At 68.8% G+C, this 216,627-nt stretch carries 237 protein-coding genes, 3 tRNA genes and 1 pseudogene (1 of these 241 only partly in view); 108 read left to right on the forward strand and 133 right to left on the reverse strand.

Annotated features, from left to right (window positions below; genetic code table 11):
• A protein-coding gene (locus HALDL1_13745; GenBank protein ID AHG04529.1) for a cobalt transporter crosses the window boundary here: on the reverse strand, positions 1-1,224 show its 5' portion. The gene continues 144 nt to the left of window position 1, outside the view; 1,224 of the gene's 1,368 nt are visible here — the first part of the coding sequence; the start codon lies at positions 1,222-1,224; its stop codon lies beyond the left edge, outside the window.
• A gap of 196 nt (positions 1,225-1,420) precedes the next feature.
• On the opposite strand from HALDL1_13745, the gene HALDL1_13750 reads away from it, so the two are divergent.
• Positions 1,421-2,623, forward strand: a complete 1,203-nt coding sequence (locus tag HALDL1_13750; protein ID AHG04530.1) for a sodium-dependent phosphate transporter — start codon at positions 1,421-1,423, stop codon at positions 2,621-2,623.
• Positions 2,624-2,631: 8 nt separating this feature from the next.
• Here HALDL1_13750 and HALDL1_13755 read toward each other — a convergent pair whose 3' ends face one another.
• Positions 2,632-3,063: a universal stress protein gene (locus HALDL1_13755; protein AHG04531.1), complete on the reverse strand. Its 432-nt coding sequence runs from the start codon at positions 3,061-3,063 to the stop codon at positions 2,632-2,634.
• 73 nt (positions 3,064-3,136) lie between these two features.
• Between HALDL1_13755 and HALDL1_13760 the strand changes: the two genes are divergently transcribed.
• Positions 3,137-3,670, forward strand: a complete 534-nt coding sequence (locus tag HALDL1_13760) for a hypothetical protein (protein AHG04532.1) — start codon at positions 3,137-3,139, stop codon at positions 3,668-3,670.
• Between the two features lie 170 nt (positions 3,671-3,840).
• Positions 3,841-4,863, forward strand: a complete 1,023-nt coding sequence (locus HALDL1_13765; protein ID AHG04533.1) for a hypothetical protein — start codon at positions 3,841-3,843, stop codon at positions 4,861-4,863.
• Positions 4,864-4,925: 62 nt separating this feature from the next.
• Here HALDL1_13765 and HALDL1_13770 read toward each other — a convergent pair whose 3' ends face one another.
• On the reverse strand, positions 4,926-5,630 hold the full coding sequence (locus HALDL1_13770; GenBank protein AHG04534.1) for a glycerophosphoryl diester phosphodiesterase: 705 nt from the start codon (positions 5,628-5,630) through the stop codon (positions 4,926-4,928).
• A gap of 321 nt (positions 5,631-5,951) precedes the next feature.
• On the reverse strand, positions 5,952-6,758 hold the full coding sequence (locus tag HALDL1_13775) for a membrane protein (protein AHG04535.1): 807 nt from the start codon (positions 6,756-6,758) through the stop codon (positions 5,952-5,954).
• Positions 6,759-6,800: 42 nt separating this feature from the next.
• Between HALDL1_13775 and HALDL1_13780 the strand changes: the two genes are divergently transcribed.
• Positions 6,801-6,905, forward strand: a complete 105-nt coding sequence (locus tag HALDL1_13780; GenBank protein AHG05374.1) for a hypothetical protein — start codon at positions 6,801-6,803, stop codon at positions 6,903-6,905.
• Between the two features lie 226 nt (positions 6,906-7,131).
• Here the strand turns inward: HALDL1_13780 and HALDL1_13785 are convergent, their stop codons facing one another.
• The 9 genes from HALDL1_13785 to HALDL1_13825 all read right to left on the reverse strand — a co-directional run bounded on the left by HALDL1_13785 (position 7,132) and on the right by HALDL1_13825 (position 17,152).
• Entirely contained in the window at positions 7,132-7,788 is a 657-nt protein-coding gene (locus tag HALDL1_13785; protein ID AHG04536.1) for a hypothetical protein, read from the reverse strand.
• Positions 7,781-8,449 (reverse strand): DNA-binding protein, encoded by a 669-nt coding sequence (locus tag HALDL1_13790; protein ID AHG04537.1) that lies wholly within the window; start codon positions 8,447-8,449, stop codon positions 7,781-7,783. The genes HALDL1_13785 and HALDL1_13790 overlap by 8 nt, the downstream gene beginning before the upstream one ends.
• A gap of 43 nt (positions 8,450-8,492) precedes the next feature.
• Positions 8,493-10,565 (reverse strand): histidine kinase, encoded by a 2,073-nt coding sequence (locus HALDL1_13795; GenBank protein AHG04538.1) that lies wholly within the window; start codon positions 10,563-10,565, stop codon positions 8,493-8,495.
• Positions 10,566-10,905: 340 nt separating this feature from the next.
• Positions 10,906-12,852, reverse strand: a complete 1,947-nt coding sequence (locus tag HALDL1_13800) for an ABC transporter ATP-binding protein (protein AHG04539.1) — start codon at positions 12,850-12,852, stop codon at positions 10,906-10,908.
• Positions 12,853-12,934: 82 nt separating this feature from the next.
• Positions 12,935-13,696 (reverse strand): hypothetical protein, encoded by a 762-nt coding sequence (locus HALDL1_13805; protein ID AHG04540.1) that lies wholly within the window; start codon positions 13,694-13,696, stop codon positions 12,935-12,937.
• 297 nt (positions 13,697-13,993) lie between these two features.
• A complete protein-coding gene (locus HALDL1_13810) occupies positions 13,994-14,806 on the reverse strand; it encodes an agmatinase (protein ID AHG04541.1) in 813 nt (270 codons plus the stop codon).
• A 2-nt stretch (positions 14,807-14,808) separates the two neighbouring features.
• Entirely contained in the window at positions 14,809-15,192 is a 384-nt protein-coding gene (locus HALDL1_13815) for a translation initiation factor 5A (protein AHG04542.1), read from the reverse strand.
• Between the two features lie 70 nt (positions 15,193-15,262).
• The gene (locus HALDL1_13820; GenBank protein AHG04543.1) at positions 15,263-16,327 is read right to left on the reverse strand and encodes an aminotransferase; all 1,065 of its coding nucleotides are present in this window, start codon (positions 16,325-16,327) and stop codon (positions 15,263-15,265) included.
• 54 nt (positions 16,328-16,381) lie between these two features.
• Positions 16,382-17,152, reverse strand: coding sequence for an amidase (locus HALDL1_13825; GenBank protein ID AHG04544.1), 771 nt, complete (start codon positions 17,150-17,152; stop codon positions 16,382-16,384).
• A 129-nt stretch (positions 17,153-17,281) separates the two neighbouring features.
• On the opposite strand from HALDL1_13825, the gene HALDL1_13830 reads away from it, so the two are divergent.
• Entirely contained in the window at positions 17,282-18,643 is a 1,362-nt protein-coding gene (locus HALDL1_13830) for a hypothetical protein (protein ID AHG05375.1), read from the forward strand.
• Positions 18,644-18,646: 3 nt separating this feature from the next.
• On the opposite strand, the gene HALDL1_13835 is transcribed toward HALDL1_13830, so the two are convergent.
• The 10 genes from HALDL1_13835 to HALDL1_13880 all read right to left on the reverse strand — a co-directional run bounded on the left by HALDL1_13835 (position 18,647) and on the right by HALDL1_13880 (position 27,305).
• The gene (locus tag HALDL1_13835; protein AHG04545.1) at positions 18,647-20,311 is read right to left on the reverse strand and encodes a membrane protein; all 1,665 of its coding nucleotides are present in this window, start codon (positions 20,309-20,311) and stop codon (positions 18,647-18,649) included.
• 3 nt (positions 20,312-20,314) lie between these two features.
• Positions 20,315-20,665 carry a molecular chaperone Hsp20 gene (locus HALDL1_13840; GenBank protein ID AHG04546.1) on the reverse strand — a complete coding sequence of 117 codons (351 nt, stop codon included), beginning with the start codon at positions 20,663-20,665 and terminating at the stop codon, positions 20,315-20,317.
• Positions 20,666-21,111: 446 nt separating this feature from the next.
• Positions 21,112-21,762 (reverse strand): 3-phosphoglycerate kinase, encoded by a 651-nt coding sequence (locus tag HALDL1_13845; protein ID AHG04547.1) that lies wholly within the window; start codon positions 21,760-21,762, stop codon positions 21,112-21,114.
• Between the two features lie 108 nt (positions 21,763-21,870).
• A complete protein-coding gene (locus HALDL1_13850; GenBank protein AHG04548.1) occupies positions 21,871-22,965 on the reverse strand; it encodes a serine protease in 1,095 nt (364 codons plus the stop codon).
• A gap of 95 nt (positions 22,966-23,060) precedes the next feature.
• The gene (locus HALDL1_13855; protein AHG04549.1) at positions 23,061-23,429 is read right to left on the reverse strand and encodes a hypothetical protein; all 369 of its coding nucleotides are present in this window, start codon (positions 23,427-23,429) and stop codon (positions 23,061-23,063) included.
• Positions 23,430-23,705 (reverse strand): pterin-4-alpha-carbinolamine dehydratase, encoded by a 276-nt coding sequence (locus tag HALDL1_13860; protein ID AHG04550.1) that lies wholly within the window; start codon positions 23,703-23,705, stop codon positions 23,430-23,432.
• Positions 23,706-23,791: 86 nt separating this feature from the next.
• Positions 23,792-25,099, reverse strand: coding sequence for a glutamyl-tRNA reductase (locus HALDL1_13865; protein ID AHG04551.1), 1,308 nt, complete (start codon positions 25,097-25,099; stop codon positions 23,792-23,794).
• Entirely contained in the window at positions 25,096-25,752 is a 657-nt protein-coding gene (locus HALDL1_13870; protein AHG04552.1) for a precorrin-2 oxidase/ferrochelatase, read from the reverse strand. Before HALDL1_13870 ends, HALDL1_13865 begins: the two co-directional genes overlap by 4 nt.
• Positions 25,753-25,768: 16 nt before the next feature.
• On the reverse strand, positions 25,769-26,824 hold the full coding sequence (locus HALDL1_13875; protein ID AHG04553.1) for a heme biosynthesis protein: 1,056 nt from the start codon (positions 26,822-26,824) through the stop codon (positions 25,769-25,771).
• A 64-nt stretch (positions 26,825-26,888) separates the two neighbouring features.
• Positions 26,889-27,305, reverse strand: coding sequence for a hypothetical protein (locus HALDL1_13880; protein AHG04554.1), 417 nt, complete (start codon positions 27,303-27,305; stop codon positions 26,889-26,891).
• Between the two features lie 113 nt (positions 27,306-27,418).
• On the opposite strand from HALDL1_13880, the gene HALDL1_13885 reads away from it, so the two are divergent.
• Positions 27,419-28,327 (forward strand): UDP pyrophosphate synthase, encoded by a 909-nt coding sequence (locus HALDL1_13885; GenBank protein ID AHG04555.1) that lies wholly within the window; start codon positions 27,419-27,421, stop codon positions 28,325-28,327.
• Positions 28,328-28,354: 27 nt separating this feature from the next.
• On the opposite strand, the gene HALDL1_13890 is transcribed toward HALDL1_13885, so the two are convergent.
• Positions 28,355-28,963: a di-trans,poly-cis-decaprenylcistransferase / (Z)-prenyl diphosphate synthase gene (locus HALDL1_13890; protein ID AHG04556.1), complete on the reverse strand. Its 609-nt coding sequence runs from the start codon at positions 28,961-28,963 to the stop codon at positions 28,355-28,357.
• An 85-nt stretch (positions 28,964-29,048) separates the two neighbouring features.
• On the opposite strand from HALDL1_13890, the gene HALDL1_13895 reads away from it, so the two are divergent.
• The gene (locus HALDL1_13895; GenBank protein ID AHG04557.1) at positions 29,049-30,371 is read left to right on the forward strand and encodes a hypothetical protein; all 1,323 of its coding nucleotides are present in this window, start codon (positions 29,049-29,051) and stop codon (positions 30,369-30,371) included.
• Positions 30,372-30,424: 53 nt separating this feature from the next.
• Here the strand turns inward: HALDL1_13895 and HALDL1_13900 are convergent, their stop codons facing one another.
• Positions 30,425-31,696, reverse strand: coding sequence for a DNA primase (locus HALDL1_13900; protein AHG04558.1), 1,272 nt, complete (start codon positions 31,694-31,696; stop codon positions 30,425-30,427).
• A 220-nt stretch (positions 31,697-31,916) separates the two neighbouring features.
• Between HALDL1_13900 and HALDL1_13905 the strand changes: the two genes are divergently transcribed.
• Together HALDL1_13905 and HALDL1_13910 are read left to right on the forward strand one after the other, a co-directional pair.
• A complete protein-coding gene (locus HALDL1_13905) occupies positions 31,917-32,126 on the forward strand; it encodes a hypothetical protein (protein ID AHG04559.1) in 210 nt (69 codons plus the stop codon).
• Positions 32,123-33,637 (forward strand): sodium:solute symporter, encoded by a 1,515-nt coding sequence (locus HALDL1_13910; GenBank protein ID AHG04560.1) that lies wholly within the window; start codon positions 32,123-32,125, stop codon positions 33,635-33,637. The genes HALDL1_13905 and HALDL1_13910 overlap by 4 nt, the downstream gene beginning before the upstream one ends.
• Positions 33,638-33,647: 10 nt before the next feature.
• Here HALDL1_13910 and HALDL1_13915 read toward each other — a convergent pair whose 3' ends face one another.
• Positions 33,648-33,926 carry a hypothetical protein gene (locus tag HALDL1_13915; protein AHG04561.1) on the reverse strand — a complete coding sequence of 93 codons (279 nt, stop codon included), beginning with the start codon at positions 33,924-33,926 and terminating at the stop codon, positions 33,648-33,650.
• Between the two features lie 210 nt (positions 33,927-34,136).
• On the opposite strand from HALDL1_13915, the gene HALDL1_13920 reads away from it, so the two are divergent.
• From HALDL1_13920 to HALDL1_13930, 3 genes are all read left to right on the forward strand, one after another.
• Positions 34,137-34,922, forward strand: a complete 786-nt coding sequence (locus HALDL1_13920; protein AHG04562.1) for a hypothetical protein — start codon at positions 34,137-34,139, stop codon at positions 34,920-34,922.
• A complete protein-coding gene (locus tag HALDL1_13925) occupies positions 34,877-35,455 on the forward strand; it encodes an isochorismatase (GenBank protein AHG04563.1) in 579 nt (192 codons plus the stop codon). Before HALDL1_13920 ends, HALDL1_13925 begins: the two co-directional genes overlap by 46 nt.
• A 70-nt stretch (positions 35,456-35,525) precedes the next feature.
• Positions 35,526-36,422 (forward strand): hypothetical protein, encoded by an 897-nt coding sequence (locus HALDL1_13930; protein ID AHG04564.1) that lies wholly within the window; start codon positions 35,526-35,528, stop codon positions 36,420-36,422.
• 169 nt (positions 36,423-36,591) lie between these two features.
• Here the strand turns inward: HALDL1_13930 and HALDL1_13935 are convergent, their stop codons facing one another.
• Positions 36,592-38,040 (reverse strand): hypothetical protein, encoded by a 1,449-nt coding sequence (locus tag HALDL1_13935; GenBank protein AHG04565.1) that lies wholly within the window; start codon positions 38,038-38,040, stop codon positions 36,592-36,594.
• Positions 38,041-38,364: 324 nt separating this feature from the next.
• Here HALDL1_13935 and HALDL1_13940 point away from each other — a divergent pair, with 324 nt between their 5' ends.
• A complete protein-coding gene (locus HALDL1_13940; protein AHG04566.1) occupies positions 38,365-38,643 on the forward strand; it encodes a DNA-binding protein in 279 nt (92 codons plus the stop codon).
• A gap of 63 nt (positions 38,644-38,706) precedes the next feature.
• Positions 38,707-38,988, forward strand: a complete 282-nt coding sequence (locus HALDL1_13945; GenBank protein AHG04567.1) for a hypothetical protein — start codon at positions 38,707-38,709, stop codon at positions 38,986-38,988.
• Between the two features lie 121 nt (positions 38,989-39,109).
• On the opposite strand, the gene HALDL1_13950 is transcribed toward HALDL1_13945, so the two are convergent.
• The 3 genes from HALDL1_13950 to HALDL1_13960 all read right to left on the reverse strand — a co-directional run bounded on the left by HALDL1_13950 (position 39,110) and on the right by HALDL1_13960 (position 41,735).
• A complete protein-coding gene (locus HALDL1_13950) occupies positions 39,110-39,838 on the reverse strand; it encodes a glucose-6-phosphatase (GenBank protein ID AHG04568.1) in 729 nt (242 codons plus the stop codon).
• A gap of 114 nt (positions 39,839-39,952) precedes the next feature.
• A complete protein-coding gene (locus HALDL1_13955; protein AHG04569.1) occupies positions 39,953-41,005 on the reverse strand; it encodes a hypothetical protein in 1,053 nt (350 codons plus the stop codon).
• Between the two features lie 40 nt (positions 41,006-41,045).
• Positions 41,046-41,735 (reverse strand): hypothetical protein, encoded by a 690-nt coding sequence (locus tag HALDL1_13960; protein ID AHG04570.1) that lies wholly within the window; start codon positions 41,733-41,735, stop codon positions 41,046-41,048.
• A 323-nt stretch (positions 41,736-42,058) separates the two neighbouring features.
• Here HALDL1_13960 and HALDL1_13965 point away from each other — a divergent pair, with 323 nt between their 5' ends.
• From HALDL1_13965 to HALDL1_14005, 9 genes are all read left to right on the forward strand, one after another.
• Positions 42,059-42,967, forward strand: a complete 909-nt coding sequence (locus tag HALDL1_13965; protein ID AHG04571.1) for a pyridoxal biosynthesis protein — start codon at positions 42,059-42,061, stop codon at positions 42,965-42,967.
• A gap of 404 nt (positions 42,968-43,371) precedes the next feature.
• Positions 43,372-44,574 (forward strand): 2-isopropylmalate synthase, encoded by a 1,203-nt coding sequence (locus HALDL1_13970; protein AHG04572.1) that lies wholly within the window; start codon positions 43,372-43,374, stop codon positions 44,572-44,574.
• Positions 44,575-44,827: 253 nt separating this feature from the next.
• Positions 44,828-46,636 (forward strand): acetolactate synthase, encoded by a 1,809-nt coding sequence (locus HALDL1_13975; protein AHG04573.1) that lies wholly within the window; start codon positions 44,828-44,830, stop codon positions 46,634-46,636.
• On the forward strand, positions 46,633-47,259 hold the full coding sequence (locus tag HALDL1_13980; GenBank protein AHG04574.1) for an acetolactate synthase: 627 nt from the start codon (positions 46,633-46,635) through the stop codon (positions 47,257-47,259). Before HALDL1_13975 ends, HALDL1_13980 begins: the two co-directional genes overlap by 4 nt.
• A complete protein-coding gene (locus tag HALDL1_13985) occupies positions 47,256-48,323 on the forward strand; it encodes a ketol-acid reductoisomerase (protein AHG04575.1) in 1,068 nt (355 codons plus the stop codon). Before HALDL1_13980 ends, HALDL1_13985 begins: the two co-directional genes overlap by 4 nt.
• Positions 48,316-48,588: a hypothetical protein gene (locus tag HALDL1_13990; protein AHG04576.1), complete on the forward strand. Its 273-nt coding sequence runs from the start codon at positions 48,316-48,318 to the stop codon at positions 48,586-48,588. The genes HALDL1_13985 and HALDL1_13990 overlap by 8 nt, the downstream gene beginning before the upstream one ends.
• A gap of 3 nt (positions 48,589-48,591) precedes the next feature.
• Positions 48,592-50,013 (forward strand): isopropylmalate isomerase, encoded by a 1,422-nt coding sequence (locus HALDL1_13995; GenBank protein ID AHG04577.1) that lies wholly within the window; start codon positions 48,592-48,594, stop codon positions 50,011-50,013.
• Entirely contained in the window at positions 50,010-50,618 is a 609-nt protein-coding gene (locus HALDL1_14000) for an isopropylmalate isomerase (GenBank protein AHG04578.1), read from the forward strand. The genes HALDL1_13995 and HALDL1_14000 overlap by 4 nt, the downstream gene beginning before the upstream one ends.
• Positions 50,611-51,576 carry a 3-isopropylmalate dehydrogenase gene (locus HALDL1_14005; protein ID AHG04579.1) on the forward strand — a complete coding sequence of 322 codons (966 nt, stop codon included), beginning with the start codon at positions 50,611-50,613 and terminating at the stop codon, positions 51,574-51,576. Before HALDL1_14000 ends, HALDL1_14005 begins: the two co-directional genes overlap by 8 nt.
• A gap of 205 nt (positions 51,577-51,781) precedes the next feature.
• On the opposite strand, the gene HALDL1_14010 is transcribed toward HALDL1_14005, so the two are convergent.
• Both HALDL1_14010 and HALDL1_14015 read right to left on the reverse strand, forming a co-directional pair.
• Positions 51,782-52,657 (reverse strand): homoserine kinase, encoded by an 876-nt coding sequence (locus HALDL1_14010; protein ID AHG04580.1) that lies wholly within the window; start codon positions 52,655-52,657, stop codon positions 51,782-51,784.
• A gap of 294 nt (positions 52,658-52,951) precedes the next feature.
• Positions 52,952-54,574 (reverse strand): hypothetical protein, encoded by a 1,623-nt coding sequence (locus HALDL1_14015; protein AHG05376.1) that lies wholly within the window; start codon positions 54,572-54,574, stop codon positions 52,952-52,954.
• Between the two features lie 83 nt (positions 54,575-54,657).
• On the opposite strand from HALDL1_14015, the gene HALDL1_14020 reads away from it, so the two are divergent.
• Positions 54,658-55,974 (forward strand): protoporphyrinogen oxidase, encoded by a 1,317-nt coding sequence (locus HALDL1_14020; protein ID AHG04581.1) that lies wholly within the window; start codon positions 54,658-54,660, stop codon positions 55,972-55,974.
• Positions 55,975-56,016: 42 nt separating this feature from the next.
• On the opposite strand, the gene HALDL1_14025 is transcribed toward HALDL1_14020, so the two are convergent.
• A complete protein-coding gene (locus HALDL1_14025; GenBank protein AHG04582.1) occupies positions 56,017-56,676 on the reverse strand; it encodes a type 11 methyltransferase in 660 nt (219 codons plus the stop codon).
• Between the two features lie 100 nt (positions 56,677-56,776).
• Here HALDL1_14025 and HALDL1_14030 point away from each other — a divergent pair, with 100 nt between their 5' ends.
• Positions 56,777-57,454, forward strand: coding sequence for a metallo-beta-lactamase (locus HALDL1_14030; protein ID AHG04583.1), 678 nt, complete (start codon positions 56,777-56,779; stop codon positions 57,452-57,454).
• Here HALDL1_14030 and HALDL1_14035 read toward each other — a convergent pair.
• The 3 genes from HALDL1_14035 to HALDL1_14045 all read right to left on the reverse strand — a co-directional run bounded on the left by HALDL1_14035 (position 57,451) and on the right by HALDL1_14045 (position 59,028).
• Positions 57,451-58,023 carry a hypothetical protein gene (locus tag HALDL1_14035; GenBank protein ID AHG04584.1) on the reverse strand — a complete coding sequence of 191 codons (573 nt, stop codon included), beginning with the start codon at positions 58,021-58,023 and terminating at the stop codon, positions 57,451-57,453. The two genes, HALDL1_14030 and HALDL1_14035, sit on opposite strands and share 4 nt — an antisense overlap.
• Positions 58,024-58,077: 54 nt before the next feature.
• Complete coding sequence (locus tag HALDL1_14040) at positions 58,078-58,263, reverse strand: hypothetical protein (GenBank protein ID AHG04585.1); 186 nt, start codon at positions 58,261-58,263, stop codon at positions 58,078-58,080.
• A 252-nt stretch (positions 58,264-58,515) separates the two neighbouring features.
• Positions 58,516-59,028, reverse strand: coding sequence for a heat-shock protein (locus tag HALDL1_14045; protein AHG04586.1), 513 nt, complete (start codon positions 59,026-59,028; stop codon positions 58,516-58,518).
• Positions 59,029-59,558: 530 nt separating this feature from the next.
• Here HALDL1_14045 and HALDL1_14050 point away from each other — a divergent pair.
• From HALDL1_14050 to HALDL1_14070, 5 genes are all read left to right on the forward strand, one after another.
• Positions 59,559-59,978, forward strand: coding sequence for a hypothetical protein (locus HALDL1_14050; GenBank protein AHG04587.1), 420 nt, complete (start codon positions 59,559-59,561; stop codon positions 59,976-59,978).
• 375 nt (positions 59,979-60,353) lie between these two features.
• Positions 60,354-61,607 (forward strand): NADH oxidase, encoded by a 1,254-nt coding sequence (locus HALDL1_14055; protein ID AHG04588.1) that lies wholly within the window; start codon positions 60,354-60,356, stop codon positions 61,605-61,607.
• A gap of 102 nt (positions 61,608-61,709) precedes the next feature.
• Complete coding sequence (locus HALDL1_14060) at positions 61,710-61,922, forward strand: hypothetical protein (GenBank protein ID AHG04589.1); 213 nt, start codon at positions 61,710-61,712, stop codon at positions 61,920-61,922.
• Between the two features lie 52 nt (positions 61,923-61,974).
• Positions 61,975-62,394, forward strand: a complete 420-nt coding sequence (locus HALDL1_14065) for a hypothetical protein (protein ID AHG04590.1) — start codon at positions 61,975-61,977, stop codon at positions 62,392-62,394.
• 110 nt (positions 62,395-62,504) lie between these two features.
• The gene (locus tag HALDL1_14070; GenBank protein ID AHG04591.1) at positions 62,505-62,705 is read left to right on the forward strand and encodes a hypothetical protein; all 201 of its coding nucleotides are present in this window, start codon (positions 62,505-62,507) and stop codon (positions 62,703-62,705) included.
• Between the two features lie 118 nt (positions 62,706-62,823).
• On the opposite strand, the gene HALDL1_14075 is transcribed toward HALDL1_14070, so the two are convergent.
• Together HALDL1_14075 and HALDL1_14080 are read right to left on the reverse strand one after the other, a co-directional pair.
• Positions 62,824-63,612, reverse strand: coding sequence for a hypothetical protein (locus tag HALDL1_14075; protein AHG04592.1), 789 nt, complete (start codon positions 63,610-63,612; stop codon positions 62,824-62,826).
• Complete coding sequence (locus tag HALDL1_14080) at positions 63,605-64,504, reverse strand: ABC transporter (GenBank protein AHG04593.1); 900 nt, start codon at positions 64,502-64,504, stop codon at positions 63,605-63,607. Before HALDL1_14080 ends, HALDL1_14075 begins: the two co-directional genes overlap by 8 nt.
• Positions 64,505-64,812: 308 nt before the next feature.
• Here HALDL1_14080 and HALDL1_14085 point away from each other — a divergent pair, with 308 nt between their 5' ends.
• Positions 64,813-65,370, forward strand: coding sequence for a hypothetical protein (locus HALDL1_14085; GenBank protein AHG04594.1), 558 nt, complete (start codon positions 64,813-64,815; stop codon positions 65,368-65,370).
• Here the strand turns inward: HALDL1_14085 and HALDL1_14090 are convergent, their stop codons facing one another.
• On the reverse strand, positions 65,371-65,799 hold the full coding sequence (locus HALDL1_14090) for a hypothetical protein (GenBank protein AHG04595.1): 429 nt from the start codon (positions 65,797-65,799) through the stop codon (positions 65,371-65,373). It abuts the gene before it with no gap.
• A 73-nt stretch (positions 65,800-65,872) separates the two neighbouring features.
• The gene (locus HALDL1_14095; protein AHG05377.1) at positions 65,873-66,208 is read right to left on the reverse strand and encodes a hypothetical protein; all 336 of its coding nucleotides are present in this window, start codon (positions 66,206-66,208) and stop codon (positions 65,873-65,875) included.
• Positions 66,209-66,381: 173 nt separating this feature from the next.
• Between HALDL1_14095 and HALDL1_14100 the strand changes: the two genes are divergently transcribed.
• Positions 66,382-69,645 (forward strand): carbamoyl-phosphate synthase large subunit, encoded by a 3,264-nt coding sequence (locus tag HALDL1_14100; GenBank protein ID AHG04596.1) that lies wholly within the window; start codon positions 66,382-66,384, stop codon positions 69,643-69,645.
• Between the two features lie 27 nt (positions 69,646-69,672).
• Here HALDL1_14100 and HALDL1_14105 read toward each other — a convergent pair whose 3' ends face one another.
• Complete coding sequence (locus HALDL1_14105) at positions 69,673-69,795, reverse strand: hypothetical protein (protein AHG05378.1); 123 nt, start codon at positions 69,793-69,795, stop codon at positions 69,673-69,675.
• A 303-nt stretch (positions 69,796-70,098) separates the two neighbouring features.
• Entirely contained in the window at positions 70,099-71,160 is a 1,062-nt protein-coding gene (locus HALDL1_14110) for a carbamoyl phosphate synthase (GenBank protein AHG04597.1), read from the reverse strand.
• 97 nt (positions 71,161-71,257) lie between these two features.
• On the opposite strand from HALDL1_14110, the gene HALDL1_14115 reads away from it, so the two are divergent.
• The 3 genes from HALDL1_14115 to HALDL1_14125 are packed head-to-tail and all read left to right on the forward strand — an operon-like array spanning position 71,258 to position 72,798.
• Positions 71,258-71,671, forward strand: a complete 414-nt coding sequence (locus HALDL1_14115) for an AsnC family transcriptional regulator (GenBank protein ID AHG04598.1) — start codon at positions 71,258-71,260, stop codon at positions 71,669-71,671.
• Between the two features lie 40 nt (positions 71,672-71,711).
• Positions 71,712-72,335, forward strand: a complete 624-nt coding sequence (locus HALDL1_14120) for an isopentenyl-diphosphate delta-isomerase (GenBank protein ID AHG04599.1) — start codon at positions 71,712-71,714, stop codon at positions 72,333-72,335.
• 46 nt (positions 72,336-72,381) lie between these two features.
• Positions 72,382-72,798 carry a Mov34/MPN/PAD-1 family protein gene (locus HALDL1_14125; GenBank protein AHG04600.1) on the forward strand — a complete coding sequence of 139 codons (417 nt, stop codon included), beginning with the start codon at positions 72,382-72,384 and terminating at the stop codon, positions 72,796-72,798.
• 4 nt (positions 72,799-72,802) lie between these two features.
• On the opposite strand, the gene HALDL1_14130 is transcribed toward HALDL1_14125, so the two are convergent.
• Both HALDL1_14130 and HALDL1_14135 read right to left on the reverse strand, forming a co-directional pair.
• Positions 72,803-73,036, reverse strand: a complete 234-nt coding sequence (locus tag HALDL1_14130) for a hypothetical protein (GenBank protein AHG04601.1) — start codon at positions 73,034-73,036, stop codon at positions 72,803-72,805.
• Entirely contained in the window at positions 73,036-74,076 is a 1,041-nt protein-coding gene (locus tag HALDL1_14135; protein ID AHG04602.1) for an alcohol dehydrogenase, read from the reverse strand. The genes HALDL1_14130 and HALDL1_14135 overlap by 1 nt, the downstream gene beginning before the upstream one ends.
• Before the next feature lie 73 nt (positions 74,077-74,149).
• On the opposite strand from HALDL1_14135, the gene HALDL1_14140 reads away from it, so the two are divergent.
• A complete protein-coding gene (locus tag HALDL1_14140) occupies positions 74,150-74,764 on the forward strand; it encodes a molybdenum cofactor biosynthesis protein MoaB (GenBank protein ID AHG04603.1) in 615 nt (204 codons plus the stop codon).
• A gap of 121 nt (positions 74,765-74,885) precedes the next feature.
• Here the strand turns inward: HALDL1_14140 and HALDL1_14145 are convergent, their stop codons facing one another.
• Positions 74,886-75,317, reverse strand: coding sequence for a hypothetical protein (locus HALDL1_14145; GenBank protein ID AHG04604.1), 432 nt, complete (start codon positions 75,315-75,317; stop codon positions 74,886-74,888).
• A 194-nt stretch (positions 75,318-75,511) separates the two neighbouring features.
• On the opposite strand from HALDL1_14145, the gene HALDL1_14150 reads away from it, so the two are divergent.
• Together HALDL1_14150 and HALDL1_14155 are read left to right on the forward strand one after the other, a co-directional pair.
• Positions 75,512-76,225, forward strand: a complete 714-nt coding sequence (locus HALDL1_14150) for a 5-formyltetrahydrofolate cyclo-ligase (GenBank protein AHG04605.1) — start codon at positions 75,512-75,514, stop codon at positions 76,223-76,225.
• Between the two features lie 25 nt (positions 76,226-76,250).
• Positions 76,251-76,526 carry a hypothetical protein gene (locus tag HALDL1_14155; GenBank protein AHG04606.1) on the forward strand — a complete coding sequence of 92 codons (276 nt, stop codon included), beginning with the start codon at positions 76,251-76,253 and terminating at the stop codon, positions 76,524-76,526.
• Positions 76,527-76,546: 20 nt separating this feature from the next.
• Here HALDL1_14155 and HALDL1_14160 read toward each other — a convergent pair whose 3' ends face one another.
• The 5 genes from HALDL1_14160 to HALDL1_14180 all read right to left on the reverse strand — a co-directional run bounded on the left by HALDL1_14160 (position 76,547) and on the right by HALDL1_14180 (position 80,484).
• Positions 76,547-76,861, reverse strand: a complete 315-nt coding sequence (locus HALDL1_14160) for a cupin (GenBank protein ID AHG04607.1) — start codon at positions 76,859-76,861, stop codon at positions 76,547-76,549.
• A 43-nt stretch (positions 76,862-76,904) separates the two neighbouring features.
• Positions 76,905-77,219, reverse strand: a complete 315-nt coding sequence (locus HALDL1_14165) for a CTP/GMP synthase operon protein (GenBank protein AHG04608.1) — start codon at positions 77,217-77,219, stop codon at positions 76,905-76,907.
• The gene (locus HALDL1_14170; protein AHG04609.1) at positions 77,216-78,133 is read right to left on the reverse strand and encodes a GMP synthase; all 918 of its coding nucleotides are present in this window, start codon (positions 78,131-78,133) and stop codon (positions 77,216-77,218) included. Before HALDL1_14170 ends, HALDL1_14165 begins: the two co-directional genes overlap by 4 nt.
• A complete protein-coding gene (pyrG, locus tag HALDL1_14175; protein ID AHG04610.1) occupies positions 78,133-79,773 on the reverse strand; it encodes a CTP synthetase in 1,641 nt (546 codons plus the stop codon). The genes HALDL1_14170 and pyrG overlap by 1 nt, the downstream gene beginning before the upstream one ends.
• A 105-nt stretch (positions 79,774-79,878) precedes the next feature.
• The gene (locus HALDL1_14180) at positions 79,879-80,484 is read right to left on the reverse strand and encodes an alpha/beta hydrolase (GenBank protein AHG04611.1); all 606 of its coding nucleotides are present in this window, start codon (positions 80,482-80,484) and stop codon (positions 79,879-79,881) included.
• Between the two features lie 133 nt (positions 80,485-80,617).
• Here HALDL1_14180 and HALDL1_14185 point away from each other — a divergent pair, with 133 nt between their 5' ends.
• Together HALDL1_14185 and HALDL1_14190 are read left to right on the forward strand one after the other, a co-directional pair.
• The gene (locus HALDL1_14185; protein AHG04612.1) at positions 80,618-81,472 is read left to right on the forward strand and encodes a phage-shock protein; all 855 of its coding nucleotides are present in this window, start codon (positions 80,618-80,620) and stop codon (positions 81,470-81,472) included.
• A gap of 49 nt (positions 81,473-81,521) precedes the next feature.
• Entirely contained in the window at positions 81,522-82,547 is a 1,026-nt protein-coding gene (locus HALDL1_14190) for a hypothetical protein (GenBank protein AHG04613.1), read from the forward strand.
• On the opposite strand, the gene HALDL1_14195 is transcribed toward HALDL1_14190, so the two are convergent.
• Together HALDL1_14195 and HALDL1_14200 are read right to left on the reverse strand one after the other, a co-directional pair.
• A complete protein-coding gene (locus tag HALDL1_14195; protein ID AHG04614.1) occupies positions 82,535-83,026 on the reverse strand; it encodes a hypothetical protein in 492 nt (163 codons plus the stop codon). The genes HALDL1_14190 and HALDL1_14195 overlap by 13 nt on opposite strands.
• Before the next feature lie 63 nt (positions 83,027-83,089).
• Positions 83,090-85,012, reverse strand: coding sequence for a threonyl-tRNA synthetase (locus HALDL1_14200; protein AHG04615.1), 1,923 nt, complete (start codon positions 85,010-85,012; stop codon positions 83,090-83,092).
• A 161-nt stretch (positions 85,013-85,173) separates the two neighbouring features.
• Here HALDL1_14200 and HALDL1_14205 point away from each other — a divergent pair.
• Positions 85,174-85,697: pseudogene (locus tag HALDL1_14205) on the forward strand (Lrp/AsnC family transcription regulator).
• Positions 85,698-85,848: 151 nt separating this feature from the next.
• Entirely contained in the window at positions 85,849-86,202 is a 354-nt protein-coding gene (locus HALDL1_14210; GenBank protein ID AHG04616.1) for a hypothetical protein, read from the forward strand.
• Between the two features lie 27 nt (positions 86,203-86,229).
• On the opposite strand, the gene HALDL1_14215 is transcribed toward HALDL1_14210, so the two are convergent.
• From HALDL1_14215 to HALDL1_14225, 3 genes are read right to left on the reverse strand one after another with little or no spacing between them, the layout of a single operon-like run.
• On the reverse strand, positions 86,230-87,264 hold the full coding sequence (locus tag HALDL1_14215; GenBank protein ID AHG04617.1) for a chloromuconate cycloisomerase: 1,035 nt from the start codon (positions 87,262-87,264) through the stop codon (positions 86,230-86,232).
• Positions 87,261-88,274: a hypothetical protein gene (locus HALDL1_14220; GenBank protein ID AHG04618.1), complete on the reverse strand. Its 1,014-nt coding sequence runs from the start codon at positions 88,272-88,274 to the stop codon at positions 87,261-87,263. Before HALDL1_14220 ends, HALDL1_14215 begins: the two co-directional genes overlap by 4 nt.
• 48 nt (positions 88,275-88,322) lie before the next feature.
• Entirely contained in the window at positions 88,323-89,273 is a 951-nt protein-coding gene (locus HALDL1_14225; GenBank protein AHG04619.1) for a hypothetical protein, read from the reverse strand.
• 134 nt (positions 89,274-89,407) lie between these two features.
• Here HALDL1_14225 and HALDL1_14230 point away from each other — a divergent pair, with 134 nt between their 5' ends.
• Positions 89,408-91,066 carry a potassium transporter TrkA gene (locus HALDL1_14230; protein AHG04620.1) on the forward strand — a complete coding sequence of 553 codons (1,659 nt, stop codon included), beginning with the start codon at positions 89,408-89,410 and terminating at the stop codon, positions 91,064-91,066.
• A gap of 49 nt (positions 91,067-91,115) precedes the next feature.
• On the opposite strand, the gene HALDL1_14235 is transcribed toward HALDL1_14230, so the two are convergent.
• Entirely contained in the window at positions 91,116-91,454 is a 339-nt protein-coding gene (locus tag HALDL1_14235; protein ID AHG04621.1) for a hypothetical protein, read from the reverse strand.
• Between the two features lie 114 nt (positions 91,455-91,568).
• Between HALDL1_14235 and HALDL1_14240 the strand changes: the two genes are divergently transcribed.
• Genes HALDL1_14240 through HALDL1_14250 form a run of 3 tightly spaced genes read left to right on the forward strand, consistent with a single transcriptional unit; the run spans position 91,569 to position 94,458 of the window.
• Positions 91,569-92,219 (forward strand): MarR family transcriptional regulator, encoded by a 651-nt coding sequence (locus HALDL1_14240; protein AHG04622.1) that lies wholly within the window; start codon positions 91,569-91,571, stop codon positions 92,217-92,219.
• Positions 92,220-92,254: 35 nt separating this feature from the next.
• Complete coding sequence (locus tag HALDL1_14245; GenBank protein ID AHG04623.1) at positions 92,255-93,526, forward strand: glutamyl-tRNA(Gln) amidotransferase; 1,272 nt, start codon at positions 92,255-92,257, stop codon at positions 93,524-93,526.
• A complete protein-coding gene (locus tag HALDL1_14250; GenBank protein ID AHG04624.1) occupies positions 93,523-94,458 on the forward strand; it encodes an N-acetyltransferase GCN5 in 936 nt (311 codons plus the stop codon). The genes HALDL1_14245 and HALDL1_14250 overlap by 4 nt, the downstream gene beginning before the upstream one ends.
• Positions 94,459-94,470: 12 nt before the next feature.
• Here HALDL1_14250 and HALDL1_14255 read toward each other — a convergent pair whose 3' ends face one another.
• From HALDL1_14255 to HALDL1_14275, 5 genes are read right to left on the reverse strand one after another with little or no spacing between them, the layout of a single operon-like run.
• Positions 94,471-95,097, reverse strand: a complete 627-nt coding sequence (locus tag HALDL1_14255; protein AHG05379.1) for a hypothetical protein — start codon at positions 95,095-95,097, stop codon at positions 94,471-94,473.
• A gap of 49 nt (positions 95,098-95,146) precedes the next feature.
• The gene (locus tag HALDL1_14260; GenBank protein AHG04625.1) at positions 95,147-95,902 is read right to left on the reverse strand and encodes a glycerophosphoryl diester phosphodiesterase; all 756 of its coding nucleotides are present in this window, start codon (positions 95,900-95,902) and stop codon (positions 95,147-95,149) included.
• Positions 95,902-96,177: a hypothetical protein gene (locus HALDL1_14265; GenBank protein AHG04626.1), complete on the reverse strand. Its 276-nt coding sequence runs from the start codon at positions 96,175-96,177 to the stop codon at positions 95,902-95,904. Before HALDL1_14265 ends, HALDL1_14260 begins: the two co-directional genes overlap by 1 nt.
• A gap of 32 nt (positions 96,178-96,209) precedes the next feature.
• Complete coding sequence (locus HALDL1_14270; protein ID AHG04627.1) at positions 96,210-97,328, reverse strand: potassium transporter TrkA; 1,119 nt, start codon at positions 97,326-97,328, stop codon at positions 96,210-96,212.
• Positions 97,328-98,539, reverse strand: coding sequence for a potassium transporter TrkA (locus tag HALDL1_14275; protein AHG04628.1), 1,212 nt, complete (start codon positions 98,537-98,539; stop codon positions 97,328-97,330). Before HALDL1_14275 ends, HALDL1_14270 begins: the two co-directional genes overlap by 1 nt.
• 93 nt (positions 98,540-98,632) lie before the next feature.
• Between HALDL1_14275 and HALDL1_14280 the strand changes: the two genes are divergently transcribed.
• Entirely contained in the window at positions 98,633-99,787 is a 1,155-nt protein-coding gene (locus HALDL1_14280) for a potassium channel protein (GenBank protein ID AHG04629.1), read from the forward strand.
• 3 nt (positions 99,788-99,790) lie between these two features.
• Here HALDL1_14280 and HALDL1_14285 read toward each other — a convergent pair whose 3' ends face one another.
• From HALDL1_14285 to HALDL1_14315, 7 genes are all read right to left on the reverse strand, one after another.
• The gene (locus tag HALDL1_14285) at positions 99,791-101,239 is read right to left on the reverse strand and encodes a universal stress protein UspA (GenBank protein AHG04630.1); all 1,449 of its coding nucleotides are present in this window, start codon (positions 101,237-101,239) and stop codon (positions 99,791-99,793) included.
• 107 nt (positions 101,240-101,346) lie between these two features.
• Positions 101,347-102,075, reverse strand: coding sequence for a uridine phosphorylase (locus HALDL1_14290; GenBank protein AHG04631.1), 729 nt, complete (start codon positions 102,073-102,075; stop codon positions 101,347-101,349).
• 63 nt (positions 102,076-102,138) lie between these two features.
• Positions 102,139-102,312 (reverse strand): hypothetical protein, encoded by a 174-nt coding sequence (locus HALDL1_14295; protein ID AHG05380.1) that lies wholly within the window; start codon positions 102,310-102,312, stop codon positions 102,139-102,141.
• Positions 102,313-102,369: 57 nt separating this feature from the next.
• Positions 102,370-103,314, reverse strand: coding sequence for a hypothetical protein (locus tag HALDL1_14300; protein AHG04632.1), 945 nt, complete (start codon positions 103,312-103,314; stop codon positions 102,370-102,372).
• Positions 103,315-103,365: 51 nt separating this feature from the next.
• On the reverse strand, positions 103,366-104,256 hold the full coding sequence (locus HALDL1_14305) for a sugar kinase (protein ID AHG04633.1): 891 nt from the start codon (positions 104,254-104,256) through the stop codon (positions 103,366-103,368).
• Positions 104,257-104,280: 24 nt separating this feature from the next.
• Positions 104,281-105,099, reverse strand: coding sequence for a hypothetical protein (locus HALDL1_14310; GenBank protein ID AHG04634.1), 819 nt, complete (start codon positions 105,097-105,099; stop codon positions 104,281-104,283).
• A 64-nt stretch (positions 105,100-105,163) separates the two neighbouring features.
• The gene (locus HALDL1_14315; protein AHG04635.1) at positions 105,164-106,117 is read right to left on the reverse strand and encodes a translation initiation factor eIF-2B subunit 2; all 954 of its coding nucleotides are present in this window, start codon (positions 106,115-106,117) and stop codon (positions 105,164-105,166) included.
• A 589-nt stretch (positions 106,118-106,706) separates the two neighbouring features.
• Between HALDL1_14315 and HALDL1_14320 the strand changes: the two genes are divergently transcribed.
• Positions 106,707-107,345, forward strand: coding sequence for a deoxyribose-phosphate aldolase (locus HALDL1_14320; protein ID AHG04636.1), 639 nt, complete (start codon positions 106,707-106,709; stop codon positions 107,343-107,345).
• Here the strand turns inward: HALDL1_14320 and HALDL1_14325 are convergent.
• Entirely contained in the window at positions 107,342-108,529 is a 1,188-nt protein-coding gene (locus tag HALDL1_14325; protein ID AHG05381.1) for a hypothetical protein, read from the reverse strand. The two genes, HALDL1_14320 and HALDL1_14325, sit on opposite strands and share 4 nt — an antisense overlap.
• A 54-nt stretch (positions 108,530-108,583) precedes the next feature.
• Entirely contained in the window at positions 108,584-110,134 is a 1,551-nt protein-coding gene (locus tag HALDL1_14330) for a spermine synthase (GenBank protein AHG04637.1), read from the reverse strand.
• Positions 110,135-110,258: 124 nt separating this feature from the next.
• Between HALDL1_14330 and HALDL1_14335 the strand changes: the two genes are divergently transcribed.
• A complete protein-coding gene (locus HALDL1_14335; protein ID AHG04638.1) occupies positions 110,259-111,512 on the forward strand; it encodes a tRNA modifying enzyme in 1,254 nt (417 codons plus the stop codon).
• Here the strand turns inward: HALDL1_14335 and HALDL1_14340 are convergent.
• A complete protein-coding gene (locus HALDL1_14340; protein AHG04639.1) occupies positions 111,509-112,405 on the reverse strand; it encodes a cation transporter in 897 nt (298 codons plus the stop codon). The two genes, HALDL1_14335 and HALDL1_14340, sit on opposite strands and share 4 nt — an antisense overlap.
• Before the next feature lie 40 nt (positions 112,406-112,445).
• On the reverse strand, positions 112,446-112,988 hold the full coding sequence (locus HALDL1_14345; protein AHG04640.1) for an HIT family hydrolase: 543 nt from the start codon (positions 112,986-112,988) through the stop codon (positions 112,446-112,448).
• A gap of 119 nt (positions 112,989-113,107) precedes the next feature.
• Here HALDL1_14345 and HALDL1_14350 point away from each other — a divergent pair, with 119 nt between their 5' ends.
• Positions 113,108-113,308, forward strand: coding sequence for a hypothetical protein (locus tag HALDL1_14350; protein AHG04641.1), 201 nt, complete (start codon positions 113,108-113,110; stop codon positions 113,306-113,308).
• Positions 113,309-113,358: 50 nt separating this feature from the next.
• Here the strand turns inward: HALDL1_14350 and HALDL1_14355 are convergent, their stop codons facing one another.
• From HALDL1_14355 to HALDL1_14370, 4 genes are all read right to left on the reverse strand, one after another.
• Positions 113,359-114,249 (reverse strand): methionine aminopeptidase, encoded by an 891-nt coding sequence (locus tag HALDL1_14355; protein ID AHG04642.1) that lies wholly within the window; start codon positions 114,247-114,249, stop codon positions 113,359-113,361.
• A 60-nt stretch (positions 114,250-114,309) separates the two neighbouring features.
• Positions 114,310-114,864 carry a hypothetical protein gene (locus tag HALDL1_14360; protein ID AHG05382.1) on the reverse strand — a complete coding sequence of 185 codons (555 nt, stop codon included), beginning with the start codon at positions 114,862-114,864 and terminating at the stop codon, positions 114,310-114,312.
• A 139-nt stretch (positions 114,865-115,003) separates the two neighbouring features.
• Positions 115,004-115,810 (reverse strand): histidine kinase, encoded by an 807-nt coding sequence (locus HALDL1_14365; GenBank protein AHG04643.1) that lies wholly within the window; start codon positions 115,808-115,810, stop codon positions 115,004-115,006.
• A 101-nt stretch (positions 115,811-115,911) separates the two neighbouring features.
• Entirely contained in the window at positions 115,912-116,814 is a 903-nt protein-coding gene (locus tag HALDL1_14370; GenBank protein AHG04644.1) for an asparaginase, read from the reverse strand.
• Between the two features lie 158 nt (positions 116,815-116,972).
• On the opposite strand from HALDL1_14370, the gene HALDL1_14375 reads away from it, so the two are divergent.
• The 5 genes from HALDL1_14375 to HALDL1_14395 all read left to right on the forward strand — a co-directional run bounded on the left by HALDL1_14375 (position 116,973) and on the right by HALDL1_14395 (position 121,877).
• Positions 116,973-118,151 (forward strand): cell division protein, encoded by a 1,179-nt coding sequence (locus HALDL1_14375; protein ID AHG04645.1) that lies wholly within the window; start codon positions 116,973-116,975, stop codon positions 118,149-118,151.
• Between the two features lie 193 nt (positions 118,152-118,344).
• Positions 118,345-119,016 (forward strand): hypothetical protein, encoded by a 672-nt coding sequence (locus tag HALDL1_14380; protein AHG04646.1) that lies wholly within the window; start codon positions 118,345-118,347, stop codon positions 119,014-119,016.
• Positions 119,017-119,100: 84 nt separating this feature from the next.
• Positions 119,101-120,369, forward strand: coding sequence for an isocitrate dehydrogenase (locus tag HALDL1_14385; protein ID AHG04647.1), 1,269 nt, complete (start codon positions 119,101-119,103; stop codon positions 120,367-120,369).
• A 151-nt stretch (positions 120,370-120,520) separates the two neighbouring features.
• Positions 120,521-121,516, forward strand: coding sequence for a hypothetical protein (locus HALDL1_14390; protein AHG05383.1), 996 nt, complete (start codon positions 120,521-120,523; stop codon positions 121,514-121,516).
• Positions 121,517-121,589: 73 nt separating this feature from the next.
• The gene (locus HALDL1_14395; GenBank protein ID AHG04648.1) at positions 121,590-121,877 is read left to right on the forward strand and encodes a translation initiation factor IF-1; all 288 of its coding nucleotides are present in this window, start codon (positions 121,590-121,592) and stop codon (positions 121,875-121,877) included.
• A gap of 31 nt (positions 121,878-121,908) precedes the next feature.
• On the opposite strand, the gene HALDL1_14400 is transcribed toward HALDL1_14395, so the two are convergent.
• From HALDL1_14400 to HALDL1_14410, 3 genes are read right to left on the reverse strand one after another with little or no spacing between them, the layout of a single operon-like run.
• Entirely contained in the window at positions 121,909-122,148 is a 240-nt protein-coding gene (locus HALDL1_14400) for a biotin attachment protein (GenBank protein AHG04649.1), read from the reverse strand.
• On the reverse strand, positions 122,145-123,164 hold the full coding sequence (locus tag HALDL1_14405; protein ID AHG04650.1) for a pyruvate dehydrogenase subunit beta: 1,020 nt from the start codon (positions 123,162-123,164) through the stop codon (positions 122,145-122,147). The genes HALDL1_14400 and HALDL1_14405 overlap by 4 nt, the downstream gene beginning before the upstream one ends.
• Complete coding sequence (locus HALDL1_14410; GenBank protein ID AHG04651.1) at positions 123,161-124,183, reverse strand: acetoin:2,6-dichlorophenolindophenol oxidoreductase subunit alpha; 1,023 nt, start codon at positions 124,181-124,183, stop codon at positions 123,161-123,163. Before HALDL1_14410 ends, HALDL1_14405 begins: the two co-directional genes overlap by 4 nt.
• Positions 124,184-124,339: 156 nt before the next feature.
• Here HALDL1_14410 and HALDL1_14415 point away from each other — a divergent pair, with 156 nt between their 5' ends.
• A complete protein-coding gene (locus tag HALDL1_14415; protein ID AHG04652.1) occupies positions 124,340-124,861 on the forward strand; it encodes a replication protein H-like protein in 522 nt (173 codons plus the stop codon).
• Positions 124,862-124,867: 6 nt separating this feature from the next.
• Here the strand turns inward: HALDL1_14415 and HALDL1_14420 are convergent, their stop codons facing one another.
• From HALDL1_14420 to HALDL1_14430, 3 genes are all read right to left on the reverse strand, one after another.
• On the reverse strand, positions 124,868-125,005 hold the full coding sequence (locus HALDL1_14420; protein AHG05384.1) for a hypothetical protein: 138 nt from the start codon (positions 125,003-125,005) through the stop codon (positions 124,868-124,870).
• Between the two features lie 63 nt (positions 125,006-125,068).
• On the reverse strand, positions 125,069-125,410 hold the full coding sequence (locus HALDL1_14425; GenBank protein AHG05385.1) for a hypothetical protein: 342 nt from the start codon (positions 125,408-125,410) through the stop codon (positions 125,069-125,071).
• Between the two features lie 44 nt (positions 125,411-125,454).
• Positions 125,455-126,666 (reverse strand): 3-hydroxy-3-methylglutaryl-CoA reductase, encoded by a 1,212-nt coding sequence (locus HALDL1_14430; GenBank protein ID AHG04653.1) that lies wholly within the window; start codon positions 126,664-126,666, stop codon positions 125,455-125,457.
• A 96-nt stretch (positions 126,667-126,762) separates the two neighbouring features.
• Between HALDL1_14430 and HALDL1_14435 the strand changes: the two genes are divergently transcribed.
• The 4 genes from HALDL1_14435 to HALDL1_14450 all read left to right on the forward strand — a co-directional run bounded on the left by HALDL1_14435 (position 126,763) and on the right by HALDL1_14450 (position 129,924).
• The gene (locus tag HALDL1_14435; GenBank protein ID AHG04654.1) at positions 126,763-127,080 is read left to right on the forward strand and encodes a hypothetical protein; all 318 of its coding nucleotides are present in this window, start codon (positions 126,763-126,765) and stop codon (positions 127,078-127,080) included.
• Positions 127,077-128,141, forward strand: a complete 1,065-nt coding sequence (locus HALDL1_14440) for a thiamine-binding protein (GenBank protein ID AHG04655.1) — start codon at positions 127,077-127,079, stop codon at positions 128,139-128,141. The genes HALDL1_14435 and HALDL1_14440 overlap by 4 nt, the downstream gene beginning before the upstream one ends.
• Before the next feature lie 63 nt (positions 128,142-128,204).
• A complete protein-coding gene (locus tag HALDL1_14445) occupies positions 128,205-129,740 on the forward strand; it encodes an amidohydrolase (GenBank protein ID AHG04656.1) in 1,536 nt (511 codons plus the stop codon).
• Positions 129,741-129,765: 25 nt separating this feature from the next.
• On the forward strand, positions 129,766-129,924 hold the full coding sequence (locus HALDL1_14450; GenBank protein ID AHG05386.1) for a hypothetical protein: 159 nt from the start codon (positions 129,766-129,768) through the stop codon (positions 129,922-129,924).
• Here the strand turns inward: HALDL1_14450 and HALDL1_14455 are convergent.
• Entirely contained in the window at positions 129,921-131,450 is a 1,530-nt protein-coding gene (locus HALDL1_14455) for a phosphoglyceromutase (GenBank protein ID AHG04657.1), read from the reverse strand. The genes HALDL1_14450 and HALDL1_14455 overlap by 4 nt on opposite strands.
• 440 nt (positions 131,451-131,890) lie before the next feature.
• Here HALDL1_14455 and HALDL1_14460 point away from each other — a divergent pair, with 440 nt between their 5' ends.
• The 3 genes from HALDL1_14460 to HALDL1_14470 all read left to right on the forward strand — a co-directional run bounded on the left by HALDL1_14460 (position 131,891) and on the right by HALDL1_14470 (position 135,574).
• Positions 131,891-133,132, forward strand: a complete 1,242-nt coding sequence (locus tag HALDL1_14460) for a nuclease (protein AHG04658.1) — start codon at positions 131,891-131,893, stop codon at positions 133,130-133,132.
• 75 nt (positions 133,133-133,207) lie between these two features.
• A complete protein-coding gene (locus tag HALDL1_14465; GenBank protein AHG04659.1) occupies positions 133,208-133,957 on the forward strand; it encodes a daunorubicin ABC transporter ATPase in 750 nt (249 codons plus the stop codon).
• A 3-nt stretch (positions 133,958-133,960) separates the two neighbouring features.
• Complete coding sequence (locus HALDL1_14470; protein AHG04660.1) at positions 133,961-135,574, forward strand: hypothetical protein; 1,614 nt, start codon at positions 133,961-133,963, stop codon at positions 135,572-135,574.
• Positions 135,575-135,587: 13 nt separating this feature from the next.
• On the opposite strand, the gene HALDL1_14475 is transcribed toward HALDL1_14470, so the two are convergent.
• Complete coding sequence (locus tag HALDL1_14475; protein ID AHG04661.1) at positions 135,588-135,929, reverse strand: hypothetical protein; 342 nt, start codon at positions 135,927-135,929, stop codon at positions 135,588-135,590.
• Between the two features lie 49 nt (positions 135,930-135,978).
• A complete protein-coding gene (locus HALDL1_14480) occupies positions 135,979-136,734 on the reverse strand; it encodes an inositol monophosphatase (GenBank protein AHG04662.1) in 756 nt (251 codons plus the stop codon).
• Between the two features lie 81 nt (positions 136,735-136,815).
• On the opposite strand from HALDL1_14480, the gene HALDL1_14485 reads away from it, so the two are divergent.
• The gene (locus tag HALDL1_14485) at positions 136,816-138,612 is read left to right on the forward strand and encodes an ATPase AAA (GenBank protein AHG04663.1); all 1,797 of its coding nucleotides are present in this window, start codon (positions 136,816-136,818) and stop codon (positions 138,610-138,612) included.
• Positions 138,613-138,660: 48 nt separating this feature from the next.
• Positions 138,661-139,089, forward strand: coding sequence for a universal stress protein UspA (locus HALDL1_14490; GenBank protein AHG04664.1), 429 nt, complete (start codon positions 138,661-138,663; stop codon positions 139,087-139,089).
• A gap of 324 nt (positions 139,090-139,413) precedes the next feature.
• Here HALDL1_14490 and HALDL1_14495 read toward each other — a convergent pair whose 3' ends face one another.
• The gene (locus tag HALDL1_14495; protein AHG04665.1) at positions 139,414-140,613 is read right to left on the reverse strand and encodes a circadian clock protein, KaiC; all 1,200 of its coding nucleotides are present in this window, start codon (positions 140,611-140,613) and stop codon (positions 139,414-139,416) included.
• Positions 140,614-140,734: 121 nt separating this feature from the next.
• Between HALDL1_14495 and HALDL1_14500 the strand changes: the two genes are divergently transcribed.
• On the forward strand, positions 140,735-141,559 hold the full coding sequence (locus HALDL1_14500) for an inorganic polyphosphate/ATP-NAD kinase (GenBank protein ID AHG04666.1): 825 nt from the start codon (positions 140,735-140,737) through the stop codon (positions 141,557-141,559).
• Between the two features lie 49 nt (positions 141,560-141,608).
• Positions 141,609-142,541 carry a GTP cyclohydrolase gene (locus tag HALDL1_14505; GenBank protein AHG04667.1) on the forward strand — a complete coding sequence of 311 codons (933 nt, stop codon included), beginning with the start codon at positions 141,609-141,611 and terminating at the stop codon, positions 142,539-142,541.
• Here the strand turns inward: HALDL1_14505 and HALDL1_14510 are convergent.
• From HALDL1_14510 to HALDL1_14520, 3 genes are all read right to left on the reverse strand, one after another.
• Positions 142,538-142,996, reverse strand: a complete 459-nt coding sequence (locus HALDL1_14510) for a pyridoxamine 5'-phosphate oxidase (protein ID AHG04668.1) — start codon at positions 142,994-142,996, stop codon at positions 142,538-142,540. The two genes, HALDL1_14505 and HALDL1_14510, sit on opposite strands and share 4 nt — an antisense overlap.
• Positions 142,997-143,056: 60 nt before the next feature.
• A complete protein-coding gene (locus HALDL1_14515) occupies positions 143,057-143,857 on the reverse strand; it encodes a transcriptional regulator (protein AHG04669.1) in 801 nt (266 codons plus the stop codon).
• 63 nt (positions 143,858-143,920) lie between these two features.
• Positions 143,921-145,543 carry a hypothetical protein gene (locus HALDL1_14520; protein ID AHG04670.1) on the reverse strand — a complete coding sequence of 541 codons (1,623 nt, stop codon included), beginning with the start codon at positions 145,541-145,543 and terminating at the stop codon, positions 143,921-143,923.
• A 239-nt stretch (positions 145,544-145,782) separates the two neighbouring features.
• Here HALDL1_14520 and HALDL1_14525 point away from each other — a divergent pair, with 239 nt between their 5' ends.
• Both HALDL1_14525 and HALDL1_14530 read left to right on the forward strand, forming a co-directional pair.
• Positions 145,783-146,364 (forward strand): FsxA, encoded by a 582-nt coding sequence (locus tag HALDL1_14525; GenBank protein ID AHG04671.1) that lies wholly within the window; start codon positions 145,783-145,785, stop codon positions 146,362-146,364.
• Between the two features lie 67 nt (positions 146,365-146,431).
• A tRNA-Ile gene (locus HALDL1_14530) sits at positions 146,432-146,505 on the forward strand.
• Between the two features lie 109 nt (positions 146,506-146,614).
• On the opposite strand, the gene HALDL1_14535 is transcribed toward HALDL1_14530, so the two are convergent.
• A complete protein-coding gene (locus HALDL1_14535; protein ID AHG05387.1) occupies positions 146,615-146,842 on the reverse strand; it encodes a hypothetical protein in 228 nt (75 codons plus the stop codon).
• A 337-nt stretch (positions 146,843-147,179) separates the two neighbouring features.
• On the opposite strand from HALDL1_14535, the gene HALDL1_14540 reads away from it, so the two are divergent.
• Together HALDL1_14540 and HALDL1_14545 are read left to right on the forward strand one after the other, a co-directional pair.
• A complete protein-coding gene (locus HALDL1_14540) occupies positions 147,180-147,386 on the forward strand; it encodes a hypothetical protein (GenBank protein AHG04672.1) in 207 nt (68 codons plus the stop codon).
• Between the two features lie 30 nt (positions 147,387-147,416).
• Positions 147,417-147,683 carry a hypothetical protein gene (locus HALDL1_14545; protein AHG04673.1) on the forward strand — a complete coding sequence of 89 codons (267 nt, stop codon included), beginning with the start codon at positions 147,417-147,419 and terminating at the stop codon, positions 147,681-147,683.
• A 65-nt stretch (positions 147,684-147,748) separates the two neighbouring features.
• Here the strand turns inward: HALDL1_14545 and HALDL1_14550 are convergent, their stop codons facing one another.
• Positions 147,749-148,780 (reverse strand): heme biosynthesis protein, encoded by a 1,032-nt coding sequence (locus HALDL1_14550; GenBank protein ID AHG04674.1) that lies wholly within the window; start codon positions 148,778-148,780, stop codon positions 147,749-147,751.
• Positions 148,781-148,874: 94 nt separating this feature from the next.
• On the opposite strand from HALDL1_14550, the gene HALDL1_14555 reads away from it, so the two are divergent.
• The 5 genes from HALDL1_14555 to HALDL1_14575 all read left to right on the forward strand — a co-directional run bounded on the left by HALDL1_14555 (position 148,875) and on the right by HALDL1_14575 (position 151,330).
• Complete coding sequence (locus HALDL1_14555; protein ID AHG04675.1) at positions 148,875-149,933, forward strand: anthranilate phosphoribosyltransferase; 1,059 nt, start codon at positions 148,875-148,877, stop codon at positions 149,931-149,933.
• A 75-nt stretch (positions 149,934-150,008) separates the two neighbouring features.
• The gene (locus tag HALDL1_14560; protein AHG04676.1) at positions 150,009-150,551 is read left to right on the forward strand and encodes a cyclophilin; all 543 of its coding nucleotides are present in this window, start codon (positions 150,009-150,011) and stop codon (positions 150,549-150,551) included.
• A gap of 119 nt (positions 150,552-150,670) precedes the next feature.
• Positions 150,671-151,012 carry a hypothetical protein gene (locus tag HALDL1_14565; GenBank protein AHG04677.1) on the forward strand — a complete coding sequence of 114 codons (342 nt, stop codon included), beginning with the start codon at positions 150,671-150,673 and terminating at the stop codon, positions 151,010-151,012.
• Between the two features lies 1 nt (position 151,013).
• Positions 151,014-151,196, forward strand: coding sequence for a hypothetical protein (locus tag HALDL1_14570; protein ID AHG05388.1), 183 nt, complete (start codon positions 151,014-151,016; stop codon positions 151,194-151,196).
• A 51-nt stretch (positions 151,197-151,247) separates the two neighbouring features.
• Positions 151,248-151,330, forward strand: a tRNA-Leu gene (locus HALDL1_14575).
• Positions 151,331-151,595: 265 nt separating this feature from the next.
• Here HALDL1_14575 and HALDL1_14580 read toward each other — a convergent pair.
• From HALDL1_14580 to HALDL1_14590, 3 genes are all read right to left on the reverse strand, one after another.
• On the reverse strand, positions 151,596-153,605 hold the full coding sequence (locus HALDL1_14580) for a glucose/sorbosone dehydrogenase (protein AHG04678.1): 2,010 nt from the start codon (positions 153,603-153,605) through the stop codon (positions 151,596-151,598).
• A 183-nt stretch (positions 153,606-153,788) separates the two neighbouring features.
• Entirely contained in the window at positions 153,789-154,148 is a 360-nt protein-coding gene (locus HALDL1_14585; protein ID AHG04679.1) for a chromosome condensation protein CrcB, read from the reverse strand.
• A complete protein-coding gene (locus tag HALDL1_14590; protein AHG04680.1) occupies positions 154,145-154,525 on the reverse strand; it encodes a chromosome condensation protein CrcB in 381 nt (126 codons plus the stop codon). Before HALDL1_14590 ends, HALDL1_14585 begins: the two co-directional genes overlap by 4 nt.
• Positions 154,526-154,631: 106 nt before the next feature.
• Here HALDL1_14590 and HALDL1_14595 point away from each other — a divergent pair, with 106 nt between their 5' ends.
• The gene (locus HALDL1_14595) at positions 154,632-155,111 is read left to right on the forward strand and encodes a hypothetical protein (GenBank protein ID AHG04681.1); all 480 of its coding nucleotides are present in this window, start codon (positions 154,632-154,634) and stop codon (positions 155,109-155,111) included.
• A 27-nt stretch (positions 155,112-155,138) separates the two neighbouring features.
• Here the strand turns inward: HALDL1_14595 and HALDL1_14600 are convergent, their stop codons facing one another.
• Both HALDL1_14600 and HALDL1_14605 read right to left on the reverse strand, forming a co-directional pair.
• Positions 155,139-155,369, reverse strand: coding sequence for a transcriptional regulator (locus HALDL1_14600; GenBank protein AHG04682.1), 231 nt, complete (start codon positions 155,367-155,369; stop codon positions 155,139-155,141).
• Entirely contained in the window at positions 155,370-156,047 is a 678-nt protein-coding gene (locus HALDL1_14605; GenBank protein ID AHG04683.1) for a potassium transporter Trk, read from the reverse strand.
• Positions 156,048-156,135: 88 nt separating this feature from the next.
• Here HALDL1_14605 and HALDL1_14610 point away from each other — a divergent pair, with 88 nt between their 5' ends.
• On the forward strand, positions 156,136-156,372 hold the full coding sequence (locus HALDL1_14610) for an AsnC family transcriptional regulator (protein AHG04684.1): 237 nt from the start codon (positions 156,136-156,138) through the stop codon (positions 156,370-156,372).
• A 42-nt stretch (positions 156,373-156,414) separates the two neighbouring features.
• On the opposite strand, the gene HALDL1_14615 is transcribed toward HALDL1_14610, so the two are convergent.
• Positions 156,415-157,479 carry a 2-oxoacid dehydrogenase gene (locus tag HALDL1_14615; protein ID AHG04685.1) on the reverse strand — a complete coding sequence of 355 codons (1,065 nt, stop codon included), beginning with the start codon at positions 157,477-157,479 and terminating at the stop codon, positions 156,415-156,417.
• 66 nt (positions 157,480-157,545) lie between these two features.
• On the opposite strand from HALDL1_14615, the gene HALDL1_14620 reads away from it, so the two are divergent.
• The gene (locus HALDL1_14620; GenBank protein ID AHG04686.1) at positions 157,546-157,860 is read left to right on the forward strand and encodes a hypothetical protein; all 315 of its coding nucleotides are present in this window, start codon (positions 157,546-157,548) and stop codon (positions 157,858-157,860) included.
• Here the strand turns inward: HALDL1_14620 and HALDL1_14625 are convergent.
• Positions 157,849-158,214 carry a hypothetical protein gene (locus HALDL1_14625; protein AHG05389.1) on the reverse strand — a complete coding sequence of 122 codons (366 nt, stop codon included), beginning with the start codon at positions 158,212-158,214 and terminating at the stop codon, positions 157,849-157,851. The genes HALDL1_14620 and HALDL1_14625 overlap by 12 nt on opposite strands.
• Positions 158,207-158,797, reverse strand: coding sequence for a thymidylate kinase (locus HALDL1_14630; GenBank protein ID AHG04687.1), 591 nt, complete (start codon positions 158,795-158,797; stop codon positions 158,207-158,209). Before HALDL1_14630 ends, HALDL1_14625 begins: the two co-directional genes overlap by 8 nt.
• Before the next feature lie 112 nt (positions 158,798-158,909).
• Between HALDL1_14630 and HALDL1_14635 the strand changes: the two genes are divergently transcribed.
• The 6 genes from HALDL1_14635 to HALDL1_14660 all read left to right on the forward strand — a co-directional run bounded on the left by HALDL1_14635 (position 158,910) and on the right by HALDL1_14660 (position 164,215).
• Positions 158,910-159,797: an NADH dehydrogenase gene (locus HALDL1_14635; GenBank protein AHG04688.1), complete on the forward strand. Its 888-nt coding sequence runs from the start codon at positions 158,910-158,912 to the stop codon at positions 159,795-159,797.
• A 218-nt stretch (positions 159,798-160,015) separates the two neighbouring features.
• Positions 160,016-161,194: a cell division protein gene (locus tag HALDL1_14640; GenBank protein ID AHG04689.1), complete on the forward strand. Its 1,179-nt coding sequence runs from the start codon at positions 160,016-160,018 to the stop codon at positions 161,192-161,194.
• On the forward strand, positions 161,172-161,951 hold the full coding sequence (locus tag HALDL1_14645; GenBank protein AHG04690.1) for a hypothetical protein: 780 nt from the start codon (positions 161,172-161,174) through the stop codon (positions 161,949-161,951). Before HALDL1_14640 ends, HALDL1_14645 begins: the two co-directional genes overlap by 23 nt.
• 2 nt (positions 161,952-161,953) lie before the next feature.
• Positions 161,954-162,628 carry a 2-phospho-L-lactate guanylyltransferase gene (locus HALDL1_14650; GenBank protein ID AHG04691.1) on the forward strand — a complete coding sequence of 225 codons (675 nt, stop codon included), beginning with the start codon at positions 161,954-161,956 and terminating at the stop codon, positions 162,626-162,628.
• A gap of 25 nt (positions 162,629-162,653) precedes the next feature.
• Positions 162,654-163,094, forward strand: coding sequence for a hypothetical protein (locus HALDL1_14655; protein ID AHG05390.1), 441 nt, complete (start codon positions 162,654-162,656; stop codon positions 163,092-163,094).
• Positions 163,095-163,099: 5 nt separating this feature from the next.
• A complete protein-coding gene (locus HALDL1_14660) occupies positions 163,100-164,215 on the forward strand; it encodes a radical SAM protein (GenBank protein AHG04692.1) in 1,116 nt (371 codons plus the stop codon).
• Here HALDL1_14660 and HALDL1_14665 read toward each other — a convergent pair.
• Positions 164,212-164,769 carry a membrane protein gene (locus HALDL1_14665; protein ID AHG04693.1) on the reverse strand — a complete coding sequence of 186 codons (558 nt, stop codon included), beginning with the start codon at positions 164,767-164,769 and terminating at the stop codon, positions 164,212-164,214. The genes HALDL1_14660 and HALDL1_14665 overlap by 4 nt on opposite strands.
• A gap of 5 nt (positions 164,770-164,774) precedes the next feature.
• Positions 164,775-166,145, reverse strand: coding sequence for an FO synthase (locus HALDL1_14670; GenBank protein ID AHG04694.1), 1,371 nt, complete (start codon positions 166,143-166,145; stop codon positions 164,775-164,777).
• 150 nt (positions 166,146-166,295) lie between these two features.
• Between HALDL1_14670 and HALDL1_14675 the strand changes: the two genes are divergently transcribed.
• The 3 genes from HALDL1_14675 (at position 166,296) to HALDL1_14685 (ending at position 168,981) form a co-directional block, all read left to right on the forward strand.
• A complete protein-coding gene (locus HALDL1_14675) occupies positions 166,296-167,315 on the forward strand; it encodes a phosphoribosylaminoimidazole-succinocarboxamide synthase (protein ID AHG04695.1) in 1,020 nt (339 codons plus the stop codon).
• The gene (locus tag HALDL1_14680; protein AHG04696.1) at positions 167,312-167,680 is read left to right on the forward strand and encodes an antibiotic resistance protein VanZ; all 369 of its coding nucleotides are present in this window, start codon (positions 167,312-167,314) and stop codon (positions 167,678-167,680) included. The genes HALDL1_14675 and HALDL1_14680 overlap by 4 nt, the downstream gene beginning before the upstream one ends.
• A gap of 200 nt (positions 167,681-167,880) precedes the next feature.
• Positions 167,881-168,981 (forward strand): Elongator protein 3/MiaB/NifB, encoded by a 1,101-nt coding sequence (locus HALDL1_14685; protein ID AHG04697.1) that lies wholly within the window; start codon positions 167,881-167,883, stop codon positions 168,979-168,981.
• A gap of 19 nt (positions 168,982-169,000) precedes the next feature.
• Here HALDL1_14685 and HALDL1_14690 read toward each other — a convergent pair whose 3' ends face one another.
• From HALDL1_14690 to HALDL1_14700, 3 genes are all read right to left on the reverse strand, one after another.
• Positions 169,001-169,492 (reverse strand): sulfurase, encoded by a 492-nt coding sequence (locus tag HALDL1_14690; GenBank protein ID AHG04698.1) that lies wholly within the window; start codon positions 169,490-169,492, stop codon positions 169,001-169,003.
• A gap of 115 nt (positions 169,493-169,607) precedes the next feature.
• Positions 169,608-170,282 (reverse strand): phosphoribosylformylglycinamidine synthase, encoded by a 675-nt coding sequence (locus HALDL1_14695; GenBank protein AHG04699.1) that lies wholly within the window; start codon positions 170,280-170,282, stop codon positions 169,608-169,610.
• On the reverse strand, positions 170,279-170,533 hold the full coding sequence (locus HALDL1_14700) for a phosphoribosylformylglycinamidine synthase (GenBank protein AHG04700.1): 255 nt from the start codon (positions 170,531-170,533) through the stop codon (positions 170,279-170,281). The genes HALDL1_14695 and HALDL1_14700 overlap by 4 nt, the downstream gene beginning before the upstream one ends.
• 123 nt (positions 170,534-170,656) lie before the next feature.
• Between HALDL1_14700 and HALDL1_14705 the strand changes: the two genes are divergently transcribed.
• The 3 genes from HALDL1_14705 to HALDL1_14715 all read left to right on the forward strand — a co-directional run bounded on the left by HALDL1_14705 (position 170,657) and on the right by HALDL1_14715 (position 173,906).
• The gene (locus tag HALDL1_14705) at positions 170,657-171,604 is read left to right on the forward strand and encodes a formyltetrahydrofolate deformylase (protein AHG04701.1); all 948 of its coding nucleotides are present in this window, start codon (positions 170,657-170,659) and stop codon (positions 171,602-171,604) included.
• A 116-nt stretch (positions 171,605-171,720) separates the two neighbouring features.
• The gene (locus HALDL1_14710; protein ID AHG04702.1) at positions 171,721-172,644 is read left to right on the forward strand and encodes a hypothetical protein; all 924 of its coding nucleotides are present in this window, start codon (positions 171,721-171,723) and stop codon (positions 172,642-172,644) included.
• A gap of 2 nt (positions 172,645-172,646) precedes the next feature.
• Positions 172,647-173,906: a hypothetical protein gene (locus HALDL1_14715; protein AHG05391.1), complete on the forward strand. Its 1,260-nt coding sequence runs from the start codon at positions 172,647-172,649 to the stop codon at positions 173,904-173,906.
• Between the two features lie 139 nt (positions 173,907-174,045).
• Here HALDL1_14715 and HALDL1_14720 read toward each other — a convergent pair whose 3' ends face one another.
• Genes HALDL1_14720 through HALDL1_14730 form a run of 3 tightly spaced genes read right to left on the reverse strand, consistent with a single transcriptional unit; the run spans position 174,046 to position 177,325 of the window.
• On the reverse strand, positions 174,046-175,068 hold the full coding sequence (locus HALDL1_14720; GenBank protein AHG04703.1) for a hypothetical protein: 1,023 nt from the start codon (positions 175,066-175,068) through the stop codon (positions 174,046-174,048).
• Between the two features lie 48 nt (positions 175,069-175,116).
• Positions 175,117-175,542 carry an inosine-5'-monophosphate dehydrogenase gene (locus HALDL1_14725; GenBank protein AHG04704.1) on the reverse strand — a complete coding sequence of 142 codons (426 nt, stop codon included), beginning with the start codon at positions 175,540-175,542 and terminating at the stop codon, positions 175,117-175,119.
• A 28-nt stretch (positions 175,543-175,570) separates the two neighbouring features.
• Positions 175,571-177,325, reverse strand: a complete 1,755-nt coding sequence (locus HALDL1_14730) for a tRNA-ribosyltransferase (protein AHG04705.1) — start codon at positions 177,323-177,325, stop codon at positions 175,571-175,573.
• A gap of 80 nt (positions 177,326-177,405) precedes the next feature.
• Between HALDL1_14730 and HALDL1_14735 the strand changes: the two genes are divergently transcribed.
• Complete coding sequence (locus tag HALDL1_14735; protein ID AHG05392.1) at positions 177,406-178,674, forward strand: hypothetical protein; 1,269 nt, start codon at positions 177,406-177,408, stop codon at positions 178,672-178,674.
• On the opposite strand, the gene HALDL1_14740 is transcribed toward HALDL1_14735, so the two are convergent.
• The 7 genes from HALDL1_14740 to HALDL1_14770 form a co-directional block, all read right to left on the reverse strand.
• Entirely contained in the window at positions 178,657-180,129 is a 1,473-nt protein-coding gene (locus HALDL1_14740) for a 7-cyano-7-deazaguanine tRNA-ribosyltransferase (GenBank protein AHG04706.1), read from the reverse strand. The genes HALDL1_14735 and HALDL1_14740 overlap by 18 nt on opposite strands.
• Before the next feature lie 33 nt (positions 180,130-180,162).
• Entirely contained in the window at positions 180,163-180,348 is a 186-nt protein-coding gene (locus tag HALDL1_14745) for a hypothetical protein (protein ID AHG04707.1), read from the reverse strand.
• A 378-nt stretch (positions 180,349-180,726) separates the two neighbouring features.
• Positions 180,727-181,266 (reverse strand): NUDIX hydrolase, encoded by a 540-nt coding sequence (locus HALDL1_14750; GenBank protein AHG04708.1) that lies wholly within the window; start codon positions 181,264-181,266, stop codon positions 180,727-180,729.
• Between the two features lie 51 nt (positions 181,267-181,317).
• Positions 181,318-181,854, reverse strand: a complete 537-nt coding sequence (locus HALDL1_14755; protein AHG04709.1) for a kinase — start codon at positions 181,852-181,854, stop codon at positions 181,318-181,320.
• A 78-nt stretch (positions 181,855-181,932) separates the two neighbouring features.
• On the reverse strand, positions 181,933-182,655 hold the full coding sequence (locus HALDL1_14760) for a hypothetical protein (GenBank protein AHG04710.1): 723 nt from the start codon (positions 182,653-182,655) through the stop codon (positions 181,933-181,935).
• A 62-nt stretch (positions 182,656-182,717) separates the two neighbouring features.
• Positions 182,718-183,845 carry a histidine kinase gene (locus tag HALDL1_14765; GenBank protein AHG04711.1) on the reverse strand — a complete coding sequence of 376 codons (1,128 nt, stop codon included), beginning with the start codon at positions 183,843-183,845 and terminating at the stop codon, positions 182,718-182,720.
• Complete coding sequence (locus tag HALDL1_14770) at positions 183,782-185,053, reverse strand: hypothetical protein (GenBank protein ID AHG05393.1); 1,272 nt, start codon at positions 185,051-185,053, stop codon at positions 183,782-183,784. The genes HALDL1_14765 and HALDL1_14770 overlap by 64 nt, the downstream gene beginning before the upstream one ends.
• Positions 185,054-185,231: 178 nt before the next feature.
• Between HALDL1_14770 and HALDL1_14775 the strand changes: the two genes are divergently transcribed.
• Both HALDL1_14775 and HALDL1_14780 read left to right on the forward strand, forming a co-directional pair.
• Positions 185,232-185,711, forward strand: coding sequence for an Lrp/AsnC family transcription regulator (locus HALDL1_14775; protein ID AHG04712.1), 480 nt, complete (start codon positions 185,232-185,234; stop codon positions 185,709-185,711).
• A 367-nt stretch (positions 185,712-186,078) separates the two neighbouring features.
• Entirely contained in the window at positions 186,079-186,243 is a 165-nt protein-coding gene (locus HALDL1_14780) for a hypothetical protein (GenBank protein ID AHG04713.1), read from the forward strand.
• A 12-nt stretch (positions 186,244-186,255) separates the two neighbouring features.
• Here the strand turns inward: HALDL1_14780 and HALDL1_14785 are convergent, their stop codons facing one another.
• The gene (locus tag HALDL1_14785; protein AHG04714.1) at positions 186,256-187,314 is read right to left on the reverse strand and encodes an aminoglycoside phosphotransferase; all 1,059 of its coding nucleotides are present in this window, start codon (positions 187,312-187,314) and stop codon (positions 186,256-186,258) included.
• A gap of 544 nt (positions 187,315-187,858) precedes the next feature.
• Between HALDL1_14785 and HALDL1_14790 the strand changes: the two genes are divergently transcribed.
• Both HALDL1_14790 and HALDL1_14795 read left to right on the forward strand, forming a co-directional pair.
• Positions 187,859-188,680, forward strand: a complete 822-nt coding sequence (locus tag HALDL1_14790) for a transposase ISH9 (protein ID AHG04715.1) — start codon at positions 187,859-187,861, stop codon at positions 188,678-188,680.
• 78 nt (positions 188,681-188,758) lie between these two features.
• A complete protein-coding gene (locus tag HALDL1_14795) occupies positions 188,759-189,004 on the forward strand; it encodes a hypothetical protein (protein AHG05394.1) in 246 nt (81 codons plus the stop codon).
• Between the two features lie 76 nt (positions 189,005-189,080).
• On the opposite strand, the gene HALDL1_14800 is transcribed toward HALDL1_14795, so the two are convergent.
• Positions 189,081-189,153, reverse strand: a tRNA-Pro gene (locus HALDL1_14800).
• A gap of 382 nt (positions 189,154-189,535) precedes the next feature.
• Between HALDL1_14800 and HALDL1_14805 the strand changes: the two genes are divergently transcribed.
• Complete coding sequence (locus HALDL1_14805) at positions 189,536-191,674, forward strand: catalase/hydroperoxidase HPI(I) (protein ID AHG04716.1); 2,139 nt, start codon at positions 189,536-189,538, stop codon at positions 191,672-191,674.
• Between the two features lie 62 nt (positions 191,675-191,736).
• Here the strand turns inward: HALDL1_14805 and HALDL1_14810 are convergent, their stop codons facing one another.
• The 3 genes from HALDL1_14810 to HALDL1_14820 all read right to left on the reverse strand — a co-directional run bounded on the left by HALDL1_14810 (position 191,737) and on the right by HALDL1_14820 (position 193,804).
• Positions 191,737-192,183, reverse strand: coding sequence for a hypothetical protein (locus tag HALDL1_14810; GenBank protein ID AHG04717.1), 447 nt, complete (start codon positions 192,181-192,183; stop codon positions 191,737-191,739).
• Entirely contained in the window at positions 192,183-192,773 is a 591-nt protein-coding gene (locus HALDL1_14815; protein AHG04718.1) for a tRNA (pseudouridine-N1)-methyltransferase, read from the reverse strand. The genes HALDL1_14810 and HALDL1_14815 overlap by 1 nt, the downstream gene beginning before the upstream one ends.
• Before the next feature lie 404 nt (positions 192,774-193,177).
• Positions 193,178-193,804: a hypothetical protein gene (locus tag HALDL1_14820; protein ID AHG05395.1), complete on the reverse strand. Its 627-nt coding sequence runs from the start codon at positions 193,802-193,804 to the stop codon at positions 193,178-193,180.
• Between the two features lie 181 nt (positions 193,805-193,985).
• On the opposite strand from HALDL1_14820, the gene HALDL1_14825 reads away from it, so the two are divergent.
• The 3 genes from HALDL1_14825 (at position 193,986) to rnhB (ending at position 196,303) form a co-directional block, all read left to right on the forward strand.
• Positions 193,986-194,315: a hypothetical protein gene (locus HALDL1_14825; GenBank protein AHG05396.1), complete on the forward strand. Its 330-nt coding sequence runs from the start codon at positions 193,986-193,988 to the stop codon at positions 194,313-194,315.
• 75 nt (positions 194,316-194,390) lie between these two features.
• Positions 194,391-195,671, forward strand: a complete 1,281-nt coding sequence (locus HALDL1_14830; protein ID AHG04719.1) for a pseudouridylate synthase — start codon at positions 194,391-194,393, stop codon at positions 195,669-195,671.
• Positions 195,671-196,303, forward strand: coding sequence for a ribonuclease HII (gene rnhB, locus HALDL1_14835; GenBank protein AHG04720.1), 633 nt, complete (start codon positions 195,671-195,673; stop codon positions 196,301-196,303). Before HALDL1_14830 ends, rnhB begins: the two co-directional genes overlap by 1 nt.
• A gap of 3 nt (positions 196,304-196,306) precedes the next feature.
• On the opposite strand, the gene HALDL1_14840 is transcribed toward rnhB, so the two are convergent.
• A complete protein-coding gene (locus HALDL1_14840) occupies positions 196,307-196,771 on the reverse strand; it encodes a hypothetical protein (protein AHG05397.1) in 465 nt (154 codons plus the stop codon).
• Positions 196,772-196,866: 95 nt separating this feature from the next.
• Here HALDL1_14840 and HALDL1_14845 point away from each other — a divergent pair, with 95 nt between their 5' ends.
• Positions 196,867-197,619, forward strand: coding sequence for an endonuclease (locus HALDL1_14845; GenBank protein AHG04721.1), 753 nt, complete (start codon positions 196,867-196,869; stop codon positions 197,617-197,619).
• 6 nt (positions 197,620-197,625) lie between these two features.
• Here the strand turns inward: HALDL1_14845 and HALDL1_14850 are convergent, their stop codons facing one another.
• From HALDL1_14850 to HALDL1_14860, 3 genes are all read right to left on the reverse strand, one after another.
• Positions 197,626-198,678 carry a histidine kinase gene (locus tag HALDL1_14850; protein ID AHG04722.1) on the reverse strand — a complete coding sequence of 351 codons (1,053 nt, stop codon included), beginning with the start codon at positions 198,676-198,678 and terminating at the stop codon, positions 197,626-197,628.
• Between the two features lie 102 nt (positions 198,679-198,780).
• On the reverse strand, positions 198,781-200,313 hold the full coding sequence (locus HALDL1_14855; GenBank protein ID AHG04723.1) for a preprotein translocase subunit SecD: 1,533 nt from the start codon (positions 200,311-200,313) through the stop codon (positions 198,781-198,783).
• The gene (locus HALDL1_14860; protein ID AHG04724.1) at positions 200,310-201,188 is read right to left on the reverse strand and encodes a preprotein translocase subunit SecF; all 879 of its coding nucleotides are present in this window, start codon (positions 201,186-201,188) and stop codon (positions 200,310-200,312) included. Before HALDL1_14860 ends, HALDL1_14855 begins: the two co-directional genes overlap by 4 nt.
• A 120-nt stretch (positions 201,189-201,308) precedes the next feature.
• Here HALDL1_14860 and HALDL1_14865 point away from each other — a divergent pair, with 120 nt between their 5' ends.
• Positions 201,309-201,626, forward strand: a complete 318-nt coding sequence (locus HALDL1_14865) for a hypothetical protein (protein AHG04725.1) — start codon at positions 201,309-201,311, stop codon at positions 201,624-201,626.
• 31 nt (positions 201,627-201,657) lie between these two features.
• On the opposite strand, the gene HALDL1_14870 is transcribed toward HALDL1_14865, so the two are convergent.
• Both HALDL1_14870 and HALDL1_14875 read right to left on the reverse strand, forming a co-directional pair.
• The gene (locus tag HALDL1_14870) at positions 201,658-202,125 is read right to left on the reverse strand and encodes a hypothetical protein (GenBank protein AHG04726.1); all 468 of its coding nucleotides are present in this window, start codon (positions 202,123-202,125) and stop codon (positions 201,658-201,660) included.
• Between the two features lie 450 nt (positions 202,126-202,575).
• Positions 202,576-203,121, reverse strand: a complete 546-nt coding sequence (locus HALDL1_14875) for a hypothetical protein (GenBank protein ID AHG04727.1) — start codon at positions 203,119-203,121, stop codon at positions 202,576-202,578.
• 69 nt (positions 203,122-203,190) lie between these two features.
• Between HALDL1_14875 and HALDL1_14880 the strand changes: the two genes are divergently transcribed.
• The 3 genes from HALDL1_14880 to HALDL1_14890 are packed head-to-tail and all read left to right on the forward strand — an operon-like array spanning position 203,191 to position 205,741.
• A complete protein-coding gene (locus tag HALDL1_14880) occupies positions 203,191-204,468 on the forward strand; it encodes a glucose-6-phosphate isomerase (GenBank protein AHG04728.1) in 1,278 nt (425 codons plus the stop codon).
• 48 nt (positions 204,469-204,516) lie between these two features.
• Positions 204,517-205,551: an abortive phage infection protein gene (locus tag HALDL1_14885; GenBank protein AHG04729.1), complete on the forward strand. Its 1,035-nt coding sequence runs from the start codon at positions 204,517-204,519 to the stop codon at positions 205,549-205,551.
• Positions 205,552-205,606: 55 nt separating this feature from the next.
• On the forward strand, positions 205,607-205,741 hold the full coding sequence (locus HALDL1_14890; GenBank protein ID AHG04730.1) for a CopG family transcripitonal regulator: 135 nt from the start codon (positions 205,607-205,609) through the stop codon (positions 205,739-205,741).
• On the opposite strand, the gene HALDL1_14895 is transcribed toward HALDL1_14890, so the two are convergent.
• Both HALDL1_14895 and HALDL1_14900 read right to left on the reverse strand, forming a co-directional pair.
• Complete coding sequence (locus HALDL1_14895; protein AHG04731.1) at positions 205,738-206,196, reverse strand: DNA-binding protein; 459 nt, start codon at positions 206,194-206,196, stop codon at positions 205,738-205,740. The genes HALDL1_14890 and HALDL1_14895 overlap by 4 nt on opposite strands.
• Positions 206,196-206,438 (reverse strand): photosystem reaction center subunit H, encoded by a 243-nt coding sequence (locus tag HALDL1_14900; GenBank protein AHG04732.1) that lies wholly within the window; start codon positions 206,436-206,438, stop codon positions 206,196-206,198. The genes HALDL1_14895 and HALDL1_14900 overlap by 1 nt, the downstream gene beginning before the upstream one ends.
• 310 nt (positions 206,439-206,748) lie before the next feature.
• Here HALDL1_14900 and HALDL1_14905 point away from each other — a divergent pair, with 310 nt between their 5' ends.
• Positions 206,749-208,551, forward strand: coding sequence for a translation initiation factor IF-2 (locus HALDL1_14905; GenBank protein ID AHG04733.1), 1,803 nt, complete (start codon positions 206,749-206,751; stop codon positions 208,549-208,551).
• Between the two features lie 77 nt (positions 208,552-208,628).
• Positions 208,629-208,724 carry a hypothetical protein gene (locus HALDL1_14910; protein ID AHG05398.1) on the forward strand — a complete coding sequence of 32 codons (96 nt, stop codon included), beginning with the start codon at positions 208,629-208,631 and terminating at the stop codon, positions 208,722-208,724.
• Here the strand turns inward: HALDL1_14910 and HALDL1_14915 are convergent.
• The 4 genes from HALDL1_14915 to HALDL1_14930 form a co-directional block, all read right to left on the reverse strand.
• The gene (locus tag HALDL1_14915) at positions 208,721-209,086 is read right to left on the reverse strand and encodes a hypothetical protein (protein ID AHG04734.1); all 366 of its coding nucleotides are present in this window, start codon (positions 209,084-209,086) and stop codon (positions 208,721-208,723) included. The two genes, HALDL1_14910 and HALDL1_14915, sit on opposite strands and share 4 nt — an antisense overlap.
• A 57-nt stretch (positions 209,087-209,143) precedes the next feature.
• Complete coding sequence (locus tag HALDL1_14920) at positions 209,144-209,617, reverse strand: pyruvoyl-dependent arginine decarboxylase (GenBank protein AHG04735.1); 474 nt, start codon at positions 209,615-209,617, stop codon at positions 209,144-209,146.
• A gap of 63 nt (positions 209,618-209,680) precedes the next feature.
• The gene (locus HALDL1_14925; protein ID AHG04736.1) at positions 209,681-210,916 is read right to left on the reverse strand and encodes a peptidase; all 1,236 of its coding nucleotides are present in this window, start codon (positions 210,914-210,916) and stop codon (positions 209,681-209,683) included.
• A gap of 98 nt (positions 210,917-211,014) precedes the next feature.
• On the reverse strand, positions 211,015-212,808 hold the full coding sequence (locus HALDL1_14930; GenBank protein ID AHG04737.1) for an oligopeptidase PepB: 1,794 nt from the start codon (positions 212,806-212,808) through the stop codon (positions 211,015-211,017).
• A gap of 124 nt (positions 212,809-212,932) precedes the next feature.
• On the opposite strand from HALDL1_14930, the gene HALDL1_14935 reads away from it, so the two are divergent.
• Entirely contained in the window at positions 212,933-214,261 is a 1,329-nt protein-coding gene (locus HALDL1_14935) for a peptidase M28 (GenBank protein ID AHG04738.1), read from the forward strand.
• Here HALDL1_14935 and HALDL1_14940 read toward each other — a convergent pair whose 3' ends face one another.
• Together HALDL1_14940 and HALDL1_14945 are read right to left on the reverse strand one after the other, a co-directional pair.
• Positions 214,262-215,056, reverse strand: a complete 795-nt coding sequence (locus tag HALDL1_14940; GenBank protein ID AHG04739.1) for a tRNA pseudouridine synthase A — start codon at positions 215,054-215,056, stop codon at positions 214,262-214,264. It abuts the gene before it with no gap.
• Between the two features lie 3 nt (positions 215,057-215,059).
• Complete coding sequence (locus tag HALDL1_14945) at positions 215,060-216,358, reverse strand: histidyl-tRNA synthetase (GenBank protein ID AHG04740.1); 1,299 nt, start codon at positions 216,356-216,358, stop codon at positions 215,060-215,062.
• Between the last annotated feature and the right edge of the window lie 269 nt (positions 216,359-216,627).

Below are 216,627 nucleotides of genomic sequence, written 5' to 3' on the forward strand. Positions count from 1 at the left end.
CTCCGGGGCCCGCCCCAGGCGGTCGAGGACGAGGCCGCCGAGCGTCCCGAACTCGTCGCTCTCGAGGTCGGCGTCGAGCGCCTCGTTGACCGCCGCCAGCGAGACGCCGCCGTCGACGACGTAGGTGCCGTCGGCGCGCCGGTCGATGGAGGGTTCGCCTTCGACTTCGTCGAACTGGTCCTGGATGTCGCCGACGACCACCTCCACGACGTCCTCGACGGTGGCGATGCCTTCGAGGGAGCCCCACTCGTCGATGACGGCGGCCATCTGGCTGTGGTCGCGCTGGAACTCCACCAGGAGGTCGTTGACGCGGGTGCTCTCGGGGACGACGGTCAGTTCCCGCGCGATGTCGCCGGCCGTGAGGGGTTCGCCCGTCGCGTCGACGGACTCGCTGGCCCGGAGCACGTCCTTGACGTCGACGAAGCCGACGACCTGGTCCTGGTCGTCAGCCTCGACGACCGGGTAGCGCGTGTGGCCCTCCGAGAGGACCACCGAACGGATCTCCGAGAGCGGCAGGTCCTCGGACACGCTCACGACGTCGGGTCGCGGGACCATCACCTCGCGGACGGTGATGTCGTCGAGTTCGAAGACGCGCTCGATCATCTCCACCTCCTCGCGGTCGACGTGGCCCTGCTTGCCGGAGTGGGAGAGCACCATCAGGATCTCCTCCTCCTGGAGGGTCTCCTCGCTCTCGGAGGCGGGCTTGACGCCGATGAGGCTGGTGAAGAAGTTGGCCGTCCCGTTGAAGACGACGATGCCGGGGACGAAGAGGTAGTAGAAGAACTTCATCGGCGGCGCGAGCAGCAGCGACATCCGCTCGGCCTCCGCGATGGCGATGGTCTTCGGCGCGAGTTCCCCGAAGACGACGTGGAGGAAGGTGATGAAGCCGAAGCCGAGCGCGAACGCGACCAGGTGGACGAGGCTCTCGGGGAGAATCGTCCCCAGGAACGGTTCGATGAGCGCTGCGACCGCGGGTTCGCCGATCCAGCCGAGACCCAGCGAGGCGAGCGTGATGCCGAGCTGGGTGGCCGCGAGGTAGTCGTCGAGGTTCGTCACCGCGTCCGAGAGGGTGGCCGCTCCGGGTTCCCCCTCCTCGACGAGTCGCTCCACGGTCGTCGAGCGGATCCGGACGAGCGCGAACTCCGAGGCGACGAAGAAGCCGTTCAGCGCAACCAGGAAGAACGCAAGGAACAGCCGACCGAACGAGAACGCGGCGTTCACCATCGCTGTCCCCGTCGGTCGGACCGCTGGACTGTTGGCTCCCGTGGCGTCGACCGTGGCGGCGTCTCGAGTTTGGTGAGCGGCTCGCTCATTCGTTGTGGGAAATCCGGGTCACGTCCCTGTCAATGCTTGGATTGGTCGCCTCGGAGAGGGCCGATTCATCCCATCCTTTCTATAGCTGCCCGCTGAAACGGCCTGTATGAGCGTCGTCTTCTGGGCCCTCGTGGCCTTCGCGACCGTCAGCTGTCTGTTCATGGCGTGGTCGCTCGGCGCGAACAGCAACTCACCGCCGTTCGCGCCCGCCATCGGCGCGAACGCGGTGTCGACAATGCGCGCGGCGTTCCTCATCGGCATCCTCGCGGCCGCCGGCGCGCTCACGCAGGGCGGGGCCATCTCCGAGACGGTCGGCGCGAACCTCATCCGCGGTGTCACCATCACGCCGCTGGCGGCGACGACGGGGCTGCTGGTGGCCGCGTCGTTCATGGCGTTCGGCGTCTACAGCGGCTACCCCGTCCCCGCGGCGTTCGCGACGACCGGCGCGATGGTCGGCGTGGGCCTCGGCCTCGGCGGCGCCCCGGCGTTCGAGACGTACCGGGAGATCGGGACGTTCTGGCTGCTCGTTCCGCCGATGTCCGGCGGGCTGGCCTACCTCACCGCGACCCTGCTCCGGCGCGAGGACGTCCCCGAGACCCTGTCCATCCCTTTGCTCGCGGCCGTGGTCGCCGCTATCCTCGCGAACGTCCAGCTAGGGGTGATTCCGCACCCGGAGCAAGCACAGGCCTCGGTCGCAGCGGCGGTGGCCGTCTTCGTCGGCGGACCCACCGTCCTCGGCGTCGACCTCGTCGTGGTCGTCGTCACGCTGCTGTTCGCCGTCCTCGCGTTCCGCTACATCCAGCGCCGGACGCGGGCGTCCGTCGAGACCGGCATCCGGACGTTCCTGTTCGCGCTCGGCAGCGTGGTCGCGTTCTCCAGCGGCGGCAGCCAGGTGGGACTCGCGACCGGCCCCCTCGAGAACCTCTACGGCGTCGAACTCGGCCTCCCCGGGACCACCCTGCTCGCCATCGGCGCGACCGGCATCCTCGCCGGCGCGTGGATGGGCGCCCCCCGCCTCCTGCAGGCGACCTCCCGGGAGTACGCCCAGCTCGGCCTGCGGCGTTCCATCGCGGCGCTCGTCCCCGGGTTCGTCATCGCCCAGGTCGCCATCGCCCTGGGCATCCCCATCTCCTTCAACAACATCATCATCTCCGGCGTCATCGGCGGCGGCCTCGCGGCGGGGACGGCGGGCGTCTCCCGCCGGAAGATAGGCGTCACCGTCGGCTTCTGGGTCATCACGCTCGCGACCTCGATAGCCACCGGCTACGGGCTCTATCAGCTCCTCTCCGGGCTGTTCGGCATCCAGTAGCGGTCGGCCTACCGCACGACGGTGACGGTCACCGGCGCCTCGCTGACGACGGTCGTCGCGACGGTCCCGAGCAGTCGGCTCGTCAGGTCGCCACGCTCCCCGCCGTGGCCGCCCATCACGACGTGGTCGACGTCGTGGTCCGCGACGTACGCGAGGATGGCGTCCGCCGGGTCGCCGGTGTCGACGGCCGTCTCGACGGGGCGCTCGGCCGACGCGGCCTCGGTCTCGGCGCGCTGAATCAGCTCCGCTGCTCGCTCGCGACCGGCGTCCAGGCGCGAATCGTCGGGTTCGAGGACGCCGCTCTCGCTCATCCCCGTGTCGAGAGGCGTGACGACGTTCAGCACCGTCACGCGGCAGTCGAAGGTCGCGAGCGCGTGGCGGAGCGCCTCGTCGGCCAGCGGCGACCCGTCGAGGGGAACGAGCACGTGCGATGGGGTCACGTGCGTACTTCACGGACGAGACGTAAATAGCGTGGCGACGCGGCTAACCGGCGCCGGGGCGTAGGCTCCGCGGATGGTCAACGCGTTCTGGCTGGACCGCGACCTCGACCAGGCGGCCCGCTGGCTGGTGGACGCCCACGTCACCAGCAGCGTCTTCGAATGCTCGATGGTGCTCACGACGGCCGTCCAGTTGCACGGCTACCCAAGCGACGACGACCTCTACTTCACGCACCCCGACCATCCGCTCACGCAGTGGGCGGCGGACGCGTACGGGAACTGGCGGACCCTCCACGCGTACACCGAGGCGGCCCACGAGGAGTGGCGCTACCGGTGGGACCACGAGCCAGCGGAGTCCCACGGCTCCTGGGCTGTCGTCGAGACGCTCGACGGCGACGCGGTGGCCGACCTCGCGTGGCCGCGCGAGACGGCGCGCGACCCCCCGCAGGTGACGGGGAAGTGGACGGCGCCCGACTACGTCGACGCCTACCGCTACTACTACGCCAACGAGAAGCGCGACCTCTTCGAGTGGTCGAAGGACCGGACGGAGCCGCCGTGGCTAGCGGAGTACACGGTCGAAGACGACCCCGTCGACGCGAGCGGTGAGTGACTGATGGGCGGACCGCCGAGCGTCCGGAACTACGACCGCGAACTGGGGGCGACCGTCACCCGACTGGGCCGCCGACTCGACCGTGCGTCTCGCGGCGTCCACACCTGTAAAAACGGCTTTCCGCTGCCACGCCGCTCCCCAAGTGCGTGAATCGGCTAGCTCCGGTCGAGATGGAACTCACCCGACGGCGGAAAGCCGCAGTGCTCGCTGTCGCGGTGCTCGTCGTCGGCGCCGCGGCCTACGGACTCCTCGTCTTCGACAGGCCGAGCGTCGAGTCTGTCGAAAACGAGTGGGGCACCGTCGAGGAGAATCAGAGCGAGGTCGAGACGAAAATCGCGGTCGACAATCCCTGGTTGCTCAGGCTCGCCGACAGCGCGGCGAACGTCAAATACACGGTCGCGCTCAACGACGTCGTCTTCGCCACCGAGGAGAAGAAGCGGGTGACGCTCGGCAGCGACGACACCCTCACGACGTCGACGTGGGTGAACAACGACCGGATTCCGGAGTGGTGGGTGACGCACGTGAACAACAACGAGACGACGACCGTGACCGTCGACCCCTCCGTCGTGGTCCGGTACGCCGGCCTGAAACTGCCGGCGGAGTCCCTGACCCGGAACCGGACGTTCCAGACGAACCTGCTCGAACCGCTCGAGACGGAGGAGACGCGGCGGTTCTCGGCGTTCGGCCGGGAGGTCCTCGTCGTCGACGAGACGGACGCGCAGTGGGGCCAGGCGACCGCGGAACGGACGCCCATCGACGCGTCGGCCAGGGTGACGAACTCGCTCCCCGCCCCCATCCCCGTCACCGAGATTCAGTACACCGTCCGGATGAACGGCATCGTCGTCGGGAGCGGCCAGGCCGCCGAGCAGACGGTGCTCCCGGCCCAGAGCACGCGGACGCTGGAGGCCCGCGCGGTAATCGACAACTCGAAGCTGGACGACTGGTGGGTTACCCACCTGCGGAACAACCAGACGACGCGGCTCACCGTCACCTTCGACGCGACGGTCCAGTACGGCGCCGTCGAGCGAACGCTCCCCCTGGAGTTCCTCTCCTACAACCGGACGTTCGAGACCGACGTGTTCGGGTCGGGGTCGGTCGGGAACCAGTCCGAGTCGCGGGGCGCACTGCCAGAGGGACCGCCGGCCCCGACGACGAGCCACCGTTCGTCAGCGCTGGCCGGCGCCCGGGGGTAGCCAGTACGGAGCGACGGACTCCGCCTCGTCACGGCGGAGCGGTGAGTAGCTCCGGCAGAAATTCAGAGGATGTCGACCCGATCGAGCATCGCCCCGTCGACGTCCCGTGCCGCAATCGCGTCTAGCTGGTCGCGGGTTCGAATCGGCCACGCGACCACGTCCAGTTCCGCGTCGTGGGCGGCGTCCACGACGTCCGATTCGACGGCGAGGGAGTACGGAACCTCGACGAACGAACAGTCCAGCGCGACCGCGGATTCGACCGCGTCTCGCTGTTCTGACTCGGTCACAGTACTCGGGTCCACGTCCTCGTCCTCGAAGTACGCGAACGAGACGTAGCCGGCAGCGGCGTCCCAGGAGAGAGCGGTGGCCTCGGTCAGCGCGCTCGTGTCCGTCGAGCAGAGGTAGACGTCGTGGTCGTACTGGTCGGCGACCCGTTTCACGTCGGCAGCGATTCCGTTCGTTTTCAGGTCGAGTTGTACGTCGACGTCCGGGGGAATCGTCCCGAGAGCGTCGGCCAGTGTGGGGACGTGTTCGTCGGTGTCCAGTACGGAGAGTCCACGGAGCGTCTCGTAGTCGGTCGAATCGACCTGGTGTTCTTCGCCCGTCAGTGCCGCCGTCGTCGCGTCGTGGAAGAGAACGATCTCACCCGAACCACACTGGCGCACGTCGAGTTCCACGCGGTCGACGTGGTCGACGACCGATTCGATCGCGAGCAGCGTGTTCTCCGGGAACTGCTCCGCACAGCCCCGGTGAGCGATAGCGTCCATGGGCGAAAACTCACGGAGTGACGTCAATAACGTTTGGGAGTGTGTCACAGTGGCACGCGAAACGCCGGCCGCGTCGACCCACGTTCGGTCACCGCTCCGCAGAGACCTGTGGATGGAACACTGCCTCGGCGCTCACGGCACACAATCTAGCCACCGAGAATGCGCTCGGCCGCTCGGTCGACTGCTTCCGGCCGGGGCATACGAGCAGGAGATGGGGTTCGTCGAGCGCTTCTGCACTCGATGGCGTGTCCCGCACAGCAGTATCTCTCCCCCTCGCATTCTACCACCTCGAATGCTGGCTGAGCAGGCCGCGATGCTCGCTCAGATTGGGGAGTTCAGCGTCCCGAAGTACACCTGCCACGCGAGGGCGGATTTGGCGACTAGACTCAACACGATGTACATCTTCTCTCCGAAGAGGTAGTTCTTCCACCGAGACACCTCCAGATACTGGAGGGCCATGTTCAGCGCGAAGAGGTTGAAGAAGACGAAAATCGAGACGTAGATGTAGATGACGAACTCGGGGAACTCGCCGGCACTGGCCGTCACCGACCCGACGAACGCGACCCCGATGGTAATCCAGGGGACGATACCGGCGATAACACCCACCCAGTAGGGCGTCCAGTCCGTCTGTTCGGTCAGTTCGTTGCGCTGCTCCATCAGGAGACCGGAGAGATTCATCACCGCAACGAGGCCGAACAGCGCCACGAGCGTCCCGAGGTCCCACACGCCGGACAGCATCCCGATCACGACGATCATCAGCGAGGCGCTCACCGAGTATTCGTACCAGCGATACGGATTCATGCCCCTGTCGAGATACCGGACGTACTTGTCGTACCAGACCGTCGCGATGGCGGTGTGAGCGAGCGCGGAGATGAAGAGGAATCCCGCGACCAGCAGCGGGAGGTTGGCGTCGACGAACGCGACCGTCTCCGGGAAGATCGACTGGCTTCCAGGGTCGAACCCGTACCTGGTGCGAGTTATCGGCCACAGGACGGTGTCGGCCAGGAGCACCATCGCCGCCCCCTGCAGGAAGTGGAGGACAGCCATGACACTGTTCCACAGTCGGAGTCGACTGTCCCGTGCCGACTCGCGCCGTCCGGAGCTCGTCGTCGCACTGTGTGAGGACATCGTACCAGTCTAATTACTCACTGGATTGAAATATATCTGGGGGTGGCCACGACCGCGTTCACCCCCTCCCTGAAACTCCTAATCGGTGGGTCCATCGCCGTGTACCGGGTCCTGTGGGATGCCCATGGAGACACGGGCGACCCGTAAAAGACGGAGGCCTCGGCACTCACGACTCACAAACTATCCATAGTGCCTGTGTTCAGGAGGGTTTCGAGCGCGCTCGTCTGGTTGCTGCTCGCCAGGCACGCGGGTGCCGCTTCAGGACCGCCTCAGTCACGACGAGACTCGTCTCACGGTTGAGTTGTGGAATACACGTTCGGGCGACTTCCAGGAAACCGGTCCCGGAACCCCACTCCGGAAGCAACCACCACAGTCAGAACGGCTCCCAGGCCGTCGGTCGCCGACCCAGCCCGCGGACACGGAACTCCATCTCGCCACTATCGGTATCCCGGAGTTCGATCACGCCGTCGAACTGTCCGGTGATCGTGTTGACGACCTGCTGGTCGTGGCTGTCGTTGCTGAGGGTGTAGATCCCCAGTCCCCCGGTTTCCTCGATCCGCTTGGTGTAGACGTGGAGGAATCTGAACACTTTGCTGCTGTCGAGATACTGCAACAGCGTCGATATCGAAATCAGCCCATATCGGATATCGGAGACGCCTCGATCCTCGAAGTGTCGGAACAGTTTCGCCATACTGACGCTGATACCGGTGAGATCGCCGGGCGAGGAGATTGACTCGATAGTCGCATCGAGGAGGTCCGTACCATCTCCGCCGGAGGTGTCGACGATGCCGACGCGGTCCCGGTCCAGTGAGTCGACGTGCCGTTCGAGATCGGTGTAGACCTTCTCCGCACTTTCTGTGGAGATGCAGAGAATACCGTCTCCGTCCTCGTATCCGGCAGCGAGCAACTCCAGGGCCAGTGCTTGCTTCCCGCTCATCGACGGGCCGACGACGACGATGTTCGTCCCCGCCGGGAGCTCGTCCAGATCGCCACCCGGCAAGGCACCGCTCACGTCGTATGCATCAGTCATCGCTTCCCTCGCTTGTCTCGAAGTCCCCGGTATCGGCGTCCTCGAAATTCTCCCCCTCGCCCAGTTCGACATCGTCGAAGCCCGAGTCCCCGTCTTCGACCTCGCGTACCGCACTGACGAAGTCGACCTCTGCGCCCATATTACCCAGGTTGTCGTCGACCTCGGTGCGCTGGGACTCGATACGGTCGAGTAGGTCCTGGTACACTTCGCTCTGCTCCAGTTCCGCTTCGGTTTTCTGTGCCTGCAGCGCGCCTCTGCGCGCCATCAGCGAGTGGTACTGCTGGAACGCGTCGTCGACACCGGCCCTGTCGAGCAACTGCTGGATGGTGTCGAGCAACTCCTGCCGTTCCGGGGGTTTGGTGATGTAGGCGTCGAACCCCATCTCGACCACGTCGAAATCGGGTTCGACCGCCGTCACCATCGCCACGCGACAGTCGATCGCTCGCTCGCGGATCTCCCGCAGTACCTGTTCCCCCGACAGTTCGGGCATCATCCGATCGAGTAACACGACATCGACTGTGTCGTCGACCGCATCGAGTGCCTCCTGGCCGTCGGCTGTCAGTCTGACTTCGTACTGGTCCGAAAGCCAGAGTTCGTATCCCTCGGCGATTGTCTGCTCGTCCTCGGCGATGAGGACGACCGGTTGCTCCTGATCGGTCATTCTTCCCACCTACGTTCGGCCGTCCCTTTCATGAGTGTTATTGTCATGCATCCGCCTCGTTGGCTCTCAGTTCGATCACGAAACAGGCTCCATCAGCATCGCTGTCTTCGATTCTGACGTCACCGCCGTACTTTTCGATCATCACGTCGACAAAGAACAGCCCGAACCCGGAGCCGGTCTCCTTGGCGTGAGAACTCTCCCCGCGTCGGAAGACCGCCTCCGTTCGGTCGTCGTCGATACCCCGTCCGTTGTCTGAAATCCGTACGCTGACGGTATCTCCGTCGGTTTCGACACTCGTCTCGATCCGGAGGCCGTCGGTGTCGTTGTGTTCGATACCGTTGGTCAACACGTTGCCGAGGACCTCCGCGATCAACTCGTCAGCCTCGACGCAGACGCCGTCCGGAATCGCTGTCTCGAAGGTTACGTCGGGATAGGCGGCCTCTAGTTCCGATATCTTCCGGTCGAGAATCGGCGAGACGTCGATCGATTCGAGTTGGTGTTCCTCCTCGGGCGTCGCGAGGGTCTCGACCACCTGTCGGACGCGCTTGGTGACCTCCGTCGTCGTGTTGCACCAGTCGACGATAGTCTGGGCGTACTGTGCCTGTTGGCCGTCGAGTTCCGCAGCGAGTAGTTCCCCGCGCATCTTGATGACGGTCATACCGTTCAGAACGTCGTGGCGCAGAATCGAGTTGAAGAACTCCATGCGTTTGCGCTGGCGCTGGAGTTCCGAAACGTCCATCGAGACGCCGATCACACTCGCCACCTCACCGTCGTCGTAGACCGGCGTATAGTGGGTTTCGAGCGTGATATCCCCGAGCGTGACGGTGTACCGGAACGACTCCCCGTCCAATGCGCGACTGGCCGCCTCGAGGACTTCCTCGTGGTCGGCGTAGATATCGAAGATGTTCTCGCCGACCAGATCCTCGGGTTCGAGCCCCAACCGTGAGAGGATGTTGCCACGCATCTCCTGGAAGACACCGTCGCTGTCGAACCGGTAGAGGATGACCGGCGCAGCGTCGAGAATCCGACGCAGCGCCTCGCGCTGACTGGAGATGTCCGTCGAGACGGCCGCGATGCCACCCTCGTAGGGATACGCCTGGACGTTGACCCAGTGGTCGCCGGACTCGTACTGGTACTCGAAGTTCTCCGGGTTGCCGGTCTCCATCACCCGTCGAAGTGTCCGTTCGACGACGGTCCCGCTGACTTCCGGGAACACGTCCCAGAGCAGCTCGCCCTCGATCTCCTCGACTGGCTTCCCGAAACGCTCTGCCAGTGTCTCGTTACAGAACCGAACGCGCCACTCGCTGTCGATGGTGTAGTGTGCTTGCGGGAGCCGTTCGACGAGTTGGCGGTACTGTCGTTTCTGCTGGCGAAGCGCCTCGTCGTTTCGCTTCCGGTCGGTAATATCGGTCACGATGCCGATTATCCGCCTGCCGCGGTCCCCGTCGGTGTGTACTTCTCCGCGTGCGTACACCCACCGCTGTTCCCCGTCTGTGCGTTCGATCCGGTACTCCGTCTGGAACAGCCCGCTGCGCTCGACCGCGCGTTCGATCGCCGCCTCTACGACCGCGAGGTCCTCTGGATGGACTCGCTCGGCAAACGCTTCGAACGTTCCCTCGAACGTCCCCGGTTCGAGACCGAACAACCGCTCCATGCTCTCGGTCCAGATCACCTCGTCAGTCGTCATATCCCACTCCCAGACCCCGGTATCAGTCCCGGCCAGGGCGACTTCGAGCCGTCGCTCCGACGGGGTTGGTACGGTTTCGATCGCCTCGTCCGTAACCGGTCGGATCGTCGACAACAGCCGGGACTCGTCGTCGACGGTGATCGCATCGAGGACGAGTGTCACGCGCTGTTCGTTGCCGCTCGCATCGGTCAGCGTCGTCTCGATCTGTTCGGGGTGACTGCCGAGCGCACGGTCGATCGCCGCCTCGAGTGCCGATGCGTCCCCGGCAGCGAGGTCCGCAAGTGACTGCCCCTCCAGTGCCGACGGATCGTCTCCGAGCACGTCGGCGTACGCCCGATTCACCGATTCGAGACGGGCCGAACCCGGTTCGTGAACTGCCATGCCCGCCGCCGCTTCCTCGAAGACTCGCTCGTGAAGTGAATCGGCCATTGCGGTGGTCTTCTCGGCACTTTCTTGCCCCACAGTATAGTCGTGCCCCCAAATGCCAATACAGCAACCGTTGCTCCGGAGTACGGACCGCCGGCGTTAGTTATCCGACGCCGACGGCAGGTGATCACGTGGCCCCGTGCCGCTCGCAGAGGGTAGCAGACGCAATTCTCCGACTTCGTACACTTCTTCTCGCAAATGTATGGATAGAAAGCTGGCCTCGGCACTCATAGGGCTCGTCAGTCCGCGGGAGCCACCCCGGGTCGGCCCGGTGGCTTCGTCATCGGCCGGTCGGCAGTAGCGGCCGGACGACCAAAACGCCTCGGTCCTCCGGACGGGGCGGTCACTCCGTCAGCGCCGCAGAATCCCCGCTGCCGCTCTGGGAGTTCCAGAGGTCGGCGTAGATGCCGCCCGTGTCGACGAGTTCGTCGTGGGTGCCGAGTTCCACGATCTCGCCGCCGTCCATCACGACGATGCGGTCGGCGTCCTGGACCGTCGAGAGGCGGTGGGCGATGACGAACGCGGTGCGGTCGGCGGTGAGCCGCCGCAGCGACTCCTGGATGAGCTCCTCGGTCTCCGTGTCGACGTCGCTCGTGGCCTCGTCGAGGACGATGATGGCGGGGTCGTTGAGGAGCGCGCGAGCGATGGAGAGCCGCTGGCGCTGCCCGCCCGAGAGTTTGACGCCGCGCTCGCCGATCTGGGTCTGGTAGCCCTCGGGCAGGTCGCGGACGAACTCGTGGGCCTCGGCGGCCTTCGCGGCGTCGAGCACGCGGCCGTCCACGCGGAAGTCGGTCGCCTCGTCGCGGGGCTGCTCTCCGCCGGGCGAGTCGTCGAGCGCGGAGAGGTCGCCGTACGCGATGTTCTCCTCGACGGTGCCGGAGAACAGGTAGGGGTCCTGTTCGACGACGCCGACGTGCTCCCGGAGGCCCTGGAGGCTGTACTCGCGGACGTCCGTGCCGTCGACGCGGACCGCGCCGGAGTCCACGTCGTAGAACCGCGGGACGAGTTTGACGAGCGTGCTCTTGCCCGCGCCGGTCGCGCCGACGAGGCCGACCGTCTCGCCGGGTTCGACGTCGAGGGCCACGCCCGAGAGCACCTGCTCGGTGTCGTCGTAGCCGAAGTGGACGTCGTCGAACGTGACGCGCCCGTCGACGTCGTCGGGGTCGACGGGGTTCTCGGGGCTGGTGACGGTCGGCTCGTGGCCCAGCACGCCGAAGACGCGTTCGGCGCTGGACTTCGCGCGCTGGTAGCGGTTGACCGTGACGCCGATGCGCCGCATGGGCGCGTACATCCGGCGCAGGAACAGGAAGAACATCGTGAACGTCCCCGTGGTGATGCCCGCGCCGAGGACGAGCGGGCCGGCGACGAACTCGCCGCGGATGACCATCTCGCCGCCGACGATGAGGATGCCGACGAACGCCACGCCCGTGAGCACGCGGATGGTGGCGAAGAACATGCGCCGGAGTTTGATGGCGGCGACCTTCTCGTCGTGGTAGGTCGCCGACTGGCCGGCCACGCGGTCGAGTTCGAAGTCGTAGCGGTCGAACGCCTTGATGACCTTCGCGCCGCCGATGTTGTTCTCCAGGCGGGCGTTCATGCGCGCGACGGTCTCCCGGATGCGCTTGTACCGGGGTTCGATCCACGTGAGGAAGAAGGCGCTCGACAGGCCGATGATGGGAACCGGCGCGAGCGCGATGACAGCCAGCGGCGGCGACACCCAGAACAGGACGGCGCCGATGCCGCCGACCGTCGCGACGACGCGGATTATCTGGCGTATCTCGTCGTTGAGGAACCGCTCGAGGCGGTTGATGTCGTTGTTCAGTATGGACATCATCGCGCCCGTCTGGTGGTTCGCGAAGAAGTCCAGCGAGAGGTGTTGCATGTGGTCGTACGTGTCGTTGCGGAGGTCCCGCTGTATCTTCTGGGCAGTCGACTGCAGCAAGTACCTGGAGACGAACCTCGTCACCGAGCGCACGACGTAGGCGAGCGCGGCGACGAGCGCGAGGCGGTGGAGGAGCGCGACCCGCGTCGCCTCCGACGTGACTGCCGCGCCGGGGACGAGGCCGAGCTGGGCGAGCAGCCCAGGTTCGCCCGACTGCAGGATGACGCGGTCGATGGCGGCGGCGACGACCAGCGGCGGGACGAGCCGCGAGAGCCGCGTGACGAGCGAGGACGTGATGCCGACGGAGAGGCGCGGCCAGTAGCGCCTGGCGTATCGGAGCAGGCCCACCATCGGGTGGCCCTCGACCTCCTCGCGGACGTCCTCGAAGCCGCCGAGTTCGTCGGGCACACACGGGGTAGGCGTGGCACGCAAAAAGACCACACGGCTGCCCGGACGCTTACCGGTACGCCCCTGGGCGCCGACGGCCAGCTCAGATTCCGGTCGGGTGGTCGAGGAACGTCGTCTCCAGTCCCCAGTCGTCGGCGAGAGACTGGAGCGCCCGCACGCCGAACGTCTCGGTCGCGTAGTGTCCCGCGAGGACCACCGTGACGCCAGCCTCCCGGGCCTCGTGGTAGAGCTTCTGCTCGCCCTCCCCCGTGACGAAGGCGTCGACACCCGCCGCTTCGGCCTCGCGGAGCCAGTCCGCCCCAGCCCCCGTCAGCACCGCGAACTCCTCGAGTTCCTCGGGTCCGAAGTCGAGCACTCGGACGCCCTGGCCGCCCGTGTCGAGTTCTGATTCGAGCAGCCCCGCGAGTTCGTCGGCGGTGTAGGCTTCGGCGGCGGTGCCCCGCGTGCCGACAGGTTCGCCGTCCGCCTCGGCGAACGGCTGACGGTCCTCCAGGCCGACGAGGTCCGCGAGGCCGGCCGCGTTACCGAGTTCCGGGTGGCCGTCGAGGGGCAGGTGGGCCGCGTACAGCGCGCACTCGCCGTCGACGAGTGGCTGGATGCGCTCGTACTCGCGCCCCGTGACGGCGTCCAGCCCGCCCCAGACGACGCCGTGGTGGGTGACCAGCAGGTCCGCGTCCCACTCGACGGCAGCCTCGACAGTCTCGACGACGCCGTCCACGGCGAACGCCACGCGCTCCACCTCGCGCTCCCGCGGCCCGACCTGCAGGCCGTTCGTCGCGGCGTCGGTGTAGGCGTCGACGCGCAACCGGTCGTCGAACTCGGAGACGATCTCGGAGAGGTCCATGTGCGGAGAGGGGAGCGCCGGCAACTTCTAGGCGTCGGCATTCCGTCCATCCGCCACCCACCTAGCTCTACCGACCAACCGACGGGGTGGGAATCCGGAAGGGGGCGTGGGCGGCGCGTAGCGCCGCCGAACTCGCGGACGGCTTCGCCGTCCGCGCAGCTCGTGAGCCGAACCGACGCAAGCACCGCAGGAACGAACGCAGTGAGTGACGAGGAGCGCAACGAGGTGCAGGCCACGAGCGACCGGGGGCTTCCGCTAACACGCCCTCAGATGTAGTGTGGTCAGAATTACCGAAGACTAGCCGTCCGCGTGAGCGTGAACGAACTCCCGGACCAGTTTCGCGGCCAGAGTAGCAGCCTGCCCGTCGTCGTGGTCGTTGACCTCCACGACATCGAACCCCACAGCCTCGGGAGCCAACGCACGCACGACGTCCCGAATCGTCGTGGAGTCGAGGCCGAACGGCTCCGGGGTGCCCGTGCCGGGGGCGAACGCTGGGTCGGCGGCGTCGACGTCCACACTGAGGTAGACGTCGCCGTCGACGTCGGGCGTCCAGTCCGCCGCATCCTCGGGAGGAACGACGGTGACATCGCCCTCGCTGGCGCGCTCCCACTCGGCCTCGCTGCCCGAGCGCGCACCGACGACGACCGCTTCGTCGGCGACGTCGAGGGCGTGGCGGGTCACCGTCGAGTGGCTCAGCGGGTCGCCGTCGTAGGATTCGCGGAGGTCGAGGTGGGCGTCGAGTGCGACGAAGACGTCGGGGTCGGCGGCGCGAACGCCCGCGACGCTGACGGTGTGCTCGCCGCCGAGGACGACGGGGACGGCGTCGTTCCAGTGGGCGTCGGTGAGCACGCCCTCGAGGTAGTCGAGGTACTCCGCGGCGTCGTTCCACGCGTGGACGTCGCCGTAGTCGGCGACGCCGTGGTCGGAGAAGTGAGCGCCTGAGGCGTGGTGGTAGTCCTCGAAGGTGCGTGCGAACTTGCGGATGCGGTCCGGGCCGAAACGAGCGCCCGGTCGGAAGGAGGTAGAGATGTCGAGTGGTGCGCCCACGACCACGTAGTCGGCCGTGGTGCCGGCCGACTCCGGGTCGGCGTCGTGGGCGCCGGGGAACATGCTCAGTCCTGGAGGATCTTGCGCTGGCCCTCGAACTCGAGGTACTCGATGTTGTCGTCGGACTGCACGTCGAGGTCGGCGGGAATCTGCATCGTGACGGTCTCGTACGTGTCGAGGTCCATCACCTGCGCGACGGTGTCGGACTCCTTGGAGACGACCTGTCCCTGCTTCCGGTTGACGATGGGGATCCAGATCTTCGCGTCCACCGGCTGACTGAGGCTGCGTTTCTTCTCGTCGAAGACGCCGCGGGCCTCGATTCGTGCCTTCGCACTGCCGTGCTTGCCGGGCTTGGCGGTGCTGTAGGCGTTGATTTTGCAGGCGGCGTCCTCGATCATGACGTAGTTGCCCTCCTGCAGTTCGCGCACTTCCGTCTGCTCTTTCGCCATACGGCTGGATTCACACCTGCCGGGTATAAACCGTTTGGAAGCGCTCCGCCCGAAGGCGCTCGCAGACCGTTCAGAGCACTGTCGAGACCCGGTCGAGGCCCTCCCGGAGTTCCGCGGTCGGCAGCCCGAACCCGACGCGGAAGTAGTCGTCGTAGGCGTCGCCGAAGCAGCGGCCCGGCGCGAGCACGACGGACGCGTCCTCGACCACGGTGCGGCAGAACGCCTCGGAGTTCTCGAAGCCCGCGGGCACGCCGAGGAACGCGTTGCAACCGACGGGGTCGGGCCAGTCGATGCCGTGTTCTCGTGCCCAGTCCGCGGTGATTTCTCGGTTCTCCCGAACGTGGTCGAGGGCGTCCTCCCGCAGTTCCGCCTCGCGGTCCGTGAGGACCTGCCGGGCGACGTGCTGGCCGAACTTGGTGGGTGAGATGGTGGTGTAGTCCTTCCAGCGCTCCGCGGCGTCGACCACCTCGCTGGGTCCGGCGAGCCAGCCGAACCGGAGGCCAGCGAGCCCGTACGTCTTCGAGAGGCCCGACGTGCTGATGGCGCGCTCGCCGAGACTCGCAACGGGTGGCAGTGGGTCCTCGGCGAGCAGGCGGTACACCTCGTCGCCGAGGAGGTAAGCGTCTGCGTCCGCAGCGAGGTCGTAGAGCGCCTGGATTGTCTCCTCGTCGTGTTGCCGCCCGGTCGGGTTGTTCGGGTTGTTCACCACCACGAGTTCCGTCTCTGGGCGAATCGCGTCCGCGACGGCGTCGACGTCCAGCGTCCACTCCGGCCTGTCGAGCGGGACGCGGGTCACGTCGCAGATGGACTCTGGAATCGCGTGGAGGCTCTGGTACGTCGGCGTGACGACGACGGCGTGGTCGCCCGGCGACAGCAGCGACTGGAAGACGAGGAAGTTCGCCTCCTGAGTCCCCACCGTGCAGACCACCTCGTCGGCAGTCCGCACGTGTTCCTCGGCAATGGCTGTCCGCACGTCCGGCGCGCCCTTCGTGGGAATCACGTACCCCAGTTCGCCGGGGTCCGTGTCGAAGTCGCTCGCCGGGAGGCTCCGGACGCCGCTCTCAGCGAGCATCACATCGGCGTCGTGTTCGTACTCCGCGAACCACCGCTCCAGTTCGAACGGCGCTACGTCCATACGGTGGCTACGCGACACGGGGTGAAAACTCGGGCGACGGCGGCAGGCGTGGTACTACACGTGGTCCCGGGGCATCAGGTCCGCGAACCGCTGGTCGTCGAGCCACTCACACAGCTGGACGAGCTGGTCGCTCGCGGCCTCGAACAGCTGTTCTCCCTTCGCCGGGGTGGCGTCGGTCTGGTCGCCGAGCACGCCGTTCTCGGTGTTGTCCGCGGCGTCGTAGTACGTCCGCGCGCCGTGGACGATTGTCTCGGCGTCCGCGACGCTCGGGACGCCGCCGTCGCGGGCCTCGGCGAGGCGGTCGTCGTGGACGAGTTCGGGTTCGAGGTACTGCAGCATCGCCGTCTCCTTGGGGCCGCCGTGGGGGCCGTTCTGGTCGAACAGGTCGTCGACCAGTTCCGGGACGCTCTCGTCCCACATCCAGTCGACGGCGTAGGCCACTTCGTCCTCGCGGAGTCGCGCTCCGACCTCGCGGAGGTGGGGGACGTTGCCGCCGTGGGCGTTCACGAACACGACGCGGTCGATGCCGTGGGATGTGAGGTTGCGCGTGAGTGATTCGACGTAGTTGCGGAAGGCGGACGGACTGACCCACATCGTGCCGTGGAACTGGCGGTGATGGCCACTGACACCGACGTTGACGGTTGGCGTGCAGAGGAAGCCGGTCTCGTCGGCGGCCGCCCGCGCGAACGCCTCCGCGATGACGTGGTCGGTGCCCTCCGGGAGGTGCGGGCCGTGCTGTTCGGTGGAGCCGAGCGGGACCAGCGCGAGGGACTCCGACTCGAAGTAGTCGCCGAGGTCCGGCCACGCTTCGTTGCCGAGATACATCACCGGACGAACGGCCGACACGACCAAGAGTGTAGTGGACGGAACGGGGCCCGCCGGCTTCTCCTGGCAGTGAAAATCTCACTGTGGTCTCCGGGAGTCTTATTCTCGCCCGCGGACACGTTGCACGTGATGCGACGACGCCAGTTCCTCCACGCGAGTGCGGTGACAGCGCTCGCGGCCGCGACCGGCTGTCTCGGCGGCGACCCGGAAGCGGGGCGGAGCCGGGACCCCTCGACGACGCAGACGACCACAGGGACCACCCCGACCGACGAGATACCGGAGCCGACACAGGACGGCGGCTGGCCGATGGCCGACTTCGCCGCCAGCGCAACCGGCCACAACCCGGACGCGTCCACCGCGGAACCGTCCGGGACCGAGTGGACGTTGTCGTTCCGGGAACACGAGTGGGTCAGCGACCCCGCAGTCGACGCAGAGCACGCGTTCTTCGGCGTGAAGGACTGGGCCGAGACGCCCGCGACCAGCGAGGTTCGGGCCCACGCCCTCGCCGAGGGGAGCGAAACATGGTCGCGCTCGCTCCCCTACGGACAGGTCTTCTCACCTGCGCTCGGCGACTGCGACGGCGACGACGCCGTCTTCGTCGCCTCCGGGCAGGACAACTCGAACACCGACCACGGCCACGGCGAGGTCCGCGCCCTCTCGCGGGATTCGGGCGACCGGCTCTGGTCGCAGTCGTTCGACATCGAACTCGTCGGCCCACCGGTGTACGCCCGCGACCGGGTGTTCGTCCCCGCTGAGGGACTCGGCGAGGGTGGCGTCTACGCCCTCGACGCGGCGTCGGGCGAGGAGGACTGGTTCTTCGACGCCGCCCGCGACCCCTCGCACTCGCCGACAGTCGCCGGTGACACCGTCTACGTCAGCAGTGACCGCGACGAACTCGCCGCCCTCGACGTGGAGACCGGGGACGTCGACTGGCGCACGTCCGCGGAGGGCGACACCACCAGACCCGTCGTGAACCAGCCAGACGACCTCGTCTACGTCGGCTACCAGCACGGCCTCCAGGCGTTCGAGGCGGACACGGGCGAGTCGGCGTGGACGTTCGAGGTGACCGACCCGTCGATTCCCCCGGAGGACTACCTCGGGGTCACGAGCGAACCGGTGCTCGCCGGCGACACGCTGTACGTCCGGACGTCGGACACCTCAGGGTTCGCGGTCGGCGACCCGGGTGAACTGCACGCCCTCGACGCTGCCTCCGGCGACAAGCGCTGGCAGCTCTCGGACGGTCACCCGGGTAGTAGGGTGGTTGGCGCGGACGACCACGCCATCCTGTCACGTGTACCGGTCGGTGAGACGGAGGGTGGTCAGGAGAGCGACGCCGACGGTGAACTGGTCTGCGTGACCCCGGAGGGCGAGGTGAAGTGGACCGACGGCCAGTGGGAGCCGATGGCGGTGGGCAATGACTACCTGTTCTGTTTCCGCGGCTCGCGGTGGTCGGCGCCGGGCACCACTACGGTCGCCGCCAGGTCGGTGTGAGCCTCAGTCCTCGCCGCGTCCGCGGAGGTTCTGCCTGGTGAACTGCGGGGTCGCGCGGATGCCCTGGCGCTTCCGGAACGACCGGTAGAGCGCGAGCGCGACGAGCAGCGTGAAGGTGGCCGAGATGGCGGTCGCCGGGGTGAAGTTCTCGAAGGCGTACAGCAGCGCCGTCGTGGGGACGCTCGTCGCGAGCACGAGACCGAGCACGAGGCGGCGCGCGAGGCGGTCGACGACGCCGTTGCTGTCCTCGAGGTCCGCGCGGACGTGGAGGTCCTCGCGCTCGACGCGGTTCAGCGCGTCCTCTAATTTCGGCGGGATGCGGACCGCGGACTGCGCGGAGTCACGGAACTGCTCGGCGGTCTGGGTGGCGAACTGCTTGATGGACTCCTCGCGGTAGCCCTGCTCGGTGAGATACTCCGTCGCCACGGAGATGAAGTCGAAGTCGGGGTCGAGGGTGACACAGACTCCCTCGACGACGGTGGCGACCCGGAGCACGAGCGCGAGGTTCGACGGCAGGCGCAGCGGGAACTCGTAGATGGTGTCCTCGACCTTCCCCACGATCTGCTGGACGCGGTACGTCTCGATGGACTCCCCGCGGGCGTCCTGGATGGCGAGTTCCATCACCTCCGCCATCGTGGCGCGGTCGGCCTCCGGGGAGAGCGTCCCCATCTCGATGAGCGCGTCGAGGATTGCGTCGATGTCCTGGTTGGCGACCGCGACGTAGAAGTCCACGATCTTCTGCTGGACGAACTCGTCGACGCGACCGCTCATCCCGAAGTCGTAGAAGACGACGGTGCCATCGTCGCGCACCGCGAGATTACCCGGGTGCGGGTCGGCGTGGAAGACGCCGTCCTCGATGATCATCTGGAGGTAGGTGCGTTCGAGGGTCTCGGCGACCCGCGAGCGGTCGATGCCCTTGCGCTCGAGTTCCTCGACGTTCGATATCTTCGTGCCCGAGATGTACTGCATCGTGAGCACCCGGCTGCTGGAGTAGTCGTCGTACACCGGGGGGATGGCGACCGCCGGGTCGTCCGCGAAGTTCGCGCGGATCTCGGTGAGCATCTCGGCCTCGCGGTCGTAGTTCATCTCCTCGCGGATGGTCTTCGAGAACTCGTCGGCGAGGCTCCGGAGGCTGAACGCCCGCCCCTCACCGACGAACCGGGCCACGACCGGGAGCGTCCACCGGACGACCCGGAGGTCGGCCTCGACGAGCTCCTCGATTCCGGGGCGCCGGACCTTCACCGCGACCGGTTCGCCTTCGACCTGGGCGGTGTACACCTGGCCGAGGCTCGCGCCGCTGATGGGTTCACGGTCGAAGTCGTCGAACACGTCGTCGACGGGGCCGAGTTCCTCCTCCAGCACCACTCTGGCGTTCTCCCAGTCGGCGGGCGGCACGCGGTCCTGGAGGTCGGTGAGCACGTCGACGTACTCCGGGGGGAGGACGTCCGGTCGCGTCGAGAGCAGTTGCCCGAGTTTGATGAACGTCGGCCCGAGCGTGAGCAGCGAGTCGAGCAGTAGTTCGGCGCGTTCGACGCGCGTCTCCGTGGTGACGGGCCGACTGCTCCCGAACAGGACGAACCGCCGCCGGTCGCGGAGGTAGCCCCAGACGAGCGGGAGGAACTGCCACGCGACGACGACGAACCGGCGGTACGACCGGAGTACCGCCACCGATTACCCCTCGACGGGAACCCGGTGGGCGGTCTCCCCCCGCTTCGGCAGGCGGACCTCGAGGACGCCGTGGTCGACAGACGCGGCGGAACCGTCGTCGGTGGCGTCCGGCGGCAGGGGGAGTTCGAGGTCGAGGAACAGCGAGCGCTCCTCGGTCCGGTAGCTGAATCCGCTCGGAACGGACTTCTGGCGGTGTGCGTCGACGACGAGCGTCCGGCCGTCGACGCGAACGTCGACGTCCTCGGCAGTGACGCCGGCCACGTCGACGACGAAGAGGTAGGCGTCCTCCCGTTCGAGCACGTCGACGAACACCGAATCTGGCAGGTTCCCTAGCGCTTCGCGCAAGCGGGACATAGCCGACGTTTGGAGCGCAGAGGCGAAAAAGCCGGTGGTCGAGACACTGACTCGTCTCGACAGTGCGCCGACCCGGTGGAGCGCCGGCGCGGAACGTGTTACCCTGACACCGCAATCCCCGGGCATCCGCGTTCGGGGGGGAACGCGTCGGGGGGGGACGCGAGTTCGGTGGTCGCCGGCCGGCGGAGGGGGGATAGCCGGCAGCGACCGACGGACGCCCGGAACTGTGCCCTGACCGGCGGCGTTCTGCTGCCGCCATCGAATGCATGGACCGCGAGGGTATTGAACGGTGGCGTCGTTCACAGTCGATTTTCGTCGGTTAAGCCGAATTACCCCTGAGTTACCGGGCCGTTTCCTGCGGAATGGTGCAGGTACGCGACCGGCGCGGTGTGGCGTCGTGGCTGGCGGTGGAGTCGGACGGAGAACGAGTGGGAGGTAGACGGCGGTCAGTCCGCTCGCGGTTCGAAGACCTCGTCGAAGGACTCGACGCGGTAGTCGCCGAGCACGCAGTGGCCGCGCTTCTCCGGCGCGTGGCGTTCGACGTGGACGGCGTCGAGGCCCGCGTTCATCGCGGCGCCCACGTCGCTCGCCGCGTCGCCGACGTACACCCCGTGGTGGGTGGCGGGTTCGAGGCCGACGTCGCCGAGCGCGAGTTCGAGGGGGCGAGGGTCGGGTTTCCAGCCCGTATCGTCGTCACAGCAGAGCACGACGTCGAACCAGTCGGCGATGCCGAGGTGGTCGATGACGGGGCCAGCGAGGAACTCCGCGCAGTGGGTCACGACGCCGACCGGGCCGTCGAGGTCGGCGACGTGGGCGGCGTCTTCGTAGAGGTAGGTGGCCTCGGCGCGGCGCTGCGGGTCCTCGATGTCGTGGAACGCCGCCCAGAACGCCGCAGGGTCGAACCCCCACGACTGAAGGCGCTCGTTCCGGGACCCGCCGAGGCCGTGCCACAGTATCTCGGCCTCGCGGTCGGTGAACTCGCGGCCGACGCGGTCGCCCACGCGGTCGAACACCTCACGCGTGTACGACCACTCGGTGTCCACGAGGGTCCCGTCGAGGTCGAACAGCCAGACGTCGTAGTCGGACGGGGAGCCCATTGGATACGGAGCTACGGAATCCGAGAGTATGAGCGTTCCGGGCGACCGTGAGAGCGTCTCGTGCTACCGCCTGACGGGGAACTTAGTGAGTGCCGGCTTCGGCAGCACTCAGGGGTTCTGCGGTTCGGGCCGCTCGCCCAGCGTCACCTCGACCTGCTCGCGCTGGCCGTCCCTGAGCACCGTGAGCGTCACCGTCTCCCCGGGCCGGCCCTCGGTGAACAGGTACGTCGCGAGGTCCTTCGCCGTGTCCACCGTGCGGTTGTCGATGGCGACGAGGACGTCACCGCCGACGGGAACCCGGTTCCCATCGACGACGGCGACCTCGGTCGTCCCCTGCAAGACGCCGGCGACCGGCGTCCCCTCGTTGGCGCGGTGGACGTAGACGCCCTCGGTCGTGTTCAGGTCGTTCGCCGACGCGAGCTGCGGGGTGATGGGAGCCAGCGAAACGCCGAGGTAGGCGTGCTCGTAGCTGCCGTTCTCGACGAGCGCCGGGACGACCCGCTGGACGAGCGTCGAGGGGACGGCGAGGCCGATGTTGTCGGCGCGCGACGCGGGGAGGCCGGCGGTGTTGACGCCGACGACGGTCCCCTCACAGGTCAGCAGTGGGCCGCCGCTGTTACCGGGGTTGATGGGGGCGTCCGTCTGGAGCACGGTCGGAATTGCGGCGTTCTGCCCGGTCGGCAGCGAGCGGTTGACGCCGCTCACGATGCCGTGGGTGATGGACTCGTCGAGACCGAAGGGGCTCCCGATGGCGGCGACCTTGGTCCCGGGAGTGGGCGTCGACTCCGCGAGCGGGAGCGCCTCCACGTCGCTCGGGGTGTCGGCCACCCGGACGACGGCGAGGTCGGCGATCTCGTCGGTCCCGATGACCTCGGCGGTGCTCGAGGTTTCGTCGGCGAACTGGACGACGACCCTGCTGGCGTCGCCGACGACGTGGGCGTTCGTGACGACGTAGCTCGTGTCGTTGTCCTCGAACGTCTGGTAGACGAAGCCAGAGCCCTGTCCGGCCGCCGTCCCGACGCCGACCACCGAGTCGAGGGTCTGTTCGTACAGCGACGCGTAGTCGCAGTTGGCTTGCTGGACGGTGCTGTCGGTCTGTGCAGCGCTGGCTCCGCCAGTGTCCAGCGGGGTGGCGCCCGCAGCGCCGAACCCCGCGGTCACGAGCAAGAGCGCAACGGCGACGACGAGGTAGTCACTGCGCATCGTCCGACGGTTCGTCAGAGCGGCGAAAACGAGTTCTGGCCAGTTGGCTCCGGGAACTCCATAACTACCGTCCTGTTGGTGCGTTCGCCCAGAAGCTAGTCGCGGACCTCCACCGAACTGCCGAGGTACTTGTTCAGTACCTCGCTCGTGGTGTCGGCCTTGAACGGCGTGAGGTCCGCGGCTATCTCGGCCTGCAGCGCCTCGTAGTACGCCCGGTCGGTCTCCAGGGCGCGGTACTCCACGGACTCGACCGGCACGTCGAGGGCGTCCTCGGCGACCGCCCGGAATCTGTCGGGGTCGCCGAGGTCGCCGCGCCACAGGTTGTCCCTAAAGAACAGCCAGCCCGGGTCACCGGGCGGGTCGGCGGGCCGGCGGAGTCGCGTCTCGAACACCTGCGGGTCGATGCGCACGCCGCCCTCGGGTTCGAGGCGGAATCGGACCGCGAAGACGTACGCCGCGTCCATCTACCGGAGGTCGTCGCAGAGCTCCGCCATGTGGATGTCCTGTTCGGTGACGCCGCCCGCCTCGTGGCTGGTGAACCGGACCTCCACCTCCTCGTACCCGATGCGGATCTCCGGGTGATGGAACTCCTCCTCGGCGAGTTCGCCGACCTCGGTGGCGAACGCCACGCCCCTCAGGTAGTCGTCGAACTCGTAGGTGCGCGTAATCTCGTCGCCGTCGCGGGACCAGCGCTTCGGGATTCGCCGCTCGATCTCGTCGTCTGAGAGTACGTCTGCCATGGTCGACAGGTCACTCGCCAGCCACATAACGCTACGCCACGACTCGGCCGGGCTACCACTTCGCTGGCACCCGTAGAACAGTCCCGTCAGTCCTCCGACTCAGCCGGCGTCGCGTCGTTCGGCGCGGCGTCGAACGGCATCCCGTCCTCGAACTCGGGGTTGAACAGTTCGAGGGCGGTCGCGATGGTCGACCAGTCGTCCTCCGCGGCGGCGTCCCGCAGGCTCTTCGTCGGCGCCGCGAGCAGCTGGTTGACCAGGGCGTCGGCCATCGACTCCACGACCTCGCGTTCCGCCTCCGAGAGGTCGCCGTCCGCGGCCTCGAGCCGCGAGACGGCCGTCGACACCTCGCGGTTCTTCAGCCGGTCGGCGCTCTCGTACATCCGGGCGATGACCTCGTCGGCGCGCTTGCGCTTGTACTGGGCGAGCAGCCGCTCGAACTCCGCGTCGATCATCGCCTCCACCTCGCGGGCGGCATCCTCGCGGCGCTCACGGGTCGCCTCCGTCACCGCTTCCAGGGCCTCGAGGTCGTGGACAGACACCGCCGCCTCGTCGTCGGCCCCGGGCGCGACGTCCCGGGGCTGTGCGAGGTCCACGACAACCGTTTCGCCCGCGTCCGCGAACGCCTCGCTGTCGAGGACGTAGCCCGGGCTGCTGGTCGCGGCGACGACCACGTCCGCGTCAGCCGTCCGCTCGCTTGCGTTCGCGAGCGTCGTCGTCTCCGTCGGCGCGTCGACGGTGTCGGCGACCCGGACCGCCCGCTCCGGCGTCCGGTTCGCGACGACGAGGGCCTCGACGCCGGCGCTCGCGAACGCCTTCGCCGCGAGCGCCCCCATCTCGCCCGCGCCGACCACCAGCGCGCGGGCGCCGTCGAGGTCGGTCTTTCGCTCGGCGAGGCGGACCGCCGCCGTCCCGAGGGAGGTGGCGCCCTCGTTGATGGTCGTCTCCGTCCGCGCCCGCTCGCCGACGTGAATCGCCTTCGTGACGGCCTGTCGGAGCACGGTGTCGATGCCGCCGGCCGCCTGGGCGGCGTCGAAGGCGTCCCGCAACTGACCGAGAATCTGGTCCTCGCCGACGACGAGGGACTCCAGGCCGGCGGCGACCCGAAGGAGGTGACGGAGGCTCTCCTCGTGGCCCATCGAGATTGCGCCGGCGCCCGCCGGGTCGAAGCCGGCGGCGCCGAGCGCGCGGCGACCCGTCGCGGGGTCGTCCGTGACCACGTACGCCTCCACGCGGTGGCACGTCTGGAGGACGAACGCCTCCGCGACGGCTGGCTGGTCGAGCAGCGCGTCGAGTGCGACCGCATCGGACGCTGCGCTCGCGGCCTCCAGTTCGTCGAGTGAGGCCGTCTCGTGTGAGACGCGCACGCCGGAGACGACACCTGTGTTCCCGTTCACGTAGACCACGTCACTTCGCCGACGGCGCTCGAAACCACGCCTTCGGCCGTTTCCCGAGGGTTGGAACTTCCGGTACGTAAAGCCTTCCAAACCGCGTCCGACCGCACGACAGCCCGTACGGCCTCGCGCCGACGTTTCGGGGCGACGCCTGCCGCCTTCAGGTCGGCGCGGAGGGCGGCGGTCAGCGTCGCCATCTCCCCCGCGCCCTCGAACTCCGACTCCAGTTCCTCCCGGAGGTGCTTCGAGAGCGCGGGACTCGCGCCGCCGGTGGCGACGGCGACGGTCACCGGGTCGTCCCGCACTGTCGCGGGCACCACGACGCTGTCGGCGTCCCGGCCCCCGGACTCGTCGGCGCGGTTCACGAGCGCGCCAGCCTCACGCGCCGCCGCCGCGAACGCGTCGTTGACGGCCGCGTCGTCAGTCGCCGCGACGACGAGCGCGGGGTCGGTGCGCTCGACCCAGTCGCTCGCCTCGGCGGGCGCCGGTTCGGTCTGCACGCGGTCCGCATCGCCGAAGTCGTCGTCCGCGAACTCTGGGCTCAACACGACCACTTCGGCCTCCTGGGCGAACCGGCGGGCCTTCCGCGCGCCGACCGGGCCGCCGCCGACGACCAGCACTGTCTCGCCCTCGAAGTCGTGGAGCAGCGGTATCATGTCGACAGCGCCGCGCTCATGCGGTGTTGGCGTCGGCGCGCTCCGCGAGCCTGATGCCCGTCTTCTTCAGGATGCGCGTCGAGAACAGCGTGTCCCAGTCGTCGTCGCCGACGTCCCAGTACTGCTCCATCACGTCCCGGACCTGCTCGATGCGCTCCTGGCTCTCTTCTTCGGTCCGGCCGTGAGTCATCGCGAAGAAGTTGTACGGCCAGACGCCGTCGTGGCGCGGGCGCTCGTAGCAGTGCGTGACGAAGTCGAGGCCCGCCACCGCCGGCCCGACCTCGCTCACGAGGTCGTCCGGCACGTCCCAGACGGTCATCCCGTTCTCCGTGTACCCCAGCGAGTAGTGGTTCGGGATGACGCCGACGCGGCGCACCTTCCCCTCCTCGTTGAACCGCCGGAGCGTCTCGACGACCCAGTCGGTCTCCTGACCGATCTCGGCGGCGACCGCAGCGTACGGCGTCTCCACGATTGGGAGACCGTCCTGTACCGCGAGCACGAGGTCGCGCTCGGCGGGCGTGATGGTGTCGCGGTCGGTCGGTGTGGGCGTCGGTCCGAGGTGCGAGAGGTCGACGTCGCCGTCCGAGACGGGGCCGTCGACGAGGAACTTCGCCTCCACGCGGAACTCCCGTAGTTTCGGGAGGTTGTACGTCTGCTGGCCGGTCTCGGCCTCGATGTCGGCGAGCACGTCCTCGACGCACTCGTCGTCGGCGACCGACACGACGAACCACATGTTCAGGTGCGGGTGTTCGCGCTCGTAGTTGTGCGCGACCTCGCGGCGTTCGTTGACGAGCTCGGCGATCTCCTCGTAGCGGTCCTCGGGGGCGTGCATCGCGACGAGCGACGCGTTGCCGCCGATCTCCTCGGCGTTGATGAGCGCGCCGAACCGCGTCAGCACGCCCTCCTCGTCGAGTCGTTGCACGCGTTCGAGGAGGTCCGCAGGCTCACTCTCGATGCCGCGCGAGCGCAGCGCGTGTGCTGCGGGCTCGAACGGCCGCTGGACGACCGGGAATCCGCCCTGGAAGGCGTTGAGTACGGCGCGGTCCCGGTCGTCGAGGTCCGCGATGTCCATGGCGGTGGTTGGGTCGCCACGCCAGATAAACGGCCCGGGTCGCGCCCGACGGCCGGAACCCGCCTCAGGCGTCGAAGCCGTCCTCGGTGATGCCGACGACCTCCTCGACGCCCTCCACGGCGGCGACGTCCGAGAGCACGGCGTCGTGGTCGCCCGTCGCCTCCCAGTAGAGAACGAGGTCGAAGCGCCCGTCGCGGAGCAGTTGCTGGCATTCCCAGACGAACTCGTCGTCCTCGAGGGTGAGCCCCTGGTGCTGGTTCACGCCGAACTCGTCGCTGTCGTTGCCCGAGTAGACGTACGTGTCGCCCGTCTCTGCGTGGGCCGCGATGGCGTCACCCGCGTCCAGCGTGAGCTGGTGGAGCAGGCTCTCCTCGTCGGAGCCGTAGCGCGTGTGCACGACCGCTCCGGCGAGTTCGATGTCCCCGGGCTGCAGCAGTTCCACTGTCTCCCGGTAGAGGTTCTCGTCGACCGTCTCGCTCATGGTCGAGGCGACGCACCTGCCGGGCATACGTGTGGCGATTCCCTCGTAAGCGGCCCCCTAACCCGCAGGCCGAGGGGGAAGGCTGATACGTGAGAGCGTTGTCGTTAGGGGCAATGCGAGACCGGCTTCGAGCAGCGGTGCACGGCGCCTACGAGCGCGTGCTCCGCCGCGAACTCGACGGCGCCCCCGAGCACGTCGCCGTCATCATGGACGGCAACCGTCGGTACGCCCGCGAACGCGGGCAGGAAGCCACCGACGGTCACCGCTCGGGCGCCCAGACGACCGAGCAGGTGCTGGAGTGGTGTGCGGACCTCGGCGTCGAGGAGCTGACACTGTACGCCTTCTCCACGGAGAACTTCGACCGCCCGGACGAGCAGAACGAACAGCTGTTCGACCTGCTCACGCGGAAACTCCGGGAGTTCGCTGACGCCGACCGCGTCCACGACCAGCGCGTCCGCATCCGGACCATCGGCGAGACCGAGCGCCTCCCCGAGCGCGTCCGCGAGGCCGCCACGTACGCCGACCGCCGCACCGCGGGCTACGACGGGTTCACGCTCAACATCGCGCTCGCCTACGGCGGCCGCGCCGAACTCCTCGGCGCCGCCCGCGGCATCGCCGACGCCGTCGACGCCGAGGACATCGACCCCGCTGACGTCGACGTCGCCGAGATCGAGTCCCGCCTCCACGCCAGCCCCGTTCGCGACGTCGACCTCATCATCCGGACCGGTGGTGCCGAACGCACGTCGAACTTCCTGCCGTGGCACGCCAACGGGAGCGAGGCCGCGGTCTTCTTCTGCACGCCGTACTGGCCGGAGTTCTCGAAGGTCGATTTCCTGCGCGCGGTCCGCACGTACGAGTCCCGCGAGGCGTCCTGGCGTCGTACCCGCGCTCGCCGCGCGCTCGCGCTAGTCCGTTCGCTCGGCACCGACGTGAAGGAGGCCCGCCAGGTCCTCGACCGCCTGAAGGGGACGCTCCCCGAGAGCCCGGACGTCGAGGAAGTCGACGGGCGGTCCGCTGACTAGAAGCCGGATCCTCTGCCTGTTCGCGCCTTATCGCCCGAACCGGCGCTGCCTGTTCTCGTAGTCCAGCACCGCGCGCAGGTAGTCCCGTTTCCGGAAGTCCCGCCAGTTCACGTCCGTGAAGTAGAGCTCCGAGTAGACGGACTGCCAGATCATGAAATCGGAGAGACGCTCGGCGCCGGTCTTGATGACGAGGTCGGGCTCCTCCGGGAAGACGAGTTCCGCCTCGATGGCGTCCTCGTCGACGTCAGCGGGGGTCATCTCGCCGTCGTCGACGGCCTCGGCGACGTTCCGGACGGCGGTGGCGAACTCGTGTTTGCCGCCGTGGCCGAGACTCACCTGGATGGGGGCGTCGGCGCGTTCGTCGTCGTCGGGCCCGCGGACGGCGATTTCCTCCGGTGTCGAGACGCGCGCGAGTTCGCGTTCGAGCGTCGGCACCGCGGCCTCGTCGAGGACGCTGACGTACACCGTGACGCGGCCGGCGCCGTAGTCGAACGCCCAGTCGAAGAAGTCCGCGAGCGTGTCGTAGGCGCCCGCTTCGAGCAGGTCGCGTTCGGTGATGACGAGCGCGACGTGGTCGGGGACGTCGGCGTCGTTTCGGCGCACGCGAGCGGCGAGATACCAGTCGTACAGTCCCACGGCGGGACGACGGACGGGGCGTCCAAAACGTTGCGGGTCCCGTTCGGGGAAGTTAAGTGTGGTCCCACTCAACCGCCGGGGAGACGTGAACTGGACTCTCCGGCGCGCCCTGGCCTTCGCGCTCGTGGCGACGCTGGCTCTCGCGGCACCACTGCTCGGGCGGGCAGCGGCGGTGCCGTTCGCCGTCGTCGCCGTGCTCGGCGCGACGGTCACCGACGGCTGGCTGTTCGAGGTGTTCTCGACGGCCCGCGACCGCCGCGAGGAACGCCTGCGGACGCTCGTCGGCTTCGCGGGCGCGGCGGCCAGCATCGGCCTGCTGGTCCCGCTGTTCGGCGTGCCCGTCGGCGTGTTCGTCGCGAGCGTGCTCGTCGTCGGCTACGGCGACCTGGGCCGCCGACTCGTGCTCGAACTCCGCGAGAATCGCGCGCTCTCGATGGTCGGGTTCGTCGTTGTGGGCGCGCTCGCGGCGTTCGGCGGCCAGGTCGCCGTCGCCACTGCCGGCAACGAAGCCGCGACCTACCCGGCCTGGCTGTTCCTCGCGACCAGCGGCGCGCTGCTCGCTGGCATCCTCCGGACGGTGTTCGTCTCCCGCGACGACCCGGTCGTGTTGCTGTCGGTGGCACTGCTGCTGTGGCTGTTCGCCGTGCTCGCGCCCTTCGAGAACGTCTCGACGGCGATGGCGTGGGAACGCGTGGTGGTCGCGCTCGCGGTCACCGCCCTCTTCGGCTACGCCTCCCACGCGCTCGGCGCGACGTCCGTCGCGGGGATGCTGACGGGGGTGTTCCTCGGCCTCCTGGCGGTCGTTCTCGGCGACTACGGCTGGTTCGTTGTGCTCATCGCGTTCTTCGCGGTCGGCAGCCTCACGACGAAGTTCCGGTACGACCAGAAACTCGACCGGGGTGTCGCCGAACCCAACGACGGCGCCCGGGGCACCGGGAACGTCCTCGGGAACTCGGCGGCGGCACTCATCGCGCTCCTGCTGTACGCGGCCCACGCCCACGTCCCGCTCTCCGACCTGGTCTACCAGTTCGCCTACGCGGGCAGCGTCGCCACCGCGCTCGCGGACACGCTCTCCTCGGAGGTCGGCGGCCTCTTCGACCAGCCGCGACTGGTGACGACGCTCGAGCGCGTCGAACCCGGCACCGACGGCGCGGTCACCTGGCAGGGCGAGATCGCCGGCCTCGCGGGCGCCGCGGTCATCGCCGGCCTCTGCGTCTTCGTCTTCGACTTCGGCGCGACGGGCGCAGCGGTCGTCGTCGGCGCGGGCGTCGCCGGGATGACCGCCGACAGTCTCGCGGGCGCGACGCTCGAAGGCGGCACGATAGGGAACCAGTCCGTGAACTTCCTCGCGACGCTGACGGGCGGCGTCGTCGGCGGCCTGCTGGCGCTCGCGGTCGGTCTGGCGTAGTACGGGCAGTCTCTCTTACTCCGGTCGGCCAATCGTAGAACAGCTGGCTCCGCCTAGTACTGGTCGGCGGTGTGGACCCGCACGCTCGCGGGCTGTTTGACGAACTCACCGCTGTCGGGGCCGACCAGCGTGCCGACGCCGCGCTGGGCCGCCAAGTCGAGGAGTCGCTGCGTGATTGTGTCGTCGACGACGAGGAACCGCGGCACTTCGTCGGCGTCCGCCAGCGCGTCGAAGGCGTCGGCCGCGTCCGTCTCTCGGAGCACGCGGAGTTCCTCGTCGAGCATACGGGCGCTATCCGCGCCCACCACTTCCGCGACGTGGTCGGCGAACGTCTTCGACGCCGGGTCCGGGCTCGCGCCGCCACTCGTCGCGGGGGCTGGCGTCGCGCTCCCGTCGGTGGCCGCCGTCGCCTCGTCGTCGCTGCGGGGCTGCTCCGGCTCGTTCGCGGGCTCTTCGGCCTCGGTCGCCCCGTCCGCCACGGTGTCGGCCGCAGCCTCGAGCGGGCCATCGCCGTCCCCGTCGTCGCCGGCGACTGACGCCGGCTTCTTCTCGCGGAGCGCGGCGTCGACGGCCGCCCGCGAGAGGTCCTCGACGGACTCGCCGCGGGGCGCTCGCGCGACGAAGTCCACGTCGCCGACCTGCTGGAGCTCCCGGCGGATGAGGTCGCCACCGCGGTCGCCGTCGAGGAACGTGGTGACTGTGCGCTTCCGGGTGAGGTCCGCGATCTCGTCCGGGACGTTCGTCCCCTCGACGGCGACGGCGTTCTTGATGCCGTACTGGAGGAGGTTGACGACGTCCGCGCGCCCCTCCACGACGACCACCGCGTCGCTCGTCTCCACGTTCGGACCCGACGGGTAGCCCTCGTACTCGGTGATGTCCTCGATGCGGACGCTCTCGCGGACCTCTTCGAGGATGTCCTCGGAGTCGATGGTCCCCTCGTCGAACGCCGTCGACAGCAGTTCCTTCGCGCGGTCGACGACCTCGCGGCGCTTGGCGGCGCGCACGTCCTCGATGCGCTGGACCTCGACCTGGGCGCGGCACGGGCCGATGCGCTCGATGGCCTCGAGTGCGGCCGCGAGCGTCGCCGTCTCGACGCGGTCCAGGCTCGACGCGATGGTGATGTGACCGAACGACTGGCCGCCCTCGCTGTCGACGGAGACGTCGATGCGGCCGAGTTTCGCGGAGTCCTGCAGGTCGCGGATGTCGAGGCCGTCGCCGAGCAACCCCTCGGTCTGGCCGAACGCCGCGCCGACGACGTCGCTGCGCTCGACGACGCCGTCCGCAACGAGGTCCGCGTGGATCAGGTACTTCGCGGTGTCCTCCATCGCTGTAGTTCTAGTTACGACTACGTATCGGCGTGGGAAATAGCTGTCGTGACCGGTACCACGTGCCCACCACCGGCTGCTCGCCCCCGCTGTTGGCCCGGAGAGGGTGTAGAGAGTTCGAGCGAACGTCCCGGAGTTATGTAGAGAATTTCTCTCCGGTTTGCCCGATACGTAGTTTTCAGTAACATTTAACCCAGGCGGGCGAAGATTGTCTACAATCATGACGTCGCGTGCAGCGCTCGGCTGGGGTGTCGTCTTCGCCGTGCTCGTCGCGCTGAGTATCCCCTGGTTCCTCTGGCGGAACGCAACGACCGTCGCCGGCCTGCCGGTGTGGCTCTGGTGGCACGTCGCGTGGATGGGCGTCACAGCCGCCGCGTTCGCGCTGTTCGCCCGCCGCGACTGGGGGACCTTCGTCGAGGTGGGCCGATGAGCGCGCTCCTCGAGATCGGCATCGTCGTCGCCTACATGCTCGCCGCGATGGCCGTCGGCGTCGTCGCCTACCGCGTCACCGACCGCTCCGCGGAAGACTACTACCTCGCGGGCCGGGGCCTCGGTACCGGCGTCCTGCTGTTCACCACGTTCGCCACGCTGCTGTCGGCGTTCACGTTCTTCGGCGGCCCGAACATCGCGTACAAATTCGGCCCCGAGTGGATTCTCGTGATGGGGCTGATGGACGGCGTGCTCTTCGGCCTGCTGTGGTACGTGCTGGGCTACCGGCAGTGGCTGCTCGGGCGCGCCCACGGCTACCTCACACTCGGCGAGATGCTCGGCGACCGGTTCGGCTCCCGGACGCTGCGCGGCCTCGTCGCCGGCGTCAGCATCCTCTGGCTGTTCCCGTACGTGATGCTCCAGCAGGTCGGCGCCGGCACCGCCCTCGAAGCGCTCACCGACGGCGTCGTTCCCTACTGGGCCGGCGCGGGCTTCATCACTCTGTTCATGATCGCGTACGTGGTTCTCTCGGGGATGCGCGGCGTCGCGTGGACGGACACCCTCCAGGGCGTGTTCATGCTCACGATCACGTGGCTCGCGTTCGCCTGGGTCGCCATCGAAATCTCGTCCAGCGGACCGCTCGCGGCCGCACTCCCTACCGAGTACAAGGCGCTCGGCGGCGGCGTCTACTCCCCGCAGTGGCTGCTCTCGCAGGCCGTCGGCATCGCGTTCGGCGTGACGATGTTCCCGCAGGTGAACCAGCGGTTCTTCGTCGGGCGGTCCGAGAAAGTGCTGAAGCGGACGTTCGCGCTCTGGCCCGTGCTCGTCGTGTTGCTGTTCGTCCCGGCGTTCCTGCTCGGGTCCTGGGCGCAGGGCGTCGGCCTCGCGCTCCCCGAGGGCGGTAACATCCTCCCAGTGCTCCTGAACGAGTACACCCCCGGCTGGTTCGCGGCACTCGTCGTCGCTGGCGCGCTGGCGGCGATGATGAGTTCCTCGGACTCGATGCTGCTGTCGGGGTCGTCGTACCTCACCCGCGACATCTACCGGCCGTTCGTGAACGCCGACGCCGGCGAGGCCCGCGAGAATCTGCTCGGGCGCGCCGGCGTCGTCGTCTTCGCGCTCTCCACGTTCGCGGTCAGCCTCTTCGAACCCGGCACGCTGGTGGAACTCGGTGAGACGGCGTTCGGCGGCTTCGCCCAGCTAGCCCTCCCCGTCACCGTGGCGCTCTACTGGCGCGGGACGACGAAGTCCGGGATGCTCGCTGGCGTCGCCGGCAGCCAGGCGTTCTACCTCTGGACCGTCTTCGGCCCGAGCGTCTACGTCGACTCGCTGACCGTCCTCGGCACGACGTTCGTGAACGTCCCCATCCTCGCTGACGCCTACTGGGGCTGGTTCGCCTCCATCGTCGGCATGGTCCTGGGTCTCGTGCTCACTGTCGGCGTCTCCGCGGTCACCACGCCGTCGACGACGGAGAACGAGGCCGCCTACTTCGACCCGCTGCGAGCCGACTGACCGCCGGGCGCTACTCGTCGAGGTACGTCGCGACCCACTCCTGGTGGTCACGTAGGCGCCGGTCGCCCGCCGCCGTCAGCGAGAGACGGTCGTGGATGCCGTCTACCTCCCGCTCGATGATGCCCGCGGACTCCAGTTTCCGGACCGAGCCGTTGAACCGCTTCGGGCGGATGCGGTCGTCGTTCTTCCGCTCGACGGCGCGCTTCACCGACTGCTGGGTCGGAGAGCCCTCGCCAGCGACGACGACGCAGACGTCCCGCCGCAGACCGGACTCCAGCCACTTGCTCATGAGCGGGGGTTGGCGCGACCGGAAGAAACCGCTGGCGGTCCCGCGCCTCGGGGCTCGAACGTGGGAGCGCGAGCAGCGTCAGTCGCTCGGCGGTCGGCGTGGTCTAACGAACGACCAGAAATCGTGTGTTCGGCAGCGTCGTTTCGAGCGTTCGTCTACCACGCGACCGCCGAGGGAAACACGGAAAGCCACCGCCTGCGCAGTGGGGGCATGAACGAGGCCGAACTCGGGGCGGTCCTCGACCACGACACCGCCGTCGAGCGCGTGGAGTCGGGCGACCTCCCGGAGTGGGCGCAGCGCCACTTCGAGAACTTCCGCGCGTCCGTGACCGGCGAGCGCGACGGGCAGCCGTTCCCGTGTTTCTTCGGGAAGGCGTCAGTCGAGGAGGGACGGCCGCTGTACGCGTTCGTCGACTCCACGACCCACCCGGACGCCCTATTCTCGCTCCGGGACGCCCTCCTGGAGTATCTCGGCGCGTTCCGCGACCACGGCGACCGGGTGAGCTTCGCGGTGTTCTTCAAACCCCCAGAGCGCCCGCTCGACGAGGCGGGCTGGCACGAGCAGTTCTGGCACGTCCTCCAGTTCCTCCACGTCGAGGACACGGAGCCGTGGCCCGAGGACATCCCGACGGACCCAGACGACCCGTACTGGGAGTTCTGCTTCGGCGGCGAACCCATCTTCCCGACCGCCCGCGCGCCGTTCTACGAGACGCGCCAGAGCCGCTACTGCCCGGTCGGTCTGGAGGTGACGTTCCAGCCCCGGGCCATCTTCGAGGGCATCACCGGCGACACGGACGCCGGCGAGCAGGCCCGCGAGCGCATCCGCAGCCGACTGGAGGAGTACGACGACGCGGCCTGCCCGCACGCGGACCTCGGCGACTGGGGGAACGAGGGCGACCGGGAGTGGCCCCAGTACCTCCTCAGCGAGGACGAGTCGGCGGCCCCGGAGACGTGCCCGCTGCAGGTGACGCCGGACGTAACGACGGGGCGAACGTGACCAGCGTCCTCCTCCTGGTGGACTTCCAGATCGGCTTCGACGACCCCGCGTACGGTGAGCGCAACAACCCCGATGCCGAGGCCAACGCCGCACGACTGCTGGCGGCGTGGCGCGAGCGCGGCGACCCCGTCGTCCACGTCCGCCACGATTCGACGGAGCGCGACAGCCCGCTCCGTGGGGACGGCCCGGGGTTCGCGTGGAAGCCCGAGACCGCGCCCGAGGGCGACGAACCCGTCTTCGTGAAGTCCGTCAACAGCGCGTTCGTCGGAACTGGACTGGAAGACTGGCTCCGCGAGCGCGGCCACGAGGAACTCGTCGTCTGCGGGCTGACGACCGACCACTGCGTCTCCACGACGACGCGGATGGCGGAGAACCTCGGCTTCGACCCGACCGTCGTCGCGGACGCCACCGCGACGTTCGGGCGTGAGACCCACGATGGAGAGCGGGTGGACGCCGAGACGAACCACCGCGTCGCGCTCGCACAGCTCCGTGGGGAGTTCGCGGACGTGGCGGCGACCGAGTCGTTACTGTAGTCGCCGCGACGCCAACTCGTCGCGGCCCGCCACGGGTAGCCTTTTGAGCGCCTTCCCCCAACACGGGGGCATGCAGACGCACGTCGTGCCGGTCGGCTTCGACTACGACCGGCTCATCGCGCCGCTGGTCCGCGAGCAGTTGACCGTGGACCGCGTCATCCTCCTCGAGGGCGCGGTCGGCAGCGAGGCGAACGTGGAGTACAGCCAGCGCATCGCCCAGAAACTCGAGGCGGACTTCCGGAACCTGCTGGGCGCGGAGACCGAGCGCGTCGCCGTGACGGACGTCTACGACTACGACGCCGCCTTCGAGCAGGCGTTCGACCTCATCGCGGACGTGCTCGACGCCGACCCCGAGGGCGAGGTGTGGGTGAACATCGCGTCGATGCCCCGCACCGTCTCGTTCGCGTTCGCGACCGCCGCCCACTCCATCATGGTCGAGCGACAGGAGGACCGCGACCGCATCCACACGTACTACACGGCCCCCGAGAAGTACCTGGAGACGGAACTCGCCGAGGAACTGCGGGCGAGCGCGGACCTGCTCGCGGAGGTCGAGGAGGGGGACGTCGACGGGAGCGAGGTCGCCGAGCGGCTGGACGCCGCCCGGGACCTGCTGGCTGAGTTCGACGAGCGCGGGACCACCATAGGCGCGAAGGAGATCGACGGCAGCCACATCGTGGAGCTCCCGGTCGCGTCGTTCTCGAACGTCAAACCGTTCGAGGAACTCATCCTGTTCACGCTCGGCGAACACGGCGAGTTCGACTCCGTCAGCGAACTCGCCGAGACGGTCGCCGCTGACCTCAGCGAGGAGTACACGGACAGCTTCCGCTCGAAGGTGACGTACACGGTGGACAAACTCGGCCCGGGCGGGAAGGGGTACGTCGAGCGCGAGGAGCGCGGGAAGTCCTACCGGACGCGGCTCTCCCGCATCGGCGAACTGTGGGTGCGGGCTCACCAGGACGAGGACTGACGCAGAGCGGACCTCGGCGACGACGCGGGGCGGCGAAGCAGACGCGGGGCTACGAGGCGGACGCGGACCAGCGAAGGAGAAACGGGAAGCGGGGTGGCGGAAAGCGGTCAGGGGGGACCGACGGCGGAGTGCGCCGGTTGTCCCGGCGCGGTGTTCTGTGGAAGGACGGTTACATCCCGCCCGTGTCCTGTGCGACGATGAGGTCGAACGGCGTGTCCGTTGGCTCGTCGTCGGGCGTGAGGTAGCCCGCCGCGAACGCCGTGTAGCCCTGGCCGCCTTCTAGACCCACGTCGAACTCCGCGGCGACGTCGCCGTCGTTGCTCTCGGTGTCGCCGCGCACCTGGATCGTGTAGTCGCCCGCTGGCACCTCGATACTGCCCGATTCGGTGTAGGCGACACCGTCGAACAGCGCGTCGCCGCTGGACGCCGCGGTCACGTCCACTGCCGGAGCGTCCGGGGAGGCGTGGACGAGACGGAGGCGGGCCGTGTCCCCGTCCGGGGCGGACGTGTCGTCCATCAGCACGAGCGGTGCGAACGGTTCGTCGGCGTCGTCGCCGACCTCGCCGGCAGCCGCGACCGTGTAGGCCTGGCCGCTCTCGAAGGAGACGCTCCCCTCGAACACCGACGCGTCCGCGTCGCCGGCGGCCGTGATCTCGACGTGGCGTTCGCCGGCGGGGACCTCGAGGTAGTCGCTGACGGCCCCGAACGGGACGTCCTCCAGCACTGCGCTCTCGTCGACGTAGACGTCGACGTTCGGCGCGTTCGGCGAGAGGTGCGCGACCCGGACGTGTGCGGGGTCGTCCATCCCGTCGCCAGTCGAATCACCGCCCGCGTCCTGGGCGACGATCAGGTCGAACGGCGTGTCGGCTGGTTCGTCGTCGGGCGTGAGGTAGCCCGCCGCGAACGCGGTGTACACTGAGCCACCGCTCAGACTCACGTCGAACTCCGCGGCGACGTCGCCGTCGTTGCTCTCAGTGTCGCCGCGGACCTCCAGCGTGTAGTCGCCCGCCGGAACCTCGACGTACTCCGAGCCGCCGTACTCGACGCCGTCGAACAGCGCGTCGCCGCTGGACGCCGCGGTGACGTCCACTGCCGGAGCGTCCGGGGAGGCGTGAACCAGACGGACGCGAGCGGTCTCCTCACCCGGGTTACTGTTGTCGTCCGCCAGCACGAGCGGTTCGAACGGCTGGTCGGCGCCCTCGCCGACCTCTCCCGCCGCCGCGATGGTGTACTCGCCGTCGGCCTCGACGGGGACGGCCCCGGAGAAGACGACCGTGTCCGGGTCGCTGGCCGCCGTTATCTCGACCTGTCGCTCGCCGGCGGGGACTTCGAGGTAGTCGCTGACGGTCCCGAACGGCACGTCCTCGAGGACCGCCGAGTCGTCGACGTAGACGTCGACGTTCGGCGCGTTCGGCGAGACGTGTGCGACGCGGACCGCCGCGGTGCCCGAGGGCTCCTCGGTCGTCTCCGACGCCGTGGTCGTCTCCGTCGTCTCGGTCGTCGTGTCGATACCACCCGCTGGGTCGTCCTCGTCGGCGCCGCTGCAGCCAGCGAGGCCGACGGTGACGCCAGCCCCGATGCCGAGCAGAATCCGACGCCGCGTAGTGTCTTTTGACATCCAACAGAACGTGAGACTGTCAGCGTGATAGTAGATTTCGTGACTCGGTCTCAACTCTCCCCCAAATCACGCCAGAATGTATCTAGAGCCGTTCTCGGCCGCGTCCCGAGGTTCTGTCGAAAGGGTTTTGGCGGTGATTTGCGGACGTACCGACGTGGATTCCACGTCCCCCCTCGCCCGCGTCACTGGGCACCGACTGACGGGCCGACGCTCGCCCGGCGGGCAGTGTCCCCGCAGCAGCGCCACGGCCGGGTCCGTGCGGGTGGCTCAGCGAGGCGGGGCGTCGGTGGATTCTTGCATTCAGCCGACGAATCGACGCAGAGGATGGATACGGTGCTCTGGCAGACGCTCGCCGGTACGCGCGGAGGGCCGAACCGGGCCCGTATCCTCAGCGCCCTGGACGACAAACCCCGGAACGCCAACCAGCTCGCCGACGACCTCGAACTGGCGTACAACACGGTCCGGTACCACCTCGACGTACTCGAGGAGAACCAGGTCGTCACCAGCAGCGAGGCCAGCTACGGCTCCGTCTACCTCCCGAGCGACAGGGCGCGCCACAACTGGGAGACCGTCGAGACGATACTCACACAGGTTGATGACTGACATGACTGTCGAACGACCCCGGCGCCGGCGCGCGGCAACCAACAGAGCGTGGAGGGACCCGGCGTGAGCCTCGTGCTGAACGCGGCCAGAGTCGCCGCCGCGACGAACATCCTGCTGCTGGGCGTGCTCGTCGCCATCTGGGTCCGGACGTACCGCGAGATCCGCGCCCCGCTCACGCTCGGGTCCATCGTGTTCGCGGTGTTCCTCCTGGCCGAGAACGTCGTCGCGCTCTACTTCTACCTCGACCCACCAGTGCTGCCGTCTATCGCCGTTGAGGTGATGATGGTGCTGCAGGTGCTCGAGACCGTCGGCATCGCCGCGCTCACCTACGTCACCTGGAAGTGACCCCGAAGCCGGCGTAGGTATCGAGCGTCCGAATCGACTCCGCGGCAGGTTCTCGGGGTGGGCAGCGTCGTTCTGCGCACTCACCTGGTAACGAATAGTCGGAAGCCGCTTCCCCCGCCAGCTACAGCCTTCGCGCTGCAGACGGGGTAGCAGTCCGGTTGGCGACCTCCCAAACTCCGACGCCGACGGCGGCCGCGACGACGGCCAACGCGGCGCTGGCCGTCGCCGCCGTCGCGACGGCGAGCACCCCGAGCGTGCCCGCGCAGGCCAGCGCCCGCCTCGGGTACTCTCTCCCCAGTCGAGTCATCACCGCGAGGAACAGCACCCCGACGGCGACGCCGGCAACGACATCGACGACGTAGTGGACGCCGAGGAACACCCTTGACAGGGCGACCAGCGCGACGAGGAGCCCCGCGACCACGAACCGGCGACGCCCCCACGTCTCGAGTACCAGCGCGGCACCACCGAACACCGCCGTCGACTTCGCCGCGTGGCCGCTCGGGAAGCCGAACCCGTCGGCGGTCACCAGCGACTCGTACACGGGGTCGGCCACTGCGGGGAGCCACGCCGGGAGCGTAGCCGTCGCGGCCCCCGGTGGCCGTGGGAGACCGAACGTGTGTTTGAGGAGCAGCGTGAGCGCGTACCCGCCGATGGCGAGCGAAAGCAGGAACAGGCTGTCTCCCAGCGGGCGCTCTACCCGGAGCACGCCGCGCCTACCGAGCCAGTAGAACGCTGCGATACCGACGAGGACGAACCACATGTCGCCGAACTGGGTGACGAGTCCGGCGACGGCGACAACCCACTCCGGAAGCTCCGTCACGACAGACAGTTCCCCTACGCCACGCGGCATCCGCGTTCCCTCCAGTTCATCCTCTCGGGGTAGAGAGCCCCTCTATTTAGGCGTTGGCGAACTGTCTGCAGGCCGACCGTTCGGTAGCAGGCGGTTCGTCGGGCGAGACTCCGGCTAGAACCCGAAGCCGGAGTGGTCCTCGGGCACGCTAATCGGACTCTTCGGCAGTCGCTCGGGGAGGTCGGCATCGTTGTACGCGCCCGGCGCGACGTCGTTCGGACCGTCGGCGTAGAACACCGACGCGAGTTCCTGTATCTGGCCGCGCCCGACGGAGAGTTCGAACTGGCCGCCGCCGTACAGCGATACGTCCTCGTCCAGCGCCCACTCGATGGTCTCCAGCAGCGACTCGACGGTGCCGAACCGCGAGGGCTTGACGTTCAGCCAGTCGGGCTCGAACGGCAACCCCCGGACGTCGTCCATGCCGTGAATCGGCGCGTCCCAGGAGACGCGGTCGGTGTGTTCCTCGACAATGGGCGTCGTCGCCTCGTCGAGCGCCGGGTCCTCGACGACGGCGTCGGGGAACGTCTCGAAGACGCGCTCGTAGAGCCGGGGGTCAGGGGACTGGTCGACGTCGGTGCCCTCGTAGCGGCCCTTCAGGTCGAGGATGCGGACGGCCTCGGTGTCAGCGAGGTAGTCGAACGTCTCACCCGGCCAGTCGGCGGTCGGGTCGACTTTCAGTTCGGCGCCGGGGTAGCGCTCGAACAGCGTCTCCATCCGGGACGTGTCGCCCTCGGGGAGTCGGCTGCTGACGACGAAGCGCACGGGGTCCAGCGAGCGGTCCAGGCGGTCGGCGAGCGTCGCGTCAGTCTGACGGAGCGCCAGGTCGAGGGCGGCGGCCTCGAACCCCCAGCGGCGGTAGTCCCGGAAGTCGTCTCGCTCGGGGCCGCCCGTGGGCCAGAGGTCGGTATCGTCGAGCGCCTGCGAGAACTCCGCGAACGTGTACTCGCCCGCGAGGTCGAAGGCGTCGTCGCCTCGCTCGTCCCACCACGCCTCCAGTGCGTCGTGGTGGTCCATCTCGTAGGTCACGTCCTCGCCGCGGCCCGTCTCGCCGTCTCCGCGGAAGGTGACGATGGTCGTTGCCCGCGCGAACGCCGGCGTCTCGCGCTCGACGCGTTCGAGTTCGACTGATTCGACGGTCAGTGGGAGGTCCGCGACGGCGTCGTACATGGCTGGTCTGTCGCGGGCAATCGTGAAAAACCCGTGCGCCTCAGTCGGTGCTACGACCGTCGACGCCGCGTGTTTCCAGCGTCTTCACGCGGGTCACGAGCGCGAGGAACGTGGCGAGGAGTGTGAGCGTGACGGCGGCCGCGGCGGCGAGGTCGTGGGCGTGCAGCGAGTGGTCGAAGACGCCGTCGACGAGTTCCGCGCGCAGCAGCGTGTGGTGGGGGCCGCCGGCGACCTGGAGGAAGTAGTCCACGAGGTCGTTGAAGCCGTACCAGCCGACGGCGACGGCGACGGCGCCGACGGAGAACGTCGCGTAGCGGTGGATGAGGAACGCCTGAACCGCCATCCCGACGTGACTCACGACGAGGAACCAGTACATCGCCCACCAGAGGCCTGCCTGGCCGTTGACGACCAGTTGGACGAACGGCGTCCACAGCCCGAGTTTGAGACAGCCGAAGAACGCCAGCGCGTGGAGCCAGTCGGCGTCGTAGTCGAGTTTGTAGGCGGCCAACGACAGCGCGATGAACAGCGTCGCGACGGGGCTGTCGGGGACGAGCGCCCACGCGAGCAGCGGTGTCTCCACGAACTGGACCCGGTAGTACCAGAAGCCGAAGGCGGTCCCCGCGATGTTGATGGCGACGATGACCCACGCGAACCGGAGTGCCAGACCCTCAAGCCACTCGGGGAGCGGCGCGACGTACCACGGCAGCGACGCCCGTGACGGCAGCGACATACCCCGACCGTTCTCCGCCTGGGCCATAGCCTTGGTGGGTCTGCGGCGCGTCCGGTTGGTCGACTCGCCGGCAGTCATCGCTCCAGCCGGCTACCCTTCGCCCGGGTGGATTGAAAGGGCGAGGTGGTCTGGAGGAACCCCGGGGAAGCAAGGACCACAGCGAGTGGAACGAGCGAGGACCGCAGCGACCCGCGGGAGTCCAGACCACCGAGGGCTTTCTAGCGTTGTCGAATCGACGAGAGGAGCGAGCAGCAGTTACCCCCAAACCAGCCCCCCGTTCCGCAACCGCCCCAGTTAAGCGGCGGCCCCCGCTACGTACGCGTATGGCTACCGAGACCGACCTCGAGGACCTGCGGCGCGGCAGCGACCTCGTGAAGCGCGGCTTCGCGAAGATGCAGAAGGGCGGCGTCATCATGGACGTCGTCGACGCAGAACAGGCGAAGATAGCGGAGGAGGCCGGCGCGGTCGCAGTGATGGCGCTGGAGGCCGTCCCGGCGGACATCCGGAAGCGTGGCGGCGTCGCGCGGATGGCCGACCCCGCGGACGTGAGCGAGATCGTCGACTCCGTCTCCATCCCGGTGATGGGGAAGTCCCGCATCGGCCACACGAAGGAGGCAGAGATTCTCCAGGCGGTTGGCGTGGACATGATCGACGAGTCCGAGGTGCTGACGCCCGCGGACGACAAGTACCACATCGACAAGCGCGACTTCACCGCGCCGTTCGTCTGTGGCGCGCGGAACCTCGGCGAGGCGCTCCGGCGCATCGACGAGGGCGCGGCGATGATCCGCACGAAGGGCGAGGCCGGCACGGGCGACGTGAACCAGGCCGTCCACCACCAGCGCACCATCAAGAGCGCAATCCGTGAACTCGAGGGGATGACCCACGAGGAGCGCGAGCACTACGCACGCGACATCGAGGCGCCCGCGGAACTCGTCCACGAGACCGCCGAGATGGGGCGACTGCCGGTCGTGAACTTCGCGGCGGGCGGCATCGCGACGCCCGCGGACGCGGCGCTGATGATGCACCACGAGTGCGACGGCATCTTCGTCGGCTCCGGCATCTTCGGCGCGGAGGACCCCGAATCGATGGGACGCGCCATCGTCGACGCCGTGAACAACTGGGACGACCCCGAGCGACTCGCAGACATCTCTTCGAACATCGGCTCCGGCATGAAGGGCGAGGCGAACGCCGACCTGCCCGAGGAGGAGAAGATGCAGGGCCGCGGGAACTGAGCGCACAGACCCGCTTTTCAACGGGCGCTTCACCGCGCGCTGCCAGCGGCACCGCTGCGAGCCGTGTAACTCCGATACGTCGACCGCGCGGCTCGCGGGCCACTTCGTTCATCGTTCACTCAGGCCGCGGTCTCGCTGCGCTCGACCGCGCGCCCGCCCACCACCCCCCGAAAACACCCCCAATTCGAGACCGAACCGCGGGGATTTCTCGGTGAACCGACAACCAGACGTACCCAGGCATCCCAAGACCTATTATCTCCTTTGAGGCGCCGCCATCTTGCGATTCGCGGAATCGTGCCCCGACGACCGTGAACGATCCCCGCGCGTCAGCCTCTGTCAGGGGGAAACATGTATAAGCGAGGGGCGCTCCGAGTCAATCACGATGTCTCACAACGAGGCGCCCGGTGCAAGTCCGGGGGAACGGGTTCTTCGAGGGCACGTTAGCCCAGCGTAACGAGTTCGAGAAAGTACGAGTTTTCGATACGACGCTCCGCGACGGCGAGCAGACGCCACGGACCTCATTCGACTACGACGACAAGCGCACCATAGCCGCTGCGCTGGACGACGCGAACGTCCACGTCATCGAGGCCGGATTCCCAGCCAACAGTGAGGCCGAGGCCGAGGCAGCCGCGGACATCGCCGACTCGACCGACGCCGCGACCTGCGGGCTCGCCCGTGTCGTGGAGTCGGACGTCGAGGCGGCCGTAAACGCGGGCGTGGACATGGTCCACGTGTTCGCCTCCACGAGCGACGTCCAGATCGAGGACTCGATGCACACAACGAGAGAACAGGTAGTAGAGCGCTCCGTCGCAGCGGTCGAGCAGGCCGCTGCATCCGGCGCCGACGTCATGTTCTCGCCGATGGACGCCACCCGCACCGACCCCGCGTTCCTCGCGGAGATCGTCGAAGCGGTCGACGAGGTCGGCATCGAGTGGATCAACATCCCAGACACCTGCGGGGTCGCCACGCCGCGGCGGTTCGGCGACCTCGTCGAGTTCGTCGGCGAGCACACCGACGCCCGCATCGACGTGCACACGCACGACGACTTCGGCCTCGCCACCGCGAACGCGCTGGCGGGCGTCGAAGCCGGTGCGGACCAGGTGCAGGTGTCGGTCAACGGCATCGGCGAACGCGCCGGCAACGCGGCCTTCGAAGAGGTCGTGATGAGCGCCGAGAGCGTCTACGGCGCCGACACCGGCATCGACACGACCGCCATCGCGGACCTGTCGAAGCTGGTCGCCGAGCGCTCTTCGGTGCCGATTCCGGTGAACAAGTCCATCGTCGGGGCGAACGCGTTCGCCCACGAGTCGGGCATTCACGCCGCGGGCGTCATCGAGAACAGCGAGACGTTCGAGCCGGGCGTCATGACCCCCGAGATGGTCGGCGCCCAGCGCGAAGTCGTGCTCGGGAAACACTCCGGCACGCACGCCGTACGCAAGCACCTGCAGGAGGCGGGCTACGACCCCTCCGACACGGAGGTACGGGCGGTCACCAAGAAGGTGAAGGCCCACGCCAGCGACGAAGACGTCGTTACGGAGGCAGACCTGCGGGCGTTCGCAGGCGAGGTCGGCGTCGAGCGCGCCACCGAAGAGGTGCACGCGAAATGAGCGGCAACGCTTGCGCGACCAGCAACGGCTTTATGCGACGAGCTACTGCTGGCACGTACGATGCAGTCGCACACCGCACTCCCCGGTTCGTCCGTGGTCAGCGGTGTGGCTGTCGGTATTGTAGGGGCGTAAGCTACCCCTATCACCATTCTCAATCGACCGAGTCGTTCCACGAACACCCGACAGCCACTGCAGTATCCGCAATGACACAGACACCAACGAACCGCGACACCACACCACGGGAGGGGTATCGATGACAGATCAGGGCGCAGTGCCGGAGTTCGGCGACAGCGAGCGTCCACACGACGGCGAAGCGAACGAACAGGACGGAGCTGAGGACAGCCAGTCGGAGTCGACCGAGGACGCCGAACCCACGACCCGGACCGGCGCGGAGTCGGTCGTCGCGTCGCTGGAGACGGCCGGCGTCGACACCGTCTTCGGAGTTCAGGGCGGCGCCATCATGCCCGTCTACGACGCGCTGTACGACTCCGACCTCGGCCACGTGACGATGGCCCACGAGCAGGGTGCGGCCCACGCCGCCGACGCCTACGGCTCGGTGACCGGGAAGCCGGGCATCTGCATGGCCACCTCCGGGCCGGGGGCGACGAACCTCGTCACCGGCATCGCCGACGCCGACATGGACTCCGAGCCGCTCGTCGCGCTGACGGGGCAGGTGCCGACCGACCTCGTCGGGAACGACGCGTTCCAGGAGACGGACACGATCGGCGTCACGACGCCCGTGACGAAGTCGAACTACTTCGCGTCCAGTTCCGACACCGTCGGCGAGGACGTGAGCACGGCGTTCGCGCTCGCCGAACACGGCCGGCAGGGGCCGACGCTCGTCGACCTGCCGAAAGACGTGACGCTGGGCGAGACGGAGGCCGAACCGACCGAGCCGTCGGTCCCGGACACCGTGAGCGTCCGCGAACACGCGAGTGACGAGGACGTGGCCGCCGCCGCCGAGACCATCGCCGACGCCGACCGACCCATCATTCTGGCGGGCGGCGGCGTCGTGAAGGGCGAGGCCACCGACGAGGTCCGGGCGTTCGCCACGGAACACGAGATTCCCGTCGTCACGACGATGCCGGGCATCGGCGCGTTCCCGGAGGACCACGACCTCGCTATGGAGATGGCGGGGATGCACGGCACTGGCTACGCGAACATGGCGGTGACGATGACCGACTGCATGCTCGCGGTCGGCACGCGCTTCGACGACCGCCTGACCGGGGGCGTCGACTCGTTCGCGCCGGACGCGGAGCTCGTCCACGTCGACATCGACCCCGCGGAGATATCCAAGAACATCGAGGCCGACCACCCGCTGGTCGGGGACGCCAGTACTGTTATCGAGCAGTTGGCGGACGCGTTGCCGGCCTCCCCGGACACCGACGAGTGGGTCGCGCAGTGCGCCGAGTGGAAGACGGAGTACTCGATGGACTACGGAGTCCACGAGGACGGCCCGGTGAAACCCCAGTACGTCGTCGAGACCGTCGACGCGGCCACGGACGACGACACCGTCGTCACAACCGGTGTCGGCCAGCACCAGATGTGGGCGTGCCAGTACTGGACGTACACGCAGCCCCGGACGTGGATCTCCTCCCACGGCCTCGGCACGATGGGGTACGGGCTGCCCGCGGCCATCGGCGCGCGCGTCGCCGCCGACGACGACCAGTCGGTCGTCTGCTTCGACGGCGACGGCTCGTTCATGATGACCTGCCAGGAGCTGGTCGTCGCGGTGCGCGAACAGCTCGACATCACGGTGTTCGTGCTGAACAACGAGGCCATCGGGATGGTCCGGCAGTGGCAGGACGCGTTCTTCGAGGGGCGCCGGATGGCCTCGGAGTACCCCTGGGTGCCGAAGTTCGACAAGCTCGCCGAGGCGTTCGGCGCCACCGGCTTCCGCATCGAGGAGTACGACGACGTGCCGGACACCGTCGAGGCGGCGCTCGCCGTCGACGGCCCGTCCGTCGTGGACGTCTACATCGACCCCGCGGAGAACGTCTACCCGATGGTTCCCTCGGGCGGCGACAACGGCCAGTTCGCGCTCTCGGAGGACCAGCTATGAGCGAGCGACAGGACCAGCAGGGCCTGCGAGGGCCGGCCCCGGAGGACCGCCAGCGACCCGCGGGCCGCCGGAACGCCCAGGGCATCCGCATCGACCCGGAGGCGGAGGCCGAACACCCGCCACGACGCACCGTCATCTCCGCGCTCGTCGAGCACGAGCCGGGGGTGCTGGCGCGGGTCTCCGGGCTGTTCAGCCGGCGGCAGTTCAACATCGAGTCGCTGACCGTCGCGGACACCCAGAACGACGACTGGGCGCGCATCACCGTCGTCGTCGAGGAACCGGACCCCGGCATCGACCAGGTGGAGAAGCAACTCGAGAAGGTCGTCCCCGTCATCCACGTCCGCGAACTCGAGGCCGACGCGGTCACGCGGGAGCTCGTGGTGGTGAAGGTGGACGCGGACCGACCGAACGAGGTCCACGCCATCACGGAGATGTACAGCGGGAAGACCCTCGACGCCGGACCGCGAACGATCACGGTCGAGTTGACCGGCGACGAGCAGAAGATAGACGACGCCATCGACGCCTTCCGTCAGTTCGGCATCCGCGAGATAGCGCGGACCGGACAGACGGCGCTGGCGCGTGGTGAGACCAAGACAGCAGTCGTTCCAGATTACCTTAAATGACAGACTCAGATTTCACGCAGCCAGTGTACCACGAATCGGACGCAGACCGACGCTACATCGACGACAAGACCGTCGCCGTACTCGGCTACGGTAGCCAGGGTCACGCCCACGCGCAGAACCTCGCGGACAGCGGCGTCGACGTCGTCGTCGGCCTGCGCGAAGACTCCTCCTCGCGGTCGGCCGCCGAGGCCGACGGCCTGCGCGTCGAGACGCCGACGCAGGCGGCCAGCGAGGCCGACGTCGTCTCGGTGCTCGTGCCGGACACCGTCCAGCCGTCGGTGTTCGAGGCCATCGAACCGGAACTGGACGCCGGCGACACCCTCCAGTTCGCGCACGGCTTCAACATCCACTACGGCCAGATCGAACCGCCGGAGAACGTCGACGTGACGATGATCGCGCCGAAGGCGCCGGGCCACCTCGTGCGCCGGAACTACGAGAGCGGCCAGGGGACGCCCGCGCTGCTCGCGGTGTACCAGGACGCGACCGGCGACGCCCAGCAGGAGGCCCTCGCCTACGCCCACGCGCTCAGTTGCGCCCGCGCGGGCGTCGTGGAGACGACGTTCCGCGAGGAGACCGAGACCGACCTGTTCGGCGAGCAGGCCGTCCTCTGTGGCGGCATCTCGGAGCTCGCGAAGATGGGGTACGAGACGCTCGTCGACGCCGGCTACAGCCCCGAGATGGCGTACTTCGAGTGCCTGAACGAGATCAAGCTCATCGTCGACCTGATGTACGAGGGGGGACTGGGCGCGATGTGGGACTCCGTCTCGGACACCGCCGAGTACGGCGGGGTCACTCGCGGCGAGTCGGTCATCGACGACTCCGTCCGCGAGAACATGGAAGAGGTCCTCGAACAGGTCCAGAACGGCGAGTTCGCCACCGAATGGGTGTCGGAGAATCAGGCCGGCCGTCCCTCCTACCGCCAGCGCCGCAAGGCCGAACAGAACCACGAGATCGAGGACGTCGGCGAACGCCTCCGCGCGCTGTTCGCGTGGGCCGACGAGGAGACCAACGAGGAGAATTCCGAGGAGCGGGAGCGGGAGTCGGGGGTGTCCGCCGATGACTGAGCGAACGATGCGGAGCGTCAGTCAGCGGAACCCGGCCGACCGCGAGAACGTCTTCGGGCGCGTGTTCCGACGCGGGCCGACCGTCGCCACCGACGGTGGCCAGCGGGAGGGCGCAGAGAGCGCCGAGGACGATGACGAGGAGCGCTCGCCGGGCGAACAGACGATGAAGGACGTCGACCAGACCCCGCCGGACGAGGCCGAGGGCGCCAATCGTGTCTGGAAGCGCGGCGGCGAGCCACCCGTACCGGAGACGGCAGAGGAGTAATCGATGAGCGAAGGTACGCTGTACGACAAGGTGTGGGACCGGCACGCGGTGACCGAACTGCCGACGGGGCAGACACAGCTGTTCGTGGGGCTCCACCTCGTCCACGAGGTGACGAGTCCGCAGGCGTTCGGGATGCTCGAGGAGCGCGGCCTCAAGGTGGCGTTCCCCGAGCACACACACGCGACTGTCGACCACATTGTGCCGACCGCCGACCAGTCGCGGCCGTACGAGGGTGCCGCCGAGGAGATGATGACCGAACTCGAAGAGAACGTCCGCAGGACGGGCATCGAGTTCGACGACCCGACGACGGGCCGGCAGGGCATCGTCCACGTGGTCGGCCCGGAGCAGGGGCTCACCCAGCCCGGGAAGACCATCGTCTGTGGCGACTCCCACACCGCGACCCACGGCGCGTTCGGCGCGCTCGCCTTCGGCATCGGCACCTCCCAAATCCGGGACGTGCTCGCCACCGGCTGCATCGCCATGGAGAAGCAGAAGGTCCGCCGCATCGAGGTGACCGGCGAACTCGGCGAGGGCGTCACGGCGAAGGACGTCATCCTGGCGGTCATCCGGAAACTCGGCACCGACGGCGGCGTCGGCTACGTCTACGAGTACGGCGGCCCCGCCATCGAGGAGATGGAGATGGCCGGCCGGATGAGCATCTGCAACATGAGCATCGAGGGTGGCGCCCGCGCGGGGTACGTCAACCCCGACGAGACCACCTACGACTACCTCGAGGGCCGCGAGAAGGTCCCCGAGGGCGAGGCATTCGACGAACTGAAAGCGTACTGGGAGTCGATCCGCTCCGAGGAGGACGCGACCTACGACGACGTAGTGGAGATTGACGGGAGCGAACTCGAACCCACCGTGACGTGGGGGACGACGCCTGGGCAGAGCGTCGGTATCTCCGAGGCGATTCCAGCGCCCGAGGACATGCCGGCCGGGAAGCAGGACGTGGCGCGGAACTCCCAGGCGCACATGGGCGTCGAACCGGGCGACACGATGGACGGCTACCCGGTCGACGTGGCGTTCCTGGGCTCGTGTACGAACGCCCGACTGCCGGACCTCCGCGCTGCCGCGGAGGTCGTCCGCGGCCGCGAGGTCCACGACGACGTCCGCGCGATGGTCGTCCCCGGCAGCCAGCGCGTGAAGGCCGCCGCTGAGGCCGAGGGCCTCGACGAGGTGTTCACCGAGGCGGGCTTCGACTGGCGCGGCGCCGGCTGTTCGATGTGCCTCGGGATGAACGAGGACCAACTGGAGGGCGCGGAGGCGTGTGCGTCCTCCTCGAACCGGAACTTCGTCGGGCGGCAGGGCTCGAAGGAGGGGCGGACGGTGCTGATGAGTCCGCCGATGGTCGCCGCCGCCGCGGTGACCGGCGAGGTCACCGACGTGCGCGAACTGGCTCCCCGGGAGGAGGTCCAGCAATGAGCGGTCCCGCCGACACCGTCCGCGAGGTATCGGGGACGGGCGTCCCCGTTCGCGGGAACGACATCGACACGGACCAGATCATCCCGGCGCGCTTCCTGAAGGTCGTCACGTTCGACGGCCTCGGGCAGTTCGCGTTCTTCGACCAGCGGTTCACGGACGACGACGAGCAGAAGGACCACCCGTTCAACGAGGAGCGCTACCAGGGCGCCTCGGTGCTCGCGGTGAATGCGAACTTCGGCTGTGGCTCCTCTCGTGAACACGCGCCACAGGCGCTGATGCGGTGGGGAATCGACGCCGTCGTCGGTGAGTCATTCGCCGAGATCTTCGCGGGGAACTGCCTCGCGCTCGGCATCCCCACGGTCACCGCCGACGCCGAGGACGTGCAAGCGCTCCAGGACTGGATCGCCGCGAACCCGGACGACGAGGTAGAGGTCGACGTCGCCGCAGAGGAGATCCGATACGGCGACACGACCGTCGACGCGACTGTGGACGACGCACAGCGGCGTGCGCTCGTCGACGGCGTCTGGGACACGACCGCGCTGATGGGGTCGAACGAGCAAGCAGTGCGCGAGACTCGCGCCTCCCTCCCCTACACCGATGACTGAGGAGATCCTGGTCATCCCGGGCGACGGCATCGGCGCGGAGGTTCTGCCTGTCGCCGTCGACGTGCTGGACGCCGTCGGCGACTTCGAATTCGTCCGCGCGGACGCGGGCGACGCGGTCGCCGCCGAGACCGGCACGGCGCTACCCGAGGAGGCGCGGGCGGCAGCCGAATCGGCCGACGCGACGCTGTTCGGTGCGGCCGGCGAGACTGCCGCGGACGTCGTTCTGCCGCTCCGCGCGGCAGTGGACTCGTTCGTGAACGTCCGACCGGCGCGTGCCTACCCTGGAGTGGAGGCAGTCAAGCCGGAGACTGACCTCGTCTTCCTCCGGGAGAACTCGGAGGGCGTCTACGGCGGCCACGAGGCCACGCTCGCCGACGGCGTGGCGACGACGACCCGCGTCATCACCAGAACGGCCACGGAGCGCCTCGCGGAATACGCCTGTGAGTTCGCACCGGAGGGGTTCACCATCGCCCACAAGGCCAACGTGATGCGGGAGACCGACGGCCTGTTCCTGGAGACGGTCGAGCGGGTCGCCGAGGAGCGAGGCGTTCCGACGCAGGCCGAACTGATGGACGCGATGGCGACGCACCTCGTGCAGTCCCCCGAGGACTACGACACGGTGGTCTGTCCGAATCTTGCGGGCGACGTGCTCTCGGACCTGGCGGCCGGCCTCGTCGGTGGTCTGGGTCTCCTCCCGTCGGCGAACGTCGGCCCGGAGCGTGCACTGTTCGAACCGGTCCACGGCTCCGCGCCGGACATCGCAGGGAAGGGCGTGGCGAACCCGACGGCGGCGGTGCTGTCGGCCGCGATGCTGCTGGAGTTCTTCGACTACGACGAGGACGGACAGCGCGTCCGGACAGCGGTCGAGCACGTGCTCGCGGAGGGGCCGCGGACGCCCGACGTCGGCGGCGAGGCGACCACCGAGGAAATGGGCGCCGCGCTGCTCGACCGACTCTGAACGGTCCCACTAGTTCTTCGGTCTGGTCAGGGAACGCTACCGGTGGGGCTGACAGGCGACGCGCTGCGGGTCGAAGACTGTCCCGCGACGGTGCGCCGCACGACCGCGGGTCGCCGCGGTCCGATTTCTACATCACGGGCCGCAGTGCTCCCGGCTTCGTACTTCAACCCTCGCAGACGACAGCGTGTCGTGAGGAGTCCCTGGACTACAGAATAGTCGTCCCGTTCCCGATTGCGGTGGGGTAGGACGTGGCGTCGACGCCGGCGCTCTCGAACCCCTCGACGAGCGCGCTGGCGACGCGCCGGCGGTCGCCCGTCCGGCAGACCGCGAGGACGGCGGGACCGGCGCCGCTGATGGTGACGCCCGTCGCGCCAGCGTTGCGCGCGGCCTCGCAGGCGGCGTCGTAGCCGTCGACGAGTGCCGCCCGAGCGGGCGTCACGAGGTGCTCTTCGAGGCCACGACCGACCTGCGCCGGGTCGTCGTGACACATCCCGACTGTGAGCGTCGCCGCGGCTCCAACCGTCTCTACGAGGTCCTCGATGGATGCGGACTGCGGGACGACGTCGCGTGCGTCGCGCGTCGAGACCACGATCTCCGGGAGGCAGACGACCAGCGGGACGTCCGCGTCGACCTGCTCAATGCCGTCGTCACGGACCACCGTGAACCCGCCGAGGATGGCTGGCGCGACGTTGTCCGCGTGGGCGTCTCCCGAGGCGGCGGCCTCCCCCTCGGCGGCGATACGGACGAGCTCCTCGGGTGTGTGCTGGCGGTCGTACAGCGCGTCGAGGGCGACGGCTGCCCCGGCGGCGCTCGACGCCGACGAACCGAGCCCTGAGGACGGCCGGACGCCCTTGTCGATGTGGATGTGGGCGGGCGCGTCGAGAGCCTCCGCGACGACGCCTGCGGTGTTCTTCTTCGGGTCCTCGGGGACGTACTGGGCGCCCATCCCCGTCACTTCGATGGTCGTCTCGGCGGCGCGCTCGACGCGAACGACGTCCGCCGGCCGGTCGAGGGCCACCCCGAACACGTCGAACCCGCTGCCGAGGTTGGCGCTCGTCGCCGGCGCGCGGACGGTAATCATGTCACGACGTAGCGGAGGGGCCCGCAAAAGCGTAGCGGAGTGCGCGGTCGAGCGAAGCGAGGCCGCGGAACGAGCGAGCGGGGAGGAACGACCCGCGAGCCGTGCGAACGGCGGCAGGGAGGCACCAGGCTGGCGAGCGGTAAGCGCACCGAATCGCGCTGTCGATCACTCGACCGTGACGTCGAACCGGGTACCCTCGCCCGCCGCGGTCGTCAACGAGAGGCCCCAGCCGTGGGCGTCGGCGACCTCCTGGACGATTGCGAGACCGAAGCCGGTGCCGTCCTCGCTGGTGGTCTACCCCCGCTCGAAGACGTGCTCGCGTTCGTCCCGGGGGATGCCGGGGCCGTCGTCCGCGACGAAGAACCCGTCGTCGGTGGTGCCGACGGTGACGGTTACGCTGCCTGTCGGCGCCCCATCTGGGCTCGTGGTTCCGTGTTCGACGGCGTCCCGCCGAGTGTTCGAGGCGGGTCTCGGGGAGCCGTGCTCCACGGCGTCACCAGAACGCCCCGCGTTCTGGTTGCCTGTCGAACCGTGTTCGACAGCGTTCCGGAAGAGGTTCTCCAGCAGGCGGAGCAACGCGGTCTCGTCGGCGACCACCGGGCCGTCGTTCTGCACGTCGAGGGTCGCGTCTGCGTCCATCGTGTCGACAGCGTCCCACGCCGTCCTTGCAACCTCCGCCAGCGACACCGTCTCGCCGTCGACGTCGGTGTCGCCCTCCCGGGCGAGCGTGAGCAGGTCCTCGATGATGCGTTCCATACGGTCGAGGGCGGCGTCGACCGTCTCGAAGTGGGCGTCGTCGCCACTCTCGCGGCCGAGTTCGAGGTGGCCGCGCGCGACGTTCAGCGGGTTCCGGAGGTCGTGGCTGACGACACTGGCGAACTCCTCCAGACGCTCCTCGCGGACCTGTCGGTCGGTGACGTCCTGGAGGAGGACGACCCTGCCGGTGCGCGCCCCCGACTGGTCGACGGACGTGACGGACACCTCGTAGGTCCGGGGCTCGCCAGCGTGGACGTATTCGCACTCGTAGGCCCCCGGCGTCCGCCAGCAGTCGTCGCCGAGTACTGGCGTGAGCGCGTCGCTGGCGAGCGACCCGACGGGTGCACCGACGACGTCGCGGCCGGCGGGGTTCGCGGCCACGACGCGGTCGTCGTCGTCAATCACGAACACCGGCCGGTCGAGTTGCCTGACGACCGTCTCCCAGGCGATTGGGGTGAGGGTGAACAGTTCGTTGCGGGCGACGCTCCACGCGACGACGCCCGCGGTGACGACGAAGGCGAGCACCGGGAGATTCAGCGACGGAATCGGGTTCATGCCCGAGATGTAGACGAGTCCCGCGACCGCCGGGGCGAGCGCGCCGACGAGGAGCGCCGTCGTCTGCCGGCTGTAGAGGTCGACGGCGTGCGAGCGGTGGCGGACGAGCAGCCACACGGTCGCGGCGACCAGCGAGTAGACGTACGCCATGAACCCGTAGAAGACGGGGCCGTGGTCGGTCTCCAGCGCCACGAACGCGCCGAGGTCGACCGTCTCCACGCCCTCCCACACGAGGTGCGAGGCGGGGTAGGCGAGGACGAGTGCGAACACGACGACAGGCGGCGTGGCGAGCACCACCCATCGGCGCCGCGTGAGCAGGTCGTCGTAGCCGACGTACGCGAGGATGTACGCGAACCAGAGCAACGGGACGGAGACGTTCCCGAGGTACTGGACGCGGGCGAACAGCACCTGGGCGCTCGTCGTCGTCACGGTGAGTTCGGCGGCGTAGCCCAGCATCCACACCCCCGTCGCGACCATCAGCGGCACCGCCACCCGGTCGCCCCGGGCGCGGGTGCCGGACTGACGCACGAGGTAGGCGCTGAACGCCACGAACGCCAGCCCGCATACGGCGAGCGGCAGCGTGTACGGGGTCGCCTGGAACGCCATACCCTCCGCAAAGCACGGCCCCCTCAAAGCGGTGGCGGCCCCGGACCGTAACGCTAACACGGAATCCAGCCCGATGATGTGTCATGATCGCAATCGTCGGTGGCGGCATCGCGGGACTCGCGGCCGCCCGCCGACTCCAGTCCCACGGCCACGAGGCGCGCGTCTTCGAGGCGGCCGACCAGGTGGGCGGTCTCGCGGCGACCCAGGAGACCGCCGGCGACCCCATCGAGAAGTTCTACCACCACCTCTCGGCATCCGAGGAGACCATCGTCGAAGTGCTCGAGGAGCTCGGCCTCGGCGACGACCTGCGGTGGCCCATCGGGAAGAACGCCTACTACGTCGACGGCACGGTCCACCCGATGGACAAGCCGTGGGAGATCCTCGCCTTCCCGCATTGGAGCCTCTACGACAAGTTCCGCCTGGGGATGCTCACGCTCGACGTGGACGTCCGGGGCGGGGTCCCGAAGTTCGACACGTACGAGCGACTGGAGGACTTCGAGGACGTCTCCGTGAGGGAGTTCTGCATCGAGCACACCACCCGGAACGTCTACGACACGTTCTTCGAACCGCTGCTGGAGGCGAAGTTCGGCGAGCGGATGGGGGACGTGAGCGCGGCGTGGCTGCTCGGACGCATCAAGTTCCGCGGCGAACGAGACCTGCTGCGGGGCGAACCGTTGGGCTACCTCGACGGCGGGTTCGGTCGCCTGCTCGACGCGCTCGTCGAGGACGTCGGCCGCGAGCACATCGAGACCGGGGCCAGAGTCACCGAGATCTGGAACGACGAGGACGGCGTCGAGTCCGTGACCGTCCAGCGTGACGGCGACGCGCCCAAGAGAGTCGACGCGGACGCCGTCGTCGTGGCCGCGATGCCGAACGTCCTGGAGTCGCTCACCGGCTACGAGTGCGACATCACGTTCCAGGGGACCGTCTGCTCGCTAGTGAGCATGGACCGACAGCTCACCGACACGTACTGGCTGAACATCGCGGACGAGGCCCCGTTCGGCGCGCTCATCGAGCACACGAACTTCATCCCGCCAGAGCGCTACGGCGGCGAACACCTGCTGTACGTCCCGAAGTACGTCCAGAGCCAGGAGGACGAGGTCTGGCAGATGGACGACGACGAAGTCAGAGAGCACTGGCTGTCGGGCATCGAGGACCTCTTCCCCGAGTTCGACCGCTCGCACGTGAACTGGGTGGAGACGTTCCGGAACCCCCGCACCGCACCCGTCTACGAACGCGGCTACCTCGACATGGTCATCCCCTACGACCTCGCCGCCGACGGCCACGACGGCGTCTACTACGCCGGGATGGCGTCCCGCGCGCAGTACCCCGAGCGGTCGCTGAACGGCGGCATCGTGGCGGGGTACGAATGTGCCGACCGCATTACCAACGAGCGGTAGCGACCGAGTTAGCGGGTTTCCGCGATTCGACCGACCGTCGTGTCACCGGGACGGCGCGGCCTCGATGGCGGTGATGACACCGAGCAGCGCCGTCGATGCGTGGTGGACCACGAGGTCGGTTCCTTCGAAGAGCGCGAGCGGCTCCTGGTTCCACCGACAGCTGTGTTTCTCGTAGTGGGCGTCCGCCCGCCAGTCCTGGAACCGCGCGAGCGGGCCGACGGAGCTCCGCCCGTGTTCGAGCAGAAGGACGCGGCCCTCGGGCTTGCAGACGCGGGCCATCTCGTTCAGGGCGGCGACCGGGTCGGGGAACGTGCACGTCGACAACGACGAGACGACGGTGTCGAAGCTGTCGTCGGGGAACTCCAGGGCCTGAGCGTCCATCTCGTAGAGGCCCTCGACGCGGTCCCAGGCGCCGACCCGGTGTCTGGCCTTCGTGAGCATATCGGGGCTGGCGTCGATGCCCACGTAGGTGGTGGCGTCCGGGAGATAGCGTGCGTTCAACCCCGTCCCGCAGGCGACGTCGAGGACGCGCCCCTGTGCGCGTCCGAACAGCCGTTGCCGGTACCGTCCGGTGAAGAGGTGATTCAGCCAGCGGAATCTGTCCATCTGGTCTGCCTGGTCGGCGTACGTCTCCCGGACGTCGTCCAGCGAGTGCGAGCGGCGCCCGCTCGACGGACCGGTGTTCGCTCTCGATTCGGTCATGTGGACCCCTACGGCCCGACGTGGCAAATAGACAACTGCCGGCTGTCGGGCCGGACAACGGCTGCCAAAGCATAAGCGGCTCACGTCCGAACGCTCACGCATGACCGCGGAACTCCGGCCGGGCGTCTGGTGGCTCCCACAGCGCGGCGTCAATGCCTACCTCGTCGAGGACGGGGACGCGCTCACGCTCGTCGACGCGGGGATGCCGTGGCAGGCCGAAAACATCCGGCGGGGACTGGAGGTTGCGGGCTACCAGCCCCGGGACCTCGACCGCGTGCTGATCACGCATTACGACCTCGACCACGTCGGCGGCCTGCGCTCGCTTCTGGAGTCGGCCGGCGACGTGGACGTCTACTGCGGCGCCCGCGACGCGGACATCCTGACGGGACGCCGGAAACCGCCGCTACGCAACCGGAAGGGACTGTTCCACCGGCTCACCGGGTTCCTCGTGCCGTCGATAGAATCGCCGGTCCACAGCGTCGAGGACGGCGACCGCATCGGCGGCTTCGAGGCGATCCACACGCCCGGTCACACGGTCGGGCACACGGCCTACGTCCACGAGGGGCGCGACGCGGCGCTACTGGGTGACCTGGTTCGCGCGGACGACGGCGCCCTCGAACCGTCGCCGGCGCTGCTGTCCGTGGACACCGACGACGTCGACGCGAGCATCCAGCGGGTGCTCGAGCGCGTGCCCGACTTCCGGGCGGCCTGCGTCGGTCACGGCGACCCGCTCCGGTCCGGTGGGCGAGCGGCGCTCGCGGCGGCCGTGGAACGTTAGACGAAGGGGCTGTCGTCGGGGTCGACGTCGTCCGGTTCCTCTGCGTCGCCGCGCCTGACATCGCCGTCCTCCGTCTCGACGTAGACGTCGTCGTCGTAGCCGGCGGCCGCGTTATCGAAGGTCGCGGCCTCCAGTTTCTCCGGGGTGGTCGGCGCGTCCGGGACGCCGCCAGCCGGACGGAACTCGCCCAACGGGTCGTCGATGCTGATTCCGTGGGCGTCGAAGAAGCCGGCGTAGCGGTCGTAGTGCGCCGAGAGTTCACCGGGCGGGAACTCCATCATCTCCGCCCAGCCGTGGTTGTAGAAGTCGAAGTTGCCGACGATGTGGGTTATCTCGCGGGCCGAAGCCTCCGTGTACCCTTCCTGGAGGGCGGCGAGGTACATGTCCATCGTCGCGTCGAAGAAGCCCGCGAGGTGGTCCTCGCGCTCCGCGCGCTGGGCCTCGGGCGCCTTGTCTGCGAAGATTCTGACGTGGAGGTCGACGAGTTTCGGCCGCACGACGTCGCGGAGCCCCGGCAGTTCGAGCGCCTTCCGGGACGCGAAGTGACGGACGTTCTGACGAATCTTCATGGGGCGGCCTACGGAACGGACGCTAAAGAACGTCCCGACCGGTGGAGGGCGCGCTCAGTTGACGTACGCCACTTCGGTGTCGTCCTCGAACGGCACCCGCGTCACGCGCTTGAAGTACGTGACCCGGACCCAGCCTGGCTGCTCGGCCGGCTGGACGACGACGTTTTCGTCGTCCGGGAAGTCGAGGTGGTCACCGGGGCGGACGAGTTCGGAGACGAGCCTGTAGTCCTTCTCTGACATCTTGGGCGTCGTCGGCCGCGGTAATCCGCGGTTACCGACTACGACACGCGTTAACGCCCGGCTACTATGACTGTTTCGCCTCCGGAGCGCTGTTAGTTAGACTATTGTCAGGACGTCGGATAGCCGGGCCGAGTAACCGGGTCGATTGGCGGAGCGAGCAGCAAGAACATCCTACCAGCCGTGCAAGCCGTGCTTACCCGGACTCGGTGAGCGGCGGCTACCGCGACGAGCGCGAAAAAATGAATCGGGGCGTTACTGGAAGCCGATCTGGTGGCGGCGCTCCTGCTCGTCCTTCGGGACGGTTATCTCGCAGACACCGTCCTCCTGCGTGGCGCTTGCCTCCTCGGGGTCGATGTGCGCCGGGAGCGAGATGCGGCGTTCCAGGCGAACGGGTCGTTCGGTGAGCAGCGCGCTCTCGCCTTCGTCCGCGTCGAAGACCGGGTCCTCCGACCGGTCGGCGGTGATGAACAGGTTGTTCGCGTCCGCGTGGATGTCGATCTGGTCCTCGTCGAAGCCCGGGACGTCGATGTAGACGACGACGTCCTCGTCGGACTCGACGATGTCGACCATCGGGATGGCGGCCGGCGGCTGCGAGCCGACGCCCCCACTACCGCCCTGTGCCGCTGGGGGCATCGACGACTGCGAACCCGTCGGCTGCCGCTGGCCCGCCATCGACGGCGCCTCCATCGGCGGCTGGCCCGACCTGGCGGCCGAACCGACGTTCGTGGAGACGTTCTCTCGCGGCCTCTCCTGGTCTCTGGTCATAGGTTTCGCTTGCTGGTCGTCCGCGATTCCTTGCCGCGGTACTGCCCGTAGCGGCCCTGCTGCTGGCCGCCCCGGTTCTGTTCAGTTCCCTGGTGGCGCTGACTCCCCTGGTGCTGCTGGCCTCCCTGATGCTGCTGGCCACCCTGGTGCTGTCCGACCTGGTGGGTTCCCTGCTGCTGGCCGTGCCGGCTCTGCTGGTGCTGCTGGCTTCCCTGCTGACCGTACTGCTGGCCGCCCTGGTGCTGTCCGGAGCGACCGTGCTGCTGGCTGCCCTGTTGCTGACTGGTTCCGTGCCGGTCACCCTGGTACTGCTGACCGCCCTGCTGGCGGCCGCCCTGGTGTTGCTGGCCCTGCTGGCCCTCGATCCAGTTCTGCTGGGAGTACTGTTCGCGCTCCTGCTGTCCGGAGTGCCCACCCTGCTGGCCCATCCGACCGTGCTGTTGATGGGTGCCCTGCTGACGCTGGCCGCCCTGGTGCTGCTGGCCGCCCTGGTGCTGCTGGCCGCCCTGCTGGTGCATCCCCTGCTGGCCGTGCTGTTGATGGGTGCCCTGCTGACGCTGGCCACCCTGATGCTGCTGACCGCCCTGCTGCTGGCCACCCTGGTGCTGGGGGCTCTGGTGACCCTGCCGCTGGCCCATCTGACCCTGATGTTGCTGGCCGCCTTGGTGCTGCTGATGGCCGCCCTGGTGCTGCTGATGGCCGCCCTGGTGCTGCTGATGGCCGCCCTGGCCCATCTGGCGCTGACCGCCCTGGTGCTGCTGGTGGCCACCCTGCTGCTGACTCGTCTGGTGCGGTCCGTGCTGCTGGTGCTGGCTGCCCTGGTGCTGACCGCCCTGGCCCATCTGGCGCTGGCCACCCTGGTGCTGGCGCTGACCGCCCTGCTGGTGTGTTCCCTGCTGTCGTTGCTGGCCTCGCTGCTGGCCCTGTCGATACTCCTCACCCTGTCGTGACTGTCGGTGTCGTGTGTCGTCGTTCATAGTCGGAATCAGCCCCGCGTCGGGACGACTCAATCATCCACGGGAGAGCGAATAAACCGGCGCGATAGTTCACCCGAATTCAGGCGGTAGAAGTCCTGTAGCACACACTTACCGTATTTCGTGACACAGACACCCACATCGGAAGGGAGTCGCCAACGGACGGGTGTGCGAGTCGTTACCCGGCGAAAGTCGGTCCTACTCTCGCTTTTTCCAGCGGTACTCCGGCGGTTCTGCGCCGGTTACCGCGAGCGGCCGAGCGTACGCCGAGGGTTACGGTCAGTAACTCCCAGGGGCGCCACTGCCAGGCAGATAGCAATCCACTTTAACCCTGAAGGCTTCACACCCAGTATGACCGAGTCGTACGTGATAATCGGTGACGGCATCGCGGGGAGTTCCGCCGCCGAGGCCCTCCACGAGGAAGCCCCCGACGTCGATATCACCGTCGTCACCGACGAGGGTGAGACCCTGTACAACCGGATCCTCATCAAGGAGTTCGCCAAGGGGAAACTCCCCGAGGCACCCATCAGCATCCACGAGCCCGACTGGTACGACGAGCGGGACATCGACCTCCGCCTCAACACGCTTGTCACGGGCGTCGACCCGGAGGCACACACCATCCAGACCCACGAGGGCGAGGAGATTTCCTACGACAAACTGCTGGTCGCTGCGGGCGGGACGCCGAACCAGCTCCCCATCGAGAACTCGGACGCCGAGGGCGTCCACCACTTCTGGACGTTCGAGGACGCGCGCCGCATCCGCGAGCACGCCGAGGCGGCCGACACCGGCGTCGTCGTGGGCGCGGGCCTGCTCGGCATCGACCTGGCGGCCATCTGCGGCGGCCAGGACGTCGACGCGAAGTACCTGATGCGCGGCAACCGCTGGTGGCGGTACGCGCTCAGTGAGGACGGTGCGGAAATCATCCACGAGGGGCTCCGCGAGAAGGGCGTCGAACCGGTGTTCGAGTCCGGCGCCGACAGCTTCGAGGTCGACGACGACGGCGAGGTCGTCGCCACCATCGACGGCAACGGCGACCGCCACGAGTCCGACTTCGTCGGCGTCGCCATCGGCCTCGACTTCAACGTCGAGATTCTCCAGGACACCGAGGCGACCATCGACGGCGGCGTCCACGTGGACGAGTTCATGCGGACCGAGCTCGAGGACGTCTACGCGGCGGGCGACATCACCCAGTTCTTCGACACCATCATGGGCCAGCGCGCCCAGAACGGGTCGTGGGGCTCCGCGAAACAGCAGGGCGCGCTCGCGGGGAAAGTGATGCTCGCGGACAACGGCCACGACGTCGACGTCGAGCCGTTCCGCTGGGTCTCCTCGTACTCCATCACGCACTTCGACTTCCCGTTCCTCTCCTTCGGCTTCCCGACGATGGGCGACGACGACTGCGAGCGAAAGTACAACGACGGCGAGTGGCGCCGCCTCACGTTCAAGGATGGCAAGCTCATCGGGGGCGTGCTCATCGGCAACCTCGCGCCGCAGTCGAAGTACAAACAGCTCATCAAGAAGGAGGCCCACGTCGCCGACCAGAAGGACATCCTCCTCCAGGACAACTTCGAACTGGACGACCTCGCAATCCCGCAGGAGCAGTAAACGCGCCGCTGTATCCACTTCTGTCGAAGTAATCCGAGACGGCGGTAGCTTTATCACCAATCGTGCCATACGGTAGCACGGCACACGAGTGCCGGTGAACCGATGAACCCGATCCTCGAAGCGACGGAGACCGGAGTGGTGACCGACGAGCAGACAGTCCGAGACTACGACGAGCTAGCCGAGCAGGCGAAGGCGGCGCTCCCCGCAGCCGTCGAGCGGGACACCGTCTCGATCCCCGAGGCCGCGGCGGCCGACTTCACCGACGGCGAGGTCGTACGGTTCACCGGCTACTATCGCGTTAGCGTCGGCCAGTAGACCGGGTACCCCAACCGAAGCCGTTTTTCCCGTCCGCACCCCACGTTGCGCCATGAGCCAGACTGGGGGGAGCACGGACATGACCCTCGCATTCGAGCTGTCCGCGCTCCAGGAACTCGCCAAGCCCGGCACCGCGTTCGCGGGCGCGCGCCAGTGGACGGAGTACGTCGGCGTCGTCTCCGACGAACCCACCTACGTCGTCACGAACTTCACGCGCAAGCGCCGCATCCGCCAGGACTTCTTCTCGGGACCGAAGGGCCGCGAGGAGAGCCTCGAGTCCGTGAAGCGCCAGTTCGACACCGAACGCCACGTCTTCGTCGGCGTGAACGACGAGGACCGGGAACTCGCCGAGGCAGTCGGCTGGGAGTACCTCCCGCTGGAGGACGCCGCGGAGAAGGCCGGCTGGGAACTCGCGTCCGAGGCCGACGAAGCGGAGACGCCGGAGGAACCCGTGCGCGACGACTGGCCGTAGCTCCGCAGCACCAGTCCAATCGGCCCTGTTTCAGTTACGTTTCCGACGAAGCCAATTTCTTTAGGCGACTGATGCAAGTCAGTGGCCGTCGTCTTCCCGCACGAATCCAGATGGCCAGCCAGGCACCAGAAACCGACAAGATGGTCGAGCCGTGCGCGAACTGCGGGCGCGATACCCCACACACAGTCGCGGTCGAACTGTGGACGGAGAGCGCGGGCGGGGAGAACGCGTCGTTCTCCCGCGAACCGTACCGCGTCGCCGAGTGTCAGAACTGTGGCGAGGAGTTCGTGCAGCGGATGAGCAACGCCTGACCTCCGGGTGACGAGGCGGTCGCCGCTCTCTCCTACACGCGCGTTCTCTCTGTTCCCCGACTGTTCACCGAACCCGAGCAGGCAGGCCGCCGCCAGCGAGACGCTACCTCCCTCCTCCTCAGTTCACGTCCCGCCGGCGGAAGTACCACTGGCTCGCCGCCACTAGCGCGAGCGTCGCCACCGTCAGGATTGCAGCGCCCGCGAGGTCGTAGCTGCCGTCGACGAGGATGGCAGTCGGGTCGTAGTAGCGCATCGGCGCCACGGCGCCGGCCCACGCGTAGTCCGTCGATGCGACCACCGACTCCAGCAGGAACAGCCCGAACACCACCGCCATGGCGACGCGCTGGGCGACGCTCTCGCGGTCGGCCACGACGCTGATGGCGAGGCCGATGGCTGCGCAGGCGAACAGGTACGGCAGCGACAGCGCGTGGACGAGGACGAGGTCCGCGGTCCCGATGGGGTAGCCGATGGCGCGCGTCGCGACCCACGTCACGGCGGCGACGATGAGGTTGATGAGGAGGATGCCGGGGACCAGTGAGAGGTAGCGCTCGCCGACGATGCGCGCCCGCGACACCGGCAGCGCCAGCAGCAGGTCCATGCGGCCGTCCTCGACGTCGCCCGCAATCAGGGAGGCAGCGCTGTACGCGAGGTAGAGACCGAGCAGGATGACCCACGCGAACTGGTAGAGTTCTGTCGCGAGGAACCCCTCGATGGTGTCGAACGCGCGCAGGCCGAACGCCTCCACGAACACCGGCGGGAGCGCCTCGATGTACTCTTCGAGGTCGAGGTTACCGGTGAACGACGGGAAGAACGCGGCGTACAGCGCGCTGAACGCCGACAGACCGACGGACAGCGCCAGCGCGCCCTTCACCCGTCTGCGGGCGCCGTACGCGGCGAGTTCAAGCACTCGCCTCACCCCCGTAGAACTGGAGGAAGACGTCCTCGAGGGGCGCCTCCTCGACGTCGAGTTCCCGCAGCGAGTAGCGGTCGAGTTCGTCGACGAGCGCGTCCACGTCGCCCGAGAACGTGAACGACACCTGGGTCGCGCCGTCCACGTTCCGGCGGCTGAGGTCCGCGACGCCCGGCAGGTCGAAGGCGTCCGCGGGCAGGTCGCCAATGACCGTGGCGCGGACGAGTTTCCCGCTGCGGTCGAGCAGCGCCTCGACGTCCTCGATGGCGACGAGTCGCCCCTCGCGGATGATGGCGACGCGGTCGCAGACGCGGCGCACCTCGCTGAGCACGTGACTGGAGAACAGCACCGTGACGCCGCGCTCGCGTTCGTCCCGGAGGAACTCGTTGAACCGCTCCTGGAGCAGCGGGTCGAGCCCCGAGGTGGGTTCGTCCATCACGACGACGTCCGGGTCGTGCATGAACGCCTGCACGATACCGAGTTTCTGGACGTTCCCGGTGGAGTACGCCCGGATGCGGCGGTCGAGCGGCGGGTCGAACAGGTCGAGCATGGTGTCCCGACGGCTGCCGCCCTTCAGCGACTTGTGGAGGTCGAGCACCTCCCGACCCGTAGCCTGCCCGTCGAAGCTCGGGTGGGCGGGCAGGTAGCCGGTCCGCGCGAGCGCGTCGAGGCGCTCGCTCTCGACGGTGGTGTCGGCGCCGAGCACGGAGACGCGGCCCGCCGTCGGCGACTGCATCCCCAGCAGCGTCCGGATGGTCGTCGTCTTCCCGGCGCCGTTGGGGCCGAGGAACCCGAACACCTCGCCCTCCGCCACGTCCAGGGAGAGGTCGTCGACGGCCACGAGGTCGCCGTAGCGCTTCGTGAGGCCCTCGATTTCGATGACGCTCATGGGCGAACAACTCGGCTCTCCCGCATGAAGATTCCCCAGGCCGAGAGAGCTGACGCGGTCGTCGGGTTCCAGCCGGTGAAGCAGCCGACAGCCTGGCGGATTGAAAGGGCGAGGTGCTGTCGACGAACCTCGGGGACGCAAGGACCGCAACGAGCGAAGCGAGTGAGGACAGGAGCGACCCGCGGGAGTCGACAGCGCCGAGGGCTCTCGAGAGGAGTGGACTACAGCGACACGGCCGACGGAGCGACTGGAGAGAACTCACGTCCGTTCCGCGGGGCTTAACCACCACGACGGCCAACACCCGTGCAATGACCGAGCCGCGCGTACCGGGCACGGAGGCGGACGACGACCGCATCGACCTCCCGTGTGGCGAGCGCGCCGACCAGCAGGCCTTCGACATCGGAATGCGGGAGTACGCCTGCACCTGCGGCGACCAGCACGCCGTCGTGATGGACATGCACCCGCCGTCGCGGTTCTTCCCGGAGTCCATCGTGAGCGTGCTGCGGGAGGCAATCTCGCCCGCGCCCGAGGACGAGTTCGACGAGTTCGGCACGCCACACCTGATGGGGGCCGTGATGGAACAGCTCCCGGACGAGGTCGTTTCCGTCGACGGAACCGAGAACGGCGCCGTGGGGTGGGCGATGCTGTGGGTGACCGAGATGGACACCCGCGAACTCCACGAGATCGTCGTCGAACTGATGGTCGAGCTGATGGACCACGCCGTCAGCCACGCCGACAGCGACGCGACGGCCGCGGAGTTCGAGGAACAGATGACCGACTTCGACGTGACGGCGTTCGTCGAGGACTACCGGGCGGCCCGCGAGTGGGAGGACGAGAGCGGGCCGCGGGGCGGCGAGGCGCGCTGATTACTGGCTGGACTCTTCTGGTGGCGCAGCGTCGGCGAGGTCCTCGACTGCGAGTTCGAAGTTGCGCTTGTTCGCCTTCCAGCCGGCGTCGAAGAGGTCGCCGAGTGCGGGAATCGAACCGATACCGGCGTCGACGGCGACGTTGACGAGCATCGCGGCCAGCGTCTCGCGTTTGACGCCCTGGCGGGCGGACTCGGCGACGATGTACATCGAGATGGCGGCGGTCGCGACGTCGCCGGCGATTGGCAGCGCGCCGACGATGGGGTCGATGCCTATCTTGCGGTCGGTCCCCGGGACGGGGACGGCGTCGTCGAGCGCCCAGGCGACGACCTGCATCCGCTTGACCGCCGACGCGTTCACGTGGTCGGGCAGTTCCCCGACGTCGAACTCCTCGGCCAGTTCCGTCTCGTCTCCCGTCTCGCCGTCGATGTCTGACATACACGATTGGAGGAGACGAACACGGAAAAGCACGCGGGCAGGTGGCTGAAGGGCTGTCCGAGGGTTACGTCGGTTCCGGGACGCCGTCGAAGCCTTCGACGAACCCCTCGCGGAACAGGTCGGCGGCGCCGTCGGGGCCGGTGACCGCGAGTCGCACCGTGTCGTACGGCGGCCGGTAGTCGATGCGGAAGTCGGCGAACGAACAGCAGACCGCCTCGTTCCGGACGAGTTCGGCCACTGCTTCGAGGGCCGCGTCCTCGAAGACGAGCGCGACACCGTCGTCCAGTTGTTCGGTGCGCTCGACGTGGGGGACGAGTGCATCCTGCGCCCACGCTCGGCGCTCCTGGGCGTCCTCGGGGTCTATCGTGCACGTCACGTCGGACTCTGTCTGCTGACTCATGGTGCAGTCTGCACTCCGGCCCCCGGCCACTTTACTTGTCAGCTCCACTACATCGAAGCCACTTCGACGCGTCGAACCGACGGCCGATTGTCGTTACGATTTTCGTAATTCGGTTTCGAACAGCACACCGTTTCGCTGACCTTATTACGATGGACGAACTCCACGCAGGTAGTATGAGCGAGCACGAGGACCGGACGGTACTGCTCATCGGCAGCGGACCAATCCAGATCGGCCAGGCCGCCGAGTTCGACTATTCGGGCGCGCAGGCCTGCCGTGCGCTCCGAGAGGAGGGCGTCCGGGTGGTGCTCGTCAACTCGAACCCCGCGACCATCATGACGGACCCCGAGATGGCCGACGCGGTGTACATCGAGCCCATCAACACGGAGGCCATCACGGAGGTCATCGCGAGAGAGGACCCCGACGGCGTCATCGCCGGCCTGGGCGGCCAGACCGGCCTGAACGTCACCGCCGAACTGGCCGAGGAGGGCGTCCTCGACGAGTACGACGTCGACGTGATGGGGACGCCACTGGACACCATCTACGCGACCGAGGACCGCGACCTGTTCCGCCAGCGCATGCAGGACCTCGGTCAGCCGGTGCCGCGCTCGACGACCATCTCGCTGGACGACGACGAGTCGGTCTCGGAGTTCGACGAGGGCGCACTCGCCGACCGCGTGGAAGCGGCCGTCGACGACGTGGGCGGCCTCCCGGTCATCGCGCGGACGACGTACACCCTCGGCGGGAGCGGGTCCGGCGTCGTCGACAACATGGAGGAGCTCCTCGCCCGCGTTCGCAAGGGGCTGCGGCTCTCCCGGAACGGCGAGGTGCTCATCACGGAGTCCATCGCCGGCTGGGTCGAACTGGAGTACGAGGTGATGCGCGACGCCGACGACTCCTGCATCATCATCTGCAATATGGAGAACCTCGACCCGATGGGTATCCACACGGGCGAGTCGACCGTCATCACCCCCTCACAGGTCATCCCCGACGACGGTCACCAGGAGATGCGCGACGCGGCCCTCGAGGTCATCCGCGACCTCGGCATCGAGGGCGGCTGCAACATCCAGTTCGCGTGGCGCGACGACGGCACCGCCGGCGGCGAGTACCGCGTCGTCGAAGTGAACCCGCGCGTCTCCCGCTCCTCGGCGCTCGCGTCGAAGGCGACCGGCTACCCCATCGCCCGCGTCACCGCGAAGGTCGCGCTCGGCAAGCGCCTCCACGAGATCACCAACGAGATCACCGGCGAGACGACGGCTGCCTTCGAGCCGGCCATCGACTACGTCGTGACGAAGGTGCCGCGGTGGCCCATCGACAAGTTCGAGGATGTCGACTTCACGCTCTCGACGGCGATGAAGTCGACCGGCGAGGCGATGGCGATCGGCCGCACGTTCGAGGAGAGCCTCCTGAAGGCGCTGCGTTCCTCCGAGTACGACCCCGCCGTCGACTTCGGCGTCGTTGAGGACGACGAGTTACGCGAGGAGTATCTCGAACGGCCGAGCCCGGACCGCCCGTACGCGATGTTCGAGGCGTTCGAGCGCGGTTTCTCGGTCGACGAAGTCGTCGAGGCCACGGGCATCTACGAGTGGTACGTCGAGCGCTTCCACCGCATCGTCGAGGCGAGCAAGGAGGTCGTCGACGGGGCGTTCACCCCCGCGGCGACCGCGGGCTTCACCAACGCGGAGATCTCCGCGCTCGCGGGCAACGTCTTCGAGGACTCCAGCCTCACATGGCTGCCCGAGACGCGCGGCGCGTGGCGGGAGGCCGCGGAGGCGGCCGCCGGCGACGCCGACGAGAGCCTCCCCGTCTCCGCGGAGCGCGCGGGCGTCGGGCAGGTCGAGGCCGCGGTACCCGGCCGAACGTACAAGCAGGTCGACACCTGTGCCGGCGAGTTCGAGGCGTCGACGCCGTACTACTACTCCTCGCGGCAGCCCGAGTGGTTCTCCGGCCCCTACGAGGGCGACGCGGCCGCCGGCGAGCTGCGGGTCGACCGCAATCCGGATAGCGTGGTCGTCGTCGGCGGCGGCCCCATTCGCATCGGGCAGGGCGTCGAGTTCGACTACTGCTCGGTCCACGCGGTGCGCGCCCTCCGCGAGCAGGGAATCGAGGCCCACGTCGTGAACAACAACCCCGAGACCGTCTCGACGGACTACGACACCTCCGACGGGCTGTTCTTCGAGCCGATCACCGCCGAGGAGGTCGCCGACGTCGTCGAGGCGACGGGCGCCGACGGCGTGATGATCCAGTTCGGCGGACAGACCTCCGTCGACATCGGCGAGCCGCTCGCGGCCGAGCTCGACCGCCGCGGCGTCGACTGCGACATCATGGGCACGTCGGTCGATGCGATGGACCTCGCGGAGGACCGCGACCGCTTCAACCGCCTCATGGACGAGCGCGGAATCGCCCAGCCCGAGGGGGGCAGCGCCACGAGCGAGGCGGAGGCGCTCGAGCTCGCCCGCGACCTCGGCTACCCGGTGCTCGTCCGCCCGAGCTACGTGCTCGGCGGACGCGCGATGCAAGTCGTCGCAGACGACGCGGAGCTCGAACGCTACATCGAGGAGGCCGTCCGCGTCTCCCCCGACAAGCCGATTCTCGTCGACGAGTTCCTCGCGGACGCCGTGGAGCTCGACGTCGACGCCGTGAGCGACGGCGAGGACGTCGTCATCGGTGGAATCATGGAGCACATTGAGGCGGCGGGCGTCCACTCCGGGGACTCCGCCTGCGTGATTCCGCCGCGCTCGCTCGACGACGACACCCTCCGGCGCGTTCGCGAGGTCACCGAGGAGATCGCCTCGGCGCTGGACACCGTCGGACTGCTGAACGTCCAGCTGGCCGTACAAGACGGCGACGTGTACGTCCTCGAGGCGAACCCGCGCTCCTCGCGCACCGTCCCGTTCGTCTCGAAGGCGACCGGCGTCCCCATCGCGAAACTCGCGGCGAGAGTGATGGCCGGCGAGACGCTCGCCGACATCGACGTGAGCGAGGGCGTCCCCGAGCAGTTCAGCGTCAAAGAAGTCGTGCTGCCGTTCGACCGCCTGCCGAACTCGGACCCCCGCCTCGGCCCGGAGATGAAGTCCACGGGCGAGGTGATGGGCACCGCGTCATCGCCAGAGATGGCGTACTGGAAGGCCCAGCAGGCCGCGTCGAACGCTCCCGAGGCGGGCGGCACGGCGGTCATCGACCTGCCGGTCGAGGGGTACGAGGACCACTTCGAGGTCGCGGCGTTCGAAGACGTCCCCGAGGCCATCCGGAGCGGCGACGTCGACTTCATCGTCTCCGACGACCGCGAGGCGCTCACGACGGCCGTCGAGGAGGAGATTCCGTACCTCTCGACGGTCGCGTCCGCGGAGGCGATGCTGGAGGGACTCGCCCACAGGAACGACGACCTGGACGTCCTGCCGGTCGGTGACCGGCCGATTCGCGACGAGCGCTGGGGGTAGGACGGCCGCCAGCAGGCCGCGTCCCGCCTACGCGACGGCGAGCACGACGGCACCCCCGGCGAGGAAGGCGGCGAGCGCGTACCACGGTTCTCTCCGCACCACGCGGATGTTGTCGCCGATTCGGATTTGTTCGCGGCGAGCGCGTACCACGGTTCTCTCCGCACCGTTCGACTGGCGGTACTGCCGTACCGAGCGACGCCGAGCGACGCGACGACGAAGACCACGGCGATTGTCACGCCGACAGCGGCGTACTCGGTGGCGTGGAGGTAGGCGGCGAACGCGCCCACGACGGCGCCGAGGACGGCCGCGTGCCACTCGCGGAACGCCAGTTCGTTCGCCGAGAAGACGGACTCGGACATTGGTTTCTCGTATTTCGACGGTGAAGATAAGGCTTCGGGCCGGTGGGCTGTCCGACGGAGTGACGGGAGAACGAGAGTGAGACAGCCGGCGCGTTCAGTCCGCCTTCGGCGTCATTCGACGCGTCTCGGCCATCGCGAGCACGTCGTCGAAGAAGTCCAGCGTGTCGTTCGGGCCGGGGTTGGCCTCGGGGTGGTACTGGCGCGTGAGCACGTCCAGTTCCGCCGAATCGAGGCCCTCGGGGGTGTCGTCGTTGACGTTGACCTGCGTGACGTCGAGGTCGCCCGGGTCCGCGACGGTGTAGCCGTGGTTCTGGGTGGTCATCACGACGCGGCCGCTGTCGTGGTCGAGGACGGGCTGGTTGACGCCGCGGTGGCCGAAGTCCATCTTCTCGGTGGTGCCGCCGAGCGAGCGGGCAACGACCTGCTGGCCGAGGCAGATGCCCGCGATGGGGACCTCGCCGACGAACTCGTCGACGAGCGCCTCGGCTGCCTCGAAGTTCGCGGGGTCGCCCGGCCCGTTCGAGACGAACAGCACGTCCGGGCCGAGGTCGGCCACCTCGGTCGGCGTGGTGTCGTGCGGGAGGCGGTGGACGGTGGCGCCGCGCTCGACCAGCGAGTCGACGATGGACTGCTTGGCGCCGCAGTCGATGAGCGCGACGTCGGTGTCGCCGTCACCGTACGTCTCGGGTTCGGCGACGCTGACGCGCTCGCCGATGTCGGTGATGTCGTCCATGTGCGGACAGTCGGCGAGTTCCGCGCGGGCGTCGGCTGGCGTGGCCTCGGGGCCGGCAGCGATACCGACCTTCATCGCGCCGCCCTCGCGGATGTCGAGGACGAGGTCGCGGGTGTCCAGGCCGTCGACGGCGGGGACGCCCTCCGCGCGCAGCCAGTCGGCGACGTCGTCGGTGAGTTCGCGCGCGACGACGGCGCTGGGGTGGACGCGGTCGGACTCGAATCGGTCGTCTCGGACGCCGTAGTTCCCGATGAGGGGATAGGCAAAGGTGAGCACCTGTGCCTCGTACGATGGGTCGGTGAGGCTCTCCTCGTAGCCCGTGTACGCCGTGGTGAACACGAGCTCGCCGCGCGCCGTGCCGGGGGCGCGAGCGTTGGCCTCGACGACGTCGCCAGTTTCGAGCGCGAGGTAGGCGTCCGGCATTACGAGTTACCCACGGTGGAACGGAGTATAAATCTTGCTTTCGTAGCGAGGTTTCGAAATTCGTAATCCTTTTTGTCGGGGGCTGGCACGTGAGGGTATGGACGACATCGACCGGCGCATCCTCGACACCCTGCGACGGGACGCGCGGACGCCCTACACGGAGATTGCCGACGACATCGGCGTCAGCGAGGGGACCGTGCGCAACCGCGTCGACAGCCTCGTCGACGCGGGCGTCATCGAACGGTTCACGGTCGCGACCTCCACGGGGAACGTGAAGGCGATGATCGAGATCGGGGTCGCGATGGACGTCAACACCCACGAGATCGGCGACCGGATGGTCGAGTGGGGCGAGGTAGACTTCGTCTGGCAGGTCTCCGGCGAGGACGACATCGTACTCGTCGTCGACGCCACGGACACCGGCGGCGTCAACCAGCTCGTGACGAAGGCCCGCGAGCAGGAGGAGGTCGTCTCCACGAAGACTCGCCTCATCCTCGACGAGAAGATGGGGTAGAGTCGAAGCGCTATTGGTTCGGGTCCACCTCGGTACGCGCATGAGCGAGACAGAGCCGAGCGTTCCCGTCGAGTCGTCCCGTGACGACGAGACCGCGGAGAACGCAGCACAGGACGTCGTCACCGTCGACGCCTACGACGAAGCAGAGGGCCTCGCCAACCGCCTCGACGCCCACACCGAGGGCGGCATCCGCCACCGCGCGTTCACCTGCCTGCTGTTCGACGAGGACGGCAACATCCTGCTCGCCCAGCGCGCGGCCCGCAAGCGCCTCTGGGACACCCACTGGGACGGCACCGTTGCCAGCCACCCCGTCGAGGGCCAGAGCCAGGAGGCGGCCACCCGCGAGCGCCTCGAGGAGGAACTCGGCATCACCCCCGACCAGTACGACGAACTCGAGGTCACCGACCGCTTCGAGTACAAGCGCCACTACCTCGACGAGGGCGTCGAGTGGGAGGTGTGTGCGGTCCTCAAAGCGACGCTCACGGACACGAGCGTCGACCCCGACCCCGAGGAGGTCGGCGGCGTCCTCTGGGCCGACTACGAGGACCTCCACGAGAACCCGCGGTACTACCGCCAGCTGCGCCTCTGTCCGTGGTTCGAAATCGCGATGCGCCGGGACTTCGACGGCGACGCCGACCCCGTGCCGGACGGCGTCCGCGAGTAGCGTCGGTAGAGTCGGGTTTTTTCCGGTTCCCATCCCAAGCGAAGGCGTGCTCGCGCTCTCGCGGTCAGCCTACGACGAGATTCTCGACCACGCGCGAGCGGACGCGCCCCGCGAAGCCTGCGGCGTTCTCGTCGGCGAACGCGACGACGACGAGCGCCGCGTCGAGGCGGTGCGCCAGGTCCCGAACGTCGCCCCGGCACCCCGCGTGACCTACGAACTCGGCCCGGAGGCGACGATGGCCGTCTTCGACGAGGCCGAGGCGACGGACCGCGACGTGGTCGGCTTCTACCACTCCCACCCCGCAGGCCCGAGCCACCCGAGCGAGACAGACACCGAGCAGGCGTCGTGGCCGGACTACGTCTACGTGGTCGCGTCGCTGGCCGCGCGCCCGCCGACGCTGGACGCGTGGCTGTGGACCGGCGATGCATTCGAGCGCGACGACGTCGTGGTCCGGGAGAACTGAGTCGCTACCCGCGGATGGCCGTCCAGACGCCGACGGCGCCGAGCAGGATGGCGGGGATCATCGGGATGGCGAGGTACGTGTCCCGGAAGCTGAGCCCGAAGCTCCCGGCGCCGACGAAGTAGACGTACGCGGGCGCCAGGAGCCCCGTGGCGACGAGGACGGCGACGACGAGCCACTGGGCGCGCTTGCTCATCGCCCGCTCCGTCGTGGCCGTCTCGGGTTCGTGGGGGTTCGCCATCAGTAGTCGCTGTCGGGTATTACCACTACCTTCCCAAAGCCCTCCCGGTTCTCCAGCAGTTCGTGGGCGCGAGCCGTCTCGCTCATCGGGAGCACGTCGCGGATGCGGACGTCGAACGTGCCGTCCCACACCAGCGAGAGCACGTCGTCGACCTCCCCCGGCGTTGCCATCGTGGAACCGAGCACCGAGAGGTGGTTCCAGAACAGCCGCTGGACGTGGGTCTCGGGCTTCCCGCCGGTGGTCGCGCCGCAGGTGACGAGGCGGCCGCCCTTCGCCAGCGAGCGCAGCGACTGGTCCCACGTCGCCTCGCCGACATGGTCGACCACCACGTCCACGCCGCGCTTGCCCGTCCGGGCGCGAATCTCGTCGGCGAAGTCCGCGTCCTCGTAGTCGATGGCGCGCGTCGCGCCGAGTTCCTCGGCGTACCGGCGCTTCTCCTCGGTGCTCGCCGTGGCGTACACCTCGGCGCCCGCGTGGGCCGCGATCTGGACGGCGGCGTGGCCGACGCCGCCGCTGGCTCCCAGCACGAGCACGGACTCCCCGGGGTCGACGTCCGCCCGCGTGACGAGCATCCGCCACGCCGTCTGAAAGACGAGCGGCGCGGCGGCCGCCGTCGCCCAGTCGACGTCGTCCGGTACGGGCACGAGGTTGTCCTCGGGTATGGCCGCCCGCTCGCTGTGGACGCCCGGCACGTGCTCGCCGATGACGTGGAAGGACGTGCACAGCGGGTAGTCGCCGTCCCGGCAGAACTCGCAGTCCCCACACCAGACCCCGGCGGAGAGCGCGACGCGGTCGCCCGCCTCGAAGCGCCGGACGTCCGGGCCGGTCTCGAGGACGACGCCCGCCGCATCGCTCCCGGGGACGTGGGGCATCTCCAGGTCGAGGCCGGGCAACCCGCGGCGGGTCCAGACGTCGAGGTGGTTGAGCGCGCCCGCCTTCACGTCCACCAGCACCTCGTCGCGGCCGACCTCGGGGTCGGGGACCTCCCCATAGTCGATGACCTCGGTGCCGCCGTGCCCGTCGAAGCGAACTGCCTGCATAGCGGGGTGGTGGCGGGGGGCGACCAAAACTGTGGGGTTCACGCTTTTGCCACGGGGGTCCGAAGGCCAGCACATGGTCGACTTCCAATCGCGGGACACGCGCGTCGACGACGAGGAGGCGGCGGACCCGCCGGACGAGGACGACGCGACGGACGACCTCGAGGAGCACGAGGACCACCACCACCACGACGTCGAGCAGGTCGGCGCGGCGGTGGTCACGGTCTCCTCGACGCGCTCGCTCGACGACGACCCCGCGGGCGACGCCATCGTCGCCGCCTTCGAGGACGAGGGCCACGAGGTCGTGACGCGCGAACTCCTCCAGGACAACTACGACGGCGTGCAGTCGACGCTCGACCACCTGGTCAGCCGCAAGGACGTCGACGTGGTGGTCTCCACCGGCGGCACCGGTGTCACACCCGACGACGTCACCGTCGAGGCGGTCCAGGCGCTGTTCGACAAGAAACTGCCCGGATTCGGCGAACTGTTCCGGCGGCTCTCCTACGACGAGGTCGGCACGAGAGTCGTCGGGACGCGGGCGGCCGGCGGCGTCTCCGACGGGACGCCGGTGTTCTGTCTCCCCGGCAGCGAGAACGCAGCGCGACTCGGCAGCGAGGAGGTCGTCGTCCCGGAGGTCGGCCACCTCGCGGGTCTCGCCCGTCCCGAAGGCGAGGACGACGAGACGGAGTGAGGGCTGTCGGTCGACCCGGTGAACACTGACGGTCGACGGAGTGGGGACTCACGGTCGTCGCGTGGCACGAAGAAACGAAGCGGAATCGCGGAGCGCGTCGGTCGTCTGGCGGCTCGTCGCGTCAGGCGTCAGCGGCGTCGGACTCGCCATCCTCGGAGAGCAGACCGCTCAGCTCCGACCCGAGGTCGTCGAGGTCACCGTCGAGGAACGCGTTGATCTTCTGGTGGATGTCGCTCACGCGGTCCGGGACGGGCGCCGGCAGCTCGCTCGGCGGACCGGCGTCGCCCGCGTTCTCGGACGCCGACGCGTTGTCGGCCTCCTCGGGCGTTCCAGTCTCGTCGGCGTTCCCGCGGTCCGCGGCGTCAGCGGCCGCCGAAGCGTTGGCCGCTGCCGAGGGGGTCGCGGCGTCGCTGCCGTCGGTCGCGGAGCTGTTGTCCGCTTCGTCGGGCGTCTCTGCTGCCTGTCCTGCTGGCGTCGCGGCGCCGGCCGCAGCCACACCGCCCACGAGGACGGTGACTGCGAGCACGACGGTGAGCACTGATTTCACGTTCATCGCGATTCGTCCTGGGTCGGCCACCCACTTCAACCGGGGAAGCGCTGAATCCAAATTCCGCCACGTTGGGGCGTCTAAACCCCGATTAACTCGAATTGGCGCCGATTAACGGAGCGGCAGTCCTCGGCCGACCCACCAGCCGGCGGTCTGTGGCCGAGAGTGGCCTATTTGGACGTCGGCCGTCAACCGGGCGTGTGACCAAACAGGAGCTCCGCGAGCGCGTGTGGGACGACCTGGCGGACAGCGGCGAGGCCAGGTTCCCGTTCCCGCCCCACGGCCGCATCCCCAACTTCGCCGGCGCGAGCGACGCCGCGGCGCTGCTCGCCGACCAGCCGGAGTGGGAGCGTGCAGCGACGGTGAAGGCGAACCCGGACGCCCCGCAGTTGCCCGCGCGGCGCCGCGCGCTCCGCGACGGGAAGACCGTCTACATGGCGGTGCCGCGCCTCCGCGACGCGGACTGCTTCCTCGAACTCGACCCCGCGAACGTGGACGACCACGAGCGGGCGCCGACGCTCTCGCACGTCGACGACTACGCCGAGCAGGTCGGCCCGGACGCGCTCCCCCACGTCGACCTCGTGCTCTCGGGCAGCGTCGCGGTGACGCCCTCGGGCGCCCGCGTCGGCAAGGGCGAGGGGTACAGTGACCTCGAGTTCGCCATCCTCTCGGACCTCGGCCTCGTCGACGCGGAGACGGTGGTCGCCACCACGGTCCACGAGTCCCAGCTGGTCGACGACGACGAGGTCGAACCCGACGCCCACGACGTCCCGATGGACCTCGTGGTGACCCCGGAGCGCGTGATTCGTCCCGACGGCAACGACGCTCGCCCCGCGGGCGTCGACTGGGACGCCCTGAGCGAGGAGCGCGTTCAGGAGATGCCGGTACTCGTCCGCCTCCGGCCCGACATTTAAGCACGAGAACGTCGAAGCCGACGGTATGCCAGCGGGCGACGACGTGGTCGACGGGGACGCGCCCAGCAGCGCGGCGGACGCGGCGCCGTCCGCGGATGCCGCGGAGGCCGCGCTGTCGGGAGTCCTCGACGGGACCGACGGCGACCCGCAGTGCGTGCTCTGCTCCAACGACGCGGACTACTTCCTCTACGACCCCGGTAGCGTCGAGAAGTTCGTCTGCTGGGAGCACGTCAGCCCGCACTCCGCCGCCGTCGACGGCGAGGAACCCCGCCCTGGACGTCCGGTCGCGCTATCGCTCTAACAAATCGGTGCGATTGCCATCTACCCCATCGGCGCCATCGTCGCCGTGAACACCGCCACCTCGTCGGTCTCGTTGCGCGCGCCGTGCGGGACGCCGCGCTCGTGGACGACCACGCCCGGCGCATCGACTGTCTCCTCGTCGTCGCCCTGCACGACCACGACTTCACCCGTGAGGACGTGGAACGCGTTCGTTTGGTCGGCGTGCTCGTGGGGGTCGACGCTCGCCCCCGGCCCGAGCGCGAACGCCTTCACGAGTGCGTCCTCGGAGAAGTACAGTTCCTCGGTGAGCACCTCGCCCACGTCGGGGTCGAGGTCGGGGTAGCGGTCGAGTGACATACGCGACCGGACGCAGGCGAGTGGCTTCAGTGGTGGGGCCGGCTCAGACCAGTTCCTCGGCGACTGCGTCGGGACCGAGCAGGTCCGGGTCGATGGCGAAGTCGAGGCGAGACTTCACGAACTCCGGCATCGAGTCCTGCGTGTAGGCGACGGTCTTCAGGTCCTCGTTGCGCTCGAGGGCGACCGGAATCGCGGTGGCCTCACCGGCGTCCGTGATGACGAGCAGGTCGGCATCCTCGACGCCAGCCTCGACGAGTCGTTCGCCAGAGGCGATGCCCTCGATGCGGGTGACTTCGACGCCCTCTGCCTCGAGGGCGTCGACGATGCTGCTGTCGGGTCCGACGACGATGGCCTTCATTCGTACTCGATGGTCGCGGGTGGTTTGTGCGTCACGTCGTAGACGACGCGAGAGACGTTGTCGATGGTGCCCGCGATGCGCGACTGGAGGCGCTGAAGCGTCTCCCAGTCGAGTTCCTGGGCGCGGGCGGTCATCCCGTCCCGGGACTCCACGGAGCGCACGGCGACGACGTGGCCGTGGACGCGGTTGTCGCCCTTCACGCCCGTGGCCTTCCCGAGCACCGCGGCGAACGCCTGCCACGGGTCGTACTCGTCGAGTTCGTCCTCGACGACGTGGGTTGCCTCGCGAGCGATGCGGACCTTCTCGCGGGTGACCTCGCCGAGTACGCGGACGGCGAGTCCCGGTCCGGGGAACGGCATGCGCTCGCTGATGACCTCCTCGAGGCCGAGTTCGCGGGCGACCTCGCGGACCTCGTCCTTGTAGAGGTCGCGCATCGGTTCGACGATGCCGTCGAAGTCGACGACGTCGGGGAGGCCGCCGACGTTGTGGTGACTCTTGATGTTCCCCTCGCTCTCGATGCGGTCGGGGTAGATGGTCCCCTGGACGAGGTAGTCGGCGTCCACTTCGTTGGCGACCGTCTCGAACTCCCGGATGAACTGGTCGCCGATGACCTTCCGCTTCTCCTCGGGGTCGGTGACGCCCTCGAGGCGGTCGAAGTAGCGGTCCGCCGCGTCGACGATTCGGAGGCGCTCCATGTAGTCGAACTCGCGGCGGATTTCCTCGGTCTCGCCCTTCCGCATCAGCCCCGTGTCGACGTAGACGGGGACGAGCTGGTCGCCGACCGCCTCGTAGGCGAGGGCCGCCGCCGTCGAGGAGTCGACGCCCCCGGAGAGCGCGATGACGGCGGTGCTGTCGCCGAGCTGGTCGCGGATCTCCGCCTTCGCGTCGTCGATGAATTCGTCCGTGTTCACCATCAGTTGGTCACCTCGGTTTTCGCGTCGGGTCGGTCGAGCACCGCGTCGAGCAGGCCGACGAACGGCGGACTCGCTCGGGTCGGCCGGGAGCGGAACTCGGGGTGGAACTGCGTCCCGAAGAAGAACGGGTGGTCGTCGTACTCCAGAATCTCCATGCGGTTGCCGGCCTTCCCGGAGAACGTCAGGCCGTCCGCGGTGAGGTCGTCGATGTACTCGGGGTTGACTTCGTAGCGGTGGCGGTGGCGCTCGGTGCAGGACGTGTCGCCGTAGAGGTCGTGGGCGAGGCTCCCCGGCTCGATGTCGGTCTCGTGGGCGCCCAGCCGCATCGTGCCGCCGAGGTCCTCGAGGTCGTACTGCTCGGGCAGCAGGTCGATGACCGGGAAGGGAGTGTCTTCGTACACTTCCGCGGAGTGTGCGTCCTCCATCCCGAGGACGTTACGTGCGTACTCCACGACCGCCATCTGGAAGCCCAGACAGAGCCCGAGGAACGGCACGTCGTGCTCGCGGGCGTACCGGATGGCCTCGATCTTCCCCTCAGTGCCGCGGGAGCCGAAGCCGCCCGGCACGACGATGCCGTCGGCGTCCGCGAGGCGCTGCTCGTGGTGGTCGTGCATCTCCTCGGAGTCCACCCAGAGCACGTTGACGTCGACGTTCTTCTCGAGGCCGGCGTGCTTGAGCGCCTCGTGGATGCTCATGTAGGCGTCCTCGAGTGCGTACTTGCCGACGAGCGCGATGTCCACCTCGCCGGTGCGGTCCTGCGTGACGAGGTCGCGCCACTCCGTCGAGCGCTCCTCGGGCGGGAGCGCGCGGTCGGTCAGGTCGAAGCGCTCCATCACGTACTCGTCGAGACCCTCCTCCTCGACGGTGAGCGGCACGTGGTAGACGTCCTCGACGTCCGGGTTCGAGAACACCGCGTCCGTCGGCACGTCGCAGAACAGCGCGATCTTCTCCTTGACGTCCGGGTCGAGGCGGTCCTCGCAGCGCCCCACGAGGATGTCCGGCTGGAGACCGATGGACCGGAGCTCCTTCACGGAGTGCTGGGTGGGCTTGGTCTTCTGCTCGCCGTTCTGCGAGTACGGGACGAGCGTGACGTGCGCGAAGAGGATGTCCTCGTCGTCCTGCTCGTGGCTGAACTGGCGCAGCGCCTCGAGGAACGGCATCCCCTCGATGTCGCCGACCGTCCCGCCGACCTCGACGAGACAGACGTCCGACCCCTCGGCGGCCTCGCGCACGCGGCGCTTGATGTCGTCAGTGACGTGCGGGATGATCTGGACCGTCTTCCCGAGGTAGTCGCCGGCGCGTTCGCGCTCGATGACGTGCTGGTACACCTTCCCCGTGGTGACGTTGTGGTCGGAGGTCATGTCCACGTCGAGGAACCGCTCGTAGTTCCCCAGGTCGAGGTCGACCTCCCCGCCGTCCTTCAGCACGTACACCTCGCCGTGCTGGTACGGGTTCATGGTGCCCGCGTCCACGTTTAGGTACGGGTCAATCTTCACCGCAGTAACGTCGAACCCCGCGTTCGAGAGCAGTCGTCCGAGACTCGCGGCCGTGATGCCTTTCCCCAGCCCGGACATCACGCCGCCGGTCACGAACACGAACTTGCTCCCCAGAGAGGGGTCGTATCCGGTCTCCTTCGGCATACTGACCGTCCGACAGGCGTGGCAAAAACCGTTTCGGGACACCGCTGGCCGCGACAGTCACCGGCACGCTACCCGGAAGTCCCGTGGCACTCCCACAGCGTCCCGCTACCGACAGGCGTCGGCGAGAAACGGACCGGCGGCGTCGGCGACCGCGTCGAAGCGCCCGATGAAGAAGTGGTCGGCGGCGAGTTCGACGACCTCGCAGTCCAGTTCGCGGGCGGCCGCGACGACCGGTTCCCAGTCGGCTGTCGAGTCCCGGGTCGCGTAGACGACCTGCAGTGGGGCGGTAACGTCCTTGAGCGCGTCCGCGGCGTTCAGGCCCGCGGGGAGTTCGGCGGCCGGCGCGAGCAGCGAGACGGCACAGAGGTCGAGGTCGGTCGTCGCGGCCGCGAGCGCGGCGATGCTCCCGCCGAAACTGAACCCGAAGATGCCCACGGTGTCGTAGCGCTCGCCCGCCCACCGGAGGGCGTTCCGGGCGTCTTCGCGTTCCCCCTCGCCCTCGTCCCAGTCGCCGTAGTCGAAGCGCAGCGCCGCGATTCCCTCGTCCACGAGGTGGGCCGAGACGGCTTCGAGGCGGTCGTCCCCGCGGTGGCCTCTGTGCTGGGGGTGTGGCGGACACATGACGACGCAACTGCGCGACCCGTCGTCCGGTTCGTCGAGGGTCGCCTCCACGTCTCGCGCGCCGGGCACGAGCACGGTCTCCTGTCGCATGGCGGAACGTTCGGGGCGACGGTGCTTATCGGTCCCGACATCCGGCGACCACGACGGACCACTCGACCCACTCGCGCCCGAGAAAAGGTCGGTTTCGAGTGGAGTTTTTACGTCCGCAGGCCGAACAGTGCGCATGGGTATCGTATCACGACTATCGTACACGATCCGGTCGAAACTGAACGCCCTCGTGCGGTCCACCGAGGACCCGGCGGAGACGCTGGACTACTCCTACGAGCGGCTCCGGGACCGGCTCCAGGACGTCGAGACGGGGCTGGCTGACCTCACCGCCCAGAAGAAGCGCCTCGAGGTCCAGCGCGAGCGCCTCGCGCAGAACGTCGAGAAGCACGACGACCAGGCGTGGGAGGCGGTCAAGCAGGGCCGGGACGACCTGGCGCGGCGCGCCCTCGAGAAGAAGCGCACGAAGCGCGACCAGCTCGCGGAGATCGACGACCAGGTCGCCGACCTCGAGGCGACCCAGCGCGACCTCGAGGAACAGAGAGACGGACTCGAAACGAAGGTCCAGGAGTTCCGCACGAAGAAGGAGACGATGAAGGCGCGCCACGAGGCCGCGAAGACCAAGACACAGGTCTCCGAGGCCCTGACGGGGCTGAGCGACGACGACGTGCCGCGCGCCATCGAACGCGCGGAGGACCAGACCGAGGAGGTGGAGGCTCGCGCGGCAGCGATGGACGAACTCGGCGACCGCGGTGTCCTCGAGGACCCGCTGTCCGAGGACGACCACATCGAGCAGGAACTCGCCGCCGAGCGCGGCGACGACGTGGAGTCCGAACTCTCGGCGCTGCGCGCGGAGGTCCGTGGCGAGACCGACGACGACGTCGTCGAGGTCGAGAGCACGGTCGAGGAGACGGATTCCGGAGCCGAGGTAGTCGACGAGAATCGCAGTGAGAGTGACAGCACCAGCGATGCCGAAGCGGACGAAGTCGAGGAGATCCGGGCAGAGGTCCTGGACGACGAGCAGCAGGCGTAGCCCCTCCGGCCGCGAGTAACGTTTTGGGGCGGGCCGCCGTACGTCCGCTATGAGCGAAGGGTCGGGAGACGACGAGTTACGCGACCGGCTTCCGAACAGCCGTGTGCAGGTCTGGCTGACGGTGGACGCCGACCGGCGGCACGTCGCTGTGGCGTTTCTCACCGTCATCTTCACCACCATGGTCGTGGTGGGGACGCTGCTGCCGACGCCGGCGGACGTCCTGTTGACCCGCGGCGACCCCCACGAGACGCTGTTCAACGCGCTCGTCGGCTCCGTCATCACGGGCGTGACGCTCGTGCTCACGCTGAGCCAGATCGTGCTCTCCCAGGAACTGGGTGCGGTCGGCGACCAGCGCGAGCGGATGGAAGGCGCCATGGACTTCCGGGCGGACGCCGCGGACGCCGCCGACGAGGACGTCGCGCCCGCGGAGCCGTCGGTGTTCATGCGGGACCTCGTCGCGGCCACCTGCGAGCAGGCCGACGCGCTCGCCGCGGCCGCCCCGGACGGAGACGCGGGGGACGCGGTGAACGAATACGTGGACGACCTCACCGGGAACGCCGACGCCGTCACCGACCAGCTGGAGGGCGCCGAGTTCGGCGACTTCGAGGTGGTCCGCGCGGCGCTGAACTTCAACTACTCGATGAAGATCTACCAGGGCAAGCGCATCCAGGCCGCATACGGGGACGAGTTCGACGAGGCGGCGTCCGAGGCCCTGGCGGACCTGCTGACGACGCTGGAGCTGTTCGGGCCGGCCCGTGAGCACTTCAAGACGCTGTACTTCCAGTGGGAGCTCTCGGACCTCTCGCGCACGCTGCTGTACGCCGCGATACCGGCGCTCTCCGTCGCCGTCGCCGCGCTCCTGCTGTTCGACCCGGCGGAGTACCCCGGCTACACGCTCGGCGTGAACCACGCGCTGCTCGGGGTGAGCGCGGCCGCGACGGTGGCCGTGCTCCCGTTCGCGCTCCTGCTGGCGTACATCCTGCGCATCGTCACCGTCACGAAGCGCACGCTCTCCATCGGCCCGTTCGTCCTCCGGGAGACGAACGAGTCCGGGACGGGCGACTACGGGGAGTAGGGCGGCTGCCACGGCCCGTGTCGCGCGACGGCGACGTGGGTGCCGACGAGGACGAACACGCCGACGGCGAACGCGACCACGTCGCCGAACCCGTCCGCGATGCCCAGCGAGACGATGAGGACGGTGGCGTACGCTGGCGGGTGGAGGCTCTCCGTCGCGTACATCGCGACGGTGGCGGCGACTGTCGCGGCGAGCGCGGCGGCGACCCGCTGGAGACCCGCCAGCGACTGCGGGGTGGCGTCGAGCAAGGGAGCGGCGCCGCTGGCGAGCGCGAGGACGGCGAGGAACGCGGCGAGCACGCCGACCAGCTGGCCGACGACGACGCGCCGTGGCTGGTCGTCGATGGCCGCGAGCACGTACGCCGAGGGGCCGAGGCTCGGTAACAGAATCGCCGTTCCCGTCGTCCACGCGAGTGCGCCGAGCACCGCCAGCAGGAAGGCGACGTACGTTCCGACGCCCAGACCGGCGCGCCACGTCATCACCCCGACCGACTCATTTGGCCGGGATGTGCGTGGCGGTTCTCGGTGTTCGGGGAGTGCCGACTACTCCACGAAGTCGGGCTGCGTCCGCTTCTCGTCGACCTCCCCGACGAAGTGGTCGCGGAACGTCTCGAGTTCGACGTCGTTCCGCTCGCGCTCCTGGCGGTCGCGCACGGAGACGGTGCCCACCTCCTCCTCGTTGTCGCCGAGGACGAGCATGTACGGGACGTTGTCGTCGTGGGCCTGCTGGATCTTCCGGCCGACCGTCCAGTCGCGGTCCTCGACCTCGACGCGGTAGCCGTCGAGTTCGTTCTTGACGCGGTGGGCGTAACCGAGGTTGTCGTCCGTGACCGGGAGGATGCGCACCTGCTCGGGCGCGAGCCACGTCGGGAAGCGGCCGTCGTAGTGCTCGACGAGCACCATGAAGAACCGCTCGTAGGAGCCGTACAGCGCGCGGTGGATCATCACTGGCTGGTGGGCGTCGTTGTCCGAGCCCGTGTACTCCAGGTCGAAGCGCTCGGGCATGTTGAAGTCGAGCTGGACCGTCGGGCCGTCCCACGAGCGCCCGAGAGCGTCCTCGAACGCGAAGTCGATCTTCGGGCCGTAGAACGCGCCGTCGCCCGGTTCGACGTCGTAGTCCATCCCCTGCTCCTCGAGGACGTCGCGGAGCTGTGATTCGGACTGCTCCCAGATCTCGTCGCTGCCTACGGACTTCTCCGGGCGCGTCGCCAGCGCCACCTCGTAGTCGAGGTCGAACGTGTCCAGGACCTCGAGGATGATGTCGATGAGGCGTCGCACTTCCTGCTCTATCTGGTCGGCGCGCGCGAACACGTGGCCGTCGTCGATGGTGAACGCCCACACCCGGGAGAGCCCGGAGAGTTCGCCGCGTTGCTCCTTGCGGTACACCTTCCCGTCCTCGAAGTACCGCACGGGGAGGTCGCGGTAGCTCCACGAGCCCTCGTTGAAGATGGTGGCGTGGCCCGGGCAGTTCATCGGTTTTAGTCCATATTCCTCGTCGTTGACGTCGAGGAGGAACATGTCGTCGACGTAGTTGTCGTAGTGCCCGGACTGCTTCCACAGCTCCGTGCGGAACAGGTGCGGGGTCTCGACCTCGTCGTAGCCCATCTCCCGGTTGAGCCCGTGGACGTACTCCGAGAGCTCACGGAGCACCGTCTTCCCGTTCGGGTGGTAGAGCGGGAGGCCGGGGCCGGTGACGTCCGGGATGGAAAAGAGGTCCATCTCGCTGCCGATCTTCCGGTGGTCGCGCTCGGCGGCCTCCGCGCGGCGCTCGAGATAGTCGTCGAGTTCGCTCTCCGTGGGGAACGCGGTGCCGTAGACCCGCGTCAGCGTCTCGCGCTCCTCGTCGCCGCGCCAGTACGCCGCCGACGTTTCGAGCACCTCGAAGCCGCCGATCTCGCCCGTCGACTCGACGTGCGGGCCGCGACAGAGGTCCTCGAAGTCGTCCTGGCGGTAGAAGCTCACGGGGTCGTCGCCCGCGGCCTCGGTCTCCAGAATCTCGCGCTTGAACGGGTTGTCGTCGTACGTCTCGAGGGCCTCTTCGCGGTCGTACTCGACGTACTCGACGTCGTAGTCGGCCTCAATGATGGCGTCGGCCTCGTCCTGGATGGCGTCGAGGTCCTCCGCGTCGAGTTCGACGTTCGCCACGTCGTAGTAGAACCCCTCCTCGGTGTACGGGCCGATGGTGAGTTTCGCGTCGGGGTGGTGGCGGAGGATGGCCTGCGCGAGGACGTGGGCGGCGGTGTGCCGCAGCACGTCGAGGTAGTCGCCCGACTGGTCGGTGACGATCTCGATCTCGCAGTCCTCGGTCAGGGGCGTCTCCTTGGAGACGAGTTCGTGGTCGACCTTCCCCGCGACTGTGTCACGGCCGAGGCCGGGCCCAATTTCGTACGCTACGTCCTCGACCGTCGCGCCGGACGCCAGCTCCAGGGTGGAGCCGTCCGGCAGCGTCACAGTGACCGTGCTCATACAGGTGGTTCTTTCGCCCGGAGGCATCCATAAGCCTGTTGAGAGCGGACGGCTCGTGAGCGGACCACACGCCTCCGTCGGCTCCCGGCGGCCGCCGCCAGTGCGAACGTCCCTCGCCCCGGGCAGCGAAGATTATTTGACTAGAGCCCGAATTCGACTGTATGGCCGACGACCCACTCAACAACCTCGACAGGCGCATCCTTCACCTGCTCCAGGTAGACGCCCGGGGGCCAGCGACACCTCCATCGCCAGCGAGACCGGCGTGACGGGAACGACCATCAGCAACCGGATCGAGCAACTGGAGGAACAGGGAATCATCCTAGGGTACAACCCCGAGATAAACTACGAGGCGGCGGGCTACCCGATGCGCGTGCTGTTCATCTGCTCGACGCCACTCTCCGAGCGGCCGGAGATGGCCGAACGGGCCCTCGAAGTCTGGGGTGTCGTCAACGTCCGGGAGATGCTGGCCGGCGAGGAGAACCTCCACGTCGAGGTCGTGGCCGAGACGACGTCCGAAATCGAGCAGAGCACCAACCAGCTGGACGAGCTGGGGCTGCGGATCGTGAGCAGCGACATTCTCGCAGACGAGCGGATACAGCCGTGGAATCACTTCCACCAGAAGATAGTCGACGACGCCGACACGCTCGCGGAGGAGGAGTCCGCCGAACAGGCAGGCGAAGAATAGTTGGGGTACTGAAACACTACCGCCAGAGTGGCGGCGCGAACACGCTGTTCGCTTGCGAAATCCAACCGAATCCCTACCGCTGCTGGAGATTGTCAAAAGGGTAAACTTACCACACAAATTAGGTTAAGGGACTCCGGGCTGTGGGTAAGTCATGGCTTCGATGGACACACCGCAACTCAACGAAGCCTTCGAGTTGCTGTCCCACCCCTACCGTCGGCTCACACTCTACTACCTGACTACGGAGACTGAGAGCGTTCACGTCGACACGCTCGTGGCCGAGATAGCAGCGTGGGAGGGGGCGACGGTGGGAACGAGCCGCCAGCGCGAACCGGCCACCATCGAGCGGGCGCTCCACCACGTCCACCTCCCGAAACTCGTCGAGGCGGGCATCGTCGCGTCCACTGCGAACGGGAACAACGTCCACCTCGTGCAGCCGGAGGGGGTCGACCGATTCCTCGACGATGTGAGCCGAATCGACGGCTACGGACTGGTTGCGGACGACTGAGCAGAACGGCGTTCGAATCTTCGTCTTTCAGTTCTCGTGGACGCTCGTCCCGGCCCGCTCGACGGCCGCCAGGTCGACGTGGCCGGCGGGCATCGGGACGCCCGCGAAGTCGTCCTCGGCGAGCAGCAGCGAGCCGTCGAGGTCCGCGTAGTCCAGCAGCGGCGTGAGGTGGGCGGCGGCGGCGATGCTGGCATTCGACTCGACCATGCAGCCACACATCACTTCGAGGCCGTGGGCGCGTGCCGCGTGAATCAGCCGCTTCGCCTCCCGCAGCCCGCCGGTCTTCATCAGTTTCAGGTTCGCGATGTCGCAGCGGTCGGCAATCTCCGGGATGTCGTCGGCGGTGATGCAGGACTCGTCGGCCGCGATGGGGAGCGTCGACCGCTCGTAGACGTACTTCAGACCCTCGCGGTTCTCGGCCGGGACGGGCTGTTCGACGAACTCGACGCCGTAGTCGTCGAGCCACGCGATGTTCCGGACAGCCTCCTTCGGCGTCCACGCCTCGTTGGCGTCGACGCGGATGGTGGCGTCGGGCGCGGCGTCCCGGACGGTGCCGAGCAGTTCCTCGTCGCGGCCCGTCCCGAGTTTCACCTTCAGCGTGCCGTAGCCGCGTTCGACGGCCTCCACCGTCTTCTCGTGCATCGTCTCCGCGTCGTCGATCCCGATGGTGTAGGAGGTGTCGAGGCTGCCCGCCGGGTCGAGCCCCCAGTACTGGTAGAGCGGAAGGTCAGCGCGCTTGGCCGCGAGGTCGTGGCAGGCGATGCTGACCGCGGCGCGCGCCGCGGGGTTGTCCTCGACGACGGTTCGCATCCCGGCCTCGACCTTCGCGAGGTTCTCCGGGTCGTCGACGCGCTCGACGACGTCCAGCAGGTCCGGCAGCACGGCCTCGACGGTGCCCGCGGTCTCGCCGTAGTGTGAGGAGGGCGCGGCCCCGCCGACGCCGACGTTGCCCTCGTCGTCGTGGACGCGGACGACCACGTTCGTGGCCGTCTCCTGGGTGCCGCGCGCGATGGTGAACGGGTGCTCCAGCGGGAACTCGCGGCGCTGGAACTCGGTCCTCATCGAATCACGTCGAGGACCGCCTCGGTTCCGAAGCGCACGGGGTCGTCGGCGGGCACGCCGATGGCGTCCGCGAACTCCTTGACGGCGGCCTCGGCCTCTGCGTCGTCGTCGATGCTCCGCGTGTTCAGCATGCCCGCGACCACCGGGCTGTCGCTCACCGGTCCGGCGAACGTCTCGTAGCGCTCGGGGAACGACTCGACGGGCGGGAGTTCCTGGTCGTAGCCGTGGACGCTGTCGCGACCAACCTCGTGGCAGAGCACCTGATAGTCGGGCATCGACCCGTGGGTGATGCCCGCGGTCACGCCCGAGTACGCGGGGTGGACGATGCTCCCCTGGCCCTCCACGAACACGTAGTCGTGGTCGGCGCCGGCCTCGAGCACCATCCGCTCGACGCTCCCAGCGGTGAAGTCGGAGATGACGCGGTCGACGGGGATGCCTGACCCCTCGATGAGGATGCCCGTCTGGCCGGTGGCGACGAACGCCGCGTCCATCCCCTGCTCCTGGGCCGCCTCGTACAGTTCCCGGGTTGCGGTCATCTTCCCGACGTTGCAGTCCGTCCCGACGGTGGTGACGACGGTTGCGTCGACGCTGTCGGCCACGCCCTCGGCCACCCCGAGGTCCTCCGGGGGTTTGCGCACGTCCCACAGTTCGCAGCCGTGTTCCTCGGCGAGGGCCGCGAACTCGTCGTCCTCCCCGAGGAAGTAGTGGAGGCCGGCGTAGACGTCGGCGCCGCGTTCGAGGGCCGCCCGGACGTCCGGGCGCCAGGACTCCTCGAAACCGCCGCCGATGGGCGCGACGCCGACGACGAGCGCGTCCACGTCGCCCTCGACGTCGTCCATCGACGCGACGACCGGGGCGTCCTGGACGTCCGGGAGGTGGTCGGCGACCCGCGTTCCAGCGTTCGTTCTGTCGAGCACCGCGACCACGTCGTAGTCGGCGTACCGCAGGACGCCCACGGCGGTCTTCGCGTTTTCGGGAAACTTCTCGTGTGCCAGGAGCGCGACCTTCATGGTCCGACCGTCTCTGCCCGCACCCTTAAACGTAGCACCGGTGGCAACTCAGACGAGCGAGAGGGAGACCGTCCAGAACTCGCTGTGGGCGTCCGCCAGGGCCGCTTCCGGTTTCCCCGTGGCGTCCACCGCGGCGGTGACGTCGGCGTCGAACTCGTCGAGCAGCGTCGACTGCCCGACGACGAACGTGCGCTCGGCGTCGACCTGCGCGAGCGCCGCCTGGCACTTCTCGACGTGTTCGCGTATCTGGCTCTCGCGGCGCCGCTCGAAGCGGTCCTGGGAGAATCCTCCCTTCGAGTGGGCGCCCTTCACGTCGCTCTCGAACCCCTCGTAGTGGACGCGCTCGATGGCTCGCGGTTCGCTTCGCTCTCCGCTCTCTCGGTCCGTGCCCTCCCCCTGGTCGGGCACGCGCTCCCAGTCGCTGTAGATACCGACCGCGAACAGGTCAGCGCGCACGACAGCGAACGCGTACCGGCCGGTCGGCGCGAACCACCCGCGCTCGATTCGAGCACTGTCACCCCACTCGCAGAACGCTTCCGGGGGGTTCGGCGGGCGGAGCGCGGCGGAGACGATTCCCTCGCGGTCACGGACCACGAGACAGGGGGCGGCGCGCTCGACGAGCGGCGCCCGCTCCCCGAACGCCTCGCGGACCGTCTCCGGCGGGTCGTCGGGGACGTAGGCGGTGAGGACACTCTCCTCGCCGGCTTCGAGGCTCTCCAGTAGCGCGAGGACGCGGTCACGGCGCTCGCCACGGAGGGTGAAGCGTCCGCGGAATTCGGGTTCGTCGTCGTCGCCGCCGGCGCGGTCGACGCGGTCGGTGAGTTCCGTCACGCGGTCCTCCAGTTCGTTGACGCGGCGCTCGGCGGCCTGCCTGTCCCGGACCGCCTCGCTGCGGCGCTCGCTCTCGGCGTCCAGCCGGTTCCGCAGGGACTCCGTCTCGCCCTCCAGTTCCTCGATGCGCTCCTTGAGTTCCGTGCGCCCGAGGAGGTCGTCCAGCATGGGCCAACGGCGGGCGTCCGCGGGCTTAGGCGTTTCCCAACGCCCACCGCGGCCCCCGCACCGCAGGCCGCGCTCGACTCCGACTGCGGTACGACTTTTACGGGAGCGGTGGAAACAGGGGGACAGACCACCGAATGCGCGAACTCTTGGACATCCGCGGCTTCCGCTACCGGGACCTCACCGGACGACAGCGCCTGCTGCTCTGGTTCGCCGTCGGCCTCGTCGTCCTCGTGAGCACCTACACCACGGTGTACTACTGGGGGATGCGCGCCCTAGAGAACGAGCCCCGGTCGCTGTTTCAGGCGTTCAACGTCGTCATCGAGACGATGACCACGACGGGCTACGGCGCCGACTCGCCATGGGCGACGCCCGCGATGAACCTGTTCGTCGCGCTGATGCAGGTGAGCGGCGTCGTGCTCGGGTTCGTGACGCTGCGCATCCTCGTCATCCCGCTGTTCGAGCGGACGCCGCTGAACCTCGACGACCGCCTCACCATCAAGAACGACCACGTCGTCGTCGCTGAGTACCAGCGCGACACGGAGGTGCTGCTCGACGAACTGGAGGCGCTGAAGGTCGACTACGTGCTCCTCGAGTCCGACGAGGGGGAGGCCAAGCGGCTCTCCGACGACGGCTACCAGGCGATCAACGGCGACCCGGAGGACCGCGACGACCTCGCCCGGGCGAAGATCGAGCGGGCGTCGCTGCTCATCACGGACACGGGCGACAGGACCGCGAGCGTCGTCCTCACCGCCCTGGACGCCAACGAGGAGCTCCGAGTGGTCAGCTTCACTCCGTCGACGCGCCGGAAGGCCGCGCTCGCGGAGGTCGGCGTCGACCGGAGCGTCGCCCCGCACGCGCTCATCGGTCGACGACTGGCGGAGAAGGCGACGACTCCCGTCGCGGTGGAGGCGCCGTCGGCCGACGACGAGGTCGTCATCCGCGAACTCCTGGTCCGGCGCGGCAGCCCGCTCCACGGCATCAGCGTTCGTGAGTCGCCGCTCGCCCGGCACCCCGACCTGACGCTCGTCGCGGGGTGGTTCGACGGCGAGTTACACCTCCCGCCGTCGCCCGAGGACCGGCTCACGCCGAACACGGTGCTGGTCGTCGCCGGCCCGGAGCACTCCGTCGACGAACTCGAGAGCGAGGTTGGCAGTGGACGGACGCCCCGGGCGGGCACGCAGTCGAAGGTGATCGTCGCTGGCTGCGGGGAGGGCGGCCAGGAGGCCGTGGACGCGCTCCCGGCGGACCTCCCGGTCACGACTGTCGACCAGGCGGCGGACTGCGGGGCGGACGTCGTCGGCGACGTGACGGAGCCGGAGGTCCTCCGTGAGGCCGGCATCGAGGAGGCGTCCGCGCTGGTCGTCACCGTCGACGACGACGCCACCGCGCTGCTGACCGTGGCGATGGCCCGGTCGATGTCTAACGACGTGGAGATCCTCGCCCGCGTCACGGAGGCCGAGAAGGAGTCCCCCGCGTTCAGGGCGGGCGCCGACTACGTGCTCTCCGTCCAGCGAGTCTCCGCCCGCCTGGTTGCCGCGGAGGTCCACGGCGAGCGCGTGATGGACCCCGCGGGGCAGATTCGCCTCGTTCGAGCCGACGCGGCGCCGTTCGCCGGCGACTCGGTGGCCGACGCTCGCGGGGCGGGGAGTCGCGGCTGGACGGTCGTCGGCGTCGCCCGCGATGGCGGCGTACTCACCGACGAGACCACCGAAATCCACAGCGGAGACGACATCTTCGTCGCCGGCAGCGACGACGCCATCCAGCGCTTCGAGCGCACCGTCGACCGGACGTAGCCGTCGCTGGTCGGTTCGTCGTTCGATGGGGGCGGACGGGCCGGCGGTGCTACACCGCGCCCATGTCGAGGAGGCGGGCCGCGTGGGCGCGTTTCGCCAGCAGCACCTCCTTGAGCGTCGGCGGGTTCTGGACGTCGAGGCCCTCGAGGATGTGCTCGGGGACGGCGAGCGTTCGCTCGGGTACGTCGTCCTCGCCGTGGACTGTGAGGTGGGCCGCGCCGAGTTTCATCACGAGCGGGAGGTCCGTCCGGGAGACCCCTTCGTCCGTGGTGTACAGTTGCTCGTTGACCAGCTCGTGCTGGTCGCGGTTGATCGCCGCGTGCTCGCCCGGCGCGGGCTCGACGTACAACCGTCCGAGGTAGTAGCCGCTGGAGAAGGCCTCGAACATGCATGACATCGTATCCCATGGGAGGTGATAAGCGCTCCGGGCAACCCTTAAGCCGTCGCGCAATTCCACCGGAGAGACACCCTTATGCGGCCGCGCCGCTAACTTCGAGTGAATATGGACTCCGGGGCACTACTCGACCTTCTCGGGAACGAGAACCGGCGGCGCATCCTCCGCCTGCTGGCTCGCAAACCCTGCTACGTGACCGAGATATCCGAGTACATCGACGTCAGCCCCAAGGCCGTCATCGACCACCTCCGCCGGATGGAGGAGGCCGGCCTCGTGGAGTCTCAGGTCGACGACCAGCGCCGGAAGTACTTCCACATCGCCGAGAACCTCCGCCTGGAGGTCCGGCTGTCGCCGTTCGACTTCGGCGCGAAGTCCGCCTACCCCGCGAGCGCCAACTTCGACATCGCGCAGTTCCAGTACGTCTCCATCGAGGTCGAGGAGCGCCGCGACGACGACGTCGCGGAGCTCGCCACCAGGCTGGAGGAGCTGACGGACCTCGAACGCGAGCTGTCGCTCACCCAGCGCTGGGTGCAGGGCCAGCTCGCCGACGTCCAGAACCGGCTGGCGGACACCGTCGGCGAGGGCCACGACCGCCTCTACGCGGACGTGCTCGCGGCGCTCGCGGACGGCGACCGGACCGTGGCCGTCCTCGCCGAACGCCTCGACGCGCCGGATGGACTGGTCGAGGGCGTCCTCGAGACGCTCCGCGAGCGCGGCGTCGTCGCGGAGCAAGAAGGGGAGTGGCGCATCACCGAGTAGCAACCTTTTCCTCCGCGCGCTCGGAACTTCGATGCATGAACGCAGGCGACCGTGTGCGCGTCGAGCGCGACGGCACGGCCCACGAGGGCGTGCTGTTGCCGTCGGCGTCGCCGGACCACCTCGTCGTCAAGCTCGACTCCGGCTACAACGTCGGCGTCGACCGCGACGAGGCGACGGTGGACGTACTGGAATCGGGCGTCTTCGACGTGGACGCCGAAGGCGGCGAGGAGGTGGACTCGCAGGTCGAGTTCGACGACGACCTGCCGACGGTCGCGCTCATCTCGACGGGCGGCACCATCGCCTCGACAGTGGACTACCGGACGGGCGCGGTGACTGCGCAGTTCGACGCCGAAGACGTGCTGCGGGCGGTGCCGGACCTTGCGGGCCGGGCGAACTACCGCGGCCGCGTCGTCGCGAACATCCTCTCGGAGAACATGGAGCCGCCCATCTGGCGGGACCTCGCCGAGGCCGTCCACGAGGAGGTCGAGAACGGCGCGGACGGCGTCGTCGTGATGCACGGCACGGACACGATGCAGTACTCCGCGAGCGCGCTATCCTTCATGCTCGATACGCCCGTCCCGGTCGTGTTCACGGGCAGCCAGCGCTCGGCGGACCGGCCGTCCTCGGACAACGTGATGAACGCCGTCTGCTCCGTGGAGGCCGCCAAGAGCGACGCCGCCGAGGTGATGGTCTGCATGCACGCCTCGACGAGCGACGACCGCTGCGCGCTCCACCGCGGCACCCGCGTCCGGAAGAACCACACCAGCCGCCGGGACGCCTTCGAGACGGTCGGCGCGGAGCCGCTAGGCTACGTCGACTACGACGTCGCCAGCGAGGACGCGACCGGCGAGGCGAGCGGGGTCGAGTACACGAAGCCGTACGCCGAGCGCGGCGATGTCGAACTCGACATCGACCCGGCGCTCGCGGAGGGCGTCGAACTCCTGAAGTTCACGCCCGGCATGGACCCCGCGTTCTTCGAGCTCTGCGAGGGGAAGTCCGGCGTGGTAATCGAGGGGACGGGCCTCGGCCACGTCCACACGAAGTTCGTCGGCACCATCGCGGACCTCGTCGACGACGGCACGACGGTGGTGATGACCAGCCAGTGTCTCGAGGGGCGGGTCTGTGACCGCGTCTACGACACGGGCCGGGACCTCCTCGACGCGGGCGTCGTCGAGGGCGAGGACATGCTCCCGGGCACCGCGAAGGTGAAGCTGATGTGGGCGCTGGCGAACACCGAGAGCGTCGCCGAGACGATTCGCACCCCCATCGCGGGCGAGATAACCGAGCGCTCGGTCCCGTGGGAATGAGCCTGGAACTCAGCGTCCGACAGGCGGAACTCGACGACCACGACGACGTGGTCGCGTTCACCAGCGACACGTGGGCCGACCGCCGCGAGAGCGGCGACTACATCCCGCGCGTCTTCGAGAGCTGGGTCGAGAGCGACGGCCCCCGCCAGCGCACGCTCGTTGCCGACACCGGCGACGACGTAGCGGGTATCGTCCAGGTCGTCCTGCTCAGCGAGCACGAGGCGTGGGTCCAGGGGATGCGCGCGAACCCAGACTACCGCGGCTCCGGCGTCGGCCTCCAGCTCGCCCACGCGGGCTTCGACTGGGCGCGCGAGCAGGGCGCCACCGTCGCCCGGAACATGGTGTTCAGCTGGAACGTGATGGGGCTGGGCCACTCGCGAGCGGCGGGCTTCGGCCCGTCGACGGAGTTCCGGTGGGTCCACCCCGACCCGGACGCCGACGCTACGATCGAACGCGACCGCACCGACGACCCGAACGCGGCGTGGAGCTACTGGCAGCAGAGCCGCGCACGCGACGAACTCCGCGGCCTCGCGCTCCACACCGAGGAGTCGTGGGCGCTCGCGGAACTCACCCGCGACCGCCTCGCCGCGGCCCGCGACGAGCGCGACGGCCTGCTCGTCGTGCAGGACGACTCCGCGGGCACGCAGGGGTTCACGGTCCGCACCCGTACCTACGAGCGCGAGGACGACGACGGCAACGCCCAGACCTGGGCGGAGTATGGCGTCGCGGGCTGGGAGAACCAGTCGGCCTGCGAGGACCTGCTCGCCGCCATCTCCCAAGACGCAGCGAGCGTCGGCGCGGACCGCACGCGCGTGCTGATTCCGGAGGACGTGACGATGGTCAGCGACGTCGCGGTCACCCGCACCGAGATCGGCGAGGAACCCGACTTCGTGATGGCCGCCGACCTCACCAGCGACTACCGCGGACAGTAACCGTCGCAGCGCTCACTCGAGCGATATCTTCGTCCCGTCGTTCCCGACGCTGACAGTGCCGTCCTCGTCGATGGCGAACCGCAGGTAGGCGGTCACGTCCGCCACGCCGCGGACGGGTAACTGACGGGAGAGCGCGTACGTGCCCTCCGGCCGGCACTCGCTGGCGCCCTCGACCGTGTAGACGTCGTAGCGCTCGGTGTGCTCTTCGCCGGGTGCGAGCCGGTGGTACTCGAGGTCACGGACGGTCGTCCCGTACTCGTCGGGGACGGTCCAGCAGTTCTCAGTTCGGCTCGTGTCGAAGTCCGCCCCGACGTCGACGGCGTCGAGCACGACGTCCGCCACGCGCCGCGTTGGACCCGCGTACAGCGCCGGCCCGAACCCGAGTTCGGCGGGGACGTCACCGCCGTTCGTCAGGGTCAGCGCGAATCTCGCGGGTGCGTCGCTGCTCGCCTGCCGACGAACGGACGCGGCGAGCGTGATGGCAGACGGGTCGGGTCGGGGTGCGGTGGTGGTGGGGTCGTCAGCTACCGACGTGGTCGTCCGCTCGTCCGTGGTGCCGGCACTGGTACAGCCGCCCAGTCCGACCGCGAGCAACCCCCCAGTCGCGTGCAGAACGCGTCGGCGACGTGGACTGTCCATGCGGTGGGCGAGACGCTGCGCCGCAAAAAGTCGTTGCGCTCCCGACCGATCAGCGCTGCCGCGAGGGGTCGGCGGCGTACACCGCGACGCCCGGATAGTCGGTGATGACGCCGTCGACGCCGGCGTCGTAGCACGCGACTGCGTCCTGCCAGTCGGTGACGGTCCAGGCGTTGACGCTGCGGCCGTCGCGGTGGGCGTGCTCTACCAGGTCGGCGTCGACGGCGTCCAGGGGCGCGTGCAGCGCGCGGCAGTCGAACTCGCTGGCTCGCGTGAGCCCGCGGTCCGCGTCGATGCAGAGCGCCGCTCTCGGGATGTCCCGGCTCACCTCCTGGGCGGCCTCCAGCGCGCCGTCGAAGAAGGAGGAGAAGACGACGGGGGCCTCGCAGTCAGCGAGCGCGTCCACCACGCGCTTGACGAACGGGCGCCACTGCGCCGCGTCCGGGCCGGGGAGGCCGAGGCGCGCGTCCTCGCTGCCCGGGTTCTTCAGTTCGACGTGGAACTCGACGCCGGGCGGGAGGAGATCCGCGACCGATTCGAGGTCCGGGACGCCCTCACCAGAGCCGAGCACGTTCGCGTCGTCGAGGGTCTCGCGGTCGGCGTCCCAGACGAACCCCGACGCGTCGGTGATTCCCCGCGAGTCGTCACCGTCGTCGAGTCGCTGGTCGTGGAAGAGAACCGGCGTGCCGTCCGCTCGTGGCTGGACGTCCACCTCGATGCCGTCGGCGCGGTTGGCGGCCGCGTGGACCGCCGCGGCGGTGTTCTCCGGGGCGACGCCCGCGAACCCGCGATGCGCGATAGTGAACATCAGCCCCCGCTCACCGGCGGGAACATCGCCAGTTCGTCGCCCGCGTCGAGTTCGGTGGCGAGGCCGTCCAGGTTGCGGACGTTCTCCCCGTTGCGCAGGACGTTGACGTGGTGGCGCAGGTCGCCGTCCTCAGTGAGCACGCGGTCGGCCAGCGCCGGACGAGCGTCGACGAGCGCGTCCAGGGCGTCGCCGACCGTCTCGCCCGGTTCTACGTCGACCTCGACGTGGCGGTCGCCGCCCACCTCCGCGAGGTCCGCGAAGAGCTTCCACTCCATGCCAGCCACTCGGCCGTCGCCCCCCATAGGTGCTACGGGGCGGTGGCCGCGCTGTCGAGGCGGCGCACGACGTCCGGCCGCGCGACCACGTACAGCGTCTCGCCGGCCGCCAGCACGCGGCCGCCCTTCGGAATCGCCTCGACGCCGTCGCCCGTGCGCACCGCCGCGACGGTGCCGTCGACGTCACCGACGGTCTTCCCCTCCAGGTCGCTGCCCGCCCCGACGGACACCACGGTCATCGTCTCGTCGGCGTTGCGCAGCAGGCTGGCGAACTGGCGGTCGGCCCCCGGCTCGTAGGGCAGTGTGAGCAGCCGGTAGTCGCCCCCCGCGAGCGACTGGGCGTCGTACTCGTCCAGCGACAGCGTCACCGTGTCGTCGTGGACCGCGCGGAGTTCCGCCGTCGTGACCGGCTTCGGACGGTCGCCGTCGGTCCGCCACACCTGCACGAGGTCGCCGGCCGCGGCGGCGTTCGGCGGGTCGGCGGTGACGGCGACCGCGGCCGTTCCGGGCGGGAGCGTCGGGCCGACGCCGGCGGTCCGGCGGCCCAGCGCGAGGTAGGAGACGGTGCCGTCGCGGGCGAGTTCCACGTCCACGTAACCGACCTCGTAGTCGTCCTTCAGGCGGGCGGCGACGCGCTCCTCGAGTTCCTCGACGGTGAGCCGGCGCGGGAAGATGAACGTCTTCCCCGCGAGTTCCCGCCGCGTCTCCGCCGTCACCGGGTCGTACCCCTCGATGTCCGCGACCTCCTGGGGGAGTTCGACCGCGACGGCCCGCCCGACCGCTTTCACGAGCTGGCCGACCTCGCCCTCGAGTTCACGGGTTCCGGTCGCGGCGAGCACCTGGACGCCGATCCGGTCGCCGGCACGGAGCGCCGCGGGGACGAGCACCACCGCGGCGGCGAACACCGCGAGGTTGGAGCCCACCTCGGCCACCGACAGGGCGTCCATCCGCCCGGCGACGGCCTCACCGAGCGCGACCCGCGTGTTGAGGTAGAGCGTGACGACGGAGACGTCCACGAGCAGCGCCACGCCGAACGGGACGCGCTGGCGGAAGTACCACCGGAAACCGGCCGCGAGCGCGACGACGACGAGGGCCGCGGCGAGGGTTAGGCCAACGGCCTGTGCGACGATGGCGGTCGTTATCGTGGCCATCAGGCGACCACCTCCGCGAACCGCTCGAGGGCGTCGCGCGGCCCGGTGACGAACAGGTCGTCGCCGGCACCGAGGTTCGCGTCGCCGCGGGGCGCGACGACCCACGACCCGCCGCTGCGGACCGCGAGCACCGCCACGCCGTATCGCTGCCGCACGTCGCTCTCGGAGAGCGACGTGCCGGCGACCTCCGCGTCCTCGCGGATGGTGAGCCGGCGGACGCGCTGGCCCGCGCGCCGGAGCAGCCCCAGCAGTTCGTACTCCCGGCGGGTGCCGCGAGCGCGCACCACGACCCGTGCGTCGTCGGCGGTGAGCAGGCTCTCGGCGGACGACCGGGGGACGGCGACGGTGACGCGGCCGTCCCCACCGCTCGTCGTCGGAGCGGTCGTCCGCCGCGGTTCGTCACCGTCCGGGTTGGACGCCGCCTCGTCGTCGCTGTCGCTCTCCCCGCCCGACTTCGCCGAGATGACGGTGCCGTCGACGGGGTCCGCCCCCGTGAGCACCGTCACCTCGTCGCCGCGCGCGACGCCGGTCGGGACGAGCGCCGGGACGGACACCGCGCGCTTCCCGGCGGGCGTGCGTTTCGAGACCCCGGCGGCGGGCGGGGCGGCGGCGACGCTCGCCCGCGCCTGCCGGTCGAGGGAGACCGAGGCCTCCTGGAGGTCGAACTCCGAGCGGAGGCGGTCCGCGAACCGGGTCTCCAGTTCCGACAGCGGGAGGTCCGCGGGGAACTGCCACTCGAGGGCCTTGATCTCAGTTCGGAGCGCGTCCGGCAGCGGCGGGTATCCCTCGACGTCCCGCACCGGGCCGGCGACAGTGACGGTGGCCTCCCGGCCGCCGCCGACGAAGCTCACCACGTCCGCGCTCAGGGTGCGCTCGCGCAGCGACCGTAGACTCAGCCGGCGGGGGAGCGTCGCGCCCAGGCGGTCGCCGACCGCGTGCATGTAGAACGTGAGCAGCGCCACCACCAGCAGGGCCAGGACGAGCGTCGTGGAGTTCGTCGCCTGCGTGATAGTCGGGTCCGCGAACGCGAGCAGGCCGCCGTTGACGCCCGCGAGCGCGACGCCGAGCACGACGACACCGAACGCGGGGATGGAGAGCCCGGTCACGTACCGGAAGATGAACCCGAACCCGAACGCCACGAGCGCCGGGATGACGCCCGCCAGCAGTCCGAGGTAGATTCCGTGCAGTACCTGCACGGGAGTCGAAGCCATGTCCCCGACCCAGTTGCGCCGCGGTCAAAACCCTACCGTTCGGTGTCGACTCAGGCCGCCGGCATTAAGAGGGGCGGCCACTGCCGTGATGGTATGGACCTGCCGGGCGTCGAACGCGTGACCGGACGCGTAGCGGTCGCACTGACGCTCGCGGTCGCCGGGCTGTCGGTCGTCGTCGGCATCCTCGGCATCGTCGACCCCACGGCGAGCTTCGGGCCTGTCGCCCGTCTGGTGCCGCCCGCGATCAGCCAGACGGCGGGGTTCACGGGCGCCCTCACCGGCTTCCTGATGGTGATGAGCGCGTTCGGGCTGCGGCGCGGCCTCCGCGCCGCCTGGTACTCCACGCTCGTCCTCCTGCCGGTGACGGCCGGCCAGGGGCTCGTGCAGGCGACGCCGTACTCGGTGCCCCTGGTCGTGCTCTCCGTGCTCGCGTTCCCCGTGCTCGCCGCCGCGCGGCAGCGCTTCGACGCGCGCGTCTCGTTGACGACCAGCCAGCTGGCCGCCGGGGGCGCGCTGTTCGGCGTGCTGGCCTACGGCACCATCGGCACGTACGCGCTCCGTGGCGAGCGCGGCTTCGGGGAGGTCTCGACGATGCTGGACGCCTTCTACTACACGCTCGTGACCGCCAGCACCGTCGGCTACGGCGACCTCACGCCGACGACCCAGGAGGCGCGGCTGTTCTCGCTGTCCGTCGTCGTGCTCGGCACCGCGAGTTTCGCCATCGCGCTCGGCGCGCTGCTCGGCCCCGCCCTCGAAGCACGATTCGCGAGCGCACTCGGACGCATGACACAGAGCGACCTAGAGTCCCTCGACGGCCACGTGGTCGTCGCGGGCTACGGCGACCTGACGGAACCGATTCTGAGCGAGTTCGTCGCTGACGGCCGCACGTTCGTCGTGCTCACCGACCGGGAGGACCCGGTCTCTCGGCTCCGCGAGCGGGACGTCAACGTACTCGTCGCCGACCCGACCGACGAGGACTCCCTGGACCGCGCGGGCGTCGACCGCGCGCGGGCCGTAGTCGCGGCGACGGACGACGACGGCGAGGACGCGCTGTCCATCCTAACCGTCCGGGAGTCGTACCCCGACGTCAACGTCGTCGCCGCCGCCACCGAACGCGAGAACGAGGCGAAACTGCGGCGTGCGGGCGCGGACGTCGTCATCAGCCCCGCCGTCATCGGCGGCCGCCTCATCGCCCGCTCCGCGTTCGGCGACGAGGACGCCGCGCGAGAGGCCGCGGAACTGGAGTAAGCGTCAGCCGATGTGGACGACGGCGATGTCCGTCTCGACGTCCCGGACGCGCTCGTAGGTCGGCCGCGAGAGGAACTTCGACGCCGTCGAGCGGTCCGTGCTGGCGCCGAGGAAGACGAGGTCGTAGTGGGCGTCGTTGCGCTCTAGGAACGACTCGATGTCCGACCGCGAGACCCGCGTCTCGCAGCGCGTCTCCATCGTCTCTGTCAGGTTCGCCAGCATCGACTCCGCGCGCCGCCGGTCGCGTTCGGCGTCGATGCACGTGCAGGCGCTGATGGAGCCGGTCCGGTTGGCGAGCCGCTGGGCGTAGTCGAGCATCGCGTGCGCACCGTCTGAGGCGCTCCGCACTGGCACCATGACGCGCTTCCAGCGGGTGCGCTCGGAGTCCGAGCGGAACGCCACGACGTTCCGGTCACTCCGGAACAGCCCCCGGACGAACGGCGCGAGCCCGCCGTTCCGGGTCTCGAACGGCGTCACGAGGAGGTCGGAGTTCGTCTCCTCGGCGGCCGCGAGGACGGTCGGTGCCGGGTCGCCGTCGGCCACCGCGACGACCACGTCGCAGGGGACGCCGACCCGCGTCTCGATGCGCGCCGCCTGCTGTTCGAGTTCCCGCGCGGACGCGTCGGCGGCCTTCGCCTCGACGTCCGTCTCCGGGTCCTCGACGTACTCGGGGTCCGCCTCGTCGCCCCTGATGAGGGCGCGCTCGGCTTCCGCGAGGTCCTCGTCCTCGACGACGTCCAGGAGCACGACCTTCCCGGCGTCGTGGGCGGCCGCGATGCGCGCACCGAACATCGCCGTCTGGGACGCCGTCTCGCCGCGCATCGGCACGATGACGTGGTCGTCGGCGTTCGTCGTCCGGTAGAGGTAGCGCGCCCGCTGCTCGTAGACCTGCCCGCGCCACACCACGAAGACGATGGCGACGAGGGTCGCCGACAGCGCGACCCCGACGACGTACGCCAACTGCGCCGCGCCGGTGATGAGCACGAGCAGCGCCGTCGAGTACGCCGTCGGGAGTTCGAGGTGCAGCAGCCACGTCACCACGCCCGTGAGCAGGACGCCGACTGCGGCCGCGCCGGCGTCGACGCCGAGCGCGCTCGTCGGCACCCCGTAGACGTAGGTGGCCGTGAACTCGACGGCGCCCCAGCCACAGAGCGCGCCGACGGTCATCCCGCCGACGAACTTCCGCGGGTCGGAGTACCGCCCCTCCGGCTCCGAGAACAGCGTGTACGTCCCCGACGCCAGCGGCGGGAACAGCAGGAACGACACCAGCGCGACGCTGTTCGCCAGCAGCGTCACGAGGCCGACGAGCAGCGGCACGAACAGGAGCACGGAGACCCGCGTGAGGTTGCTCGTCGTCTCTATCCAGCGCCGGAACTGCCGGACCTCACGGCGCTCGAAGCGGTAGGCGCGCCGCCGGAGGGCCGCGAGCCGTCGGCGCAGTTCCGGGAGCATTACCCACTCCCTCTGTGGGTCGGGCAGTTGTGTGTTGTGGCTCCGGGAAGCAGAGTGAGGCAGGGTCGACGACACCGTCGACCGAGATTGCGCTGCAACCGAGTTGGCTACGCCAGTTCGGTGACCGCGTCCAGTGCGATGTCGATGGCGCGCGCGACGTTGTTCTTCGCCTTGTCCGGGAGTTCGTCGTCGGAGTCCGCGCCTTTCTGGGTGCCGGCGACGAGGTTGCCGTCGACGGTACAGATGGCACCAGCGGCTAGACCGCGGCGGCGGGCCAGGGAGAAGACGGTGGCGGCCTCCATCTCGATGGCGAGCAGACCGGCGTCGTTCCAGTCCGCGACGTACTCGTCGGACTCGTTGTAGAACGCGTCGTCGCTGACGATGGGGCCGACGTGCACCTCTTCGTCGTTTGCCTCGGAGGCGTCCACGAGGCTCGTGAGGACGTCGTAGTCCGGGACGGCGGGGTAGACTTCCGACTCGTAGCGCTTGCTCGTTCCCTCCTCCTTGGCGGCGCCGGTGGCGACGATCATGTCACCGATCTCGACGTGCTCTTGGAGGCCGCCGATGGTGCCGACGCGGATGAACGTCTCGACGCCCACGCGGGCGAGTTCCTCGACGGCGATGGCGGCCGACGGGCAGCCGATGCCGGTCGAGCAGATGGTGAGGTCGACGCCGTCGTAGGTGGCGTTGACGACCTTGTACTCGCGGTTCTCCGCGACGACCTCGCTGTCGTCGCAGTGGCCGGCGATGCGGTCGACGCGGCCGGGGTCGCCCGGAATCAGCGCGGTCTCGTGGACGTCACCCTCCTCGACGAGCAGGTGGGGCTGTTTTGCCATGCAACTGCGTTCGACGCCCGCGAGAAAAAGAGCGGGGATTGGGCCCGGCGGCGTGAGCGTGCGTCAGGACTCTGCGGTGTCCACCCGGTAGAGCGCGAGTACGCCGATAGCGACGAACAGCAGGCCCGTGACGGCAGCGGTCACCCCGGCGGTGACCGACTGTGACACCGCCGCTGCGAGCAGCTGCCCGACGCCGACCGCGACCATTACGACGGCGACGAGTTTCCACGCGTCCATGGGGAGGTCGAGGGGCGGTCCCCGGAAAAGCGTTGACGTCGGCCGTCCAGGGCTGGCTCAGACGACGACGAGGCCGCGCGGACGCTCGGACTCCAGCGTCGCGGGGAAGTCGCCGTCCAGGGGCTGCCACGACGCTCCCCAGTCGTCGGTGCGGTAGAACCCGCGGTTCGTCGCCGCGAAGGCCTCGTCAGCCTCGCCTGTGGTCGCGAGGACGGGTGCGAGCAGTCCCTCGGGACCGGGCAGGGCCTCGCAACGCTCCCAGTCGCCGCCGTCCATTCGGTAGACCGCGCTGTTCGCGCTGCCGGCGTCGTGGGCGCTCCGCGGGCCGTGGGCCGCCGAGACGAGCAGACGCCCGGGGTCGGCGGGGTCGCAGGCGACGCTCCAGCAGTACGTTCTGTCGAGGCCGGCCTCCTCGGTCCGCCAGGTGTCGCCGCCGTCCTCGGTGACGTAGAAGCCGTCGCCGGCGGCCGAGTACGCGAGGTCCGGGCGGTCAGGGTGCGTGGTCATCCCGTGGGTGTCCCGCGGGCCGGAGGGGACGCGGTCCTGCCACGTCTCCCCGCCGTCGGACGAGCGGAGCAGCGCGCCCGCCTCGATGGCGACGTAGAGGCGCTCGCTCGTAGGTTCGAGCCAGCGCACGTGGTGGGTCGAGGGGCGCGGCGGGAACGCCCAGGTGTCACTGGACGGGATATCCTCCAGGCCCGGACGCTCCTCGAACTCCTCGCCGTCCGGGGCGTAGTAGACGGCGCTCGGCGCGGTGCCCGCCCAGACGCCCTCGTCGGCGACGGCCACCGCGGTCACGTCGCCGAGTGCCGCGACGTGCGTCCAGGCGTCGTCGCTGTGCCACTGCGCGGTCTGCGTCGTTCGGTAGACGCCGTCGTCGGTGCCGCAGTAGATGCCCGCAGGGCCGGCGTCGAGACACTGCACGTCGCCCTCGAAGGCGGTCGTGTAGCCGTCGACGTCGTGGGCGAGCACGCGGTCGGGGTAGGCGGCGAGCAGGTTCATGCGAGTGGCTACGCGCCGAGGGACCCTAAAGCCGGCTCAGAATCGAGGGACTCAGAACTGGCCGTCGAGGAACGACTCCGTCGCCCCGCGGGTCGGCGCAGTGCGGGCGCCCTCCGACTGGGCTGCGAGCGCGCCGCAGGCGTTGGCGAACTCCAGGGCGCGCTCGTGGTCCTCGGGGTGGTCGAGGAGGACGGCGAGGAAGCCGGCGGCGAAGGCGTCGCCCGACCCCGTCGTGTCCACCGTCTCCACGTCGAAGCCCGGGTGGTCGTACGAGCAGTCGGGCTTGTGGACGGTGGCGCCGTCGGCGCCGTGTTTCACGACGACGACGCGGTCGCTGAGCGCGGACTCGGCGTACGACGCCTGCTCGTCGAGCACCGCCAGCGCCTCCCGGTCGTTGACGAACAGCACGTCGGCGAGCGCGATGGCGTCCGAGTAGTTCCGTTCGTCGAGGCGCCGCCCCGGGTCGAAGGAGACGGTGGCGCCGGCCTCGGAGGCCAGCGCCGCGAGGTGGGCGGCCGTGTCGGGGCGCTGGCTGGTGAGGTGGAGGTGGGCCGCGGACTCGACGTGCTCCGCGTCGACGTCTCCGGGTTCGACGGCTTCGTTGGCGCCGTCGTTGCCGAGCACCATCACCTCGCCGTCGGCGTCGACGACGAGATACTTCACGCTCGTCTCGGCGTCGGCGACGACGCGGAGGCCCCGCAGGTCGACGTCGGCGGCCTCCAGTTCGCGGCGCGCGAGCAGACCGTTCTCGTCGTCGCCGACGCTCCCGACGATGCCGGTGTCGACGTCGAAGCCCGCGAGCGCGCAGGCGACGTTGGCGGCGCTCCCGCCCCCGGAGCGCCGCTGAGAGACGAGTTGCGCCTCGCCGTCGGGCTCCGGGAGGGAGTCCACGCGGAGCGTCACGTCCCAGTTGACGTGACCGGCGGCGACGACTCTGACCATACCCCGGAAGTCAACCGCCGGCGGCTAAAACCCTGTGGGGTTGGAGGCCACGAACAGCAGGACGTTGTGGACGCCGGGGCCCAGACCCACCGCCGCGACAAGGCCGAGCAGGAGGTAGCCCTCGCCGGGGACCTCCCGGACGTAGTCCGCGAGGAGCACGACGACGACGGCGACGAGCGCCACCTTCACGAGTACGAACAGCCAGCCGACGCCGAGGTACGGTTCGGTCGGGAGGTGGGCCGCGAACTCCATGACGAGCGCGGACAGCGGCGTCTGCTCGCCGAATCCGAGCACGTCGATGCCGACGGCGGTGGAGGTGCCGTCGAGGACGTGGCCGAAGACGGCGAGCGCGCCGGCGACCCCCGTGAGGCGGGCCGCCTCGGGCCGCCAGGAGCGGACGGCGAACCACGTGACGTGGCCGAGGACGGCCGCGGCGACGACGGCGGCCAGCGGCCACGCGAGGTCCAGCGAGTCGTGTTCGAGACCGAAGTTGATGGCGGCGGCCGCGGGAACGAGGGCGAGCGCGGCGCCGACGCCAGCGAGCACGGCCAGTGGCCGTGTCGTCCGGCGGGCCGCGAGCCACGTCGCACCCGCGACAGCGAACGTCGTCGCGTAGACGATGGGGGAGCCGAAGAAAGGGGCGACCGACTCGGGGTAGAGCCGGAGCTGGAAGCAGACGTACAGCGCGGAGCCGAGGGCCATCCACGGACCGAACGCGAGAATCGTCAGGTCGTCGACGGGCGGCGATTCCCGGGCCAGCAGCCAGGCGACCGTGACCACCGCGACCGCGACGGCCGCGAGGTACGGCAGCGGCGGGAGCGCGAACCCTTCGGGGAGCACCATACGGGGTGACCGGACCCGCGCCTTGAGAACGTTCCTATTCCGGGAGCCACGCTCGAACCCGGAGCTACTGGTCCGCCCAGGGTTCCGCGGTCGCCTCCCCGTACAGTTCCCGCATCAGGATGACGATGCTCTCGGGCGGGAACTGGCCGCGCTCGGTGACGATGGCGTCGACGTAGCGCGGCGGCGTCACGTCGAATGCGGGGTTCTCGACGGTGAGTCCCTCCTCGCCGCCGATCTCCGCGCGGTCCTCCGCGGACAGCACCTCGGCCTCGTCGCGCATCTCGATCTCGACGGTGTGGCCGGTGAGGGTGTCCGGGTGGAGCTTCAGCGTCTGGGCGGCCACCATGATGGGCGTGCCGCGCTCGCGGGCGGCAACGGCGAGCATGCTGGTTCCAATCTTGTTGATGACGGAGCCGTCCGCGGCGATGGAGTCCGCGCCGACGAGGACGTGGTCGCAGTCGTCGAGGTAGCGCCGCGCGGCGTTGTCCACGACGACGGTGACGGGGACGTCCCATTCGCGGAGCTGTTTCGCGGTGATGTGGCCCTGCTTTCGCGGGCGCGTCTCTTTCACGATGGCCTCGATGTGCTTGCCGTCGTCGAGGGCGGCGCGCACGCAGGCCAGCGCGTCCGTGGAGTGGCAGTGGGTCATCACGGTGTCGCCGTCCTGCAGGCGGTTCGCACCGATGTCGCCGAGGTCGTCCTGGGCGCGCTCGAGCTGGTCGCGGAACGACGCCGTGGCCTCGATGGTCGACGCCCGGAGCGCTTCGACGGTGTCGCCCTCGACCTCCCGGAGGACGTACCGGAGCGCGTTCGGCAGGCTCACCGCCGTCGGCCGGGTGTCGCGGAGGCGGCGGGCCGCCGCGCGCAGTTCCGCCTCGAACGCCTCGGGCGTGGCCGCCTCGCTGGCGTGTGCCTGGGCCTCCAGCGCATCCGCGGCGGCCTCGGCGATGGTGGCCGCCCCCCGAATCTCCATGTCGGCGATGTCCTCTGCCGTTCGCTCGACCTCCGGTACGGGCATACCTGCTCGTAGGCACCCGCGAGTAAAAGCAGTTGGGCGCTAGTCGCTGTAGTCCTACCTGCTGCGGCCGACCGTCTCACTTTCGTGACCTCCCAGAAAGCCCCGGCCCACTCGCTGCCTGCGACTCGCTGCGCGTGGTTCGAAAGGCGCGTTGAGCCTTTCGTCATCACGAGAGAGCTATGCTCTCTCGAACGACTTCACTCGCTCCGCTCGTTCCAGTGCTTGCTTCGTCTCGGCTAGCGAGCGGACCGCCCCTTCCAGTCCCACCTCAGGCGTCTGGTCAACCGGCGTGGGTGGGACTGGAAGGGGCGGGCGTCTCGACGAAGGCAGGCGACGCAAGCACCGAGCGACCGAAGGGAGCGAGGCGCACAGCGAGCCTCCCGAGTCGAGATGGTTCGAGAGAGCTTCGCTCTCTCGTCATCACGAAAGCCCGCGCTATGCGCGGGCTTTCGAACGACGCCCGGGGCTTTCTGGGTGACCTCGTCGGTAGCGGGAGATCCCAGCTCTGCTGAACAATCCTCTGGAGGAGGCCCACTGCTCGTGAACTAGCACCACCCAACTTTTGACCTGGCCCCGCAACCTGGTGAACATGAACCGCGAGGAACTTGCCGCCAGCATCGACCACACGGTCCTCGGGCCGGAGACGACGCCCGGCGACGTCGAGCGCGTCGTCGACGAGGCCGTCGAGTACGGGATGAACGTCTGCATCCCACCGTGCTACGTTGCCGACGCCCGCGACTACGCACCCGAGGACCTGACGGTAGCCACCGTCATCGGCTTCCCGCACGGCCAGAACGCGACCGAGGCGAAGGCCGCGGAGGCCAGCCTCGCCCACGAGGACGGCGCCGACGAACTCGACGTCGTCGTCAACGTCGGCCGCCTGCAGACAGGCGAGCACGACGCCGTCCGCGAGGACCTCGAAGCGGTCGTGGACGCCACGCCGCTCCCCGTGAAGGTCATCATCGAGACGGCGCTGCTCGACGACGACGAGAAGCACGCGGCCTGCGAGGCCGCAGAGGACGCGGGCGCTGACATGGTGAAGACGTCGACGGGGTTCGCCGACGGCGGCGCCGAGGTGCCGGACGTCGAACTGATGAGCGACTACCTCCCGGTGAAGGCCAGCGGCGGCGTCGGGAACTACGAGCAGGCGCAAGCGATGTTCGACGCGGGCGCGGTCCGCATCGGCGCCTCCTCCGGCGTCGCCATCGTCGACAGCTACGACGGCTAGGCGAGCGCGACGATCCGAGGGCGGTCCTGGTCGTCCGTGACGAACGTGTACAGCCGGGTCTCGGTGACGGCGACCGTGGCGCCGACCTCGCCGCCGAGGTCGAGCGTCCACCGCTCGCTGCCGTCCCGCGAGAACGCGAGCAGTTGCGTGCCCGCGGCGACGTAGACGTTGTCCCCGCCGACCGCCAGTCCGGTCGCCGACGACGGAAGGGGACGCTCCCAGGCGCGTTCTCCCGTCGCCGTCGAGAGCGCCCACAGTCGGTCGTACGCGCCGAACAGCCGCTTCCCGCCGAGCGCGAGCGTCCGGGACGTCACGCCCGGAACGTCGCTCGCCCGCCAGTCCCGGCTGCCGTCCGCGTTGTTGAAGGCCGTCACGCTCCCGGCGGTCGTGGCGTACACGCGCCGGCTCCCCACCACGGGCTGGGTCCGGACACCGGCGTCAGGGTTCACGCGCCACGTCGGCGTTCCGTGCCGCGAGTACGCGTACAGTTCCCCGGTAGTCGTCGTCGCCGCGATGAGTTCCGGGAGGACCGCAGGCGACCAGCGGACGTGCCCGAAGACGCGGCGCGTCCAGGCTGTCTCGCCGGTCTCGGGGTCGAACCCGACCAGCCCGGGGGCCGCGGGGACGACCGCGGTCGTACCGTACTCTCCGGACCCATTGACGGGAGGAATCTGCGGCCGTGCGGGCAGCGTGACGCGCGAGGTCACGTCGCCACTCGCCACGTCGACGCCGACCACACCCGGGTCGCCGTCCGGCGCGGGAGTCCAGGCGACGTCGTCCGCAACCGGGACGGCATTCCGTGCGGGGAACGCCGCCTCCTGCGTCCAGAGGCGGTCGCCGGAGACCACGTCGTAGGCGACGAGCGACTGGCCGCCCGTGAGGACGGAGGCACCGGCGACCGTCAGCCGGCGGGCGAACACCGCGTTCTGGATGGGGACGGGCGGTGAGCGCCACTCCACGCTCGGCTCCGAGAGCGTGGCGGCGTCGGGGACGCACGCGGTGTTCGCGCTATCCCGGCGCGCGCCAGGCCACCCGGCGTCGGGGGACGCGGCCCCCGGGTAGGCGTCGCGAAGTTCGACGGTCCCACCGCCGCCACCGCCGACGAACGGGAGCGAGCTACAGCCGGCGAGCCCGGCGCTACCGGCGACCGCCGCCGTCTCGAGGAATCGTCGTCTGGAGGGCATCGCCGGCGGTTCGGCGGGGCGAATGGTAGCAGTTACGGTAGCCACTCGCGGGACCTACGCCACCGGCCGCAGCGCCTGCGTCGACGTGGAGTTGTTCTGGAGCACGACATAGCGCTTTCCCGTCTGGCCCTGCAGGAGCGCGTCGACGGGCGCGTGGTCGTCGGTGAGAACGGGCACGTCGCTCGTCTCGACCTCGCTGGGGTGGGTGTACTGCGTGACGGCGCCGGTCAGGTCGACGCCCACGTCGCGGTCCTCGGCGAGCGCCGCGAGTCCCGCCTGGGACCAGGGCTGGCCCTTCGTCGCGACGATTTCGATGTTCTGGAGGGCGCGGGTGTCGCTCGTCGGGAACGCGTAGACGTGGGGGAACGCGCGGTGTATCGTCTTCAGTTCGGCGCGGAAGAACGCCGACCCCGTCCCCGAACGCGCGCTGATGACGTTGGCGACCAGCGCGCCGTCGTCGTCGAGTTTCGACGCGGCGAGTTCCATGAACTCGACGGTGGTGAGGTGGAAGGGGACGGCGTCGCGCTGGTAGGCGTCGAGGACGACGAGGTCGTACGTGTGGTTCGTCTCCTCGAGGAACCGGCGCCCGTCCTCGACGTGAATGTTGAACTGTGGCCCCTCGCTGACCTCGAAGTACTCGCGAGCGGCGTGGACGACGCCGGGGTCTATCTCCACGACGTCGACGGTGACGTCGTACTCCTTGGCGAACCGCTTCGGGCCGGAGAAGCCGCCGCCCCCGACGAACAGCACCCGGTCGACGTCGTCCTGCCACAGCATCGGGACGTGGGCGTACTTGCTGTACTCGAAGACGTAGCCGTCGCGGTCGTCCGTGTACATCGCCGAGTGGCGGACGCCGTCGAGGAAGAGCGTGCGCACCCCGTCGTCCTCCCCGACGCGGAGTTCGGAGTAGGCCGTCTGGTCCTGATAGAGGGTGTCCTCGCCGACGTTCACGCCGTAGACGCCGACGACGGTGGCCGAGAGCAACACGAGCGCGGTCACGCCGAGTTTGCCGACGGCCCGCGGCGTGGGCTCGGCGACCAGCAGCGCGGCGACCAGCAGTAGCCCACCGAACAGCGCCGCAATGACAGTCACGTCGAGCGCCGGGATGAGGACGAACGTCGTCCCGAACGTGCCGATGATGCTACCGATAGTGCCGAGTGCGTAGACGCGGCCGGACGCCGCACCCCTGCTCTCGGCGGCCGAGAGCTCCGCGCCGTACGGGCTCACCAGCCCCACGAGGAACGTCAGCGGGCCGAAGAGGAGGACGACCGAGGGGACCGCGGCGTAGCGCGTCGGAATCGGCAGCGTCGCGGAGAGCTCCACGACGGCCTCGCCGCCGACCACGACGGCGGCGGCGAAGGCGGCGGACGCCGCGAGAACGGAGACTAGCAACGCGGGCGACGCGTACCTCGCAGTTCTTCCGCCGACGGCGTAGCCGACACTGAGTGCGGTGAGGAAGACGCCGATGACGCTCCCCCAGACGTAGATGCTGCCCCCGAACGTCGGCGTGACGAGCCGACCCGCGAGCAGCTCAAGCCCCATGCTGGCGGCGCCCGCGGTGAACACCGCGGCTTCCGCACGAGTGAGGCGCGGGACCCGAGACACGCAGGAACCTTGCGGTGGCGGTCCCTTCACCGTATCGCTACGAGCGAACGAGGGGCTGCTGCGGGTGGACTCGGGGTCGTATCGCACGACTTTTCCTCGCGGGCCGCCAACGCTGGACCGACGCATGGCCCGCTACCACATCGAGACGTACGGGTGCACCTCGAACCGCGGCGAGAGCCGCGAGATCGAGCGACGCCTCCGCGACGCCGGCCACCACCAGGTCGACGGGCCGGACGCCGCGGACGTCGCCATCCTCAACACCTGTACCGTCGTCGAGAAGACGGAGCGCAACATGCTCCGTCGGGCCAAGGAACTGGAGAGCGAGACGGCGGACCTCATCGTCACCGGCTGCATGGCGCTGGCCCAGGGCGAGGAGTTCCGGGCCGAGAACGTCGACGCCCAGGTGCTCCACTGGGACGAGGTCCCCGAAGCAGTCACGAACGGGGAGTGTCCGACGACGACGCCGGGCGCCGAACCCGTACTGGACGGCGTCATCGGCATCCTCCCCATCGCGCGCGGCTGCATGAGCAACTGCTCGTACTGCATCACGAAGCAGGCGACCGGGCGTGTCGACTCCCCGCCTGTGGAGGAGAACGTCGAGAAGGCCCGCGCGCTGGTCCACGCCGGCGCGAAGGAGATCCGCATTACCGGCCAGGACACGGGCGTCTACGGCTGGGACAACGGGGACCGGAAGCTTCCCGAACTGCTTGACCGCATCGCCACCGAGATAGACGGCGACTTCCGCGTTCGCGTGGGGATGGCGAACCCCGGCGGTGTGCACGGCATCCGCGAGGAACTCGCGGAAGTGTTCGCCGAGCACGACGAGATTTACAACTTCCTGCACGCGCCCGTGCAGTCCGGCAGCGACGACGTCCTCGAGGACATGCGCCGCCAGCACGAGGTCGAGCAGTACGTCGACATCGTGGAGACGTTCGACGACTACCTCGAGGAGTGGACGCTGTCGACGGACTTCATCGTCGGCTTCCCGACGGAGACCGACCACGACCACGAGCAGTCGATGGCGCTCCTCCGGGAGACCCGCCCGGAGAAGATCAACGTCACGCGGTTCTCGAAGCGCCCCGGCACGGACGCCGCCGACATGAAGGGGCTGGGGGGCCAGACGAAGAAGGACCGCTCGAAGGCGATGAGCGACCTCAAGATGGACGTCGTCGCGGAGGCCCACGAGGAGATGGTCGGCACAGAGCGCCGCGTGCTCGTCACCGAGCAGGGCACTGGGGACTCCGTGAAGTGCTACGACGACAGCTACCGGCAGGTCATTGTGCAGAACGCCCCCGAGTACGGCCTCGAACCCGGGGACTTCGCGACGGTCGAAATCGTCGGCCATCAGACCGTCTACGCGTTCGGCGAACCAATCTAGGCCGGCTCTTCTCCCTCTTTCCACTCGCCGAGTTCCCGCGGGTCTACGTGGACGAACACGTCGTCGACCTCGGGAATCGAGCGCACGTCCTCGACGATGGCCGTCTCGATGTCGTGGACCTCGTGGAGCGTCATCTCGCCCTCGACCTCGATGTGGAGGCTGACGTCCACCTCCGGGCCAACGTAGTGGGCGATGACGTCGTGGGCGCCGTGGACCTTCGGGTGGGCGAGCGCGCGCTGGAGAATCTCCTCGCGCAGGTCGTCTGGCGGCGCGGCGCCGACGAGGTAGTTGACGTTGTCGCGGATGATCTCGTAGCCCGTGTAGAGGATGCCGACGGCGACGAGGAGGGCGGCGGCCGGGTCGAGGACGGGATAGCCGGCGGCGGAGCCGAGGACGCCGACGAGCGCGGCGCTCGCGGTGAGGATGTCGTTGCGGTTGTCGAGCGCGGTGGCGCGGATGGCCGGCGAGTGGTGAGTCTCGGCGACCTCGAGGCAGTAGCGGTAGAGCGCGTACTTCCCGACCGCCGTGCCGACGAGCACGACGACGGCGGCGGTTCCGGCGTGCTGGCCGTAGTCGCCCGAGAGCAGCGAGGTAGTGGCCGACCAGATGACGCCGACGCCGGCCGCGAGCACGCCGAGCGCGACGACCAGCGAGACGAACGGTTCGATGCGCTCGTGGCCGTGGGGGTGTTCGAAGTCCGGCGGCTGGGTGGTGAGGTAGAGGCCGCCGAGCACGACCAGCGAGTAGGCGACGTCCGCGAGGCTGTTGATCGCTTCGGAGCCGACCGCGATGCTCCCGGAGAGCCACCACGCGACGGCCTTCGCGGCGACCAGCCCGAGGTTCGCCGCGAGCACGACGGCCCCGACCCGGCGAACAGCGCGCGTGCGGTCCATCAGTGACTCCTTCCCGCGCCCCCCAGTTCGAAGTTTCGATTCAGTCGAATTCGAGGCGCGGCGCGCCCGTGTCGCTCTCGACGGCCGCAGGGTGGTCGCCGAACGCATCGTGGAGGCGGTCGTAGGAGTCGTCGAGAGCCTCCACGATGACCTTCGTGTCGCTGATGACGGGCATGAAGTTCGTGTCGCCGCCCCACCGCGGCACGACGTGCGTGTGGAGGTGGTCGCCGATGCTGCCGCCCGCCGCGTTCCCCCCGAGGTTGAGGCCGGCGTTGTAGCCCTCGGGGTCGAAGGCGGCGTCCAGCGCGTCGAGCGTCGCCTGCTTCAGGCGAGCGTGGTCGAAGAGCGCCTCCTCCGAGAGGTCGGTGTAGTCACCCGTGTGCTCGCGGGGGACGACCATGCAGTGGCCCGGGTTGTACGGGTAGTTGTTGAGCATCACGACGGCGTGCTCTGAGCGCGCGACGACGAGGTGCTCGCGGTCGTCCTCGCGGGCGGGGAACTCGCAGAACACGCAGTCGACGTCCGCGTTCTTCTCCTCGCGCTCCACCCACTCGATGCGCCACGGCGCGAACACCTGTTCCATGGAGGCGCGTCGGCCCGGCGGGACAGGAGTGTTTCGGTGACCACCCCCGGAGGAGTTGTGTTCACCGGCGCGGAAGTTTATTTACACCCCGAGTTCGTTGTAAGGCCCGGGTGGTTCCGATGGCCAGCAAGATACCGCGCACAGACGGACGGACCGAACAGTGCGAGCACTGCGGGCGGGAGACGGCACACGATGTCCGCGTCGAGGTTCGCACGGAGAACGAGCAGGCCGAGCACGCGGCGAACTCACGCGAGCCGTACCGGGTCGTCACCTGCCACGCCTGCGGCGAGGAGACGAGCCAGCGCATGAACGACGCGTAGAGCGCGACCCTCGCGCTCACGAGTCGACCGACCGCACAGCGCCGCGGCCGTCAGTTCGTCGTTATCTCGCAGCCGTCCTCGGTGACGATGACCGTGTGCTCGTCCTGGCTCACGAGTTCCCCCTCGTCCTCTTTCAGCACGGGGTACGAGCGCACGATGTCCGCCATCTCGAGTCGCCGGAGGCTCATCTCGGCGCGCGACGAGTCCAGCCAGCGGGCCGCGAACGGGAGGCCGTCGAACTGCTCGAGGTCCTCCAGCAACTGGCGGGCGCGCCGGTCGCGGACCGACCCCTCGCCGACGACCTCGTAGATCTCGGTGTCCGTCCCCTCGGAGACCTTCCCGGTGCCCGTGGTGGCGAACGGTTCGATGGCGAGCACGTCGCCGACCTGGAGTTCGACGCCGCTCTCGACCGCGCGGTTGGGGACGCTCGGCCCAGTGTGAGCGTCGTAGACGTCCACGCCGTGTCCCGTGAGGTTGAACACGGGGTTGTAGCCGTACCCCTCGATGACGTCCTGAATCTCGGCGCCGATCTGACCGGTGTGTGCGCCCGGTTCGACGGCGTCGACGGCCGCGTCGAGGGCCTCCTCTGCGGCGTCCACGAGGTCCGGGTTGCCGGAGAGGTCGACGGTGGTCGCGGCGTCCGCGATGTGGCCGTCGACGTGGACGCCGACGTCGAGACAGACCATCTCCTCGCCGAACTCCGTCTCGTCGTCGGCGCCCGGCGCGGCGTGGCTCGCCTCCTCGTCGACGCTGATGTTGACGGGGAACGCCGGCTCGCCGCCGAGTTCGTGGATGCGCTCCTCGGCGAACTCCGCGACCGCGAGTTGCGTGGCGCCGACCTCGATGCGGTCGGCCGCCGCGTCCAGTACGTCGGTGAGAATCTCGCCGGCCTCGACGTACTGCTCGTACGCCTCGGAGCCGACTTCGACGCTGTCTGCCATGTCACGCCACTTCGCCCGACCGGGGGAAAGAGGTTGCGGGATTGCGCGGCGGACGCGCCCTTACTCCCCGACGAACGCCTCGACGTCTGCGCGGAACGCGTCCTCGGCGACCCCTTCCGGGACGCTGTCGAACCAGGCGTCGGCCCACTCGTCGCCGGCCTCCGTGGCGCGCTTCGCGTTGAGGTGGTCCATCGGCGTCTCCTCGTCGAGTGGTGCCGCCCGGAACACCACGTCGTACCCCGTCGTCTGTCGCGTCGAGGACCCCGCGAGTCGGTAGCTGGTGCGACTGACGCGCTCGGGGCGCTCGATGTCGACCGCCAGCCCGGTCTTCTGGGCGACCCAGCGCCGGGCGACCGCCGCCCAGTCGTCGCCCGCCTTCACGGGACTCGCCGGGAGCGCCCACCCCTGGGGCGCGTTCAGGAGGAGAACCCGGCCGTCGTCGTCCAGCACGCCCACGGCGACCGTGCCGACCCACGTCTCGTGGCCGTTGAACGCCGCCACGTCGTTCACAACCTGCGTCTCCTCCCGGAACAACACGTCCGTCCGGTCGCGGAGCTGTTCCGGGTCGAGCAGCGACGCCTTCGAGAACCCGTCGTAGATGGGGCGTTCGGGCATGGGGGGACCGTCGGGGGTGCCGACTTGCCACAGGGCTACCGCGCGCTGGTAGAAGAACGCTTCGGCGATTCGCTGGTCTCGGTCGCCATCACTCCGGTCACCGCTTGCTCATCTCGTCGTCCGCCACTCGGCCCTGGCCTCACCAGCCCATTCCCGGGTCGTCGGCGGCTTGTCGCACCCAGGAAGCGACCTGCTCCTCGTCCAGTGCGTCCGTCTCCTCCACGTCCAGCGCCTGTCTGTTCGGACCCGTCCCGCTGGGCGGCCTCGGGTCGAGGTACGAGTCGCAGACGAACGAGAGTTTGACGTGCTTCGAGAACGCGCTGAACGACGCGAACCACCCCTGGTCCTCGACGCCATAGAACGGCTGGTGGTACTTCACGGCGCGGCGCACCTGGGGCACTTCGTCCTGGATGATCTCGTCGAACTGCTCCGCGACCTCTCGCTTCCACCCCGGCAGCGCCGCGGTGAACGCTTGCACCGCTACCGAGCCGTCGGTATCGTCCTTCCGCCGCGCCGCCTGGTACCGCTTCTCCCGTTCCCCCCATTCCTCCTCCGTCGGAACCTGGTCCGGCAGTTCGACCTCCCCGAACTCATCGTCCGCGATGGGGTTCTCCCCCGCTCGGCCCCGTATCGCGGTCACGACCAGGACCGGGTCGGACTCGTCGGGTCCAGCGAACAGGTCGAAGTCCAGTCGCACCGTCGCTCCGCGCCAGTGGCGAGCGAAGCCGACCCAGCCGTCGGGGTGGTCGTCCCGGGGGTCTTCCTCGACCCGGAACAGACCCAGCAAGGCTGGAACGGCGTCGGCACCCCACTGGAGGCCGCGATCCAGGTCGGTGAATCGAACCCCCTCGTCGTGGTCTTTACTGTAGTAGGGTGCTCTGATCGCTCGGTTCGCCACCACGAGTTCGGAGACCCGCTGGGCCGTGAGTGGGCCGGAGTCGCTCATACTCACTCGCAAGATGCGACATCGGCTTAACAGTATTCCGCGGTCCCGGGAGAGCGGCGCGCGGTTCCGCCTCGCTCTATCGCTCGCTCCGCCCGATATCGCTACTCCCTGGCCACACTCGTTTGCATCGCCGACGAGTTGAACGCCTCCCCCGCGTTCCCCTCGCTGTCGAATACGATGACGCCGGCCGACGAGCCTGTAATCTCGTCGAACTCCTCGATGGCGCGCTCGGCGGCCGCCTGGGCGCCCAGCCCGTTCTCGAGGTGCCGGACCGCGCGCCGCGTGAGTGTGGTCTTCGCGATGTCCTCGCCGGCGCCGGTGGCGGACGCGGCGCCCGCCGGCGCGGCGTAGAACCCGGAGCCGATCTGCGGGACGTCGCCGACCCGGCCCGCGAGCGCGAGCCAGCGTCCCCCCGTGGAGGTGGCCGAGGCGAACTTCTCGCCGTTGTAGGCCACCGCGCCGACGGTGTCGTGGTCCTTGTCGTCGCCCGAAACGTCTTCCTCGCGCCCGCCCGGGTCCGTCGTTCCGAACTTGTCGCGAATCCACTCGAGGTGGTCCAGTGGCGTCCCCTCCGGGTGGTCGTCGAGGGCGTCCCAGCGCTCGCGGGTGTCCTCGCTCCAGAGGTCGCACTCCACGTCGACGCCGATGTCCGCCGCGAAGTCGACCGCGTGGACGCCGTTCAGGAGCACGTGAGGCGTCTCCTCCATCACTGCGCGCGCCACCGACACCGCCGCTTCGACGCCCGGCATCGACGCCACCGCGCCGGCCTCTCTGCCGCTGGTCATCAGGCCCGCGTCGGTCCGAATCACGCCGTCGGACTGCACCGCGCCGCCCGTGCCGGCGTTGAACCGGACGTCATCCTCCAGCACGCGGACGGCGGATTCGACGGCGTCGACCACGTCTGCTTCGGCCGCTCCGGCGTTAGCCGCCGCATTCAGCGTCGCCTGCCGCGGCGCCGGGTCGTCGGGGTCGCTACCAGCGCCGCCGTGAACGATGACCTTCATGCCCGACTCTGCCCGTGGTGGCCCCTTAGTGGTGCGGTTTTCCCGGTCGCGAGCCGCAACAGGGCGCCGACGTTAGCCGGCGTATATGGATTCGGAACGTGTTTCGTTCCGTCGGTAGTCGGTGTATAGCAAAGCGGTGAGACGGCGCGAGAGAACGCATGAAGTTGGCAGTAATCGGGTTCGGGAACGCGGGAAGCAAGATTGCGGATCGAATCGTCGAGTACGAGGCCGAGACGGGGCGGTCTCTCTGCCGGTTCACGGCCGTGGTCAACACGGCGAGCATCGACCTGAAGAAGATCTCCTACATTCCGAAGGACCACCGCGTGCTCATCGGCCAGACCGACGAGCGCTCGAAGGGGCACGGCGCGGGCGCCGACCCCGAACTGGGGGCGGATCTCACCCGGCACGACAAACCCGAGCTCGCGCGGTTCCTCGACGACGTGCCGCTGCACGACGTCGACGCGTTCCTCGTCATCGGGGGCCTCGGGGGCGGCACGGGGAGCGGCGGGGGTCCGGTGCTCGCAGAGATTCTCCGGGAGCGCTACGAGGAACCGGTGTACGGCCTCGGCATCCTCCCGAGCCGCGACGAGGGGGGTCGGGCGTCGCTGAACGCCGCGCGCTCCGTCCAGTCGTACACCGAGGCGACGGACGGCCTGATGGTCTTCGACAACAACGCCTGGAAGGAGGGGAGTGACACCGTCGAGGACGGCTACGAGCGCACGAACTTCGAGATTGCCAAGCGCGTCGTGCGCCTGCTCGCCGCCGGCGAGTACGACGGCTCGACGGTGTCGGAGAACGCGATGGACTCCAGCGACATCAACCGGACGCTGGCCGTCGGCGGCGTGAGCACCATCGCGTACGCGGAAGCCGACCTGGACGACTCGACCCGCCGCCAGCAGGGGCTGTTGAGCCGCGTCCGCTCGGGCGGCGGTGAGAGCGAGGACGCCAACTCGGCGACGAAAGTCCACGGGCTCGTGCGGCGGGCGGTCCAGTCGCGGCTCACCTGCCCGGCGGAGGTGGCGTCCGCGGAACGAGCGCTCGTCGTCGTCTCCGGCCCGCCGAGCGAGCTCTCCCAGAAGGGGCTCGTGCGCGCCCGGCAGTGGCTCGAGACCGAGATAGACAGCGTCGAGGTGCTCGCGGGCGACGACCCGCGGCAGGCCGCCGAAGACCTCTCGGCGACCGTGTTGCTGTCGAACGTGACGGAGGTCCCCCGCATCGACCGTCTCCAGGAGCAGGCCGTCGACGCCCAGTCCAACATCGAGCAGCAGGCCAGCGGTCGCGAGGAGCAGATCACGAACCTCGTGACGGACGCCGACGACAAGCTCGACCCGATATGAGGCGGCGAGGACGAGCAATGCGACCCGTGAGCGGCTCGACGAGCCTGCCGCGCTCGCTCCCGGACCAACCGCGGCGACGACCCCGCTGACAGCGATGCCTCCGGAGCAACGGACCGACCCCCGAGGGACGGGACCGTCGCCGAGCGTCTGGACGCAGCTACGCACCGACCTCGGGCGGCTCCACGTCGGTTGGATGGACGTCGCGTTCCCGCGCCAGGCCGACCCGCACCCGACGCTCGGGCGGTGGGAGCCCTCGACGGTCGTCCAGCGACTCGCGTACTGGTCGTGGGCCGTCCTCGGCGTGGTGGCGCTCGCCGTCGGCTACCCGCTCGTGCTCGCCGGGTTCACGGTCCGGTTCTACAGCCGACGGCTCTACAGCACCGCGCTCGCGCTGGGCATCCTCGGCGTCGTCGTCGTCGCCACAATCGTCTGGGGCGGGCTCACTGTCGGCGTCTACCTCCTGGAGTTCTCTCACGAGGGCGTGCTCGCGGTGGCCGCGGGCGGCGGCGTCGCGGTGATATCGGCGGCCCTCTCGACGGCGTTCGCCCGCTGGGACGGCCGGCTGGCGACGGTGCTGTTCGCGTACCCGTTCGGCGTCACCGCGGTGTTCCTGCCGCCAGTCGTCGCGGCGCTGTACTCCCCGTCGCTGGGCGAGTGGGTGTTCCCGAACAGCTACAGCCTCGCGGTGTGGCTGCTCGAGAACCCGCTCTCCGTCGCCGGCGTCGCCGAGTTCCTGCGCTCGCGGTTCACCCTCGTCGGGTTCGCGTACGTCGGAATGTGGTTCGGCCTCGCCGTCCCCGTCGGCTGGCTGCTCGGCCTACTCGTGACGCTCGCGGACTTCGTGCGACCCGCCCCGGAGCGCTGAGCGGCCCGGCGGAGTTGGCAATATTTGGCGATGCCGCGGGAAACAGCAGTCCTTTTAGGCGCATCCCGCGAGTTTCGAACCACAATGAGCCACGACAAGATTTCTGTCCCAGAGCAGGGAGAGCAGGTCACCTACGACGAGGAGAACGACGAACTCCACGTCCCCGCCGACCCCATCATCCCCATCATCCACGGAGACGGCATCGGGAAGGACGTCGGTCCGGCCGCCCAGAAGGTCCTGACCGCCGCCGCGGAGGCGACCGGCCACAACGTCGAGTGGATGGAGGTGTACGCAGGCGAGACCGCCCGCGAGATGTACGACGAGAACCTCCCCGAGGAGACGGTCGAGGCCATCCGCGAGCACCGCGTCGCCATCAAGGGCCCGCTCACGACGCCCGTCGGTGCGGGCTTCCGCAGCCTCAACGTCGCACTCCGACAGACCCTCGACCTCTACGCGAACGTCCGACCGACGTACTACCTCGACGGCGTCCCGTCACCGATGAAGGCGCCCGAGGAGATGGACATGGTCACGTTCCGGGAGAACACCGAGGACGTCTACGCCGGCATCGAGTGGGAGGCCGGCACCGAGGAGGCCGAGAAGGTACGAGACTTCGTCGAGGACGAGATGGACTTCGACGGCGTGATGCACGAGGGTCCCATCGGCCTCGGCCTCAAACCCATCTCCGAGAAGGGGAGCAAGCGCCTCGTCCGCGAGGCCATCGACTACGCCATCGAGAACGACCGCGACAAGGTGACGCTGGTCCACAAGGGGAACATCATGAAGTTCACCGAGGGCCAGTTCGGCACCTGGGGGATGGAGGTCGCCGACGAGGAGTACTCCGACGACGAGGTGTTCGCCGCGCCCGACTCCCTCTGGGAGGAGCAGGACGAGGTCGACATCCCGGAGGACGCCGTCATGGTCGAGGAGCGCCTCGCCGACGCGATGCTCCAGTGGATACAGCTGCGCACCGACGAGTTCGACGTGCTCGCGATGCCGAACCTCAACGGCGACTACCTCTCCGACGCCGCGGGCGCCCAGATCGGCGGCCTCGGCATCGCGCCGGGCGCGAACTTCGGGAAGGGGCGCTGTCTCGCCGAGCCGGTCCACGGCTCCGCGCCGAAGCGCGCCGGTCAGGACAAGGCGAACCCGACCGCGCTCATCCTCTCGGGCCGCCTCCTCTTCGAGTACATCGGCTGGGAGGACGCCGGGCAGCTCATCCGTGATGCCGTCGAGGACGCCATCTCCTCCGGCGAGGTCACGTACGACCTCGAGCGACAGATCGAGGGCGGCACGAAACTCTCCACCACGGAGTACGCCGAGGCCGTCGTCGAGCGCATCGAAGAACTCGCCTGAGCGAGTCCCTCGGAGAGTCGGCTACCGCCGACGACATCGACGAACCCGCGTAACCCGCGGGCCGGGCAGTCGGCTTCCGCCCCGTTCGGTTTCGAGCGGCGGTCGAGCGTTCGGTGGGGGTGTTTTCTGCGTCGAAGGCGTAGTGGATAGTATGTCCGACGACGAGGGCTCCAGCGGCGACGCGTCCGGGAGCTCGCTGGGAACGCTGGAGCGGTGGGTCCTGCTGGAGGGGTCGCGGGCAGTGGTCGCCGGGCTCACCACTCTCGCCATCTTCGCGTTCGTGCTGGCAGTCAGCGCCTCTCCCTACAGCCCCCTCGAGGACCAGCAGCCGATCTTCTACGCGTTCAGCGGCTTGATAAGCGGGAACCTCACCATCGTCACGGTCGTCGTCTCGATCAACCAGCTGCTGCTCTCCCGGGAGCTGCGGACGCCGAGCGAGCTCGAGACGGAGATCGAGGGGATGGTCGACTACCGGAGGAAGATCGAGGACGCCGCCGGCCAGGTCGCGCCCGTCGAGCCGCTGGGGTTCCTGCGGTTGATCTTCGAGACGGCCCGCCAACAGGCCCAGCAGCTCGGCGGGCTCGCAGTCACCGAGACCGACGAGCGGGTCGCCGAGGACGTCGACAGAGTAGTCACGAAGCTGACCCAGAAGTTCGACCGAATCGACACGCTCCTGCAGTCCCGCAACGTTGGGACCTTCCAGGTGCTCGCCACGACTCTGGGCACGAACTACGCCAGGGAGATCAACAAGCTCCGGCGGATCAAGTCCGGGCACGGCGACCAGCTGCCGGCCGACGTCGAGGACTCCATCGACGACCTCGTCCACCACCTCCAGGATATCGACGTCGCCCGGCAGTACCTCAAGTCCATCTACCTCCAGCAGGAGCTCGCGTCGCTCTCGCGGCTCCTGTTCTACACCGGCCTCCCGTCGGTGACCGTCGTGGCGGCGGCGCTGCTCCTCTTCACGGCGCCGGGCCAGGCGCACCTGCCCGAGCCGGTGGTCACGCTCCTGGTCCCGGCCGTAGTCACCGTCGGCCTCTTCCCGCTCACGGTGCTGTTCGCCTACATCCTCAGGACCGCCACCGTCGCCCGGCGGACGGCGGCGGTCATCCCGTTCACGGTGCCTACCCAGGAGTCGGGCGACTGAGTTCCGCCCGTCGACTGCGGGCGAACCGGTAGCCGCGACAACGGCTTTGCGTCTCGACGACGTAGCCTGCAGTATGACCGACGACGACCCGTTCGATGGGCTGGACGTACCGGGCGAGGACGACCTGGCGCGTGCCGAACAGGAGTTGACCGTCCACGTCGAATCCCGCCGATACGACAAGCCGATGACCGTCGTCGAGGGGTTCGACCCGGACGCGACGGACACCGGCGAAGTAGCCACGCTCCTGAAGAAGGGGCTGGGCGCTGGCGGCACCGCCAAAGAGACGAGCGTTGAGGTGCAGGGCGACCACGCCGAGCGCGCCCGGGAGCTGCTCGAGAGCGAGGGGTTTCGAGTGCAGTGACGTCACTCCCTCGACGGCGAGGGAAATCGAGTCAGGTGATGCGGGCGAGGAGGTCGCCGCGGCGGAACTCCCCCTGCTCCGCGACGAGCCGCTCGACCGTGCCGGAGTCGGGCGCAGTCACGTCGACGCTCACCTTCTCGATCTGGATCTCGGCGATGGTCTCGCCCGCCTCGACGGTCGCGCCGTCCCGGACGAACCAGTTCGAGACGACCGCCTCCTCGACGTCCATCGCGTCCGCCGGCCACACGTCCGCGGAGTCGACGTCGGTCATTCCGTGAGGCGGTGAACGGCGTCGGAGATATCCCCGGTAGACGGGTTGAACTCCTCTTCGAGGGGGCGAGCGTAGGGCACCGGCACGTCGGGACTGGCGACGCGCTCCGGGGGCGCTTCGAGCGCGTCGAAGGCGTGCTCGGCGGCCAGCGCCGCGATCTCCCCGGAGACGCCGAATGAGTGGTAGTCCTCGTCGACGACGACGAGACGGCCCGTCTTCCGCACCGAGTCGAGGACCGTCTCGCGGTCGAGGGGGACGAGCGATCGGAGGTCCACGACCTCGGCGTCGACGCCGTCGTCTGCGAGGTCCTCGGCGGCGGCGAGCGCGCGGTGGACGTGGAGGCCGAGCGTGACGATGGAGACGTCACTCCCCTCGCGTTTGACGTCGGCCTCTCCGATGGGGGCCTCGTACTCCTCCTCGGGCACCTCGGTCTTCGGTCCCTCCGGTGCGGGCATCCAGCCCAGGCCCATCAGGCGCTTGTGGAACATGTAGACGACGGGGTCGTCGTCGCGGATGGCGGCGTGCATCAGGCCCTTGGCGTCCCGGGCGGTCGACGGGACAACCACCTTCATCCCCGGGAGGTGGGCGAAGGTGCCGTAGAGGGTCTGAGAGTGCTGGGCGGCGTCGTTGTACGTGCCGCCGACCGCCGTCGTCAGCACCATCGGCACCGACACCTGCCCGCCGCTCATGTACGTGTGCTTCGCCATCGCGTTGTATATCTGGTCGAAGCAGACGCCGAAGAAGTCGGTGAACATCAACTCCGCGATGGGGCGCATCCCCTCCATCGCGGCGCCGGTGGCGGCCCCCATGAACGCCGTCTCGCTGATGGGTACGTCCATCACGCGGTCGCGCCCGAACTCCTCGAGGAGCCCCTGGGTCGAGTCGAAGATGCCGCCGTAGTCGGCGACGTCCTCCCCCATGTAGAAGACCTCGTCGTTCTCCCGCATCTCGTGGGCGATGGCGTCGACCATCGCGCGACTCATCGTGAGTTCGCGCTCGCTGGACTGCTGGCTCATTCGGGACCACCCCCGATTGCCGTGCCGTGCTCGGGCGGGTCCGTGAACACGTCCTCGTAGGTCGACTCGGGGTCCGGCTGGGGCTGGTCTTTCGCCCACTCGATCGCGTCGTCGACGCGCTGTTCGGCCCGCTCCCGGATGGCTTCGAGGTCGTCGTCGTCGACGCCCGCCGCTGCGAGGTCGGCCTCCAGACTCGGGATACAGTCGAGTTCCTGGGCGCGTTCGACGTCTGCGTCCGGCCGGTAGGACTCGGGGTCGCCCATGAAGTGACCCATACGGCGGTGAACCTGGACCGAAAGCAGCGTCGGGCCATTGCCGTTACGGGCGCGTCCGACGGCCTCCTCGGCGGCCTCGTAGACGGCGACGACGTCGTCGAACTCGACGCTGCGGCCGGGCAGGTCGAAGCCGTCGGCGCGGTCGGCGAGGTTGTCGACGTCCGTGATGCGCTCTTGTGGCATCGAGATGGCCCAGTCGTTGTCCTCCACGACGAAGACGACGGGGAGGTCGTGGACCGCCGCGAAGTTCAGTGACTCGAGGAACCCCCCCTGGTCGACGGCGCCCTCGCCGAGGAACGCTACGGCGACGTCGTCCGTGTTGCGCTTCTTCGCTGCGAGCGCGGCGCCGGCGGCGGGCGGGCAGCCCTGCGCGATGATGCCCGAGCACGCGAAGTTGACGTCCGGGTCGTAGAGGTGCATGTGCCCGCCCTTCCCCGAGGAGAGTCCGGTTTCCCGGCCGAAAATCTCGGCGGTCATGCGCTTCAGGTCGACGCCCTTGGCGATAGCGACGTGGTGGGGGCGGTGGGGCGCGGTAACTGTGTCGTCGTCGCGGAGGTGGGCGCAGACGCCGGCGCCGGCCGCCTCCTGGCCGGCCGCGAGGTGGAGTTCGCCGGGGATGGGGCCGGCGGAGATGTCGAACGCCGGCTGTTTCCCCTCGAGATACTCCTCCTGGAGGCGCTCCTCGTAGTATCGTGCGGTGACCACGTCGTCGTAGAGGTCACGCAGAGTGTTGGTTGGTAACATGCCACTAGTAGGATTCGTCAGCTCCGAGTTAGTAATTGATTGACACGTAGTGGCGACGTTGTTACCAGTTCGTCGAGGCGAAGACGGGAGACGGCGCGAAGCCGTGGTCACCGTCGAGGGGTGAGCCTTTTCAGGGGGCGCGACCGACACAGTCGCATGTACGCGGTCGTCGGCTGTTCGAACTGCAACGCGCTCTGGGTGGTGGAAGGGCGGCCCGACACCACCGGCTGTCCGCGCTGCGAGAAGCGCCACCAGTTCGGGAAACTCCGGAAGTTCGTCACCACCGACGACGAGGACCACGCTCGCGAGGTGCGCGCGTCGATTCTCGCCAACAAGGCGGGCCACGGCGACGCGTTCGCGGAACTCGACGACTTCGCCACGCTCGACGACTACACAGACGACGTGGGGATGAGCGACGACGAGTTCCTGGCGCAGGCGGGCGTGGACACCGACGAGGTCGCGGGCGTCGAGGACCGGGTCGACGCCTCGACGCGGAGCCTCGGGAAGCGCGAGGCCGTCAGGACCGCGCTGCGGGAACTCGACGAACCGACGGCTGGCGAAGTGAAGGCGTTCGCGGCCGAGCACGACGTCGGCGGCGACTACGTGGAGCGCGCGCTGGCGAAACTGAAGCGGGCCGGCGAGGTCTCGGAGTCGGGCGGCCGGTACCGGGAGCTGTAGGGGAACTCAGACGGGGCCGCCGGTGAGCGCCCGGAGGAGCGTGAGGGCGAGCACGAGCACCGTGAGCAGGAGTTTGAGGACGCGGAGCGCGCGCACTGCCAGTGCGGACGGGGCTCCGTCGTCGGGGTCGCCGTGAGCGCGCATATTACGACCGTCGACAGTGAGGAAAATAACCCTGTGTCTGCCGCGGGGCGAAAGTGAAACTGGTCAGGCCGTCAGCGCGAGCAGGACGACGCCAGCGACGCCGACGCCGCAGAGCCAGCAGACGGCCTGCAGTGGGTTCGGAATCGGGATGACGTTCCCCGCCTGGTACTGCCCGGGATCGCCCGTCGAGGCGCCGATGCGTGCGCTCGCGGCGGCGGTTTCGATGCCCGCGTCGGTGATGCCGACGATGCCGGGGACGACGAACAGCGGGATGCCCGTCAGAATCATTCCGAGCAGTTTCAGCGGGAAGTCGGCGACGACGGCGGCGCCGGTCAGCACCAGCGTCGTGGCGACGCCAGTGGTCCCGAACTGGAGGGCGACTTCGCGGAGGTTCACGTCGTTCATGCTCCGCTCTCGTGTCGGTGATGCAATAAGTGTTGCCGGCGGTCTCAGCGACCGAGTTCGGCGTGGGCCGAGGAGAGGTGGCGGGACGCGAGCGCCGCGAGGAGGCTGAGTTCGCCCGCGAGGCCGCCCGCCGCGATGACCTCGGCGAGCGCGTCCGCGTTCGCGCCGGCCGGGTCGCCGCTCCCCCGGACGCCGAGCACGTCGAGAGCCTCCCGCTGGGTCGGGAGTTTCGTGCCGCCGCCGACGGTGCCGACCTCGAGGCTCGCGAAGGTCACGGAGGCGTAGAGCGCCTCGTCCCGTGCCTCGACGGTGGTGATGGCGTTCGACCCCTCGACGACCTGGGCGGCGTCCTGGCCGGTCGCGAGGAAGACGGCCGCGACGACGTTCGCCGCGTGGGCGTTGAACCCGAGGCTTCCGGCCTTCGCGGAGCCGACGAGGTTCTTCCGCGTGTTGGCCTCCTCGATGGCCTCCGGGGTCGTGTCGAAGCGGTCCTCGACGACGTCGCGGGGAATGGTGACGTCGGCGGTGACGCTGCGGCCCCGGCCCTCCACGGCGTTGATGGCGGCCGGCTTCTTGTCCGTGCAGAGGTTCCCCGAGAGCGCGACGAGTTCCGCGGGCGTCTCGCGCTCGACCACCTCGCTGGCGGCCTCTGTGGCGATGGTGGCCATGTTCATCCCCATCGCGTCCTTCGTGTCGTAGCTGAACCGGAGGTAGACGTTGTCGCCGACGACGTACGGGGTCACGTCCTGGAGTTCGCCGTGGCTGGTGGTGGACTCGGCGGCCTCCGCGAGTACGTCCACGTTCTCGCCGACCCACTCGGCGACTTCGGCTCCCTCGGTCACGTCCGCGACCCGGAAGACGGGCGCACGAGTCATCCCGACCTTCGTGACGCGGGCATTGGCGCCACCGGCGGCCGTGATGGCCGAGCAGCCGCGGTTGACGGAGGCGACGAGCGCGCCCTCCGTGGTGGCGAGTGGGAGGTAGAACTCGTCGTCGGCCGCGCCCCCCGAAACCGCGAGCGGGCCGGCGACGCCGAGCGGGAGCTGCGTGCCGCCGGCGAGGTTCTCGATGGCCGAGTCGACCGACTCGGCGTCGAACGTGAACGACCCCGTCGCGCCGAGGTCGGCGCCCGTCTCGCGGGCGAGCAGTTCGCGGCGCGCTGCCGCCGCGGTGTCCGCGTCGGCGTGGGATTCGAGTTCGTAGAGTCGGAGGTCGCCGGCCTGCACGCGGTCGGCGAGGTCGTCAGCGTCGGTCATGCTCCGGAGTCGGCGCGCCGGCGTCCTGAAGGTTCCCCTTCCGTGCCGCCCGGCGGAAATAGTTGGTTATATCACTGAGTAATTCGACGTGGTGGTATGACCGTTACCGCGATGCTGTCGGTCGCACCGCTGGACAGCCCGGAGGTCGACTTCGACGAGGAGATCGCGAAGGCCATCGACGCCCTCGAGGAGTTCGACGTCCGCTACGAGACCAACCCGATGGAGACCACCATCGAGGCCGACTCCGTCGAGGAGGTGTTCGCCGCCGCACGCGGCGCCCACGAGGCCCTCGACGCCGAGAGGGTCAGCACGAACCTGAAGATTGACCACTTCAAGGCGGAGGACCTGGCCGTCGAGGAGAAGGTCGACCGCGTGGAGGCCCACCTCGGCCGCGAGGCGGTGAGCGACCAATGACGTCGCGTCGCCGCTTTCTCGCCTCCGTCGGGGGTGCCGCTGCGCTCGGACTGGCAGGGTGCCTGGATGTCGCCAGCCCCAGTGGCGACCCGGACACGCTGAAGGTCGGCACGACGCAGTCGTACGTCGACGCCGTCTCCACCAGTGCCGGCGACTGGGTGAAAGCCGAGTTCGAGGCGCGCCACGACACGACCCTCGAGTGGGTCGTCCGCGAGAACGAACTCAACGGCTTCATCGAGCGCCGGAAACAGGGCGTCGACCTCGGCGCCGACATGTACGTCGGCGTCACGCCGACCGACCTCGTCCGCGCGGACCGGGAACTCGAGGCGTCGCTGTTCGAGGGCTTCGACACCGACCGCGTCCCGAACTCGCGGGATATCGTCGACGGCTACCGCTTCGACCCGCAGAACCGCGTGCTCCCCACCGGTTCCTCCTACGTCTGCATCGTCTACGACGAGGACGAGGTCGACGAACCCGAGAGCCTCGATGACCTCACGCGGGAGCCGTGGGCGGACAGCCTCATCCTCCCGAGCCCGCAGAACACGGTGACGGGACTCAGCTTCCTGCTGTGGACGGTCCACGAGTACGGCACCGACGGCTACCTCGACTACTGGGAGCGCCTGCTCGACAACGGCCTCCGCACCACCGGGTCGTGGAACGCCGCCTACAGCGCCTACTCCAACGAGGAGGCGCCGATGGTGATGTCCTACAGCACCGACCAGGTGTACGCCGCCCAGAGCGATGTCGACATGAGCCGCCACCAGATCGCGTTCCCGAACGACCAGGGCTACGCCTACGTCTCCGGCACCGCCCGCTTCGCGGACGCTGGGAAGGAAGAACTCGTCCACGAGTTCGCGAACTTCATGCTGGACGCTAAGACCCAGCAGACCACCGCCGTGAAGAACGTCGGCATCCCGACCGTCACGGACGCCTCGCTCCCCGAGGACGTCCGGCAGTACGCCCACGTCCCCGCGGAGACCGTCCAGTACGACTACGACGCGCTGCGCGAGAACCTCGACGACTGGCGCGGAACGGTCTCCCAGCGCATCGCGAACCAGTAGCGCCCCGGTCCGCCCCCGACCGCTTCCCCAACGTCTTTGCCACCGCGCGACCCCGAGAGTAGTATGACAGCGCCCGCCGACCTGATTCTGCAGAACGGCGAGGTGCACACGCTCGCCGGCGACGAGCCCTACGACGCCGTCGCGGTTCGACACGGCCGCGTGGTGCGCCTCACGAGCGACTACGACGTCGACTTCCTGAACGGCGTGGGGACGGACGTGGTGGACCTCGGCGGCCGCGTCCTCCTGCCGGGGTTCGTCGACGCCCACACGCACATGGAGACCGTCGGGCAGTACGGCCTCCACGCGGACCTCCGCGGCGCCAGCGGCCCCGGCGACGTCGCCGACCGCCTCCGCGAGCGAGCGGCCGAGAGCGACGGCTGGGTCCTGGGCTACGGCTACGACGAGAGCGCCTGGGACGCCGACGACATCGTGCAGGCCGACCTGGACGCCGTCAGCGAGGACCGACCGGTCGCGGCCATCCGCGAGGACATGCACACGGCGACAGTCAACGGCGTCGCCCTCGAGGAGTTCGGCGACGAGATGCCCGACGACGACGTGCTCGGGGACGGCCGCATCGTCGAGGACGCCGTGGAAGTCATCTACGACGCGTCCGACCCGGGGCCGGCGGAGACGAAGGAACTCGTCCGTGCTGCCCAGCGCGAGGCCAACGAACGTGGCGTGACCGCCGTCCACGACATGGCCCGGAACTCCGACGCGCCGCGGGCGGTCCGCGAACTCGCGCTCGCCGACGAACTCACCGTCCGAGTGCGCCTCAACTACTGGAGCGACCACCTGGACGCCGTCCGCGAGACCGGCCTGCGCACGAACCACGGCTCCGGCATGGTCGAGGTCGGCGGCGTGAAGACGTTTACCGACGGCAGCCTCGGCGGTCGCACCGCGAAGCTCTCGGAGCCGTACGCCGACGCGCCCGACGAGACGGGGACGTGGGTCGTCGACCCGGAGGAACTCCACGAACTCGTCCGCGAGGCCGACGACCTCGGCCTCCAGGTGACCGCCCACGCCATCGGCGACGAAGCTATCGACGCGGTGCTCGACGCCTACGAGACGTGCGCCGACGCGGGAGCGAGCCGCCACCGCGTCGAGCACGCCGAACTCGCCAGCGACGAGGCCATCGAGCGGATGGCGGACCTCGGCGTCGTCGCGTCGATGCAGCCGAACTTCCTGAAGTGGGCGGGCGAGGAGAGCCTCTACGAGGACCGCCTCGGCACCGAGCGCCGCGAGGGGAGCAACCGGTTCCGGACGATGCTCGACGCCGGCGTGCCGCTCGCGTTCGGCAGCGACTGCATGCCACTCGACCCGCTGCTGGGCGTCCACCACGCGGTGAACGCGCCGGCCGCGGAACAGCAACTCTCTGTCACCGAGGCGCTCCGGGCGTACACCGCGGGCGGCGCGTACGCCGGCTTCGCCGAGGACCGGATGGGGACCGTCGAACTCGGCGGCGTCGCGGACTTCGTCGTCCTCGACGATTCGCCGTGGGAGCACCGCGAATCGATCCGCGACATCGGCGTGGCCGCGACGGTCGTCGACGGCGACGTGGTCTACCGCAGCGACGACTTTGCCGGCGAACAGAACGACTAACTGCTCGCGGGAGCCAGCCCGAGATATGGCAACCACCGGGGTGTTCTTCGCGTTCTTCCTGCTGCTGTCCCTCCTGGGAGCGCTCGCGCTCTACTACTTCGTGCGCCGCGAGGCCGAGAACACGGACCGAATGAGCCGCAAGGAGGCCCACGAGCGGGTCTCCCGCGAGCAGGACGACAACTAGTCGAGCAGCGACTCGCCGGTCATCTCCGAGGGCTGGTCGATACCGAGCAGCGCGAGCAGCGTCGGGGAGACGTCCCGGAGCGCGCCGCCCTCGCGGACCGCGTGACCGCCGGAGAGGTCCTCGTCCGCCGCGTCGGCGTCGAGGAAGACGAACGGGACGGGGTTGAACGTGTGCGCTGTGTGGGGTTCGTCGGCGGTCCCCATGTCGTCGGCGTTGCCGTGGTCGGCGGTGAGGAGGACGTCCGCGCCAGAACTGCGGAGTGCGGGGACCAGCCGACCGAGTTGGTCGTCGGCGGCCTCGACGGCGTCGATGGCGGCCTCGTAGTCGCCGGTGTGGCCGACCATGTCGGGGTTCGCGTAGTTCAACACGAGCACGGCCGGGTCCTCGCTGTCGAGCACGTCGAGGGCGGTGTCGGTGACGCCCGCCGCGCTCATCTCCGGCTGGCGGTCGTAGGTGGGGACGTCCGGACTCTCGACGATGCGCCGTATCTCGCCGTCGAACTCCACCTCGCGGCCGCCGTTGAGGAAGTACGTGACGTGGGCGTACTTCTCTGACTCGGCGACTCTGAGCTGGCCGAGGCCGTGGTCCGCGAGCACGTCGCCGAGCGTCTGTTCGGGCTGCCGCGACGGGAACGCGACCGGGCAGTCGAACGTCCTGTCGTACTCCGTCATCGTGACAACCGGGACGTCCGGCGGGTGAGTGTCGAACTCCCAGTCGTCGGGCCGGATGTCCGCGAGCAGCCGCGTGAGTTGCCGCGCCCGGTCCGACCGGAAGTTGCAGAAGATCACGGCGTCCCCGTCGGCCAGCGCGGCCCCACCCTCGACGAGCGTGGGTTCGACGAACTCGTCGGTGGTCTCGCGGTCGTAGCTCTCCCGCACCGCGTCGACCGCGGACGCGGCACGGTGGTCGGCCTCGTGGTCGACGATGGCGTCGTAGGCCCGTCTCGTCCGGTCCCAGTTCTGGTCCCGGTCCATCGCGTAGTAGCGACCGGTGACCGTGGCGACGTCGCCGGTTCCGTGCTCGTCGACGACGGATTCGAGCGTCTCGAGGTACTCCTCCCCGCCGTGCGGGGAAGTGTCACGACCGTCCGTGAACGCGTGTGTCGTCGCCTCGACGCCCCGCTCCGCTGCGCACTCGATGAGTGCGTGGACGTGCTCGTGGTCGGAGTGGACGCCGCCGTCGCTCACGAGCCCCAGCAGGTGGACGCGCCCACCCGTCTCCGCGACGTGGTCGAAGGCGCCCGCTATAGCGTCGTTCTCGCAGAGTTCGTCCTTCGCGATGGCGTCCTCGATGCGCGTGTACTCCTGGAGGACGACCCGGCCCGACCCGATGGTGAGGTGGCCCACCTCGCTGTTCCCCATCTGCCCCTCCGGAAGCCCGACGTGGCGGCCGGTGGTGGTGAGCGTGCCGTCGGCGCCCCGGCGGGTGTACTCGTCGAAGTTCGGGGTGTCCGCGGCCTTCACGGCGTCCAGCCTGTCGTGGTCGCCGAGCCCCCAGCCGTCGAGAATCACGAGCGCGGCCTGCATGATTCTGGATGCGGTTGCCGCGCTCATTTAGGTGTCGTTCGTGGTCGCAGGTCCGGTGTAGCTTAGGACAGCAGACTTCACTTCGGATACCTAGAAAGCCCCGGCCGTCTCGGCGAACCCGGACTCGTTGCGCTCCTCGGCCTTCGGCCTGCGGTACTTACATCGTCCGGGTTCGCCGAGACGGCCGCCCCTTTCAGTCCTCCCATTGGCCGGTCGGACAGCCGGTACCGGGTGGGACTGAAAGGGGCGGCGTGCTCGCTAACCGAGGCGACGTAAGCACTGGAGTGAGCGTAGCGAACGAAGCGCGCAGCGAGCCGCAGGCAGCGAGCACGCCGGGGCTTTCTGGATGTCGTGGACGTGTTAGCAGACATCGCAAATGGGCGCTACTCACCCAAACGCGAACGACGGGGTATTTGGTGCTCGGCCGAACAGACGGTGGCATGACCCTCGACCCCGTCCACTTCGACGGCATCGCGGACCTCGCGCGCCAGATCCGCCACGAGGTGGACGCCGAGGAACACCGCGACGTGGCCGAGGAGACGTGGGAGAACTTCCTCGACCCGCTGTACGGCGACGGCGGCGTCGTCCTCGAACCGCTCGCCGAGCAGCGGCGGTCGGCTGCACCTATCGAGGAACTCGCGCTCCAGCCGTCGCCGTTCGACAGCGCCCACGGCCTCGACTCGGGCACCATCAACCCGCGGACGTTCAAGAACGGGCTCGTCCTCGACCTCGCGCAGGCCGCGATGAGCGCCACGCCCTCCGACCTCGGCCTCCACCGCTCGCGGACGGTCATCACGAGCGTCCACTCGAACGACGCCACCGTCCGCACGAACACGGACTGGCGGCAGTGGGACGAGGGGTTCAGCCGCGGGCGCATCGTCCACACCGCGCCGCTCGCCCGCGACCAGGAGCGCGTCGTCCACGGCCTCGCGCTCTACCTCGCCGAGAGCCACCACGCGCTGGAACATGCCGACCAGGTCGACAGTTTACTGCTGCTCGACGGCCCGGTCTACCCGAAGCAACTGGTGAACTGGGCCGACCGCCACGCGAGCGTCGCGGACCTCGTCACCGAGAACGAACTCGTCGGCGAGGTGCTGGAGAACTACGTCCGCCTCGTCGAGCGCTTCGCCGAGCAGGAGGTCCCACTGGCGGGGTTCGTAAAGAGCCCCGCGAGCCAGGCGCTCGTACGCGCGCTCCGGGACCGCGGCCGGCCGACACCGTGGGCGAGCGACGCCGCGTTCTTCGCGCAGGTGCTCGAACGCCGCGACTTCGACGGGGAGGACCACCAGCGCCTCACCGACGAACTGACGTGGACCGGCTGGTTCACCTCGACGCTCGGCGCGGACGGCGTGTTCGCGGACGCCGACGAGCTCGGCGTGGAACGCGAACTCGACGCAAAAGCGTACGAGGTGGCGTTCTTCGTGGTCTACGACCCCCGGACGGACCTCGTACACAAGGTCGAACTGCCCTGCGCGTTCGCCCGCGACGAGGATGTCCGCGCAGCCGTCGAGCGCTACGTCACCAGCCAGGTCGCCACCGAGGCGGGACCGCCGAAGCCGGTGGGGAAGGCCGACGAACTCGCCCGCATCGGCGCCGCGGAGAAGGGCGAACTCGTGAGGAAACTCGAGCGCGCCTTCGACAGCCGCGAGGACGAGAACTACGACGACGAGCGCTGGGAGTGAGGCGGCGGACGAGGCGGGTTCGCGCACGGAGAACACTCGTCCACTTTTAAGACGGGGCAGCCGAGAGTTCCGGCAATGAGCGACCGCGCCATCGAGACACAGAATCTGACGAAGCGGTACGGCGACACGACAGCCGTCGAGCGCCTCAACCTCACCATCCCCGCGGGCAGCGTCTACGGCTTCCTCGGCCCGAACGGCGCCGGGAAGACGACGACGATGCGGATGCTCACGACACTGACGAAGCCCAGCGACGGCACGGCCACGGTCGCTGGCGCAGACGTCTCGAACCGCGAGGCCGTGGTCTCGAACATCGGCTACCTCCCCGAGGAGCCGCCGCTGCACGCCGAACTCACGGGCCGGGAGCAGCTCCGCTACATCGCCGGCCTGCGGGACCTCCCCGAGGCCGACGCCGAGGAGCGCATCGAGGACCTCCTCGAGCGGTTCTCGCTGGCCGACGACGGCAACAAGCGAATCTCCGCGTACTCCAAGGGGATGAAACAGAAGGTCGGCATCATCCAGGCGATGCTCCACGACCCGGACGTGCTGTTCCTCGACGAACCGACCTCCGGGCTCGACCCGCGGGCCGCCCGCACCGTCCGGGACACCATCGCGCACCTCGCCGAGGGCGACGCCACCGTCTTCCTCTCGACGCACATCCTCCCGGTCGTCGACGAACTCGCCGACACGGTCGGCGTCCTCTACGACGGCAGCCTCGTGACGGAGGGGTCACCCGGCGGCCTGAAGTCCCGCGCGGAGTCCGGCGAGGAGCGCACGCTTGAGGACGTCTTCCTCGAGGTGACCGGCGGCATCGGCGAGGAGGCCTAGACGATGCCCGGCCTCCCCAACGCCCGCCACTCCTACGCCATCGCGCGCAACGAATTGCGGGTGGGCTGGCGGAAGTTCCGCTCGAAGAGCGTCGTCCAGGTTCTCGCGTTCGGCCTCGTCGCGCTGCTCGGCCTGGGGTTCACGGCGGCCGCGACGTACGGCGCATACCTGGCGGGCCAAGCGCTCGTCGAAAACCCCGGCGAGGCGGCCGAACTCGTCGCGCTCGTCCCGGCCGGCCTCGGCGCGTTCGTCCTCTTCATGGCGGCGTACATGACGGTCATCCAGATCGGCGACATCGACGTCCGCGACGGCTACCTCACGACGGTGCCCGCGCGTGACGTCGTCGGCGGCCTGCTGCTCTCGGGCTACGTCCGCGTCACCGGCTTCGTCACCGTGCCGCTGGTCGTCGCGAGCGCGGGGTTCGCCGTCGGCGCGGGCGAGCCGCTGGCGTTCCCGCTGACCGTCCTCGCCGTGGTCGCGTTGACCGTGACGGCGTTCCTCGTCGGCTACCCGCTCGGCGCCGCCGTCGGCTACCTGCTCGGGCAGTCCGAACTCGTCGCGCGCTACAAGGCTGCACTCGGCGCGCTCGTCTTCGTCGCGTACTTCGGGCTCATCCTCACGAACACGCTCGCCGTCGTCATCGACCCCATCATCGAGACGTTCCGAGCCTCGCCCGTCGCCTGGTACAGCGACCTCGCGTTGCTCCCGGTTCTCGACGCCGCGAGCGCGCTCCAGGCGGTGGCGGTGGTCGTCGGCTCCGCTGTCGTCTCCGGGCTCGCCGTCCTCGCGAGCGTCCGCGTCTCCGAGCGCCGGTGGTACGACGACGGCGTCGACGCCAGGGCGCGGGAGACCGACTCCGTCTCCGGCGGCCGCCTCGACGGTCTGCTCGGCCGGCGGACCGCGTGGGTCGCGCGCAAGAGCTGGCTGCGCGCCCGCCGCGCTCCCATCAAGTTGCTCTACGTCGCCTACCCGATCTTCGTCCTCGTCACGCCCATCCAGGCGAGCGTCGAGGCCGGCCGGGTCACGAGCCTGCTCCCCACGACCATCGCGCTGTACGGCGCCTGGCTCACCGGCGCGCTGTTCACGCTCAACCCGCTCGGTGACGAGGGCGCGGTGCTCCCCGTCTCCGCCATCACGGGCGTCACGGGCCGGGAGTTCGTCGGCGGCCTCGTCACCGCGAGCGCGCTCCTCGGCGGCCCAATCACGCTCGTCCTCACCGCCGTCCTCGCCGTACTCAGCCCGCTCCCGCCGCTCGCCGTCGTCTGCACGGTCGTCGCCGCTGCCGTGCTGCCGCCGCTGGCTGCCGCCGTCGCCGTCGGCGTCGGCACGGCGTTCCCGAAGTTCGAGGCGACAACCATCACCCGGAGCCGCGAAGCCGTGGTCCCGTCGCTGTGGGCGTTCGGCGTCTACACAATCGTCTTCCTGGTGACCGCGGGCATCGCGACGGGCGTCCAGTCGCCGACGGCCGCCGACCTCGTGGCCGAGGCGCTCGGCGTCAGCGCGTCGGCAGTCCGCGTGGGCACGCTGGTCGCCGGCGTCGCGCTCGCCGGTGGCGCCGCCCTCGTCGGCGTGCGCACGGCCGTCCGGGCGTTCGACACCTACACCACGGACGGCTGATTCTGTCGTCTCGCTACGCGTCGACCTCGTGCTCGCGGACGACCTCTATCTCCACGTCGTCGGGGTCGATGCCGATGCGGGCGAACTGCGTGCGGACGTGTTCGCGGGCCGCGTCAAGCGCGACTTCCCGGGTCTCGAACCCCCGGGGCATCGGCGACTCGAACGCCAGGTTGACGTCCTCGCCGTCCACCTGCTGGACGCTCCCCCCGCTCTCGACGGCGTAGAACTCGTCGCAGACCCAGACGTATGGCGCGGCCTCGTCGGGGGCGCCCCTAAACGACGGCGAGTCCTCGCCGCGCTCGTACAGCGCCCCCGTGAGCGTCGTCCCGCCCGCCGAACCGCGCACCAGCAACATAGGTCCTACTGAGGGGGCGACGACCATAAGCCCGTGGCCGGGTCGCACGTCACGAGATGGCTGTCAACAGCGCCTCGCGGACCGCTTCGTTCGTCGCCGCCACGTAGCGGCCGTCGCCTGGCCGTGCTATCGACGCGCCCGCCTCCGAGACGAGCAGTTCACCGACGTACTGTTCCTCGTCGTCCGGGTGGAAACAGACCATCCCGTCGAGTCGCCCCCTCGCCAGCGCGCCCCAGTGGACGCAGGGCGACCAGCTCTCGACCACGCGCTTCGTGGCGTCGCCGACTGCGTCCTGCATCCGGCCGGCCTCCTCGAGCCGCCCGTCGAGTTTCACGTCGTGCCCGATGACGAACCCGACCGTCGCCTTCTCGGGCGGGGTGTCGCTCTCGGCGCGAACCGGGTCGCCCTCGTGGCGCACGCCCTCACCGCGCCGGGCGACGTAGAGGTCGTCGGCGACAGGGACGTAGACGCTACCGACGACCGGCCCCTCATCGTCCAGGACCACCGCCGCGGTCGCGAACGACGGGAGGCCCGAGACGAAGTTGTTCGTTCCGTCGAGGGGGTCGACTATCCAGCGGTAGTCGCCGTTTGTGGACACGTTGCCGGACTCCTCGGCGTACACCGCGTGTTCAGGGTGAGAAGACTGAATCACCTCGAGCATCCGCTCCTCGGACGCACGGTCGGCCGCGGCCTTCACGTCGTGTCTGGAGAACTCAGCGTCGACCTCGTCGCCGAACCGGTCGCGGAGGTGGCGACCGCCGGCGAGACACGCCCGCACGGCCGTGTTCTCTACGTTGGAGAGCATCACCGGATGGCACACGACAAGCGTCTAAGGCGTTCCGGTTCGAGGGAAAGGGGTTTGTAGGCGGCCCGTGACGGACGCGCCATGAGCGACCTCGGGGACTTCGCCGACCACGACCGCGACGAGGCGGGCAGTGGTGCGACCGACGCGGGCGACGACGAAGACGACTTCCAGCGCGCGGACCTCGACGACGTCGGCGACGACGCGGGCCTCGGCGCGCTGGCTGTCTCGGAGGGACTCCGCATCCACGAGGACGGCCAGGAGACCGCACTGAAGGCCTACGTCACCGCCGGCAACCGGTCGGCTGTCCGCCTCGGCACGTACCTCGTCGCGCCGTACCCCCGCGGCGAGAAACTGTTCTGCAAGATCACGGGGCTCGAGTACGTCCAGGCGTTCCAGAGCGACGACGCTACGGAGATTCACGCCCGGCGGGCGATGCGCAGCGACGGCGTCGACGAACAGGACTACAAGTTCCTCGCGGAACTCGACCCCGTCGCCGTCCTCTACTCGGACCAGGGCGACCTGAAGCGCCGGATGCCCGACCGCGTGCCGAAACCCGAGACGATAGTTCGGGCGGCCGACGACGCCACTGAGATCAAGACCGGGCTGAAGATTCCGGAGGACGGGGTCTTCCTCGGCCACCTCTCCGTGGGCGGGGAGAAGGTGCGGACCGCAGCGGAACCGCCGACCATCGACTACCGGGTGAAAGACGACTACGAGTCCGGCGACCCCCTCGTCTTCCGGCACACGCTCGTTGCCGGCGGCACCGGCTCCGGGAAGACCCACTCCGCGAAGAACGTCCTGCGGCAGTACCTCCACGGGGACCGCCGCTACCCCGTCGACTCGGGCGGTGCGGAGCGCCGGATGGCGGTCGTCCAGTTCGACCCGCAGGACGAGTACGCCCAGATGCACGACGACAACCCCGAGGCCGACGTGAGCGACGAGCGCGACTGGGAGACCCAGGGGCTCGCCCACGGCGGTCACGACGACACCGTCGCGTTCGTGCCGAAGGTCGGCGACGCGTCGTACGCCGCGGACCACCACGGCGCCGAGCAGGTCGAGTTCACGGTGCCGTTCTCGATGGTGCGCTCGAACCCGTGGCTGGTGGCCTCCAGCGGCCTCAACGACAACCAGTACGGCGCGCTCACGCTGCTCCTCGACCGGTTCTTCGGGAACTACGGCCGGTCGGGGACGTACGAGGAGTTCTGTACGTTCCTCGACGACCCGGCCCTCAAGGAGGAACTCGACGAGAGCGGGCGCGTCCACGAGGCGACCTACGAAGCCGTGCTGCGCCGCGTCCACAACATGCCATCGGGGCTGTTCGACCAGGACGCCCGCTCCATCACCGACCTGGTCTCGGACCGCCAGTTCGTTCGGCCCGGCCGCCTCTCGGTCGTGCCGACGTACCACATCAGCAACTCGCGGGCCGCCGAGACGGTGGTGCTGGCGGTGTCGAGCCTGCTCGTCGACCAGAAGCTCTCGAACGACCCGACCTACGAGTCGATCAAGGAGACGCCGCTCGTCGTCGGAATGGACGAGGCGCACAACTTCCTCGCGGACGCCGACAGCGTGCAGGCGACCAAGGTCGTCGGGAAGTTCACCGAGGCCGCCAAGCAGGGCCGCAAGGAGCGCCTCGGCCTCTTTCTCATCACGCAGGACCCCCAGGATATCGCCGACCCGGTGTTCAAGCAGGTGAACACGACTGTGGTGTTGAACCTCGGCGACGAGGACGCAATCAAGGCCGTGAACATCCCCGCGGAGCTCCAGTCGAAGGTCCCCTACATGGAGAAGGGACAGATGGTCGTCTACTCGCCGGACAACTCCGAACCCGTCGAAATCTGCGGGCTGCCGACGTGCCTGACGCGCCACGGTCGCGACTAGTGGGAATTACCCCCGCCGCTTTTTGAGTGGGACGACGAACGTCTCACCATGTCGAGGATTCTCGTCCCCATCGACGGTTCCGAGCAGTCCCAGGACGCCCTGGAGTACGCCCTCCGGGAGTTCGAGTCCGACGACATCACGGTCATCAACATCATCGACCCTATCGAGGCCGGGTACACGGCCCAGGCGACCGGCCCAGGCTACTCCGAGGAGTGGTTCGAACAGGCGAAGGGAGCGGCCGACGAGCTGTTCGAGGCGGCCAACGACACCGCCGAGGAGTACGGCAACGGCCCCCTCGACACCGCGACAGAGGTCGGCCGACCGAGCCGCACCATCGTGGAGTACGCCGAGGAGAACGACTTCGACCACATCGTGATGGGGAGCCACGGCCGGGCCGGCGTGACCCGCATCCTCCTCGGCAGCGTCGCCGAAAGCGTGGTGCGCCGCTCGCCGATGCCGGTGACTATCGTCCGCTAAGGCGTACAGGCGGCGCGTTCTGGTCGCGGTCCGGGTCGCCGCACTCCCGCCTCGGCCGGCCCGCGTCGGTAATCAGCTCACGCGCCGGGTTGGCCCCGCTCTCCTACTTGAACCTACGCGACCAGTAGTGGAGGAATCCAGCGACCGAGTGGTCCGGAGGACCCGGAAGGTCGCCGGTTCACGCTGCGAGCGAATGAAGTGAGCGAGCAGCGGCCGACGACCGAACGGAGCGCGTCAGCGCGAAGTGAAGGAGGAGTGCTTTTAGCGTAGCTTTTGCCGAGCGAGCGGCGGCTCTGCCGCCGCGCGCGCAGCGCAAAAGGTCCGTCAGAAGATGTTCGCCTGTCGGTAGACGCTGATGCCCTGGTGGGTGATCTCGTACGGTTTGGTCTCGCGGGAGTGGTTGGCGTCCCGTATCTTCTGGATCTCGACGGCGAGGCGGGTCTCCCGGAAGTCCTCCGGACGGATGTAGCGGAGGACGACGACGGCGTCGGTGAGGTACTCGATGATGCCGTACCGCGAGGAGAACGGGTTGTCCTCGCTGGCCTCGCTGGTGAGCATCGTGGTGACGCCGGCCTCCTTCAGCGACTTCGTGAAGTCGTAGATCTCGGTGCGGCGCTTGGACTGGTCGTCGTACATCATCTCCAGCAGGGAGACGGAGTCCAGCACGAGTCGGCTGGCACCGAACTCCTCGACGAGGCGGGGGAGTTCATTGCGGATGCTGGTGAGGGAGTTCGCCATCTCGATGGGGTCGATGTCGATGATAGCGAGGTTCCCGTCGTCGATGTGCCTGTCGAACTCCCAGCCCTTGTCGACGGCACTCTGGACGACTCGCTCGCGGGACTCCTCGAGCGTGATGAAGCCGGCTCGCTCGCCGTTCTCGACGGCCTCCTGGAGGAACTGGAGGCCGAACGTGGTCTTCCCGGTGCCGGCTTCGCCGACGGCGACCATCAGCGAGCGCTCGGGGACGCCGCCCTGGATCATCTCGTCGAGGCCCTCGATGCCGATGTTGATGCGGGGAATATCCGAGTCGTACTCCGCCTCCTCCTCGAAGCCGCCGGGCGCCCCGCCGCCGGCGTCGCCGTCGATGTCGAATCCGAAGGTTCCGTCGCCACCGCCCTGGGAACCGCCCCCACCGCCGCTGCCGCCGGCGCCACCGCCGCCGAACGCGTCCGCGAAGTCGTCCTCGAAGAGCTCGTCGCCATCGCCCTGGGCGCCACCCCCGCCGCCGAACGCGTTCGCGAAGTCGTCCGGGTCGTCGCCGCCGAAGTCGCTCCTGTCGTCCGCGTCCGGCGTCGGTTCGTCCCCCAGGTCGAGTGCGTCGGCCGGGTCGTCATCCTCCGGGCCGTCGTCGTCACTGGTAGCCTCGTCCGCGTCTCCCGGCGGTTCGTCGGCGGCCTCCCCCGCGTCTCCCGGCGGTCCGTCAACCGCCTCATCGTCGACTGGCGAGTCCCCGGACTGGTCGGCCGACTCCTCGGCCTCGTCGTCGAACGCCTCCTCGAACCAGTCGTCGTCGTCCTCAGCCACGGTGACGCCTCCAGCCCGCGACGGGACGCGCCGTCGATTCCATACCTCGGCCGTTGGGACACAGCGAAAAGTAGTTTCCGCCGCCCGCGGGTTTTTCAAGGGCGCCCGTGCGATAGTCGGTATGCGCGTTGGAATCGTCGCACAGCGCGGGAACTCTCGCGCTGCGTACCTGGCGGCGGACCTGCGGGAGTTACTCGCCGACGAGGACGTCGAGGTGTGGCTGGACACGGCGACGGCGGCCTCGCTCGACGCCGAGGGTCGCGACGTCGACACGTTCGACGCCTGCGAACTGGTCGTGAGCATCGGAGGCGACGGGACGTTCCTGTTCGCCGCGCGGGGCGCGGGGTCGACACCAGTCCTCGGCGTGAACCTCGGGGAGGTGGGCTTCCTGAACGCCGTCGACCCGGGGCAGGCCGTCGAGGCGACGCGCCGGGAGGTCAGGCGGTACGAGGAGACCGGTGAAGTCAGCTACCGGGAGGTGCCGCGGGTCACTGCGACGGGGGAGGACTGGTCGTTGAATCCCGCGCTCAACGAGGTGGTCGTGGCCGGCGAGCAGCGCGGCCACGGCCACGGGGTGGACGTGGAAGTGCGCGTGGACGGCTCCCTGTACGAGGCGACGCACGCCGACGGCGTGCTCGTGTCGACGCCGACCGGGAGCACGGCGTACAACCTCAGCGAGGGCGGCCCGCTCGTCAAGCCGGGCGTCGACGCCCTCGTGGTGACGGGGATGTGCCCCACGGAGCCGATGCCGCCGCTGGTGGCGGGCGTGGACAGCGAGGTGACTGTGCGCGTCGACGGCCCGGAGAACGCGGTCGTCTCCAGCGACGGCAGGAACCGCGAGCACGTCGAGACGCCGGCGGTCGTGACGGTTCGTACCACGGACGACCCGGCGCGGGTCGCGGGCCCGGAGACGGACTTCTTCCAGGCGCTGAACAAACTGGAGTGAGGTGCCGGAAGGGAAAGGGTTAGTGAGCCGCCACACGTAGCCGCGAGCAATGAGCCAGCAGCTTCCGGACGTGCAGGCGACCGAGCCGGACGTCAGGGTCGGACTCAGCCAGGTCGGCGTCACGGGGGTCGAGAAGCTCGTGAAGATCGCCCGCGAGGACAAGCGCCCGATCGCGCTGATGGCCGACTTCGAGGTGTTCGTCGACCTCCCGCAGGGCCGGAAGGGAATCGACATGAGCCGGAACATGGAGGTCATCGACGAGACCCTGGAGGCCGCCGTCTCGGAGCGGGTCTACCAGGTCGAGGAGATGTGCGGAGACACCGCCGAGCGACTGCTCGAGAAGCACGACTACACGACGACGGCGACGGTGAAGATGGAGGCCGAGTTGATGATCCAGGACGAAACGCCGGCGAGCGAGCGCCCGACCCAGGGCACCGTCGACATCATCGCGTCGGCGACCGCCCGCGAGAACGAACCGACCCGCGAGGAAATCGGCGCCCGCGTCGTCGGCATGACGGTCTGTCCGTGCAGCCAGCAGATGATGAGCGAGACCGCGCGGGAGACGCTGCGGGACCTCGGCGTCGGCGAGCGCGAGGTGCGGAAGTTCCTCCAGGAGGTCCCGCAGGCGGGCCACAGCCAGCGCGGGCACGCGACGCTCACCGTGGAGGCCGCGGGCGACCCCGAGGTCGACCTGATGGACATCGTCGACCTCGCGCGGGACTCGATGAGCGCCCGCATCTACAACATGGCCAAGCGACCGGACGAGGACCACATGACCTACGCGGCTCACGCGAACGCGAAGTTCGTCGAGGACTGCGTGCGCTCGATGGCGGAGGGCGTCGTCGCGGAGTTCGACCACCTCGACGACGACGCCGTGGTGACGATGAAGCAGTCCAACGACGAGTCCATCCACCAGCACAACGCCCACGCCGAGCGAATCGCGGAGTTCGGGACGCTCCGCGAAGAAGTGAACGGGAACTAGAACGTCCAGCGCGTCGCGTCCGTCGGGAACGCCGCCCACGCGAACGCGCGCTCAGGGTGCACCGCGAACACCGGTGAACCGTGGCGGACGTCGTACTTCTCCTCGTAGGCGTCGTCGACGCGCGCCTGGGTCTCGTCGTCGGTGACGCGTTCGGCGCGCCCCTCCAGAATCACGAACTCAGTCCCGCTCTCGGAGTGGACGCTCACGGCGGGGTTCGCGGCGAGATTGCGGACCCAGCGCGTGCGCTCGCCGCCGCCGCAGTAGAACGTGCCCTCGACGTAGACGCCCCACACCGGGCGGGTGTGCGGGTGGCCGTCGGGCCGGGTGGTGGCGAGCCAGAAGGTCTGCTGGTCGCGGAGGCGGTCGGCAACGAACGACCAGTCGAGGGCGCCGTCACCCTCTGGGATGCCGTAGCTCTCCTCCGTCTCGGGCGTGCTGCGGTGGGGGTCGGCCATGCGTCGAGCTACGCGCCCCAGGCCAATCAGTCGAGCGAGGGGACGGTCGAAGAAGTGGGTTCAGTCGAGCGCGTCTGCGTCGGTCCAGCTGTCCTCGAAGGCGGCGTAGACGTCGGCGGCGAACTCCGCGTCCTGGAGGTCGATGATGGCGAACGCCTCGTCGGGTTCGACGGGGTTCGACACCTCGAGGCAGACCTCGGCGCCGTCCACGATGGTCACGTTGCCGTCGATGCCGTCGCCGACGCGGACCTCGTAGTCGGGGCTGTCGGCGAGGTCCGTGGCGTAGCGCTCGTTGACGACGTCCGGCATCGAGCGCGCGAGGCCCTGGGACATCAGCACGGAGACGGAGACGCCGCGGTCGACGGCGGCCTCGAGGCGCCCGAACACGCGCCCGCTGACGTCGTCGAAGTCGAAACTGGAGGAGGGGGTGCCCGAGACGAGGACGATGCTGTCGGTGGCGGCGTCGAGGCGTTCGAGCAGCAGGCCCAGCGAGTCGTCGGGGCCGAGCGCGGCCGTCCAGAAGCCGTCCTCGGGGGCGGTCGGGTCCTGGAGGTCGCGGGTGAGGTCGTCGACGACCGACTCGTACTGGTCGGCCTTCTCGCGGAGTTCGCGCTTCCGGTCGTCGAGCAGGCGGTCGAGCGCCGTGTCCGGTTCGACGGCGACGTACTTCTTCGGCCGACTCGCGGCCTGACTGCGGACGAGGTGCTGGGACTCGACGCTCCCGAGCACGTCGTAGATGCGGCCCATCGGTACCCCGCTCTCCTCTGACAACTCCTTGGCGGTTGCCGGACCGGTCCGGAGGAGCGCACGGTAGGCGCTCGCCTCGTACTCCGAGAGCCCGATGTCCCTCAAATCAGCCATCTCGTCGTCCGTTAGGATTCGGGCGCCAAAAACGCACCGACGGTTTATCGAGGCGCAGCCGTGCTACTGGGTGCTCGCCACGAGGTTCGCGAGTTCCTCCGGGGAGTCCACGGCCTCCGTCGCGCCGTCGCCGGTTTCCAGCCACGCCGTCCCCGGTTCGCCGTCCGCGTCCGGGAGAACGACCTTCTCGTGGTCGGCCATCCGGAGCGCCGCGCGGTGGAGGTCGCTGCCCGCCTCGTCCGCGACGGCGACCACGAGCGGTCCTTCGACCACCCGAGAGGCCGCAGTCCCGTAGCTCGCGACCTGTACGCCCATCCGGTCGGCGGCGCCCGCGAACGCGCCGACCGCGTCCCGCGCCGCGTCCAGATAGCGTTCCTCGCCGGTGAGGTAGTGGAGGTCGACGAGCGCGTTCGCGAACGTCGCGGCGTCGTCGATGGGTCGGAGCGGCGTGTCGAGCAGGCCGACGTCCTCGCTGGGTCCGTCCTGGAACGCGCCGGTCGCGTCCTGGAGGTCCTCGATGGTGCCGTCTGCGACGTCGACGGCGGTGGCGAGGTAGTCGCCGCCGAGCACCTGTGCGGCCGTGGCAAACGCCTGGACGACGTGCGCGCGGTCGGCGAGCAAGCCGGCGGGGGCGTCCGGCGCGTCGAAGTGTCGGACCGTCCCGTCGTCGACGAGGCTGTCCGCGAGGTAGTCGAGCGTGCGCTCCGCGTAGCGGGTCGCCGTCTCGTCGTCGGTGTACGACGCGAACGCCAAGAGAGCGTCCGCAGCGAGCGCGTTCACGTCCGCGTAGGCCGTCTCGTCGACGTCGGGTTCTTCGTGGCTCGCGCGCTCGTCCTCGGGGGCGTCGAAGTACTCTCCGGCGGCCTCGCTGCCACCGAACGCCGCGCCCGTCCACAGCGTCCCCGTGAGGTAGTCGATGGCGTCCTCGGCGGGATCGCGGTAATCCTCGCTGCCGGTGTGGAGGTAGGCGTGGGCGAACGCCCGGAGGAGGCTGGCGTTCTCGGAGAGCACCTTCTCGCGCTGGGGGTCCGACCAGTCCCGGCCGTGGGCGAACCGGAAGAACCCGCCGTCGACGTCGTCCGCGAGGTTCCGGGAGACGGCGTCGAGGGTCCGGAGCGCCTGCTCGCGCTCGCGCTTCAGCGCGAACTCGACGGTGCCCGGGAGCGGGAACTTCTCGCTGGTCCCCCAACCGCCGTGCTCGGTGTCGTACTGGTCGCCGAGCTGTCCCGCGAGCAAACGCTCGATCTCGCCGTCGACCGGTCCGCGGGGTGGTTCGCCGCCCCGCAGCGACCGGGGGACCTGGCCCGCGTCCTCCCCCTGCTCGTCCCAGGTCTCGCGGACGCGCTGGAGCACCTGCCGGAACCCCTCGGGTTCGAGGAACGTCGCGCCCGCGATGTGGTTCCCCTCGGGCGTCACGAACACCGTCGACGGGAACCCACCCATGTTGTACCGCTCGCGGACCCGCGGGTGGCGGTCGGCGTCCACGCGCACCGGCACGAAGTCGTCGTTGACGTTCGCCGCGATGCGTGGCTCCGCGTACGTCCGCTCGTCCATCTGCCGGCACCAGTCGCTCCACGACGTGACCAGCGCCACCAGAAGCGGGACGTCCCGGTCGGCGGCCTCCGCGAACGCCGCTTCCCCCCACTCGCGCCACTCCACGCGCGTCCGGTCCGCAGCGTCTTCCATACCCGCTACTCGGCGGCACGCCCGGGAAACCGTTTCGACACGGGCAGCGCGAGGCCGACCGACGGGAGGCCTCGGACTACTCGAACGGGGAGCGAAGCGACCCGAGAGAGTCGCGGGGGTCGTCACCGCCGAGGGCTTTCAGATTCCCGTGGTAACACCTCCGACGTCAACCTATCACCTGCATACAGAACACGAACGGTAGCAGAAAAGCTATCAGGCGCGCAGAGCAACTTCGGGGCATGCCTCGATTCCGGTGGCTGTTCCTGGCGCTGCTCATCGTCCCCCTCGCGGACGCGCTGTTCCTGGTGTTCGTCGCCAGCGAACTCGGCTGGAAGGTCACCGTCGCTATCGTCGTGCTCACCGCCCTGCTCGGCACGCTGTTCGTCCGCGCCGAGGGTCGCCACACCATCCGGCGCATCCAGCGCGCGCTGGCCACCGGCGAGTCCCCGGCCGACGAACTCATCGACGGCGCGTTCCTCATCGCCGCCGGCGCGTTCCTCCTCACGCCCGGCCTGCTCACCGACGCCCTCGGCTTCCTGCTCGTCTTCCCGGTGACGCGCATCCCGTTCCGGTACGCAGTCAAGCGCTGGGTCATCATCCCGAAACTCGACGAGCGCACCGGCGGCTTCGCCACCGGCAACGTCTACACGTTCGGCTTCCCCGGTGACGGCGCCAACCCCTTCGGCGGCGACTCGGGGGGCTCGGGCGGCGGCGGCTTCGACCCCCGGGACTTCGACCAGACTGCCAGCAGCGAGGACACTGTCGACCTCGACGAGGAGTCCTACGACGTGGAGTTCGACGACGACGAAGAGCGCCAGTAACGCACGCAGGCGCCGGTGTCGAAAGGAAACCCTTAATTGTGGCACCGGCAAACGTTCGGTTGCGTTCGGGTCAGTAGCTCAACTAGGTAGAGCGCCACTCTGATAAGGTGGAAGTTTGCGGTTCAAATCCGCACTGACCCACTCAGTTTCCTCTCGTTCACTGACCGAGCAGCGTCCCGTCTGTCGCTTGCTCGAGACACGCTTCTTCGGACAAGTCAGTTCAACTCCCGAGCCACCGTGTACGAGACGATTACTCGCGTTCTCGACTGTCGGCGATGCGCTGGAGAGCGCCGGCGATAGCCTCGACAGCGACGAGGAACCGCCAGAGGAGGTACAGCGACACAAACAGCATCCCGAACCAGATCAAAATCAGTGGCTGATGGATGATGAGCACCGAGTAGCCCAGGAGGAGTACGTAGAGGAGGACTAGCAGGCCGAGCCAGCGGGAGGGAATCGACGCGGGTGACCAATCCGACATGCGTCGCTCTACCCGGACAGTACACTTAAAATCGGCGTCGCTTTCGGTCTGTCCCACGCTGACCGCATTCGCACACTCTGCAACTCCGCGACGCCTTCAGTACCCACGCCACCGAACTCCCTGCTGGGTTCCGGACGCCCGGAATCCGTCCCTGTTCCCCGCCACGCCGAGGCCCACGGCCGTTGCCTGGCCGTTCCCTGCCACCCCGGGCCTCGGTTGGCGTTTCGAAGCCGAGTCGCGCAGCCGAGGAGTGCCGGACGGCAGCGATCCCGGATTCTGCCGTCACACCGCGTCTCGAAGCGGAGGATTCACGCACGCCGAGTGCCAACCCGACTCCATGAAGTCGCACGTGAAACTGGCGCTGGTGCTCGCCGCGGGTATCGCGCTGCCGGGCGTGGCTGACTACGCGCTCAAGGAGGCGGGCGCGCCGACCGCCGGCGCCGTAGTGTGGGCGCTCGGCTACGCGACGATGGTGCTGGTCGTCTGGTACTACTGGATCCGGCCCCTCGACATCACTGGACCGCGCGGTGGAACGGAACCTTAAAGGGGATTTCGCGGCGATTTCCGACCAACAATGGCGTTCACACCGTTGCCCCTCATAGACGACTTCCTCGTCAACTACCACGTCGGGCACGCGCTCCTGCTGCTGTTCGTGCTGTCCGTCGTCGGGGTCATCCCGCTCGGGTCGCGGAAGATCGTCTCCATCAACGCCGTGACGTTCGGACTGCTCTTCCTCGTCATCCCGGGGTCGATGATCGGAGAGACCGCGTTCACGTACCGCTTCCTCGGCCTCGCGCTCGTCATCGTCGCGCCGCTGCTGTACGTCACCGCCCGACAGTAGTCCGGGGCCGCGGACGCCGCTTCTGTGCCAGCACCGCCCCGTCGCCGTTCTTCTACGCCCCCACGCTACTCGCCGACCAGTTCCTCGTAGCGTGCGCCGGTCTGCTTCAGCGTCGCCTCGCTGTACAGCCGCTCGTGGTCGAACGGCAGGTACTCCGCGGCGAGTTCGTCGATCTTCTCGTCGACGGCGTCGCCCTCGCGACCGTGGATCATCGTGAAGAGGTTGTACGGCCACTCCTGGTCGGGTCGCCGCGGCCGGTGGTAGCACAGCGTCACGTACGGCAGCGTCCCGACGTCGACGCCGCGCTCGTCGAGTTCGTCGTCGGGGACGTCCCAGACGACCATGCAGTTGGCGTCGAATCCCGTGACGACGTGGTTGACGATGCAGCCGACGCGCTTGATGCAGCCGTCGGCGAGCAGCCGCTCGACGGCGGCGAGCACCTCCTCGACGTCGGCGCCGATTTCGTCGGCGACGTCCCGATACGGCGTCAGAGACAGCGGGAAGCCGTCCTGAATGGCCAACAGCAGGTCGGCGTCCAGCGCAGCGAGGTCGCCGGTAGCGTTCTCGCTGATGCGCGTCGCGGAGACGTCCGTGCTCTCCAGGCTCTCCCGGGCAAATCTATCCGAATTTACCACCGGGAACTCCAGGTCGATGTAGTAGTCCGTCAGCATCGGGAGGTTCAGCACCTCGCAGCCCGTTCGCTCCTCGATGTCGGCGAGAATCTCGTCGCGCTTCTCGCGGCTACCCGCGGTGACGACGAACCACTGGTTGTACTCGTGGGCGCGCCGGTAGTTGTGGTTCACCTGCCGGTAGCCGTTGATGATCTCTGCTATCTCTTCGAAGCGGTCCTCGGGCGCCCGGACGGCGGCGAGCGTCGAGGAGCCAATGACTGGTGGGTTGAGCACGGCGCCGAACCGCCGGAAGACGCCCGCGTCACGGAGGCGCTGGACGCGTTCGACGACGTCCGCCTCGGTCGTCCCGAGGTCCGCCGCGACGACCTCGAAGGGGCGCTCGCGGACGGGGAAACCGCTCTGGTACTCGTCGACGAGGCGTGCGTCCGTGTCGTCGAGGCGTTCCCGCCAGTCCTCCGCAACCATTGGTCGGGCGTAGGGAGCGGCGTGGTTACTGTCTACCGGTTCCGGCCCACCCGAACCGGGTGGATTTACCGTGGTGGGGTTCAAAGCCGCGGACATGAGCGATTCGTACGGCGAGTGGCCGCTACAGCGCCTGATGACCGAGGTCGTCGGTTCGGGGCCGAAGTCCGCCGCGGACATGTCCCGCGAGCAGGCCGCGGAGGCGTTCGAGCGCATCCTGGACCTCCACCCCGACCCAACGACGCTGGGCGCGTTCTGGCTGGCCAACCGCTGGAAGCGAAACAACGGCGAGGAACTCGGCGCGTACGTCGACGTGATGCGCGAGGAGAGCGTCGTCACCGCCGAACCCGACGCCGACCCCGTGGACTGCGGCGCGAACTACGACGGCAAGCAGTCGAGCGCTCTGCTCGGCGTCGCCGCTGGCGTCGTCGCGGCCGCCGCTGGCACGCCGGTCGTCGTCCACTCTGGTGACCGCGTGCCGACACAGCAGGGCGACGCGTACAAGCACGTCCTCGACGAACTCGGCGTCCGCACCGAGGTCTCCCCCGAGGAGAGCGCGCGGATGGTCGACGAGGTGGGCTTCGGCTTCTACTACCAGCCGAACTTCAACCCGGTCGTCGACGCGCTGTGGGACCGCCGCGAGAAGATGGGCGTCCGGACGTTCGTCAACACCGTCGAGACGCTCGGTAACCCCGCGAACGCCGACGTCCACCTCGGCTCGTTCTACCACCTCGCGTTCGCGAAAAAGATCGTCGAGACGGTACGCGAGAGCGAGGACGTTGGCTTCGACCGCGTCCTGATGTTCCAGGGGATGGAGGGGTACGACGACGTTCGCCCCGGCTCCACGACCGTCGCGGAGTGGAGCGAGGGCGGCGACATCGAGGACTTCACCGTCGAGACGCCGGACTACGGGATGGACTTCGAGAGCGAGGACCTCAACGTCGACGACGTGGCCGTCGACTCCGCGGAGATCACGCTCGACGTGCTGGCCGGCGAGGAACGCGGCCCGTTCGCGGACGCCGTGGCACTCAACGCCGCGCTCCGCATGTACGCCGGCGAGGACGTCGACTCCATCGACGAGGGCGTCGACCGGGCCCGCGAGGTCGTCACCGACGGCCGCGCCGAGTCGCTGCTCGCCGACCTCTGTGCGTTCTGAGCGGGTGCCGGCGCCCCCGGTCGAGCGGCGCGAGTAGGTAGGGTTATCCGCCCGGCGGGCGACCGTTCGGACTGTATGACTATCCAGGCGACGCTCCACACGAGCGAAGGCGACATCGAGGTCGAACTGTACGACGACCGGGCCCCGCGGACGGTCGAGAACTTCGTCAACCTGGCGGAACACGACCCCGCAGCCGGCGACGACCCGGCCCCCGGCACGCCCACCTGGGAGGACCCAGAGAGCGGCGAGGTGCGGGGCGACGCCCTCTACAACGACGTGAAGTTCCACCGCGTCATCGAGGGGTTCATGATTCAGGGCGGCGACCCGACGGAGTCCGGTCGCGGCGGCCCTGGCTACGAGTTCGAGGACGAGTTCCACGAGGACCTCCGCCACGACGGCCCCGGCGTGCTCTCGATGGCGAACTCCGGCCCGGACACGAACGGCTCGCAGTTCTTCATCACGCTGGACGCCCAGCCACACCTCGACGACCGCCACGCGGTCTTCGGGAAGGTCACCGACGGCATGGACGTCGTCGAGGCCATCGGCAACGTCGAGACGGGCCCCAACGACCAGCCACAGCGCGACGTCGTCCTCGAGTCCGTCGAAGTCCACGAGTAGCGCGGCGCTACTGTCGCCGTCGACACTGAGTGGCCGTCTACTGGCCGCTTCCTCCTGGGTCCCCGCTCGGTAGCGGAGCGACCGAAAGCCGAAAGACCGGCGGCCCCCAACCCCCGCCAATGAGCGACGCCGACACCGCCGTCGACCCCAGCGACATCGGGGAGGCGGACGCGCCGCCCGTCGAGGAGAAGCCGTACAAACTCGTCTACGAGGCCAACAAGTGCTTCGGCGCGGGCAAGTGCGCGGAGGTCTCCGCGAACTGGGAGATGGACATCTCCACGGGCGTCGCGAAGCCGACGACCTACTTCTTCGACGAGGACGAACTCGACCACAACGTCGCCGCCGCCGAGGCCTGCCCCGCGAAGAAGGGCGACGGCGTCATCCACGTCGTGGACCGCCGCACCGGCGAGGAGATCGCACCCGACCCGCACGGCGACGGCACCCTCTCCGTCGACTGGTAGCGTGCGCCCCCTCTACCGCGTCCTGCTCGCGACGAGCGTCGTCTACCCCGTCGCGCTCGTCGCCACCGCCATCGCGTTCGGGCTCGACTGGACGCTCGCCAACCGCGTCGTCCTGCTCGCCGCCAGCCTCGGCGTCGGCGCCGCCGTCCTCACGCAGGCCGCAGTCCGCCGCCGACTCGCGTGACCGCGTAGACCGACCGTAACCGACTTCTCCCCCCGGACCCCACGAACGGACGCGAGGGTGGCCGAGCGGCCAAAGGCGGCGGGCTTAAGACCCGCTCCCGTAGGGGTTCGTGGGTTCGAATCCCACCCCTCGCACTCGTTCTTCGAGCGAACGCGAGCAGACGAGGAGAAGGTGGGATTCGAAGCACGGCAGACGCAGCGCGAACGTAGTGAGCGACCGTCTGCATGCGGTTCGAATCCCACCCCTCGCATTGGACCTTTTGCGCTGCGCGGCGGCCTCCGGCCGCCGCTCGGCAAAAGCTACGCTAAAAGCACTCCTCGCTCCCGATGGTCGCTCGTCAGCCTCCGCTCACTCGCTTCGCTCGTTCGCGGAGAGAGCCAGCGCCCTCCCGAGGCCGGCTCAGGCCGACCCGTCGCCCTCCCCCGGGGGGACGAGTTCGAAGACCGCGCCGGTGTCACCCTCGGGGACGCCGCGCTGGCTGGCGAGGACGTACACCTCGCCGTTCGGTCCCTGGCCGAACATGCGGACGAAGTAGTCGAATCCGCCCTGGACGACGAGTTCTTCCATATCCCAGAGCTGGTCCACTGGCACTGCCCCGGGGTCCGTGTCGTCCGTCCCTTCGGTCGTCGTGGTGGTTCCCGGCGTGGTAGTCGTTTCCGTCGTAGTTTCCGTCCCGTTGTCAGTCGTGGTGGTGGTCGTGGTTGCACCGCCGTCCTGCCCGAAGTCGGCTGGCGGCGTGGCCGCGAGGATGCGGCCCGCTGGCTCCTCGCGTGCGGTGTCGGTCGTCCAGGCGCCGAAGACGTACTTGCCCTGGAGGCCGGAGACCGCGTCGGCCTCGTAGCGGTGACCACCGACGACAGTGATGCCGACGCTCTCCCCCTGGTAGGTGTGGGGGAACTCGACCACGGGGTCGACGAGCGGACTGCCGTCGTAGGGGGCCTCGTTGGGCTCGTTCTGGGGACAGTCCGTGATAGCGGTCGGGTCGGCAGCACTCTCGGTGCTGAAGCAGTGCGTCCCTTCCTTGACGTTCCAGCCGTAGTTCCCGCCCTTCTCGACGACGTCCACCTCCTCGAAGAGGTTCTGTCCCGCGTCGGCGACGAACAGGTTCCCCTGGCTGTCGAAGGAGATGCCGAACGGGTTCCGGAACCCGTACGCGTAGATCTCGTCGAGGGCGTCCGTGCCGACGAACGGGTTGTCTTCGGGGATACCGTACGGCGTCCCGTCTCCCTGCGCGTCCACGTCGATGCGGTGGACGTCACCGAGGAGGTTCTCCGTGATGTCCTGGCCGTTGCCGCCGCTGTTGGCGTCGTACCAGTCCTCGACGTGGCCGTACAGGTTGTCGTTGGCGCCGCCACCGTCGCCCATCGGGACGTAGAGGTAGCCGTCTGGTCCGAACGCCATCGGGCCGCCGTCGTGGTTGTACTGGGGTTTCTGGAACTGCAGGAGGACGCGCTCAGACGCCGGGTCGCCATTGCTGCCGTCCTCGGTGGTCGTGAACTCGGAGACCACCTCGACGTGGTCCCAGCCCTCCGGGGTGGCCTCGTTCGGCGGCGCGCTGTAGTGGAGGTAGAACCGCCCGTTGTTCGCGAAGTCGGGGTGGAAGTCGATGCCGAGCAGACCGCGCTCGTCGTAGGCCTGGGTCTGGCTCGCGTACGAGCCGTTGAACTCGCCGAGCGTAACCAATCGGTCGGAGACGGTCATGAACGGCGTCTCCCGGCGGCCCTGGTCAGTGACGACCCACACCTCGCCAGTCTGGTCGGTGACGAACTGCCGGCCGCTCCCGTCGTCGGGGACCGCGTAGTCGGTCGGGGCGGTCATGCCGTCGGCGACCAGCCGCAGGCCGACCTCGGTTCCCTCCGTGAAGAATCCGGCCCGGCCAGGCTCCTGGGTCGTCGTGGTCGTTGTCGTCTGCTCTGCGTCAGTGATGGAGAGGCTGCCGACCATGCTGGTCGGGTGGACCTCGCAGAGGTACTCCGTCATCTCGGCGGTCGCCGTGAACGTCACCGTCTGGGTCGCGCCCTGCTCGCTGATGATTTCGGAGCTCACGAGCCGGTTCCCGTCCCCGTCGACGATGGCGACGTTGTGGGGCTGTCCGTCGAGGTTCTCCCAGACGATGCTGTACTCCTGGCCGGTCTGCAGTTCCAGCGTCGGGTTCTCGACGCCTTCGATGGAGGCCGGGGCTTGCCCCTGCCACCCCGAGAGCTCGCCGCCGAGGCGGAACTCGGTCTGCTGTGCCGTCACGGTGGTACCGTACCCGAGTAGGCCGAACGCGACCCCGGCGCCGCCCACGCCCGCGAGGACGCGCCGCCGCGACACCGGCAGCGGTCGGTCAGCCCGACTCCCGTCCCCCGGAGTTTCGCCGTTCGGTTCAGCTCCGTCGGCCGCCGCGTCGGTGTGGTGGTCGTCCATGGTCTACAGTCGGCTAAGCAGCCTCGCAATCTTTGTTATGCGCAAACGCCCGACAAGTAGGGGCGAAGGGTGTGCAGAAACATCGTATTACTCTCCCAGCGGACCCGGAACCGGTCACCGTCCAGCAATCACCGGCAGTCGCGGCCGTCGAAGGTGAACCCGAGCGTCGCCCCTGGAACCAGGTCAGCCTACTATCGCCCAGGCCAACCCGATAGCGAGTCCGGCGCCGACGAGGTTCCCGACGGCGTGGAACGCGGCGGTGGCGTAGCGCTCGTTCTCGGCGAGGCCGACGACGTCGACGCTGAACGAGGAGAACGTCGTGAACGCGCCGCAGGCGCCCGTGCCGACGAGCAGGAGGACGTCGTCGGTGGCGCCAGCGAAGGTGATTGCCGCGAGGACGAAGGTCCCGAGGACGTTCACGGCCAGCGTGCTCGCGGGGTAGCCCTCGACCTGGACGAACTCGCCGACAGCGTGGCGGAGGACGGCGCCAACTGCGCCGCCGACGCCGACGAGGAGAACAGGGGGAAGCGGGAGGACCGTCACGCCCCACCTCCGTAGCGGACCGCCAACGAGCGCCCGACGAGGACGCCGAGGAAGCCCAACGCGTAGTTGGCGGCGACGTTCGCGACCAGCAGCGGCGGGGTGACGCTCGCGCTCTGGACGGCGAACGTGCTGTACGTCGTCAGCGAGGAGAGGAACCCGGTGGTGAGCAGCGTCCGGGACGCCTCGGAGAGGGCGCTGCGGCCGACGGCCTCGTAGACCAAGAAGCCCAGGGCGAGGCTGCCGACGGCGTTCACGGTGAGCGTGCCGAGGAGGCCCGGCGCGAGCAGCGAGACGGCGTAGCGGAGGGTCGCGCCAGCGAACCCGCCGACGGCGACGAGGAGTAGCGTCCGTAGCGTTCCGTGCGGGCGTCTCGACATGGGTCTCGCGGGTTGCTCCGAGGTGGAGTGTGCCGGTACGTATAGCCAGCGGTACGGCCGGGGCCGAGCGCAACGCCCAACTGCTCGCGCTCCCTCTCGGCAAGTAATGAGCGACATCGACGTCGAGTTCGTCGAACACGGGCGGTTCCGGGCGGTAGACGAGGAGAGCGAGGAAGCCGCGTTCGAACCCACGACGAACGACTGGAGCGCACGCGCCGTCGTCGAGGCGGAGACGGTCGACATCACGGTGACGGTGCCGACGCTGTCGGCTGTCGTGAACGAACCCGTCGCGGACGTCGTCGAGGACGGCTGGTACGACACGTTCGAGCGCCGGGTTGTGGACGCCGACAGCGTCACACTCGCCGACGACGTGACCGTCACGGGCGTCTCGCGGGAGGAGGGCGACGTGGTCGTCGAACTGACGCTGACGCCCCGGAGCGGCAAGGCCGACGACGACGCGCTCGCGCTGGTCAACTACGTCGAGGGGACGTGGTTCGAGGGCGTCATCCCCGGCTACGACTACGTCGAGCAGGTCCAGTCGATGCGGGAGCAGGCCGCCCAGAACGGGCAGGGAAGTTCCATCTGAGGAGGGGACGAACGGCCGAGTCCGGGGTCAGCTCATCGAGATGTACGTCTCGGTGTCCTCGACGCCGGGCGTGCTCTGGATGCCGTTGGCGGCGATCTCCTTCACGTCGGCGGGCGAGTCGACGTCCACCCTGGCGATGAGGTCGACGTCGCCAGCGACGAGGTGGGCGTCGACCACGCCGTCGATGTCCGCCACCGCGTGGAGCAGGCGGTCGGCTTCCCCCGTGTTGGCCTTCACGAGGATGTAGGCGGTGACCATCTACCTCCCCCCCGCGACGGCCTCGCCGCCGACGAGTATCTGGCGCACGTCCTCGAGTGACTCGAACTCCGAGAGCACGGCGATGCGTGACCCCACCTCGAGGGTCTCGTCGGGGAACGGGAGCCCCAGGGGGGCGTCCTCCTTGCCGAAGGCCAGCAGGCGGGCGCCCGAGGGGAGTTCGAGTTCACTGAGCGTGTAGCCGTGCATCGGCGCGTCCCGGGTGACGGTGAACTGGACGATCTGGAGCTTCTCGGCGAGGTCCGCGATGGCGGTGACGTTGCCGCCGAGGAGCGCGTTCTTCGCACCGATGGCGCCGAGCCGTTCTGGGTAGACGATCTCGTCGACCTCGTCGGCGTACTTCTGGTAGATCTCCTCGCGGTAGTCCTCGTCGATGCGCATGACGGTCCGGCAGCCGTGGTACTTCCCGACCATGCAGCCCACGAAGTTCGTGTTGAGGTCGCCGGCGAGCGCGCCGAGCGCGTCCGCCGTGTCGAGGTCGGCCTCCATCAACACATCCTCGCTGGAGCCGTCGCCCTCGATGACGTCGAAGTCCTGCTTCCGTGCGCGTTCGGCCTTGTCGTAGTCGCGCTCGACGAGCGTCACGTCGTGTCCCTCGTTGGCGGTGATGCGGGCGGTGCGGAGGCCGACCCGCCCCGCGCCGATGATGACGATGCGCATACCCCTCGTAGGACGTGACACGCCAAATAGGTTTGCGCCGCGTTACCACGTAACAACGCTTTTCGTGTGGGGCGTCCAAGGTGATGCTATGGTTCACGCGTTCATCATGGTGCGGGCCGGCGCGGGCGCAGCCAGCGACGTCCGCGACGTCGTGGCGGAACTGGAGGGCGTCGAGGCCGCCCACGTCGTCGCCGGGCAGTACGACATCATCGCGGAGGTCGGCGGCGGCGAGGTCCACGACGTCCTGGAGACGGTCTCCAGTCGCATCGGCACCGTCGACGGCGTCACGGATACGCGGACGTACATCTCGCTGTCGGCGGCGTAGCACTGAGTAGGTAGACGGGGAGAAACGAGGCGAGCAGCGCGCTCAGAACTCCTGTTCCTGGGGGTCGTGGTCCTCGAGCCACTCGTGGAGCCAGTCCCGCTGCTCGTCGATGCGGGGCGTGCGCTCCTCGTAGACGTAGTCGAACAGTTCGTCGACGTCCGGTTCCCCGACTGCTTCGGCGGTCTCGACGGCGTCGTCGAGTTCAGCCTCGGCGTCCTCGCGGCAGTCGGCGACGAACTCGTCGTCGACGACGCCCTGCTCGCGGAGGTACGACTCGAAGCGCTCGACGGGGTCGGCGGTCCGCCACTCGGGGAGGTCCTCGTCTTCGGGGCGGTAGCGGTCCGGGTCGTCGCTCGTGGTGTGGGCGCCCTGGCGGTAGGTGAGGCTCTCGACGAGCACGGGGTCGCCGTCGCGGGCGGAGTCGAGCGCGTCGGCGACCGTCTCGTAGACGGCGGCCGGGTCGTTGCCGTCGACCTGCACGCCCTCGAAGCCGTACGCCTCGGCCTTCACGGCGATGGAGTCGCTGGCGGTCTGCTTCTCGCGGGGTAGCGAGATGGCCCAGTTGTTGTTCTCGCAGAGGAAGACGACCGGCGCGTCGAAGACGCCCGCGAAGTTCATCCCGACGTGGAAGTCGCCCTCGCTGGTCGCGCCGTCACCGAGGTAGCAGACCGCGGCGTCCGTGACCGGGGTGTCGTCGCGGTCCGCCTCGTAGTTCATCGCCATCCCGGCGCCCGCCGCGTGGGGAATCTGGGAGGCGATGGGGATGGCCTGGGGGAAGATCGGCACGTCGTGGTCGGAGTGGAACTCGGCGTGGCCGCGCCGGAAGAGCAGGATGTCGCTGGCGGGGACGTCGCGGGCCAGCTGCATCGCGTTCGAGCGGTAGGTGGGGAACAGCCAGTCGTCGTCGGCCATCGCGTGGGCGGCGCCGACCTGCGACCCCTCCTGGCCACTGTACGGCGGCCAGCCGCTCATCCACCCGCGACGCTGGAGCGCCAGCGCCCGCTCGTCGAAGTGCCGTGCCCGGATCATGTCTCGGAAGAGGGCGCGCGCCCCGTCCTCGTCCAGCGCGGTCTCCGAGAGGTCCGTTTCCCCGATGACGCGGTGCATACCACCCGGGACAGGAGCCAGTCACTTACCGATAGCGAAAAGCCACCCGAGTCACAACGCCCGGGTATGGTCTCGGCCGTCACCGCCGCGGGCGTCGGCGTCATCGTCCTCGTCCACACCGCCATCGCCGCCTTCGGCGCGCGGTTCTTCCGCATCACGCTGAAGACGCGGTGGGGGTCGATCCTCTACACGGCGCTGTTGATTCCGCTGGTCTACGCCGTCACGACGCTCGTGCTGGGCGCGATCGGGCTGGGCGCGGGTGCCTTCGACTCCGCCGGCGAGTTGATCGTCGTCACGTGGGCGTTCCCCTTCTTCCTCGGGTGGTCCATCGACCTGTTCTGGCTGCCGTCGCCCGAGGAGCTCGAACAGCTACCGGAGTAGGCGGACGGCGAGCAGCGCGCTCAGCGTCGGGAACGCCGTCAGCCAGCCGAACCCGAGCAGCGCCGCGACGACTTCGAGAACGTACGGAACGCCGAGCAGGCCGAACGTGGCGGCCGCGACGAGCGACCCACCCACCGTGCGGGCGACAGTGACGACCGTCGCGTCGACGGTCAGCGCGAGCACCGCGTCGACGACATCGAACGCGACGAGCGTCGCAGTGACGAGTCGGGCGGAGACGCGGCGGCGGGGCCCGTCGCCGCCGACCGGCCACAGGATGCGGAACTCCTCGGGGAAGAACGGCGGGAGACTGATGGGCGGCAGCGACAGCGAGAACCCGTCCTCGTCGTCAGGCATCGGCGAGCAGGCGGTCGAGCACGTCCTCGGCGTCCTCGAGCACCGCCTCCGGGGACTGTGTGGCGTCGATGCGGACGAAGCGCTCGGGGGCGTACTCGATCAGCTGCTCGTAGTTCGCCCGCACGTCCCGGAGGAACGCGGCCTGCTCGAACTTGTTTGTCGCACCGGCGCGGGCGGCGCCCGTCTCCGGGTCCACGTCGAAGTAGAGCGTGGCGTCCGGGGGGCGCGTCCACGGCTGGTGGACGCCCCGCACGTACTCCATCGGTCGCGGCACCTCGCCCTCGAGGGCGGCGCCCTGGTAGGCGTACCGTGAGTCCGAGTAGCGATCCGAGACGACGACGTCGCCGCGTTCGAGGGCGGGTTCGACCACGCTGGAGAGGTGGTCGGCGTGGTCAGCGGTGAAGAGGAACAGTTCCGCGAGCGGGTCGGCGTCGTCTTCCGCCTCCGAACGCCGGACGGCCTTGCCGTACCACGAGTCGGTGGGCTCGCGGGTGAACGTGTAGCCCTCCTCGCGGTCGGCCCGGAGCGCCTCCCACACCGTGGTCTTGCCGCTGCCGTCGATGCCCTCCAGCGTGACGAGCATACGAGAGACACGGCGAGCGACGTACAAACGGCTTCGGGTTCGCGGCGAATCTGGCGCTCCAGCGCCCGGTGGCGGGCCTAGCTTTAGGGCAGCGCCGTCCATGAGTGAGCGTATGGACGTGCTGGTCACCGGCGGTACGGGATTCATCGGGACGCATCTGTGTCGTGAACTCGACGAGCGCGGCCACGAGGTGACCGCGCTCTCGCGGCATCCCGAGGGAGCCGGATTGCCAGACAGCGTCGGGACAGCCGTCGGTGACGTGACGGCCTACGACGCGGTCGCCGAGGCGATGGAGGGCCACGACGCAGTGGTGAACCTGGTCGCGCTCTCCCCGCTGTTCAAGCCAAAACAGGGCGACGAGCGGCACTTCGACGTCCACCTCGGCGGCACCGAGAACGTCGTCCGGGCCGCCGAGGAGGCGGGCGCGGAGTACGTCCTCCAGATGTCCGCGCTCGGCGCCGACCCGAACGGCCCGACGGCGTACATCCGGTCGAAGGGCGCCGCCGAGGGCGTCGTCAGGGACAGCGACCTCGAACACACCATCGTGCGACCGTCGGTGGTGTTCGGCGACGGCGGCGAGTTCGTCACCTTCACGAAGAAGCTGACGACGCCGTACGTCACGGGTCTCCCGGGCGGCGGGAAGTCGCAGTTCCAGCCCATCTGGGTGGAGGACATCGTGCCCATGCTCGCCGACTGCGTCGGCGACGAGAGCCACTGGGGGGAGACGTACGAACTCGGCGGCCCAGAGGTGTTGACGCTCGCGGACGTGGCCCGACTCGCCTACCGCGCGGAGGGGAAGTCCGTGCGCGTGCTCTCGATTCCGATGCCCCTGGCGGGCATCGGGATGCGGCTCGCCGACCCCCTGCCGTTCGTGCCGTTCGGGACCGACCAGTACCGGTCGCTCCGGTTCGACAACACGGTCCGGGAGAACGACGTCTCGGCGTTCGGTGTCAGCGAGTCTGAGTTGACCACGCTGACCGACTATCTACGGTCGTCGTAACCGTCCGTAAGCCACCCCTACTTCGACTAGTCAACGGTCTGAACCTACCCGGGTACTAATTTAAAAGGAACGGGTTGACCCTACTCGTGGCGGACGGCTATATATCTGTCCCGGGGTCGCTTTCCCGCGAAAAGCAACGTGTCCGCTCAGCGGAGGGAAACGGGCCTGCAAAAGGCTTATAGGCCCCATACTTCTCTAACTGTGCAAAGGGTTCCGTAATGAAACTGGCAATGATCGGGTTCGGTCAAGCGGGCGGGAAAATACTCGACAAATTCCTCGAGTACGACAAGCGGCACAATTCGAACATCGTGCGTGCCGCCGTCGCCGTCAACACCGCCAAGGCCGACCTCATGGGTCTCGAACACGTTCCACAGGAGAATCGCGTCCTCATCGGACAGTCCCGCGTCAAAGGGCACGGCGTCGGGGCGGACAACGAACTCGGCGCGGAGATCGCCGAGGAAGACATCGACGAGATCCAGGGTGCGATCGACAGCATCCCCGTCCACGAGGTCGACGCGTTCCTCGTCATCTCTGGTCTCGGCGGCGGTACCGGGTCGGGTGGCTCCCCGGTCATCGCGAAGCACCTCAAACGCATCTACACCGAACCCGTCTACGGTCTCGGCGTGCTCCCCGGCCGCGACGAGGGCGGCATCTACACGCTGAACGCGGCCCGGTCGTTCCAGACGTTCGTCCGCGAGGTGGACAACCTCCTCGTCTTCGACAACGACGCCTGGCGCAAGTCCGGCGAATCCGTTCAGGGCGGCTACGACGAGATCAACGAGGAAATCGTCACCCGCTTCGGCATCCTCTTCGGCGCGGGCGAGGTCGAACAGGGCGGCGAAGTCGCGGAATCCGTCGTCGACTCCTCGGAGATCATCAACACGCTCGCCGGCGGCGGCGTCTCCACGGTCGGCTTCGCCACCGAGGGCGTCGACGACGACGGCGGCAGCAGCGGCCTTCTCTCCCGGTTCACGAGCAACGACAACCCGGTCGAGGACTCCGCGTCCACGACCAACCGCATCACGTCGCTGGTCCGGAAGGCCGCGCTCGGTCAGCTCACCCTCCCCTGCGAGATCGAGGGCACCGAGCGCGCGCTCCTGGTCACCGCCGGCCCGCCGAAGTACCTCAACCGGAAAGGGATAGAGCGCGGCCGGAAGTGGCTCGAAGAGCAGACCGGCTCGATGGAGGTCCGCGGCGGCGACTACCCCGTTCGGAACTCCAAGCAGGTGGCCTCGGTCGTCCTGCTGTCGGGCGTGAACAACGTCCCGCGCATCAAGGAGCTCCAGGAGGTCGCCATCGAGGCTCAGGAGAACATCGACGACATCCGCGACGAAAGCGAAGAGAACTTGGAGGAACTCGTCGAAGACGACGACGATGAACTTGAGCCGCTGTTCTAAGCTCGCGGCTGCACTCGTCGTTCTCCTGCTCGCGGCCGCCGTGCCAGCGGCTGCGGTGTCCGTTAGTGGTGACGTTCCCGCGACCGCCGAGGTCGGCGAGAAGCAGACGACGACGTTCACCGTTACGGAACCGTTCGACGAGTACGAGCAGTGGACGCTGCAGGCCGAGACGCAACTGGAGGACGTCACCTGGCAGGTGACGACCTTCGACAACGCCGACAACCAGGTCGACGAACAGACCGTCACCGGCCAGTCGATGAGCTACGACCTGCAGGCGTCCAGCGGCGTGGTGCGCGTCGAGGTGAAACTCGTCGGCACGACGCCGTCGGTCAGCGAGTGGAGCTACGAGCCGCCCCAGCAGTTCACCTACGCGGAGTTCGTGCAGTCCCAGGAGGGCGGCGCCAGTGACACGCTCCAGAGCTACGAGACGCGACCGTACACGACCGAGAGCGACGAAGCCCGGACGGCCATCGACGACGCCCAGTCGGCCATCGAGAGCGCGAAGAGCGCCGGCGGGGGCGTCGGCGACGCCGAACGCGACCTGGAGGACGCCGTCGAGTTCTTCAACACCGGCAACTTCGAGCAGGCGACGAACAACGCCGAGGAGGCCCAGCAGACCGCGAACAACGCGGCATCCTCCGCCCAGCAGACGGACATGCTCCTGCTGGTGGCTGCCGGCGTCGTCGTCCTCCTGCTGATTGCGGGCGGCGTCTACTGGTACCTCCAGCAGCGGGACACCTACGACAAACTCGGCTGACCGTGCGGGTCGTCGTTCCGTTCGACCCGACCGAGCCGAACACCCGACTCTCCTCCGTTCTCAGCCCCGACGAGCGACGGGAGTTCGCCGACGCGATGCTCGACGACGTGCTAGACGCCGTCCGTGCGGCCGGGGGCAGCCCCGAGGTGCTGGCCAGCGCGCCAGTCGACGCCGACGCCCCGGTGACGGTCGACGCCCGGCCGCTGTCGGCCGCGGTGAACGACGCGCTCGCCGAGGTCCCTGTGAGTGATACGAGCAAGGGCTCGTCGGACGAACGGAGCGAGTCCGACGGTGGACTGCCGGCGGCAGTCGTGATGGCGGACCTCGCGCTCGCCACGCCCGACGCGCTGACCAGGCTGTTCGACGCGGCCGGCGACGTGGTGGTCGCCCCCGGCAGGGGCGGCGGAACGAACGCGCTGGTCGTGCGCGACCCAGCGTTCCGCGTGGACTACCACGGCGTCTCTTACCGCGACCACGTGGCGGCCGCCGAGGCCGTCGAGGCGAGCGTCGGGACCGTCGACTCGTTCCGACTCGCCGTCGACGTCGACGAGCGCGCCGACCTCGTCGACGTGCTGGTCCACGGCGACGGCGCGGCCGCGGCGTGGCTCCGGGACGCCGGCTTCCGCGTCGCAGTCCAGGGCGGACGACCGGTCGCCGTCCGCGAACCCAACGACTAAGCGCGCGAGAGCCGACCGCACGGGTATGCAACTGAGACGGCTCGCCCGCGCGGCGGTCGCGCTCGTCGGTCTGGCGCTGGTCGCCGCGGTGGTCTTCTCGGCGCTGGTCGCCGCGCTAGAAGCGGTCGGCGTCCCCCGGTCGACGGCCTCACCCGCCGCGCTGGGCGGCGTCGTGTCGGCGGCGCTGGCGGCCGCGGACGTCTACACGCCGCTGGGGAACAACAGCCGGACGGCGATGCTCCGCGAGAAGTCCCCGCGTGCCCTCGGTGTCGACTTTGCGGCCGCGTCGGCCGTCGGCTTCGTCGCCGGCGCCGTCGCCGGGATGCTCCTGCTGTCGCCGGGGACGGCCGGGTGGACGAGAATGGGCGTGGTCGTAGCGGCCGTCCTCCTGGGCTACGGGACGTTCGTCGCGCGCAACGTCGCGGTGTACAGCCCCGGCTACGGGGCCGATGGGTCCGAGCTATGAGTTCGATTCCGGGCGACGAGGCGTACGACGTCGAGGTGGACGTCTCCGACGCGGACCGGGAGCGCGCGCTCGCCGTCCGTCCCAAGGACGTCGACCCGGCCGACGAACTGACGTTCGCGCGGAACGTCTTCGTCCCGCTGACCACCGCGTGTCGGTACACCTGCACGTACTGCACCTACTACGACGTCCCCGGCGAGGCGACGCTACTGAGCCCCGAGGACGTCCGCGAGACGTGTCGCACCGGCGCCGAGGCCGGCTGTACGGAGGCGCTGTTCACGTTCGGCGACGACCCCGACGACCGTTACACGGAGATTCACGACCAGCTAGCCGAGTGGGGCCACGACTCCATCCACGACTACCTCCGCGAGGTCTGCGAGATAGCCCTCGACGAGGGGTTGCTCCCGCACGCGAACCCCGGCGACCAGACCCGCGAGCAGATGGAACGGGTCGCGGACCTGAACGCCTCGATGGGCGTCATGCTGGAGACGACGGCCGACGTGCAGGCCCACGGCGGCCCCCGGGCGAAGAACCCCGGCCAGCGACTCCACACCATCCGGACCGCGGGCGAACTCGGCGTCCCGTTCACCACCGGCATCCTCGTCGGCATCGGCGAGGACGTCGAGGACCGCGCCGAGAGCCTGCTCGCCATCCGTGACCTCCACGAGCGCTACGGGCACGTCCAGGAGGTCATCGTCCAGCCGGTCAGCCCGAACGAGCGCTGGCAGGCGGACCCGCCGAGCGAGGCGACGATGCGCCGGACGGTGGCGATGGCGCGAGCAGTGCTCCCGGAGGAGGTGGCCGTGCAGGTGCCGCCGAACCTCGCGGACGCCCGGGCGCTGCTGGACTGCGGGGTCGAGGACCTGGGTGGCGTCTCCCCAGTCACTGACGACTACATCAACCCGGACTACGCGTGGCCCGCGCTCCGCGAACTCGCGGACATCGCGGAGCACGGCGGCGTCCCGCTGCGCGAGCGACTCCCCGTTTACGAGCGGTTCCTCCCCGACGGCGTGCGGGACGGCGACGGGAGCCTGGAGAACGAGTGGGTGGGCGAGCGCATCGGCCGCGCGCTGATTGCGGACGACGACGCGGGCCGGCGCTACCGCGCTGTCCTGGACGACTAGACGTCGAGGCGCTCGCCGAGCCGCCCGATGGGTTTCCTGACGAGAACGTACACCGCCGACACCGACAGCATCGCCAGCGTGAGCCGACGGACCAGGTCGCCGTACAGCAGGAGGCCGGGCAGTGAGAACGCGGCGACGACGAGCAGGTCCTCCGGTGAGCCGTCGTAGCGGACCCAGCGCCGGGGCGCAATCCACCGGCCGCGGCGGTGAGCGTAGACGCCGCGCTGGTCGTCGTTGCTCCACGGCCGGGAGCCGAGGCCGCCGCCGAACATGTCTGTGACGGAGTGGACGGCGGCGGAGAGCAGGAAGAACGCGGCGCCGGCGGTGATCGGCGACGGCGCGAGCACGGCGACGACGAAGCCGACGGCGACGAACGGCCAGTACAGTTCGGGGTAGTGCAGCGTCTTGCGGTGGGCGACGTACGCGACGTCGAGGTCCGGGAAGATGCCGCCGGCCATCGCGCCGAGCGCCGCCGGAACGGCGAGTTCGGGGGCGACCCACAGCGTGCTCGCTGCGAGCGTGACGCCGATGGCGGCGTGGGTGGTGCTCATCATGGCGGTCAGTCGTCCGCGCTGGCCGTCCCGGAGGCGGCGTCGGCGTCGCGTTCGGGGACCAGCGGCGTGCCGTCCGCCTGCGGCCCGAGTCGGGGGCCGAGGGGGTCCTCGTCGGGGTCGACGACGCGGCGTTCAGTGTAGTCCGTCGAGCGCTCGACGGGCGTGCGGCCGATGGCCGATATCATCTCGGCGTAGTCACGGACGGAGCGGAACTCGCCGTGCTGGCCGCCCGCACGCTTCGTGATCTCCTCGGAGAGGATGGTGCCCATGAAGTCGTCGGCGCCGCAGTTGAGCAGTTTCAGGCCCTTCGCGTTCCCGAACTTCACCCACGACGACTGGATGTGTTCGACGTTGTCGAGGAAGAGCCGAGACACCGCGACCATCAGTTCGTCCTCGGCGTCGCTGGCGCCGCCGGTGACGACGCCGCGGTCGAACAGCGGCGTCTCCCGGTGGACGAACGAGAGCGGAACGAACTCCGTGATGTTGTCCGTGCGGTCCTGCAGGCCCCGGATTACGTCGAGGTGGTGGACGCGGTGGGCGGCGTTGTCGACGTGACCGTACATGATGGTCGCGGTCATCGGGAGGCCGACGTCGGCGGCCGCCTCCATCGCAGCGACCCACTCGTCGGTCGATATCTTCCCTGGACAGATGACGTCCCGGACCTCGTCGACGAGAATCTCGGCGGCGGTGCCCGGGACGGTGTCCAGGCCCGCGTCGGCGAGTTGCTGGTACACCTCGCGGTAGCCCCACTCGACGCCGCGCTGGGCGTGTTCGGCTTCCTCCGGGGTGATCGAGTGGACGTGGGCGCCGGCCTCGCTCATCGCGCGTATCTGCTCGACGTACGTGTGCGGGTCCGTGTCGTAGCGCTCGGGGGGCTTGTAGTTGTGCTCCTGGTTCTGGGGGTCGAGGGCCTCGCGGTGTTCCTCGTTCAGGCCGAAGGCGGGGTGGAGCCCCGAGACGGACGTGACCTCGTAGACGCCGCGCTCGACAGCGTCGGCGACGGCGTCGTGGGACTCCTCGGGCGTCTTCGTGAAGCCGGCGTGGGCCTCGTCGTGGTCGGTCTCGAACCGGTGGGCGGTGTCCTTGAAGTTGCAGAACAGGCAGCCCGTGTTGCAGGCCGTCGTGACGTTGTTGTTCACGTTCGCGACGAACGTCACCTCGTCGCCGACCACCTCGGCGCGGCGGCGGTCGGCGGCCTCGAGGACGAGTTCCTTCCGCCGGGGGTCGATGCCCTCGACGTCCGTGCCGGTGGTGATGAGTTCGATGCCGTCGTCGACGGTGAGGCGGTCGCCGGCGCGCGCCTTCGACAGCGCGTTCTCGAACGACTGGTCGGTGTCGGGGACCACGTCGAAATCGAACTCGCCGGCGTCGGTCATGTGCGATGGAACTGCGCGCACGGACAAAAAGCCTCTCACAGCGGCCACGTGCGCCACGCGTGCCACGAACGTGTACAACTCCACTCGAAGCGAAGGGGTTGTGGGCACGAGAGTGAAAGATTCATGGTCGTCGGTCACCCCGGTACGCCCATGACGAGCGTCAAGGACCTCCGGGTGGAGGAGCCACCGACCCGGGAGTCGCTGGGTCGCGGCGTCTTCGAGTTCAGCGACCGCTACTCCGTCTTCGACTGGGGGGAGATGCCCGACCTGATTCCGCGCAAGGGCGCCAGCCTCGCCACGATGGGCGCGTTCAACTTCGAACTCCTCGAGACCGAGGGGGTGCCGACGCACTACGAGGGTGTTCGGACAGACAGCGGTGACACGGTCGCGCTCGCGGACGCCCCCGAACCCCCGACCGAGATGGTCGTCGCGCTCACGCAGGTGCCCGACCTCCCGTTCGAGAACGGGAGCTACGACTACGACGCCTACCACGAGGCCGCTGCCGGGAACTACCTCGTGCCCCTGGAGGTCGTCTTCCGGAACAGCGTCCCGGTGGGGTCGAGTCTCCGGAAGCGCCGCGACTCCGCGGACTTCGACCTCGACTTCGAGGAGTGGCCCGACGAGCGCGTCGACCTCCCGAGTCCGGTCGTGGAGTTCTCCACGAAGTACGAGGAGCAGGACCGCTACCTCACACGGGAGGAAGCCGACCACATCGCGGGCCGCGCGAGTATCGAGGACCTCGAAGCGCTTGCCCGCGAGGTGAACCGCGTCGTCACCGAGCGCGCCGAGCGCGCGGGCTTCGTCCACGAAGACGGGAAGATAGAGTGTCTCTACGTCGACGGCGAGGTCCGCGTCGCGGACGTCGTCGGCACGTTCGACGAGAACCGCTTCGGGTTCGAGGGCCGCGAGGTCTCCAAGGAGGTCGTCAGGCAGTACTACAAGCGCGCCGACCCCGAGTGGGTCGAGGCCGTCGCGGCGGCCAAACAGGAGGCCGACGACCGCGGCGTCGCGGACTGGCGCGCGCTCTGCGAGGCGTCCCCGGACCCGCTTCCCGAGGAACTCGTGCAGGCCACCTCAGAGATGTACGCGGCGGGCGCGAACCGCTACACGGACCACGAGTGGTTCGACGCGCCGCCGCTCGGCGAGGCGCTCGCCGCGTTCGACCAGTGAGGTCGCCGCGGTGGGGCGCGGTCGCCGCCGCCGTCGGCCTGGTCGTCGTGGCGGCGTCGCTGGTCCCCGGCTCCACGGGTGCAGCCAGCGCTCTCCCCGCGAACGCGGACAAACTCCTCCACGCCGGGGGCTACGCGGCACTCTCGTTCTCCGTCGCCGCCGCAATGCGGGCCCGAACCGTCCGCACACTCGCGGTAGTCGTCCTCGCCGTCGCGGCTCTCGGCGGCGCCGTCGAACTCGTCCAGCCGGCAGTCGGCCGCACCCTCAGCCTCCTCGACGCCGCCGCGAACCTCGTGGGCGCTTCAGTCGGCGCCACCATCCGATGGCTCGTAACAGCCCGGACAGCCGACAGCCTGGCGGATTGAAATGGCGAGCGCGGCTCGCGGGCGAAGCCCGTTTGCGCCTCAGTGACCCCTATCGCGAACGCGGTGAGCGATATGTCACTGAGCGTGCGCGAGCCGCGCGAGGGCTTTCAGAGTGGGTCTGCTACTGACGCACATCATACAGAGAACGCACGAGCGACTAGACGAAGCCGCTTTACGCCCGCGACAACTCCGAACGAGTAATGAGCGAGCCGAGCGCGGAGGTCTACGAGCAGGGGCGGGGGATGGACGCCCACAACAAGGTGATGCGGGAGCTGCGGGACGAGAAGGGGTCGAAGGACTACGCGCCGGACGAGCCGACGCGGGTCTGGCTGGACGAGGACAACACGCCGGACGGCGTCTACCAGAGCCTCACCATCATCCTGAACACCGGCGGCTGTCGGTGGGCGCGGGCCGGCGGCTGCACGATGTGCGGCTACGTCGCGGAGTCCGTCGAGGGCGGGAGCGTCGCCCACGAGGATCTGATGAAGCAGGTCGACGCTTGCCTGGCCCACGAGCGCGAGGAGGCCGACGAGCAGAGCGGCCTGATCAAGATCTACACGAGCGGGTCGTTCCTCGACGAGCGGGAGGTGCCCGCGGAGACGCGACAGGCCATCGCCGAGACGTTCAGCGACCGCGAGCGCATCGTCGTGGAGAGCCTGCCGGACTTCGTCGACCGGGAGAAGATCGCAGATTTCACCTCGGTGGGCCTGAAGACGGACGTCGCAGTGGGCCTCGAAACCGCCAACGACCGCGTGCGCCACGACTGCGTGAACAAGTACTTCGACTTCAGCGACTTCGAGGCGGCGTGCGCGGAGGCTCGCGAGGCCGACGCGGCCGCGGCGACCGCGGGCGCCGGCGTGAAGGCGTACCTGCTGATGAAGCCGCCGTTCCTCGCGGAGTCCGAGGCCATCGCGGACATGGAGCAGTCCATCCGACGCTGTGCGGACGTCGAGGGCTGCCACACCGTCTCGATGAACCCGACGAACGTCCAGCGCTACACGATGGTCGACCAGCTGCACTTCCGGGGCGGCTACCGGCCGCCGTGGCTCTGGTCGGTCGCAGCGGTCCTCGAATCGACCGCAGACGCGGACGCCATCGTCGTCTCCGACCCCGTGGGTCACGGCAGCGACCGCGGGCCGCACAACTGCGGCGAGTGCGACGACCTGGTCCAGGAGGCCATCAAGGACTTCGACCTCCGGCAGGACCCCTCCGTGTTCTCGGAGGTGTCCTGTGAGTGCGAGGCGACCCACGAGGCCGTCGTGGAGCGCGAGAAGAGCTACAACCTGCCGCTCGCGGAGTAGCGCGGCCCTCGCCGCCAGGTTAGTCGAGCGTCTCGATTCTGTCTCCGGGGCGAACTGTCCCGGTTTCGAGGACGTCCGCTCGAAGCCCGCCTCGGTGCGCCAGCGCGTCGAGGACGTTCTTCCCGGTGAGGTCCTGGAGGTAGCCACAGGGTTCACACAGCCGGTCGCCCCGGCAGACGACGTCGCCGACGCGGAACCGCGTGCCGACGAGGTGGTTGAGCGCGACGTCCCGCGTGACGACGTTCCGTCGGTGCTCCCCCGGCGCGAGTTCGATGCCCGCCTCGCGTTCGATTGCCTCGATGGCTTCCTGCTCGATGAGCGTCAAATCGTAGCCGTCCCCGCGGTCGTCGTCCGCGTCCCAGGTGACGAACGTCCCCGTTTCGACGTCGCTGAAGTATCTGTCACCCCGGAGGCCGCGACCGGCCACGGCCTCGACGTCGCTGCGCTCGACCATCTCGACGCCGGCGTCCGGCGCAGTGAAGATTCGTTCGGCAGTCCCCATACCGTTCATACGCGCCGAGTCGGCGTCCGAGAAGAAATACGTTTGCCGCACTCGCTCGCTACGCGGGCGGTTGCTGCTGGATTCCCGTGCCGGCGGAGGGTCGAGCTCGCGCCGACAACTGCCGTCACGCGAACGCTTCGAGGACGCCGCGGCCGTCAGTGAGGCCGAGTTCGGGGAGCGCCGCGCGCTCGGGGTGGGGCATCATCACGGCGACCGTCTCTCGCTCGCCGAGAATGCCGGCGACGGCGCCCCGCGAGCCGTTGGGGTTCGCGGCGTCGGTGACGTTCCCGTCCTCGTCGCAGTAGCGGAGGAGGACGCGGTCCGCGTCGACGAGTTCGTCGTAGCGCTCCTCGGTAATCTCGAAGCGGCCCTCGCCGTGGGCGATTGGGAGCGTGACGACGTCGCCCTCGTCGTAGGCGGCCGTCCACGGCGTGTCGGCGTTCTCCACGCGGACGTGGACGTGCTCGCACTGGAAGCGCGCGCTGGCGTTGGTCGTGAACGCGCCGGGCGTGAGTTTCGCCTCGCAGCCGATCTGGGCGCCGTTGCAGACGCCGAGCACCGGCAGCCCCTCGCTGGCGCGCTCCCGCACGTCGTCGAGAATCGGGGACTGGGCGGCCATCGCGCCCGCTCGGAGGTAGTCGCCGTAGGAGAAGCCGCCGGGCAGAACGACGCCCGACGATTCGGCGGGGAGGCCGTCCTCGTGCCAGACGAGTTCGGCGTCGACGCCGACGTCCTCGAGGGCGCGGACGGCGTCGCGGTCGCAGTTCGACCCGCCGAAGCGGACGACCGAGACCGTCATTCGCGTTCCTCGACGGCCACGTCGTAGTCGTGGATGGTCGGGTTCGCGAGCAGGCGCTCGGCCATCTCGCCCGCGCGGTCGGCGGCCGTCTCCTCGTCGGCGACGTCGAGGTCGATCTCGAAGCGGTCCGTCGAGCGCAGGTCCGCGAGTTCGAAGCCCAGGCGTTCGAGCGCGCGCTGCGTGGTCTCGGCCTCCGGGTCGAGGACGCCACGCTTCAGCCGGACCGTCACCGTCGCGGTGTACGCGGTCATCGCGTGGATGTGGGCGTCCGTGGTCAAAGACTCTTTTGGAACGCGGGGAAGTTGCACGAACGTGCATCGGCAAGCTCTGCGACCACGTAGTGGCTTATCAGCGTCGAGCGACTGTGTTCTACCATGCCGACACCGAACGGCAGTCCGGAGGTGGCGCCGCTGCGAACCGACCTGACCGAGATAACGGTCGTCGGAGCCGACCGCACGGGTATCGTCGCCGGAGTCACCGGACTGCTGTTCGAGCGCGGAGTGAACATCGAGGACATCGAGCAGACCGTCCGGGACGGCGTGTTCCGGATGACACTCCACTGCGACACCGACCCAGTCGAGAGTCGCGAGGCGCTCCGCGACGAACTCGCCGAGACCGGCGACGACCTCGACGTCGACATCCGCACGCGGTTCCCCGACGAGCGCGACGAGGGTATCGCGGTGCTCGTCACGAAGGAGGACCACTGCCTGCGCGCGCTCTGCGAGGCCGACCTCTCCGCGGACGTACGGGTCGTGATCGGGAACCACTCCGGTCTCGAATCGGTCGCCGAGGAGTACGGCGTGCCGTTCCACGACGTCGGCGACGGGTCCGGCGTCCCCGACGAGGACCGCCTGCTCGAACTCCTCGACGAGTACGACGTCGACGTCGTCGTGCTCGCGCGCTACATGCGCATCCTCAGCCCGGACGTCGTGTTCCGCTACCCCGGGCGCATCATCAACGTCCACCCGAGTCTGCTGCCCGCGTTCCCCGGCGCGCAGGCCTACCGGCAAGCCGTCGAGGCGGGCGTCCGCGTCGCGGGCGTCACGGCCCACTACGTCACCACCGACCTCGACCAGGGCCCCATCCTCACCCAGCGCGCCTTCGACCTCCCGCCGGACGCGAGCGTCGAGGACGTGAAGGCACGCGGCCAGCCACTGGAGGCCGACGCGCTCGTGACCGCCGTCCGCGCGCACCTCGCCGGCGACGTGACTGTCCAGCGTGGCTCCGTCCAGGTGACCGGCGACCACCAGTTCGGGATGCCCGACGCCGCCTCGGAGGCCAATCCCGAACGGCCACTCGACGTCGAACCCGTCGACGACTGACGGGGGCGAGCAGTTCTGGCGCGGTCCGGGACCGGCGAGCGGGGAAGCGCAGCAGTAATGTAGCTCTGCGTCGTTTCCCGCCGCGTGAACGACGGAGTACCGCACGTAATCCGACGATGAGTTCTCCACTCACTGACGCCGTCCGGAGCCTCCGACACGCCGGTCTCGACGCGGTCCGGGAGTTCGTCAACCGGACGTATTTCTCCGTCCGCCCGGCGACCCCGGACCCGGACCCGGTGCTCGACGCCGACTGGGACCTTTTGGTCGTCCTCGACGCCTGCCGCGCGGACCTCTTCGCGGACGTCGTGGGGGCGGGCGACTACAACTTCCCGGCCACCGGCACCGCCATCTCGCCGGGGAGTACCTCGAAGGAGTGGCTGTCGGCCGTCTTCGGGAGCGCCGACGACGACGCGCTCGCCGAGGTGGCCTACGTCACGGGCAACCCCTACTCGACGAAGATGCTGGACCTCTCGCGATTCGGCCACGTCGACGAGGTGTGGCGCACCGGCTGGGACGACGACCGCGGGACGATACCGCCCCGTCCCATCACGAACGCCGCCATCGAGGCGGGCCGCGAGCGGGACACCGACCGAATGGTCGTCCACTACATGCAGCCCCACTTCCCGTCCATCGTGGACGACGATGACGACGGCATCGCGCTCGACGACTGGGGGACCCAGCCGATGTCCGTCTGGGAGGAACTCCGGTTCGGCCAGCGCACCGAGGCCGACGTCTGGGAGAGCTACCGGAAGAACCTGGAGGCGGTCCTCGCGGACGTCGAACTGCTGCTGTCGAACGTGGACGCCGAGCGTGCGGTGATTACCGCCGACCACGGCAACGCCGTCGGCGAGCACCACATCTACGGCCACCCGGGAGGCGTGGGCATCCCCGCGCTTCGCGAGGTTCCCTGGAGCGTGACGTCGGCAACCGACGGGGGCAGCCACGACCCGGCCGACGACGCGACCAGTATCGAGTCGAACGACGAAGGAGACGACAGCACCGTCGAGGACCGACTGGAGAGCCTCGGCTACAGGACCTGACCATGAGCGAGAACACCACCCAATCGAGCGAGGAGCCTAACCTGCTGGTCGTCTGCGTCGACTGCCTGCGGGACGACTTCGTTCGCTCCGACCGGACGGACACGCCGTTCCTCGACGACCTGCGGGCCAGCGGGCTGGACTGCTCGAACCTCTACTCGACGACGACCACGACGACGCCCGCCATCGCGAGCCTGCTCACCGGGACGTACTCCGAGCGCAACGGCGTCCAGTCGCTCCAGCACGGAACGCTGTCGCCGGACGTCGACTCCCTGGCCGGGGTCATGGGCGACGCCGGCTACCACACGGAGGCGCTGGTCACCGGCCCGCTGCTCCCGGAGACGGGCCTCGACCGCGACTTCGACCGCTACGACCACCGGCCAGAGGACGCCGACATGTTCTCGGAGTGGCGCGAAGAGGGCCTCGACCGCGTCGCCTCACTCCCCGAACCGTTCGCGGCGTTCGTCCACCTCTGGGAGATCCACGAGGACGTCCGCGTGCCCGCCGAGTTCGACAGCCCGGAGTACGGCGAGACACCGTACGGCCGCGCGTTCTCCGCGCTCGACCGCGAGATCGAGGCGCTCGTCGACGCCGCCCCCGACAACACCGTCGTCGCGTTCGTCGGCGACCACGGCGAGAGCATCACCCACCGCCACAGCCCCCTGCGACTCCTCCTGAAGTCCCTCCGGGACGCGCTGCGCTACTACGGCGGCGTGGACACCCGCGACGTCGTCGGGCGCCTCAACCGCGCGTTCGAGGACCGCGGCCCCGACATCGACGACCACTACATCGAGAAGGGGCACGGCGAGAACGTCTTCGACTTCACCACGAACGTCCCGTTCGTGCTCGCGGGCCCCGGCATCGAGCCAGCGAGCGTCGACGCGCAGGTCCGCCAGGTGGACGTCCTGCCGACGATTCTCGAAAGGTTCGGACTCTCCGTCGACGCCGACGGCGAGCCGATTCGTCCCGGCGAAGGCGTCGAGGACCGGCCCGCGTATATGCGGGCCTGCGGCGCGTCGCTCCACCGCGAGCAGAACTGGGGCCGGGCCATCCGCGCCGACGGCGCGAAGTACGTCGAGTACCCGGACCGCGACTGGGAGCCGGAGCTGTACGACCTTGGGTCCGACCCCCGGGAACTCCGCCGCATCGAGGACCCGGAGCTCGAGGCGCGGCTCCAGCGGCTCATGCCCGAGCGCGGCCAGCCACTGGACGAAGCCGAACGGCTGGACATCGACGACCACCTTGAGGACCTCGGCTACCTCTGAGCACTCGCGACCAACGGCGGTTCGCTCCCTGTGAGTCGGTTTCTGACCATCAGGAGCGCCCTGTACGTCCAAGCGCCGCGGCCACCCGCAGGTGGTGCTATCGGGGAGTGAGCGCCGGAGAGAATCGGCTCCAGTCGGCCTACGGTTCGACGGCGCCGCGCACGCCGAGCACGCTGGCGGCCGCCGCGCCCACGCTCGTCGTCAGCAGGTAGCCACCGACGCTGTGCAGTGTCACCGCCGCCGCGATGGTTGGCGCCGCGACGGACGTGACGACGGTCAACACGGTGATGTTGATGGCCTCCGTGCCGCCGAGGCCGCCGGGCGTCGGCACCACCGACCCCATCGTCCCGAGCGGGAGGACGAACAGCGGGACGTAGACGGGGATGTGCTCGCCGAGCGCGAGGAACGTCACCCAGAGGCCGACGGCCTGGAAAACCCAGCCGAGCGCCGAGAGGCCGATGGCGCCCGCGAGCCGCGGTCGGTCGTTGCCCACGCGCCTGATGGCGCCGACGAAGCTCGCGATGCGTGCCTTCAGCGACTCTCGCGACGGCGGCTGGACGCGCGGCACGCGCGCCGTCACCGCGTGCACGACCCGGTAGACGGCGCCCCCAGCGTACTGGCGGACGCGGTCCCGTAACAACCACGCGAGGACGGCGACGACGGCGACCGCGGCGACGACCCAGAGCACGCTCCGCGGCACCATGCCGACGCTGAGGTCCGTCGTCGAGACGAAGTAGAGGCCGCCGACCACCGCGAACGACAGCGACGGCACGACGTTGATGGCGTCGAGACTGGCGATGGACGCGAGGCCCACCTCGTAGTCGGTCTCCGTCGACTGGGTGATGAGCCACGCCGTGACTGGTTCGCCGCCGGCCTGCCCGAACGGCGTGACGTGGTTGGCGAAGCCGCTGGCCGCGTTCACGAGCAGCGCCGTGTGAATCGGCGTGTGCACGTCTAGCGTGCGCAGGACCGTCCACAGCTCCAGGCCCCACGCGACGTTCCACAGCAGGATGGTCGCCGCGACGACCCCCAGGAGCAGGAGGTCGGCCTGCCGGCCGGCCGCCAGCACGGCCTCGGCGTCGATGACCCAGAACATGACCGCGAAGACGGCTGCGGCTACGAGAAAGCCGCCCACGGTCGCTACTAGGTGGTCTCGGTCCACGGCGAACCTCCCACGCCCGCGTGAATCAATCCTCCGGAATCGAAGGGGTTAGTCGACCGTCCACTCCTCGCGCTCGCGAAGGTAGCGCCGGGTCTCGGCGTCGAGGTCGGCCTGGGCGGCCAGGAGGTCGGTCGCGGTGACGATGCCGACGAGGTCGATGCCCTCGGACACCGGGAGGCGCTTGATGCGCTCTTCGGTCATCTTCGCCGCGGCCGACCGCAAGGTGGCGGTCGGCTGGATGGTGACGAGCGGACTGGACGCCGCGGCGTACACCGGAATCTCGCTGAACGGGCGGTCGTACTCGTGGCCCGCGACGACGAAGTCCGACTCGGTGAGGATGCCCGCCGGGTTCCCATCGCGCGTGACGACGACGCTGCCAACGCACTCCGAGAGCATCAGGTCCGCGGCGTCGTGCAGGGAGACCTCCGCGTCCACCGTCACGACCCGTTTGGTCATCGCATCGGCGACCTGCATGTGTCTGACTACGGAGCGGGGCGTCTTGTTACTTCTCCCGGGAGTGGCGCACGTGGATCGCGATGCCGCGGGTGGCGTCGGCCATCGCGGGACCCGGCATCGTCGCGCGCCCGACGGCGAACGCCCGCGGCCCCTCGACGACGACCTCGTCGCCGACGCGGATGTCGTCGCTGGCGTCGAGGATGCCGGGCGCGAGCACGCTCCCCTCGGGGACGAAGCCGTCTATCTCCACGCGCTTCGTCGGCGCGTCGCTGTCGACCCAGCGGTCCGCGCCGGCGAGCGTGAACGACAGCGAGCCGTACTGCGGGACGAGCGCGGCGAGCTGCTCGCCGTCGGCGTCGAGGGCCTGCAGTTTCGGGTAGCGGCCCTGCACCTCGATGTCCGCGAATAGCTCGTCGCCCGCGCCGTCACCGATGTAGTAGTCCGCGACCGCGCGGAGCGTGGCCTCCTCACGTTCGGAGACCCAGATCTTGTCCTCGCCCGCGAGCGCGGCGTTCAGTTCCCCGAGGCTCTCGTCTGTCGTCGGGTGGTCGTCGACCGTGAACTCGAAGGGGACGTCCACCTCGCTGGCGACCCGCTCGCAGACGTCGCGGTAGCCCTCGGGCGGGATGTGCGCGATGACGCGGGAGTAGTCGGTGCGTTCGAGATAGCGCCGCAACACGTTCGCGACGAACTCCTTCTCCTCGGCGCTCCAGCGCCCCGTCACCACGGAGTCGTACTGCTGGGCGGGGTAGGTGAGTTCGAGTTCCTGGGGGACGACGCCGATTGGCGACGTCATCGACACCATGTGCGCGCGGTAGCTGGCGGCGTCCTGGAACTGGCGGTGGCTCTGGCTCTCGCTGTACGGCTTCGCCGCCGAACAGGGAACCAGGAGGAGAGGGTGGCCGTCGAGGCGCTTCCGGTAGCGCGTGGTGACGCGCTCGGCGAAGCGCTGGATCTCCACGCGCCGGAGCGTGTCCTCCGTCGCGGAGAGCAGCAGGTCGTCCCGGAAGACGGGCGTGCGCTCCTCTATGTAGCCGTACTGCTGGTCGAACTCCCGGAACGCCGCGGTCGTCCACGCGGCGTGGCGGGCCTGCCCCTCCACGTAATCCCGGAGGCGGCCGTCGCGAATCCGGCGGCGCACCCGCGCGAGTTCCGCCCGCAGGACGTTGACGTTGTGCTCGACGCAGTCCTCGCGGTCGAAGGACTCCGCTGGCTGCTGGCAGGCCCCACACGAACACGGGAGTTCGTCGAGGTCAGCGAGGTCGTAGGCGCCCTCCGTCGTGAGGTAGCGGCCCTGCGTCCCGCGCACGACTGCGCGGTCGGCGTCCACGAGGTCGACGCCCGCGTAGACGAGGACGGCGACGTTCCGCGGCGTCGCCACTCCCGAGAGGTAGAGCGCGGTGTCGTCGGGAATCGCCTCACGGGTCTGCACGATTGCGTCCCGGAACGCCGACCCGTGGCCGACGAACCCGGGCGCCCCCGAGAGGACGTATGCGTCCGCGCCGAAGTCCTCGGCGGTCCCGGGGGAGACGACGGCGGCGCTCGGGAACTCCACGTCCGGGTAGTCGGGCGCGAACGACTCCTGGACCTCGGCGGCGGTCCCGGAGGGGAACCCGCGGTGGGGCAGCACGGTCAGCGCCGACTCGTCGCCCTCGGGGCGGTCCTGGCGCTGGAACCACTCGCTGCCCGCGTCCCGTATCACGTCGTCCGCGAGCGCCGGTGTCGTCACGGACTCCGCGAGGCGGAGTTCGCCCACGCGCGCCGCGGCGTCGCGCTCGTGGACCTCGAAGTAGTCGGTCATGCACGCCTCTCCGCGGCGAGCGCCCAATTGCCTTGTCTTTTCACCGAAGACACTTGCCGGCCCGTCGTGAACGCCAACCGATGACCGACGCGCCCTCCAGACGCGAGGTGCTGGCGGCCTGTGCCGGCGGCCTCGCCGGCGCCGCTGGCGGCTACGCCGCGGCCCCGCTGCTCGACGCCGACGCGACGTCCGAACAGTCCCCCGACCCCGTCTCGCTCGCGTGGAGCGACACCGAGTGGCCGTACCCGGACTACGATCCGGCGTGCACCCGCAACCCACCGGCCACCAGTGCGCCCGGCGACGACCTCGAGGTCCACTGGCGGCGGGACCTGGGAACAGCACACGCTCACACACCGCCGGTCGTGGCGAACGGCCGGGTCGCGTCAGCGAGCCTGGAGTCCCGGGGCACGACGGTCCGGAGCCTCGCGTTCGACAGCGGCGACACCGCGTGGGAGCACCCGTTCCTCGGGGGAGAGACGAACGTCGTCCCCGACCTGCTGGCGCCCGGTGACGGCGTCTACTACCGGGTGGACGAGTACGAGCGCGGCCCGCTGGGGATGTTCGGCGCGGCGACCGGCGAGCACGCGTGGGGCGCCCCCGAACCGCCGCGGGGCGAGTGGACGGTCGGCGCTGGCCGACTCTACTACGGGAGTCGCGTCACCGGCGACCTGCACGCCTACGACGCGCGCTCGGGGACAGAGCTGTGGGTCGGGAACGTCGACGACGACCGCCTCGTCGTGCAGTCGTTCCACCCCGACCACGGAGTGTTCGCCACCTCGCGGGGCACCCTGTACGCCCTCGACCCCGTAGACGGCAGCGTGCTGTGGGAGTCGGCCGTCGAACCGTACGTCAGAAGCGGGCCGGTTCTCGCTGGTGGGCTGGCGTTCGTCTCGAAGTGGACCGGTGGGATGGACCTCGTCGCGTTCGACGCCGCGACCGGCGACGAGCGGTGGACGCACCCGCTGGCCACGACCGAGGTGACGGCAGACGGGGCGACGCTCCGGCGGTGGTACGAGGTCGGTGCGGTGGACGGGGACGTCGTGGTCGTCCGGGAGCGGCGTGCGGACCCGTCACCGCAACCGCTCCACGCCGTCGACGCGGTCTCGGGGGACCGCCTGTGGCGCGTCGACCCGCCCGAGGGCGCCACGGTGTTCTCGAAGCCGACGGTCGTGGACGGTGACGTGTTCGTCTGTGTCGGCGGCGACGCGCGGACCGAGTTGCTGCGGCTGGACCTCGCCGACGGCTCGACGACCGGGTCGTGGACGCTCCCCGACCACGGTGGCGGACCCGTCGTCACGGACGGCCACGTGCTCGTCCAGACTGGGAACGAACTACTCGCCTTCCGGTGAGATGTCCACCAGTTCGACGCGTTCTGGAACCAGCGCGAGCGCCGAGTCGGGCCAGCCGCGGTGGCCGAGCGTGAACGACGCCTTCGGGTTCGCCTCGGCGAGTCGGCGGACGCCCTCGGCGGCGGCCTCGAAGCCGGCGCGGTCCATCCGGTCGGGCGTCTCCGCGGTCAGGGGGTAGGTCGTCGACAGCGCGCGGGGGTACGGGCCGAACGGCGGGTCGACGTTCCACCACTCGTCGAAGCGGTTGCTGCCCGAGCCCTCCGTGAGGAGGACGTCGCCGGAGACGTCGAGGCGTTCGAGGCGGCGGTGGTGGCGCAGCACCTCTGGGCGGCGCGCGCTGTCCGCGGAGGTGTACCGGAAGGCGTCCTTGCTCGCGGGGTCCGAGGCCTCCAGCTGGTCGGCGTGGTCGAGGAGCGCGCGGTAGCCGTCGAGGGAGTCGGGGTGGGCGTGCGCGCGGGATTCGACGAGTTCCATGAGGTTCCCGGACTTGATGGCCTGCTTGACGCGGCGGATCTCCCCGAAGGAGACGTAGAGGTTGTGCTCGGCGAGCAACTGCTCTCGGTCGACGGCGCTCATCCCCTGGACCTCCGGGGGCGTGTGGTCGGCGCAGACCGGGCAGTCACAGGGGAAGTAGTGGAGATCGTCGAGGTGCTCCGTGCCGTCCACCGTGAGGTAGCGGTCGTCGCGGGCGTAGATGGCGTACGCCGCGGAGTCGAAGAGGTCACAGCCCAGCGCGGCGGCGAGCGCGAACATCATCGGGTGACCGGCGCCGAACAGGTGGACGGGCGCGTCCCGGCCGAGGCCGCGTTTCGCCGCGAGGACGGCCTCGGTCATGTCGTCGTAGCGGTACTGGTTCATCAGCGGCACGACCGCGCCGACCGGGAACAGGTCGAGGCCGGTGCCGTAGGCGTGTCGGCCGGCCTCCTCACGGAGTTCCGGGTACGTCGACCCCTGGACGGGCGCGTTGACGAGCATATCGCCGACGTCGACGGTCGCCGCGAGTTCGAGGCGCTCCTGCGTGGTGGCGAGTTCCGTCTCGGCCTGCTCGCGGTCGGCGTCCGGCGGCGTCGGGATGTCGACGGGCGTCCCGACGTCGCTCCCGATGTCGTACTGGAACTGGAGAATCTCCTCGGTGTGAGTGTCTATCTCGCCGTACTCCGCGAGCTGGAAGCTCCCGGAGTCAGTCATGATGGCGCCGTCGAAGCCCAGCATCTCGTGGAGCCCCTCGTCGAGCGCGCGCTCGTTCAGCTCGGGGTCGTTCTTCACGATGTAGGAGTTCGTGATGAGCATCTCCGCGCCGAAGTCGGGGAACCGCGAGGGCTCGACGGTGATCAGGTTCGGGTTGACGACGGGCATCAGCGTCGGCGTCTCCACGGTCACGCCGGCCCGCGGAATCTCGAGTTCGCCGATGCGGCCGGCGCCGTCCTGGGCGCCGACCTCGAATACCGCTCTCATTGCACCGGGCTACCCGCCCACCGCGCGTAAGGGTTACTGTCCGCGCTCCCCGGCCGTCTCCACGTAGAAGACGCGCTCCCGGGGGATGCGGCGCACCGTGTCGCCGTCCCCCGCCCGGATGAGCCAGTGGTCCGTGTCCTCGTCGAAACGGAGGTTCGCGTCCGCCGTCTGCCAGTCCGTCACGCCGCCCTGCGGGTCCTCGTAGACGATGACGCCCATGTTCGTTCGGGTGTCTCACTTCTCTGTGTTAAGTGTCGCCGTCGGATTCTCACGAGAACTGCTTCGGCGTGAACACCTCGAAAGCCCCGAGGCTGTGAACTCGGGGGACTCGCTGCGCTCCTCAGTCACTTCGTTCCCTGCGGTGCTTGCGTCATCCGCCTTCGTTCACAGCCTCGCCCCTTTCGGTCCGCCCGTCGCCTATTGACCAGCCGGTCACGGGTGGACTGAAAGGGGCTGGTAGCTGGACCCGGCCCCGACGACGCAAGCACTCGACCGTAGGGAGAGCGCGCAGCGAGTCGCGGACGGTCCAGCTACCAGGGGCTTTCGAAGAGTTCCCCAAGGAGGCTGCATCGCTCGAAAACAAGTCGGAGACGAAAACTAGCCCAGTTCGTACTGCAGCACGCCGAGCGCCGTCCGACCGTCCAGCAGGTCACCGTCACGGACGGCCGTGAGCAGGTCGTCGTAGGACTCCGTCGTCACGCGAATCGCCTCGTTGAAGTCGAGGTCCTGCTCCGCTGTTGGTTCACAACCCCGTGCGACGAAGTAGTGGTGAACGGCGTTCGAGATGCCGTTGGCGGGTTCGTAGGTGGCGAAGCGCTCGACGGTGTCGGCCTCGTAGCCCGTCTCCTCGCGGAGTTCGCGCCGGGCCGCGACGGCGAGCTCCTCGTCGCCCTCGACGCCGCCAGCGGGGAGCGCGCGGTTGACGCGTTCGACTGCCTGGCGCCACTCCTCGACGAGCACGACGTCGCCGTCCGGCGTGAACGCCAGCAGGACGACAGCGGGGTCGTCGACGAGGTAGTCGAAGTCCGTCTCCGTGCCGTCCGGCAGGCGGACGTCCTCGGTGACGATGTCGAAGCCCGGGCACTCGTAGGCGACCTGGCGGTTCGTCGTCTCCCACGCGAGCGGGTCGTCGGTCATGCGCGAGCGTTCGCCGGGGTGCGAGAAAAGCGTGGCGCGACGGCGTGGCGTCTACAGCAGCGCCTCAACCTGCGCGAGCGTCTCGTCGAGGCGACCCGAGTTGTCGACGCGTGCGAACGGGCCGGCGATGGGTTCGAACTCCTCGCGGTACTGCTGGTGGATCTCGAAGTCGGCGTCGCTGGCGTCGCCGGTTCGCGCGCGGATGCGCTCGCGGACGACGTTCTCCTCGCAGGTGACCCTGACGAGTGAGAGCGGGACACCGACCTCCTGGGCGGTGCGGCGGGCGTCGCCGCGGTGCTCGCGGTACGTGAACGTCCCGTCGAGGACCACGGAGCGGCGCTGACGGAGCGTCTCTTTCGCGCGGGCGAACAGTTCGTCGTAGACGGCCTCGCGCTCCTCGGGGGTGTAGTCGGGGTCCGGGAACAGTTCCTTGCGGACGACGTCCGTGCGGAGCAGGCGGCCGTCGAGGGCGTCGGCGGCGTGCTCGGAGACGGTCGTCTTCCCGACGCCCGGGAGCCCGCACACCACGAGGAGGTACGGGCCACGGCGCGTGGTCGCTGCGTCCCTGGCGGCGCGCTCTCCGCTCACGGTAATCGAGTGGGAAACGGCACGCCCGGAATATGAAACTGTGGAATCGCGGTGCCGCGTGGGACGCCGGAACGCCCCCTACAGCGTGACGGCGTCGAGGTCCTCGCCCAGTTCGGCGACGTCCTCGTTGAACGCCGCGACGAACCCGCCGAACGACTCGGCATACGCCCGCACGTCCCGGGCCGAGGGGGCGCCGTACTGCGAGACAACGTAGACGCCGCCCTCGCCACCGACGCGCACGTAGGAGGCGCGGTCCGCCTCCCGTTTCAGCTCCCAGCGCGTCCCGTCCACGGACGCCGCGAACGACCCGTACTCCGAGTTCTCGACGCGGTAGAGCGTGCCCGCCATCTGGTTGGCGGCCTCCCGAATCCGCGTGACGATGGCGTCCCGGGCCTCCACGACGGACTCCCCCGTCTCCACGTCCGGGAAGTCGGTCGGGACGTCGTCGAGGACGCCGTCGAGACCGCGCACGTAGTCGTTGAACGCCGCGACGAAGTCGGCGTAGTGTGCCATCGCCGTCGCCAGCGGCTCTGGCTCCGGCGGTTGCTGCGTGGAGATGACGTAGACGTCGACGCCGGCCCGCCCCTCGAAGCGGAGGAACTCGATGTCGCCGGCCTCGTACTTCAGCGTCCACTCGCCGCCGTCGGTGTTGAACGACTCTCGACCGTAGTCCCCGCCACGCAGGCGCGCGAGTTCACGGGCGGCCTGCCCCGCGTGCTGACGCACCCGTTCGACAACCTCGTCGCGGTGCTCGCGGACCGCCTCGGTCTCCGTCAGGTCCGCGTCCAGTCCCTCTATCATCGCTCGGAGGGAGGGGCGGCAGGCGGATAACGACGTTGGACGCGGCCCCGTCGCCCTCCCAGCTAGGCGGTCGGCTCGTGGTCGGGGAGCGTCACGACGAACGTCGACCCCTCGCCGGGTTCCGAGTCGACCCGGATGTCGCCGTCGTGGTTCTCGACGATCTCCTGGCAGAGCGAGAGCCCGATGCCCGTCCCGGAGTACTCGTCGCTGTGGTGGAGCCGCTTGAACACCTCGAAGATGCGGTCGTTGTACTCGGGGTCGATGCCGATGCCGTCGTCGGCGACCGAGAGCGCCCAGGCGTCCTGGCAGCGCTCGGCGGTGACCTCGACGCGGGGCGGGTCGTCCCCGCTGTACTTCACGGCGTTCGAGACGAGGTTGCGGAACAGCTGTTCGAGCTGGTCGGGGTCGGCCTGCACGGTCGGCAGGTCCGCGACGTCGACGTCGGCGTCAGTCTCCTCGACCTGCACCTGGAGGTCCCCGACGACCCGGTCGAGGACGGCCCCGCAGTCCACCGACTCGAAGGTCCCGTCGGACTGCTCGACCCGCGAGTACGCGAGGAGGTCGTCGACCATATCGCGCATCCGGTCGGCGCCGTCGACGGCGAAGTCGATGTACTCCCCGGCCTCCTCGTCGAGTTCGTCGGCGTAGCGGTCCTCGAGCAAGCGGACGTAACTGGAGACCATCCGCAGGGGCTCCTGGAGGTCGTGGGAGGCGGCGTAGGCGAACTGTGTGAGGCGGTCGTTGGACTGCTGGAGCTGGTCGACCGTCTTCTCGAGGACGACTCCGCGTTCCTTCTGCTCGGTGACGTCGCGGGTCAGCGCCACGTGTGAGGTCGAGCCGTCGGGGTGGCACAGCGGCGCCGCGTGCGTCTCCATGTTGCGGCGCGTTCCCTCCAGGCCGACGACGTCGTACTCGAAGGTCCCGCTCTCACCGCTACAGATCCGCTCGTTGAACTGGCGGAACGACTCCCGATGTTCGGAGGCGACGAAGTCGTAGATGGACGTGCCGACCACGTCGGCTTCCGCGTCGGCTTCCAGCAACTGCACGCCGGCGGGGTTCACCTGTAGCATGGTGCCGTCCTCGTCGAGGGTCTTGATGCACTCGGGCGCCGTCTCGACGAGCGCGCTCATGTACTGTTCGCGCTCGCGGAGTTCCTGCTCGTGGCGCTTGCGTTCGAGTTCGTACTGCACCACTGGCCCATCAGGTGGTGGAACGTGCGCTCGTCCTCGGAGAAGGGCTCCGCCTTCGGCTCCGAGGAGACGAAGAACAGCGACCGGTCGTGGTCGTCGGCGAGGCCGATGCGGGTGCCGAGGTAGGCGTTCACCTCGAACTCCTCGTAGGCGCGCGCGTCGCCGAAGCCGTCCTCGACGGGGTCCGTGACGCTCGCCGTCTCCCCCTCGTCGGTGAGCACCCGGCAGTACGTCTCCGAGAGGTCGGCTCTGGCGCCGGGTTGGAGGTGATCGTGGTCCCCGCTGACGGCCTCCACCTCGAAGAAGTCGGTGTCGGTATCGATGCCCGCGAGGCCACCGAGTTCGAGGTCGAAGCGCTCGCAGCCCAGTTCGAACACGTCCTGGAGTTTCTCCTCGAACGAGCGGTCCGTGTCGGCGGCGAGTTCGTAGAGGGTCCGCTGGTAGCGCTCGCGCTCCTGGAGTTCCGCCTTCGCCGCCGAGCGCTCTCGCAGCGTCCGCAGCATGCGGTCGGTCTCGTTGGCGGGTTGCTCCGGGCCGAAGAACTCCTCTGGCGGCGAGTAGTAGACGTTTTGGGAGACGACGGTGCCGTGGACGAGGTAAGGGTGCGTGCGGACGATGTCCCGGACGACCTCCGGGGAGAACCGCTCGCGGTTGTACTGGCAGAGCGCCATACCGTCCGCCTCGGGGAGTAGCTGGTTGAGTTTCGCCTCGTACTCGACGAGGTCCTCCACGTCCGGTTCGTCGCCGAACACCCACGTCATCTCGCCGGTCACACGTAGCGCCTCGAACTCCTCGGTGGCGTCCGCGATGGTCGCCTCGAGGAACGCGAGCATGTCGTCCGGGTGGAAACTGCCGTCCCGGAGGTAGGTCTCCTCCTTGGTGAGCACGGAGAGCGCGCCCGAGTCGAGGGCGGCGTCGACGTCGATGCCGCGGGCCGACATCTCCGCCAGCACGTCGGCCCGGGAGTGCTCGTCGGCGATGTAGAGACACTGCTCGTCGGCGTCGAGACCTTGCTGCACGAACGGGACGGCGGCGTCGAACTGCTCCCCGCGGCCCTCGTAGATGAGCGCGAGGTGGTCGTTCGAACAGCCGCCCTCCGGGAGTGGCTCGACCGGCCCCTGGAACGCCGGACTCTGGCGAAGCGCCTCCAGCCCGCTCCGGGGACCGACGCCTCCCCCCTCGGTACGGCGGTCGACCTGGTGACTCATTAAATCGCTTAGTTGCGTGAACTGGTTAAGTTTGACCGTCGGTGTGGAAGTGTCCCACACCGAGGTGGTCGCTCCCGCCGGGCCGCCGTCCGCGGTAGTCTCTCGTGTCGGCTTCGCCCCCGCGTTCCACCGGCCACCTGTCAGAAGGTTCTTTGTCCGGACCGATGAATCTGGCAGTATGAGTACAGCGGAACTGGACGCGGTCGACCGCGGAATCCTCCACCACTTGCAGGAAGACGCGCGGAACCTGACGCCCGTCGACATCGCGAGGGAACTCCCCGTCTCTGAGGGGACGGTCCGCAACCGAATCAAGCGCATGGAGGAAGCCGGCGTCATCCGAGGGTACGTCCCGCACCTCGACTACGAGGCGGCGGGGTTCCCGCTGAAGGTCGCGTTCACCTGTACGGCCCCCGTCTCGGACCAGGAACTCCTGGCGGAGGCGGCCCTCGACACCCACCGCGTCGTCAACGTCCAGGAGATGGTGTCGAGTCGGGGCAACGTCCGCGTCGTCGGCGTCGCCGCCGACCTCGGCGAACTGATGGAACTCGCGGAGGACCTCATCGAAGCGGGACTGGAGATCGAGGAGCAGACGCTCATGCGCCACGAACACGTCCAGCCGTTCAACCACTTCGGCGAGAACGCAGCGGAGCAGAACTGAGTCGTATATTTCGATATAATACTTTCGGAATATTCAATCAGGGTACGAAACACTGCATCTGGTCGTAAATACCACAGTGTGTTTATACGTACCCGTGTCGTGGGTGCTGATATAATGACGAGGGAAGGCGTAGTCGGTCCACCCAGACGGGCAACAGACCGCGCCAGTGACACGGTCGTCAATGCTGTCGCCAGACGGGACGGCACCGACCCGACGGCACTACCGCCGCTGTTCGACGCCATCGAACCGGACAGTCTGGACGCGCTCACTTCGAGGGCCGACGAAAGCGACGTCCTCGTCTCCTTCCAGTACGCTGGCTACGACGTCCGCGTGACCGGCCCGACAGACGTCACTGTCTCAGTCATCGATGACTGGGGCGACGGACAGTTCGGCGCTGGTCTGTGCCAACTGCGGAGCGTCACTCCAGTTCGACGTCACGTACCCCGTCGTCGCCCAGAAACGCAACGGCGACATCCAGTACCACTCGTTCTGCGACGACGACTGCCGCGAGGAGTGGCGCGGCGGCCGGTAGCCGAGGCGGAACCTACGGTCGGAACTCCCCGTCGACGAGGTTCCTGGCAGTCTTCGTCACGTAGTCGACCAGCGGCGGGAACCCGGAGTCGTCGCCCGCCTCGACTCGGCTCCGGTGGAGGTCCTCCCAGACCGTCGCGAGCATGAACGCCGCGTGCGCGAGGTAGTAGTCCACGTCCTCGACGTCGAACCCCGTCGCCGCCTCGTAGCGAGCGACCAGTTCCCGCCTGCTCGGCGTCCCGGGGTCGCTCGTGAACGGCGCCAACCCGTTCTCCTCGACGTCCCGCAACTGTTCGAGCGCCTCCTCGTCCGGATGGCGTGCCCCGAGTTCGTCCAGCGACGGCGTCGTGTCGCCCTCGTCGCGCCACCGCAACAGCAGGTAGCCGAGTTCCGTCAGCGGGTCGCCGAGCATCGCCGTCTCCCAGTCGAGCACGCCCGCTATCTCGGGGTCGTCGTCGCCCGCGAAGAGGACGTTCCCCGGGCGGTAGTCGCCGTGGACGAGCGTCGGCCCCGACCTGGGGGACGCGTGCTCCCGGAGCCACTCGCCCACGGACCGGAGTTCCGGAACCTCCCGGCCCGTCGCGCTCGTCGCGGCGTCGAGGCGCGCCATCGCCCGGTCAACCATCTCCGTCGGCGTCTGGCGCTCGCAGACGTCAGCGAACGGCCCGGGGTCCAGCGAGTGGATCTCCGCGAGCGTGTCTATCAGCCCCTCGGCGAGTCGCCGCCGCGACCCGGGGGTCCGGAACCGCTCGGGCAGGTCCGACCCCAGCGGCACCGCCTCGCCATCGAGGAACGTCGTCACGACGAACTCGTCGCCGAACACCGACTCGTCCTCGCAGTGCAACACGGGTTCCGGCGCGGGAACGTCGGTGTCCGCAAGGCGTTCGAGTACCCGGTACTCCGCGTCCAGGTCGACGACCAGGTCCGTCTCCCGTAGATTCCGCGGTCGCCGGAGGACGTACGCCCGCTCCTCCTCGGCTGTCGATACCGCGAGCGAGAGGTTCAGCGCCTCGTGGAGCACCTCGATGTCTACTACGTCGTCGTCGAGTTCCGCGGAGAGGTAGGATTGCAGGGCGGCAGTGTCGAGGGCAGACATGTTCGGAGAGAAACTGGGTGATGGTAAAAGTCTCGTCGTGGTGTGAGAAGTGTTTACAGATAGGAATCGAGCCATACCATTAAAAACCGACCCCGTAACTGTAAATTCAGTAGTATAATCTATCTTCCAGACGGTGGCCCTGATAATATGCCAGAATTAAGCGAACCGGCACTGAACCGCCAAGAACGACTCACCAGAGATTACATTCTCCCCGCTCTGCCAAGCGAATTCAGGGAGCCTGATGGATTAAACGAGAAGGAAGTACAGATTGTGAAGTCGGTTCTCGCCAAACAGTATGTCGAGCACGCGAATTTAGGAGTTATTGGGAAAACAGCGACAATACTGATAGCGTATGATTTCTTATTCGTTTTCCAAGCCCAGATCTACGGTTTAGTTCTTAGCATGTTAGGTAGTCTTGCTTTGGCACTACCAGCGCTACATACACCTGGGCTCTGTAGTTTCGCTAGACGGAGACGCCGCGACTGCGTTATTGCTGTAGAAAGCGAAGAGACAGAACGTTTTGGTATCGGAATTCCGCCTCCTCACGCGTGTTACGGTCGCTAAGGCTAAATCTGTTGTCGCTACCCCGGACGAACCCGCCGACCCCGAAGGGGGTCGCGGGTTCGCCGAGTGGGCGATGCTCACGCTGCATGCACTCCGCATCGAGCTGGGAAAATCCTACCGCGTCGCGGTGGATTTGCTCAGCGAAATGCCTGGCGTCCTCGAAGAGATTGGCCTCACGCGTCTCCCGCACTATACCGTTCTCCGCACGTGGTTCGCACGGATTCCGACCAAGACGTGGCGTGCGTTCCTCGACGCGTCGGTCGAGGAACGCACTGGCCACGCGGCTATCGATTCGACAGGCTTCGACCGCGACCAGCCCAGCCGCCACTACGCTAACCGCACTAACTACCGCGTCCGAGCGCTCAAAGTCACTGCACTCGTGGATGTCGAAACGCTGTACATCACCGACATCCACTCGACCACTTCGAAGAAACACGATGCGAAGATCGGCCCGCAGGTCGCCCGGCGGAACGCCGGCGACCTGCGAAGCCTCGCCGCCGACCGAGGCTATGACGCGAAAGCCTTCCGCGACGAACTCCGCGAAAACGGCATCAGACCGCTGATCAAGCACAGGATCATGAATCCACTCGATCACGCTCACAACGCCCGCATGGACGGTGATCGGTACCACCAGCGCTCCATGTCAGAAACCGTCTTCTCGTCAATCAAGCGCACGCTCGGCGCCGCCGTGCGTGCGCGTAGCTGGTGGCTGGAGTTCCGTGAAATGCTGCTGAAAGCGACCGTCTACAACCTCCGGCGGAGCGTGAGATATCCGTGAAATCAACCGCAGTATACCGAAACTACAGAGCCTACACCTGAAACATTAACAGAGGACACAATCGGCAGGTCGGGCAGTATGATGGAGGAGGTGAAATCGAAGGCGAGGCAGTCCGTGAAAACTAATGTCGGTGTATTTGGATTGGTCCTTGGATTTTTGTGGCAAATCTGCTCGCTTTCAGGAATCATCTCTCTTGAGCTTCTCGGGCATAACTATCTCCAAGGAGAGTTCCCGAATTGGGCCGGGTTTATTGGTGTCCTCAGTTTGGGGATTCTAATCCTTGGTGGCTGGCTGGGGGAGTTCCTAGGGAGCGTCAAGAACTAGTCCGCCTTCACTCGCATACTTCTCGACGAATACAAAACCCAGAGCAACCGCTAAGAAGCGTTAAATGCGGGAGAAGTGGGCCGGCGCGAATTCGAATCGCGGTTACGGCCACCCGAAGGCCGAAGGATACCAAGCTACCCCACCGGCCCGCACCCAGGGATTCGCGAGTGCGAGGTTTAACGTTTCCGAATCGGGGAACCGAGAGCGGGAGGAATCCGGGAACTGCGGCGGGGTGTAGCGGTCGGTCGACCGGCAGCGTCCGCGAGCCTGGTGCGGTCGTGGAGAGCGACGGAAGCCGGTGGTCCACGATTTCGACCACGTTCTCGGCGGCGTGCAACGTGGCCGGCCTGGGCGTCGGTTCTGTCCCCGCTGGAGTCCCCGGTAGGGCCAGATTTCAGTCGTCGTGCTAGGGAGCGCGCGAGCCCAGCACCGAGAAAAGTTCTCCTATCCTGCAGATTGCTTGTGCTGCCGGAAAGATTTCTTTACCGAATTAGGAAACCATTAATACGCGACGGCAGCAAATGCCCGACGATGACTAGGTCCAACCGCGACTGGTGGCCGAACCAGCTGAATCTGGAGATCCTCGACCAGAACGCCCGCGAACTGGGTCCGATGGGCGAGGAGTTCGACTACGCCGAGGCGTTCCAGAGCCTCGACCTCGACGAGGTGAAGGCGGACATCGAGGACGTGATGACGACCTCCCAGGACTGGTGGCCGGCCGACTACGGCCACTACGGCCCGCTGTTCATCCGGATGGCGTGGCACAGCGCCGGGACGTACCGCACCAGCGACGGCCGCGGCGGCGCCGCCGAGGGCGCCCAGCGGCTCGCCCCGCTCAACAGCTGGCCCGACAACGCGAACCTCGACAAGGCGCGCCGACTGCTCGAGCCGGTCAAGCAGAAGTACGGCCGCGAGCTCTCCTGGGGCGACCTGATCATCCTGGCCGGGAACGTCGCCATCGAGTCGATGGGCGCGAAGACGTTCGGCTTCGCCGGCGGGCGCGAGGACGCCTTCGACCCCGACGAGGCCGTCGACTGGGGGCCCGAGGACGAGTGGGAAGCCTCCGAACGCTTCGACGAGGACGGCGAACTCCAGACCGGCCTCGGTGCCACCGTGATGGGACTCATCTACGTGAACCCGGAGGGCCCTGACGGCAACCCGGACCCGGAAGCCTCCGCGGCGAACATCCGGGAGTCGTTCAGCCGGATGGCGATGAACGACGAGGAGACGGTCGCGCTCATCGCCGGCGGGCACACGTTCGGGAAGGTCCACGGCGCCGACGACCCCGAGGAACACGTCGGGCCGGAGCCCGAAGCGGCCACCATCGAGCAGCAGGGCCTCGGCTGGGAGAGCGAGCACGGCTCGGGCAAGGGCGCCGACACCATCACCAGCGGCATCGAGGGCCCCTGGACGCAGGCACCGACCGAGTGGGACGCGGGCTACCTCGACAACCTGCTCGAGTACGAGTGGGCGGCCCAGAAGGGGCCCGGCGGCGCCTGGCAGTGGCTCCCGGTCGACGAGGAGCTCCGTGACGCCGCACCGGACGCCCACGGCGACGAGGGCGTGACGCCGATGATGCTCACGACGGACATCGCCCTGAAGCGCGACCCCGAGTACCGTGAGATCGTCGAGCGCTTCCAGGAGAACCCGATGGAGTTCGGCATCAACTTCGCGAAGGCCTGGTACAAGCTGACCCACCGCGACATGGGGCCGCCCGAGCGGTTCCTCGGCCCGGAGGTCCCGGACGAGGAGATGCTCTGGCAGGACCCCCTCCCGGACGCCGACTACGACCTGGTCGGAGAGGCGGAGGTCGCGGAACTCAAACAGGAGATCCTCGACTCGGAGCTCTCCGTCTCCCAGCTGGTCAAGACGGCCTGGGCGGCGGCGGCGACGTACCGCGACAGCGACAAGCGCGGCGGCCCGAACGGCGCGCGCATCCGCCTCGAACCGCAGCGCAGCTGGGACGTGAACGAGCCCGCGGAGCTCGAGACGGTGCTGGAGACCCTCGAGGGAATCCAGGACGAATTCAACCGCTTGCGGTCCGACGACGTGCGGGTCTCGCTCGCCGACCTGATCGTGCTGGGCGGTAACGCGGCCGTCGAGCAGGCGGCGGCGGACGCCGGCTACGACGTCGACGTTTCGTTCGAGCCGGGGCGTGCCGACGCCACCCAGGAGCAGACCGACGTCGACTCCTTCGACGCGCTGAAGCCGAAGGCCGACGGGTTCCGGAACTACCTCGGGAACGAGGTCGAGCGGCCGGCGGAGGAACTGCTCGTTGACAGGGCCGAACTGCTCAACCTGACCGCATCGGAGATGACGGTGCTGGTCGGCGGGCTGCGCGCGCTGGACGCCAACTACGAGCAGTCCGACCTCGGCGTCTTCACCGACCGGCCGGGGACGCTGACCAACGACTTCTTCGTGAACCTGCTCGACATGGATACGGAGTGGGAGCCGGCCGCGGACGCCGAGAACGTCTACGAGGGCCGCGACCGCGAGACCGGCGAACTCGAGTGGACGGGGTCCCGCGTGGACCTCCTCTTCGGGTCGAACTCCCGGCTCCGGGCCATCGCGCAGGTCTACGGCGCCGAGGACGCCGAGGAGAAGTTCGTGCGTGACTTCGTGGACGCGTGGGGCAAGGTCATGCACCTCGACCGCTTCGACCTCGAGTAACGCCTCGCGTCTCTCTCTTTGCAGTTCTCCGTTCTTCAGGACAGAAGCGACGGCCTCCCCCGTCAGCAGTCGGCGTTGTCCTCGACGTACGCGACGGCCGCAGCGGGCGTCTCCACGTCCGCAACGTGGGGCGCGTCGGGCGCGCCGATACCCGCGATTGGTCGGTCGTAGACGGACGCGAAGCCGACCTCCGAGAGCGTGCCGCCGGACCCCGAGACGGCGATGGCGGCGTCCCCGTTCATCACGACGAGCGCGTTCCGGGCGTGCCCGAGTCCCGTGGCGATAGCGGTGTCGACGTAGTCGTTCGCGGCGCTGTGATGTTCGCCGGGGAGGATGCCGACTGTGTGGCCGCCGGCCTCGCTCGCGCCGCGGCAGGCCGCCTCCATCACACCGCCGAGACCGCCGCAGACGACGGTGTGCCCCCGCTCGGCGAGCAACCGACCGACGGCCTGTGCGTCCTCGAGTGCGGCGTCCGAGGGTGCGCTCGCGCCGATGACACTCACGCGCATCAGTAGTCGGTGAAGCCGTCGGTGTCGAGATAGTTGTGCGTGACGGTGACGGTGTGGTCGGCGTGGAGCACCTCGGGGCCGACGCGAACCCGCCGGTCGCTCGCCTCGGCGAGCAGCGCGGCCTCGCGCTCGGTGAAGTCGTTGTGGTCCGAGAGCACGAAGACGGGGTCCGCGGGCGGTTCGAGGTCCGCGAGCGGCGTGCCGTCCTCGTGGAGTTCGACGACAGTGCCGTCGACGTCGTCGAGGACGGCCTCGAAGCCGCGCGTCGAGACGTGGATGCCGGGCGTCGACTCGGCCTCGCGGTGGCCGATGGCCCGGTCTTTGGCCTCGATGGCCTGCTGGAGGAGGCTGGCGACGTTGCGCTCGTCGGGACTCATGTACCGCAACTCGCTGCCGTCGATGCGCACGGTCACCTCGTCGGACAGCACGAGCCACACCTGCACGTCCTCGCGGATGCCGTGGGAGAGGAACAGCGCCGCGCTCACGCAGCGGCAGAGCACGTCGAGTCGGCCCGCGCCGCCCGAGAGGTCGTCGAGCGGGAACTCTGGGTCGGTGGGCGCGTCGTGCCCGAGGACGACGAACTGGCGCATGGGTGGTCTGTCGGCTGGGCGTGGCTTACGTGCATCGGGTTCATGAAGAGAGATGGAAGTGTCTCGAAGAAAAGGGAAATCCGGGACGGCAATCAGTGGCTTGGCTTTCACCCACCATGATTTCCACCGCGAAATTAAGAAGCGCGTCCTTCGGGCCACTGATTGCGTTTACGTTCTGTCTGGCCACCATTCAGACGGTCGTATATGTCTGTTCCAACTTCTTCAGCTCCGTCAAGTCCCCAATAAAACAGTGCGACAAGAGTAACCATTAGAAACGCTGCAATTGTCATTCCCGATGTAGCTGGTATTCCGCTTGCTTGCACCGATTGGTACGATAGAATGCCGCCAATTCCGCCACTCAGTACGTCTTTTGCTGCTTCGTTGAATCGTCGCTGTGTCATTTCCTATTCGGAATTTGGATTCAGCACGTCAATAGACTGGCTGCTTGACAGATTTTCCGCGATCCCCTCGTGGTGTTGAGACCCGGTGATGAGGCACGCCTTTTGATACTCTTTGGAATGGTTGGCGATTTTCTCAGAAATGAATTTGTCCCGTAGCGATGCCGTAGCGGCCACGTAGACTATGAATATTAGGACTGCTTGAAAGGCCAACATGAGTAAATACGTTGTTGATAATGCCGGAAAGTCCGGAATTCCCCAAGAAAAGGGCCAAGTGATCGCCAACCAGTTCGCCAACCCCCAGAGTTTGCGGTTTTCATAGATCTGGACCGAGTGTGGGATATCAACCGAGATACGGTCTGTGTCATATTTCTCAATCAATTCTTTGCCGACATTTCTATCGCTCCCAAAGAATCGCTGAAGACCGGCCACAATCACGTACTCCCAGAGAATCATCATGACACTCAGGATGGGCGCGTAGAGAAAGAGAAACGCCTCTTCTCGGAGTTCAATCGTCTCGTTTGGCTCCTCAATAAACACGACATCTGGACTACCAAGTTCAGATTCAGCCTGGCTGACCCGCCCCGCCGGGTCAGTTACTGCATGACTACCAGAGTCAATATACAAATCCATGTCATCTCTGCTGAGATGACGGATAATAATTGTACTGCCGGTTTTCCGAGTGGACTTCGATTTCTCCTTGACACCGGAACCAACAGTAGAGAATTTCCCGGCGCTTTCCAACCCGAGTGTGGAAAAACACCCCGAGAACCAGGCCGCTACTTTTTTCACGACTACCTTTCGAGTATAGAACATGAATCTCCGAATCCTCGTCGCGCCCGCGCTGTACGGCGGCGTCGCGGCCGCCGTCGTCGCCGCTGCCGGGTACGCGGTCGCCGACTGGCAGTCTGTCACGCTGTTCCTTCCGGCGGTCGTCTACGCGTTCGTCGGCATCACGGCCGTCGGGCTGCTCGCCGGCTCCGCGAGCTTCAACGAAGCCGCCGAGGACACCGAGACGCACGTCGACCAGGACTCAGTGTTCTCCGCACCGACCGAGGCCGGAGGTCCGCGGCGCCTGCTGTTCATCTGCTTCTTCCTCGCGCTCACGCTCGCCGGCATCGTCGGCGGCGTGCTCCTCGGGTAGCCCGGCGCGGGCGAGCGCCGGGGTCGCCGCCAGCGGACCGAAGAGTACGTACCACCACGCAACGACACCACCCACATGACCATCCTGGAGGACGCGCGGCGGGTGCTGGCGGAGGACCCCATCTGCGACGCCTGCGTCGGGCGGTGTTTCGCGGACCGGAGTTTCGGGCTGACGAACGCCGAGCGCGGGCGGGCGCTCCGGACGACCGTCGCGCTGGAGGAGGACGAGCCCTACGAATCCCCTGACACCGCGGACTGCTGGGTCTGCGAAGGGGCCTCTGGGCGCTTCGAGGCGTTCGCCGAGTTAGTCGCCGAGGCCCTCAAGGACGAGGAGTTCGACACCTACCAGGTGGGGACACGGGCGCCCCCATTAGTCGAGGAGAACGAGACGATGCTGCGGGACCTCGCGGGCCTCCCCGAGGACGCGGGCGAGCAGTTCAAGTCCGAGTGCAACCGGGAGGTCGGCAAGCGCGTCGGGCAGGCGACGGGCGCGGAGGTGGACTTCGGGCGGCCGGACGTCCTCGCGATTCTGGACGTCGAGGACGAGACGGTCGACGTGACCGTGAACTCGACGTTCGTCTACGGGCGCTACCGGAAACTCGAGCGCGGCATCCCGCAGACGAAGTGGCCCTGCAGCGACTGCAACGGGACCGGGACGCTCGTGGACTCGCCGTGTCCGCACTGCGACGCCACGGGGTTCCTCTACCCGGAGAGCGTCGAGCAGTTGACCGCGCCGCCCGTCGTCGAGGCGATGGACGGCGGGGAGGCGTCGTTCCACGGCGCGGGCCGCGAGGACATCGACGCGCTGATGCTCGGCACGGGGCGGCCGTTCGTCGTGGAGGTCCAGCGCCCGCAGGACCGCCACCCGGACGCCGAGGCCCTGGAGGAAGCCATCAACGAGTACGCGGAGGGGAAAGTCGAGGTGGAGGGCGTCCGCCTCGCCGCCTACGACATGGTCGAGCGCGTGAAGGAACTCGACGCGAAGAAGCGCTACCGCGCGCAGGTGGAGTTCGATGCCCCCGTGAGCGAGGACGACTTCGAGGCGGCGCTTGCCGAACTCGACGGTGCAACCATCGAGCAGGAGACGCCACAGCGCGTGAGCCACCGGCGCGCTGAACTCGTTCGCACGCGCGAGGTGTACGACATCGACGGCGAACAGACGGACGACACCCACGCAATCGTCGAGATAGAGGGCGAGGGCGGCCTCTACATCAAGGAACTCGTCTCAAGCGACGACGGCCGCACTGTCCCGAGTCTCGCGGGCCTGCTCGGCGTCGAGGCGACGGTCACGGCGCTCGACGTGGTCGCCGTCGAGGGCGAGGCTGAGGCCTTCGAGGACGAGGACTTCTTCCGCTGATGGCCTTCGGCGTCGACGAGGCGGGGAAGGGACCGGTGCTCGGGTCGATGTTCGCGGCGGCCGTCGCGGGCGACCCCGCGGACCTCCCCGACGGCGTCGCGGACTCCAAGCGCCTCGCGCCCGAGCGCCGCGACGAACTCGACGAGCGAATCCGGGCGCGCTGCGCGGTCGGCGTCGCCGAGATTCCGGTCGCGCGCATCGACGACCCGGAGACGGACATGAACGCGCTCACCGTCGCCGCACAGGCCGACGCGCTCTCGCAGGTCGCCAGCGACGGCCTCGCGGGCCACGTCGACGCCGGCGACGTCGACGCCGAGCGCTTCGGCCGCAGGGTCGCAGACGCCGTCACCGCGGACGTCGACATCACGGCCGAGCACGGCGCCGACGACGAGTACGACTTCGTCGCGGCGGCGAGCATCGTGGCGAAGGTCGCCCGCGACAGCCACGTCGCGGAGCTCGCTACCGGCCACGGGGACGTCGGGTCGGGCTACCCCAGCGACCCCACCACCCGAGAGTTCCTGAGCGAGTACGTCCGCGAGCACGGCTGTCTACCGGACTGCGCCCGGGAGTCCTGGCAGACGAGTCGGGACGCGCTGGCGGCCGCCGAGCAGTCTGGGCTCGACGAGTTCTGAACGTCAGTAGCGCCCCCGGAGGACGTAGTACGCCGCGCCGAGGACGAACAGGACGCCGAAGCCGACGACGAGCAGGGGTTTGTCGCTCTGCTCGTGCTCGAGGAACGCGTTCCCGGGGGCGTCGGTCGGGACGTACGCGGTGACGGTGTCCCCGGGCCCGCCGTCGATCTGGTCGCGGGCCTTCTCCCTGCTCCCGAACTCCCGCGGGAGCGTCCCGGGGTAGACGTTCGAGGAGGTGAACGTCTCCCCCTCGTAGGTGTAGTTGTACGTCGCCACTGGGCTGTACGTATCGCCCTTCCCGCTGTGTTTTTCTACGGAGACGTCGAGGAGCGTCGCATCCACCATCGTCGTGTCGTCAAGTGCCGACGTCTGGGCCTGGTAGCTGTACGCGCCGTACCCGATAGTGGCGAGACCGAGGAGGACCGCGAGGGCGACCTGGAGTCTGCTGGAGGGACCGCTGAGTTCCATGACCGATGGCTCACGACGCCCCCGGAAAAATCTGGTCGAGTAGACGAGCCCAATGCACACCCTTTTCGTCGCCAGCGTGCAACCGTGCGAGAACGATGGCAGTACAGCGTTTCGACGCGCCGACCCCGACCGAGTTCGTCGACGCGGCGAAGGCGGCGTTCCGGGACGGCGCGGTGTTGACGGTGCAGGGCCGCTGCGAGGTGGAGTACGAGGGCCGGACGAGCGGCTACCTCGGGGACGGCGACCGCCTGCTCGTGGCCAAACCAGACGGCACGTTCCTCGTCCACCAGCCGACCGGGCACAAGCCCGTCAACTGGATGCCGGGCGGCGGGACGGTCGAGGCTCGTGAGAGCGACGGCGACGTCGTGCTGCTCGCGCGGCGCACGAACCCCAGCGAGCGCGTCGAGGCCCGCATCCGGGAGGTGTACGGTGTCACGCGCTACGACGCGGAGGACGGCGCGACGTACGAGGAGTCCGGCACGGAGGCCGAGATGCACGAGTACATCGAGGCGAACCCCGACGTGCTCGAGGAGGACCTCCGCATCGTCGAACACGAGCGCGAGACGAAGTACGGCTTCGTCGACTTCTACGCGGTCGACCGCGACGGCACGCCCGTGGTCGTGGAGGTCAAGCGTATCCAGGCGACGCTGAACCACTTCGACCAGTTGCAGCGCTACGTCGACCTCTACGAGGGAACGAACGACTCGGTTCGGGGGATGCTAGTCGCGCCGTCGGCCTCCGAGCGCGTCCAGCGCGCGCTCCGGGACAACGACCTGGAGTTCGTCGAACTCGCGGAGTTCGGCCTCGACGCGAAGGGCGCGATGGAGGCCAAGCTCACGGACTTCTGAGCCGCGTCAGGCCGCGCGGAGCCGCATCGTTACCCGGCTGCCGCCCTCGTCGCCGTCGTCGAACAAGAGGTCGCCGCCGTAGCTGTCGAGGGTCCACTTCACGAGCCACAGCCCCAGCCCGCTGCCGTGGTCGAGCTGCGTGAGTTCACGCTCGCCGAGCACCGCTTCCCGCTCGACGGCCGGAATGCCGGGGCCGTCGTCGCGGACGGCGACGTCGACGTGGTCGCCGTCCCGGGCCGCCGCCACTTCGACGTGCGGGTCCGCGCTGTCGTTGTGCTCGACGGCGTTCTCGACAAGTTCCTCGACGGCGTCCCCGAGGCGGTCGCCCGCCACGGCGGTCACGCCGTCGGCGACGTCGGTTTCGATGGTCGCGTCCGGGGTGGCCTCGCATTGGGCAGCCACGACGTCGTCGATGGTCGCCGCGAGGTCGACGTCGCGGTTCCCGGCGGACCCGTCCTCGAAGAGGTCAGTGATCGACGTGATGGTCTCGTACATCTCCGCGAGGTCCCCGCCCGCGTCGTGGATGTCGTCGGCGGTCGTCTCCGGGTCGTCGCCGTCCCGCACCCGGCTGGCGTAGCTGTAGAGGTACTGGGCCTTCGTGCGGAGGTTGTGGCGCACGAGTCGGGTGAGCACGGCGAGCTTCTGGCGCTCCCTGGCCAGCGCGGCGGCGCGGACGCGGCGCGCGTCGTTGACGCCGATGAGGAGGTGTGCGACCGCGCTCACGCCGACGACGACGGCCCCGGAGAACAGCGGCGCCGGCGGTACGGCTGCGACCGCCGCCTGGTAGACGTACAGCAGGCCGACGGCGGCGCTGGTGACGAAGACGCCGAGCGTGGTCCACCCCCCGATGCGGAGCGTCTGCGTGGTCGTGAACGACGACCGGTAGACGCCGACGCTGCCGGCCGCGAGTGCGGCCCCGACCAGCGCCCCGAACCCCGCGAGCAGGAGGCCCGACAGCGGCGGAGTCTCGGTAACGGCGTGTTCGAGAACGATACCCGCGACGGCGAGTCCGGTAGCACCGACGACCGCTGAGGCGACCGCTCGGCGAACATCGACCATGGCCCACACCGAGTACGAACGACGTTAAACGTACTGCTCCCGGCGAGTGCTTGCTGCTCTCGGAGAAGTGACGGGCGGTAGAACGACGGCGGTCCCGGTGCGCTACCGGTTGTCCGTCAGCAGGCGACGGAGGATGTCGCCGTACGCCGGTCGCGTGATGATGACCCCGATGAGCACGCCGAGGATGGTGACGATGGCGAACCCGCGGAGGTCACCCAGCGAGAGCACGGCCAGCGGCGACATCGCGATGATGGTGGTCACCGCGGCCGCGCCGATGATCCACAGCGCCTTCCGGAAGCGGCTCTGGAAGACGCGGCTGGAGGACACCTCCTCGGTCATCACCTCGTCGGCGATGATGACGAGGTCGTCCACCCCTGTCCCGATGACCGCGATGAGCCCCGCGATGTGCGAGAGGTCGAGCGCGAGCCCGGAGACCGCCGCGAACCCGAGCAGGATGACCACCTCAGAGAGCGCGGTGAACACCATCGGGATGGCGACCTTCGCCTCGCCGTAGCGGGCGAAGACGGTGAGCGCGACGGCGATCGCGGCCGCGATGCCGGTCACGAGCGACAGCGGCTTGTACCGCTCGGCGAAGCTCGGCGCGACGTAGTAGGAGTCCTCGAAGTCGAGTTCGGCCGGGAGCGCGCCGGCACGGAGGTTCACCTGCAGTTCGCGGGCCTCCTCCATGGAGTTCGCCGTGACGACGAACGTCGGGTTGCTCTCGAACTCGCCGCTCTCGATGAGGTTGGCGAGTCCGGGCCCCATGTTCGCGGAGTAGACGACCTCGCCGTCGAGCACCGTCAGCAGACAGTGACTGGTCCCCTCCTCGGCGGGGAACTGGCAGTTGCGGATGCCCTGGCTCGACGTGAACCCGTACTGCTGCATCTGGTTGGCGAACCGTTCGGCCGCCTGCGGGGTGAGCTCGACCGGGACCTGCGGCTGGCCGGTCTGGGGGTTAGTCGTCGGCGGGTCGACCTGCGCGAGGTCCTCGCTACCGAGCACCGTCGCGTTCGTCTGGTTGCCGTTCTGCGGGTAGTACGCCCACATCTCGACCTCGCCGCGGCCCTCGATGAGCCGCTGGACCTGGGAGGCGTTGCGGCCCGGCACCTCGACGACGATGTACTGCTCGCCGCCCCCGCGCGGGTTGACGTCGTAGACGGACGCGCCGGAGAAGCCGGTCTGGTCGACCTTGCTCGAGATGGTGCTGACGATGGTGTCCCGTGTCGCCTCGGTCACGCCCTGGCGGACCTGCCGTGGCTGGTAGCCGAGTTCGGTGAGCGCGGTGCGGACCTCCGCGACCGAGTTGTTCGAGTACACCTCGACGACGTCCTGGAGGGGGCGGGCGCGGACGCTACTGTTGTCCAGGGAGAGCGCCGCCGCGACCTCCTGTTCGATGGCCCGCTCGTTGTCCTCCGTGACGGTCACGTTCTCGGCGGTGACGCCGACGACGGACGCCCGCAGGCGGACGCCGCCGGAGAGTTCGAGCCCGTAGTTGAGATTCGTGGGCCGGTCGACGCTCTCGCCGTCGGCGTTCGTGCCGCTCGCGCCGATGCCGGGCGCGAACAACGCGACCGAACTGGCGAGCAGCAGGACCACGAGGAAGCTGACGCGCCAGTTCTCGCGGAGCCAGCTCATCGTGCCACCCCCTCGAATTTGTACCACCGCAGCAGCGTGACGTTCATGAGATATGTGTTCATCAGGTCAGCGGTCAGGCCGAACACGAGCACGATGCCGATGTCCGTGAGCAACTGGATGCCGAAGATGTAGGAGACGACGGACATCACGGCCATCGCGATGATGGACGTGACCGTCATCGTGACGCCGGTGCGCATCGCCCGCTCGACGCTCTCCCAGAAGCTCCCCGAGCGGCGCAGCACCTGGTTGTTGAGGAGAATGTCGGAGTCGACGCTGTAACCGATGAGCATCAGCAGCGCGGCGACGGTCCCCAGGGAGAGCTCGATGCCGAAGACGTTCATCAGCGCGAGCGGGATGACGATGTCGCTGAACGCCGAGAGCACGACGGCGATGCTCGGCACGAACGTTCGGAACAGGAGGAAGACGACGACGCTCATCCCGACGAACGCGCCCGCGACGCCGAGCAGGGCGAGCTCCTGGGTCGACTTGCCGAACGTGGCGGTGCTGCTCTGGGACTGGACGACCTCGTAGCCGGCGTCGGTGGCGGCGTTAGTGATGTCGTTCTGGACCGCCTCGTCGGTGGTCTGGAACTCGAGGAGGTAGCTGTTGCCGTCGGTACCGATGGGGCGGATGGAGGTGACGTCGTGGCCTCGGTCCGCGAACGCGGAGACGACCTCGGACTGCGAGGCGCCGGTCTCGACGACGATCTCCGTCCCACCCGTGAACTCGATACCGAGGGCGACCGGTGACCCCGTGAGGGCGAACGTCGCGCCGAGGATGGCGAGCGCGACGACCAGGACGGCCAGCGGGGGGGCGACGAGTTCCCGCATGGAGTACTGGCTGAGGTCGACCTCCGGGACCTCGAAACTGGGCATGGCTTCCGGTCGGGAGCCACGCAGGATAAGGCTTCTTATAGCCGACCGGCGAACTGGCCGACAGAGCGACCCGAGCCATTCGGCAGCAGGCACAAGAGCGTGGCAGTCCTACACGGCTGCATGACCACGAAGCACGTCACGCTCGCCTACCCGTCCGACGTGAGCAACTGGGGCCGCGACCAGTTGACGACGGACCACATGCGGGCGTACCTCAAGCGCACCCAGGGACCGGCCCGCGAGGGCGACGTCTGGGAGGTGTTCCTCGACGTCGGCTGCTGTGGGGACAGCCCGGACGTCCCCCTCCGCGTCGTAGCGATAGACGGCGACGGGGAGCTGGACGAGGAGACGGAGATCGAGTTCGTCGAGGGAGAGGCCTGTGGCGTCAAGTCGGGCTGGGAAGTGCAGAGCCAGGCGGGGCCGCAGGCAGACGAAGTTTAGCGGGCACAGAGAACGGGCAGCGGCCCACTGACTACGGCAGGTAACGCACGCTGAGGAAGTCCTCGCCGGAGCGGATTTCGACGCGCTCGATGCCGATTCTCGCGGCCCGGGCGACCGTCTGGTCGTCGATTCGGACGTCCTCGACGGCCTCTTCCACCGAGTCAGTTGGCACCGAGAGTACGTGGACCTCGCCGACGCCCGCGCGCTCCGTGGTCGTGAGTTCGCCCTCGCCGAGGTCGGCGGCCATCGTCTCGACCTGGCGCGTGGGCGCCTCCTCGCTCACCTCGACGGGGATGCGCTTGCGCTCTTCGACGTCAACGACGCTGTACGTGACGCCCATCGGGGGGTCTGGTGCGACGGTCGCCGTCAGCACCTCGCCGGCCTCGACGCCCGGGTTCTCCGAGAGCGTGTGCACCTGCGCGTCCGACACGTCGGAGAGAATCGCGGAGTCGTCGTCGGCTTCCGCGACGAAGAACGTCGCTGTCTTCTCGTCGGTCATTGTGGCTCGGTTGGCGGCCTCGCTGTTTCCCTGTTTCGACGTAAGATTGTGATACTGTGTCATACGCGGGAAGAACTGAACTCAGCATCAACGTCGTCCAGAACGCCCCGGCCATCTCGACTCCCGGGACTCGCTGTGCTCCTCACTACGTTGCGGTGCTTGCATCGTCCGGGTTCGTCGAGATGGCCGGGGCGTTCAGTCCCACCTCTTGCCAATTGACCAGCCGGAATCGGGCAGGGTTGAAAGGGGCGGTCGGCTACGGGAAGCCCGGCGAAGCAAGCAACGCAGACCGAAGGTCGAGGAGCGTGGTTCGAGAGAGCTAGGCTCTCTCGTCATCACGAAAGACGGCTGCGCCGTCTTTCGAACGACAGCGAGCCGCGCGACCGTAGCCGGCCGGGGCTTTCGAGGTAGTAGTCTCACTACCTCTCGCGGACACAGAGTCCCCGAATCTCACTGCGAGCCATAGCGGCGGTGGACGGCGTAGACGACCAGCGCGCCGACGAGCGGCACCACCGGGGAGGCCAGGCCCGGAATCGCGTAGAGGAACTCGACGACTGGCGCGAACAGCCCCGTGGGCTCCGGTCGCGCCACCAGTTCGCCGTTCGTCCGGAACTGCGGGGGCATCGACGCGACCACGCCGAAGTAGACCGAGAGGACGAACGCGTAGCCCGCGGCCCCGAGCGCGGCGTCGTACCGCGGCGCGACCGGCGTCTCGCGGCGGTGGCGCCGGGCGACCAGCAGGACGGGGCCGACCAGCGGCGCGAACACGAACAGGCCGACGACCACGTAGAACGTCCGAGAGAGCGTCAGCGACCCGCCGCGGGCGCCCGCCGTGTTGCCGACGAGCACGACCAGCGCGCCAGCCATCAGGAACGCGAAGAGGGCGCCGAGCAGACCGCTCACGACGACGTAGCTCCGGAACAGCCGGGAGTCCGACTGGCGGAACGCGTACGGGTACGCCGTGAGCAGGCCGGAGTAGCTGTCGAAGCGCCCCATCGACAGTGGGTCGGCGCCCACGGAGCAAAAGCACGGCGACTTAAGCCAACGGCTCCCCGCATAGGTCGTATGCACGTAGACCTGGGGAACGCGCTCGCCGAGACGGCGACGCCGGGGGTCCCCGAGGACGCGCTCACTCGCCTCGACGAGCGCGTCGCCGACGCACACGACCGCATCGCAGCGGGGATGGCCGACGACAAGTTCGGCTACGCCGCGCTGAACCTCCCGGAGACCGCCGACGCCGACGCCGTCCGCGAGGCCGTCGAGCCGTTCGCCGACAGCGAGACGCTGCTGACCGTGGGCATCGGCGGCAGCGCGCTCGGCGCGGCGACGCTCGTCGACGCCCTCGACTCGGACCTCGACTGCCACTTCCTCGACAACGTCGACCCCGAACACGTCACCGGCCTGCTCAACGACGTCGACCTCTCAGAGACGGCAGTCCACGTCGTCTCGCGCTCCGGGACGACCGCGGAGACGCTCGCGAACTTCCTCGTCGTCCGCGAGGCGATGGCCGACGCGGGCGTCGACTGGACCGAGCGCACGTTCGTCACCACCGGCCTCGACGGCAACCTCCGGGACCTCGCCGACGAACACGACCTCCCAGCGCTGGCAGTCCCCGAGGGCGTGCCCGGCCGGTTCTCCGCGCTCTCGACGGTCGGCCTCCCCGCGGCGGCGCTCGCCGGCCACGACGTCGAGGCGATTCTCGCGGGCGGCCGGGACGGGATGGACGCGCTCGCCGACTCGCTGTTCGACTGCCCCGCGTACGCCTACGGCGCGGTCGCGTACGCCCTCGACCAGCGCGGCGCGAGCACCAACGCGATGATGCCGTACGCGGAGGGCCTAGAGACGTTCGCGGAGTGGTTCGCACAGCTCTGGGCGGAGAGCCTCGGGAAGGACGGCCTCGGCCAGACGCCCGCGCGGGCGCTCGGCGCCACCGACCAGCACAGCCAGCTCCAGCTCTACCGCGCGGGGCCCCGGGACAAACTCGTCACGCTCGTGCGGCCCACAGAGCGCGCGGACCGCGACATCCCCGAAACCGAACTCGAGGGCCTCGACTACCTCGCGGGCCACAGCCTCGGCGACCTGCTCGACGCGGAGTTCGAGGCCACCGAGGCGAGCCTCGCCGAGTCGGGCGTGCCCAACGTCCGCGTCGAGATAGACGCCGTCGACGAGCGCTCGCTCGGCCGCCTGCTGTACGACATGGAGGCCGCCTGCATGCTCGCCGGCGAACTGTACGGCGTGGAGACGTTCACCCAGCCCGCCGTCGAGTGGGGGAAGGAGGCAGCCCGCGGCCTGCTGAGGGGGGAGGAGTGGCTGCCGGAGAAACGCCACCTCGGCGTCGAGTAGCGCGCCGCGAGCGGCACGCCTAAGCAGGCGGGGCCCGCAGCGCCGGACGTGAACGACCGGTACGCGCAGACCGTCGGGTTCGTCGTCGCGGGCGTCGGCCTCGCCGCCACCTTCCTCGACTGGGCGCCCGTCGCGGAACTCGTGACGCTGACTGCCGGCGGATTCGCGGGCCTCGCCGCGCTCGCGTTCGCGCTCCGCCGCCACGGCTCCGGCCCCGACTGGCTCGACGCCGTCGCCGCCGTCGCCGGCGGCGGCCTCGTCCTCGCGTCGGCGTACGCGATTCTGGGCATCACCGGGACCCTCCCGCGCGGCCCCCTGCTCGCACTGCTCGCCGGTCTCGCTGCCGTGAGCGCGGGCGCCGCCGCCGTCGCGGGTCTCGAGAAGGCGGGCGTCCACGAGCGCGAGCGCCGGACGTTCGTGGCGGTGGTCGTCTCCATCGCGGCGCTGCTGTTCGGCGGCCTGCTCGCGGCCGTCGTCGTCGCCTTCCTCCCGGCGAATCCGCTCGTCCAGGTGCCCGTGAACACCACCATCGCGAGCGTCGGGTACGGCATCGCGGGAATCGTGTTCGTGCGCTCGTTCGACGGCGGCATCGACGTGAGCCGCCCGGACCGGCGGGACCTGCTCGTCGCCGGCGTCGGCGTCGTCGCCATCTTCGCGGTCCACGTGCTCCTGAACGTGGTCGTATCGACGTTCTCGCTCCCCCAGAGCACCCACAGCCTCGTCGAGACGGCGAAGGCCCACCCCGAGATTCTGCCGCCGCTCGTCGTGGTGTCGCTGGTCGCCATCGGTCCGGGGGAGGAGCTGCTCGCGCGCAACGGCGTCCAGAAGTACCTCGACGGGGCGTACTCCGGGCGCGCGGCCATCGTCGCCGCGTCGCTCGTGTTCACGGGGAGCCACCTGCTGGCGTACACCGGGGCTGGCGCGCCACCGGGCGCGGTGCTCGTGACGCTCTCCCGGCTCTTCCTCGTCTCGCTGGTCCTCGGCGTGGCCTACGCGCGAACCGACGACCTGTTCGCGCCGGTCGTCGTCCACGGCGTCTACGACGCCGTCCAGTTCGGGCTCGCCTACGTCGCGTTCACGTAGCGTCTGACGCCGGGCTGACTAAGTATTACGTAGCAGTGTCGTGAATGGAAAGAGCGTGCCCCAGAAGTTCTCCGTCGTCTGTGACGATTCGCTCTCGGCGGACATCGAGGAGCTGGCCCGGGAGTACGACCTCTCGGAGCAGGAGGTGCTCCGCCAGCTCATCGAGAACGGGCTCGATGAGGTCAGCTAGCGGGGGCGTTTCCGTGAGAGGTCGCTCCCGCAGACCGGACAGCGGTCCTTCGACTCGTCGAACTCGCGGCCGCAGCCCGCACACTGGAAGTTCCAGTCGCGGCGCTCGTCGATGCCTTCCTGGGCGATGACGTCGACAGTGACGCCGAGTTCGTCGGCCACGTTCTGCATCGCGTAGTCGTCGGTGACCAGCGTCCCCCCAAGTTCGTGGGCTACCGCGAGCAGGCGCCGGTCCGTCTCGGAGAGTTCCCTGTCGTCGCCCGTCCGCTTGGCGGCGTTCCTGACCGCGCGGAGCGCCGCCTCCCCGGGCACCTGCACCTGCATCCCGCTGCCCGAGGCGGCGTCGAAGCGGAAGCCAGCGGAGTCCGTCAACTCCTCGCGGACCTCCGGCACCGACGCCGTCGGTCCGTCCACGTCGTACTCGTGGATGAACGCCGACGAGTCGAGAACGTGCACTATCGCTCGACGACGATGTAGTCCTTCACCGCCTGCACGCGTCCGACCGGTACCCGGTAGCGCCCCTGTTCGTCGGTCGGGAAGTCGATGTTCACCGTCGAGTCCTCGTGCTCCTCCACGAGGAGGTGTTCGAGTTTCCCGCTCTTCAGGTCCATCGTGATGTTGTACAGCATCCCGAGTTCGGTGCCGTCCGACCCCATCACGGCCTTCCCGGAGAGGTTCTCGGCGAGGATGTCGGCCATATCCGCTTCCACTGCCGGGATTCACATAAACCCCGCGGGGTCGTCGGACGGGCGTACGACGACTAGGGTAGTCTGCTGAGTACCCAACCGGCAGCCTGGTGGATCGAAAGGGCGAGGGTGGCTCGCGGACGAAGTGCGCGATCCGCGCGAGGGCTTTCTGGCGTTCACCGCCTACCGCTACGGTATTCAGCTGCCCAGTCACACCCATCCAGCGCATGGAACAACCCGGGTACTCGCCTGCGTTACGATGGAATTATACGATACCGCGCGCTCTGTTCGGGTAACGACCGTTCTCTCGGAGGATTCTACTATGTCCGACGCAGACACCACGGAAACCACCGGGGACCTCCGCACGCCAATCGTGGCGGTCCTCGGCCACGTCGACCACGGGAAGACCAGCCTCCTGGACAAGATACGCGGCTCCGCCGTCATCGAGGGCGAGGCCGGCGCCATCACCCAGCACATCGGCGCGACAGCCGTGCCGCTGGACGTGGTGTCGGAGGTCGCGGGCAGCCTCGTCGACCCGACGGAGTTCGACCTGCCGGGCCTGCTGTTCATCGACACGCCCGGCCACCACTCGTTCTCGACGCTGCGCTCGCGGGGCGGCGCGCTCGCGGACATCGCCATCCTCGTCGTGGACGTCAACGACGGCTTCCAGCCCCAGACCGAGGAGGCCATCCGCATCCTCAAGGACACGGGGACGCCGTTCGTCGTCGCGGCGAACAAGATAGACACCGTGCCGGGGTGGAACCCCAACGAGGACTCGCCGGTCCAGCAGACCTACGAGGCCCAGTCCGACCGCGTCAGGTCGGACCTCGACGAGAAACTGTACGAACTCATCGGCGAACTCTCCGACGCGGACTTCTCATCGGACCTCTACTGGCGCGTCCAGGACTTCCAGTCGAACATCGGCGTCATCCCGGTGTCCGCGGAGACCGGCGAGGGCGTCCCCGACCTCCTCACGGTGCTGATGGGGCTCGCACAGCGCTACATGAAGGCCGAGATGGAGGTCAACATCGACGGGCCGGGCGCCGGGACGGTCCTCGAGGTGAAAGACGAACAGGGGTTCGGGACGACCCTCGACGTCATCCTCTACGACGGCACCGTCCGGCAGGGCGACCAGATCGTCGTCGGCGGGAAGAACGACCCCATCGTGACGGAGGTGCGCGCGCTCCTGAAGCCACGCGAACTCGCCGAGATCCGGACGGAGAAGCGCTTCGACGACGTACCCGAGATGCAGGCCGCGGCCGGCCTGAAGATAGCGGCGCCCGACCTCGACGACGCGATGGCGGGCGCGCCGGTACGCGCCGTCGGCGACCGAGACGTCGAGACCGTCGTCGAGGAGGTGGAGGCCGAACTCGCGGAGGTCGCCGTCGAGACGGAGGAGGAAGGCGTCGTCGTGAAGGCCGACACGCTCGGCAGCCTCGAGGCGCTCGTCAACGCCCTCGAGGAGGCCGAGATTCCCGTGATGTCCGCGGAGGTCGGCGACGTCGCGCCCCGCGACGTGGCGATGGCGACCACCGTCGACGAGGAGAAACACCGCGTCCTCCTCGGGTTCAACGTCGAGGTGCTCGCGGCGGCCGAGCAGAAGGCCGAGAACGAGGACGTCAGACTGTTCGAGAGCGACGTCATCTACCAGCTCGTCGAGGAGTACGAGACGTTCGTCGACGAGCGCGAGCGCGAGCAGAAGGAGGCCATCTTCGAGAACATCGTGCGGCCCGCGCGGTTCCGCATCCTGAAGGACCACACGTTCCGCCAGAGCGACCCCGCCGTCGTCGGCGTCGAAGTGGTCTCCGGGACGCTGAAGCGCAACACGCCGGTCGGCCGCATCGAGGGCAACGAACTCGACCGCGTCGGCGTCGTGAAGGGCATCCAGGACCAGGGAGAGGACGTCGACGAAGCGCGGGCTGGCAACCGCGTCAGCGTCTCCATCGACGGGCCGACGGTCGGCCGCGACATCGAGGAGGGCGACGAACTGTGGGTCGACCTCCCGGAGAAACACGCGAAGGTCCTCGAGCAGGAACTCGCCGAGGAGATTCCCGCCGACGAGCGCGAGGCACTGAAGGCCTACCTCGAGATTCAGCGCAAGCGCGACCCCTTCTGGGGGAAGTGAGGCCCGGAGACTGACACGCGGCGGAGAGTAGAATGTTAGTCTCCAGCGGTCCTACGCCCCACTGCGAGGTGGATTGTATGCGAGCCGACCAGCCAATCGACAGTCGAATCGCACGTGAGCTGGGCGACTCCGTCGCGCCGACTCCCGACTACCGCAAAGAACTGCAGAACTAGCGTGCCGTCCGCGGAACGTCGTCGCCGAGCGCGGCCTTTACCTGGAGGGCGGCGCTGGCGGCGAGGCCGCGAGCGACCTCCTCGCGGTCTTCGTCGGAGATGAGGTCGTCGTCCGCGAGGTTCTCGAACTCGGGGGTGAACCCCGCGCTGACCGGGTTGCCGACCGGCGGTCGGACGGCGACGGTCACCTGGACGCCGTTGTTCCCGTCGCTGATCTCGGAGCCGACGACGAACTCGTCGGGGAGGTAGTCCCTGGTTCGGGCGGCGATCTGTGCGGTGGAGGCACGCAGCGAGCGCCGCTGGGTCGCCGTCAGGTCGGCGCTGGACTGCTCCACACCGCTGTACGGCGTGTTCCCGTGCATTGTCCCCTTATAGGACCCCCCCACGTAAAGGCCTTTTACTGTGGGAAGGATTCGCACTCAGTGAATCGGCTCGCTCCGGCCGTACGTTGCGACGACGACTGCCGCCGCGTACTCGCCGGCCGCGGCGTCCGTGCTCACCGTCCGCGTCGTCTCCCCGGTGAACGTCCAGTCCCGGAGTTCGCGGCCCGCGGCGAGGCCCGCCTGCACGCGCTCGGCCACAGTCTCGGGGTCCGTCTCGCCGGCCGCCTCGTAGAACAGTCCCGGTCCGCCCTCGCTCTCGTCCCAGGCCAGTCCCGCGCTAACTTGCCCCGGGCCCGCGGCGTTGGCGTGCGCCTGGACGACGGTCAGGCGGTTCCCCGCGGAGCCGAGGTCGGGGGCCGTCCCCACCACCTCGACGTCCGCGTCGGCGGGGATCACCGAGGAGACGGAGACGAGGTTGTAGTTGTGGAGGTTCGCGTCCGCGAGCGCGGCGTCGTAGGCCGCCATCTCGGTCGGCCCCGCGCCCGTCCCCCAGGCGATTCGGATAGTCATACCCCGGGGTAGCGGGGCGGCGAGGTAATGGGCTTCGATTCCGCGCCCGGGGAAAAGGGGAAGCTACTGGATGTAGCTCGGGTAGCTCGGGCCGAGGTCGCCGTCCTCGCCCTCGTTGACGAGCTTCGCGAAGGCGTCGTCGAAGTCCTCCCGGCGGACCTCCTGGCGGTCGTCGCGGATGGCGAACATCCCGGCCTCGGTCGTGAGGCTGGCGAGTTGTGCGCCGGAGAAGCCGTCGGTCTGCTCCGCGAGGTCCGAGAAGTCGACGTCCTCGGCGACGTTCATCTCGCCGGCGTGGATCTCGAGGATGCGCTCGCGAGCCTCGACCTCGGGGTGGGGGACCTCGATGAGGCGGTCGAAGCGGCCCGGGCGCAGGATTGCGGAGTCGAGCATGTCGAAGCGGTTGGTCGCGGCGATGATGCGGACGTCGCCGCGCTCATCGAAGCCGTCCATCTCGCTGAGCAGCTGCATCATCGTGCGCTGGACCTCCGCGTCGCCGCTCGTCTTGGAGTCCGTGCGCTTGGCGGCGACGGCGTCGATCTCGTCGATGAAGATGATGGCAGGCTCGTTCTGGTCGGCAAGCTCGAAGAGGTCCCGGACCAGCCGGGAGCCCTCGCCGATGAACTTCCGGACGAGCTCGCTGCCGGCCATCTTGATGAACGTCGCGTCGGTCTGGTTCGCGACGGCCTTCGCGAGCATCGTCTTCCCGGTGCCGGGCGGCCCGTGGAGCAGGACGCCGCTCGGCGGTTCGACGCCGACGGCCTCGAACTTCTCGGGGTTGACGAGGGGGTCCTCGACGGCCTCCCGGACCTCGCGGAGCTGCTCCTCGAGGCCGCCGATGTCGTCGTACTCAACGCTCGGGGACTGGTCGACCTCCATCGCCTGGGCGCGAGCGTCCGTCTCGCTGTCGAGGACGCGCTGAACGCTGAACGAGTCGTTGATTGCGACCCGGTCGCCGACGTCCAGCTTGTCGGAGAGCCGCGGCGACAGCTCCGTCAACACCTCCTGGTTGTTGCCGTGTTGCTTGATGACGGCGTCACCGTCGGAGGGCAGGTCCTCGACGGTGGCGAGGTACAGCGACGCCGTCTTCAGAGTCTCGTTCTCCGTCTGGAGGTGGTTGACCTCCTCGCGGAGCTCCTCCCGGCGCGACTCGACCTCGTCGAGTTGACTCTGCAGTTGCTCGTGCACTGCGAGAATCTCCCCGAAGTGGTCTTCGAGCGCGTCGAGGTGTTCTTCCGGCGGTGACTCGGGGTCGATATCGAGCGTCGGCCGGTCGGGCAATGAGGGACTACGCGACATTCGTTGCCCGTCCTAGGGGCCGGGCGTAGAAGTTCCTTTGGGTAGGCGGAACGCCTTCCGACCGCCGCACGTCAGACGGTTTTCGGGCTAGTCGCTCGTTACTCGACGAGTGTCTCGGCTTCGCCGAGGTAGTCGTCGTAGACGCCGAGCGCGCGCTCGATGGGGTCGCTCGTGGACATGTCGACGCCGGCGTCACGGAGCAGTTCGAGGGGGTACTCACTGGAGCCACGCTCGAGGAACTCGAGGTAGCGGTCGGCGGCCGGCTGACCCTCCTCGAGGATGTCCTGGACGAGCGCGACGGCGGCGGAGATGCCCGTGGAGTACTGGAAGACGTAGAAGTTGTAGTAGAAGTGCGGGATGCGCATCCACTCGCGGCGGATGTGGTCGTCGACGTCTGCGTTCGCGTAGTAGGCTTCCTTGCGCTCGCCGTACACCTCGTCGATGCGTTCGGAGGTCAGCGCCTCGCCCTCCTCGGTGAGGCGGTGGAGGCGCTGCTCGACGTCCGCGAACATCGTCTGGCGGTAGAGCGTCGAGCGGAACCGCTCGAGGTACTCGTTGAGGATGTGACGGCGGAACCGGTCGTCCTCGACGGTGTCCAGCAGGTGGTTGACGAGCAGCGCCTCGTTCACTGTAGAGGCGACCTCGGCCACGAAGATCTCGTACTGCGAGTAGACGTACGGCTGCTGTTCGCTCGTGTACTCGCTGTGGAGGCTGTGGCCGAGTTCGTGGGCCAGCGTGAACATCGAGGCGATGTCGTCCTGGTAGTTCATCAGGATGAACGGCTGGGTGTCGTACGTCCCCCCGGAGTAGGCGCCCGAGTACTTCCCGCGGTTCTCGTAGACGTCCACCCAGTTGGACTCGAGGCCCTCGGCGACCCGGTTCTGGTAGTCCTCGCCGAGCGGCGCGACGGCCTCCACGACGTGGTCCTTGGCCGCCTCGTAGCCGATCTCCGGGCTCTCGGAGTCGACGATGGGCATGTAGAGGTCGTACATCTTGAGCTCGTCGACGCCCAGGGCTTTCCGCTTCAGGTCGGCGTGGCGGTGGAGCTTGTCGAGGTTGTCGTCGACGGTGTCGACCAGGTTGTCGTACACTTCCGTCGGGATGTTGCCGCTGTCGAGGGCGGCCTCGCGGGCGGTGTCGTAGTTGCGCGCCTCCGCGAGTTTGACGTCACGCTTCATCTGGTTCTTCATCGTCGAGCCGATGGTGTTCCGGACGTCGCTGATGGTCTCGTAGAACGACTCGTGGACGGTCTGGCGGAACTCGCGGTCGGGCTCTTTCAGGAGTTTCGTGAGGTTCGCCTGCGAGATTTCGACCCCCTCGCCGTCGGGGTCCTCGACGGTCGGGAACTCGAGGTCGGCGTCCGTGAGCATGTTGTACGCGTCGCTCGGGGCGCCGAACACCTCGCTCAGGTCGCTGAGTAGCTCCTCGACCTCAGCGGAGCGGGTGTGGGGCTTCATCCGGAGCACGTCGTCGAAGTAGTGCTCGTACTCCTCGAGGCCCTCCGTGGACTCCACCATCGACTGGAGCTCCTCGCGGCTGCAGTCCTGGAGTTCGGGGTCGAAGTAGGAGCTCGCGCTCGACACGTCAGCCATCAGGCTGGCGCCGCGCGCCTTCAGCGCCTGGTACTCCTGGTCGCGGGTGTCCTCGTCCGAGCGCATCCGCCCGTAGGAGGCGACCTTCTCGGCCTCGCGGTGGATCTCGTTGCGGAGGTCGAGCGCCTCGAGGAGCGTCTCGCTGTCCTCGGTGAGGCGGCCCTCGTAGGCCTCGAGTTCGCCCAGTTCCTCGGACAGCTGCTCGTACGCCTGTTCCCAGTCCTCGTCGCTCGCGTAGATGGACTCCAGATCCCACTTGTAGTCGTCGTCTCGCTCGCCGCGTTCGGGGACGCTGCTCATACCAACCTGGTCCGTGGCAATTCGGTTAAACGTTCCCAAACGATGCGTGCGTGCCGCCAAATCGGGGCGGGAGAGGACTCCGTCGGGGCGTAGTTTTTCCCGGACGCCCCGCGTACTTCCACTCATGACCGACGAGGACGCGCGCGGCGTCGAGCGCGCGCTGGGACGGGCGTGGACCGACGAGGCGCCGTGGGACGTACTCACCGCACTCACCGAACTCGACGACCGTATGGCGGGCCACGAGGGCGAGCGCCGGGCGGCCGAACTCGCCGCCGACGCCTTCGCGGCGGCCGGCGCACGCGACGCGACCGTCGACGACTTCGACCTCACCGTCTGGACGCGCGGAGACTGCTCGCTCGCGGTGACCGAGCCCGTCGAGCGGAGCTTCGAGGCGCTCGCACTCCCGTACGCGCCTGCGGGCGAGGTGAACGGGCGACTGGTCGACGTCGGCTTCGGGACGGGGTCGGCGTTCGAGGACCGCGACATCGAGGGGTGCGTCGTCCTCGCGTCCACGGACAGCCCAGCCAGCGAGCGCCTCGTCCACCGCATGGAGAAGTACGGGCGCGCGGTCGACGGCGGGGCCGCGGGATTCGTCTTCTACAACCACAAGGACGGCCAGTTGCCGCCGACGGGGTCGCTGCGGTTCGGCGACGAGGGCGAGATTCCCGCCGTCGGCGCCTCGAAGGAGACGGGCGCGTGGCTCCAGGAGTACGCCGAGCGGGACGGCCGAGTGGCGCTCTCGGTCGACGCGACCACAGAACAGGGGACCGGTCGGAACGCCCACGCCGTCCTCGGACCCGACACCGACGAGGAGGTCGTCGTCGTCGCCCACCACGACGCCCACGACATCGCGGAGGGCGCACTCGACAACGGCTGCGGCGTCGCCACCGTGGTCGCGGCGGCGCGCGTCCTCGCCGAACTCGACCTGGACTGCAAGGTACGCGTGGCGACGGTCGGCGCCGAGGAGGTCGGCCTCCACGGGTCGACGGCGCTCGCCGACTCCCTCGACCCGGCGTCCGTCCGCGCTGTCGTAAACGTCGACGGCGCGGGCCGTTACCGGACCCTGCGGGCGTTCACGCACGGCACCGACGCGTTCGAAGCGGTCCTCGACGACCTCGCCGAGCGGACGGGCCACCCGGTCGAGGTCGACGAGAGCATCCACCCGTACAGCGACCACTGGCCGTTCCTCCGGCGGGGCGTCCCCGCCGTCCAGTTACACAGTGTCACGCCCGAACGCGGCCGTGGGTGGGGCCACACGCACGCCGACACCCGCGACAAGGCAGACTCGCGGAATCTCCGCGAGCACGGGATGCTGGCCGCGCTGCTCGTCCAGGACCTCACTCGCCGCGACGTCCCGCGGCCCGACCAGTCGGCGCTCCGCGACCAGTTGCTCGCCGCGGACGTGCGCCCCGGCATGGAGGCAGCGGGCGTCTGGCCCGCCGACTGGGAGTAGTCAGACGCCGTCCGCGACGTGGCCGGCGACCGCCGCGAGCGCGAGGCGGTCGTCCCGGAGCGCGGCGAACCGCTCGCGGGCGTGCGCCGCGGCTTCCTCGTCCACCGAGAAGTCGAGGTCGTAGTCCACGTCGTGGAGCACCAGCGGGTGCGGGTCCGCCGGCGGGACGCCCGCCCGGCCGTCGACCGGTTCCGAACCGAGTAGTTGGTCGATGCGGTCGAACGACGCGCCGGCCGCGACCTCCCGCACGAGCGAGACGACGCGGCGAACGAGTTCCCGGCAGAACCCCTCGGCGCGCAGCGTGAGGACGAGGAAGTCGCCTTCGCACACCAGTGACCCGGAGAGTGCCCGGACCGTGTTCCGGTCGTCGGGCGTGAGGTTGTGGAAGTCGTGCTCGCCGGTGAGCCGGTCCAGTGCGCGGCGGCCGCGCGAGTCGTCGGCCTCTGGACTCAAAAGGTAGTAGCTGTACTCGCGCCAGTTCGCGTCGTGGGTCGCGTGGAAGTCGGGTGGGGCGTCGGCGCTGGCCCACGCGTCGACGGGGCCGGGGAGTTCGGTGTTCAGCGCCGACGGCACGAGCCAGTCGGGTGCGTCGAACGCGATGGTTTGAGCGCGCGCCGAGACGCCCGCGTCCGTGCGACCCGCCGCGGCGTAGCCCGGGGGTTTCTCGCCCTCGAAGACGTCGAGTCGCCGGAGCGCGCCGAACAGTTCGTCCTCGACGGTCGTCACGTCCGGCTGGCGCTGGAAGCCGTAGTAGGGGCGACCGTCGTAGGCGACGCGGAACGCGCGACGGGGCATCGGCTACTCGTAGTCGTCGACTGTCGGGGCGTCCAGTTCGCCGGGGAACTCGTCGAACGGCGCGGTCACCTGGTCGCCGCTCTCCATGTGCTTGACCGTCACCTCGCCGTTCGCGAGGTCCTGCTCGCCCACGATGACGACCGTCTCCGCGTCGATGCCGTCCGCGTAGTTCATCTGCGCGCCGAAGCTCCGACCGGTCACGTCGGTGTCCACGACGTTGCCGCGGTCCCGGAGGTCACCCGCGACGCGCGCGGCCTCGGCCTCGGTGTCCCCGACCTGAAGGACGTAGTAGTCGGCGGTGAACTCGCCCTCCGGGAGCACGCCCGCGTTCTCGAGGAGCAGCCCCAGGGTGGCGTGGCCGGGCGCGACCCCGACCGCGGGCGTCGGCTGGCCGCCGAAGCTCTCGATGAGGCCGTCGTAGCGCCCGCCGCCGAACACCGACCGGCCGACCTCGCCCGTCGCGTCGAAGCACTCGAAGACGACGCCGGTGTAGTAGTCGAGCCCTCTGGCCGTGGTCAGCGAGACGTCGCAGTACTCGCGGACGCCCAGGTTCTCGGCCGCCTGGAGGACGTTCCGGAGGTTCGCGACGGCGTCGTCGACGCGCTCCGTGCCCGCGAACTCGACGAGCGCGTCCAGGTCGTCGCCCGCGAGCAGGTCGTCGAAGCGCTCGGCCTGCTCCCGGGTGAGGCCGGCGGCTTCGAGGCCGTCGACGTACTCCGCGAACTCGACCTTCTCGCGCTTGTCGACCGTCCGGATGGCTTCCTCGGTGTCGACGTCCGCGTCGAACGCCTCGAGGAGACCGCCGAGGATGTCCCGGTGGCTCACGCGGAACTCGAAGTCCTCGCTCGTCAGCCCGAGGTCGGTGAGGCCGTCCGCGACTACCGCCAGCACCTCGGCGTCTGCGCGCGGGTCGCTCGACCCGAAGATGTCGACGTTCGTCTGGTAGAACTCCCGGAACCGGCCCTGCTGGGGCTCCTCGTAGCGCCAGAACGGCCGCGTCGAGAACCACTTGATGGGCTTCTGGAGCTCCTGCTGTTTTGCCACGACCATCCGCGCCACCGTCGGCGTCAGTTCGGGCGTCAGCGCCACGTCGCGGCCGCCCTGGTCCGTGAAGGTGTAGAGCTCCTCGACGATGCCCTCGCCGGACTTGTCGACGTACATCTGCTGGCCCTCCAGGGCGGGCGTCCCGATCTCCCGGAAGCCGTACTGCCGCGCGGCGCCCTCCAGGGCGTCTATCGCCACGCGACGCGGCCCCATCTCGTCGGGGTAGAAGTCACGGAATCCCTTCAGTCGGTCGTACATAGGACGTGGTTCTCGCGTCTCGCGCTTGAATGCTTTCGTTCCGTGTTTCTCTGTGGCGTACTAGCTTTGAGTTGAGGCTGCTCTACAAAATATAGGCATAATCAGGCGTCTATTACTCTGAAACAACCCAACTCGCACTGCTATTTATCTAGCTACTTTCACGCCAGAGATTATAGAGACCGTTCGAAAACAACCAAGTAGTGCCCTCAGGTAATGGACAAGTAAACTATGCAGAATGGATTCTCCTGTTATTATAATAAGACGGTTGG

Source organism: Halobacterium sp. DL1 (assembly GCA_000230955.3).
Lineage (GTDB): Archaea > Halobacteriota > Halobacteria > Halobacteriales > Halobacteriaceae > Halobacterium.

Excerpts from the sequence above, each read along its gene's own strand:
- HALDL1_13750 (AHG04530.1), top strand. The coding sequence starts at position 1,421 with ATGAGCGTCGTCTTCTGGGCCCTCGTGGCCTTCGCGACCGTCAGCTGT.
- HALDL1_13760 (AHG04532.1), top strand. The coding sequence starts at position 3,137 with ATGGTCAACGCGTTCTGGCTGGACCGCGACCTCGACCAGGCGGCCCGC.
- HALDL1_13765 (AHG04533.1), top strand. The coding sequence starts at position 3,841 with ATGGAACTCACCCGACGGCGGAAAGCCGCAGTGCTCGCTGTCGCGGTG.
- HALDL1_13770 (AHG04534.1), bottom strand. The coding sequence starts at position 5,630 with ATGGACGCTATCGCTCACCGGGGCTGTGCGGAGCAGTTCCCGGAGAAC.
- HALDL1_13775 (AHG04535.1), bottom strand. The coding sequence starts at position 6,758 with ATGTCCTCACACAGTGCGACGACGAGCTCCGGACGGCGCGAGTCGGCA.
- HALDL1_13785 (AHG04536.1), bottom strand. The coding sequence starts at position 7,788 with ATGACTGATGCATACGACGTGAGCGGTGCCTTGCCGGGTGGCGATCTG.
- HALDL1_13790 (AHG04537.1), bottom strand. The coding sequence starts at position 8,449 with ATGACCGATCAGGAGCAACCGGTCGTCCTCATCGCCGAGGACGAGCAG.
- HALDL1_13795 (AHG04538.1), bottom strand. The coding sequence starts at position 10,565 with ATGGCCGATTCACTTCACGAGCGAGTCTTCGAGGAAGCGGCGGCGGGC.
- HALDL1_13805 (AHG04540.1), bottom strand. The coding sequence starts at position 13,696 with ATGGACCTCTCCGAGATCGTCTCCGAGTTCGACGACCGGTTGCGCGTC.
- HALDL1_13810 (AHG04541.1), bottom strand. The coding sequence starts at position 14,806 with ATGTTCCCCGGCGCCCACGACGCCGACCCGGAGTCGGCCGGCACCACG.
- HALDL1_13815 (AHG04542.1), bottom strand. The coding sequence starts at position 15,192 with ATGGCGAAAGAGCAGACGGAAGTGCGCGAACTGCAGGAGGGCAACTAC.
- HALDL1_13820 (AHG04543.1), bottom strand. The coding sequence starts at position 16,327 with ATGGACGTAGCGCCGTTCGAACTGGAGCGGTGGTTCGCGGAGTACGAA.
- HALDL1_13825 (AHG04544.1), bottom strand. The coding sequence starts at position 17,152 with ATGTATCTCGGCAACGAAGCGTGGCCGGACCTCGGCGACTACTTCGAG.
- HALDL1_13830 (AHG05375.1), top strand. The coding sequence starts at position 17,282 with ATGCGACGACGCCAGTTCCTCCACGCGAGTGCGGTGACAGCGCTCGCG.
- HALDL1_13840 (AHG04546.1), bottom strand. The coding sequence starts at position 20,665 with ATGTCCCGCTTGCGCGAAGCGCTAGGGAACCTGCCAGATTCGGTGTTC.
- HALDL1_13845 (AHG04547.1), bottom strand. The coding sequence starts at position 21,762 with ATGGGCTCCCCGTCCGACTACGACGTCTGGCTGTTCGACCTCGACGGG.
- HALDL1_13850 (AHG04548.1), bottom strand. The coding sequence starts at position 22,965 with ATGCGCAGTGACTACCTCGTCGTCGCCGTTGCGCTCTTGCTCGTGACC.
- HALDL1_13855 (AHG04549.1), bottom strand. The coding sequence starts at position 23,429 with ATGGACGCGGCGTACGTCTTCGCGGTCCGATTCCGCCTCGAACCCGAG.
- HALDL1_13860 (AHG04550.1), bottom strand. The coding sequence starts at position 23,705 with ATGGCAGACGTACTCTCAGACGACGAGATCGAGCGGCGAATCCCGAAG.
- HALDL1_13870 (AHG04552.1), bottom strand. The coding sequence starts at position 25,752 with ATGATACCGCTGCTCCACGACTTCGAGGGCGAGACAGTGCTGGTCGTC.
- HALDL1_13875 (AHG04553.1), bottom strand. The coding sequence starts at position 26,824 with ATGGACATCGCGGACCTCGACGACCGGGACCGCGCCGTACTCAACGCC.
- HALDL1_13880 (AHG04554.1), bottom strand. The coding sequence starts at position 27,305 with ATGAGCGAGACGGTCGACGAGAACCTCTACCGGGAGACAGTGGAACTG.
- HALDL1_13885 (AHG04555.1), top strand. The coding sequence starts at position 27,419 with ATGCGAGACCGGCTTCGAGCAGCGGTGCACGGCGCCTACGAGCGCGTG.
- HALDL1_13900 (AHG04558.1), bottom strand. The coding sequence starts at position 31,696 with ATGGAGGACACCGCGAAGTACCTGATCCACGCGGACCTCGTTGCGGAC.
- HALDL1_13905 (AHG04559.1), top strand. The coding sequence starts at position 31,917 with ATGACGTCGCGTGCAGCGCTCGGCTGGGGTGTCGTCTTCGCCGTGCTC.
- HALDL1_13910 (AHG04560.1), top strand. The coding sequence starts at position 32,123 with ATGAGCGCGCTCCTCGAGATCGGCATCGTCGTCGCCTACATGCTCGCC.
- HALDL1_13915 (AHG04561.1), bottom strand. The coding sequence starts at position 33,926 with ATGAGCAAGTGGCTGGAGTCCGGTCTGCGGCGGGACGTCTGCGTCGTC.
- HALDL1_13920 (AHG04562.1), top strand. The coding sequence starts at position 34,137 with ATGAACGAGGCCGAACTCGGGGCGGTCCTCGACCACGACACCGCCGTC.
- HALDL1_13930 (AHG04564.1), top strand. The coding sequence starts at position 35,526 with ATGCAGACGCACGTCGTGCCGGTCGGCTTCGACTACGACCGGCTCATC.
- HALDL1_13935 (AHG04565.1), bottom strand. The coding sequence starts at position 38,040 with ATGTCAAAAGACACTACGCGGCGTCGGATTCTGCTCGGCATCGGGGCT.
- HALDL1_13940 (AHG04566.1), top strand. The coding sequence starts at position 38,365 with ATGGATACGGTGCTCTGGCAGACGCTCGCCGGTACGCGCGGAGGGCCG.
- HALDL1_13950 (AHG04568.1), bottom strand. The coding sequence starts at position 39,838 with ATGCCGCGTGGCGTAGGGGAACTGTCTGTCGTGACGGAGCTTCCGGAG.
- HALDL1_13955 (AHG04569.1), bottom strand. The coding sequence starts at position 41,005 with ATGTACGACGCCGTCGCGGACCTCCCACTGACCGTCGAATCAGTCGAA.
- HALDL1_13960 (AHG04570.1), bottom strand. The coding sequence starts at position 41,735 with ATGTCGCTGCCGTCACGGGCGTCGCTGCCGTGGTACGTCGCGCCGCTC.
- HALDL1_13965 (AHG04571.1), top strand. The coding sequence starts at position 42,059 with ATGGCTACCGAGACCGACCTCGAGGACCTGCGGCGCGGCAGCGACCTC.
- HALDL1_13975 (AHG04573.1), top strand. The coding sequence starts at position 44,828 with ATGACAGATCAGGGCGCAGTGCCGGAGTTCGGCGACAGCGAGCGTCCA.
- HALDL1_13980 (AHG04574.1), top strand. The coding sequence starts at position 46,633 with ATGAGCGAGCGACAGGACCAGCAGGGCCTGCGAGGGCCGGCCCCGGAG.
- HALDL1_13985 (AHG04575.1), top strand. The coding sequence starts at position 47,256 with ATGACAGACTCAGATTTCACGCAGCCAGTGTACCACGAATCGGACGCA.
- HALDL1_13990 (AHG04576.1), top strand. The coding sequence starts at position 48,316 with ATGACTGAGCGAACGATGCGGAGCGTCAGTCAGCGGAACCCGGCCGAC.
- HALDL1_13995 (AHG04577.1), top strand. The coding sequence starts at position 48,592 with ATGAGCGAAGGTACGCTGTACGACAAGGTGTGGGACCGGCACGCGGTG.
- HALDL1_14000 (AHG04578.1), top strand. The coding sequence starts at position 50,010 with ATGAGCGGTCCCGCCGACACCGTCCGCGAGGTATCGGGGACGGGCGTC.
- HALDL1_14005 (AHG04579.1), top strand. The coding sequence starts at position 50,611 with ATGACTGAGGAGATCCTGGTCATCCCGGGCGACGGCATCGGCGCGGAG.
- HALDL1_14010 (AHG04580.1), bottom strand. The coding sequence starts at position 52,657 with ATGATTACCGTCCGCGCGCCGGCGACGAGCGCCAACCTCGGCAGCGGG.
- HALDL1_14015 (AHG05376.1), bottom strand. The coding sequence starts at position 54,574 with ATGGCGTTCCAGGCGACCCCGTACACGCTGCCGCTCGCCGTATGCGGG.
- HALDL1_14020 (AHG04581.1), top strand. The coding sequence starts at position 54,658 with ATGATCGCAATCGTCGGTGGCGGCATCGCGGGACTCGCGGCCGCCCGC.
- HALDL1_14025 (AHG04582.1), bottom strand. The coding sequence starts at position 56,676 with ATGACCGAATCGAGAGCGAACACCGGTCCGTCGAGCGGGCGCCGCTCG.
- HALDL1_14030 (AHG04583.1), top strand. The coding sequence starts at position 56,777 with ATGACCGCGGAACTCCGGCCGGGCGTCTGGTGGCTCCCACAGCGCGGC.
- HALDL1_14035 (AHG04584.1), bottom strand. The coding sequence starts at position 58,023 with ATGAAGATTCGTCAGAACGTCCGTCACTTCGCGTCCCGGAAGGCGCTC.
- HALDL1_14040 (AHG04585.1), bottom strand. The coding sequence starts at position 58,263 with ATGTCAGAGAAGGACTACAGGCTCGTCTCCGAACTCGTCCGCCCCGGT.
- HALDL1_14045 (AHG04586.1), bottom strand. The coding sequence starts at position 59,028 with ATGACCAGAGACCAGGAGAGGCCGCGAGAGAACGTCTCCACGAACGTC.
- HALDL1_14055 (AHG04588.1), top strand. The coding sequence starts at position 60,354 with ATGACCGAGTCGTACGTGATAATCGGTGACGGCATCGCGGGGAGTTCC.
- HALDL1_14060 (AHG04589.1), top strand. The coding sequence starts at position 61,710 with ATGAACCCGATCCTCGAAGCGACGGAGACCGGAGTGGTGACCGACGAG.
- HALDL1_14065 (AHG04590.1), top strand. The coding sequence starts at position 61,975 with ATGAGCCAGACTGGGGGGAGCACGGACATGACCCTCGCATTCGAGCTG.
- HALDL1_14070 (AHG04591.1), top strand. The coding sequence starts at position 62,505 with ATGGCCAGCCAGGCACCAGAAACCGACAAGATGGTCGAGCCGTGCGCG.
- HALDL1_14080 (AHG04593.1), bottom strand. The coding sequence starts at position 64,504 with ATGAGCGTCATCGAAATCGAGGGCCTCACGAAGCGCTACGGCGACCTC.
- HALDL1_14085 (AHG04594.1), top strand. The coding sequence starts at position 64,813 with ATGACCGAGCCGCGCGTACCGGGCACGGAGGCGGACGACGACCGCATC.
- HALDL1_14095 (AHG05377.1), bottom strand. The coding sequence starts at position 66,208 with ATGAGTCAGCAGACAGAGTCCGACGTGACGTGCACGATAGACCCCGAG.
- HALDL1_14100 (AHG04596.1), top strand. The coding sequence starts at position 66,382 with ATGAGCGAGCACGAGGACCGGACGGTACTGCTCATCGGCAGCGGACCA.
- HALDL1_14110 (AHG04597.1), bottom strand. The coding sequence starts at position 71,160 with ATGCCGGACGCCTACCTCGCGCTCGAAACTGGCGACGTCGTCGAGGCC.
- HALDL1_14115 (AHG04598.1), top strand. The coding sequence starts at position 71,258 with ATGGACGACATCGACCGGCGCATCCTCGACACCCTGCGACGGGACGCG.
- HALDL1_14120 (AHG04599.1), top strand. The coding sequence starts at position 71,712 with ATGAGCGAGACAGAGCCGAGCGTTCCCGTCGAGTCGTCCCGTGACGAC.
- HALDL1_14130 (AHG04601.1), bottom strand. The coding sequence starts at position 73,036 with ATGGCGAACCCCCACGAACCCGAGACGGCCACGACGGAGCGGGCGATG.
- HALDL1_14135 (AHG04602.1), bottom strand. The coding sequence starts at position 74,076 with ATGCAGGCAGTTCGCTTCGACGGGCACGGCGGCACCGAGGTCATCGAC.
- HALDL1_14140 (AHG04603.1), top strand. The coding sequence starts at position 74,150 with ATGGTCGACTTCCAATCGCGGGACACGCGCGTCGACGACGAGGAGGCG.
- HALDL1_14145 (AHG04604.1), bottom strand. The coding sequence starts at position 75,317 with ATGAACGTGAAATCAGTGCTCACCGTCGTGCTCGCAGTCACCGTCCTC.
- HALDL1_14155 (AHG04606.1), top strand. The coding sequence starts at position 76,251 with ATGCCAGCGGGCGACGACGTGGTCGACGGGGACGCGCCCAGCAGCGCG.
- HALDL1_14160 (AHG04607.1), bottom strand. The coding sequence starts at position 76,861 with ATGTCACTCGACCGCTACCCCGACCTCGACCCCGACGTGGGCGAGGTG.
- HALDL1_14165 (AHG04608.1), bottom strand. The coding sequence starts at position 77,219 with ATGAAGGCCATCGTCGTCGGACCCGACAGCAGCATCGTCGACGCCCTC.
- HALDL1_14170 (AHG04609.1), bottom strand. The coding sequence starts at position 78,133 with ATGGTGAACACGGACGAATTCATCGACGACGCGAAGGCGGAGATCCGC.
- pyrG (AHG04610.1), bottom strand. The coding sequence starts at position 79,773 with ATGCCGAAGGAGACCGGATACGACCCCTCTCTGGGGAGCAAGTTCGTG.
- HALDL1_14180 (AHG04611.1), bottom strand. The coding sequence starts at position 80,484 with ATGCGACAGGAGACCGTGCTCGTGCCCGGCGCGCGAGACGTGGAGGCG.
- HALDL1_14185 (AHG04612.1), top strand. The coding sequence starts at position 80,618 with ATGGGTATCGTATCACGACTATCGTACACGATCCGGTCGAAACTGAAC.
- HALDL1_14190 (AHG04613.1), top strand. The coding sequence starts at position 81,522 with ATGAGCGAAGGGTCGGGAGACGACGAGTTACGCGACCGGCTTCCGAAC.
- HALDL1_14195 (AHG04614.1), bottom strand. The coding sequence starts at position 83,026 with ATGACGTGGCGCGCCGGTCTGGGCGTCGGAACGTACGTCGCCTTCCTG.
- HALDL1_14200 (AHG04615.1), bottom strand. The coding sequence starts at position 85,012 with ATGAGCACGGTCACTGTGACGCTGCCGGACGGCTCCACCCTGGAGCTG.
- HALDL1_14210 (AHG04616.1), top strand. The coding sequence starts at position 85,849 with ATGGCTTCGATGGACACACCGCAACTCAACGAAGCCTTCGAGTTGCTG.
- HALDL1_14215 (AHG04617.1), bottom strand. The coding sequence starts at position 87,264 with ATGAGGACCGAGTTCCAGCGCCGCGAGTTCCCGCTGGAGCACCCGTTC.
- HALDL1_14220 (AHG04618.1), bottom strand. The coding sequence starts at position 88,274 with ATGAAGGTCGCGCTCCTGGCACACGAGAAGTTTCCCGAAAACGCGAAG.
- HALDL1_14225 (AHG04619.1), bottom strand. The coding sequence starts at position 89,273 with ATGCTGGACGACCTCCTCGGGCGCACGGAACTCAAGGAGCGCATCGAG.
- HALDL1_14230 (AHG04620.1), top strand. The coding sequence starts at position 89,408 with ATGCGCGAACTCTTGGACATCCGCGGCTTCCGCTACCGGGACCTCACC.
- HALDL1_14235 (AHG04621.1), bottom strand. The coding sequence starts at position 91,454 with ATGTTCGAGGCCTTCTCCAGCGGCTACTACCTCGGACGGTTGTACGTC.
- HALDL1_14240 (AHG04622.1), top strand. The coding sequence starts at position 91,569 with ATGGACTCCGGGGCACTACTCGACCTTCTCGGGAACGAGAACCGGCGG.
- HALDL1_14245 (AHG04623.1), top strand. The coding sequence starts at position 92,255 with ATGAACGCAGGCGACCGTGTGCGCGTCGAGCGCGACGGCACGGCCCAC.
- HALDL1_14250 (AHG04624.1), top strand. The coding sequence starts at position 93,523 with ATGAGCCTGGAACTCAGCGTCCGACAGGCGGAACTCGACGACCACGAC.
- HALDL1_14255 (AHG05379.1), bottom strand. The coding sequence starts at position 95,097 with ATGGACAGTCCACGTCGCCGACGCGTTCTGCACGCGACTGGGGGGTTG.
- HALDL1_14260 (AHG04625.1), bottom strand. The coding sequence starts at position 95,902 with ATGTTCACTATCGCGCATCGCGGGTTCGCGGGCGTCGCCCCGGAGAAC.
- HALDL1_14265 (AHG04626.1), bottom strand. The coding sequence starts at position 96,177 with ATGGAGTGGAAGCTCTTCGCGGACCTCGCGGAGGTGGGCGGCGACCGC.
- HALDL1_14270 (AHG04627.1), bottom strand. The coding sequence starts at position 97,328 with ATGGCCACGATAACGACCGCCATCGTCGCACAGGCCGTTGGCCTAACC.
- HALDL1_14275 (AHG04628.1), bottom strand. The coding sequence starts at position 98,539 with ATGGCTTCGACTCCCGTGCAGGTACTGCACGGAATCTACCTCGGACTG.
- HALDL1_14280 (AHG04629.1), top strand. The coding sequence starts at position 98,633 with ATGGACCTGCCGGGCGTCGAACGCGTGACCGGACGCGTAGCGGTCGCA.
- HALDL1_14285 (AHG04630.1), bottom strand. The coding sequence starts at position 101,239 with ATGCTCCCGGAACTGCGCCGACGGCTCGCGGCCCTCCGGCGGCGCGCC.
- HALDL1_14290 (AHG04631.1), bottom strand. The coding sequence starts at position 102,075 with ATGGCAAAACAGCCCCACCTGCTCGTCGAGGAGGGTGACGTCCACGAG.
- HALDL1_14295 (AHG05380.1), bottom strand. The coding sequence starts at position 102,312 with ATGGACGCGTGGAAACTCGTCGCCGTCGTAATGGTCGCGGTCGGCGTC.
- HALDL1_14300 (AHG04632.1), bottom strand. The coding sequence starts at position 103,314 with ATGAACCTGCTCGCCGCCTACCCCGACCGCGTGCTCGCCCACGACGTC.
- HALDL1_14305 (AHG04633.1), bottom strand. The coding sequence starts at position 104,256 with ATGGTCAGAGTCGTCGCCGCCGGTCACGTCAACTGGGACGTGACGCTC.
- HALDL1_14310 (AHG04634.1), bottom strand. The coding sequence starts at position 105,099 with ATGGTGCTCCCCGAAGGGTTCGCGCTCCCGCCGCTGCCGTACCTCGCG.
- HALDL1_14315 (AHG04635.1), bottom strand. The coding sequence starts at position 106,117 with ATGCCCGTACCGGAGGTCGAGCGAACGGCAGAGGACATCGCCGACATG.
- HALDL1_14320 (AHG04636.1), top strand. The coding sequence starts at position 106,707 with ATGAACCGCGAGGAACTTGCCGCCAGCATCGACCACACGGTCCTCGGG.
- HALDL1_14325 (AHG05381.1), bottom strand. The coding sequence starts at position 108,529 with ATGCCCTCCAGACGACGATTCCTCGAGACGGCGGCGGTCGCCGGTAGC.
- HALDL1_14335 (AHG04638.1), top strand. The coding sequence starts at position 110,259 with ATGGCCCGCTACCACATCGAGACGTACGGGTGCACCTCGAACCGCGGC.
- HALDL1_14340 (AHG04639.1), bottom strand. The coding sequence starts at position 112,405 with ATGGACCGCACGCGCGCTGTTCGCCGGGTCGGGGCCGTCGTGCTCGCG.
- HALDL1_14345 (AHG04640.1), bottom strand. The coding sequence starts at position 112,988 with ATGGAACAGGTGTTCGCGCCGTGGCGCATCGAGTGGGTGGAGCGCGAG.
- HALDL1_14350 (AHG04641.1), top strand. The coding sequence starts at position 113,108 with ATGGCCAGCAAGATACCGCGCACAGACGGACGGACCGAACAGTGCGAG.
- HALDL1_14355 (AHG04642.1), bottom strand. The coding sequence starts at position 114,249 with ATGGCAGACAGCGTCGAAGTCGGCTCCGAGGCGTACGAGCAGTACGTC.
- HALDL1_14360 (AHG05382.1), bottom strand. The coding sequence starts at position 114,864 with ATGCCCGAACGCCCCATCTACGACGGGTTCTCGAAGGCGTCGCTGCTC.
- HALDL1_14365 (AHG04643.1), bottom strand. The coding sequence starts at position 115,810 with ATGAGCGACTCCGGCCCACTCACGGCCCAGCGGGTCTCCGAACTCGTG.
- HALDL1_14370 (AHG04644.1), bottom strand. The coding sequence starts at position 116,814 with ATGAAGGTCATCGTTCACGGCGGCGCTGGTAGCGACCCCGACGACCCG.
- HALDL1_14375 (AHG04645.1), top strand. The coding sequence starts at position 116,973 with ATGAAGTTGGCAGTAATCGGGTTCGGGAACGCGGGAAGCAAGATTGCG.
- HALDL1_14380 (AHG04646.1), top strand. The coding sequence starts at position 118,345 with ATGGACGTCGCGTTCCCGCGCCAGGCCGACCCGCACCCGACGCTCGGG.
- HALDL1_14385 (AHG04647.1), top strand. The coding sequence starts at position 119,101 with ATGAGCCACGACAAGATTTCTGTCCCAGAGCAGGGAGAGCAGGTCACC.
- HALDL1_14390 (AHG05383.1), top strand. The coding sequence starts at position 120,521 with ATGTCCGACGACGAGGGCTCCAGCGGCGACGCGTCCGGGAGCTCGCTG.
- HALDL1_14395 (AHG04648.1), top strand. The coding sequence starts at position 121,590 with ATGACCGACGACGACCCGTTCGATGGGCTGGACGTACCGGGCGAGGAC.
- HALDL1_14400 (AHG04649.1), bottom strand. The coding sequence starts at position 122,148 with ATGACCGACGTCGACTCCGCGGACGTGTGGCCGGCGGACGCGATGGAC.
- HALDL1_14405 (AHG04650.1), bottom strand. The coding sequence starts at position 123,164 with ATGAGCCAGCAGTCCAGCGAGCGCGAACTCACGATGAGTCGCGCGATG.
- HALDL1_14410 (AHG04651.1), bottom strand. The coding sequence starts at position 124,183 with ATGTTACCAACCAACACTCTGCGTGACCTCTACGACGACGTGGTCACC.
- HALDL1_14415 (AHG04652.1), top strand. The coding sequence starts at position 124,340 with ATGTACGCGGTCGTCGGCTGTTCGAACTGCAACGCGCTCTGGGTGGTG.
- HALDL1_14420 (AHG05384.1), bottom strand. The coding sequence starts at position 125,005 with ATGCGCGCTCACGGCGACCCCGACGACGGAGCCCCGTCCGCACTGGCA.
- HALDL1_14425 (AHG05385.1), bottom strand. The coding sequence starts at position 125,410 with ATGAACGACGTGAACCTCCGCGAAGTCGCCCTCCAGTTCGGGACCACT.
- HALDL1_14430 (AHG04653.1), bottom strand. The coding sequence starts at position 126,666 with ATGACCGACGCTGACGACCTCGCCGACCGCGTGCAGGCCGGCGACCTC.
- HALDL1_14435 (AHG04654.1), top strand. The coding sequence starts at position 126,763 with ATGACCGTTACCGCGATGCTGTCGGTCGCACCGCTGGACAGCCCGGAG.
- HALDL1_14440 (AHG04655.1), top strand. The coding sequence starts at position 127,077 with ATGACGTCGCGTCGCCGCTTTCTCGCCTCCGTCGGGGGTGCCGCTGCG.
- HALDL1_14445 (AHG04656.1), top strand. The coding sequence starts at position 128,205 with ATGACAGCGCCCGCCGACCTGATTCTGCAGAACGGCGAGGTGCACACG.
- HALDL1_14450 (AHG05386.1), top strand. The coding sequence starts at position 129,766 with ATGGCAACCACCGGGGTGTTCTTCGCGTTCTTCCTGCTGCTGTCCCTC.
- HALDL1_14455 (AHG04657.1), bottom strand. The coding sequence starts at position 131,450 with ATGCAGGCCGCGCTCGTGATTCTCGACGGCTGGGGGCTCGGCGACCAC.
- HALDL1_14460 (AHG04658.1), top strand. The coding sequence starts at position 131,891 with ATGACCCTCGACCCCGTCCACTTCGACGGCATCGCGGACCTCGCGCGC.
- HALDL1_14465 (AHG04659.1), top strand. The coding sequence starts at position 133,208 with ATGAGCGACCGCGCCATCGAGACACAGAATCTGACGAAGCGGTACGGC.
- HALDL1_14470 (AHG04660.1), top strand. The coding sequence starts at position 133,961 with ATGCCCGGCCTCCCCAACGCCCGCCACTCCTACGCCATCGCGCGCAAC.
- HALDL1_14475 (AHG04661.1), bottom strand. The coding sequence starts at position 135,929 with ATGTTGCTGGTGCGCGGTTCGGCGGGCGGGACGACGCTCACGGGGGCG.
- HALDL1_14480 (AHG04662.1), bottom strand. The coding sequence starts at position 136,734 with ATGCTCTCCAACGTAGAGAACACGGCCGTGCGGGCGTGTCTCGCCGGC.
- HALDL1_14485 (AHG04663.1), top strand. The coding sequence starts at position 136,816 with ATGAGCGACCTCGGGGACTTCGCCGACCACGACCGCGACGAGGCGGGC.
- HALDL1_14490 (AHG04664.1), top strand. The coding sequence starts at position 138,661 with ATGTCGAGGATTCTCGTCCCCATCGACGGTTCCGAGCAGTCCCAGGAC.
- HALDL1_14500 (AHG04666.1), top strand. The coding sequence starts at position 140,735 with ATGCGCGTTGGAATCGTCGCACAGCGCGGGAACTCTCGCGCTGCGTAC.
- HALDL1_14505 (AHG04667.1), top strand. The coding sequence starts at position 141,609 with ATGAGCCAGCAGCTTCCGGACGTGCAGGCGACCGAGCCGGACGTCAGG.
- HALDL1_14510 (AHG04668.1), bottom strand. The coding sequence starts at position 142,996 with ATGGCCGACCCCCACCGCAGCACGCCCGAGACGGAGGAGAGCTACGGC.
- HALDL1_14515 (AHG04669.1), bottom strand. The coding sequence starts at position 143,857 with ATGGCTGATTTGAGGGACATCGGGCTCTCGGAGTACGAGGCGAGCGCC.
- HALDL1_14520 (AHG04670.1), bottom strand. The coding sequence starts at position 145,543 with ATGGAAGACGCTGCGGACCGGACGCGCGTGGAGTGGCGCGAGTGGGGG.
- HALDL1_14525 (AHG04671.1), top strand. The coding sequence starts at position 145,783 with ATGCCTCGATTCCGGTGGCTGTTCCTGGCGCTGCTCATCGTCCCCCTC.
- HALDL1_14535 (AHG05387.1), bottom strand. The coding sequence starts at position 146,842 with ATGTCGGATTGGTCACCCGCGTCGATTCCCTCCCGCTGGCTCGGCCTG.
- HALDL1_14540 (AHG04672.1), top strand. The coding sequence starts at position 147,180 with ATGAAGTCGCACGTGAAACTGGCGCTGGTGCTCGCCGCGGGTATCGCG.
- HALDL1_14545 (AHG04673.1), top strand. The coding sequence starts at position 147,417 with ATGGCGTTCACACCGTTGCCCCTCATAGACGACTTCCTCGTCAACTAC.
- HALDL1_14550 (AHG04674.1), bottom strand. The coding sequence starts at position 148,780 with ATGGTTGCGGAGGACTGGCGGGAACGCCTCGACGACACGGACGCACGC.
- HALDL1_14555 (AHG04675.1), top strand. The coding sequence starts at position 148,875 with ATGAGCGATTCGTACGGCGAGTGGCCGCTACAGCGCCTGATGACCGAG.
- HALDL1_14560 (AHG04676.1), top strand. The coding sequence starts at position 150,009 with ATGACTATCCAGGCGACGCTCCACACGAGCGAAGGCGACATCGAGGTC.
- HALDL1_14565 (AHG04677.1), top strand. The coding sequence starts at position 150,671 with ATGAGCGACGCCGACACCGCCGTCGACCCCAGCGACATCGGGGAGGCG.
- HALDL1_14580 (AHG04678.1), bottom strand. The coding sequence starts at position 153,605 with ATGGACGACCACCACACCGACGCGGCGGCCGACGGAGCTGAACCGAAC.
- HALDL1_14590 (AHG04680.1), bottom strand. The coding sequence starts at position 154,525 with ATGTCGAGACGCCCGCACGGAACGCTACGGACGCTACTCCTCGTCGCC.
- HALDL1_14595 (AHG04681.1), top strand. The coding sequence starts at position 154,632 with ATGAGCGACATCGACGTCGAGTTCGTCGAACACGGGCGGTTCCGGGCG.
- HALDL1_14600 (AHG04682.1), bottom strand. The coding sequence starts at position 155,369 with ATGGTCACCGCCTACATCCTCGTGAAGGCCAACACGGGGGAAGCCGAC.
- HALDL1_14605 (AHG04683.1), bottom strand. The coding sequence starts at position 156,047 with ATGCGCATCGTCATCATCGGCGCGGGGCGGGTCGGCCTCCGCACCGCC.
- HALDL1_14610 (AHG04684.1), top strand. The coding sequence starts at position 156,136 with ATGGTTCACGCGTTCATCATGGTGCGGGCCGGCGCGGGCGCAGCCAGC.
- HALDL1_14615 (AHG04685.1), bottom strand. The coding sequence starts at position 157,479 with ATGCACCGCGTCATCGGGGAAACGGACCTCTCGGAGACCGCGCTGGAC.
- HALDL1_14620 (AHG04686.1), top strand. The coding sequence starts at position 157,546 with ATGGTCTCGGCCGTCACCGCCGCGGGCGTCGGCGTCATCGTCCTCGTC.
- HALDL1_14625 (AHG05389.1), bottom strand. The coding sequence starts at position 158,214 with ATGCCTGACGACGAGGACGGGTTCTCGCTGTCGCTGCCGCCCATCAGT.
- HALDL1_14630 (AHG04687.1), bottom strand. The coding sequence starts at position 158,797 with ATGCTCGTCACGCTGGAGGGCATCGACGGCAGCGGCAAGACCACGGTG.
- HALDL1_14635 (AHG04688.1), top strand. The coding sequence starts at position 158,910 with ATGGACGTGCTGGTCACCGGCGGTACGGGATTCATCGGGACGCATCTG.
- HALDL1_14640 (AHG04689.1), top strand. The coding sequence starts at position 160,016 with ATGAAACTGGCAATGATCGGGTTCGGTCAAGCGGGCGGGAAAATACTC.
- HALDL1_14645 (AHG04690.1), top strand. The coding sequence starts at position 161,172 with ATGAACTTGAGCCGCTGTTCTAAGCTCGCGGCTGCACTCGTCGTTCTC.
- HALDL1_14655 (AHG05390.1), top strand. The coding sequence starts at position 162,654 with ATGCAACTGAGACGGCTCGCCCGCGCGGCGGTCGCGCTCGTCGGTCTG.
- HALDL1_14665 (AHG04693.1), bottom strand. The coding sequence starts at position 164,769 with ATGATGAGCACCACCCACGCCGCCATCGGCGTCACGCTCGCAGCGAGC.
- HALDL1_14670 (AHG04694.1), bottom strand. The coding sequence starts at position 166,145 with ATGACCGACGCCGGCGAGTTCGATTTCGACGTGGTCCCCGACACCGAC.
- HALDL1_14675 (AHG04695.1), top strand. The coding sequence starts at position 166,296 with ATGACGAGCGTCAAGGACCTCCGGGTGGAGGAGCCACCGACCCGGGAG.
- HALDL1_14685 (AHG04697.1), top strand. The coding sequence starts at position 167,881 with ATGAGCGAGCCGAGCGCGGAGGTCTACGAGCAGGGGCGGGGGATGGAC.
- HALDL1_14690 (AHG04698.1), bottom strand. The coding sequence starts at position 169,492 with ATGAACGGTATGGGGACTGCCGAACGAATCTTCACTGCGCCGGACGCC.
- HALDL1_14695 (AHG04699.1), bottom strand. The coding sequence starts at position 170,282 with ATGACGGTCTCGGTCGTCCGCTTCGGCGGGTCGAACTGCGACCGCGAC.
- HALDL1_14700 (AHG04700.1), bottom strand. The coding sequence starts at position 170,533 with ATGACCGCGTACACCGCGACGGTGACGGTCCGGCTGAAGCGTGGCGTC.
- HALDL1_14705 (AHG04701.1), top strand. The coding sequence starts at position 170,657 with ATGCCGACACCGAACGGCAGTCCGGAGGTGGCGCCGCTGCGAACCGAC.
- HALDL1_14710 (AHG04702.1), top strand. The coding sequence starts at position 171,721 with ATGAGTTCTCCACTCACTGACGCCGTCCGGAGCCTCCGACACGCCGGT.
- HALDL1_14715 (AHG05391.1), top strand. The coding sequence starts at position 172,647 with ATGAGCGAGAACACCACCCAATCGAGCGAGGAGCCTAACCTGCTGGTC.
- HALDL1_14725 (AHG04704.1), bottom strand. The coding sequence starts at position 175,542 with ATGCAGGTCGCCGATGCGATGACCAAACGGGTCGTGACGGTGGACGCG.
- HALDL1_14730 (AHG04705.1), bottom strand. The coding sequence starts at position 177,325 with ATGACCGACTACTTCGAGGTCCACGAGCGCGACGCCGCGGCGCGCGTG.
- HALDL1_14735 (AHG05392.1), top strand. The coding sequence starts at position 177,406 with ATGACCGACGCGCCCTCCAGACGCGAGGTGCTGGCGGCCTGTGCCGGC.
- HALDL1_14740 (AHG04706.1), bottom strand. The coding sequence starts at position 180,129 with ATGAGAGCGGTATTCGAGGTCGGCGCCCAGGACGGCGCCGGCCGCATC.
- HALDL1_14745 (AHG04707.1), bottom strand. The coding sequence starts at position 180,348 with ATGGGCGTCATCGTCTACGAGGACCCGCAGGGCGGCGTGACGGACTGG.
- HALDL1_14750 (AHG04708.1), bottom strand. The coding sequence starts at position 181,266 with ATGACCGACGACCCGCTCGCGTGGGAGACGACGAACCGCCAGGTCGCC.
- HALDL1_14760 (AHG04710.1), bottom strand. The coding sequence starts at position 182,655 with ATGATAGAGGGACTGGACGCGGACCTGACGGAGACCGAGGCGGTCCGC.
- HALDL1_14770 (AHG05393.1), bottom strand. The coding sequence starts at position 185,053 with ATGAGTCACCAGGTCGACCGCCGTACCGAGGGGGGAGGCGTCGGTCCC.
- HALDL1_14775 (AHG04712.1), top strand. The coding sequence starts at position 185,232 with ATGAGTACAGCGGAACTGGACGCGGTCGACCGCGGAATCCTCCACCAC.
- HALDL1_14780 (AHG04713.1), top strand. The coding sequence starts at position 186,079 with ATGACTGGGGCGACGGACAGTTCGGCGCTGGTCTGTGCCAACTGCGGA.
- HALDL1_14795 (AHG05394.1), top strand. The coding sequence starts at position 188,759 with ATGATGGAGGAGGTGAAATCGAAGGCGAGGCAGTCCGTGAAAACTAAT.
- HALDL1_14805 (AHG04716.1), top strand. The coding sequence starts at position 189,536 with ATGACTAGGTCCAACCGCGACTGGTGGCCGAACCAGCTGAATCTGGAG.
- HALDL1_14810 (AHG04717.1), bottom strand. The coding sequence starts at position 192,183 with ATGCGCGTGAGTGTCATCGGCGCGAGCGCACCCTCGGACGCCGCACTC.
- HALDL1_14815 (AHG04718.1), bottom strand. The coding sequence starts at position 192,773 with ATGCGCCAGTTCGTCGTCCTCGGGCACGACGCGCCCACCGACCCAGAG.
- HALDL1_14820 (AHG05395.1), bottom strand. The coding sequence starts at position 193,804 with ATGGATTTGTATATTGACTCTGGTAGTCATGCAGTAACTGACCCGGCG.
- HALDL1_14825 (AHG05396.1), top strand. The coding sequence starts at position 193,986 with ATGAATCTCCGAATCCTCGTCGCGCCCGCGCTGTACGGCGGCGTCGCG.
- HALDL1_14830 (AHG04719.1), top strand. The coding sequence starts at position 194,391 with ATGACCATCCTGGAGGACGCGCGGCGGGTGCTGGCGGAGGACCCCATC.
- rnhB (AHG04720.1), top strand. The coding sequence starts at position 195,671 with ATGGCCTTCGGCGTCGACGAGGCGGGGAAGGGACCGGTGCTCGGGTCG.
- HALDL1_14840 (AHG05397.1), bottom strand. The coding sequence starts at position 196,771 with ATGGAACTCAGCGGTCCCTCCAGCAGACTCCAGGTCGCCCTCGCGGTC.
- HALDL1_14845 (AHG04721.1), top strand. The coding sequence starts at position 196,867 with ATGGCAGTACAGCGTTTCGACGCGCCGACCCCGACCGAGTTCGTCGAC.
- HALDL1_14850 (AHG04722.1), bottom strand. The coding sequence starts at position 198,678 with ATGGTCGATGTTCGCCGAGCGGTCGCCTCAGCGGTCGTCGGTGCTACC.
- HALDL1_14855 (AHG04723.1), bottom strand. The coding sequence starts at position 200,313 with ATGAGCTGGCTCCGCGAGAACTGGCGCGTCAGCTTCCTCGTGGTCCTG.
- HALDL1_14860 (AHG04724.1), bottom strand. The coding sequence starts at position 201,188 with ATGCCCAGTTTCGAGGTCCCGGAGGTCGACCTCAGCCAGTACTCCATG.
- HALDL1_14865 (AHG04725.1), top strand. The coding sequence starts at position 201,309 with ATGACCACGAAGCACGTCACGCTCGCCTACCCGTCCGACGTGAGCAAC.
- HALDL1_14870 (AHG04726.1), bottom strand. The coding sequence starts at position 202,125 with ATGACCGACGAGAAGACAGCGACGTTCTTCGTCGCGGAAGCCGACGAC.
- HALDL1_14875 (AHG04727.1), bottom strand. The coding sequence starts at position 203,121 with ATGGGGCGCTTCGACAGCTACTCCGGCCTGCTCACGGCGTACCCGTAC.
- HALDL1_14880 (AHG04728.1), top strand. The coding sequence starts at position 203,191 with ATGCACGTAGACCTGGGGAACGCGCTCGCCGAGACGGCGACGCCGGGG.
- HALDL1_14900 (AHG04732.1), bottom strand. The coding sequence starts at position 206,438 with ATGGCCGACATCCTCGCCGAGAACCTCTCCGGGAAGGCCGTGATGGGG.
- HALDL1_14905 (AHG04733.1), top strand. The coding sequence starts at position 206,749 with ATGTCCGACGCAGACACCACGGAAACCACCGGGGACCTCCGCACGCCA.
- HALDL1_14910 (AHG05398.1), top strand. The coding sequence starts at position 208,629 with ATGCGAGCCGACCAGCCAATCGACAGTCGAATCGCACGTGAGCTGGGC.
- HALDL1_14915 (AHG04734.1), bottom strand. The coding sequence starts at position 209,086 with ATGCACGGGAACACGCCGTACAGCGGTGTGGAGCAGTCCAGCGCCGAC.
- HALDL1_14920 (AHG04735.1), bottom strand. The coding sequence starts at position 209,617 with ATGACTATCCGAATCGCCTGGGGGACGGGCGCGGGGCCGACCGAGATG.
- HALDL1_14925 (AHG04736.1), bottom strand. The coding sequence starts at position 210,916 with ATGTCGCGTAGTCCCTCATTGCCCGACCGGCCGACGCTCGATATCGAC.
- HALDL1_14930 (AHG04737.1), bottom strand. The coding sequence starts at position 212,808 with ATGAGCAGCGTCCCCGAACGCGGCGAGCGAGACGACGACTACAAGTGG.
- HALDL1_14935 (AHG04738.1), top strand. The coding sequence starts at position 212,933 with ATGACCGACGAGGACGCGCGCGGCGTCGAGCGCGCGCTGGGACGGGCG.
- HALDL1_14940 (AHG04739.1), bottom strand. The coding sequence starts at position 215,056 with ATGCCCCGTCGCGCGTTCCGCGTCGCCTACGACGGTCGCCCCTACTAC.
- HALDL1_14945 (AHG04740.1), bottom strand. The coding sequence starts at position 216,358 with ATGTACGACCGACTGAAGGGATTCCGTGACTTCTACCCCGACGAGATG.